Annotated in this window: 195 protein-coding genes and 2 riboswitches; of the genes, 25 read left to right on the forward strand and 170 right to left on the reverse strand. The window is 39.0% G+C overall.

Annotation, left to right across the window (positions count from 1 at the left end; genetic code table 11):
* The 18 genes from trpD to ACRPLY_RS21370 form a co-directional block, all read right to left on the reverse strand.
* Positions 1 to 691 (reverse strand): anthranilate phosphoribosyltransferase (gene trpD, locus ACRPLY_RS21285; protein WP_432232106.1); only part of this gene is annotated, 691 nt, incomplete at its 3' end.
* The gene (gene trpE / locus ACRPLY_RS21290; protein WP_325077399.1) at positions 684 to 2,198 is read right to left on the reverse strand and encodes an anthranilate synthase component I; all 1,515 of its coding nucleotides are present in this window, start codon (positions 2,196 to 2,198) and stop codon (positions 684 to 686) included. The genes trpE and trpD, both read right to left, overlap by 8 nt.
* 283 nt (positions 2,199 to 2,481) lie before the next feature.
* Positions 2,482 to 3,564: a 3-dehydroquinate synthase gene (aroB, locus tag ACRPLY_RS21295; RefSeq protein ID WP_176343446.1), complete on the reverse strand. Its 1,083-nt coding sequence runs from the start codon at positions 3,562 to 3,564 to the stop codon at positions 2,482 to 2,484.
* Positions 3,564 to 4,736, reverse strand: coding sequence for a chorismate synthase (gene aroC, locus ACRPLY_RS21300; protein ID WP_028411505.1), 1,173 nt, complete (start codon positions 4,734 to 4,736; stop codon positions 3,564 to 3,566). The genes aroB and aroC overlap by 1 nt, the downstream gene beginning before the upstream one ends.
* A gap of 134 nt (positions 4,737 to 4,870) precedes the next feature.
* Positions 4,871 to 5,653, reverse strand: a complete 783-nt coding sequence (locus ACRPLY_RS21305) for a CheR family methyltransferase (protein ID WP_028411506.1) — start codon at positions 5,651 to 5,653, stop codon at positions 4,871 to 4,873.
* Positions 5,654 to 5,864: 211 nt separating this feature from the next.
* Positions 5,865 to 6,314, reverse strand: a complete 450-nt coding sequence (gene ndk / locus ACRPLY_RS21310) for a nucleoside-diphosphate kinase (protein WP_013059010.1) — start codon at positions 6,312 to 6,314, stop codon at positions 5,865 to 5,867.
* Between the two features lie 115 nt (positions 6,315 to 6,429).
* A complete protein-coding gene (gene hepT / locus ACRPLY_RS21315) occupies positions 6,430 to 7,395 on the reverse strand; it encodes a heptaprenyl diphosphate synthase component II (RefSeq protein ID WP_028411507.1) in 966 nt (321 codons plus the stop codon).
* Positions 7,396 to 7,476: 81 nt separating this feature from the next.
* Positions 7,477 to 8,181 carry a demethylmenaquinone methyltransferase gene (locus tag ACRPLY_RS21320; protein ID WP_013059012.1) on the reverse strand — a complete coding sequence of 235 codons (705 nt, stop codon included), beginning with the start codon at positions 8,179 to 8,181 and terminating at the stop codon, positions 7,477 to 7,479.
* Between the two features lie 4 nt (positions 8,182 to 8,185).
* Positions 8,186 to 8,980 carry a heptaprenyl diphosphate synthase component 1 gene (locus tag ACRPLY_RS21325; protein ID WP_028411508.1) on the reverse strand — a complete coding sequence of 265 codons (795 nt, stop codon included), beginning with the start codon at positions 8,978 to 8,980 and terminating at the stop codon, positions 8,186 to 8,188.
* Between the two features lie 278 nt (positions 8,981 to 9,258).
* Complete coding sequence (gene mtrB, locus ACRPLY_RS21330; protein ID WP_028411509.1) at positions 9,259 to 9,489, reverse strand: trp RNA-binding attenuation protein MtrB; 231 nt, start codon at positions 9,487 to 9,489, stop codon at positions 9,259 to 9,261.
* A gap of 25 nt (positions 9,490 to 9,514) precedes the next feature.
* Positions 9,515 to 10,081 (reverse strand): GTP cyclohydrolase I FolE, encoded by a 567-nt coding sequence (gene folE, locus ACRPLY_RS21335; RefSeq protein ID WP_013059015.1) that lies wholly within the window; start codon positions 10,079 to 10,081, stop codon positions 9,515 to 9,517.
* A gap of 148 nt (positions 10,082 to 10,229) precedes the next feature.
* Complete coding sequence (locus ACRPLY_RS21340; protein WP_013059016.1) at positions 10,230 to 10,502, reverse strand: HU family DNA-binding protein; 273 nt, start codon at positions 10,500 to 10,502, stop codon at positions 10,230 to 10,232.
* A 373-nt stretch (positions 10,503 to 10,875) separates the two neighbouring features.
* Positions 10,876 to 12,354, reverse strand: coding sequence for a stage IV sporulation protein A (spoIVA, locus tag ACRPLY_RS21345; protein ID WP_013059017.1), 1,479 nt, complete (start codon positions 12,352 to 12,354; stop codon positions 10,876 to 10,878).
* Positions 12,355 to 12,583: 229 nt separating this feature from the next.
* The gene (locus ACRPLY_RS21350) at positions 12,584 to 13,306 is read right to left on the reverse strand and encodes a hypothetical protein (RefSeq protein ID WP_028411510.1); all 723 of its coding nucleotides are present in this window, start codon (positions 13,304 to 13,306) and stop codon (positions 12,584 to 12,586) included.
* A gap of 24 nt (positions 13,307 to 13,330) precedes the next feature.
* Entirely contained in the window at positions 13,331 to 13,534 is a 204-nt protein-coding gene (locus tag ACRPLY_RS21355) for a DUF2768 domain-containing protein (protein WP_028411511.1), read from the reverse strand.
* Positions 13,535 to 13,848: 314 nt separating this feature from the next.
* Positions 13,849 to 14,880 carry an NAD(P)H-dependent glycerol-3-phosphate dehydrogenase gene (locus ACRPLY_RS21360; RefSeq protein ID WP_013059021.1) on the reverse strand — a complete coding sequence of 344 codons (1,032 nt, stop codon included), beginning with the start codon at positions 14,878 to 14,880 and terminating at the stop codon, positions 13,849 to 13,851.
* Between the two features lie 17 nt (positions 14,881 to 14,897).
* Positions 14,898 to 16,208 (reverse strand): ribosome biogenesis GTPase Der, encoded by a 1,311-nt coding sequence (gene der, locus ACRPLY_RS21365; protein WP_028411512.1) that lies wholly within the window; start codon positions 16,206 to 16,208, stop codon positions 14,898 to 14,900.
* 297 nt (positions 16,209 to 16,505) lie between these two features.
* The gene (locus ACRPLY_RS21370; RefSeq protein ID WP_028411513.1) at positions 16,506 to 17,111 is read right to left on the reverse strand and encodes a YphA family membrane protein; all 606 of its coding nucleotides are present in this window, start codon (positions 17,109 to 17,111) and stop codon (positions 16,506 to 16,508) included.
* A gap of 120 nt (positions 17,112 to 17,231) precedes the next feature.
* On the opposite strand from ACRPLY_RS21370, the gene ACRPLY_RS21375 reads away from it, so the two are divergent.
* Positions 17,232 to 17,369, forward strand: a complete 138-nt coding sequence (locus ACRPLY_RS21375) for a YpzI family protein (protein WP_013059024.1) — start codon at positions 17,232 to 17,234, stop codon at positions 17,367 to 17,369.
* 30 nt (positions 17,370 to 17,399) lie between these two features.
* Here the strand turns inward: ACRPLY_RS21375 and ACRPLY_RS21380 are convergent, their stop codons facing one another.
* The 10 genes from ACRPLY_RS21380 to prsW form a co-directional block, all read right to left on the reverse strand.
* Positions 17,400 to 18,614 carry an MFS transporter gene (locus ACRPLY_RS21380; RefSeq protein ID WP_028411514.1) on the reverse strand — a complete coding sequence of 405 codons (1,215 nt, stop codon included), beginning with the start codon at positions 18,612 to 18,614 and terminating at the stop codon, positions 17,400 to 17,402.
* A gap of 179 nt (positions 18,615 to 18,793) precedes the next feature.
* Positions 18,794 to 19,843: a type 2 isopentenyl-diphosphate Delta-isomerase gene (fni, locus tag ACRPLY_RS21385; protein WP_028411515.1), complete on the reverse strand. Its 1,050-nt coding sequence runs from the start codon at positions 19,841 to 19,843 to the stop codon at positions 18,794 to 18,796.
* A 16-nt stretch (positions 19,844 to 19,859) separates the two neighbouring features.
* Positions 19,860 to 20,996 (reverse strand): 30S ribosomal protein S1, encoded by a 1,137-nt coding sequence (gene rpsA, locus ACRPLY_RS21390; RefSeq protein WP_028410732.1) that lies wholly within the window; start codon positions 20,994 to 20,996, stop codon positions 19,860 to 19,862.
* A gap of 162 nt (positions 20,997 to 21,158) precedes the next feature.
* Positions 21,159 to 21,746, reverse strand: a complete 588-nt coding sequence (locus ACRPLY_RS21395) for a lysophospholipid acyltransferase family protein (RefSeq protein ID WP_033579748.1) — start codon at positions 21,744 to 21,746, stop codon at positions 21,159 to 21,161.
* Positions 21,743 to 22,417 carry a (d)CMP kinase gene (cmk, locus tag ACRPLY_RS21400; RefSeq protein ID WP_028411517.1) on the reverse strand — a complete coding sequence of 225 codons (675 nt, stop codon included), beginning with the start codon at positions 22,415 to 22,417 and terminating at the stop codon, positions 21,743 to 21,745. Before cmk ends, ACRPLY_RS21395 begins: the two co-directional genes overlap by 4 nt.
* A 162-nt stretch (positions 22,418 to 22,579) precedes the next feature.
* Entirely contained in the window at positions 22,580 to 22,756 is a 177-nt protein-coding gene (locus ACRPLY_RS21405) for a YpfB family protein (RefSeq protein WP_013059030.1), read from the reverse strand.
* 68 nt (positions 22,757 to 22,824) lie between these two features.
* On the reverse strand, positions 22,825 to 23,490 hold the full coding sequence (locus ACRPLY_RS21410) for a flagellar brake protein (RefSeq protein ID WP_033579746.1): 666 nt from the start codon (positions 23,488 to 23,490) through the stop codon (positions 22,825 to 22,827).
* A 152-nt stretch (positions 23,491 to 23,642) separates the two neighbouring features.
* On the reverse strand, positions 23,643 to 24,992 hold the full coding sequence (gene ypeB, locus ACRPLY_RS21415) for a germination protein YpeB (RefSeq protein ID WP_165635167.1): 1,350 nt from the start codon (positions 24,990 to 24,992) through the stop codon (positions 23,643 to 23,645).
* A gap of 17 nt (positions 24,993 to 25,009) precedes the next feature.
* Positions 25,010 to 25,942 (reverse strand): spore cortex-lytic enzyme, encoded by a 933-nt coding sequence (sleB, locus tag ACRPLY_RS21420; protein WP_367077792.1) that lies wholly within the window; start codon positions 25,940 to 25,942, stop codon positions 25,010 to 25,012.
* A gap of 145 nt (positions 25,943 to 26,087) precedes the next feature.
* On the reverse strand, positions 26,088 to 26,738 hold the full coding sequence (gene prsW / locus ACRPLY_RS21425) for a glutamic-type intramembrane protease PrsW (protein WP_028411520.1): 651 nt from the start codon (positions 26,736 to 26,738) through the stop codon (positions 26,088 to 26,090).
* 198 nt (positions 26,739 to 26,936) lie between these two features.
* Here prsW and ACRPLY_RS21430 point away from each other — a divergent pair, with 198 nt between their 5' ends.
* Positions 26,937 to 27,908 carry an asparaginase gene (locus ACRPLY_RS21430; protein WP_048019803.1) on the forward strand — a complete coding sequence of 324 codons (972 nt, stop codon included), beginning with the start codon at positions 26,937 to 26,939 and terminating at the stop codon, positions 27,906 to 27,908.
* 19 nt (positions 27,909 to 27,927) lie between these two features.
* Here the strand turns inward: ACRPLY_RS21430 and ACRPLY_RS21435 are convergent, their stop codons facing one another.
* The 10 genes from ACRPLY_RS21435 to ACRPLY_RS21480 form a co-directional block, all read right to left on the reverse strand.
* Positions 27,928 to 28,899 (reverse strand): YpdA family putative bacillithiol disulfide reductase, encoded by a 972-nt coding sequence (locus tag ACRPLY_RS21435; protein WP_099331263.1) that lies wholly within the window; start codon positions 28,897 to 28,899, stop codon positions 27,928 to 27,930.
* Positions 28,900 to 29,031: 132 nt separating this feature from the next.
* Positions 29,032 to 30,297 carry a Glu/Leu/Phe/Val family dehydrogenase gene (locus tag ACRPLY_RS21440; protein WP_370506064.1) on the reverse strand — a complete coding sequence of 422 codons (1,266 nt, stop codon included), beginning with the start codon at positions 30,295 to 30,297 and terminating at the stop codon, positions 29,032 to 29,034.
* A gap of 357 nt (positions 30,298 to 30,654) precedes the next feature.
* The gene (locus ACRPLY_RS21445) at positions 30,655 to 31,257 is read right to left on the reverse strand and encodes a genetic competence negative regulator (RefSeq protein WP_025750420.1); all 603 of its coding nucleotides are present in this window, start codon (positions 31,255 to 31,257) and stop codon (positions 30,655 to 30,657) included.
* 127 nt (positions 31,258 to 31,384) lie between these two features.
* The gene (locus tag ACRPLY_RS21450; protein ID WP_028411523.1) at positions 31,385 to 32,296 is read right to left on the reverse strand and encodes a MerR family transcriptional regulator; all 912 of its coding nucleotides are present in this window, start codon (positions 32,294 to 32,296) and stop codon (positions 31,385 to 31,387) included.
* A 107-nt stretch (positions 32,297 to 32,403) separates the two neighbouring features.
* Entirely contained in the window at positions 32,404 to 33,171 is a 768-nt protein-coding gene (locus ACRPLY_RS21455) for a metallophosphoesterase (RefSeq protein ID WP_099331265.1), read from the reverse strand.
* A gap of 20 nt (positions 33,172 to 33,191) precedes the next feature.
* Positions 33,192 to 33,566 carry a hypothetical protein gene (locus ACRPLY_RS21460; RefSeq protein ID WP_028411525.1) on the reverse strand — a complete coding sequence of 125 codons (375 nt, stop codon included), beginning with the start codon at positions 33,564 to 33,566 and terminating at the stop codon, positions 33,192 to 33,194.
* 54 nt (positions 33,567 to 33,620) lie between these two features.
* Positions 33,621 to 34,076, reverse strand: a complete 456-nt coding sequence (locus ACRPLY_RS21465; RefSeq protein WP_033579743.1) for a DUF2663 family protein — start codon at positions 34,074 to 34,076, stop codon at positions 33,621 to 33,623.
* 88 nt (positions 34,077 to 34,164) lie between these two features.
* Positions 34,165 to 34,770 carry a CPBP family intramembrane glutamic endopeptidase gene (locus tag ACRPLY_RS21470; RefSeq protein WP_028411527.1) on the reverse strand — a complete coding sequence of 202 codons (606 nt, stop codon included), beginning with the start codon at positions 34,768 to 34,770 and terminating at the stop codon, positions 34,165 to 34,167.
* Positions 34,770 to 36,287 carry a RecQ family ATP-dependent DNA helicase gene (locus ACRPLY_RS21475; RefSeq protein ID WP_432232107.1) on the reverse strand — a complete coding sequence of 506 codons (1,518 nt, stop codon included), beginning with the start codon at positions 36,285 to 36,287 and terminating at the stop codon, positions 34,770 to 34,772. The genes ACRPLY_RS21470 and ACRPLY_RS21475 overlap by 1 nt, the downstream gene beginning before the upstream one ends.
* A gap of 23 nt (positions 36,288 to 36,310) precedes the next feature.
* Positions 36,311 to 37,360, reverse strand: coding sequence for a helix-turn-helix domain-containing protein (locus ACRPLY_RS21480; protein ID WP_033579742.1), 1,050 nt, complete (start codon positions 37,358 to 37,360; stop codon positions 36,311 to 36,313).
* A 257-nt stretch (positions 37,361 to 37,617) separates the two neighbouring features.
* Here ACRPLY_RS21480 and ACRPLY_RS21485 point away from each other — a divergent pair, with 257 nt between their 5' ends.
* On the forward strand, positions 37,618 to 37,866 hold the full coding sequence (locus ACRPLY_RS21485; protein ID WP_013059046.1) for a ferredoxin: 249 nt from the start codon (positions 37,618 to 37,620) through the stop codon (positions 37,864 to 37,866).
* An 81-nt stretch (positions 37,867 to 37,947) separates the two neighbouring features.
* Here ACRPLY_RS21485 and ACRPLY_RS21490 read toward each other — a convergent pair whose 3' ends face one another.
* Positions 37,948 to 38,523, reverse strand: a complete 576-nt coding sequence (locus ACRPLY_RS21490) for an ECF transporter S component (RefSeq protein WP_028411530.1) — start codon at positions 38,521 to 38,523, stop codon at positions 37,948 to 37,950.
* Positions 38,524 to 38,677: 154 nt separating this feature from the next.
* Positions 38,678 to 38,821, reverse strand: a riboswitch (FMN riboswitch).
* Between the two features lie 299 nt (positions 38,822 to 39,120).
* On the opposite strand from ACRPLY_RS21490, the gene serA reads away from it, so the two are divergent.
* A complete protein-coding gene (serA, locus tag ACRPLY_RS21495; RefSeq protein ID WP_325077397.1) occupies positions 39,121 to 40,695 on the forward strand; it encodes a phosphoglycerate dehydrogenase in 1,575 nt (524 codons plus the stop codon).
* Positions 40,696 to 40,726: 31 nt separating this feature from the next.
* Here the strand turns inward: serA and ACRPLY_RS21500 are convergent, their stop codons facing one another.
* The 12 genes from ACRPLY_RS21500 to ACRPLY_RS21555 all read right to left on the reverse strand — a co-directional run bounded on the left by ACRPLY_RS21500 (position 40,727) and on the right by ACRPLY_RS21555 (position 52,474).
* A complete protein-coding gene (locus ACRPLY_RS21500; RefSeq protein ID WP_048019799.1) occupies positions 40,727 to 41,416 on the reverse strand; it encodes a peptidoglycan DD-metalloendopeptidase family protein in 690 nt (229 codons plus the stop codon).
* A 171-nt stretch (positions 41,417 to 41,587) separates the two neighbouring features.
* Entirely contained in the window at positions 41,588 to 43,360 is a 1,773-nt protein-coding gene (locus tag ACRPLY_RS21505; RefSeq protein WP_325077396.1) for an ATP-binding protein, read from the reverse strand.
* The gene (locus ACRPLY_RS21510; protein WP_013059051.1) at positions 43,360 to 44,076 is read right to left on the reverse strand and encodes a response regulator transcription factor; all 717 of its coding nucleotides are present in this window, start codon (positions 44,074 to 44,076) and stop codon (positions 43,360 to 43,362) included. Before ACRPLY_RS21510 ends, ACRPLY_RS21505 begins: the two co-directional genes overlap by 1 nt.
* A gap of 328 nt (positions 44,077 to 44,404) precedes the next feature.
* The gene (ccsB, locus tag ACRPLY_RS21515; protein ID WP_099331267.1) at positions 44,405 to 45,583 is read right to left on the reverse strand and encodes a c-type cytochrome biogenesis protein CcsB; all 1,179 of its coding nucleotides are present in this window, start codon (positions 45,581 to 45,583) and stop codon (positions 44,405 to 44,407) included.
* An 11-nt stretch (positions 45,584 to 45,594) separates the two neighbouring features.
* Positions 45,595 to 47,217 (reverse strand): cytochrome c biogenesis protein ResB, encoded by a 1,623-nt coding sequence (locus ACRPLY_RS21520; RefSeq protein ID WP_028411535.1) that lies wholly within the window; start codon positions 47,215 to 47,217, stop codon positions 45,595 to 45,597.
* Positions 47,218 to 47,229: 12 nt separating this feature from the next.
* On the reverse strand, positions 47,230 to 47,751 hold the full coding sequence (resA, locus tag ACRPLY_RS21525) for a thiol-disulfide oxidoreductase ResA (RefSeq protein ID WP_028411536.1): 522 nt from the start codon (positions 47,749 to 47,751) through the stop codon (positions 47,230 to 47,232).
* Between the two features lie 198 nt (positions 47,752 to 47,949).
* Positions 47,950 to 48,675, reverse strand: coding sequence for a pseudouridine synthase (locus ACRPLY_RS21530; RefSeq protein ID WP_028411537.1), 726 nt, complete (start codon positions 48,673 to 48,675; stop codon positions 47,950 to 47,952).
* Positions 48,676 to 48,761: 86 nt separating this feature from the next.
* Positions 48,762 to 49,295, reverse strand: a complete 534-nt coding sequence (locus ACRPLY_RS21535) for a spore maturation protein (RefSeq protein ID WP_013084923.1) — start codon at positions 49,293 to 49,295, stop codon at positions 48,762 to 48,764.
* Complete coding sequence (locus ACRPLY_RS21540; RefSeq protein ID WP_013059057.1) at positions 49,292 to 49,891, reverse strand: nucleoside recognition domain-containing protein; 600 nt, start codon at positions 49,889 to 49,891, stop codon at positions 49,292 to 49,294. The genes ACRPLY_RS21535 and ACRPLY_RS21540 overlap by 4 nt, the downstream gene beginning before the upstream one ends.
* A complete protein-coding gene (locus ACRPLY_RS21545) occupies positions 49,884 to 51,032 on the reverse strand; it encodes a D-alanyl-D-alanine carboxypeptidase family protein (protein WP_325077395.1) in 1,149 nt (382 codons plus the stop codon). Before ACRPLY_RS21545 ends, ACRPLY_RS21540 begins: the two co-directional genes overlap by 8 nt.
* A 117-nt stretch (positions 51,033 to 51,149) precedes the next feature.
* Complete coding sequence (gene scpB, locus ACRPLY_RS21550) at positions 51,150 to 51,722, reverse strand: SMC-Scp complex subunit ScpB (protein ID WP_099000478.1); 573 nt, start codon at positions 51,720 to 51,722, stop codon at positions 51,150 to 51,152.
* Positions 51,719 to 52,474: a segregation/condensation protein A gene (locus ACRPLY_RS21555; RefSeq protein WP_013059060.1), complete on the reverse strand. Its 756-nt coding sequence runs from the start codon at positions 52,472 to 52,474 to the stop codon at positions 51,719 to 51,721. The genes scpB and ACRPLY_RS21555 overlap by 4 nt, the downstream gene beginning before the upstream one ends.
* A gap of 198 nt (positions 52,475 to 52,672) precedes the next feature.
* On the opposite strand from ACRPLY_RS21555, the gene ACRPLY_RS21560 reads away from it, so the two are divergent.
* Together ACRPLY_RS21560 and ACRPLY_RS21565 are read left to right on the forward strand one after the other, a co-directional pair.
* Positions 52,673 to 52,771, forward strand: coding sequence for a YjcZ family sporulation protein (locus ACRPLY_RS21560; RefSeq protein WP_170836726.1), 99 nt, complete (start codon positions 52,673 to 52,675; stop codon positions 52,769 to 52,771).
* Positions 52,772 to 52,903: 132 nt separating this feature from the next.
* Entirely contained in the window at positions 52,904 to 53,425 is a 522-nt protein-coding gene (locus ACRPLY_RS21565; protein ID WP_325077394.1) for a DUF309 domain-containing protein, read from the forward strand.
* A gap of 75 nt (positions 53,426 to 53,500) precedes the next feature.
* Here ACRPLY_RS21565 and ACRPLY_RS21570 read toward each other — a convergent pair whose 3' ends face one another.
* Together ACRPLY_RS21570 and ACRPLY_RS21575 are read right to left on the reverse strand one after the other, a co-directional pair.
* Positions 53,501 to 53,854: a GNAT family N-acetyltransferase gene (locus tag ACRPLY_RS21570; RefSeq protein WP_013059063.1), complete on the reverse strand. Its 354-nt coding sequence runs from the start codon at positions 53,852 to 53,854 to the stop codon at positions 53,501 to 53,503.
* A gap of 244 nt (positions 53,855 to 54,098) precedes the next feature.
* The gene (locus ACRPLY_RS21575; protein ID WP_013059064.1) at positions 54,099 to 54,533 is read right to left on the reverse strand and encodes a peptidylprolyl isomerase; all 435 of its coding nucleotides are present in this window, start codon (positions 54,531 to 54,533) and stop codon (positions 54,099 to 54,101) included.
* Between the two features lie 389 nt (positions 54,534 to 54,922).
* Between ACRPLY_RS21575 and ACRPLY_RS21580 the strand changes: the two genes are divergently transcribed.
* Entirely contained in the window at positions 54,923 to 55,798 is an 876-nt protein-coding gene (locus ACRPLY_RS21580) for a DUF1002 domain-containing protein (RefSeq protein ID WP_014458307.1), read from the forward strand.
* Between the two features lie 47 nt (positions 55,799 to 55,845).
* Here ACRPLY_RS21580 and lysA read toward each other — a convergent pair whose 3' ends face one another.
* The 19 genes from lysA to ACRPLY_RS21675 form a co-directional block, all read right to left on the reverse strand.
* On the reverse strand, positions 55,846 to 57,165 hold the full coding sequence (gene lysA, locus ACRPLY_RS21585) for a diaminopimelate decarboxylase (RefSeq protein ID WP_325077393.1): 1,320 nt from the start codon (positions 57,163 to 57,165) through the stop codon (positions 55,846 to 55,848).
* Positions 57,166 to 57,303: 138 nt separating this feature from the next.
* Positions 57,304 to 58,785: a spore germination protein gene (locus ACRPLY_RS21590; RefSeq protein ID WP_033579733.1), complete on the reverse strand. Its 1,482-nt coding sequence runs from the start codon at positions 58,783 to 58,785 to the stop codon at positions 57,304 to 57,306.
* Positions 58,778 to 59,344: a stage V sporulation protein AE gene (locus ACRPLY_RS21595; RefSeq protein ID WP_014458304.1), complete on the reverse strand. Its 567-nt coding sequence runs from the start codon at positions 59,342 to 59,344 to the stop codon at positions 58,778 to 58,780. Before ACRPLY_RS21595 ends, ACRPLY_RS21590 begins: the two co-directional genes overlap by 8 nt.
* A 6-nt stretch (positions 59,345 to 59,350) precedes the next feature.
* Complete coding sequence (spoVAE, locus tag ACRPLY_RS21600) at positions 59,351 to 59,701, reverse strand: stage V sporulation protein AE (RefSeq protein ID WP_013059069.1); 351 nt, start codon at positions 59,699 to 59,701, stop codon at positions 59,351 to 59,353.
* A complete protein-coding gene (spoVAD, locus tag ACRPLY_RS21605) occupies positions 59,689 to 60,720 on the reverse strand; it encodes a stage V sporulation protein AD (protein ID WP_028411544.1) in 1,032 nt (343 codons plus the stop codon). Before spoVAD ends, spoVAE begins: the two co-directional genes overlap by 13 nt.
* Before the next feature lie 13 nt (positions 60,721 to 60,733).
* The gene (spoVAC, locus tag ACRPLY_RS21610; protein ID WP_028411545.1) at positions 60,734 to 61,195 is read right to left on the reverse strand and encodes a stage V sporulation protein AC; all 462 of its coding nucleotides are present in this window, start codon (positions 61,193 to 61,195) and stop codon (positions 60,734 to 60,736) included.
* 18 nt (positions 61,196 to 61,213) lie between these two features.
* Positions 61,214 to 61,636 carry a stage V sporulation protein AB gene (locus ACRPLY_RS21615; protein WP_014458301.1) on the reverse strand — a complete coding sequence of 141 codons (423 nt, stop codon included), beginning with the start codon at positions 61,634 to 61,636 and terminating at the stop codon, positions 61,214 to 61,216.
* Positions 61,626 to 62,246 carry a stage V sporulation protein AA gene (locus ACRPLY_RS21620; RefSeq protein ID WP_028411546.1) on the reverse strand — a complete coding sequence of 207 codons (621 nt, stop codon included), beginning with the start codon at positions 62,244 to 62,246 and terminating at the stop codon, positions 61,626 to 61,628. The genes ACRPLY_RS21615 and ACRPLY_RS21620 overlap by 11 nt, the downstream gene beginning before the upstream one ends.
* 161 nt (positions 62,247 to 62,407) lie before the next feature.
* Entirely contained in the window at positions 62,408 to 63,169 is a 762-nt protein-coding gene (gene sigF, locus ACRPLY_RS21625) for an RNA polymerase sporulation sigma factor SigF (RefSeq protein WP_013059074.1), read from the reverse strand.
* 12 nt (positions 63,170 to 63,181) lie between these two features.
* Positions 63,182 to 63,625, reverse strand: a complete 444-nt coding sequence (gene spoIIAB, locus ACRPLY_RS21630; protein WP_013084935.1) for an anti-sigma F factor — start codon at positions 63,623 to 63,625, stop codon at positions 63,182 to 63,184.
* Positions 63,625 to 63,975, reverse strand: a complete 351-nt coding sequence (spoIIAA, locus tag ACRPLY_RS21635) for an anti-sigma F factor antagonist (protein ID WP_014458299.1) — start codon at positions 63,973 to 63,975, stop codon at positions 63,625 to 63,627. Before spoIIAA ends, spoIIAB begins: the two co-directional genes overlap by 1 nt.
* Before the next feature lie 102 nt (positions 63,976 to 64,077).
* Positions 64,078 to 65,244, reverse strand: coding sequence for a D-alanyl-D-alanine carboxypeptidase family protein (locus ACRPLY_RS21640; protein ID WP_033579732.1), 1,167 nt, complete (start codon positions 65,242 to 65,244; stop codon positions 64,078 to 64,080).
* A 116-nt stretch (positions 65,245 to 65,360) separates the two neighbouring features.
* On the reverse strand, positions 65,361 to 66,191 hold the full coding sequence (locus ACRPLY_RS21645; protein WP_028411548.1) for a purine-nucleoside phosphorylase: 831 nt from the start codon (positions 66,189 to 66,191) through the stop codon (positions 65,361 to 65,363).
* A gap of 16 nt (positions 66,192 to 66,207) precedes the next feature.
* Positions 66,208 to 67,389 (reverse strand): phosphopentomutase, encoded by a 1,182-nt coding sequence (gene deoB / locus ACRPLY_RS21650; RefSeq protein WP_028411549.1) that lies wholly within the window; start codon positions 67,387 to 67,389, stop codon positions 66,208 to 66,210.
* A gap of 197 nt (positions 67,390 to 67,586) precedes the next feature.
* On the reverse strand, positions 67,587 to 68,480 hold the full coding sequence (gene xerD, locus ACRPLY_RS21655) for a site-specific tyrosine recombinase XerD (RefSeq protein WP_165635160.1): 894 nt from the start codon (positions 68,478 to 68,480) through the stop codon (positions 67,587 to 67,589).
* Between the two features lie 6 nt (positions 68,481 to 68,486).
* Positions 68,487 to 68,714: a YqzK family protein gene (locus tag ACRPLY_RS21660; protein WP_013059081.1), complete on the reverse strand. Its 228-nt coding sequence runs from the start codon at positions 68,712 to 68,714 to the stop codon at positions 68,487 to 68,489.
* 195 nt (positions 68,715 to 68,909) lie between these two features.
* Positions 68,910 to 69,362 carry a Fur family transcriptional regulator gene (locus tag ACRPLY_RS21665; protein ID WP_013059082.1) on the reverse strand — a complete coding sequence of 151 codons (453 nt, stop codon included), beginning with the start codon at positions 69,360 to 69,362 and terminating at the stop codon, positions 68,910 to 68,912.
* 112 nt (positions 69,363 to 69,474) lie between these two features.
* On the reverse strand, positions 69,475 to 70,119 hold the full coding sequence (gene spoIIM, locus ACRPLY_RS21670; protein WP_014458293.1) for a stage II sporulation protein M: 645 nt from the start codon (positions 70,117 to 70,119) through the stop codon (positions 69,475 to 69,477).
* 534 nt (positions 70,120 to 70,653) lie between these two features.
* Complete coding sequence (locus ACRPLY_RS21675) at positions 70,654 to 71,205, reverse strand: NUDIX hydrolase (protein WP_028411551.1); 552 nt, start codon at positions 71,203 to 71,205, stop codon at positions 70,654 to 70,656.
* Between the two features lie 71 nt (positions 71,206 to 71,276).
* Between ACRPLY_RS21675 and mciZ the strand changes: the two genes are divergently transcribed.
* Together mciZ and ACRPLY_RS21685 are read left to right on the forward strand one after the other, a co-directional pair.
* Entirely contained in the window at positions 71,277 to 71,444 is a 168-nt protein-coding gene (mciZ, locus tag ACRPLY_RS21680) for a Z-ring formation inhibitor MciZ (protein ID WP_033579730.1), read from the forward strand.
* 93 nt (positions 71,445 to 71,537) lie between these two features.
* Positions 71,538 to 72,455, forward strand: a complete 918-nt coding sequence (locus tag ACRPLY_RS21685) for an aldo/keto reductase (protein WP_325077392.1) — start codon at positions 71,538 to 71,540, stop codon at positions 72,453 to 72,455.
* Positions 72,456 to 72,482: 27 nt separating this feature from the next.
* On the opposite strand, the gene ACRPLY_RS21690 is transcribed toward ACRPLY_RS21685, so the two are convergent.
* From ACRPLY_RS21690 to ACRPLY_RS21705, 4 genes are all read right to left on the reverse strand, one after another.
* Positions 72,483 to 72,731, reverse strand: coding sequence for a YqkE family protein (locus ACRPLY_RS21690; protein ID WP_033579729.1), 249 nt, complete (start codon positions 72,729 to 72,731; stop codon positions 72,483 to 72,485).
* A gap of 64 nt (positions 72,732 to 72,795) precedes the next feature.
* On the reverse strand, positions 72,796 to 73,464 hold the full coding sequence (locus ACRPLY_RS21695; RefSeq protein ID WP_028411554.1) for a CoA transferase subunit B: 669 nt from the start codon (positions 73,462 to 73,464) through the stop codon (positions 72,796 to 72,798).
* 20 nt (positions 73,465 to 73,484) lie between these two features.
* On the reverse strand, positions 73,485 to 74,174 hold the full coding sequence (locus ACRPLY_RS21700) for a CoA transferase subunit A (protein WP_028411555.1): 690 nt from the start codon (positions 74,172 to 74,174) through the stop codon (positions 73,485 to 73,487).
* Between the two features lie 238 nt (positions 74,175 to 74,412).
* Complete coding sequence (locus tag ACRPLY_RS21705; RefSeq protein ID WP_028411556.1) at positions 74,413 to 75,600, reverse strand: acetyl-CoA C-acetyltransferase; 1,188 nt, start codon at positions 75,598 to 75,600, stop codon at positions 74,413 to 74,415.
* A gap of 177 nt (positions 75,601 to 75,777) precedes the next feature.
* Here ACRPLY_RS21705 and ACRPLY_RS21710 point away from each other — a divergent pair, with 177 nt between their 5' ends.
* On the forward strand, positions 75,778 to 76,674 hold the full coding sequence (locus ACRPLY_RS21710; RefSeq protein WP_028411557.1) for a hydroxymethylglutaryl-CoA lyase: 897 nt from the start codon (positions 75,778 to 75,780) through the stop codon (positions 76,672 to 76,674).
* 68 nt (positions 76,675 to 76,742) lie between these two features.
* Complete coding sequence (locus ACRPLY_RS21715; RefSeq protein WP_033579727.1) at positions 76,743 to 77,654, forward strand: alpha/beta hydrolase; 912 nt, start codon at positions 76,743 to 76,745, stop codon at positions 77,652 to 77,654.
* On the opposite strand, the gene ACRPLY_RS21720 is transcribed toward ACRPLY_RS21715, so the two are convergent.
* Positions 77,651 to 77,989, reverse strand: coding sequence for an iron-sulfur cluster biosynthesis family protein (locus tag ACRPLY_RS21720; protein ID WP_028411559.1), 339 nt, complete (start codon positions 77,987 to 77,989; stop codon positions 77,651 to 77,653). The two genes, ACRPLY_RS21715 and ACRPLY_RS21720, sit on opposite strands and share 4 nt — an antisense overlap.
* A gap of 130 nt (positions 77,990 to 78,119) precedes the next feature.
* On the opposite strand from ACRPLY_RS21720, the gene ACRPLY_RS21725 reads away from it, so the two are divergent.
* A complete protein-coding gene (locus ACRPLY_RS21725) occupies positions 78,120 to 78,335 on the forward strand; it encodes a CDGSH iron-sulfur domain-containing protein (RefSeq protein ID WP_028410691.1) in 216 nt (71 codons plus the stop codon).
* 73 nt (positions 78,336 to 78,408) lie between these two features.
* Here the strand turns inward: ACRPLY_RS21725 and ACRPLY_RS21730 are convergent, their stop codons facing one another.
* Together ACRPLY_RS21730 and ACRPLY_RS21735 are read right to left on the reverse strand one after the other, a co-directional pair.
* The gene (locus tag ACRPLY_RS21730) at positions 78,409 to 79,203 is read right to left on the reverse strand and encodes an SDR family NAD(P)-dependent oxidoreductase (protein WP_099331270.1); all 795 of its coding nucleotides are present in this window, start codon (positions 79,201 to 79,203) and stop codon (positions 78,409 to 78,411) included.
* Positions 79,204 to 79,226: 23 nt separating this feature from the next.
* The gene (locus tag ACRPLY_RS21735; RefSeq protein WP_028411561.1) at positions 79,227 to 80,183 is read right to left on the reverse strand and encodes an MBL fold metallo-hydrolase; all 957 of its coding nucleotides are present in this window, start codon (positions 80,181 to 80,183) and stop codon (positions 79,227 to 79,229) included.
* Between the two features lie 268 nt (positions 80,184 to 80,451).
* Between ACRPLY_RS21735 and proI the strand changes: the two genes are divergently transcribed.
* Both proI and namA read left to right on the forward strand, forming a co-directional pair.
* Complete coding sequence (proI, locus tag ACRPLY_RS21740; RefSeq protein WP_033579726.1) at positions 80,452 to 81,300, forward strand: pyrroline-5-carboxylate reductase ProI; 849 nt, start codon at positions 80,452 to 80,454, stop codon at positions 81,298 to 81,300.
* Between the two features lie 137 nt (positions 81,301 to 81,437).
* On the forward strand, positions 81,438 to 82,454 hold the full coding sequence (namA, locus tag ACRPLY_RS21745) for an NADPH dehydrogenase NamA (protein WP_028411563.1): 1,017 nt from the start codon (positions 81,438 to 81,440) through the stop codon (positions 82,452 to 82,454).
* A 28-nt stretch (positions 82,455 to 82,482) separates the two neighbouring features.
* Here namA and rnz read toward each other — a convergent pair whose 3' ends face one another.
* The 12 genes from rnz to mce all read right to left on the reverse strand — a co-directional run bounded on the left by rnz (position 82,483) and on the right by mce (position 96,652).
* Positions 82,483 to 83,412: a ribonuclease Z gene (gene rnz / locus ACRPLY_RS21750; protein ID WP_033579725.1), complete on the reverse strand. Its 930-nt coding sequence runs from the start codon at positions 83,410 to 83,412 to the stop codon at positions 82,483 to 82,485.
* Positions 83,413 to 83,480: 68 nt separating this feature from the next.
* Complete coding sequence (locus tag ACRPLY_RS21755) at positions 83,481 to 84,839, reverse strand: aspartate aminotransferase family protein (protein ID WP_028411565.1); 1,359 nt, start codon at positions 84,837 to 84,839, stop codon at positions 83,481 to 83,483.
* Positions 84,840 to 84,932: 93 nt separating this feature from the next.
* Complete coding sequence (locus ACRPLY_RS21760; RefSeq protein ID WP_432232108.1) at positions 84,933 to 86,402, reverse strand: CoA-acylating methylmalonate-semialdehyde dehydrogenase; 1,470 nt, start codon at positions 86,400 to 86,402, stop codon at positions 84,933 to 84,935.
* 207 nt (positions 86,403 to 86,609) lie between these two features.
* Positions 86,610 to 88,241, reverse strand: a complete 1,632-nt coding sequence (locus ACRPLY_RS21765; protein WP_432232109.1) for a PucR family transcriptional regulator — start codon at positions 88,239 to 88,241, stop codon at positions 86,610 to 86,612.
* Between the two features lie 139 nt (positions 88,242 to 88,380).
* Entirely contained in the window at positions 88,381 to 88,572 is a 192-nt protein-coding gene (locus ACRPLY_RS21770) for a hypothetical protein (protein WP_013059103.1), read from the reverse strand.
* Between the two features lie 395 nt (positions 88,573 to 88,967).
* Complete coding sequence (locus ACRPLY_RS21775; protein ID WP_049166188.1) at positions 88,968 to 89,180, reverse strand: hypothetical protein; 213 nt, start codon at positions 89,178 to 89,180, stop codon at positions 88,968 to 88,970.
* A 33-nt stretch (positions 89,181 to 89,213) separates the two neighbouring features.
* Positions 89,214 to 90,632 (reverse strand): dihydropyrimidinase, encoded by a 1,419-nt coding sequence (hydA, locus tag ACRPLY_RS21780; protein WP_033579723.1) that lies wholly within the window; start codon positions 90,630 to 90,632, stop codon positions 89,214 to 89,216.
* A 19-nt stretch (positions 90,633 to 90,651) separates the two neighbouring features.
* Entirely contained in the window at positions 90,652 to 91,932 is a 1,281-nt protein-coding gene (gene preA, locus ACRPLY_RS21785; protein ID WP_028411570.1) for an NAD-dependent dihydropyrimidine dehydrogenase subunit PreA, read from the reverse strand.
* Positions 91,933 to 91,953: 21 nt separating this feature from the next.
* Positions 91,954 to 93,315, reverse strand: a complete 1,362-nt coding sequence (locus ACRPLY_RS21790; protein ID WP_034270985.1) for an NAD(P)-dependent oxidoreductase — start codon at positions 93,313 to 93,315, stop codon at positions 91,954 to 91,956.
* Between the two features lie 224 nt (positions 93,316 to 93,539).
* Positions 93,540 to 94,658 (reverse strand): tripeptidase T, encoded by a 1,119-nt coding sequence (locus ACRPLY_RS21795; RefSeq protein ID WP_033579720.1) that lies wholly within the window; start codon positions 94,656 to 94,658, stop codon positions 93,540 to 93,542.
* A gap of 25 nt (positions 94,659 to 94,683) precedes the next feature.
* Positions 94,684 to 96,234: an acyl-CoA carboxylase subunit beta gene (locus tag ACRPLY_RS21800; protein ID WP_033579719.1), complete on the reverse strand. Its 1,551-nt coding sequence runs from the start codon at positions 96,232 to 96,234 to the stop codon at positions 94,684 to 94,686.
* Positions 96,227 to 96,652: a methylmalonyl-CoA epimerase gene (gene mce / locus ACRPLY_RS21805; RefSeq protein ID WP_080754463.1), complete on the reverse strand. Its 426-nt coding sequence runs from the start codon at positions 96,650 to 96,652 to the stop codon at positions 96,227 to 96,229. The genes ACRPLY_RS21800 and mce overlap by 8 nt, the downstream gene beginning before the upstream one ends.
* A gap of 149 nt (positions 96,653 to 96,801) precedes the next feature.
* On the opposite strand from mce, the gene prli42 reads away from it, so the two are divergent.
* Complete coding sequence (gene prli42 / locus ACRPLY_RS21810; RefSeq protein WP_149917156.1) at positions 96,802 to 96,897, forward strand: stressosome-associated protein Prli42; 96 nt, start codon at positions 96,802 to 96,804, stop codon at positions 96,895 to 96,897.
* Between the two features lie 75 nt (positions 96,898 to 96,972).
* Here prli42 and ACRPLY_RS21815 read toward each other — a convergent pair whose 3' ends face one another.
* From ACRPLY_RS21815 to ACRPLY_RS21895, 17 genes are all read right to left on the reverse strand, one after another.
* Positions 96,973 to 97,497 (reverse strand): L,D-transpeptidase, encoded by a 525-nt coding sequence (locus tag ACRPLY_RS21815; RefSeq protein WP_014458269.1) that lies wholly within the window; start codon positions 97,495 to 97,497, stop codon positions 96,973 to 96,975.
* A 98-nt stretch (positions 97,498 to 97,595) separates the two neighbouring features.
* On the reverse strand, positions 97,596 to 98,546 hold the full coding sequence (locus ACRPLY_RS21820; RefSeq protein WP_013059112.1) for an aromatic acid exporter family protein: 951 nt from the start codon (positions 98,544 to 98,546) through the stop codon (positions 97,596 to 97,598).
* A 160-nt stretch (positions 98,547 to 98,706) separates the two neighbouring features.
* A complete protein-coding gene (locus ACRPLY_RS21825; protein ID WP_028411574.1) occupies positions 98,707 to 99,429 on the reverse strand; it encodes an amino acid ABC transporter ATP-binding protein in 723 nt (240 codons plus the stop codon).
* Positions 99,422 to 100,081: an amino acid ABC transporter permease gene (locus ACRPLY_RS21830; protein ID WP_013059114.1), complete on the reverse strand. Its 660-nt coding sequence runs from the start codon at positions 100,079 to 100,081 to the stop codon at positions 99,422 to 99,424. The genes ACRPLY_RS21825 and ACRPLY_RS21830 overlap by 8 nt, the downstream gene beginning before the upstream one ends.
* 31 nt (positions 100,082 to 100,112) lie before the next feature.
* Positions 100,113 to 100,916: a transporter substrate-binding domain-containing protein gene (locus tag ACRPLY_RS21835; RefSeq protein ID WP_026106695.1), complete on the reverse strand. Its 804-nt coding sequence runs from the start codon at positions 100,914 to 100,916 to the stop codon at positions 100,113 to 100,115.
* A gap of 281 nt (positions 100,917 to 101,197) precedes the next feature.
* The gene (locus tag ACRPLY_RS21840; protein WP_028411575.1) at positions 101,198 to 101,635 is read right to left on the reverse strand and encodes a BrxA/BrxB family bacilliredoxin; all 438 of its coding nucleotides are present in this window, start codon (positions 101,633 to 101,635) and stop codon (positions 101,198 to 101,200) included.
* A gap of 193 nt (positions 101,636 to 101,828) precedes the next feature.
* Positions 101,829 to 102,824, reverse strand: a complete 996-nt coding sequence (gene meaB / locus ACRPLY_RS21845; protein ID WP_033579718.1) for a methylmalonyl Co-A mutase-associated GTPase MeaB — start codon at positions 102,822 to 102,824, stop codon at positions 101,829 to 101,831.
* A 16-nt stretch (positions 102,825 to 102,840) separates the two neighbouring features.
* Positions 102,841 to 104,991: a methylmalonyl-CoA mutase gene (gene scpA / locus ACRPLY_RS21850; RefSeq protein ID WP_165635153.1), complete on the reverse strand. Its 2,151-nt coding sequence runs from the start codon at positions 104,989 to 104,991 to the stop codon at positions 102,841 to 102,843.
* Positions 104,984 to 107,020 carry a methylmalonyl-CoA mutase family protein gene (locus ACRPLY_RS21855; RefSeq protein WP_367076852.1) on the reverse strand — a complete coding sequence of 679 codons (2,037 nt, stop codon included), beginning with the start codon at positions 107,018 to 107,020 and terminating at the stop codon, positions 104,984 to 104,986. Before ACRPLY_RS21855 ends, scpA begins: the two co-directional genes overlap by 8 nt.
* 157 nt (positions 107,021 to 107,177) lie before the next feature.
* Positions 107,178 to 108,437 carry a dihydrolipoamide acetyltransferase family protein gene (locus tag ACRPLY_RS21860; RefSeq protein WP_033579716.1) on the reverse strand — a complete coding sequence of 420 codons (1,260 nt, stop codon included), beginning with the start codon at positions 108,435 to 108,437 and terminating at the stop codon, positions 107,178 to 107,180.
* A 15-nt stretch (positions 108,438 to 108,452) separates the two neighbouring features.
* Complete coding sequence (locus tag ACRPLY_RS21865; protein WP_013084975.1) at positions 108,453 to 109,436, reverse strand: alpha-ketoacid dehydrogenase subunit beta; 984 nt, start codon at positions 109,434 to 109,436, stop codon at positions 108,453 to 108,455.
* Between the two features lie 12 nt (positions 109,437 to 109,448).
* Positions 109,449 to 110,441 carry a thiamine pyrophosphate-dependent dehydrogenase E1 component subunit alpha gene (locus ACRPLY_RS21870; RefSeq protein ID WP_013084976.1) on the reverse strand — a complete coding sequence of 331 codons (993 nt, stop codon included), beginning with the start codon at positions 110,439 to 110,441 and terminating at the stop codon, positions 109,449 to 109,451.
* Positions 110,442 to 110,461: 20 nt separating this feature from the next.
* A complete protein-coding gene (gene lpdA, locus ACRPLY_RS21875) occupies positions 110,462 to 111,883 on the reverse strand; it encodes a dihydrolipoyl dehydrogenase (protein ID WP_028411580.1) in 1,422 nt (473 codons plus the stop codon).
* 28 nt (positions 111,884 to 111,911) lie between these two features.
* A complete protein-coding gene (buk, locus tag ACRPLY_RS21880) occupies positions 111,912 to 112,991 on the reverse strand; it encodes a butyrate kinase (RefSeq protein WP_372492011.1) in 1,080 nt (359 codons plus the stop codon).
* Positions 112,992 to 113,087: 96 nt separating this feature from the next.
* Positions 113,088 to 114,191 carry a branched-chain amino acid dehydrogenase gene (gene bcd / locus ACRPLY_RS21885; RefSeq protein ID WP_013059125.1) on the reverse strand — a complete coding sequence of 368 codons (1,104 nt, stop codon included), beginning with the start codon at positions 114,189 to 114,191 and terminating at the stop codon, positions 113,088 to 113,090.
* 12 nt (positions 114,192 to 114,203) lie between these two features.
* Positions 114,204 to 115,115, reverse strand: a complete 912-nt coding sequence (gene yqiS, locus ACRPLY_RS21890) for a phosphate butyryltransferase (RefSeq protein ID WP_432232110.1) — start codon at positions 115,113 to 115,115, stop codon at positions 114,204 to 114,206.
* Positions 115,116 to 115,353: 238 nt separating this feature from the next.
* Entirely contained in the window at positions 115,354 to 117,423 is a 2,070-nt protein-coding gene (locus ACRPLY_RS21895; protein ID WP_154973106.1) for a sigma-54 interaction domain-containing protein, read from the reverse strand.
* Positions 117,424 to 117,598: 175 nt separating this feature from the next.
* On the opposite strand from ACRPLY_RS21895, the gene ACRPLY_RS21900 reads away from it, so the two are divergent.
* Entirely contained in the window at positions 117,599 to 117,850 is a 252-nt protein-coding gene (locus ACRPLY_RS21900) for a DUF2627 domain-containing protein (protein WP_028411584.1), read from the forward strand.
* 12 nt (positions 117,851 to 117,862) lie between these two features.
* Here ACRPLY_RS21900 and ACRPLY_RS21905 read toward each other — a convergent pair whose 3' ends face one another.
* Positions 117,863 to 118,591 carry a glycerophosphodiester phosphodiesterase gene (locus tag ACRPLY_RS21905; protein WP_098112934.1) on the reverse strand — a complete coding sequence of 243 codons (729 nt, stop codon included), beginning with the start codon at positions 118,589 to 118,591 and terminating at the stop codon, positions 117,863 to 117,865.
* A gap of 124 nt (positions 118,592 to 118,715) precedes the next feature.
* On the opposite strand from ACRPLY_RS21905, the gene ACRPLY_RS21910 reads away from it, so the two are divergent.
* Entirely contained in the window at positions 118,716 to 118,868 is a 153-nt protein-coding gene (locus tag ACRPLY_RS21910; RefSeq protein WP_013059130.1) for a YycC family protein, read from the forward strand.
* A 313-nt stretch (positions 118,869 to 119,181) separates the two neighbouring features.
* Positions 119,182 to 120,513 (forward strand): peptide MFS transporter, encoded by a 1,332-nt coding sequence (locus tag ACRPLY_RS21915; protein ID WP_340927333.1) that lies wholly within the window; start codon positions 119,182 to 119,184, stop codon positions 120,511 to 120,513.
* Positions 120,514 to 120,883: 370 nt separating this feature from the next.
* Here the strand turns inward: ACRPLY_RS21915 and spo0A are convergent, their stop codons facing one another.
* The 26 genes from spo0A to ACRPLY_RS22045 form a co-directional block, all read right to left on the reverse strand.
* A complete protein-coding gene (spo0A, locus tag ACRPLY_RS21920) occupies positions 120,884 to 121,672 on the reverse strand; it encodes a sporulation transcription factor Spo0A (protein ID WP_013084985.1) in 789 nt (262 codons plus the stop codon).
* A gap of 227 nt (positions 121,673 to 121,899) precedes the next feature.
* Positions 121,900 to 123,180, reverse strand: a complete 1,281-nt coding sequence (gene spoIVB / locus ACRPLY_RS21925; protein WP_028411587.1) for a SpoIVB peptidase — start codon at positions 123,178 to 123,180, stop codon at positions 121,900 to 121,902.
* Positions 123,181 to 123,362: 182 nt separating this feature from the next.
* Complete coding sequence (recN, locus tag ACRPLY_RS21930; RefSeq protein WP_028411588.1) at positions 123,363 to 125,090, reverse strand: DNA repair protein RecN; 1,728 nt, start codon at positions 125,088 to 125,090, stop codon at positions 123,363 to 123,365.
* Positions 125,091 to 125,106: 16 nt separating this feature from the next.
* Positions 125,107 to 125,556: a transcriptional regulator AhrC/ArgR gene (ahrC, locus tag ACRPLY_RS21935; protein ID WP_013059136.1), complete on the reverse strand. Its 450-nt coding sequence runs from the start codon at positions 125,554 to 125,556 to the stop codon at positions 125,107 to 125,109.
* A 161-nt stretch (positions 125,557 to 125,717) separates the two neighbouring features.
* Positions 125,718 to 126,545 (reverse strand): TlyA family RNA methyltransferase, encoded by an 828-nt coding sequence (locus tag ACRPLY_RS21940; RefSeq protein WP_028411589.1) that lies wholly within the window; start codon positions 126,543 to 126,545, stop codon positions 125,718 to 125,720.
* Complete coding sequence (gene dxs / locus ACRPLY_RS21945) at positions 126,542 to 128,443, reverse strand: 1-deoxy-D-xylulose-5-phosphate synthase (RefSeq protein WP_028411590.1); 1,902 nt, start codon at positions 128,441 to 128,443, stop codon at positions 126,542 to 126,544. The genes ACRPLY_RS21940 and dxs overlap by 4 nt, the downstream gene beginning before the upstream one ends.
* Positions 128,444 to 128,763: 320 nt before the next feature.
* On the reverse strand, positions 128,764 to 129,660 hold the full coding sequence (locus tag ACRPLY_RS21950; protein ID WP_033579711.1) for a polyprenyl synthetase family protein: 897 nt from the start codon (positions 129,658 to 129,660) through the stop codon (positions 128,764 to 128,766).
* Positions 129,660 to 129,893, reverse strand: a complete 234-nt coding sequence (locus tag ACRPLY_RS21955; RefSeq protein WP_013059140.1) for an exodeoxyribonuclease VII small subunit — start codon at positions 129,891 to 129,893, stop codon at positions 129,660 to 129,662. The genes ACRPLY_RS21950 and ACRPLY_RS21955 overlap by 1 nt, the downstream gene beginning before the upstream one ends.
* A 3-nt stretch (positions 129,894 to 129,896) precedes the next feature.
* Complete coding sequence (gene xseA / locus ACRPLY_RS21960) at positions 129,897 to 131,237, reverse strand: exodeoxyribonuclease VII large subunit (protein WP_034271010.1); 1,341 nt, start codon at positions 131,235 to 131,237, stop codon at positions 129,897 to 129,899.
* An 84-nt stretch (positions 131,238 to 131,321) separates the two neighbouring features.
* Entirely contained in the window at positions 131,322 to 131,714 is a 393-nt protein-coding gene (nusB, locus tag ACRPLY_RS21965) for a transcription antitermination factor NusB (RefSeq protein ID WP_013059142.1), read from the reverse strand.
* Positions 131,715 to 131,935: 221 nt separating this feature from the next.
* Entirely contained in the window at positions 131,936 to 132,337 is a 402-nt protein-coding gene (locus ACRPLY_RS21970; RefSeq protein ID WP_013059143.1) for an Asp23/Gls24 family envelope stress response protein, read from the reverse strand.
* 29 nt (positions 132,338 to 132,366) lie between these two features.
* Positions 132,367 to 133,719 carry an acetyl-CoA carboxylase biotin carboxylase subunit gene (accC, locus tag ACRPLY_RS21975; RefSeq protein ID WP_028411593.1) on the reverse strand — a complete coding sequence of 451 codons (1,353 nt, stop codon included), beginning with the start codon at positions 133,717 to 133,719 and terminating at the stop codon, positions 132,367 to 132,369.
* Between the two features lie 12 nt (positions 133,720 to 133,731).
* Positions 133,732 to 134,238: an acetyl-CoA carboxylase biotin carboxyl carrier protein gene (gene accB / locus ACRPLY_RS21980; protein WP_013059145.1), complete on the reverse strand. Its 507-nt coding sequence runs from the start codon at positions 134,236 to 134,238 to the stop codon at positions 133,732 to 133,734.
* A 352-nt stretch (positions 134,239 to 134,590) separates the two neighbouring features.
* Positions 134,591 to 135,241, reverse strand: coding sequence for a SpoIIIAH-like family protein (locus tag ACRPLY_RS21985; RefSeq protein WP_230683451.1), 651 nt, complete (start codon positions 135,239 to 135,241; stop codon positions 134,591 to 134,593).
* Positions 135,242 to 135,248: 7 nt separating this feature from the next.
* Positions 135,249 to 135,911: a stage III sporulation protein AG gene (spoIIIAG, locus tag ACRPLY_RS21990; protein WP_028411595.1), complete on the reverse strand. Its 663-nt coding sequence runs from the start codon at positions 135,909 to 135,911 to the stop codon at positions 135,249 to 135,251.
* Positions 135,908 to 136,537, reverse strand: coding sequence for a stage III sporulation protein AF (gene spoIIIAF, locus ACRPLY_RS21995; RefSeq protein WP_275210710.1), 630 nt, complete (start codon positions 136,535 to 136,537; stop codon positions 135,908 to 135,910). Before spoIIIAF ends, spoIIIAG begins: the two co-directional genes overlap by 4 nt.
* Positions 136,534 to 137,718, reverse strand: coding sequence for a stage III sporulation protein AE (spoIIIAE, locus tag ACRPLY_RS22000; RefSeq protein WP_013059149.1), 1,185 nt, complete (start codon positions 137,716 to 137,718; stop codon positions 136,534 to 136,536). The genes spoIIIAF and spoIIIAE overlap by 4 nt, the downstream gene beginning before the upstream one ends.
* A gap of 24 nt (positions 137,719 to 137,742) precedes the next feature.
* On the reverse strand, positions 137,743 to 138,126 hold the full coding sequence (spoIIIAD, locus tag ACRPLY_RS22005; RefSeq protein WP_013059150.1) for a stage III sporulation protein AD: 384 nt from the start codon (positions 138,124 to 138,126) through the stop codon (positions 137,743 to 137,745).
* 20 nt (positions 138,127 to 138,146) lie between these two features.
* Complete coding sequence (gene spoIIIAC, locus ACRPLY_RS22010; RefSeq protein WP_013059151.1) at positions 138,147 to 138,353, reverse strand: stage III sporulation protein AC; 207 nt, start codon at positions 138,351 to 138,353, stop codon at positions 138,147 to 138,149.
* 19 nt (positions 138,354 to 138,372) lie between these two features.
* Positions 138,373 to 138,885: a stage III sporulation protein SpoIIIAB gene (gene spoIIIAB, locus ACRPLY_RS22015; RefSeq protein WP_028411597.1), complete on the reverse strand. Its 513-nt coding sequence runs from the start codon at positions 138,883 to 138,885 to the stop codon at positions 138,373 to 138,375.
* 6 nt (positions 138,886 to 138,891) lie between these two features.
* Positions 138,892 to 139,839, reverse strand: a complete 948-nt coding sequence (spoIIIAA, locus tag ACRPLY_RS22020) for a stage III sporulation protein AA (RefSeq protein ID WP_028411598.1) — start codon at positions 139,837 to 139,839, stop codon at positions 138,892 to 138,894.
* Between the two features lie 65 nt (positions 139,840 to 139,904).
* Positions 139,905 to 140,186, reverse strand: coding sequence for a YqhV family protein (locus ACRPLY_RS22025; RefSeq protein WP_028411599.1), 282 nt, complete (start codon positions 140,184 to 140,186; stop codon positions 139,905 to 139,907).
* Positions 140,187 to 140,324: 138 nt separating this feature from the next.
* Positions 140,325 to 140,882, reverse strand: a complete 558-nt coding sequence (efp, locus tag ACRPLY_RS22030; RefSeq protein WP_013059155.1) for an elongation factor P — start codon at positions 140,880 to 140,882, stop codon at positions 140,325 to 140,327.
* 19 nt (positions 140,883 to 140,901) lie between these two features.
* Complete coding sequence (locus ACRPLY_RS22035) at positions 140,902 to 141,960, reverse strand: M24 family metallopeptidase (protein ID WP_033579709.1); 1,059 nt, start codon at positions 141,958 to 141,960, stop codon at positions 140,902 to 140,904.
* Position 141,961: 1 nt separating this feature from the next.
* A complete protein-coding gene (gene aroQ / locus ACRPLY_RS22040) occupies positions 141,962 to 142,399 on the reverse strand; it encodes a type II 3-dehydroquinate dehydratase (protein ID WP_013059157.1) in 438 nt (145 codons plus the stop codon).
* Positions 142,400 to 142,520: 121 nt separating this feature from the next.
* Complete coding sequence (locus ACRPLY_RS22045) at positions 142,521 to 143,057, reverse strand: YqhR family membrane protein (protein WP_028411601.1); 537 nt, start codon at positions 143,055 to 143,057, stop codon at positions 142,521 to 142,523.
* Between the two features lie 313 nt (positions 143,058 to 143,370).
* On the opposite strand from ACRPLY_RS22045, the gene ACRPLY_RS22050 reads away from it, so the two are divergent.
* Together ACRPLY_RS22050 and ACRPLY_RS22055 are read left to right on the forward strand one after the other, a co-directional pair.
* The gene (locus tag ACRPLY_RS22050; RefSeq protein WP_014458240.1) at positions 143,371 to 144,327 is read left to right on the forward strand and encodes a DUF1385 domain-containing protein; all 957 of its coding nucleotides are present in this window, start codon (positions 143,371 to 143,373) and stop codon (positions 144,325 to 144,327) included.
* A gap of 48 nt (positions 144,328 to 144,375) precedes the next feature.
* On the forward strand, positions 144,376 to 144,774 hold the full coding sequence (locus tag ACRPLY_RS22055) for an SA1362 family protein (RefSeq protein WP_013059160.1): 399 nt from the start codon (positions 144,376 to 144,378) through the stop codon (positions 144,772 to 144,774).
* A 30-nt stretch (positions 144,775 to 144,804) separates the two neighbouring features.
* Here ACRPLY_RS22055 and ACRPLY_RS22060 read toward each other — a convergent pair whose 3' ends face one another.
* The 4 genes from ACRPLY_RS22060 to ACRPLY_RS22075 form a co-directional block, all read right to left on the reverse strand.
* Positions 144,805 to 145,686: a patatin-like phospholipase family protein gene (locus tag ACRPLY_RS22060; protein WP_028411603.1), complete on the reverse strand. Its 882-nt coding sequence runs from the start codon at positions 145,684 to 145,686 to the stop codon at positions 144,805 to 144,807.
* A 102-nt stretch (positions 145,687 to 145,788) separates the two neighbouring features.
* Positions 145,789 to 146,220: a transcriptional regulator MntR gene (mntR, locus tag ACRPLY_RS22065; RefSeq protein WP_013085004.1), complete on the reverse strand. Its 432-nt coding sequence runs from the start codon at positions 146,218 to 146,220 to the stop codon at positions 145,789 to 145,791.
* A 285-nt stretch (positions 146,221 to 146,505) separates the two neighbouring features.
* On the reverse strand, positions 146,506 to 149,064 hold the full coding sequence (locus ACRPLY_RS22070; RefSeq protein WP_034271024.1) for a vitamin B12-dependent ribonucleotide reductase: 2,559 nt from the start codon (positions 149,062 to 149,064) through the stop codon (positions 146,506 to 146,508).
* Between the two features lie 312 nt (positions 149,065 to 149,376).
* Complete coding sequence (locus ACRPLY_RS22075; protein WP_013085005.1) at positions 149,377 to 150,210, reverse strand: lipoate--protein ligase family protein; 834 nt, start codon at positions 150,208 to 150,210, stop codon at positions 149,377 to 149,379.
* 230 nt (positions 150,211 to 150,440) lie between these two features.
* On the opposite strand from ACRPLY_RS22075, the gene ACRPLY_RS22080 reads away from it, so the two are divergent.
* Positions 150,441 to 150,824 (forward strand): rhodanese-like domain-containing protein, encoded by a 384-nt coding sequence (locus ACRPLY_RS22080; protein WP_034271027.1) that lies wholly within the window; start codon positions 150,441 to 150,443, stop codon positions 150,822 to 150,824.
* 44 nt (positions 150,825 to 150,868) lie between these two features.
* Here ACRPLY_RS22080 and gcvPB read toward each other — a convergent pair whose 3' ends face one another.
* From gcvPB to gcvT, 3 genes are read right to left on the reverse strand one after another with little or no spacing between them, the layout of a single operon-like run.
* On the reverse strand, positions 150,869 to 152,347 hold the full coding sequence (gene gcvPB, locus ACRPLY_RS22085) for an aminomethyl-transferring glycine dehydrogenase subunit GcvPB (RefSeq protein WP_328132614.1): 1,479 nt from the start codon (positions 152,345 to 152,347) through the stop codon (positions 150,869 to 150,871).
* The gene (gene gcvPA, locus ACRPLY_RS22090) at positions 152,340 to 153,686 is read right to left on the reverse strand and encodes an aminomethyl-transferring glycine dehydrogenase subunit GcvPA (protein WP_034271036.1); all 1,347 of its coding nucleotides are present in this window, start codon (positions 153,684 to 153,686) and stop codon (positions 152,340 to 152,342) included. Before gcvPA ends, gcvPB begins: the two co-directional genes overlap by 8 nt.
* A 20-nt stretch (positions 153,687 to 153,706) precedes the next feature.
* Positions 153,707 to 154,807: a glycine cleavage system aminomethyltransferase GcvT gene (gene gcvT / locus ACRPLY_RS22095; protein ID WP_098112942.1), complete on the reverse strand. Its 1,101-nt coding sequence runs from the start codon at positions 154,805 to 154,807 to the stop codon at positions 153,707 to 153,709.
* A gap of 212 nt (positions 154,808 to 155,019) precedes the next feature.
* A riboswitch (glycine riboswitch) is annotated at positions 155,020 to 155,112 on the reverse strand.
* A 180-nt stretch (positions 155,113 to 155,292) separates the two neighbouring features.
* On the opposite strand from gcvT, the gene ACRPLY_RS22100 reads away from it, so the two are divergent.
* Together ACRPLY_RS22100 and ACRPLY_RS22105 are read left to right on the forward strand one after the other, a co-directional pair.
* Complete coding sequence (locus ACRPLY_RS22100) at positions 155,293 to 156,966, forward strand: DEAD/DEAH box helicase (RefSeq protein WP_033579702.1); 1,674 nt, start codon at positions 155,293 to 155,295, stop codon at positions 156,964 to 156,966.
* Positions 156,953 to 157,777, forward strand: a complete 825-nt coding sequence (locus ACRPLY_RS22105) for a YqhG family protein (protein WP_033579701.1) — start codon at positions 156,953 to 156,955, stop codon at positions 157,775 to 157,777. Before ACRPLY_RS22100 ends, ACRPLY_RS22105 begins: the two co-directional genes overlap by 14 nt.
* Before the next feature lie 23 nt (positions 157,778 to 157,800).
* Here the strand turns inward: ACRPLY_RS22105 and ACRPLY_RS22110 are convergent, their stop codons facing one another.
* From ACRPLY_RS22110 to ACRPLY_RS22150, 9 genes are all read right to left on the reverse strand, one after another.
* Positions 157,801 to 157,986 (reverse strand): YqzE family protein, encoded by a 186-nt coding sequence (locus ACRPLY_RS22110; RefSeq protein WP_013059170.1) that lies wholly within the window; start codon positions 157,984 to 157,986, stop codon positions 157,801 to 157,803.
* A gap of 43 nt (positions 157,987 to 158,029) precedes the next feature.
* On the reverse strand, positions 158,030 to 158,404 hold the full coding sequence (gene comGG / locus ACRPLY_RS22115) for a competence type IV pilus minor pilin ComGG (protein WP_033579700.1): 375 nt from the start codon (positions 158,402 to 158,404) through the stop codon (positions 158,030 to 158,032).
* Positions 158,394 to 158,831, reverse strand: a complete 438-nt coding sequence (gene comGF / locus ACRPLY_RS22120; RefSeq protein ID WP_033579699.1) for a competence type IV pilus minor pilin ComGF — start codon at positions 158,829 to 158,831, stop codon at positions 158,394 to 158,396. The genes comGG and comGF overlap by 11 nt, the downstream gene beginning before the upstream one ends.
* A complete protein-coding gene (locus tag ACRPLY_RS22125) occupies positions 158,828 to 159,166 on the reverse strand; it encodes a type II secretion system protein (RefSeq protein WP_049166199.1) in 339 nt (112 codons plus the stop codon). Before ACRPLY_RS22125 ends, comGF begins: the two co-directional genes overlap by 4 nt.
* Positions 159,150 to 159,587, reverse strand: a complete 438-nt coding sequence (gene comGD, locus ACRPLY_RS22130) for a competence type IV pilus minor pilin ComGD (RefSeq protein ID WP_367076851.1) — start codon at positions 159,585 to 159,587, stop codon at positions 159,150 to 159,152. The genes ACRPLY_RS22125 and comGD overlap by 17 nt, the downstream gene beginning before the upstream one ends.
* Positions 159,574 to 159,885: a competence type IV pilus major pilin ComGC gene (gene comGC, locus ACRPLY_RS22135; RefSeq protein WP_016765560.1), complete on the reverse strand. Its 312-nt coding sequence runs from the start codon at positions 159,883 to 159,885 to the stop codon at positions 159,574 to 159,576. Before comGC ends, comGD begins: the two co-directional genes overlap by 14 nt.
* A gap of 14 nt (positions 159,886 to 159,899) precedes the next feature.
* Entirely contained in the window at positions 159,900 to 160,946 is a 1,047-nt protein-coding gene (gene comGB, locus ACRPLY_RS22140; protein WP_047749841.1) for a competence type IV pilus assembly protein ComGB, read from the reverse strand.
* Positions 160,937 to 161,989, reverse strand: a complete 1,053-nt coding sequence (gene comGA / locus ACRPLY_RS22145; RefSeq protein ID WP_028411611.1) for a competence type IV pilus ATPase ComGA — start codon at positions 161,987 to 161,989, stop codon at positions 160,937 to 160,939. Before comGA ends, comGB begins: the two co-directional genes overlap by 10 nt.
* Positions 161,990 to 162,257: 268 nt before the next feature.
* Positions 162,258 to 162,641, reverse strand: a complete 384-nt coding sequence (locus ACRPLY_RS22150) for a Spx/MgsR family RNA polymerase-binding regulatory protein (protein WP_028411612.1) — start codon at positions 162,639 to 162,641, stop codon at positions 162,258 to 162,260.
* Positions 162,642 to 162,902: 261 nt separating this feature from the next.
* On the opposite strand from ACRPLY_RS22150, the gene ACRPLY_RS22155 reads away from it, so the two are divergent.
* A complete protein-coding gene (locus ACRPLY_RS22155; RefSeq protein WP_013059179.1) occupies positions 162,903 to 163,139 on the forward strand; it encodes a DUF2626 domain-containing protein in 237 nt (78 codons plus the stop codon).
* Between the two features lie 37 nt (positions 163,140 to 163,176).
* On the opposite strand, the gene ACRPLY_RS22160 is transcribed toward ACRPLY_RS22155, so the two are convergent.
* The gene (locus ACRPLY_RS22160; protein ID WP_028411613.1) at positions 163,177 to 163,809 is read right to left on the reverse strand and encodes an MBL fold metallo-hydrolase; all 633 of its coding nucleotides are present in this window, start codon (positions 163,807 to 163,809) and stop codon (positions 163,177 to 163,179) included.
* Positions 163,810 to 164,018: 209 nt separating this feature from the next.
* Here ACRPLY_RS22160 and ACRPLY_RS22165 point away from each other — a divergent pair, with 209 nt between their 5' ends.
* A complete protein-coding gene (locus ACRPLY_RS22165; RefSeq protein WP_028411614.1) occupies positions 164,019 to 164,195 on the forward strand; it encodes a DUF2759 domain-containing protein in 177 nt (58 codons plus the stop codon).
* Between the two features lie 35 nt (positions 164,196 to 164,230).
* Here the strand turns inward: ACRPLY_RS22165 and ACRPLY_RS22170 are convergent, their stop codons facing one another.
* The 18 genes from ACRPLY_RS22170 to sodA all read right to left on the reverse strand — a co-directional run bounded on the left by ACRPLY_RS22170 (position 164,231) and on the right by sodA (position 182,233).
* Positions 164,231 to 165,133: a M14 family metallopeptidase gene (locus ACRPLY_RS22170; protein ID WP_028411615.1), complete on the reverse strand. Its 903-nt coding sequence runs from the start codon at positions 165,131 to 165,133 to the stop codon at positions 164,231 to 164,233.
* A gap of 111 nt (positions 165,134 to 165,244) precedes the next feature.
* Positions 165,245 to 166,213 carry an ROK family glucokinase gene (locus ACRPLY_RS22175; RefSeq protein WP_013059183.1) on the reverse strand — a complete coding sequence of 323 codons (969 nt, stop codon included), beginning with the start codon at positions 166,211 to 166,213 and terminating at the stop codon, positions 165,245 to 165,247.
* Between the two features lie 2 nt (positions 166,214 to 166,215).
* On the reverse strand, positions 166,216 to 166,422 hold the full coding sequence (locus ACRPLY_RS22180) for a YqgQ family protein (RefSeq protein ID WP_028411617.1): 207 nt from the start codon (positions 166,420 to 166,422) through the stop codon (positions 166,216 to 166,218).
* Between the two features lie 181 nt (positions 166,423 to 166,603).
* Positions 166,604 to 168,124 carry a rhomboid family intramembrane serine protease gene (locus ACRPLY_RS22185; protein WP_432232111.1) on the reverse strand — a complete coding sequence of 507 codons (1,521 nt, stop codon included), beginning with the start codon at positions 168,122 to 168,124 and terminating at the stop codon, positions 166,604 to 166,606.
* Positions 168,125 to 168,258: 134 nt separating this feature from the next.
* The gene (locus ACRPLY_RS22190) at positions 168,259 to 168,435 is read right to left on the reverse strand and encodes a hypothetical protein (protein WP_013059186.1); all 177 of its coding nucleotides are present in this window, start codon (positions 168,433 to 168,435) and stop codon (positions 168,259 to 168,261) included.
* Between the two features lie 51 nt (positions 168,436 to 168,486).
* The gene (locus tag ACRPLY_RS22195; protein WP_047749836.1) at positions 168,487 to 169,284 is read right to left on the reverse strand and encodes a DUF92 domain-containing protein; all 798 of its coding nucleotides are present in this window, start codon (positions 169,282 to 169,284) and stop codon (positions 168,487 to 168,489) included.
* Positions 169,271 to 169,837, reverse strand: coding sequence for a 5-formyltetrahydrofolate cyclo-ligase (locus ACRPLY_RS22200; protein ID WP_049166202.1), 567 nt, complete (start codon positions 169,835 to 169,837; stop codon positions 169,271 to 169,273). The genes ACRPLY_RS22195 and ACRPLY_RS22200 overlap by 14 nt, the downstream gene beginning before the upstream one ends.
* A 48-nt stretch (positions 169,838 to 169,885) precedes the next feature.
* Positions 169,886 to 170,035 (reverse strand): 50S ribosomal protein L33, encoded by a 150-nt coding sequence (gene rpmG / locus ACRPLY_RS22205; protein ID WP_013059189.1) that lies wholly within the window; start codon positions 170,033 to 170,035, stop codon positions 169,886 to 169,888.
* A 242-nt stretch (positions 170,036 to 170,277) separates the two neighbouring features.
* A complete protein-coding gene (locus tag ACRPLY_RS22210) occupies positions 170,278 to 172,557 on the reverse strand; it encodes a sugar phosphate nucleotidyltransferase (protein ID WP_367030885.1) in 2,280 nt (759 codons plus the stop codon).
* Positions 172,554 to 174,872, reverse strand: coding sequence for a glycosyltransferase (locus tag ACRPLY_RS22215; protein ID WP_432232112.1), 2,319 nt, complete (start codon positions 174,870 to 174,872; stop codon positions 172,554 to 172,556). Before ACRPLY_RS22215 ends, ACRPLY_RS22210 begins: the two co-directional genes overlap by 4 nt.
* Positions 174,865 to 175,359, reverse strand: a complete 495-nt coding sequence (locus ACRPLY_RS22220) for a DUF4912 domain-containing protein (protein WP_034271122.1) — start codon at positions 175,357 to 175,359, stop codon at positions 174,865 to 174,867. Before ACRPLY_RS22220 ends, ACRPLY_RS22215 begins: the two co-directional genes overlap by 8 nt.
* A 67-nt stretch (positions 175,360 to 175,426) precedes the next feature.
* Positions 175,427 to 175,633, reverse strand: coding sequence for a hypothetical protein (locus ACRPLY_RS22225; protein WP_165635141.1), 207 nt, complete (start codon positions 175,631 to 175,633; stop codon positions 175,427 to 175,429).
* Between the two features lie 119 nt (positions 175,634 to 175,752).
* Positions 175,753 to 176,412: a phosphate signaling complex protein PhoU gene (phoU, locus tag ACRPLY_RS22230; RefSeq protein ID WP_013059193.1), complete on the reverse strand. Its 660-nt coding sequence runs from the start codon at positions 176,410 to 176,412 to the stop codon at positions 175,753 to 175,755.
* Positions 176,413 to 176,434: 22 nt separating this feature from the next.
* Positions 176,435 to 177,232 carry a phosphate ABC transporter ATP-binding protein PstB gene (pstB, locus tag ACRPLY_RS22235; RefSeq protein ID WP_370506071.1) on the reverse strand — a complete coding sequence of 266 codons (798 nt, stop codon included), beginning with the start codon at positions 177,230 to 177,232 and terminating at the stop codon, positions 176,435 to 176,437.
* A gap of 388 nt (positions 177,233 to 177,620) precedes the next feature.
* Positions 177,621 to 177,752, reverse strand: coding sequence for a hypothetical protein (locus tag ACRPLY_RS22240; protein ID WP_321201870.1), 132 nt, complete (start codon positions 177,750 to 177,752; stop codon positions 177,621 to 177,623).
* A 126-nt stretch (positions 177,753 to 177,878) separates the two neighbouring features.
* A complete protein-coding gene (locus ACRPLY_RS22245) occupies positions 177,879 to 180,056 on the reverse strand; it encodes a peptidoglycan D,D-transpeptidase FtsI family protein (RefSeq protein ID WP_033579690.1) in 2,178 nt (725 codons plus the stop codon).
* A 161-nt stretch (positions 180,057 to 180,217) separates the two neighbouring features.
* The gene (locus tag ACRPLY_RS22250; protein ID WP_047749833.1) at positions 180,218 to 181,495 is read right to left on the reverse strand and encodes an MFS transporter; all 1,278 of its coding nucleotides are present in this window, start codon (positions 181,493 to 181,495) and stop codon (positions 180,218 to 180,220) included.
* A 129-nt stretch (positions 181,496 to 181,624) separates the two neighbouring features.
* A complete protein-coding gene (gene sodA / locus ACRPLY_RS22255; RefSeq protein ID WP_013059198.1) occupies positions 181,625 to 182,233 on the reverse strand; it encodes a superoxide dismutase SodA in 609 nt (202 codons plus the stop codon).
* Between the last annotated feature and the right edge of the window lie 273 nt (positions 182,234 to 182,506).

Consider the following 182,506-nt stretch of genomic DNA (forward strand, 5'->3'; position numbering starts at 1 on the left):
CCGTGGCACTAATTTCATCTAAACCATCTCTGCCGGCAACAAACAGGACGTGATTAGCTCCCAGTACAACAAGCGCTTCTGCTAATTTTCGTGCAAGCTCAATAGAATAAACGCCAATTACTTGCTTTGTGCAGTTAGTAGGGTTTGCTAACGGACCTAATGCATTAAAAACGGTTCTAAACCCTAATTCCTTTCGAGTAGCAGCAACGTGCTTCATAGCAGGGTGATAAAGCGGCGCAAATAAAAAGGACATGTTGAGGTCAGCCACCGCATTTTTCACTTCTTTTTCATTTCCTTGAATCCATATATCCAAATGTTCTAACACGTCTGCACTTCCGCTTTTAGAAGATACCGCGCGATTCCCATGTTTCGCAACCTTTACTCCAGCAGCAGATGCCACAATCGCACTAGCCGTTGAAATATTAAACGTAGAGGCGCCGTCTCCTCCCGTACCGCACGTATCTACTACGTTTAATTCGTCTAGAGAAATAGCATTCATATTGTTTTTCATACCCCGGACAAAACCAACAATTTCATCGACGGTTTCTCCTCGGTACGTTAAAATGGTTAGCACGCTAGCAATTTGAGCTGCCGGGACTTTACCGTTCATAATATCATTCATAATTTTTTCTGCTTCTTCCGCTGAAAGTGACTCCCCGCGCAAACACTTTTTCAACAATTCTTTAAACATATACATCCTCCTTTTTATCGTAGATGTCTTGAGCTAATTGAATTGTTTTAATTAAAGCGCTAGCTTTATTGCGGGTTTCTTTCCACTCAAGCTCCGGTTTTGAGTCAGCAACCACTCCTGCTCCGGCCTGTATATAAGCGGTTTGGTCTTTCAAAAGAATGGTACGAATTGCAATGCACGAATCAATGTTTCCATCAAATCCGAGATATGCTACGGTTCCTGCATATACATTTCGCGCAACTGGTTCAATTTCATTTAAGATTTGCATCGCCCGCACTTTTGGAGCGCCAGATACGGTACCCGCTGGAAATGCAGAAAGCAGCGCATCAATAGGATGTACTTTTTCATCAAGGCGTCCTGTCACTTTAGAAATCAAGTGCATGACGTGCGAAAAGTTAACCTGCTGCATTAATACCGGCGTTTGGACACTTCCATACTGTGCAACTCGGCCGATGTCATTTCTTGCTAAGTCCACGAGCATATAGTGTTCTGCCCGCTCTTTTTCATCGTTAATTAAGTCTTCATACAAGCGCGCATCTTCTTCTGCATCTCTGCCGCGTCTTCTCGTTCCTGCAATTGGATGAATTTCTAAATGGCCGTTTTCAATTTGAATCAACCGCTCAGGGGAACTTCCGATCAATTCCACTCCCTTTACTTTCACGTAAAATAAATAAGGAGATGGATTAACTAATCGCAATACTCTGTAAATATCAAATCCAGCTACGGTCGTATCAATTTGAAATCTCTGCGACAATACGGCTTGAAAAACATCTCCTCTTTTAATGTATTCCTTAATTTTTTCCACATCTTGCACAAATTTATCTTTTTGGTATGACGATGTCACACCTTCAAAGCTAACTTCGCGCTGCTCGCTTTCAAACATCATCGGCTTTTCTTTCACCGTCTGCGCTATTCTTTCAACATATCGATTGATCTCTGCTAGAGCTTCATCATGTTTTTCTTTTTTCTGCTGTTCTTTATCTTGCTCATCAAGCTGAATGTAGTGAATCACCATAAGCTCTTTTGTTTGGTGATTATAAGCGAGCATCGTTTGACAATAGATAAAGTGAAAAGTAGGCATGTTCAAATCGTTTTGGGCATGTACGTTTACTTTTTCAATTTGCGATACTGCGTCGTAGCTGATAAATCCTACTGCTCCTCCTTTAAAAGGAAGTGCAAGGTCTGGTACTTTCACTTTCAGCTCTTGCTGAATTTTACAAAATACCTCTTTAAAGCTGTCTCCTTGCAGCACAGGTTGAAGCTGCTTGTTTTTTGCTAGATAGGTTCCGTTCTCTTCTTCTACATACAAAAACGGATTCAAGCCAATAAAAGAATAATTGGACCATGGTGATGATTCATCATTGCTTTCAAGCAAATATACAGCTTCATCTTTTACTTGCTGAAAAAGATCAACAGGTGTCATGCTATCGATAAATATTTTTTTTATGATTGGAATGGTTAAATACTTTGTAGAGTCTTCTAAAAAAGAAGTATACGTGTTCGTCATATCTTTCAATCCTCCATTTCATGGAGAATGAGAATAGATGAGGTTATATAAAAGAGGATATAATAAATAAACCCAAAGACACATCAAAAATGGGCCTTTGGGTATACGAATGGTAAAATTCACTCAACTAAACTCTGCTCAACTGTCTCATTCTCGTCTACCCTAATCTCAACTAAACTGTCTATTTTTTTCTCATAACTAAAATCTCTAAACTAACTTGTTACCAATTGTAGTACGTTTCAAATTCATTTGTCAACTACTATCTACTTGGCTTTTGAAGAAACTACGCTTGAAGCTCTTCATTCAGCAGCTTAAGAATCACTTCATCTTCTACTTGTTGAACAAAAGGTTTTCCTATGCCTTCAAGCAGTACCATATGAACATTGCTTGACTTGGACTTCTTGTCTGCTTTCATTCTCACGAGCAGCTTTTCAGCTGAAAGGTGGTTTGGAACAGACGTCTCATAGCCAAATTTTTCAAACCATTTCGCAATTTCAGCTACAGGGAACTCGCTTTTCCCAAGCGTATTGCTGACTTTCATAGCAAACAGCATCCCAATGGCTACGCCTTCTCCGTGACTGATTTGTCCATAGCCGCACTCTGCTTCAATCGCATGACCTAACGTATGTCCAAAGTTCAGGTGAGCGCGAACGCCAGCTTCTGTCTCATCTTCTTTTACAACAGATGCTTTGACTAAAATACCGCTTTGAATAGCATAAATTAATTTTTCATCTTGTAAATCAGTCAGCGATTGTATATTTTGCTGAAGCCATTCATAAAATGCTTCATCGTGAATAAAAGCATGTTTAATCACTTCTGCAAAACCGGAACGCCACTCTCTTTCAGGAAGCGTTTTAAGAAGATCAATGTCATAAACAACCGCTTCAGGCTGATAAAAAGCGCCAATCATATTTTTTCCAAGCTCATGATTAATGGCTACTTTACCGCCTACAGCACTATCGTGAGCAAGAAGCGTCGTTGGCACTTGAATAAACGAAACCCCTCTCATGTATGTAGCGGCTACAAATCCAGCTAAATCGCCAACTACCCCTCCGCCGAAAGCAATAACGAGCGCATTGCGGTCAAGCTGCTGCTCGAGTGCAAAAGTCTGACAATCGTAGTAATGTTGAAATGACTTTGCGTGTTCACCGCTTGGTACTACGTATTTAGCCACTTTAAACTGCGTCTCAATCGCTTTTACAACCGCTTCTCCATAATATGAATCTACAGCTGAATCAGTGATGATTAACACCGACGACAGATTAGGTTTTACACTCTCAATAATAGAAGGCAGCTTTTCAATTAATCCATTTCCTAAATAAAGAGGATATGTTTTGGATAAAGTTTGAATATCAATTTGCAACATTAAAACTCCCTCGCATGTACACGCATTTTCTCAATATTTTCAGCAATTAAATCAATTCGGTCTTGTCCAAACTGTTCGATTAGCGCATCAGCCAATTCCCAAGCTACAACGGCTTCTGCTACAACGCTTGCTGCCGGCACAGCACAGCTGTCTGAACGTTCGATGCTTGCCTCGAAGGCTTCTTTTGTTTCAATATCAACACTTTTTAACGGCTTGTAAAGCGTTGGAATAGGTTTCATTACACCGCGTACTACAATTGGCATACCTGTTGTCATGCCACCTTCAAAGCCGCCTAAGTTGTTTGTTTTACGGGTATATCCATTCTCTTCATCCCATAGAATTTCGTCATGAACTTCGCTTCCTGGTCTGCGAGCCGCTTCAAATCCAATCCCAAACTCAACGCCTTTAAATGCATTAATGCTCATAACAGCTGCAGCAATCTTCGCATCTAATTTACGATCGTAATGGACATAGCTGCCCACTCCTGCTGGCACGCCTTCAATAATAACTTCTACTACGCCTCCGATCGAATCGCCGTTTTTCTTAGCATCATCGATTGCTTGCATCATGTCTTTCTCAACAGCTGAGTCAAAACATCTTACTGGAGAAGCTTCAGTGACTTCTTGAAGTTCCTCTAAGCTTTTGTATTGAGGAGGATTTGCCTGTACGCCGCCAATTTCTAATACATGTCCAGCTACAGAAATCCCGAACTGAGCAAGGATTTGACGAGCCACAGCACCTGCTGCTACCCTTACAGTTGTTTCACGAGCTGAAGAACGTTCTAATACATTTCTCATATCGCGATGACCATATTTAATAGCGCCGTTTAAATCGGCATGCCCTGGTCTTGGTCTTGAGATTTTACGCTTTACTTCTTCTGATTCTTCTTCAGAAATTGGCTCGATGCCCATAATTTTTGTCCAGTGTTTCCAGTCGTTATTTTCTACCGCTAACGTAATAGGAGATCCTAGCGTATAGCCGTGGCGAACACCGCTTAAAATTTCCGCTTGATCTTTTTCAATTTGCATACGTCTTCCGCGACCATGACCTTTTTGTCTTCGCGCTAAATCTGTATTGATGTCTTCGGCTGTTAAAGGAAGCCCTGCGGGAACACCCTCTAAAATAGTAGTCAACTGTGGACCATGTGATTCTCCTGCTGTTAAATATCGCATAATCGTACCTCCGCTTAATATGTATTATTCGTCAGAATTTTTCCATTTTTAAATATGACTATACCATACTATAACATAAGAATATATAAAAAGTTTCACCTCAGCTTGTAAGAAATCGCTTCAGGTTATCTCAATTAAATGGTCTTTACTTTTCTGTAAAAAAACGTATCAGCCGTTTCAAACCCATACTTTTGCGGAGTGAAAATCTGCTCTGTGCTCCCTACAAATAAGATGCCTCCAGGTGCTAAAGCTCTGCTAAACTTTTCATATAAAGCATGCTTTGCTTCATCGGTAAAATAAATAAGCACGTTTCGACAAACAATCAAGTCAACGTTTTTAGGAAAAGAGTCTGACAGTAAGTTATGTTTTTGAAAAATAACTGTTTTTTTGATTTTTTCATCTAATAAGTACCCGGTTCCTCTTTGTTGAAAGTACTTATTTTTCATCGAAACAGGCATTTCCTGAAGTGAACGTTCATCATAAAAGCCTATTTTTGCTTTTTCTATCACTTTTTCATCCAGATCGGTCGCCAATATAGAAATACGCGAAAGCGGAAAAAATGTTGATAAAACCATCGCTAGTGTATACGGCTCTTCCCCTGTTGAACAGGCAGCGCTCCACACTTTCAGATCTGTTTTTCCTTTTACAAGAGTCGGTAAAATTTTTTGCTCCAATATATCCCACCGCTGATAGTTGCGATAAAACTCTGACACGTTAATCGTCATCCGATCTAAAAACTCCTCAAGCAGTTCGTTGTTACTGTTCATTGCTCGATAATATTCAAAAAAACTAGAAAAACCTTTTTTTTCATACAGCGAGGTGAGGCGGCGGTGCATTTGAGACTGCTTATATAGTGATAAATCAATGCCTGTTTTTGTTTTTATTTTCTCCACAAACGCGTCGTATTCATCTATCATCTTTGACTCTCCTTTCTCATTCCTATACGTTTATGTTAGACGTATAAAGAAATAAAACCTTTATATACGCTTATCTTCTTATTAATATATCGGAATACATTATGAAAATGTTTATGCGGGGAAATCTTTGCACTTAATAGCCTAGAAGCCTGTTTATACACACAATAAAAAAGACGAATGAAAATTCATTCGTCTTTTTGCGCTATCTAAATTAGTAAATCCAAGCGTCTGCGTCTTTTTTATAGAAAGTCAGCTCTTCACTTTCAAAGAATAAGCTGATTTCACGCTCCGCACTTTCTGGTGAATCTGAGCCGTGAATAATATTCTTATCCACAATCAGTCCATAATCACCTCGAATAGTTCCAGGAAGCGCTTCTTGAGGGTTAGTTTTCCCCACCATTTGACGTGATACTGAAATCACGTTTTCACCTTCCCATACCATAGCAAAAACTGGACCTGATGTGATAAATTTCACTAACTCACCGAAGAAAGGTTTCTCTTTATGTTCACCATAGTGTGTTTCAGCTAATTCCTGCGAAATATGCATAAGCTTAGCTCCAACTAATTGAAAACCTTTTTTCTCAAAGCGAGAAATAACCTCACCAATAATGCTTCTTTGTACCCCGTCTGGTTTGACCATTAAAAACGTTTTTTGTATCATTTTACTCTCCACCCCTGAAGTTCATGATATGTAAACAAGTTTTGAAAGCGCAATCACACCTCATGAAGATATTAACATTGTTTCGAGCAGTTTACAACTTATGAAAGTAAATAAATCAAAATTTCCGTTTTCCAATGTACTTCGCAATTTGATGCAGCGTTTTTTTCGCCTTGTTTGGCGGCAGTTCTTCTAAAATGCTCATCGCTTTTTGCAGATAACGATCGCTCATCTCAAATGAACGTTCAATGGCGTTAGAAGATTTAATATCAGAAATAATTTCATCGATCAGCTCTTGCTCATATTCCCTCTCGAAAAGCTGTTCTACTTTATCTCGAAACTCAGCATTTTCAATGGCATACAAAACTGGCAGCGTAATATTTCCTTGCAGTAAGTCGCTGCCAACTGGTTTCCCAAGCTGTTCTTCTGATGAGATAAAATCTAAAATGTCATCCGTAATTTGAAATGACATTCCCACGTAATATCCAAACCAAAATAAACGTTTATGTATATCTTCAGGAGCTCCCGCTGCAATTGCGCCTAACTGACAGCTTGCAGCAATTAGCAGTGCCGTTTTACGTTTAATTCTACGCAGATACACGCGTAAGTTTTGGTTTAGGTTGTATTTGTCCTTAATCTGTTCAATTTCACCGAGCGTTAATTCCACCATCGTATTAGATAAAATTTTATGTGCTTCCACATCTTTAACCTCACTCATAACTTCAAGTGCACGAGCAAAGATGTAATCCCCTGTATACATAGCAATACGATTGTCCCATTTTGCCTTAATTGTTGGTTTTCCCCGTCGCTTATCAGCGTCATCAATAACATCATCATGAACAAGAGACGCCATATGAATCAGCTCAAGCGCTACTGCCACATGTTTGATTTGGTCGATATTGTAATGCCCAAATTTAGCTGCCAACAAAACAAATACAGGGCGAATTCGTTTCCCCCCTGCTTGTAAAAGGTGAAGAGAAGCATCTGTGATAAGTGTTTCATCGGTATGAACAGTTTGTTCAAGTTCTTTCTCAATAAGGGTAATATCCGTATTCAAAAAAGCGTACATCATTTTTAGTTTCATTGGACTCACCTTGCATTATATATTCATTCTTTACTCCTTATCCTACAGGCTGTTGCACCTGTAGGACAAGCTTTTTCTCTTTTATCGTTTGTACCCTAGATGCATCGCCGCTACTCCACCTGTGTAAGATTTCACTTCAACATCTGTCAAACCGGCTTCACGGAACATATCAGCCAATTGCTTTTGACCTGGAAAGTCCCTAGCTGACTCTTGAAGCCATGAATATTCATCATAGCTTTTAGCGACCATCTTTCCAAGCGCAGGCATAATATACTTAAAATAAAGCAAGTACATTTGTCGGTAACCAATCATCGTTGGCTGAGACGTTTCAAGGCAAACCACTTTTCCGCCAGGTTTCACGACGCGCTGCATTTCCTTTAAAACTTGAAGGTAATCGGGCACGTTGCGCAGTCCGAATCCAATCGTTACATAGTCAAATGAATTATCTTCAAAAGGAAGCTCCATTGCATTGCCATGTAGTAAAGTAATATTTGAAAAAGGTGAGTTTTTTACTTTCTCTTCACCAATCTTTAGCATATTTTGACTAAAATCCAGGCCAACTGCCTCTCCTGTTTCTCCAACTGCTTCAGCCATAGCTAGCGTCCAATCCGCAGTTCCGCAACAAACATCTAAAGCTTTTGTTCCTTTTTGAACATTCATTCGCTTCATCGTATCTTTGCGCCATGCCTTATGACGCTGAAAACTAATAACAGAATTCATTTGATCATAATTTTTGTATATTTTTTCAAATACGCCATGGACACGCTGTTCTTTTGATTGCTGCATATCTCTATCCTTCTCCTACGACATTTTTCAACACTTCTAAGCTAGATGTAAGTTCATCTAAGTGCTCTCTTAAAAACTCATTCATCGCAAATTCACTTCGTAAGTACCCTCTAACAATATCTACAGACTGTTGAGTATACGAATAAAGGTATTCTTTTATTTGTTCTTGATTCATGCCAATTTGTTTGCAATAGTTTAGCAAGAGAGTAGGCTCTTTATGCTGTAATGACTTTAATTGCTTTAATATCCCATTCAAATACGCTGCATGTTTTAAAAGTTCTTTCCACTCTTCACGTTCAAAATAGTCACATAAGCATCTTACAAACGATGATTCTGCTGCTAAAAAACTATTCATAACGTCGTGTGGATTAGTAGAGCGATTGTTATAAATGTGTATCTTAGCGATATTAATTTCTTTAATAGCAGATGCTATAACTTTCATTAAATTCAGCTGGCTGCTTTGAGCTAAATAGTAATAGTACAGGCCGCTGTAATAATCTCCGGCCAAAACTACCAGCTGCCTCTCATGCAGCTTCCCTTCATTTCCGCTAACATTTTGAGTGGAGACTAGATCGTGGGTATCAAGTGCGGTTTGAACGAGCATCACAGATAGCACAGAGCTGTTCTTTTTTTCTTCTTCCATTGAAAGAGTATCTAAGAACGAACACATGTACAGTAATCTATTTTCATCAATACGCGGATGATGAATATATTTTTTTACATATGGATGACTTAATTCAACATGAAGCTGTTCTTTCATGTTGGCCACAATATCATAGATGGTTTTTACGCTCATCATCCTTGTCTCCCTTTCCATCACTATTTGTTTAAAGTTCTTTTAACTCCAAATCGATAGTGTCAATTATAACATAATTACATTATAAAATATCCTTTAAATTCTTTTGAAGCTTTTTCACGGTTTAAATCCTTTAGCTGCTCATCCGCTTGAACACCGTTCATCTACATACCATCTTGATTTCTTAGACAGTAATTTAAGATATTGCTTTTAGTTTCACCATGTTTTTCCTGTTCTTATTCATTTATTTTAAATATAAATAAAAGCAGGAAAATCCCTGCTTATTTTTTCGTATCGGATTCAATTTCTCCGTGAACAGTCTGAACGACGGCTTTGCCACGAATTTTAATTGCGGATGTATGCTCAGTAAACTGCGCAATCATCACTTCGCCTTTATCTAGTTTTTCTGAATGATGAAATCGCGTATCTGCTCCTCGCGTTAAGCCAATTACGTTAACTCCATCTTCGACCGCTTTAATGACAATATACTCTGGCGTTCCTTTTTGTGTCATATTCTCTTCTCCTTCATCATCCACATTATGATTTGATCAATGATAAAACTTCAGCTCTAGAACTTGCATCGTGTTCTAACACTCCACGCACAGCAGAAGTGATTGTCATAGCCCCAGGCTTTTTAATGCCTCGCATGGTCATACACATGTGCTCTGCTTCCACTACTACCATTACCCCGTGCGGCTCTAATGTTTCTACAATAGAATCCGCCACTGTAGATGTAATTCTCTCCTGAAGCTGAGGACGTTTCGCAACAGCTTCTACCGCTCTTGCCAGCTTACTTAAACCGGTCACTCGTCCGCCTTTTGGAATATACGCAACATGAGCTTTTCCGTAAAAAGGCACTAAGTGGTGTTCACACATAGAGTAAAAAGGAATATCTTTTACAAGCACTAGCTCTTCATGATCTTCTCCAAAAACTGTTTTAAAATGCTCTTTTGGATCTTCATTCAACCCGGAAAAGACTTCCTCATACATTTTAGCTACTCGCTTTGGTGTATCTAATAATCCTTCACGGTTTGGATCTTCGCCAATTGCTTCTAAAATTAGTCTCACAGCTTGTTCGATCTGTGGTTTATTTACAGATGACATGTTGTTGCCCTCCAATTCGTTGCATTACGACTTTATGAAAAAAATTCTAGCATATGTATATACCAAAGGCAAAAAAGAAAGGTCGCAAATGTGCGACCTTTCAAAGCTCTTCATCAACGGCTATGAATAAAGCCATTTTATGTAGATATTATTTTACAGCATCTTTAAGAGCTTTACCTGGTTTGAATGCAGGAACTTTGCTAGCAGGAATTTCGATTTCTTCGCCAGTTTGTGGATTGCGTCCTTTACGAGCAGCACGTTCACGTACTTCGAAGTTACCAAAACCGATAAGTTGAACTTTGTCCTCAGCTTTTAAAGCTTCTAAAATTGTATCGAAAACAGCATCAACTGCTTTTGTAGCATCCTTTTTTGAAAGCTCACTTGCTTCTGCAACAGCATTAATTAATTCTGTCTTGTTCATGCCATTCACCTCCTCCCAAAATCGGATCATATAATAACTAAAAACCTTGTTAGAAAAGGAATCTAGTAATTCGTTATATCTCATTCTTTAACAAAACAAATGGATATTATACATAACCTATGTATCGACAAGCCTAATCATAAACGATTGAACTAAATAATTCAATGTTTTTCATTCGTCTGCCGTATGTATGTAGTGAAAACAGTATGATCGATCGATTTCTGTTAAAAGATTAACATATTGAACAAGGCATAGCAAGCAGAAAATAACGCAGGAATAGGATAACCACGCGATCTATCACAATATATGTAAAGTTTTGTATGATCTATCCAAAAAGAAGAGGCTCCTTTATGAGGAGCCTAACGTTATATTCTTATAAAATAATCGCGATTAAACCTCCAGATCCTTCGTTAATAATCCGTTCTAGCGTTTCTTTTAACTTATATCGCGCATTTTCAGGCATCAGCGACAGCTTTCCTTGAATCCCTTCTCTTACAATTGAACTTAGAGAGCGGCCAAATATATCTGAATTCCAAATTGAAAGCGGATCATCTTCAAAGTCTTGCATCAAATAACGAACTAATTCTTCGCTTTGCTTCTCCGTTCCGATAATCGGCGCAAATTCTGATTCTACATCCACTTTAATCATGTGTATAGAAGGTGCCACTGCTTTTAAACGAACTCCAAAACGCGATCCTTGGCGAATAATTTCAGGTTCATCAAGGCTCATATCTGAAAGCGAAGGTGCAGCTACACCATAACCCGTTTGCTTAACCATGCGAAGTGCATCAGAGACTTGATCATACTCGGTTTTTGCATGCACAAAGTCTTGCATTAACTGCAGCAAATGATCTCTTCCGCGAATTTCTACTCCCACGATTTCTTTCAAAATCTGATCATATAAATCATCTGGAGCGTATAAGTCAATTTCGGCAATCCCCTGCCCCATCTCAATTCCGGCTAATCGAGCCTGATCGATAAACTCAAACTGGCTAAATTGCTCTACTACCCGTTCAACGTCTCTCAGTCTCTTAATATCTTTTACCGTTTCTTTAACGGCTTCTTGATAGCTTTCACGCAGCCAATGTTTATCTTTTAAAACCATTACCCAGCTTGGTAGATTAACGTTGACTTCTAATACAGGGAACTCGTATAGTGCTTCTCTTAATACGTTCATCACATCAGTATCGCGCATGCTTTCCACACTCATCGCTAATACTGGGATATCATATTTTTCATTAAGCTTTGCACGAAGCTTTTCTGTATCGGGATGATATGGCTGTACGGTATTAATAACCATGATAAAGGGTTTGCCTACTTCTTTTAGCTCATTAATGACGCGCTCTTCTGCTTCCACATAATCTTGACGAGGTATATCTCCAATTGAGCCATCTGTTGTAATGACGACACCAATCGTTGAGTGTTCTTGAATGACCTTTCTCGTTCCAATTTCAGCCGCTTCGTGAAATGGAATTGGTTCTTCATACCAAGGTGTATTGATCATTCGAGGTCCATTTTCATCTTCGTACCCTTTAGCGCCTGGCACTGTATATCCTACACAATCTACTAACCGTATGTTAACTTCTAGCCCGTCATCTACCAAAACATTGACTGCTTGATTCGGTACGAATTTCGGCTCAGTTGTCATAATCGTTTTTCCAGCTGCACTTTGTGGTAGTTCATCTTGTGTGCGAGCTCTTTCTGCCTCGTTCTCGATGTGAGGCAGGACCACCAGCTCCATAAACTTTTTAATAAATGTAGATTTTCCTGTTCGAACTGCTCCCACCACACCTAAATATATATCGCCTCCTGTACGTTCAGCGATATCTTTAAATACATCCACCTTTTCCAAAAGATCCCCTCCGATCTATGAGTTCATGGAATATGACATCCATTGCGAGAGTAAATTAGGACACTATATAGTTATGACGTTGTCCTATTAAAATATGACTTTTGATAGAAAAATTTATGATTTTTTTCATGCACATGCTGACTTAGTCATTCTGATTTTCATTATTGGTGTACAAGAAAGAGAAAACCCCTTCTCTCTGAATATTATTCAAGGAGAAGGGGTTCATGACTTATTTTTTAAAAAATATTGGTTCATTCTTATCGTTAACTGTATAAGGAAGAGAGTAAGCAGGTACAAAATCACTGTTTTCCACAAGGAGCTTTCGGATATCTTCACCCGGTTTGTAGGAGCTTTTATGCTTTTGAATGGCATCATACAAATCAGGACGATAATCTACAAATACATCTCCCTGCCCATTAACAATTAAAGAAAGACTATTCCCTGTATACGGGCTAGTAACGACAGGGGGTTCTTTCATATTCAATTTCTTATAGTTAATAGAGAATACGCCGGGAGCGATGACGTCTTTAAACGGTACGTATCCTTTATGGTTTTGACGGTATATATTCAAATGTACATTAACATCTTGAATCGTATCCGCCATCCGTAAGTCTAATAATTTAACCGTGGGCTTTGTTTCTGCATCCACAAGCACGTACGCAAATATCCCTCCGCTTTCATACGAATTCCCAGGTGCGTCTTGCATGTATCTAGGAACAATTTTCGTAAAGTCAATCGGATATTTTTGATAAATCGGTGTGTCCATATCTTTCGTTTTTATCGGCAATAAGCCTCCGCTTTCTTCTTTAAATTGATCAACGGCCGTTTGTACGGAAGCAACTTGATCTTTATAAGGAACTTGATTTTGAGACATTCTTTCCGTCGGGTACAAACAACCGGATAATACAAAAATGGTTAACCCAACAATAGACGTTAGCATGAATTTTTTCATTTTCCTCACCCTACCATATGTACATTAAGCATCTGTCGGACCACTGAATACAACAATTACCATAATAAGACCTGCTACAATCATGAGCGAATAGGCAATGAAAGCGAGTACAATTTTACCAACGCGGTTCGTGATTTTATAACGACTAAAGTAAATAGAAAATACCGCAATAAACATAAATACAATGGAACCCAATGAAATCCACATCTTTAACAAACCTGGCGACAAATTGCATCCACTCCTTTTTTCACCGTTATTATAACATAAGGACTTATAGTTAAGATGGATATTAATAGAACATTCTAAATTTAATATTTATTTACCTTCCATTGATTTACGCTCTATAGTAATTACTTTCCTATTAAATTGACAAATTCCTGCTTTTTCACATAAAAAAATCGAAGCGAAGGGGGCTCTTCGCTTCGACCGTAACTAAATATTCCCATACTAACAGTTCTACTCATCTTTATTTACACGTTATTTTATGCAAGTAAATGATTTTGGGTATCACCAATTGCCTATTTTTTCATATTTCTTTGCACTTAATTTAATTTTTCTCCTAAAACATTCGCTAAATCTTCCATTTCATGTGTTTTAGTACGAGACATAAGCGCGTCTACTGCATCTTTTGCCTTCACATCATTAAACAGTACATTATATAAAGCATCAGCAATCGGCATTTTCACGTCGTATTTTTGAGATAGCTGGTAAGCTGCTTTCGTCGTGCGTACACCTTCTACAACCATTCCCATATTTTCTAATACTTCGTCTAAATTTTTGCCTTTTCCAAGAAGATTACCAGCGCGCCAATTTCGAGAATGAACGCTTGTACACGTTACAATCAAGTCTCCAATCCCGGTTAAACCTGAGAACGTCAGAGGATTGGCGCCAAGCACCGTACCTAAACGAGCGATTTCAGCTAAGCCACGAGTCATAAGAGCGGCCTTCGCATTGTCACCATATCCAAGTCCATCCGTAATACCAGCAGCAAGAGCAATAATATTTTTTAACGCTCCCCCAATTTCCACACCAATCACATCAGGATTTGTATAAACACGGAAGTACTGTTGATTATTAAATAAATCCTGTACTTTTTCTGCTGCTTGTATATTTGTTGAAGCTGACGTCACGGTTGTCGGCTGCCTTCTACTTACTTCTTCAGCATGACTCGGGCCTGATAAGACAACGATGTCTTTTGTATCAATTTCTTGTTGAATCATTTGAGATATACGTAAAAGAGAATCCGGTTCAATTCCTTTACTTACGTGAACAATTGTAAACAGTTCATCGGTAAGGGATTTTAGCTGTTGCAACACTTCACGAATGGCCTTCGTTGGAACAGCTAAAATAAGGGTTTCAACACCCTCTATTGCCTTTTCTAATGACGTAAAACCTTTAATCTGATGAGGAAGCTCTACACCAGGCAGATATTTTTCATTCTGATGCGTCTCGTTGATTTGATCAATGACTTGTTGTCTATGTCCCCAAATGCGAACATCGTGTCCATTTTCCGCCAATACGAAAGCTAATGCAGTTCCCCAACTCCCTGCTCCTAGTACAGCTATTCTTTCCACGCCGATCACATCCTCTGTTATTTTCTTGGTCTTGCAATAATTTTAATTGGAGTTCCTTCGAATCCAAAAGCTTCACGAAGCTTATTTTCTAAGAAACGTTTATATGAAAAATGCATTAGCTCAGGATCATTTACAAACACAACAAAAGTTGGCGGCTTGATTGCTACTTGAGTTGTGTAATAGATTTTTAAGCGGTTGCCGTTGTGAGTAGGCGTAGGGTTCATTGCTACTGCATCCATAATTACATCGTTTAAGATGCTTGTTTCTACACGTACCGCATGGCTTTCGCTTGCAAGATCAATCATTGGCAATAGCGTATGCGTACGTTTTTTCGTTTTAGCTGAAAGGAATACAATTGGAGCATATGTTAAGAACTGAAAATGCTCGCGTATATTTTCTTCAAATTTTTTCATTGTTTTTTCATCTTTTTCTACTGTATCCCATTTGTTCACAACAATGACGACAGCTTTTCCAGCTTCTTGTGCATAGCCAGCAATTTTCTTATCTTGTTCAATAATACCCTCTTCAGCATTTAATACAATTAAGACAACGTCTGAGCGTTCAATTGCCTTTAATGCGCGAAGTACGCTGTATTTTTCAGTACTCTCGTACACTTTTCCACGCTTTCTCATTCCAGCTGTATCAATAACAACATATTCTTGATCTTCTTTTGTAAACTTCGTATCAATAGCATCGCGTGTCGTGCCGGCAAGATCACTGACAATAACACGGTCTTCACCTAGAAGAGCATTAACTAATGAAGATTTCCCTACGTTAGGACGACCAATCAATGAAAATTTAATGACGTCTTCTCCGTAATCTTCGTCTTTTTCTTTTGGAAAGTGCTTAGCTGCCTCGTCTAGCAGGTCACCTAAACCTAAACCATGCGTTCCTGAGATTGGGAACGGTTCTCCATATCCTAGTGCGTAGAAATCATAGATTAATTCTCTCATTTCAGGATTATCTACTTTATTAACGGCTAGGACGACGGGCTTTTTGGATTTGTATAAAATTTTCGCCACTTCTTCATCAGCTGCAGTAATTCCATCGCGTCCATTCACTAGAAAAATGATTACGTCCGCTTCATCAATTGCAATTTCTGCCTGCTGTTTGATTTGTTCTAAAAATGGCTCATCTCCAATATCAATACCGCCAGTATCAATAATGTTAAAGTCCAAATTCAGCCACTCACCTGAACTATAGATACGATCACGAGTTACACCCGGAATATCTTCTACAATAGATACTCGCTCTCCTACAATTCGGTTGAAAATTGTTGATTTTCCTACGTTGGGACGACCAACAATCGCAATAATTGGTTTTGGCATACGATTCTTCCCTTTCCTTGATCTTTTTTATGTATCGGCAACCAGTCTTTAATCGACTAAAGGTATTTATCTACATGTACAAATAAATAAGATCATTCGTTTTTCAAAAATTGAGGCCATGCAGCGTGGCATGACCTCTACTAATCGATCATAAGCGATAAAGCAGGATTTTTATCAGCTCTTTCTTATACTGAACTGATTAACTGCCTATCCGCTGAATAAGCATTACTCTTTCAATCAAACAATTTTATCAAAAATCACCGGTAACAACAATATAATTTTACGAAATCTCTTCTTCTATTTGTAAGTACTTTGCTTTTGCCTGTGAGACTTCAGCACGTACAAATCTAAATAAGCAGAGAAATAAACCAGCATCTCCCAAATAAACATCGCTCCTACTGCTGTGGCTAAAACGTCGAGTGTACGAAGAGACCCTATTTCATAAGATGCGATATCCCGAATGACAACTGCGTATAAAAAGTCTCCTCCAACTACACCTAAAATGATTGCTGCGAATCTTTTTTCAGCATCTTTAACCACCATAAAGCAAATATATAAGATAAGTCCAGTCAAAATCCACTTACGATCAATAAAAATCCAGACAGGATCATAGAGCTCAAGTAAACAAAAACTAGCATAGGCAATTATTATAATGCCGCATACAATAACATAATATAACTGCTGAAATCGGCTGTAGCCTGAAGCATACACACACGCTACTCCCACTAAAAACAAAGCGGTGTAGCTACATGAAAACTGAGTCATATGCATGTTCATTCCGCTTAGGAGTATACTGATTAATATAATGGCTGCTACCTTCCAACGCCTAGCTGTTTTGGGCATAAGAAAAGTCGCAACAATCCATCCCATCCACGAAAGCCAATAAAAGAAAATTCCGTCCACTGAATATGGCACCTCCCCTATCTGTCATCAGTATGTATCAATTTTGGAAAACTTAATCGGAGTTTTAGAATAGAACCGCTTATTTTGGACAACCTATCAGAAAAAAGGAGGGAATATAAAATGGGAAAAGATCGTCAAGAGAAAAAATTAAAGGAATCAAAACGAGTTGAATCTGACCGTGATCAAGGACTTCACTATCCGGGAGCAACTAGCTTGCAAAGTCCTGAAGAAGCGCGCGAGTTAAATGAGCATAAATAAAAAAATGCGCTGACTAAGTCAGCGCATTTTTTATTTTAAAACTGGATGTGAAACAGGATAGGAACGTTCTTTCTTTCCTGTAAACAAAAAGAGAACTCCTCCCACTAACAATAGTGCTCCTGACAAATAAAATCCGAATTCCATACTTCCAAGTTTATCTGCAAAATATCCGGTAATGTAAGGTGCAAAGATCGATGACAGCATGCCGCTGAAGTTAAAAAAACCGTACACTTTAGAGTACATGGAAGAGGGAGTAATATCCGCCATATACGAAATTAAAATCGGATCTAATGCTAATTTCCCTATCAGACCGTACACAATTAAGCCGATTAATAGCCAAGAATAACTCTCTGTATAGGGAATAAAAAATTGACATAAAGCGCCCGCTACTGACAAACTCACAATTAATGCTTTTTTATTTGCAATTCGATCCGATATATATCCAAAGAAGATTGCTCCTGGAATAGACGCCCACGGTACTAAAGATGCTATGATGCCTGTTTGAGACCCTTCTAAGCCGCGCGAGTGCTGCAAATAATAAGGAAGCCACGTCAGCATCCCAAAAAATCCGTAAAGAGAGCAGAAGATTAAAATGTATACGAAAATATGATTTTTTGTAAATAATACTTTTAGCGACTGCTTTGTTTCTTTATTTAGCGAATTTTTTTCTTGATCCCTTTGCTTATCTTTTACAAAGAAAGCTATTAAAATAGCTATTACTATAGTCGGAATAGCAAATAAGTAAAAAGTAAACTGCCAGTCTTTTTCTAACGTATATGTAATGTATGTAGAACCGATAAAACCAAGCGATATACCAAAAGCCATTCCACTATTGATGAGCGCAGACACTAGACCTCGGTATCGTTCAGACGTGATGCTTGAAGAAATTCCGTATTGTGAACCATAATACGTTCCTTCTCCAAGTCCTGTCAGCGCCCTCATGAGCAAGAACATACCAAAAGTAGTCGTAAGTCCTGTAAAGAATGTGGCAACTCCAAACAAAATGTATCCAGCCACTAAGATCTTAACGCGACCAAATCGATCTGCCAAAAAACCCGTTGGAATCTGCATAGCTGCATACGCTGCAAAAAATACGGTAGACATTAGCCCAAGTTCAGCTTTATTAAGATCCCACTGCGCACCGATATCTCCCATAACTGGAGATAAAATATTACGATCTGCATACATGAAAACCCAGCCTAAAAAGAAAAGAAAAATTGTAAATATAGGATGTCCCTTTTTCATTACGCCACCTCTTTTTTCTGATTTTTCTGTTTATTTAACTTATTATAAGTGGCTAACGTTTGGGATTTCATGCTTTTTGTCACTTCTTCTGCCAATATTTTTTGCTTTTTTTAATGAAAACGCGATCATTCATCTTCTAAGGAAATAAAAAAGCAAGCAGTTAACTGCTTGCTTTTTTATCATCTGTTATTAAATGTTTCTATAGATACATTTCGCTGAGTCAGCCAGCTATGGGTATCCCCTGTAATAACTAGAGGCATTTGCTGAAGCTTAGCAATAGAAGTTGCTCCTAATGCAGCCATGATAAACGTTAACTCCTCATGCAGCTCGGCTATCTCTTCTACGACTGCTTCTAAACCAGACTTCATTAAAATGGATAGAAAATATCCTGCCATTCCCGTTGCAGAAGCTCCTAACGCAATGGACTTAGCAACATCCATAGAGGTTTGAATACCTCCTGAACCAATAATGGATATACCTTCTACGTGCTGAGATACTTCCGCTAAAGAAGCTGCTGTGGAAATTCCCCAATCATTAAAGAAGTGAAAATGTTTTGCTCGTCTTTCATTTTCGATTTTCGAAAAATTGGTACCACCGTACCCACCAATATCAACGATTTCAACACCAACATCTTTAAGTTTTTGCACTGCTTGAGCGCTCATCCCAAAACCTACTTCTTTGACAATTACAGGAACGGTTACTTCTCGGACAATTCGTTCAATACGACGTAATGCATCGGTAAAATCACGATCTCCCTCTGGCATGACCAGTTCTTGTATAACATTTAAATGAATTTGAAGTCCATTTGCTTCAAGCATATCAACCGCTTTTTTAGCTTGTTCAACTGTAGCTTCACTGCCTAGGTTGGCAAAAATAATTCCGTTAGGGTTTTCTTGACGCACTACTCTGTATGATTGTTCTTCCTTTTCATCTTTAATCGCAGCCATCTGCGATCCAACGGCCATTGCTAATTGACCATGATGAGCAATTTGAGCAAACGAACGGTTAATCCGTTCCGTTTCTTGTCCGCCTCCACCCGTCATAGCATTTATAAAAATTGGCGAACTTAACAAAAGTTCGCCAATTTTTGTATCAATATGAACATCGTGCACGCCTGTATTTGGTAAGCTATTATGAACGAAGCGAATATCATCTAGCCCGTGCAGCCGATGCTGTCCCGTTTGAATCGCATGATGAATGTGATCAATTTTACGTTTTGCTCTGCTCACAAATCATCACCATTACTTATCTTAATTTTTTTAATTGATCCCCAATCATATCACCTAATTGGAAGCCTTTTGACTCTTCTTGTAATTCATAGTCACCGTAATCTTCTTGCTCTTCTTCCTCAAGGTCACGAATGCTTAACGAAACGCGTCGTTCTTGTTCATTCACATCAAGTACTTTTACCGTCACTTTTTCGCCTTCAGAAAGCACTTCATGCGGTGTCCCGATATGCTTATGTGAAATTTGAGAAATGTGTACAAGTCCTTCTACTCCAGGTAGAACTTCCACAAAAGCTCCAAAAGATACAAGTCTTTTAACAGTTCCATCTACTACATCACCTTGGCGAAGCTTCGTAGAAATGTTGGACCATGGACCTTCTAACGTATCTTTAATAGATAATGAAACACGACCCGTTGATTTGTCAACAGATAATACTTTGACTTTCACAGTATCTCCCTCAGCTACTACGTCTGAAGGCTTTTCTACACGCGTATGTGAAAGCTGAGAGATATGCACTAGCCCATCTACTCCGCCTACATCTACAAACGCACCAAAGTCTGTTAAGCGCTGAACGGTTCCTTCTAAAACCTGACCTTCTTTTAATGACTCAAGAACATTTTCTTTTTGTTGTACAAGCTCTTCTTCTACAACTGCACGATGCGAAAGGATCACGCGATTTTTTTCTTTATCTAATTCCACTACTTTGACTGTAAGAGTTTGATCTTGATATTCTGCGAAATCATCAACGAAATGAGTTTCAACAAGAGAAGCTGGAATGAACCCTCTTACACCAATATCTACTACTAATCCGCCTTTGACAATTTCTTTGACTACCGCTTCAAACACTTCACCTGAAGAAAGTTTTGCTTCTAAACCGTCCCATGCTTTTTCAGCATCTACAGCCCGTTTAGATAACACAAGCACATCGTCTTCCACTTTAATTACTTTCGCTTCGACTTCGGCACCTTCTTGGATTACATCCCCTGCTTTTTCAATATGTAAGCTCGCTAATTCACTAATTGGAATAATACCGTCTAGTTTGCTGTTAGGCACATCTACATACACTTGCTTTTCTTCTACTTTTGTAATAGTACCTTTTACTGTTTCTCCTACTTCTAATGACGTTACCTCTACTTGATTCATATCTTCTGTCATCGTCTTTTCCTCCTCCAATATCCATCTACAATATGTATTCCCTTGTAAGAGTTCTTCACTCTTTTAGCTCATCATTATTGTATATAGCTCTGTATAGAAAAAACTCTCTTTGTTACTAACTTCTAATAAATAGAATCTTTTGTCAAGTCATAAGGTTACAAACTATTGATATTTTTCAATTAATTCACCAATGCTTTTCATAATAACTTCGGTTACTTCCTCGGCTGATGCCTTTCGTTCACGAAGTTCATCCATCTGAATTGGCGGTCCGTACACTACTTTTAACCTTGCAAAACGCTTATATGGACCAATAACAGCACAAGGAACAACAGCTGCTTTTGAACGCAAAGCAAAAAAGCCTACTCCAGCCATTCCTTTTCCTAATTTTCCATCTTTACTTCTTGTTCCTTCTGGAAATAATCCAAGCACTTTTCCTTCTTTTAAAATCTTTAACCCTTGGCGCAAAGCTTCACGATCTGCCATCCCCCGCTTTACAGGGAACGTTTCTAACTTTGGCAGAACCGTCTTCAGAAAAGGTGCTTTAAACAGCTCTGCTTTTGCCATAAACGAAATAGGCCTTGGACATGTCACACCTACCGTAGGCGGATCTAAGTTGTCAATATGATTTGAACAAAGCAAAACTCCGCCTTCTGAAGGGATATTTTCTGCACCGATTACTTCATAACGATAAACTGGTGTTAAAATACCTTTTACAATGCCACGTGCAAACATATAAAAGCTCAAAATCATCCAATCCTTTCGTTTGTAATAGAAAGTATTTTTTCTACAACTCCTTCAATCGATAAGGAAGTTGTATCGATTTCAATTGCATCTTCAGCTTTTTTAAGAGGTGCTACTTCACGCTCAGAATCCAGCTTGTCTCTGCGGGCAATTTCTTCTTTTAAACGCTCTAAATTTGATTCAAAACCTTTTTTTATGTTTTCATCATGGCGTCGCTGTGCTCTTTCATCCACAGACGCTAATAAAAAGATTTTAACTTCTGCCTGAGGAAGCACGTGTGTACCGATATCACGTCCATCCATTACAACGCCTCCATCTTTAGCAAGGCCCTGCTGTCTCGCTACCATCTCTTCACGAACTGCACGATGTTTCGCTACAATGGATACAGAGTTAGTTACTTCTGCGGAACGAATTTCACTTGTAACATTCTGTCCATTTAAGATGACTACCTGCCCAGATTCAGACGGTTTTAAATCGATTACTGTTTCATTAAGCAAATGCAATAGCTCTTCTTCATTTTGCAAATCCACCTGGTTTTTCTGCGCTTGATACGTTAGAGCACGATACATCGCTCCTGTATCAACATAAATATATGATAAGGTTTCTGCTATAATCTTTGCCACTGTACTTTTCCCAGCAGCTGCAGGACCGTCAATCGCGATTGAAATTTGTTTTTCCATAAGTGCCTCCCTTAATTTCAAAACAGGAACAAACCACTTTCATCTTTTATACAATGAGCCATTTTATATGAAACGTTTATAAACGAAAAAAAGAGCAGGGGGTCTTCTCCTGCCTGGTGTTCACTGCATGTTTCTTTCCTAGTTATTCTACCATACGTCCGACTACTGGTCGAATGTTTCAATAATTTTATTAAAATTATTTTTGCTAACTCCCTCATACTGAATGACCTTTGAGAAATATGTACTGTGACTGCTAGATAGTAAAATACATTGGGCAATTATTAAAAACACAAATTGAATAACCACTAATTTAATTAAAATTCGTTCTATTCGATTCATCTTTTTCTCCTTTTGTAAGAAGTGATACCTTTGCTTACAGTTTAGGAAAGAGAAGTTTTTTTTATACGCTAAAGAAGACCTTTTCTCCTTAGGTCTAGCTGACGCTTTAAGGTATAACGAATCATCATTTCTTTCGTTTGTTTTTCCATGTCCATAAATTTAATAGATAGCTGACCTACTTTACAGGAAGTCGGGGCGGTAATTCGTACAACTTCCCCTTTTAATTCAAGATGCTGCAAAGTTCCCTCACGATTAGGAAGACTTAATCGTACAACAACGGAATCTTTCTCATTAAAAAGCAGCGAATGATGGAAGGAGCCGGCTACTCCACCTGCACTGATGTTTTTAGTCATAATTTCCATTACGGCCTGCTGTTCTTGTTCACTTTTTATCACCGCCTTCACTGTAAGCGGCACACGGAAAAAATTTCTTCTTTGGATGGACTTTAACTTTTTATCGCCCGGGTAAAAGAGCTTCACAACAGGCATGCCTTTTATTTCACGCCCTGTTACTTCAGTTGGAAAGGTATATACATTTTGATTATATCCGATAAACGTAGCCAGCAATTTTGTACCTTTTAGTAAAAAAGCACTTCGCTGCGTTTCTTCGTTTAGCGGATAGCTAATATAAATCACGTCTTCCGTAAACTCAACTACCTTACATCGATACGTTTGTTGTAAGGTAGACTCTCTGTACCCGCTCTCTAACGTCAACCTCATTCCCGCTTTTATCATCTTCTCTCTCCTTCAGTTCCACTATATACACTTTTTCCCTTTATTTAAACATAGTCAAATATATTTATTTTGTAAATAAAAATTAGTCATTTAGACTCAAAAAACTTATACAACACAAAAAACCGGTGTCTATAGACACCGGTTTCTCAGCTTTATACTTCATTATATAAAGGTTCTGAGTTTTGCAGTTTTTCGACTTTCTCTTCAAAACCCGTATCGGCATTGATAAAAATACGATACGTATCATTTTTAATTGTCCCTAAAAACTCATAGCATAGCACTTCTTCGTTTAAATCGTTTGTAATAATTGCCAAGCGGTCTTCCATCACTTTTACATTCGGGTTTAGCTTGGTTTTTGCCTGTTCTTTCGAAATTTTAGGTTTTGGAATATCTCTTGTACGATGTTTTAATAAGAAGTCTTTAGCTGAGAAGCCAATCACAGATCCATCTTCTAAAGACATTTTCATTTTAACTGAATCCGGATAAATCCGAACTCCACTTTCCGTTTGCTCTACGAATGTAAAGACTCCCATGTTATCGTATTGAGCGCTTTCAGCCATCACTAGGCTTTCAAAACGATGATCTTTTAAAAACTTAGTCGCTTTGTTCATAGCATCGTTTAAACTAATATTTTGTTTTTTAATATCTCGATCTTCGAGCACCCAAAGCGGATATCCACCTTTTTGGGTAATATCCATATACGTCTCTTGTTTAGTCTTTGGATCTGTAATGGTTAAGCTGTACACCTCATAATCGGCATCTTTTCCGCTCTTTACAATATGAATTTGTTCATTTCCTTTTAAATTCAAAAACGAACGCGCCACTTGTTTGGCAACATCTTCACTAACTTCTCTACCTTTTAATTGATGAAAAGCGTTTTTTTCCTGTTCATTCGTTGCATTCATAACGCCTAAATCTGTTTCGGCAAAAGAATCCATACTTTTTTCAACGGTTTTTAATCCGTCAATAATCGTATTGTCCCCTTGCTTTTCTTTTGTGGCTAGAGCTAGCTCAACATCCATCCAACGTAAGTTATTATCAATGACTAGATGCTGTACTTGGCGCATTTCATTTTGAATTTCGCCTGACTGATCATAAAGCGAATTTAACGTTTTATACTCTTTATCTGTTAAGGGGGATTTGCTTAAATCCCTTACCGCCACTTTGTACGTAAAGTCCCCAACATCTGAAAGAAACTCTTCTGTTTTATTGAACGGTAAAAGCGATAAAGGCAGCTGTCCTACATTGTTATGAGCTTCAGAAGTTAAACGCCATACTTCTGCAAGCGCGGGCGAAAGCTGATCTCTCGAACTCATGGCAAGCGTGCCACCGATTTTATCATTTAATAAATCTAGCTGATATGACAAATCATGAAATGCTCGTTGATACGTATTCTCCGCTTGAAGCAGCACAGCATCTTTTTCTTGATGTTCGCTGTACCCCCAATACCCTACACCTACAACACCAATAGCTAATAATACAATTAAAATTGTTCGAATCATGTTTCCTTCACCTCTCTTTATCGACAGAAAATGTGTTTCCCGATTTGCTTAATTTGAGGACGTGACCAAATCCATGCGCTTGTTGCTGTATCCGGATTAAAGTAATAAATAGCATTCCCAGTAGGATCCCATCCGTTAATCGCATCCATAACCGCTTTTTTAGATGTTGGATTGGGTTCAAGCCAAATTTGCCCATCTGCTACGGCAGTAAATGCACGCGGTTCAAAAATAACTCCAGCGACTGTATTTGGAAATGACGGACTGTTAACTCGGTTTAAAATAACGGCCGCTACGGCTACTTGGCCATTATATGGTTCACCCCGTGCTTCACCATGCACAGCATTTGCCATGAGCTGAATATCATTTTGTGAAAACCCGCTCGGTACATTCACCGCTGTTGGCTTTTGTGCTTTTTCTTTCTGTTGTTCAGAATTTCCTTTAGACGTATTACGCTGCGGCTGACTGGCAGGTTTTTTTGCTTGAGAAGATCCGCTTTGTGCTTTTGGCTGACCATTGTTCCCGCTGTTTTTTCCACTGCTACCGCTTCCTTTAGACTGCTGATCAAGAGGCTTACCGCCATAGTGCGTAAACTTATTGCCTTTTCTAATTTGATTTTTCACATAGCTTTCGTGATATTTTGTTGCGTTAGCTAATTTAATCTTTGTTTGCCAGCCTGCTAAACCGTCAATCTTTTTAATGCCAAATTCATATTGAAAATTGCGCAGTGCCCAGTATGTGCTCCATCCAAATACACCGTCAATTTTCCCGTTATAATAACCTAAATACTGAAGTCTCGACTGCAGCTCAATAACGTCATCTCCAACTGCTCCGTGTTGAATGACTTGATTTGAAAACGCGTGAGCGGCCTTTGGACTCACAACGGACGCTGCAATAAATGAACATATGCATATGAGACATGCATACTTTTTAAAACATCGAAATGATAACATGACAAAACCTCCTACATCGTATGTAACTGATAAGATGATAGGAGTATTTTTTGTAAAGGTTGTTTTTTTATACAAGATGCGCAAAATTTACCGAAATGAAAAAACTCAGCTCGTAAATCGCTCAAAAAAGATTTACAAGCTGAGCCTAGACAATCGATGGCTGTTTGGCCTTTTTTACTTTTCTTAATGCCAGCCACCATAAATAAATCATAAATGGAATAATAATAAATACCCAATGATCCATTGTTTTTAAAATATAATCATATGTTCCATGTAAAATGAGCGGCGCAAATACGGAATACAGCGTCCACTTCGTTTTTTCCTTTCCTTCAGAAAACTTTGCTTTCCCTAAATAATACCCCATAATGACGCCGAATAAAGCATGACTAGATACGGGTAAAATGGCTCTTCCTAGCGCTGATTCTAAACCATTTGCAAATAAATATAAAATATTTTCAACGGTAGCAAAACCTAATGAAACAGCTGCCCCGTAAACAATTCCATCGTAATGCTCATCAAATTCCACATGCTGATAAATCGTGAAATATAAAATGAACCATTTGAAAAATTCTTCTAAAAAGCTTGTCGTAAAAAATGCTTCAAGAAAAGGTGATTGAAAAACGTGTTCTTCACCAAATACATATTGAATAAACATAATTGGCAAAACAAGCATTGCTCCAAAAATAAATGTTTTTAATACCATTGAAATAGGCTCAGTTTCATATTCATCTTTCAAATAAAAAAAACTTAACAATGCCAATCCTGGCGCAATGCCTGCAGATACAATCGCCAACATAAATAGCGCCTCATCTCCTCTATTTTTTTTAATAGTAACATGTTATCTTTAGGATGAAAATCTCCGTCTATAATGTCCTTATCTTTATATGTAAATGCTCACATAACTTGCTGTCGATTTACAAAGCCTAACAAAGACCTTAAACAAGTATACCAAAAAATGTATCATACTTATACGAAAAATTGAAAGGAGCTCTCTATGAAAACTGTTTATATTCTTCACACCGGCGGCACAATCTCGATGAAAGAAGACATGGAAACTGGAGCGGTAGCACCAGATATTCAAAACCCGCTTCACCGCTCAACATCATCTGTTTCAGGTATGGCCAATGTAATCGTAGAAGAAGCATTTCATCTGCCTTCTCCTCACATTACTCCTAAGGAAATGCTTATACTTTCAAAAAAAATACGCGATAAAATTAATGAAGGCAAAATTGATGCAGTCGTGTTAACCCACGGCACGGACACGCTGGAAGAAACCGCTTATTTTTTAGATTTAACAGTGCATACAGATATTCCAATTGTCTTAACTGGAGCTATGAGATCAAGCAATGAAATCGGTTCAGACGGTCCTTATAATTTTATATCTGCGGTTCGGGTGGCTATTAGTGACGGGGCAAAAGGAAAAGGTGTCTTAGTTGTGATGAACGATGAAATTCATACCGCTGAAAATGTGACCAAGACCCACACAAGCAACGTGGCGACATTTCAAAGCCCTCAGTACGGGCCAATAGGATTAATCACAAAACGCGGCGTATCTTTTCACCACATGCCTACAGAACATGAATTTTATCCTGTTAATCAAATAGATAAACAAATCACTTTATTAAAAGCTTATGCAGGAATGGACGACCATTTATTTCAAGCAGTGGCTTCAATGAATGTTGACGGACTTGTAATTGAAGCCCTCGGTCAAGGAAATCTGCCTCCTCTCACTATTCCAGGAATTCAATTGCTTTTGAAGCGAAAGATACCCATCGTGCTCGTTTCTCGCTGTTTTAATGGAATTGCTCAAGATGTATATGGGTATGAAGGCGGTGGCAAGCTGTTAAAAGAGATGGGCGTTATTTTTTCAAATGGCTTAAATGGTCCTAAAGCACGCATTAAACTGTTGGTTGCTCTCCAAGTAACAACGAATCATGATGAGCTGCAGCAGCTATTTAATCATTAGTAAAACAACGCATAGAAGCCTATGCGTTGTTTTTGTTGATAATATGAGAAGCGATTGATTTCCCATGAAAACGTCCATTTTCAATAAAAATCTCATTAGCATTGTTTCCTGCAGCAATCACACCAGCGATATAAATTCCTTCCACGTTTGTTTCCATCGTCTCTTCGTTAAAAGAAGGGCGGCCTGTTTCATCATCTAATTCCACACCCATTTTTGTTAAAAACGAGTGATCAGGGTGATAGCCAGTCATGGCAAAAACGAAATCGTTACTAATCGTAAATTCTTTCCCTTCCTGCTCATATGTTACCGCTTCATCCGTTATCTTTGTTACATGAGCGTTAAAATGCATCCCAATCGTTCCATTTCGAACCAGCGCTTCAAATTCAGGCAATATCCAAGGTTTTACGCTAGGGGAGTAATCTGAGCCACGATAAATAACCGTCACCCTTGCATCACACTTCACCAATTCCAGAGCCGCATCGACGCTAGAGTTTTTTCCGCCTATAACGACTACATCTTTATCAAAATACGGATGCGCTTCTTTGAAATAATGAAATACCTTTGATAAATCTTCACCAGGAACATTCATATAATTAGGATGATCGTAATAGCCCGTAGCTATAATGACATTCTCCGCTTCATATGTCTCTTTGGATGTTGTGACAATAATTTGGTTTTCCGCTTGTTTGTCTACTTGCAAGACACGTTCAAACGGCTGAATTCGAACTTGCTTGCGCTTCACCACTTCTCGGTAGTAAGCAAGAGCTTGGTTGCGCACAGGCTTACGATTTTCGGTAATAAAAGGGACATCCCCAATTTCTAGTTTTTCACTTGAACTAAAAAACGTTTGGTGGGTCGGATAGTTATAAATTGCATTCACAATATTGCCTTTTTCAATTACAAGGGCATCAATACCTGTATGTTGAAGCTCAATAGCTGCTGAAAGCCCGCATGGTCCTCCGCCAACAATAATTACTTTTTCTTTCTTCATGCCTGTCACTCCTTCAGTTGTAAACGCACCTTTTTTTTATTTTAACGCAGTGTAAAACAAAAAAATCTCCTCATTAATGATAGGAGATTTTTTCTATTTACGCAATTGTTCTGCTGTTCTGCTGTTCTGTTTTTAAATCCAGCCTCTGAAGCGAGAGCCTTCTGCCATTTTTCTTACGCCTATCATATAAGCAGCTAGACGCATGTCGACTTTTCGAGTTGTAGAAGTTTCGTAGATGTTATTAAATGATTTCACCATTACTTTTTCAAGCTTTTCTTCTACTTCTTCTTCCGTCCAATAATAACCTTGGTTATTTTGCACCCATTCAAAATAAGAGACTGTTACACCGCCCGCACTTGCCAAAACGTCTGGAACTAATAAAATCCCTCTCTCTGACAAGATGCGCGTTGCTTCAAGAGTTGTTGGTCCATTTGCTGCTTCCACCACAATACTCGCTTGAATGTTATGGGCATTTTCTTCTGTAATTTGATTTTCAATCGCAGCTGGAACTAGGATGTCACAGTCAAGTTCAAGCAGCTCTTTGTTGCTGATAGTATTATTGAATAATTTCGTTACTGTACCAAAGCTATCGCGTCGATCTAATAAATAATCAATGTCTAAACCATTAGGATCATGCAGCGCTCCGTATGCATCAGATATCCCTACAATTTTAGCACCAGCGTCGTGCATGAACTTAGCTAAAAAGCTTCCTGCATTTCCAAACCCTTGTACTACTACCCGTGCACCTTGTAATTCAATGCCTCGTTTTTTCGCTGCTTCACGAATACAAATAGTTACTCCTTTTGCAGTCGCTGTTTCACGGCCGTGCGAACCACCTAAGACAAGGGGCTTTCCAGTAATAAAGCCAGGCGAGTTAAATTCATCAATCCGGCTGTATTCATCCATCATCCAAGCCATAATTTGTGAATTTGTAAACACATCCGGCGCTGGAATATCCTTTGTTGGTCCAACAATTTGGCTAATCGCACGAACATATCCGCGGCTTAAACGCTCTAATTCTCCAAAAGACATATTTCGAGGATCACAAACAATTCCACCTTTTCCTCCACCGTAAGGAAGGTCAACGATTCCACATTTTAAACTCATCCATATAGATAGAGCTTTTACTTCTTTTTCAGTTACGTTTGGGTGAAAACGAATTCCACCTTTCGTAGGACCAACTGCATCGTTATGCTGCGCTCGGTGACCTGTAAAAATCTTAACTGATCCGTCATCCATACGAACAGGAATTTTTACTGTCATCATTCGTAATGGCTCTTTTAATAGTTCATACACTTCATCAGGATAGCCTAGTTTTTCTAACGCTTTATGTATCACTGTTTGTGTAGATTTTAAAACATCATGCTTCTCTTCTTGACTATTTTTACTGTCTTGCATCTTGTCGGCTACCATCTGTAAACCTCCTAAAATGTATCGAAAATTATTCGTTTTTAATTGAATGGTGCTTCTTTCATGACATAGTATACACCCTTAGTTTTGCATTGCAAAGGAAAATATCGAACTTTTAGTATTTTTTGTGTTCTTCTAAGAAAACGCTTCCAATAACTTTACAAGGTATGCTACAATGTTTTAAGTCTGCCTCTTTCCTAGTATGCGTTAATCGTCTTAAAAAAATAAAAAACACCCGGTGATAAAGAGCACTTTCAACAACTTTGTACAAGCTGAAAGTGCAGCCACTCTTATTTTAATAAAAGTGCTTTATCCTTCACGGGTGTAATTATTTCAATTAAACAGTTAAGAAAAGACAGAGTTAATATACTCCAGAGCTCTCTTTTCTACTAATATTTTTCCATATTCATTTACGCGGTGCTTTGTAATTGTAGAGGGATTTCCATACTCCGCCAAAACCGCAATCATATTCCCAACTTCAGCCGGTGACAGCATGTGATAATCCAACAGCACGTAAAAACGTTTTTCGAATGAATAGAGCACGCTATCCGTATCGTAAAAGTTTGACATGCGCTTGGTCAGCTGAATGACATCTTCAAATGAATCAAACTCAAAAAACATGTCTTCGCTTTCATCTAGCATGACCTGCATTTCAATGAAGTCCTCGAACTCGTCTTCATCGAACTCACCGTAGCTGGTTTCTTCTTCATACTGCTTTGTCACAAATACAACCATTCCCTGTGCTTGAAGTGAAAAAACTTCTACCGAAAGAGAATTTGTAGGTTCAAAGTTCAGTTCTTGAGAAGCTTGCTCTATCATTTCACGAAAGAGCTGTTTTACTTTGAATGTATCTGTCCATAGATCTTCTTTTGTTAACCCTCTTTCTTTTAAATCATCGTAGGTCAAAAAAACTTTTAGCTTATTATAGTTTAATCGTTCAAGCCTCATTAGCGTCCCTCCCCGCTTGCACTCATAACCACATGGTTCGATAATGCAGTATATGTATTTTTTGGAAAACGGTTCGTGATGTTTACTTACGAGTTTACAGGTTTATGAAAGGAAAGACAAGCTATTCTCAATCAATTTCTGCTAATTTTTTTGTTAGCCAGCTGTTCCACTCTTCTTTTGTATTTCCTAAAATAAACGGCTGAGCCTCGCCTTTTCTTTTGCTATCTAAACCATCAAACACATAACCGCCTAATCCTACTTTAAGATGCGGGAATTTCTTTATCATTTGGTTCGTCAAATTCAGTGTTTTCTCGGCATTTTCCATCATTGTGCATGACATAAATAAAAACGTTGGGTCTACTTCTTTAACAATTAGCTCAACATCTTTATCTTCAATGCTGCTTCCTAAATAAATAACCTCAAACCCTTTACGGCGTAAAAATAGCGTAAAGACTAGAAGTCCAACTTCATGTGTCTCATTAGGCCCACATACAGCAATCGCTTTAGGCAATAAGCCATTTGAAGGCAGCGAATAAAAAATCATGCTGATACGCGTTTTTAATACTTGAGTCGTATAATGCTCATGAGCACTTGTGATTTGCCCTTTTTCCCACATATCTCCAACCGTCACGAGTAGAGAACCCAAAATATCAATAACCACTTTTTCTACCGAATACAGGCTAAACGCATGATTAATTAAATCCTGTGCTTTTCCTTCTTCAAAAGATAGAAGCATCGTTAACAGCTCATCCCTAATTTTCTGAGGGGAATCTACTTCTCCTTCTTCTTCAAACGCTCCTACTGTACTACTTTCCGTTTCTAATAACGAAACCGCTTGACTAATCGTAAAACCTCCGCTCACTTTTTCCGTGAGCCATTTTAATTTCCGCAAATCTTCCTCTGTATATAACCGATGCCCCGATTCATTGCGGACAGGATTTAAAATTTGATAGCGTCGTTCCCATGCACGCAAAGTTCCCGGCTGGATCCCGACCATATTTGAGATGGCTTTAATATTATACTTCCCTTCGTGAGCCATACGTAACCTCCAACTACTCTTCGTGAACTGTTTCTATTAATTGAATTATAGGATAAGTTATCCTGTGTGTAAAATTTGTATATGCTATGTAAAGAGTTTGTTCAAGGCTATTCTTTCCTTTTTAAAGTGATATAATGCGTTTGTGCTCTAGCTTGTAAACGGAGAGGCAGGGAGGTTGTACCATATCCATTACTAACAAAAAGAGGAATCTGTCTTTTCTCTTTCAGCCCTCCTAATTCATACATACCAAAATTAAATAAGCGTATCTGTCCTCCGTGTGTATGTCCGCTCAAAATTAAATCTACTTTTGATTCTTCATCTACATAATAGATAACATCAGGATTGTGGCTTAGAAGAATGGTAAGCTGGTCAGGTTCAATGGAAGAAACAGCTCGCTTTAGATCCATCTCACCTTCGGATAAATCATCTACTCCCGCAAAATTGCATGTAGTACCATGTTTAGAAACTGCAGAGACATGCTCGTTTTTAAGGGTAATAACTCCCTCATCCTTAAGCATCTGCTTCAATTGCACTTGACTTACTTCGTAATCATTATTTCCCCATACAAAATAGACCGGTCCAAGCGTTTTAAGCTTTTGAATATTTTGACGAGCACGCAATAAAGGTACTCCTCCTTCTAGTAAGTCACCGCCTATGATCACAAAGTCTACTTCACCAGGTATTTTTTCCAACAGCTTCGACGAAACTGTTCGCTTATGTACATCCGATATAAAAAACAGGCGTAAAGGCTGCTGATTTCCGGGAAATGCTGATAAATGAATCGTTCTTTCTTCTACATATGTACGATGGGCTTCCGAAAACATAAAAATCAGCAGGCCTATGCCTAACGCTAAAATAATTAAAGAAATAACCATATATTCTCCTTCTTTTCATTTTATACACGGTGTGTTTCTGTTAAAGAAGAAAGGGCATAAATTGTCGCAATTGTTAACAAACCTACTACTTGATAAAGCGCAACTGTGCTTAACGATAAAACTCCTATCACACATAGACATGAAACAAGATATTCATGCCATTTTACCTTATAGCCTTTTAGAAACAACCGACTTTGCAGAAACACTTTACGAACTGCCGCCGACAGACAAAAAAGAGCCGTGAAAAATAAAATTATAATACCAAACACATCTAACGGATGTAAAATCATTTGAATAAGTAAATAGGTTAACGAAGCTTTTGAGCCTACAGCCGTTAAACTGCTGATATAATAACTGCATAACCACGCAGCCAGCAAGTTAAACCAATCTCTCACAAAAAAACCCCCTTCACTAAACTTCTATGTAAAAAGAGGCTTTTTCATGCGATTCTATTTATTTTCATGATATAAATTAATTCCATAAGTGGACTGCATCCAGCGGAACGTTTCTTTTCGGTTCTCCCATGTTTCAGGCGTCGCCCATAGCTCTTTGCTTCTTTTAATAATCTCACAGCGCAAGTCTTGAAAAGTCTTTTCCGCTTTCTCGCTTTTTTTCTGCAGCTGTACAGTATAAAAATAAAGGGAGACGGTAAGCAATAGAAACATCAAATGCCCTATGTTACCTAACAAAAATGAGAAAAATTCGCTAAACGTCGTAAAAAAACCGCTTTGAAATATGAAAAAAAAGTAGCTAATAACAGCCGTTACGCTGGCTAAAAACAAAAGCTTCCATCTTTTCTCTTTAGCTTTCAGCTTATTAACCGTCTCTTTTCTTTTGATAACGCTCGCTAATATATATTGAAGTGTTTCATCGCTTTCAAAGTCTATCAACTTGTTTTCCAACATTCCACCCCCTCGTATGCTAGTACAACATATGAGTGAATATAAAAGATTATGTGGATAACACTGAAAATAATGGCTGTTTCCTTAACCTTTACTGCATGAGTTCTTCTGACTGTACAGATTTCCCTTTTGACTTTCGTATCTGCAGGCCTAATAAAAAATCAATGAGAAAATGAGTAAAAATCGTGACATACAAATTTTCAGTCCACCAAAACAGCAACCCTATTAAAAAGCTTAAAACCACAACCGAAATAAATAGAAACCACTTTTTTAAATATCGAATGTGAACGAGTGCAAATACGATACTCGCCCAAAAAAGGCCAAACTGAACTTGTATAACCCCTCGAAATAATATTTCTTCTGAACATGCAACGATTAGGCAAATAAGGGCTAGATGAGGAATGGAACGATTAGCAAATAAACGTTCATTAATCCCTCCGTCATCATATAAATGCTCGGGTACACACTTCATTAGAAGCATATCTCCTCCTACTACCAAGAGAGCTGTACCTCCCCCGTACAATAAAATAGAAGCCCAATCCAGCTCAAAAAACTGTAAAAAGGAATGCCACGAATCAAATGTGAAAAAACCGATGCCTAAAGCAATAAAGCAGATGAGCAGCTGCGTTACATATAAATTTTTAACCAGCTCTGCATCCGTCATGGATGAAATAAGCTCTTGCTGTGACTTTGCCATTATATCTCTCCTTGACGAAGCAAACGAGCTAATTCTAATTCCCAGCCTTGAAATGTCCATTGCTCTTGCTCACCATTTGTTTTTTTATAGGCTTCTAAATCCAATCCGCAGCAATCGCAACAATTCTGAAGCTCTGATTTTCCCAGCTCATTGAAATAGCCAAGCAGCACCTGACGACGGCATTCTTTTGCCTCAATAAACTCCTTCATCGCACGGTACTTGTCATGTTTGTTTCGAAGACGTTTATTTACAGCTGCAACAATCGTTTCATGCAGCGATTCAGGGATTTTCCTAGGTTCAACATGTTCATTTTCCACTACATTTTCTCTGTACAAATAATAACGAATAAATCGCCAATGTGTTTCTTGAATACCCACTGTATAAAGAAAATGAGACTCTACTTGTTTTAAAGGAATGGCCTGATCATGATTTCGTAAATACGACAGGCAGTATAAGATGATATCTGAAGAAGGAAGCTCAATTTCAAGTAAAGAATGAGCAAAATCATCGTCTCCTTCAGCATAAAGCAAAATCGCAATACTGTTTTGCTGATCGCGTCCACTTCTTCCAATTTCCTGTACGTATGCTTCTAGCTGCGTAGGTGTATGAAAATGAATAACAAAGCGAACATTCGATTTATTAACCCCCATTCCAAATGCACTTGTGCAGCAAATGATATCAAGCTGGTTTTCTAAAAATTGCTGTTGAACAAGCATTCTTTCATTCGGTTCCATTCCCCCATGGTAATACTGCACTCGCTGTATCCCATTTTCCTTTAGAAGCTGTGTTAATGCTTCTGTCCAAGATCGGCTGGAACAATAGATAATTCCTGGACTTTGCAGTTCACTAACGTACATCAGCAACTTCTCTTTTTTCTCTTCAATACTTGCAACAAAATCAACTTTCATCGCAATATTACTTCGATTCATGGAATAGATGTGCTCGTTGACAGCAGGCAGCGATAAGTAACGCTTAATATCTTCCACTACTTCCCTAGTCGCAGTTCCTGTTAGTGCCAGACATAGCGGACTGCCAAGTTCCTTCCATATATCTCCTAACTGAAGATAATCCAAACGGAAATCATGTCCCCACTGAGAAATACAGTGCGCCTCGTCCACAACGAAAAGGCCTACCTTTGCCTGTTTTAATGCTTCTACCACAACAGCGTTTTGCAAAATTTCAGGAGATGCATAAATAAAACGATAAAAAGCTAAATCTTTTAGCGCCCGTCTTTTTTCTTCTTGGTGTAGGAAACTATTTAAGGCAATAACTCTCTTTTCTCCACTTGCCTTTAGTTGTTGAACTTGATCTTCCATCAGTGAAATTAAAGGAGATACAATCAGCACCGGTCGGTTCAACACATAAGCGGGGAGCTGATAGCACAATGATTTCCCTGTTCCTGTAGGAAGAACCGCTAACACATTATGACCTGTTAAAATATCTTGAATAATCTCTTTTTGTCCTAGTCGAAATTGGCTATAGCCAAATTGTTTCTGTAGAAGTTGTTCTATCTTCACATCAAACACCACTTTTTTTAGTATCAGGTAAAATGTTTTGCTAATACGAGACGAATCTGAAAATAGGTAACGCCGTCTTTTACTTCTTCCTTTATCGCCTTTAATTTATTTGTACGCAAACTTTCAAAAGCCGAGATAATTTCTTCCTGCTGCTTAGGCGATACGTATGCATCGATTGAAAAAGATGGAACAAACAGAGCTAATTCTGCAATATGATCTTCAATTGTACTTTCTTTTAAACGCCTTATATAAGCAATTTCTTCAAGCGTCTTTCCTTTTTGAAGCCAGCTATACGTTTTTAACGTCGAGCTTGTCAAAGGCAATTCTAAATATAGATCATGCAAAAAAGAAGAAAGTACATGAAAGCTTTCATTATTTTGACTCACTTTTTCAATGATATGATGAATAACCCCTAAAAGTTGAATATGCACATAATGCTCATCGAGTTCATATTGATATGCTAACTGATTTTTTGTAAAGCCTACTCTTTCGTATCCAGTCAGTTGCAAAACAAAAAGAGACGCATCCCGTTCCGTACAATCTTTCAAGCACGTTCGGAGCTCTTTGAATAGCTCGGCGGCTAACTCTTGACGCGTTTGCTTTTGAGACATAATATACGTTTTGACCCATTGAATGACCTCAGGATTTTTGGAAATGGGTAAAAACCCTTTTTGAAAATACTGTAGGTTTGATAAGGTCTGAATGAACAAAGTGATTCTTGCTAAAAATAATTGAGTACTGCTTGCGAATTTCCATCCGTCTAAAGCTGGATGAAAGGGCCGAGCCGTCAGTTCATCTTCAAGGCGTGTTCGTCCCTTATCTGTCATCACATACTTTTGATTTTCAGTTTCTTCGATATACTGCTGTTCTTTTAAATATGCAACGCAGGTTTCAAAAGACCGTTTATCTAAGTAAAAAAATGACTGAAAAAGAAAAGAGATTCCAAAAATTTTTCCGTCTTGAATTGTTTGCGCTGACTTTTTACCTGTTAATAAATGATAAATACCATAGGCGGTTCGCTCACCTTTTAACTGTTTTATACAAAATAAAATGCTAACTTGAATATAATTCAAAGGTGTCAACTTCCTTTCTCATTCATTGTACCAAAAGTGACCAATAGCATGTGAGATAAAGGCTTTTTAGCTCTTTCCTTTATGTATCAAAACGTTTGGATAAGTGAAGAAACCTTGATTTGATAAGCATTCTCAGTGACTTTTCTATTGAAAAGTTTTATAAATCATTTTACAATGAATAAGGAGAAATTTCACTCTTGATTCGCGAAGAGATTATATAATGAGAAATTTTCGAACACTTTACAGGAGGTCTTGTTATGCCAAAATATACAATTGTTGATAAAGATACTTGCATCGCATGCGGCGCTTGCGGAGCAGCAGCACCAGACATTTATGATTATGATGATGAAGGTATTGCATTCGTAACATTAGATGATAACCAAGGTGTAGTAGAAATTCCAGAAGATCTAGAAGATGATATGATGGATGCAATGGAAGGCTGCCCTACGGATTCAATTCGCGTAGCGGATGAAAAATTCGAAGGCGATGCTAATAAATTCGAATAAGTATTGAACAAACCTGTAGTATAGTACATGCTGCAGGTTTTTTTATATATAAAAATCGCTCTCCCCGGGAGAGCGATTGAATTAAACAGCAACGCGGCGCGTGATCCATTGCTTCATTTTTGAAAACAATAAGACAAAAATAACCCCTGTTGCTGCTCCTTTTATTAAGTTAAACGGCAAAATACCTGCAACGATATATTGACGCGCTTGTTCACTAGACATTTCTGGCGATTGTAAGAAGATTGTATACGCTGGTAAAAAGACATAATAATTTAAGACAGCCATGAGTACCGTCATTACAACCGTACCCGTAACCAAACCTATCGTTACGCCTTTAGCTGTTTTAAATCGACGGAACATATATGATACAGGAAGAACGAACAGTAAACCAGCTACAAAGTTCGCCACTTGACCAACCGGAACCCCTGTAGCACTTCCTTGAATTAAATAATTCAATAAATTTTTTATTCCTTCTACTATAACAGCAGCCATAGGTCCAAATACAAGTGCTGCTACGAGTGCAGGAATTTCGCTAAAATCAATTGTTAAAAACGGAGGTAATCCAGGAATCGGAAAATTAATCATCATTAAAATGTAAGCAATACTGCTTAACATTCCTAGTATAACCAGCTTTTGAGTTTTCTTACTTTGTTGCATCTTGCCTCTCTCCTTCTTTGTGATCCACTCTTCAAAGAAGAAAGGTTCAACTTCATATCCCCACGCAAAAACCTCTCAACAAATGATTCGTTGAGAGGAGACATGGCAGGCATATTTAATAAACGTTCATCACATTAGGTTTTGAACGCTGAACCTCCACCTTCTCCCATCCAGACTGTACTGTCGGCTTTGGAATTTCACCAAATCTGCTCGTATGTATTACATATAAGCTCGCGGGCTCAAAACAATTTGTTTTTTTACCGCCGGTCGGGAATTTCACCCTGCCCCGAAGATAGACCAATATTTAATTATGAATTTATTATATGTTATCTCGAATTAAAAGTAAATAAAGAAGTTTTTTTAATTCCTATTAAATTGATGTCTTTTATAAACTTCATTACTGTTTTATATGTAAAATAAGGAAATAAGTGCATAACCAACAGCATTATGACATATTTATAGTTTCAATTTTACGTTTACAATTGTGTATTTGATAACTAATTGTAAAGTTTAAAAAATATAATTGACAGAATTTTTTTAACATGGTAAATTATCAAATATTTGATGATAGTAAAATCCAAGGGAGATGTTCACGTCATGTATAACGTATTAGTAGCTGATTCAATTAGCAATGAAGGTCTTGCTCCACTACTTGAAGCTCCTCATGTGAATCTTACGCGAAAAAAAGTTGAAGAAGTTGAGAATGATTTGCATACGTACGATGCGCTTTTAGTACGGAGTGCTACGACGGTTACAGAGGATTTGCTGGCAAAAATGCCGAATTTAAAAATTGTTGCTCGCGCTGGAGTAGGTGTCGATAATATTGATATTGAAGCCTCAACCAAACGAGGGGTTGTCGTTATTAACGCGCCGAACGGAAATACCATTTCAACGGCGGAACATACATTTGCTATGATGGCTAGCTTGTTTCGGCATATCCCCCAAGGAAATGCTTCAGTCAAAGCGCGCGAATGGAACCGCTCAGCATTTGTTGGAACAGAGCTTAATCGCAAACACCTGGGCATTATCGGATTTGGACGAATTGGCTCAGAACTTGCTAAACGCGCAAAAGCCTTCAATATGAGCGTTCACGTTTACGATCCTTTTTTAACCTCTTCCCGAGCTGAAAAGCTAGGCGTAGAACTATTATCCCTGGATGAATTACTAGCAGCAGCGGATGTAATTACCGTACACACTCCGCTTACGAAAGAAACCGAGGGATTGCTCAATCATGAAACATTAGCCAAAACAAAGAAGGGTGTATTTTTATTAAACTGCGCACGCGGCGGGATCATTGATGAAAAAGCCTTAGTTCATTATTTAGAAATTGGCCATGTTCAAGGTGCAGCTATTGACGTATTTGAAGTTGAACCGCCGATTGATAACCCTTTGTTACATTTTGATCAAGTTATTACAACTCCCCATTTAGGAGCTTCTACAAAAGAAGCCCAGCTTAACGTTGCTGAAGACGTGGCACATGACGTTCTGCGTTTTCTAGAAGGTAATCCTGTAAGTTCATCCATTAATTTACCAACGCTTTCTAAAGAAGTTTTTGAAAAAATTCAGCCGTTTACGAGCCTTACTAAACAAATGGGAGCTATTTTATCTCAATGCATGCGAGAACCCGTTCAGCATATCTCGATCTCCTACGGAGGTACAGTGACGGATTTAGAAACCACTTATATTACACGGAGCTTGTTATCAGGCTTTTTAACCCATCGTATTGACTCACCTGTTAACGAAGTCAATGCTTCTATGATTGCCAAAGAACGAGGAATTACATTTGGTGAAAAAACATCGGAAGATACGCAAGGATATTCTAATATAATTGACGTTACAGTAACAGGCGAACAGCGTACATTTACGATTACGGGCACTTATATAGCAGGATATGGACCTCGAATTGTTAATATTGATTCGTTTGATATTGATTTTTATCCAGAAGGACATCTTCTTTATATCCGTCACAGTGATCAGCCCGGAGTTATTGGAAATGTAGGGAAAGTACTTGGAGATTTACGTATTAACATTGCTACCATGCAAGTGGGCCGTAAGCAAAAAGGCGGAGAAGCCATTATGATGCTCACGTTTGATAAACTTTTAGATGATTCTGTCATCAATTCATTAAAACAAACAAGCGAAATTGTGACCATACAGCGCATTGAGTTGTAACATTGAAAAAAGAGCCTTAGCGGCTCTTTTTTTATGGACTTATTTTTAACACTTGTCCTGCATTTAAAGCGGTGTTCTCTAAATGATTCCACTTTCTTAGCTGCTCCACATCGACTTCATATTTGGCCGCAAGTTCAGATAATGTATCTCCTTGATGGATAAGAATACAGTTATCAGAAGCCTGATGTAACTGCTGAAAAACCGTGGCAGCTAAATCGTTTTTTACGTATGCCGATAGTTTTTGCTTGTCCAATTTGGCGAGTGGGTTTACCGCATTGGTTTTATCCGGATTCCAACTTCCTTGATGAACTTCAAAATGCAAATGTGCACCTGAAGATCGTCCTGTATTGCCAACCCATCCAATGTTTTGACCTGGGGCTACAGAATTTCCTTCTGCAACAAGTCGTTTCTCTAGATGAGCATAGACCGTTTCGTATCCATTCGTTTGTTTGATAAAAACAACTTGCCCGTATGTATTTGAATAATAAGAGCGGCTCACCACTCCTTTTGCAACAGCATACACCTGTGTACCAACAGGTGCTGCTATATCGATTCCAAAGTGTTTGGCGTGACGAGAACCAAATATATCAGTTAAGACTCCTTCAACCGGCCACTCCCACTGCTTCTCTTCTGCCTTTACCATTTGCCCGCCCAAAAATAAAAGACCTATACACAATCCCATCACTAATACAACCAATATTCTTCTTAACACGTCAATCATGAAGAAAGAACCTCCTATGTAGATCATTGCACACAAAACATACTATATGCCAATTCCTTCTCTTTTAGACTTGTTTATAGAAAAAATAAAGAGATGTGATTCTCCAATGAATCACATCTCTTTGCTATTCTTATTATTTCAGCCGAAGACAAACTGTTATTTAGCATGTGTTTACTTTGGCAGTTTGATAAAGAAAGTTGTTCCTTCATTTAATTCACTTTCAACCGCAACAATCCCTTGGTGTGCCTCCACGATATTTTTAGCGATCGCAAGCCCAAGACCAGTTCCTGACTTTCCTCTCGTTCTGGCTTTATCAGCTTTATAAAATCGCTCAAATACAAACGGAAGATCTTCTTTTGGAATCCCTGCTCCCGTATCTTGAACAGAAAGATGGATTTCGGATTGACTTTTATCAAGATGCAGCTTTACTTCTCCGTAGTCATCCGTATGACGAATGGCATTATCAATTAAGTTTGTCAGCACTTGTTCCATACGGTCTGAATCAATCATCGCTTCAAATTCATCTTCTATTTTTCCATTAAGAGACAGTTTAATATGTTTTTCTTTAGCTAACCCTTGAAACTTGCGCAAAACACGTTCTGTAAATTCAACCATTGCTACAGATTCTAAGTGAAGCTGCACATGTCCCGCTTCCATTCGCGCTAAATCTAAAAGTTCATTTACAAGCCGGCCCATACGGAGTGATTCATCATAAATCACCTGTGCAATTTCTTTCTTTTCTTCATCCGTACTTGCAATATCGTCAATAATAGCTTCACTATAACCTTGAAGCATAGAAATAGGTGTACGCAATTCATGAGACACGTTTGCAATAAAATCTTTTCTTGATTTATCAAGTTTACGCTCTTCAGACATATCTCGCAGTACAGCTACAGCACCGCGGATTTTCGTTTGATTATAGAGCGGTGACATTAAAATGACCCACGTTTTCCCTTGAATTTTCAACTCTGCACTTCGCTCCGTTTCAGTCTCTACTACCGTTTGAAACAAATGCACGACGTTTGCTGGAAGCTCAGGCACCTGCTGGTTGTTCACATCCTGCTCGTAATACCAAGTCTGAAGAAAATGCTCCGCTGGGGGATTGGTAATTAAAATCGATCCGTCTCTACTAAACGTAATAACACCGTCTGCCATACTGCTTAAAATACTTGAAAGCTGTTCTTTTTCCTGATTGAGCGCATTGAGATTAAACTTTAACTGCCTGCCCATTTGATTAAAAGCAATCGCTAACTCCCCAATTTCATCGTGAGTTAAAATAGGTACTTTTGTATCAAAGTTCCCTTTTGTTACTTCAAATGCCGCCTGCCTCATTTTTCTAAGAGGTGCTGTAATTCGAGTGGATAAGAAAAAAGCAAAGATAGTAGTTAAAATAATAGCAATACCTGCAGCCAATAAAATGAACTTAGTCGTATATTGAGCGGGCTCTTCAATTTCAGAAAGAGATTGATACAGATAAACGCCGCCTGTCGGTTTATTATCTTTCATTAAAGGTACACCGACAACAAACATTAAAGGCTCATCACTCGTGTCTTTCTTTGTGGTCATGTACATTTTTTCCCGTATTACTTTACCTTTTTCAACCACTTGATTTAGCTGATCGTTTTGTTTAACAATGGCCGAAATAGCTTTCTTATTTTCTTTATCAGGATGTGTGGAATGCCAATAGAAATCTTTATCCTGAACAATAACTACACTTGCTTGATCTGCAAGTTCACGAGCAATGGATAGTCCTAGCTTTTCATCCTCTGTTTCCTGCACAATGGTAGAGATTTTAGCAGCCGTTTTAGTTAAACGGTTTTCTGCGTCTACAACATGATAATTTTCAAAAAACTGAAGCAGTAAAATGGTCAAAATAAATAAAACAAGCGTAACGAGCAATAGGATAGTAAACCATAGTTTACCAACTACACTTCTCCAAAACATCAGTTATTTTCAACCTCAAATTTATACCCTACTCCCCAAACGGTTACGATCATTTTCGCCGCTTGTGACGATACGCGATTTAACTTTTCACGCAAACGCTTGACGTGCGTATCTACCGTACGAAGATCTCCAAAGAAATCATAATGCCACACTTCACGCAGCAGCTGTTCTCTGTCGTATACTTTATCTGGCGTTTTTGCAAGGTAGCACAATAATTCATATTCTTTTGGAGTTAAGTTAACTTCTTTTCCGTCTGCTGTAACGCGATGTGCATCATTATCAATCGTTAAGTGATCAAAGACAATAAGGTTTTTCACGCTCGTTTCTGGCTGAATAAACGTTGCTTGAGAAGAACGTCGAAGCAGTGCTTTTACGCGAAGAACCACTTCTCTTGGGCTAAACGGCTTAACGATGTAATCATCTGTACCTACTTCAAACCCTTGGACTCTGTTTACTTCTTCACCTTTAGCTGTAAGCATGATAATAGGAGTTGCTTTTTTCTCGCGAATTTGTTTACAGACCTCAATACCGTCTATGCCAGGCATCATTAAATCTAATACAATCAAATCATAATCTATGTGTAACGCTTTTTCGATTGCTTCATGCCCGTCGGCTGCTTCTTCAATGATGTATCCTTCTTTTTCTAAGTACATTTTTAACAATCGTCTAATGCGATCTTCATCGTCTACTAGCAGTAATCTTTGTTCGTTTTGCATGTATTTTCAACCTCCTAGTCTTAGTGTACAAAAAAAAACCGGCGAGTTCTACTTATGTTACCCAAACAATGTGACAATTCGTGAACACCTTTATGAAAAATAGCTTTTTTCCTCAAAAAAGAGGTTGAGACATATCGAATTCCATCCAATCTACAGATGGACAAATAAAATACAGGAGCTAGAAGCAACTACATATATGAAGCCTCCGTTCACCATGCAAATAAAAAAATCCGAACGAATGTGATTCTCCATCAAGAATCTCAACTCATCGTTCGGATCTTCTTCAACTAAAATATCTTTATTTCAGCCTCTATTCTATTTTTAAAGGTTACGCATATGAATGTAAACCTGCAATAACTAGGTTCACGGCCACTAAGTTGAACATGATGATGGCAAACCCGCCAACTGCCAGCCAAGCTGATTTTTCACCGTGCCATCCTTTAGACAGCCGAAGATGAAGAAAAGCGGCATAAAATAAAAAGGTGATCAGCGCCCACACCTCTTTGGGGTCCCATCCCCAAAAGCGCGTCCAGGCCATCTGAGCCCAAATCATAGCGAAAATAAGTGCTCCTAATGTAAAAATAGGAAATCCAATCGCCACTGCTCTGTAGCTTACTTCATCAAGCAAGTCGCTGTTTACCTGCTTCACAAGCGGCTGCAGTGCGGCTCCAATTCGCTTCCGTAAAATAAGACGAATCAGCCAATATAAGACAAACCCACCGGCTAACGACCAAATAACCGTATTTAATTTTTTAGCATTGATAATAGCCGGCATATCAACAAGCGGCTTTATGTCGTTCCCGTCTGTCCACTCACTTTGATGAGGCCCCACTAGCGGAACCATATGATATACGACTTGCTCTTGTTCGCCACTTTTATTAACCCAATTAAATGATGACTCGTAGTGAGCCGCATTAAAAGCCAGCGTCACCGCTACAAACCCAAGCGTACTAATAAGCGTATACAGGATAAATTCCAGCCAAAATGCTTTTTTATTTCGCTTGGATTGGTCAATTGTTTTGATTAAATAAATCAATCCTGCAACAAAGCTAATGGAAAGCACGGCTTCACCCGTAGCTGCGGTTGTAACGTGAATATGCAGCCAATTCGTCTGGAGAGCTGGTATCAGCGGCGTAATTTCAGTTGGAAACATGCTTGCATAAGCAATGATTAAAAGAGCCACCGGCAAGGCAAAAAGTCCAAGCATGCTAAGACGATAAATAAAGTAAATAACAATAAATGCGCCAACAAGCATCATGCCAAAAAACGTCGTAAATTCAAATAAATTACTAACAGGAGCGTGGCCTGATGCAATCCATCTTGTAATGAAATAGCCAATCTGTGCAATAAAACCGATGATGGTAACCGCAATTCCAAACGTTGCCCACTTTGTTTTCTTTTGAGCTGCTCGCTTATCTCGAATAGCTCCTCCGAAAAAAAAGGTTGCAACTAAATAAGCAATAAACGCCACATACAGTAAATTACTACTTATACTCGCGTAATCCATGCTTTTTCCTCCTATTTTGTTTCTTTATCATTTTGGTCCTTCAGCTGTGTGAGGGATGTGGATTCTAATAAACCATTTAATTCTTTTTTAAGACCATACCAGTTTTTATTTGTATGTGCGGCCAACCATATCTCATTATTGACTTTTTGAATCCACATGCGGCGATGATTCCAATACATCCCTTGAATCACACCAATCATAAAGATGGCTCCGCCAATCCCTAAAAACCAAAGCGTATAGTCTCTGCGAACGGTTAATCCCGTTACATTTTTCGTTTCCACACCAGCAAAGGTCATTTTATAATCGTTATTTCCTAGCGGTTCCAAGTTCTCTCTAATTCCAACAAAAGCAACTTCGCCTTTTTTATGCTGAGGCGTAATCATTTTAAATACAAAAGCCGGGTTGTTAGGCACTCTTGTTTTTGTATTTGGGTTTCCTTCATCATCAAAGAAAAAGTCTGGAAAGTAGCTCATGAGCTTGACTTTATATCCGTTTTTTAAATCATATGTTGCTTTTGGATTATGTAAATCTACTGTAAGTGAACCAACGTTTTTATTTGCATTTTTATCTGTTAAATGGAAAGACATAGAGCTAAACTCATTTAACTTGAAGTCCACTTGGTACATGGCATATCCTTCAAACTTAAGCGGCTGATTCACACGAATCTCTGAATCTTTTATTTTCTTTAGCTTTGGATCTGCTCCCGGTATAAGCTTTCCTTCGCGCTTATACAGACTAACATCCGCTTCATATTTTTTGGCTACTTTATTATTCCCTGCACGATCAATTGCTTCTTGAAACACGGCGCTTTCGCTATCTTTATCATACGTTTCCACAGTAAAACGATGGTTTTTCAAAAAATACTCTCCGTTCGTCCCAGGAATAACTTTTGTTTCACCTTCACGGATCCAAAGAACTTCATCTATATACATACCTGGTACAAATCTAAGCATAGCACCTAGTAAAAAGATAATGAGACCGATATGATTAACGTATGGACCCCATCTTGAGAAGCGTCCTTTTTCAGCCAGCAGATTGCCCTTTTCTTCGCGAATAGAGTATCTTCTTTTTTTCAGCATGCTTTTTACATGTTCATAATCTTGATCCGTCCACGATGATGAAGTGCTGTATAAACGCTGTCTCTTTAAGAAGTTTGGATGTTTTGTTACACTCTGCTTTTTTAGAGCTCGGTACAAAGGCACTACTCGATCTAAACTGCAAATGACTAACGACATTCCTAAAGCAGCAATTAAAAGCAAGTACCACCACGATTCATAGAGATGATGAAAACCTAACTTATAATAAAGCTCTCCTGTCCATCCATATTCCTTTTGATAATACTCACCTGCTGTCACATTAGGAGGTATGTAAGCTTCTTGAGGATAAATGGTTCCGACTGCAGACGCAACAAGCGTCACAATAATGATCCAAATGCCTACCTTTACAGAAGAGAAAAAATTCCATATTTTATCGATAACTGTTTTATTGTACGTTTGCGATCGCCTTGCGCTTCCTTCATAACGCATATCTACTAATTTTTCAGTTGTTTCTTCTGCAATTGGTTTACCACAGGCTTCACACAAAATCGTACCATGCGGGTTAACGTGTCCACATTCACATTTTACGTGTTTCATTGTCAACACTCCCTATGGTTTAATTTCTTCCATATATTCTTTTATTTTAGATTCTTCTAATCCGCCAATAAAGCTGTCTACAATCTTTCCGTTTTTATCAATTAAAAACGTAGTCGGAAGAGGATCTATCCCGTACGCACCCAACACTTGTGAATCTTTATCCATCAAAATTGGAAAAGATAGCCCATACTGTTTAGCAAACTGCTCTACCGCTATATTCGTTTCTGCAACGTTAACAGCTAAAATTTCAACGCCTTGCTTTTTATATGCTGCATACTGCTTTTCCATCGCCGGCATCTCTTGTTTACAGGGCTTGCACCATGTTCCCCAAAAATTCAAAAAAACTCCTTTGCCTTTGTAATCTGATAGCTGATGAGTTTCTCCATTAATATCTCTTAATATAAAGTCAGGTGCCTCATCTCCTACCGATACCTTTTGTTTATCAGCAAAAAATTGAGCATAAAGGGTATATCCAACCGCGCACAGTAAAACTGCTAATATAACTGTTCGAATAATCAAGCGCTTTTTTTTCATAGCACGAACTCCTTTTAACCGCTTTCAATACGCTTTTTTTCTACCATTATATCATTTTTTTGGTAGTGGCTTTCCGATAATATTTCGACGTTTCTGTGAAGTCTTCCTCTCATTCTACAAGTTCGACATTTTTTCAAAAAACCTTGCTTGATTTTCTAATTCACGACATTTTTCATAAAAAAAACAGGTAAGTGAAAATTACTTACCTGTTTGAGACATTGAATATAATTGTTTGACTTCATGAGCCGTAAGCTCGCGTGCTTCTCCTGCATTTAATCCGCGTAAGTCTAAAGGTCCGTAGCGCTCACGTTTTAACTTTAATACAGAATGTCCGATTGCATCGAACATGCGACGTACTTGACGATTTTTCCCTTCGTGAATCGTCAGTTCTACGATCGCCGTCTGCTTGCTTTTATCAATGGAAAGAACTTTTGCACGAGCTGGTGCTGTTTTTCCGTCTTCAAGCATCACTCCGCGCTGCAGCTGTCTGATGCTTTCACGACTTGGGATTCCTTTAATTTTAGCCACATACACTTTATCCACTTCAAATTTCGGGTGCATTAGCTGATTAGCAAATTCACCATCATTTGTTAAAAGAAGTAGACCCGACGTATCATAGTCCAGACGTCCAATCGGGTAAATTCTTTCTTCTACATGCGGAAAGAAGTCAACGACTGTTTTTCTTCCTTTGTCGTCGTTAGCAGCTGAAATCACGCCTCTTGGTTTGTATAGCATAAAATAAACAGGCGCTTCGCTTTCTACCGGCACTTCGTCTACTTCAATTTTATCGTTAGGACCTACTTTCGTGCCCAATTCTTTTACAACTTTTCCATTTACTTTCACTCGGCCTTGGCCGATTAATTCTTCAGCTTTACGTCTTGATGCTACACCTGCGTGAGCAATCACTTTTTGTAATCGTTCCATTAACACTTCACCTCTTGTAACATCTTACTTGTTTACGAAGTAATACACAAGTCTATTTGCCACACAGAGGTAGAATTTTCGATTTCTTACCTGCCAAATACAAGGATTACGATCACAACTGATGCAATAATCCCTACCAAATCCGCCAGTAAACCAACCTTCAGCGCATCTCCCATTTTTTTAATACCTACTGCTCCGAAATAAACCGTTAAAATATAAAACGTGGTATCTGTACTTCCCTGCATGGTCGATGCCAAACGACCGATAAAAGAATCAGGTCCATATGTAGAAATTAGATCCGTTGTGATACCAAGGGCAGCCGTTCCAGATATCGGTTTAATAAGAGCTAAAGGTACAATTTCAGCCGGAACGCCGACTGCTTGCAGCATAGGTTTTAAAACAGATAAGAAAAAATCAAGGGCTCCTGAAGCTCGAAAAATAGAGATGCTCACTAACATGCCGACTAAGTAAGGAATGATGGAAAAAGCAATTTGTAATCCGTCTTTCCCTCCCTCTACAAACTTTTCATACGTAGGAATTTTTTTGTAGGTTCCATAAAGTAAAATACAGCCTACGATAAGAGGAATAAACATCAATGATACTTGATTAAGCATCGTCATTTTCGTTTTCCTCCTTTTCGCGTACGTCGATAATAAAAGAAGCGATCAATGATGATAGCTCCTATCGTAGCTACAACAGTTGCTAAAAGCGTAGTACCCACAATTTCAGTAGGATTAGCCGAGTTATACGTAATTCGAATGGCAATAACTGTGGTCGGTATAAGCGTTAAACTGGTTGTGTTAAGTGCTAAAAGTGTGATCATAGAACGGCTTGCTTCGTCTCTGTCGCCGTTCAGTTTTTTAAGCTGCTCCATCGCTTTAATACCAAGAGGAGTTGCCGCATTCCCCAGCCCAAACATATTCGCCATCATATTGGACAATATGTATCCTAAGGCCGGATGATCTTTTGGAACATCAGGGAAAAGTCTAGTAATAATGGGGCGAAACAGTTTCGCTAACTTGTCGAGAAGCCCTGCACTTTGAGCAATATTCATCATACCTAACCAAAAGACCAGCACGCTGATTAATCCAATGCTGATGGTCACCGCTTCGCCTGCTCCTTGAAAAATTGCTTTGTTTACATCACCAATTTTCCCATTTATAATTGCAAAAACAATTCCGATAATGGTCAGCAGCATCCAAATAATATTAACCATCTGTTTTGGCTCCAGACTGAATAAACATTAATCGCTTCACTCGATTAAAGAAACCTTCTTGCTGCTCGGCCTGCTTTTCGAAATAAATAGGAACACTGTCAATCGTTTCTCCACTTCTATAAATATCGAGCTTCCCTACAACATTAGGAACTTTCCCTGTTTCTTCCCACTGCTTTTTAGGCTGAATTAACGTTGTTTTCACTTCTACAGAGCTCTGTTCTTTCTTTGTAAGAGGATAGACGACATTTCGTTTAATATACAACTGATCTTTATAGAAAGAATCTTTTATATCTGCCAATTCGCCTTTTGCAGCTAAACTGGTCATATCATATTTATCAAATGCATTTTCATACATGGAAATGTGATCGTTCCAATCATCTGGCGCATTAATCGTTACGGCGATTAAATCCATTCCATCTTTTGTAGCAGTTGTCACAAGCGTTCGTTTTGCTAATTTTGTATATCCTGTTTTTCCGCCAGTACAGTATGCATATAGTGTTGTCAGCAGTTTATTTTTGTTTTTCCACACTCGATCCCATTTCTCTTCAGGGTGCTTCATTCGATAGACTTTTGTTCCTGAAATCTCTTTGAAAATTTTATTATTCATTGCATAGCGCATAAGCAGAGCCATATCGTGTGCTGTTGAGCGATGATTTTCATGATCGTCTAATCCATGCGGATTTTGAAATGTTGTATTCATCATGCCAATTTCTTCTGCTTTTTTATTCATCAAATAAACAAATCCATCTTCGCTTCCTCCAACGGCTTCTGCGATAGCTACAGCAGCATCATTACCTGAGCGAAGCATCAAGCCATACACTAAATCTTTTAATTTTATTTTTTCACCTTCAACTAAATACACAGAAGAACCTTCAACGCCAACTGCGTTGTGGCTAACGGTAACTTTTTTATTTATTTTGCCAGATTCAATCGCCAGTATTGCTGTCATAATTTTTGTGATGCTAGCAATTCGGCTAACTTGATCTGCATTTTTAGCGTATAACACTCTTCCTGACTTCTGTTCCATCAAAATAGCACTATGAGCACTTACACTCCCTGCTGCAGATGATACGGAAGGCCAACCGCTGAGACATAGCAATACAATAAATAGATAGATGATACTTTTTTTGCTTCTTTTCATGTCATCCCCGTCCCTCTACCTGTTTGTACAAGTTTATGCTCGTCTTTTTTGGTTATGAATGAAAAGATTTGTCCATACAAAAAAGAACATAGAAAAACTCTATGTTCTTTTACGGTTTCACTTCATTTCTTGAAACGATTGAAAAAATAAATCTGCCTCTTGATCGGTTCCTTCTTGTAACAAATCTTCTGGAAGCGGCGGCAGCTCTTCGATACTTTTAAGCCCAAAATAGCCTAAAAATTCTTTTGTCGTTCCGTATAAGATGGCACGCCCTGCGCCTTCCGCTCGTCCCACTTCTTTTAACAGAACCTTTCCAATTAAAGTTTGAAGAGGTCTTTCCGTTTTCACTCCGCGAATCTCTTCGATTTCAGCTCTTGTAATTGGCTGCTTATACGCTACAATAGCTAACGTTTCAAGCGCTGCTTGTGACAATGATTGATTAGCAGGAGCTTCTACGAGCTTCTCAATATATGATGCATGCTCTTTTTTTGTAACAAGCTGATAGGCCCCGCCTATTTCAACAAGTGTAACTCCTCTGGACTTACACTCTTGCTCTAAGCTTTCCAAAGCACCTTGAATGTCTTCATGAGGCTTTTCTATAATCTCAGCTAACCGGCTAATAGACAGACCTTCATCACCAGAAACAAAAAGTAAGCTCTCAATAATAGCCTGTAAATTATTCGTTGTCATTCCTCTTCATTCCTTTCTCGATACGATACATAAAGCTCGTCTAGATTGTGCTGCTGTTCCACAACGATTTCATTTTCTTTCATTAATTCCAGCACAGCTAAAAACGTTACAACAATATGATCACGCTCTTGATAAGGAAACAGCTGATAAAAACTTTTTTTCCCTTTAAAGGCTTTTAATTCATTCACAATTTCACTCATGCGCTTGTCAATTGGAATATCTTGTCTTGCTATTTTCGTCTGCATAGGCTTTTTGTTTTGCTTTCGTTTCATTAACTTTTGAAAAGCACTTAGCATATCATACAGTGATATATCCAACCCTTCGTCCTGAGGCTGCGTACGTTCTTCTGCATTTATTTGCACATTACTTGGAGGTTTTGTATACACATGACTTTGGTCTTCTTCCAGCTTTTGAAGCTCTACTGCCGCTTCTTTAAACTTTCGATATTCAATTAAGCGCTGCATCAATTCTTCACGCGGATCTTCTTCATCGACCATTTCAATTTCATCCATATCTTCTTCATACGTAGGCAGAAGCATTTTACTTTTAATTTGAAGCAAAGTTGCTGCCATGACTAGATACTCACTGGCAACGTCTAGCTGAAGCTCATTCATTGTATGTATAAACATCATATATTGCTCAGTAATTGTCGCTACTGGGATATCGTAAATATCAATTTCAAATCGGTTAATCAAATGCAGAAGAAGATCTAAAGGTCCTTCAAACGCATCTACTTTTACACTGTACTCCACTTTTATCTCACCAACACTTTTCAATTGCTTATCATTTCTGCTGCTTTATATAACGTTACTATCATTAGTATAGAGGATTATAGACACATGTCCAATACAAATTAACGTAAAAATAGGTCATTTGCCCATACAAAAAGTTTAAACATACATATGATGTCAAGGTAATAACATTTTCAAATGGCTGAAGGAGGAACTCGCATGGGTGAAAAATCTTGTGGATACGGTAGCGGTTTCGCTTTAATTGTTGTACTGTTTATTTTATTAATTATTGTTGGTTGTTCTTGCTTACGCTTCTAACCACACATATTGAATAAAAACAAACGTGTTCGCCATACCTTGAGCACGTTTGTCTCTTTAAAGGCACAGCGCTGATGAATAGCTAATTTTTGTGATACACTACATATAGAGTCTTACCAGGAGGGAACAAGATTGTATTCACAAGCCTATATTGATTATTTAGTTCATTTTCATGGCGACCGGGATTACTTTGAATGCCATGAACTGCTAGAAGAACACTGGAAAAAAGACGAAAGAGGACACCGCAATATTATTTGGGTTGGCCTTATTCAAATTGCTGTTTCACTCTATCATCATCGACGTCAAAATTTCGCGGGAGCCAAAAGAACGATGCAAAAGGCGCTGGCAATTTTAACGAAGGAAGAAGAAAATATTGCACAGCTTGGACTTAATTATCCTTTACTGCTTAAACTTCTTCGCAAACAATTAGCTCTAATCGATACCTATCAGCCATATAAAAGCATTAACTTACCTATTGAAGATCCAGCATTATTACGAGCTTGCAAACAAAGAAGCACTGATAAACAGCTTGTCTGGTTATCAGCTTCTAATCTACAAAATGATGCGATTGTTCATCGTCACAGTACGCGAGATCGTTCAGGTGTGATTGCGGAAAGACAAGCGAACTTATTGGCAAAACAAAACAACAGGTAGCTAGAAGCTACCTGTTGTTTTATGATGACTAAGATGTGAAAGACGCTTTCGCACCTCAACTAATCATGCTTTTCTTTATTCATCCGCCTGACACTTTTCATAAAAAGGAGCGATGATTTCACTCGGCTTAATTTGTGCAGTCGTATACATTTCTTTAAGAGCTTTAATCATTTTTTTGCCAATGCCCTGTTGGCGGTGTGAAGGGTTTACACTGACGTGTTGAACCTCAATCAAACTTTTATCGAGCATGGAAATGCCAACAATTCCAATAATATCTTCTTCTTGCTTCCAAAGATACAGCTGCCAATGTTCGTTTTGCTCATATTCTTTCATCGTTTGTTGAAGTTTTTTTAAATCTTTTTCCGTAGGTACAAACGATAGAAGACCCATGGCAATTTTTTCATAGTTTCGTTTATAGCGAATAAGCATACGATTCTCCCTCGTCCTCAAACTTTCCTACAAATTAATGCGCTGCGTTTTTTACTGCTTTTATCATACAAAATTTATAAGTAAATAGCAATATTACACAAAAGCTTGTCATATGTCACGCGTGTATGAGAAACCTAATCTATTACGCTTTTTGAGCTGTTGCGCGAAGAAAAAACGCCGTAACCCCCTGTAAAAGGTTGTTATGACGTTTTATTAGCTGATATCCATTTATAGCAGTATGCTCTTATTCTTCCCAGACTTTTACTTCTTTCATTACGTCACCATTTTTCATTTTCAACACTGTATCAAGTCCTTCTGTTACTTTCCCAAATACAGTGTGAACACCGTTCAAATGAGGCTGTGGCTCATGAACAAGAAAGAACTGACTGCCGCCTGTGTCTTTACCAGCATGCGCCATTGATAGAGAACCCGCTTCGTGTTTGTGAGGGTTTCCTTCTGTTTCACATTTAATTGAATAGCCAGGGCCGCCAGCACCTGTACCAGTTGGGTCTCCTCCTTGAGAAACAAATCCAGGGATAACGCGGTGGAACGTTACGCCGTTGTAGAATCCTTCATTAGCTAATTTTTCAAAGTTTTCTACTGTTCCTGGTGCTTCGTTCGGAAATAAATCGATTAGAATTTTTTCACCATTTTCCATTAAAATACTTGCTTTTTTCATATAAATGACCTCCAATATATGTATTAGTACCGCTACAGGCTCTATCTTCCCCGTCAAAGCGGCAAAACGTAAAAGTTGTAAATGCCACCTAGAGGCAGAACACTTACATTTATAAACTCACTCTATTCTACTACAAACAAGCTCATGAATTCAATGAATGCACTTTTTCACTTTCTTATCGTAGGGCTCTAAATAAAAAATAGTAGTTGTGAGATGAAACTTTTTATAGTATCATCCGTCTAATACAGTGATGGAGATACATAGATTTCATTTTATATAGAAATCTACGCCTCTAGACTGATTTATGGAAAAATGATGAATTGACTCTGTTACTTCAGACCTGTCCGTATTATAATAGGGCAAGTATGGGATTAAAGGAGGAAAAAGGTTTGAAATTAACGATAAAAGCAATGATGGTGACATTAGGTCTTCTTCTATTCCTAACCGCACCCTTAAAAAGTTTTGCAGATGCTGCTCCGGGCGATGTGATTATTACATTAGGTCAGGACTTAACCAGCTCTCAGAAGCAACAGGTATTAAATGACCTTGATGCACCAAGCAATGCTCAAACAGTAACCGTGACAAACCAAGAAGAGCATGAATACTTAGGTGACTTTATTCCAAAGGCTACTATTGGATCTCGTGCTATTTCATCTTCTAGTATTACCCTTGGCTCAAAAGATTCTGGTTTAAGCGTATCAACTCAAAATATTAATGGTATTACAGATGACATGTATATTAATGCTTTAATGACCGCCGGCGTTAAAGATGCAAAAATCCAGATTACTGCTCCATTTGAAGTATCTGGTACAGCCGCTTTAACAGGTATTATGAAAGCATATGAAGTTCAAACAGATCAAAAAATCCCAGAAGAAGTAAAAAAAGCAGCCAACGAAGAGATGGTCCAAACATCTGAACTTGGTGAAAAAATCGGTAAAGAAAAAGCAGCGCAGTTTATGGCAACGATTAAAGAAGAAATTGCTAAAGAAAATCCTCAAACAAAGGACGATTTACGCACGTTAATTCAGCGCGTGGCTGATGATTTAGGTATTAAATTAACAGATTCAGAGCTTAATACACTGGTTGACTTTTTCAATCGGTTAAAAGATATGAACATCGATTGGAACCAAGTAAAAGACCAGCTTTCTGCGACAAAGGAAAAAGTAACAACATTTCTTCAGTCAGAAGAAGGCCAATCATTTCTTGATAAATTAAAGCAATTCTTTGTTGATATTATTGATGCTATTAAATCGTTATTCTCATAAAAAAGAGCCTCTTGAACAAGAGGCTCTTTTTTTACGTTAATCACTCGTTACTTTTTTACCGTCACTTTGTATTTCACGTCATTTTTTACAATGTCTTCATACGTTTCGCGTTTTACGACTAGCTGTGCTTCTCCATCTTCTACGAACACGACAGCTGGCTTTGGCAAACGGTTATAGTGACTTGCCATAGAATAACCGTATGCGCCTGTACAAAACATCGCTAATAAATCATCTGGGTTTGCTTTTGGAAGATGTACATCCCACATCAGCATATCCCCCGATTCACAGCACTTACCTGCGATGGATACGAGCTCATCACTCTCATCATTCATTCGATTGGCAATGACCGCTTCATATTTCGCTTGATACAGTGCGGGACGAATATTGTCGTTCATGCCTCCATCAATCGCTACATATTCACGTACATTCGGTACGTGTTTACGAGAACCGATTGAATACAGGGTCGTTCCAGCATCTCCTACAAGAGAGCGCCCGGGCTCAATCCAAATTTCAGGAATTTCTACTTCTAACTGTTTGGACTGCTTTTTGACCTCTTCTATAATAACTTCCACATACTGAGAAACAGGGATAGGCTGATCTTCTTCCGTATAACGAATGCCAAAACCCCCGCCTAAATTTAATACTTGCGGAACAAATTTTATACGTTGTTTCCACTCTTTCATTTTTGCAAAAAGCTTTTGAGTCGCCATAATAAATCCCGTTGTTTCAAAAATTTGCGATCCTATATGACAGTGAATGCCTAAAAGTTCTAGCCTCTTGCTATTTTGCACAAGACGCACAGCTTCGTCTGCTTGACCGTTTTGAAGATCAAATCCAAACTTCGAGTCTTCTTGCCCTGTCAAGATATAATCATGTGTATGAGCTTCAATTCCAGGTGTTAATCTGAGAAGAACAGGCATCTTTTTTTGATACTGTTCCGTTATTTCCTCAAGCAATGCAATTTCATAAAAATTATCAACTACAATGCATCCTACATCTTCTTTGACGGCCATTTCTAGTTCTGCTCGGCTTTTATTGTTTCCGTGAAAATGAATCCGTTCTTTTGGAAAGTCAGCTGCTAAAGCCGTATACAGTTCTCCCCCCGAAACAACGTCTAACGAAAGACCTTCTTCATGAACGACTTGGACCATTGCAATTGTCGAAAAAGCTTTGCTTGCATAAGCGACCTGTGCTTTTACCCCATGCTTTTCAAATGTTTCTTTAAATCCTCTAGCACGCTGCCGAATTAAAGCCACGTCATATACGTAAAGGGGTGTCCCAAAATTTGATGCTAACTCAACCGTATCAACTCCACCAATTTCAAGATGCCCCTGCTTATTTATGCGACTTGTTCCGTGTAAAAACATGTTTAGACCCCGTTCCTGTGTATAGTGTAAAAAAGACAGTTAACGGCAATTCGCTGCTAACTGTCTAAATATTTATTATTTTCCATATTTAAAACAAATCTATCACATCTTCATACAGGTTTCAACCACATATTTTGTTTAAGGTTTTGCAGGCTGGCGGTCTTTATCCTGCGGATGCACAATACTAGGTCGCGGATTCGCTCCAGGAACCGGTGTGCGGATGAGAATCTGCCACAAAGCCTGCGGATTAAATGGAAGAAACGGCCACAAATAAGGCGTATTTAATGATTTTAGTCGCGCCATGTAGAGAATGATACACGTTGTCGCAATAAGAAACCCTGGAGTATGAAAGGCCGCCACGAAAATTAACAGAAACAATCGCAGCATTTTATTTGCTACCGCTAACTCATAGCTTGGCGTCGCGAATGAACCAATTGCTGCAATAGCCACATACAAAATAACCTCGGGAACAAAAAGACCTACATCAATAGCAATTTGCCCAATAAGCGCAGCGGCAATCAAGCCCATCGCCGTGGCAAGCGGCGTCGGCGTATGAATGGCCGCCATCCTCAGAAATTCAATCCCAAAATCAGCTAAGAAAATTTGAACAACAGTTGGAATATTTGTTTCTTCGTTTGGCCCAATAAATTGCAATTTTGACGGCAGCAAGTCTGGCTCAAGTACAAATAACAGCCATAACGGTAATAAGAAAAGAGAAGCAAGAATTCCTAAAAACCGTATCCAGCGGATAAACGTACCGACAGAAGGAGCCTGCCTGTATTCTTCCGCATGCTGCACGTGATGAAACAGCGTAGTTGGCGTAATAATAACGCTTGGAGACGTATCGGTAATAATGATCACATGCCCTTCCAGTACATGAGCTGCTGCTGTGTCCGGACGTTCTGTATAGCGTACCATTGGAAAAGGATTAATTCCTTGTTTGACTAAAAACTCTTCAATTGATTTGTCAGCCATCGGCAAACCATCTATATCAATTGCTTCCAGTTCATCTTTTATCAGTTTAACCAGCCCTGGATCAGCTACGCCATTTATGTACCCAATCGCTACGTCCAGTTTTGATCGTTCGCCTACCTTCATAATTTCAAAACGAAATCTTCCGTCACGAATTCGTCTTCTTGTTAACGCTGTATTGATAATGATGTTTTCAGTGTATCCATCTCGTGCTCCGCGAATCACTTTCTCTGTATCCGCTTCTTCAGGGGATCTGCCAGGATATGTACGCACATCGACTTCAAAGCCAACTTCTTCACCGTCAATTAAAACGAATAGCAGTCCTGATAAAACCGATACCATTCCATCATCCAGCGTCTTTAAAGGCTTGACTTGCTGATGAATAAGACGGTTTTCAACAATATCCTTTAGCTTTGCTCGTTCAACTTCATTATCATTAATTTGAATGAGTACTTTTGCAATTTCAATAATAAATGAACTATCACACAGCCCCGTTACGTAGTAAATATGAACTTCTCGATCCAAAATAAGCAGTTTACGTACGCCCACATCAAAGCTTGTGTTCATACTAGCGTTTTCCTTGAACCACTGATCGTTTTTTTGCACTTTTGAAAAAATAGCTGTTTTCTTCTCTGCTAGCTTACCCAAACGAACCGCTCCTTTCTAAAATAAGTCTTGCTGCTTTTTCAGTAATAGGACATCCCAGTTTGACATCATCCATCCTAGCCATTTTGCCGATATCTCCTATTCCTACAACTAAGGGAATATCGAGCTGATCCAAGCAGTAAACTGTATCTCCATTAATTCGTCCGACTTCTAACTCTTGAATTCCGCTTTTATCCACGCCGTAATGCGATATTTCCCCAAAACGATCAATGGTCACATCCACTCTTGTCCATTCGCTTTGATGAGTACGTGATGCAACGGCAATCACTCCAAGAACTTCTACTTGAGGATGCTTTGCTACATGCAGCAAAGCAATTTCCCCAGGTCCTTCCTCTAAGAAACCGCTATCGTCGAACATCACAAAGACGGGATCATATGGTGCTTGAAGAATTAAATCTACCGTTTGACTCCCTGTTAACGTAGTAGGGTTTCCATATGACCTCGAAATGCACCTGCCACCAACCGATTTAGCTACATGCTCAATTGCTTTGCGCGCATATTCATCGCCATCGGTTACAATAATGATCCTTCTTTTCTTCATAATCTTTTATCCTTTCGGTTTAAAGATTAACGCGATAATAAAAGCAAATAAAATAGCTGCTGAAATTCCAGCGGAGGTAAGTTCAAAAATCCCAATCCCAATCCCGATAAATCCATGGTCATCCGCTTGCTTCATCGCTCCGTGCAACAAGGAATGACCAAAGCTTGTAATTGGAACCGTCGCTCCGGCGCCAGCAAATTCAATCAACTTATCATAAAGACCAAATCCATCTAAAATCGCTCCCGCAACTACAAACGAACTCATAACATGCGCTGGAGTAAGTTTAGCAAGATCCAGCAGCAGCTGCCCAATAACGCAAATGATTCCTCCTACAGCAAAAGCTATTACATACTCCATTGATCATCCCCCTCCCCGATATGTTCTAAGACGACGCCATGAGCAATTGTTGGAATTGACTCTTTTTGCTGAATCATCGTTGGACTTAAAAGAGCTCCTGTTGCCACCATAAACACTTTCTTTAAGTTTCCCGATTTTAATTCATTTAAAATATGACCATACGTGACAATAGCCGAGCAGCCGCAGCCGCTTCCTCCTGCAAATACATTTTGGTCGGGGCGATATACCATTAATCCGCAATCATTATGATTGGTTGATATATCGTAGCCTTCGTCCTTGAGCAGCTGTTTTAAAATTGGACTGCCTACACCAGATAAATCTCCTGTTAAAATAAGATCATACTCGCTTGGCGCGACGTTTAAGTCTTCCAAATGCCTTTGAATGGTATCCGCAGCAGCTGGTGCCATAGCAGAACCCATATCGTTTGCGTTTTTAATCCCATAATCCATTACACGCCCAATCGTTGCAGACGTGAGACGCACAATACCTTTTTCTTTCGAGACCAGCGCTGCCCCTGCTCCCGTAATAGTTGCCGTTGCCGTATCTGGTTTTTGTCCTCCGTACTCGGTAGGATTTCGAAATTGGCGCTCAGCGGTTGCGTTATGACTGCTCGCTGATGCAATAACACGATTAGCAAATCCCGCATCCACAAGAGCTGCCCCTGTTGCCAGCGTTTCCATTGATGTGGAGCAAGCGCCAAACATGCATAGAAATGGAATTTGGTTATGTCGAGCTACAAAATTAGCCGTTACGTTTTGATTTAATAAATCTCCAGCCAAAAACAAATCAATGTCTTCATAGGATAAATTTATTTTTTGCAAGCAGGAGTCAATGGACTCCGTCATCAGTCTTCTTTCAGCTAACTCCCAGTTGTCTTCTTCACAGTGCAAATCTTTATGTGTAATATCAAATGTTTCTCCCAACGGTCCATCTGCTTCTTTTGGCCCTACGGCTGTTCCTGTAGCATTAATGTAAATAGGATTTTCATAAACCCACGTTTGCTTTCCAGTTTTTCTCATAATCCCCCTCTTTTCATAGCAAATAAGTTTTAAAAAGGTAGCGAATGATTCCTACAACGTAAGCCGAAACCGTTCCAAATACAATGACGTTTCCAGCCAGCTTGAACATGTTGGTCGCAACTCCGAGAACAATTCCTTCACTTCGATGTTCAAGCGCTGCACTCGTCATGGAATTGGCAAAACCCGTAACAGGAACGGCTGAACCTGCACCTGCGAATTGACCAATACGATCATATATCCCAAACCCGGTTAAGAGCGCAGATATTAAAATAAGGGTTGCGACGGTAGGATTACCTGCATTTTTTTCATTAAAGTCAAAAAATGCAATATAGAAATTTTGAATTGCCTGTCCTAATGTACAAATGATTCCCCCTACCAAAAAGGCCTTTAGGCAATTTGCCACATATGAAGGTTTAGGCTGAAATGGTTTAATGCTTTCTTGATAGTTATCTTTTAATTTTTGATTATTTGCCACGTTACATACATCCTTTTCTTATTGATTAACAAAATAAATCCAATGAAATAATGACCCGCATACTTTGCCTAGTACAATGGCCATTAACAATAAAATTAGCTTGCCTTCCATTCCTATTCGTTTCGTTAACGTCGGTAATACATTAAGCACTTCTGTTAACGCTGCTGCCAGCATCCCAATAAAAATACCGCTCGTTAGACCTATGATCATAATAAGCACCGCAGGAAACTGCCACGTGTATTGATGAAGACTGCACCAACCGCCTGTAACGGCACCACCTACGACTCCCCACTCATATGCTTGAATGTATTTCATGGTTTTGGTCAGCTGCATCAAACGCGGAATAATGCCCAGCACCGTTAAAAATGCTACAAACCCAGCACCTGCAGCCAATCCTCCCGCAAGTCCAATTACAATGGTCATCACAATGTTAATGATCATCAATTTTTTTCATACTTTCTTTATTCTCGTGCATAATGACGTATTGATCTAAGTCTTGCTGGTAATTAAACATTTCGACTTCGAGAGGACTAGGCTCTTCATTAATTCGTTTTCTAAAGACGTGGTTAAAAAACAGAATCATTCCCAACCCTAAACCGATAGAGTAAGGCACTTGAATCAGCAAAGGCTGCTTATCTCTCAGACCGGTCAGCATATAGAACAATTTTTGATGTACTTGTCTCATACTCACATCTTCGTGAAAGTTCATAATTGCTAAAGCAGCTCCGATGAAGAGAAGAAACCAAACAGCTAGAAAAAACAAAAAGGAATATTGTCTCTTTTTATACACGACCTCTACAATTGTTTGAGCGGGTCCAATCGTCTGAATGTCTAAGTGCGGATACTGAGAGGCAACTTTTTCAATTACCTTCATTAAATCAACAATGATAATATTTCGATCACTCATACTTACTTGATAGACAATTAGCTTTTCAATTTGCTTTTGAACAGAATCTCCTGCTATAACCATTGCTAATTGTCCAATATTTACAGCTTCATCAGGTTTTACTTGAATACGATGCCTCATTTTAAGATAAAGAACGTTTTCCATTCATATCACACCTTACGATTCATTATCTCCCTGTACGTGTAGTATGGATTTTCTTAAATTTTCTAATTCACGTTTCTGAACAGACCATTAATTACCAAATAAAAAAAGCAATCCGTTTCACTATTCTTCTTTGAATAGCAAAACGGATTGCTTCTTAAGTATTACGTATCATTCATATGCAGCTTCATTTGTTTTAAGATTTTCTTCTCAAGCCTCGATACCTGAACCTGAGAAATTCCCAGCCTTGCGGCCACTTCGGACTGAGTTTGATCTTTGTAATACCTCAAATAGACAATGAGCTTTTCACGCTCATCAAGTTCTTCAATTGCTTCTTTTAAAGCAATTTTATCAAACCACTTCGCTTCCGTATGATCAGCAATTTGGTCAAGAAGGGTAATTGGATCTCCATCATTTTCATAGACGGTCTCGTGAATAGACGAAGGAGCACGATTAGCTTCTTGAGCCAGCACTACTTCTTCAGGAGTGAGATCCAAATGTTCTGCAACCTCAGCGACTGTAGGGACGCGTCCAAGCAATTTGGAAAGCTCATCTTTTGCTTTACGTATTTTATTGCTCATTTCTTTCAGAGAACGGCTAACCTTTACCGTGCCATCATCACGAATAAACCGCTGAATTTCACCAATAATCATCGGAACAGCATATGTTGAAAATTTAACATCATACGATAGGTCAAATTTATCAACGGACTTTAATAGTCCTATACATCCAATTTGAAATAAATCATCGGGCTCATAACCACGGTTAATAAAACGTTGAACAACCGACCAAACGAGCCGCATATTTTTTTGGACGATTGTATCTCGTGCAATTTGATCACCTTGCTGACTGCGCTTGATGAGGTCTTTAACTTCATGATCCTTTAAATACGGTTCGTTTTTATTTTTTTTGACCTCCACATCCATTGGCAAGTCTCCTTAATTACATAGCGCTTTACTATTTGTTAAGTGCTTTTTTAAATATAAGGTCGTACCTTCTAATACAGTAGACTCTACTCGAATTTCGTCCATAAAGTTTTCCATTATGGTGAAACCCATTCCAGAGCGTTCTAGATCTGGTTTCGTTGTGTATAAAGGCTGCTTTGCTTCATCCACGTTATCGATACCAATTCCTTCATCACGAATCATCAGCTCCACTACACCGTCTTCATGAAGCGTCACAGAAATATATACCACACCGTCCGGATTGCTTTCGTAGCCGTGAATAATAGCATTTGTTACTGCTTCAGATACGACTGTTTTAATTTCTGTTAACTCATCCATTGTTGGATCTAACTGTGTAATAAATGATGCTACCGTGACACGGGCAAACGATTCATTTTGACTAAGCGCGGAAAATTGGAGGTTCATTTGATTTTTCATTATGCCACCCCCAATTTTTGAAGCGCGTTTTCTTCATTAGGTTCAAAACGAATAATTTTAAATAAGCCTGACATATTAAACAAACGTTCTACAGCGGGAGAAATAGCGCATACAACCATTTCCCCACCGTTATTATGAACTTGTTTGTATCTCCCTAAAATAACCCCCAACCCAGAGCTGTCCATAAAGGTTAAATGCTGTAGATTTAAAATCAAATGGCTGATAGATTCCTTCTCTATCGCTTGGGTGATTTTGCTTCTTAGCTCTTCTGCCGTATGATGATCTAATTCTCCTGTTAATCGAACCAACAAGACATCTTGTTTGAATTCCAATTCAATTGAAAGACTCACTATACAAACCTCCTCGGAAATCTTATAGTCAATCTTTCGCTGCCAACAGAATAGAATCCTTCTCACCGACAAAACTAGTTCTATTTCGTCACATTTAGCTGTTTAAGATGTTTGAGAGAAAATAGAGAACGTACGTTTAAATAGCTTCCACCAAGAAGCAGCATCGATATCTTCTTTTGCAAGAAGCGGTGAAGAACTCATTACTTTGTTATCCTTCTTAATGGTCAACGTTCCAATTTTGTCGCCTTTTTGAATAGGCGCATTTAACTTCTCGTTCATTTTCACTTCTGTTTTAACATCTTTGGCTGCATTTCCTTTTTTCAATAAAACAGAAATAGGCTCTGACGTAACGGCTGTTACCTGATCTTCACTACCCTTGTTTACATCTATCTTGGCAATAACGTCTCCTTTTTTGTATAAAGGCTTCGTTGTATATTGACTGAATGCGTAGTCTAACATTTTGGTTACTTGATTATTGCGATCTTTTGGCGTGCTTGCACCGAATACAACCGCTAACACACGCATATTTCCCTTTTTAGCGGTAGCTGTCAGGCAATACTTAGCTTGACCTGTAAATCCCGTTTTGAGTCCATCAACCCCGGGATAAAACTTCACTAAACGATTCGTATTTACTAACCAAAACTTCTTATCTGTATCCGTGCGTAAATAAGCTTCGTATTTACTTGTATAGTTAATAATTTTTTCATACTTTAGTAGCTCTCTGCCCATCATGGCCATATCATGAGCTGTACTATAGTGATTTTCTACAGGCAGGCCTGTCGGATTTTGAAATTTTGTATGAGTCAAACCAAGCTCTTTCGCTTTTTGGTTCATCTTTGCTACAAATTTTTCTTCTGATCCAGCTAAATATTCAGCCATTGCCATAGAAGCATCGTTACCAGAACCTATCGCAATCCCTTTTAGCAAATCATTTACCGTCATTTCTTCTCCGGGCTCTAAAAAGATTTGTGAGCCTCCCATTGAAGCGGCATATTCACTTGCTCGCACTTTATCTTTTAAGGTAATTTTCCCTTTATCCAAAGCCTCCATAATTAAAATCATTGTCATAATTTTAGTCATACTGGCAGGGGGAAGTTCTTGATTACTATTTTTTTCGTATAGAATTTTTCCTGTATCCCGTTCAATTAAAATAGCTGACCTAGCACTGTCAGCAAGCTCAGAACTCTTTTTTTCTGCGGCTAAAACAGGTTGCGTCATAAGTGGAAATAAAAATATGACAACGAGTAACTTTACAATAGTTCGCTTCATCTCCACAAACCTCCATTCTTTATACAACCTATTTTTTCCAAGGTATAATCGATTTATACTAAACGAAATAAAAAAAGCATCGAGAAATTCTCGATGCTTGAAGTCATATTTTCTTCTTATTTTTGATCAGCTGGAAGTTGCTTTACTACTTCTTTTACAAGCGATAAAAACTGCTGTTTTACTTTTTCAGTCGTTTCAATCACTTCTTCATGATTTAAGGGCTGATCTAAAATACCAGCTGCCATATTAGAAATACAAGAAATACCCAGTACTTTCATACCTGCATGGCGTGCTACAATAACTTCTGGTACTGTAGACATACCGACCGCGTCTCCCCCGATAATGCGAAGCATTCGTACTTCAGCAGGCGTTTCATATGTTGGACCTGTATTTCCTACATATACACCTTCTTGTAAGGCGATATTTAAATCAGCTCCTACTTTCTTCGCTAATTGACGAAGGTCCTTGCAGTAAGCAGTTGACATATCCGGGAATCTTACGCCAAAATCAGAGTCATTAGGTCCAATCAAAGGGTTCGTTCCAAAGTTATTAATATGATCAGAAATAATCATTAAGTCTCCTGGATTAAAGGATTCGTTTACTCCGCCTGCTGCATTCGTTACAATCAACGTTTCTACACCGATTTCTTTCATTACGCGCACTGGAAATGTTACTTTATCAAGGGCGTACCCTTCATAAAAGTGAAAACGTCCTTGCATAGCTACAACCGGTACGTCATGAATGGTGCCAATGACTAATTGACCAGCGTGACCTTCAACTGTTGAAACCGGGAACTCAGGAATGTCGTTGTACGGAATTTTTACCGCGCCTTCAATTTCGTCAGCTAATACCCCTAGTCCAGAACCTAAAATAAGACCAATGGTTGGTGTAACAGCTGATTGATTTTTAATATATGCTGCTGCTTTTTCGATATATTCTTTTTTCATACTCCATTCCCCCTGCTTAATTCAGCTCTTGTAAAAAACTTTTTCCATGCTTAGGCATTGCTACGCCAAAATTTTCTGCTACCGTTGCGCCAATATCCGCAAACGTTTGACGAATAGAAAGTTCTTTTCCTTCTTTCATGCCTTTATTGTACACAAGAAGCGGCACGTATTCACGCGTATGGTCTGTCCCATGATGAACAGGGTCATTTCCATGATCCGCTGTAATAATCAATAAATCATCTTCTTTTAATAAATCGAATACTTCTTCCAAGCGTGCATCATATTCTTCAAGCGCTTGCCCATATCCTTGTGGATCGCGGCGATGGCCATAGAGAGCATCAAAATCAACTAAATTTAAGAAGCTTAAGCCTGTGAAGTCCATGTTTAATGTATCAACTAGCTTATCCATGCCGTCCATATTCGACTTGGTACGAAGAGATTTTGTGACCCCTTCTCCGTCGTAAATATCAGAAATTTTACCGATAGCAATAACATCGATGTCATTGTCTTTTAATTCATTCATTACTGTACGTCCAAAAGGCTTTAATGCATAGTCATGACGATTGGATGTACGAGTGAAGTTACCTGGTTCACCTAAAAACGGGCGAGCAATAACACGTCCAATCATATATGGATCATCAAGCGTTAATTCACGAGCAATCTCACAAATTTTGTACAATTCATCAATTGGAACAATTTCTTCATGAGCAGCAATTTGCAAAACAGAATCCGCTGATGTATAGACGATTAAGTCACCTGTTTCCATATGCTGCTTTCCTAACTCATCTAAAATTTCTGTACCAGATGCTGGTTTGTTCCCAATAATTTTACGGCCTGTTTTTTCTTCTAATTGTGAAATCAGCTCTTCTGGAAATCCGTCTGGAAACACATTAAAAGGCGTATCAATATTAAGGCCCATAATTTCCCAATGACCTGTCATTGTATCTTTTCCGGCAGAAGCTTCCTGCATCTTTGTATAGTAAGCGAGCGGCTTTTCGGCTTTATCAATTCCTTTAATTTCACGGATATTGCTTAGACCAAGCTTAGCCATATTAGGCATATGAAGACCGTTGCAGTGCTCTGCAATATGACCAAACGTATCGGCACCTTTATCATTGTATTTTTCAGCATCCGGTGATTCACCGATACCTACTGAATCCATTACAACTAAAAATACGCGTTTATATGTATGCGCCATTTTATTCCCTCCAAATATCAATTTATTTATTCTCTATAAAATTCCCGTTTGGAAATAATTTAACCATCTTCTCTTATTGGTCAGAAGTCTGACCTCTCTATTAGTATAGACGCTTTTTATTTTTTTGTACACAGGAATGAAAGTGTTTTCAATCAAAAAAACCAATGTCTATGAACTTACTGGACATTGGGATCTTCCTACGCTCGCGGGTGAAACTGATTGTATACATCTTTTAAACGAGCTTTTGTGACATGTGTATAAATTTGAGTGGTCGAAATATCCGCATGCCCGAGCATTTCTTGAACGGCTCTCAAATCCGCGCCGTTCTCTAACAAATGAGTAGCAAACGAATGCCGTAACGTATGTGGAGTTAATTCTTTTTCAATTTTTGCTTCAGAAGCTAACTTTTTTAATATTTTCCAAAACCCCTGCCTTGTCAAGCGCCTTCCATGATGATTAACAAAAAGTGCTTTGTCCTGTTCCTTTTGCTTTGTTAAAATACTCCGGCCATGCTGTAAGTACTCTTCAATCGCCTCTGTTGCCAACCTTCCGATGGGGACAATTCTTTCTTTATTCCCTTTTCCGATACACCGAATAAATCCCATCGTCAAATGTGCATCATCAATATTTAAGTTAACGAGTTCAGATACACGAATTCCAGTAGCATAAAGCAATTCAAGCATCGCTTTGTCTCGTATGCCAAAAGGCGTCGAAGTATCAAACACATTTAACAGCGCCTCTACTTCCTCTGCATTTAGCACTTTTGGCAGCTTGCGCTCAAGCTGCGGAGTATCAATATGAACGGATGGATCTGTATCCGCTGATTTTTCCCTTAGTAAGAATTGATGAAAAGATCTAGTTGAAGCTACATGTCTCGCAATCGTTTTAGATGATTTTTGCTGATCACTTAAATATTTCAGAAAATTAACGATGTGGAGTCTTGTTACTTCATTAAATGATTTCAGCTGCTCTACATGCTCTAAATATTGAGCATACTTTTTTAAATCTCGTTCATACGAATCAATCGTATTTTTCGCCAGTCCCCGCTCTACTACTAAATAATGAATAAAATCTTGAATTTGATCATTCAATAGCCTCTACTCCCCGTTTTGATAAAACATAAATAAACGCTCCAGCCACGTCTGATCTTTGTTCACACTTGCTTGCATGACCTTAACTGCTGAACCCGACGGCTCATCATAACGTTTATAATTTTGATACTCTTGAGATACCCATATCATTCCAAAATAAAACAAAAGAGTAAACCCGGTAAATAAGATAAATACTTTACATGTATTATATACCATTTCAGCCCATGATTTCATGAAACAATTCCTCCAATTTTTGATTCTATTAGAAGATATGCCAATTGGGACAGGTTTTATACATGTTTCTTGCCTTTATACGCTGAGTTCTCTCCTTGTCATTTCCTTCCTTTCTATAAAACCATATAGCTTGTAACCTCTTTATTTTTTCTATTTATGTACAACAAAAAACCTTCTCCATTATGGAAAAGGCTTTTACTGCTTGTCTTCTTTATCCTGACAGCGATGGCAAATGCCATGAAATGTCAAGCGGTGATCTTTAATTTTAAAATTCCATTGCTTTTCCACAATTTCTTCAACGTCTTCAAGCAAATCTTCTTGAATTTCGTCCACAGATCCACATTCCATACACACAAGGTGATGATGAAAGTGTGCGGCTCCTTCTTGTCTTAAATCGTAGCGAGAAACGCCATCGCCAAAGTTTATTTTATCAACAATTTTAAGTTCAGTTAACAATTCTAACGTACGATAAACAGTTGCCAATCCAATTTCCGGAGACTTTTCCTTGACGAGGAGATATACATCTTCGGCACTTAAATGATCCTCTTCATGTTCAAGAAGTACTCTTACAGTCGCCTCACGTTGAGGTGTCAATTTATAGCTAGCTGAGTGCAACTGCTGCTTAATTCGCTCAATTCGACTTTCCATAATTATTCCCTCCCTCGCCATTCACTAATCCATTATATCAGATGTGTCGAGGGTGTCAAAATAAAGTTATTCTTAATAAGAAAAAAGAATTCTTTTTATTTAATACTTATTCTTACTTATTTAATAGAGCCATTACACTTTTCATTAAAGTAGGTGATACATAAGCTTCAACTGTAGCTGCACAGGCAACCAAGCATACCATTGCAATCATCGTGCCGCTATAGCGTAAAAAGGATGCAGAAATAGGCTCCGCTGCTTTTTTAAAAAACTGCTGCCGCACAAGCTTCAAAGAAAAGGCAACTGAAGCTGCAGACAGAATCAGAAATGCCGGTATGAGAAAGATATTTTGCGGCATAACAGATACAAAAGATAGCGCAAACCCAGAGAGTCCCATTTGATTGACTAAAAAGCCTACGGTAAAACCAATCACCATTCCTTTTAAAAACAGCAGAATTAACACTACAGGCAAACCAATAATAGCAATTCCTAGTATCCAAATGAGCCCTAAGTATTTAACATTGTGAAAAAAACTTTGCTGAAACATTTCAACGCTGCTTGCTACTTCCCCACTCTTTACCTGTCCGAAAAACCGGTTTAAATAGAAGTACAGGTCTTCTTTTTGATCAAGCGTCAAACTATTTACAACAATAGCCCCAAAAATGATTCCCATTAAAAACAGCACGGTTACAAATAAATAAATAGAACTGTTTTCTTGAAAATGTCTTGCATACGATAATGGCAATTGTTTTTTTCTCATCGTCTTCCTCCTATTAATCGCTTAATAGAGTGTATGATAGAGTACAAAAACTATGCCAAGAATCTTTTAAATCTATCACATAAAAAAGAGATTAAGACATAATGAAATTAATCTAATCTAAATAAGAACAAATGAGATAGTATGGATAGCTTGTGACACCGCTGTTGATTTTCATGCAAGGCTTCGCTTTCCGCGGGCGGCCGGCGAGCCTCCTCGTCGCGTACGCTCCTGCGGGGTCTCACCTATTCCGCTTTTCCCGCAGGAGTCTTCGCCTTGACCTCCAATCAACCGCTAGAACCAACTACATAAATGAAAGCTACGTTCACCATCAACTTAAAAAAAATCCGAACGAATTTGATTCTAAATCAATAATCTCTATTTATCGTTCGGATTTTTCTTCAACTAATATATGGTTGTCACAAATTTTTTAAGCTAGAGATACGCGCATGCCTGTTTTTTCTCACATCAAATGACGTTTCAATGTAAACCTCTAAATTGCTAGATTGCCGTACGTATGTAAAAGAAAAAACTCTCTTACTCTCCTAATCCGCTTTTTAACTGTAAGTACTGCACAGCATATGCTGTTTTTGCATCGTAAATTTCTTTGTTTTGAATAAGAGTAAGGGCCTCATCTACAGTAACTTCCATCACTTCAACAAATTCATCTTCGTCCAATTCCGCTTTGGTGGTCATCACTTTTAAATCTTCTGCTAAATAAACGTGAACCAACTCATCTGCAAAACCTGGCGATGTATAAAAAGAAATAATATGGCTAAGGGAATCTGTTGTATAGCCCGTTTCTTCTTCTAACTCACGTTTTGCCGTTACAATCGGCTCTTCTCCTTTTTCTAGCTTTCCGGCTGGAATTTCCACTAAAATACGATCCATCGGTCTGCGATACTGTTTGACCATAACCATTTTATGATCACTTGTTAACGCAATGACAGCGACAGCTCCAGGATGCTTAACTACTTCTCTTGTACTCGTTTTTCCGTTCGGAAGCTCTACTTCTTCTAAGTACAAATCAATCACTCTGCCTCCAAACAGCTTTTCAGATGACCGCATTTTTTCTGTTAAATGATCCATTTTCTCCACCTCGTTCTATTTTTTTGACTCTTACATATATTCTATCATACGAATCTTGGGAGGTAGAAAAAATGAAAGTTTATGTTCACGAGAAGCAAATCATTTTAGTCGGTAAAGCATGGGAAATTAAGCAAAAGTTAAAAGAATACGGCGAACAATTTCAGTATGTTGATGAGTGGACGAACGCTATCTCTCAAAATTTTAATTCTTACAAACAACAAGCAGACTGCAGACACTAATTGTGCTGCAGTTTTTTAATCTTCTTATTTGAGTTTCCCTCTATCATAGCGCTACAATAGATAGAAGCAAGTAAAAAATAAGGAGTGGCATATATGGAAAAAAGACGCTTAGGTACTTCAGATTTGCTGGTCAGTACATTAGGTTTAGGATGCATGTCTCTTGGCACGGAACAGAAACACGCTGTCAATATGATTGATGAAGCTCTGGAATATGGCATTAATTATTTTGATACAGCAGATTTATATGACTTTGGCTTAAACGAGGAGTTTGTGGGACAAGCTTTAAAAAACCGCAGACATGATATTGTTTTAGCCACAAAAGTAGGAAATCGCTGGAATGATGCAAAAGACAGCTGGACATGGGATCCGTCTAAATCTTACATAAAAGATGAAGTAAAAGAAAGCCTGCGCCGGCTTCAAACGGATTACATCGATTTATATCAACTGCACGGAGGGACCGTTGAAGACAATATTGAAGAAACGATTGAAGCATTTGAAGAATTAAAACAAGAAGGCGTCATTCGCTACTATGGTATTTCATCTATCCGCCCGAATGTGATTCGAGAGTATGTGCAAAACTCTTCTATTGTCAGTGTCATGATGCAATACAGCTTGTTAGACAGACGTCCTGAAGAAAGTGCACTTCCTCTTTTGCATGATAACGGCATTAGCGTTGTAGCCAGAGGTCCAGTAGCCAAAGGGCTGCTAACCGAAAACGGAGAGCAAAAGCTTGCTGCATTCGAAGGTAAGGGATACTTAGACTATAGCGGTACGGAATTATCAAAAACGATTGAAGCATTTCGTCACGTACGACCAAATCACTCTCTGAATTCAACTGCACTTCAATACTGTTTAGCTAATCCTGCGGTAGCCTCAGTTGTAGCAGGAGCAAGCTCTTCTTCACAGCTTCGTGAAAACGTAAAGGCTGTCGAGACCTCCCCCCTACAGCCTACTGAAGTGAACAAACTGCACTCGATCTTTAAAGCAAACCAATATGAAGCTCATCGTTAAAAAATAAAAGCGCCTTTATCGGCGCTTTTATTTTTTAAATTCGGACCAGTTCATATCACTTTCATTTAACAGTTCTTCAAACGATTTATTTTTTTCTTTTTCTTTTCGAATTCGAGCAGCTTCTTTACGTTCTGTTTCTTTCTGCTCTTCTTCTTTTAAAGAAAGCGCCTGTTTTTTAGCCTGAAGCTGTTTTAATAAGCTATCATTTAGCTGATCTTTGATACTGAGCTGATCATTTTGTTTTTGTGCTGATTGTTTTTGCTTTTTTTTAGCCATCACAATTCCCCCGCTACTTTAATTGAGAGATATTGTATCATATTCTTGCTTTTGTTACCAAAAATCAAAATGCATCTAGTTTTACATGTTCATCAATGATTAGAGTTGGCTCTGTAGACTGTTGAATATCTTCTACCGTATAGCCTTTCGCTACTTCGACAAGTTTTAGGCCTTCTGCCGTAATGTCAATGACCGCTCGATCTGTAATAATACGATCTACTACCCCTTTTCCTGTCAGAGGGAGGGTGCACTCATTTAAGATTTTAGGTTGGTCTTTTCTCGTCACATGTTCCATAATAACAATGATGCGCTGCGCTCCATGAACTAAATCCATTGCACCGCCCATTCCTTTAATCATTTTTCCAGGAATCATCCAGTTAGCTAAGTCACCAGTTTTTGAGACTTCCATGCCTCCTAAAATCGCAATATTAATATGCCCTCCGCGAATCATGCCAAACGATTCAGCACTGTCGAAGTAAGAAGCCCCTTTTGTCGCCGTTACGGTTTCTTTACCTGCATTAATTAAATCAGGATCTACTTCTCCTTCTTTCGGATATGGTCCAATGCCTAACAGACCGTTTTCGGACTGAAGCACAACCGTTTTATTATCTGAGATATGATTAGCCACAAGCGTTGGAATACCAATTCCAAGGTTTACATAAAATCCGTCCAAAATTTCTTTTTCAGCACGTTTTGCAATTCGCTCTCTCACGTTCACGCCGTTTTCAATCATGAAAAATCTCTCCCCTTTTGTTATTTTTGAACGGTTAAACGCTCAATACGTTTTTCTTGTTCACCAATAATTAACGATTGAACATATACACTAGGTGTGTGGATAATATTTGGATCAAGTGAACCTGTTGGATGAAGTTCCTCTACTTCTGCTATCGTCACTTTTCCTGCTGCTGCAATCATTGGGCTGAAATTGCGCGCTGTCTTGTTATACACTAAATTCCCCATATGATCGGCTTTCCAAGCTCTAACCAAACTAAAATCAGCTTTTAACGCCTCTTCTAGTAAATATTCTTTCCCATCAAACACACGAACTTCTTTTCCTTCAGCAATGGGTGTTCCCACTCCCGCTGGTGTATAAAATGCAGGTATGCCCGCTCCGCCGGCGCGAATCTTTTCAGCTAGCGTGCCTTGAGGTAGCAATTCTACTTCAATTTCTCCTGACAATACTTGTCTTTCAAACTCTTTATTTTCTCCCACGTAAGAGCCAATCATCTTTTTAATTTGTTTGTTTTTCAGAAGCAGTCCAAGTCCCCAGTCGTCTACGCCGCAGTTATTTGAAATTACGGTTAAATCTTTTACCCCTGTTTCAACTAACGCTAAAATCAAATTCTCCGGAATTCCACATAAACCAAAACCACCGACCATCATCGTAGCACCGTCGTGAATATCTTTCACCGCTTCTTTAAACGACGTATGTACTTGTTTCATACATAACCACCCCTTCGTTATTTTTGAAAACGCTTTCTAATCTATTATAAAAGATTTTTATTTCTTTTTAAATATATATATAACTAAAAATTATAATTTAATCATTTTTTTGTCAAAAAAGTTATATTAGTAGACAAAATTCAAAGAAAAACAAAAACGCCACGAGTTCCAAAGCAGTATGTTTGGAATCTGTGGCGTTGTGATATAGCTTTAATGTTTGTTAAAGCTATATCAAAAATTAAGGACGTTCAACGATTGTTGCAACACCTTGGCCTCCGCCAATACATAACGTTGCTAAACCAAGTTTTGCGTCGCGTTTTTGCATTTCATGAATAAGTGAAACCAGGACACGTGTACCACTTGCACCAATAGGATGTCCAAGCGCAATTGCTCCACCGTTTACATTTAAAATATCATGGTTAAATTGAAGTTCACGATCCACAGCGATTGACTGTGCAGCGAATGCTTCGTTTGCTTCTACTAGTTGAACGTCTTCTAATGAAACAGCAGCTCTTTCAAGCGCCTTTTTCACTGCGCTTACAGGACCGATTCCCATAATGCTTGGGTCTACTCCAGCAGTTGCATTAGCTTTAATAGACACTAATGGTGTTAGGCCTAACTCGTCTGCTTTTTTACGGCTCATTACCACTACTGCAGCTGCACCGTCATTGATACCAGATGCATTACCAGCTGTTACTGAACCGTCTTTTTTGAAAGCTGGACGTAGCTTTCCTAGACTTTCAGCCGTTGTGCCTGCGCGTGGGAACTCATCTTGTTCAAAAATTGTTACTTGGCCTTTTCTTCCAGGCACTTCTACTGGCACAATTTCATCTGCGAAACGGCCAGATTGAATAGCTGCTTCTGCTTTTTGCTGACTTGAAGCTGCAAATGCATCTTGTTCGTCGCGAGTAATTTCATATTTATCACACAGGTTTTCAGCTGTAACGCCCATATGGTAGTCGTTAAATGCACACCATAATCCATCTTGGATCATGCTGTCGACTACTTTTTGATCGCCCATTTTAAACCCGTTGCGTGCATTTTTTAATAGGTATGGTGCTTGGCTCATGTTTTCCATTCCACCAGCAACAATCACATCAGCATCCCCAGCAAGAATCGCCTGTGTAGCGAGATGTACTGCTTTTAGTCCTGATCCGCATACTTTATTGATGGTTAATGCTGAAACAGTTTCAGGTAACCCTGCTGCTAAAGTTGCTTGTCGTGCTGGATTTTGTCCTAAACCTGCTTGTAAGACATTTCCCATAATAACTTCATCTACTTCGTTTGCTGATACCCCTGCTTTGTTTAAAGCTTCTTTGATTACAGTACCACCTAAAGTTGTTGCGGATACATTTTGTAAGCTTCCCCCAAAGCTGCCGATTGCTGTACGTACAGCGCTTACAATGACTACTTCTGTTTGACCCATGTCGAAAACCTCTCCTTACTGTTTGATTACTGTGATTAACTGTCACTTGTATTAATTTCGACATCGCTTGCGAAATTCCTCTTTTTTTGTAAAAATTTATAATTTTTATTGAATTTTAATTTTTTAGAATTAAAATAAATATTAGTAAGCGTTTACATTGTGGGAGGAGAGCGGTTTATGGGATTTCCTGAAAAAGTAACAATTATAGAAGTTGGTCCACGAGATGGACTTCAAAATGAAAAAAATTTTGTTCCAACTGATAAAAAAATTAATTTTATCAAAAAATTAAAAGAAGCTGGACTATCTGAAATCGAAATTACATCCTTTGTTTCTCCAAAATGGGTTCCTCAAATGAAAGATGCTTCTACTATTGCACCTATATTCCAGCCTGATACATGCCGAAACATTGTACTGGTGCCGAATCAAAAAGGCTTGGAAAAGGCACTGCAAGCTGATTGCCGCTCGGTTGCGCTTTTTATTGGCGTAAGCGATACTTTTAATCAAAAAAATATTAACAAAAACACCGAAGAAGCTGTCCAAACGCTGCTTCCTCTCATTCAGCAGCTTAAGCAGCAAGAATGTTTTATTCGCACCTGCATTTCCACCGCCTTTTATTGCCCATATGAAGGAAAAATAAATGAACGTGACGTGCTGAGCCTTTGCGAAAGCTTTGTGGAAGCTGGAGTAGATGAGCTAAGCGTTGCCGATACAATTGGCATGGCAAATCCTAAAGATGTATTTTCACTTTTCTCGAAATTAAAACAAAGTTTTTCCCACACGCTACTTGCTGCGCACTTTCACGATACGAGAGGATTAGCTATTGCAAATATCTATGCAGCTCTGCAAGCCGGTATTAACAGGTTCGATTCATCCGCTGGCGGGCTAGGAGGATGTCCATTTGCTAAGGGAGCAACGGGAAACGTAGCTACCGAAGATCTTGTCTTTATGCTTCATGAAATGGGTATTTCCACTTCTATTAATGAAGAAAAGCTGCTCGAAGCGGTCGATTTTATCGCTCCTTACATTTCAAGACCGATTGAAAGCAAGCAATACTCTTTATTTGCACAGCGTTAAAAATTAGGTTTTTATGAGAGCGATGCTATAATAACTAATAGCTATATTAACAAAAGGAGCCGCTAATCATGAAAAAATGGCTATTATTAGTAGGAAGCGTTCTCGGAGCATTTGCCGCTCTTGGCATCTTTTTTACAAATCAAATGATGTACATCCGTAAAAAGACCGACAAAGTTATTATTGACCGCGATACGGAAGATGGCTTTTATGATGAGAAAGTCTATAGCACTCTTCCTAAAGAAGCATTTGTACTTCCTTCTTCTCTAGGCTATAACATAGCTGGGACCGTTATTAAACAACACGATCACAACCGATTTATGATTCTTTCGCATGGAGTCACAGTTCATTCACTGAATTCTATGAAATATGCTCGGCTTTTTCTGAAGCTTGGATGGAACGTCGTTCTTTATGATCATCGCCGTCACGGCAAGTCTGAAGGGAAAACAACGAGCTACGGCTATTATGAAAAGCTGGATCTTCAATCTGTTGTTCACTGGGTAAAAGAACAATTCGGTTCAACTATTTCCCTTGGGATTCACGGGGAGTCTATGGGAGCTGCGACCACTCTTTTGTATGCTGGAATGGAAGACGGAGCTGATTTTTATATTGTCGACTGCCCTTTTTCAGACTTGGAAGAACTTCTTGCCTATCGCTTAAAACAAGATTTCCATCTGCCCAAACAGCTTGTGATGCCAGCAGCCAATATTATTTTAAAATGGCGAGAAGGCTATTCATTTAAAGACGTATCCCCCATTTCAGTCGTAGATCAAATAAAACATCCTGTTCTGTTTATCCATAGTAAAGAAGATGACTATATTCTTCCTAAAATGACGGAGCAGCTGCATGCCAAAAAAATGGGTGCAAAACGGATGTATTTGGCACCTGTAGGCACTCATGCCCGCTCGTATGCTGATAATCCAGGGGAATATGAACAAGTTATTGAATCATTTTTAGAAAAAATACAAAAAGAAGCGCATTAAAGCGCTTCTTTTGTTTTATCGATGAATGACATGCGCGGATTTAAAATTTGAGAAGGACATTTTAGCATAAACGCATATGCACTTTCATTGTAGTCAACCGTCATATTATCATCTAGAAATACTTGCTTTGTTTTTTCGACAAGAACGGGAACAAAATTCGTCTCGATGGTCACATCATCGCTCTCTTTTTCATCAACAATCCATAGCGTCGTTACACCGCTCACCACACAGCCGCATCCATCCGTATCGTATTTCAATTTTAAATATAGTGAAGAATCTTTTCCGTACTTTTCTTGTATTTTTGTTATTGCTTTATCTGTAAAGGTAATATTCATTTTCCTTTAACTCCTTTTAAACTAATTGTATAAACAAACGAAAATTGCTTATATAATGAGTATAATACACATCTTGCTTTCATTAAACTCTGGCGCTTCATATAGGTGTGTACAAAAAGGAGGTTTTTCTATGTCAAAAGTACAAATTAAAGTAATGGATAACGGTTCTTTCCGTGTCACTGGAGACGTTGAATTAATTGATGCAGACGGCAATAAATTTGAAACAAAGCCGACATTTTCACTATGCCGATGTGGCCAGTCGCAAAAGATGCCCTTTTGCGACGGAAATCATAAAGGAAAATTCGACTCTTGTGTGCGCGCTGCAAAAGTTTTAGACGAGCAGTAGATTCATAGAAATACAGCTTTACTGAACGAAAGCATTAACGAAAAACATTGATAACCTGTGATTAAAGCACAGGTTATTTTCTATTAAACGCATCCCCTGCCAATTTTTCTACGAGCCCCGGGGCAAGCTGATACACCTTCGAACCCATGTTCATCCACTTAGGCAAGTTGACTTCTCGTTTTGATTTCCCAATAATATTGACCGTTTTTTCAGCTACGTATTGAGGTTTTAACATAAACTTTTCTACACTTTTTTCATAGTTTCCTGACTGATCCGCTATTGAAAAAAAGTTGGTTTGAATAGGACCTGGATTCACTGCGGTTACATAGATATCCGTTTTTGCTAATTCCATTCGCAGGCTGTTGGTAAACCCTAGCACGGCATGTTTAGAAGCTGAATAGCCACTGGATTTAGGCGTTGCCAGTTTGCCTGCTTGAGAAGCAATGTTAATAATATGTCCTTTGTTTTCTTTTAGCATATAAGCTAAAATTTCTTGTGTACATGCAATTAATCCAATAACATTGACTTGAAACATTGATGCAATTGTCGAAATGGATGCTTCTTTCACTTCTTCAAATACACCAAAGCCTGCATTATTAATCAGCACATCAACACGCTTAATTTCACTTATCATTTTCTGAACAACACTTTTGACTTCCTCTACGTTCGCTACGTCAGCTTTATATATGTAAGAGGTAATCCCATACTTTTGATTAATTTGCTCAGCTACTCGCTGCAGCTTTTCTTCTGTACGTGCAAGTAAAACGGGGACGCCCCCTCTTTTGGCCACTTCATAAGCTAAATGTTCTCCAAGACCTCCTGAAGCGCCTGTAATCACGACATGTTGGTTCTTTAACGAGGATTTCAAATATAACACACCTTTTTTGTAAGTTAAGAGCACACAGAATAAATAAGCGTACTTTCCTTTTCATGTGTACTGATTTTATTTGCATCTTCTAAAAAATCGAGCTGACCAATTGTTTCAGAAAGAGTTAGCCCTAGTTCTTTTTCATAAATAGTAGGAAATAGCTGTTTGCAAATATCAAACGCTGTTTGAGGGCGTTCTTTTATCATGCTAAGCACTTTATCCGCTCGGTCGCTTTGCTTTTGTAACCTCTCTTGTACAAGTTCACGGACATGTAATACTTCATCTCCATGACCTGTATAGATACAGCTTATCTCTAAGTCAAGCAGACGTCTTAACGAATGATTATATTGAAGAAGCGTTTTAGGCCGCTCGCCGCTTGGTTTCATAGGAGGTTCAATAAGCGGATTAGATGAAATATGCTTTAACAGCAAATCTCCTCCAATCATAACCGCTGTTTTTTCATTGTATAATGCAATATGGCTTTGAGCATGACCGGGCACTTCAAGCACTTTCCAACTCTCTAGGCCCGGAATGTAATCTCCTTCCTGCACAGAAGTCGTAAGAGAACGGTGACATGAATACTTCATTGATGCTTTTAAACGTTTTAAATAGGGGCGAAATCTTTCATCTACGCCCGCTTTCATAAAGTGATCTTCAAAAAACGCATCGTACCACTCAAAAAAATCCGGATTCTGAGAGATCCAAGGCTGATTTTTCGCATGACCGACTATGGCGATATCTTTATCAAAAAAATCAAGCATTCCTACGTGATCAGGATGGTGATGAGTTAGGACAACTTGTTTAATATCATCTGGTTTTAATCCTATTTCATTAAGCTTTTCTTTAAATACAGACCACGCTGCCTCCGTTTTAATACCAGCATCGATTAGCGTAACGGTCTGACCTTTTATAACAAAAACATTCACATCTCCTACCGCAAAAGGAGTAGGCAGCACAATTTTATACAATTGCTCATTCATCTGTATTTTTGCTCCTTTACCATCGCATTTTCTTTTAAGTTTACACGATTTTTCCCCTTATTTATACAATTGCTTTCGTTTTCTGAAAATTACATTGACATCCCTCTCTTTTTCATTGCATAATGACAGAAATATAGTGAAGTTTTATTCATATCTTTAGATAACTATGCATTTTATAAAGAAGAGATACACAAACACAAACCTTTAACAGATACTGAAATTTCAGTATCTGTTTTCATTGGATAGCAAATGACTGGAGGAAATTTTAATGAAAACGGATTTAAACATCGCCTTTATTGGAGCTGGATCAATGGCTGAAGCCATGATCTCAGGGCTGCTGTCAGATAAAAAGCTTCGCCCCAACCAAATCACCGTAACAAATCATAGCAATGATAAAAGACTTCACGAACTTCGAAACGCCTATGGAATTAACATTACGCGTAATCATGCCTTGTTAATAGAAAAAAGCGATATCGTCGTGCTTGCTATTAAACCAAAAGACGTAGCCGAAAGCATCAATACGATTAAGTCCTATATTCGTCCCCATCACCTCGTTCTCTCTGTTTTAGCGGGTGTATCGACTGCCACAATTGTAAACTTGTTTGACCAAGAAGTAGCGGTTGTAAGAGCTATGCCAAATACATCTGCTTCTATTGGATTATCGGCTACAGCCATTGCACCCGGGAAGTTTGCTACAGCGGAGCATATGAACGTTACTACTGCTTTATTTGAAACGATTGGTACGGTTACAACTGTAGAGGAAGAGCAGCTTCACGCTGTAACAGGACTATCTGGAAGCGGCCCAGCGTATGTCTATTATCTAGTAGAAGCAATGGAAAAAGCAGCTGAAAAACAAGGCTTGGATACGTCAGTGTCAAATGAACTAATTCTTCAAACGCTTATCGGTGCTGCAGAAATGCTGAAACAGTCACCTAAAACACCGGCCGTACTTCGAAAAGAAGTTATGAGTCCTGGCGGTACAACAGAAGCAGGAATCGAACAGCTTATTTCTCATAACTTCCAAGAAGCGATGATGCAGTGTATTGAACAAGCTACCATTCGCTCTAAATATTTAGGAGATACGATTGACGAAAAAATCTCGAGTAAACGTTCGTAAAGGTTCACCTCTTTCTAAAAAAAGAAAGAGGTTTTTTTATGATTAAAAATGGATAAGCAGATTATGTGAAAGATATTTCAATGCGGTGATATAATAACTTTTGTTTAGAGTATCGAAATAATTGGAGGTTAAACCGAATGACAACAAAACTATTTTCACCTTATACAGTGAAAGACGTAACATTAAAAAACCGAATTGTAATGTCACCAATGTGCATGTATTCATGCGAAAAAGAAGACGGAGTAGTAACCGACTTTCATATGGTTCACTACACAACTCGCGCGGTTGGACAAGTAGGTCTCATTATGGTTGAAGCCTCAGCTGTCGTCCCACAAGGTCGTATTTCAGCTCAAGACTTAGGGATTTGGAATGATGAGCAAAGAGATGGATTAACAAAACTTGTGACACAGCTAAAAGAAAACGGTGCAAAAACGGCCATTCAACTTGCACACGCAGGACGTAAAGCAACTGTTGAAGGCGATATTTATGCTCCTTCTGCGATTGCTTTTGATGATAAAAGTAAAAAACCTGTGGAAATGACCACAGAACAAATTCATGAAACGATTTCTGCCTTTAAAGAAAGCGCTCGACGCTCAAAGGAAGCTGGATTTGATATTATCGAGCTTCACGCGGCACACGGTTATTTAGTACATCAATTCCTATCACCGCTAAGCAATAAACGCAGCGACGAATATGGCGGCAGCGCAGAAAACCGCTATCGTTTCTTAAAGGAAATTATTGACGCTGTGAAAACAGAGTGGGACGGTCCTTTATTTGTCCGTGTTTCTGCTTCTGACTATACAGAAGGCGGATTAACAGTCGATGATCACGTTGTATTTGCAAAATGGATGAAAGAACAAGGCGTCGACTTAATTGACGTTAGTTCCGGTGCTCTTGTACATGCTCCAATTAACGTATACCCTGGCTATCAAGTTCCATTTGCAGATAAAATTAAGCAGCAGGCAAATATTGATACAGGCGCAGTTGGATTAATTACAACTGGACGACAAGCTGAAGAGGTTTTACAAAGCGAACGCGCTGATTTAATTTTTGTTGCGCGCGAACTTCTGCGCGATCCGTACTTCCCGCGCACGGCGGCAAAAGAATTAAATGAAACACTTTCAGCACCCGTTCAGTACGAACGCGGATGGTAAAAAAAGACGAGGATATCCTCGTCTTTTTTTATGAAATCGTAAACCTTTTTAAGTCTTCTGCTATATCGGTATTCGGAAAAATTTCTTTTGCTCCTTCTGCTAACTGGCTGACTGCGTCTCCTTGGTAACGCGAACTGATATGAGATAAAATAAGACGCTCGGCCGATGCTGTTTTAGCAATTTCAGCGGCTTCTTTTGCAGTAGAATGAAAATAGTTGTAAGCAAGCTCCTCGTCTCCCGCTGCAAACGTAGCTTCATGGATTAACACATTCGCATGCATAGCAAGCTGAACACTTTGCGTGCACCTTCTTGTATCTCCTAAAACCGTGATGACCTTCCCTTTTTTAGGTTCTCCTACAAACTCTTGTCCATTGATTAGACGCCCATCTTTTAATACTACTTCTTTCCCTTCTTTTAACTGCTGATAATGAGGCCCTGGGGGAATATTCATTTCTCTTAAACGCTGAACGTCCAGTGACCCTGGCAAATCTTTTTCGACAACGCGATATCCATAAGATAAAATGCCATGTTCAAGTTTGCCAAACTCCACTGAAAAAGTTTCATCTTCAAAAATCGTTCCACTTTCACTTTCCTCTTCTATTTCAACAACCTCTAGAGGATATTGCAGATGAGTTTGACTTACAGCAAGCGTGACTTCAATAAATTCTTTAATTCCTTTTGGCCCGTATACAGTAAGCAGCGATTCTCCGCCTTGAAACGAACGGCTTCCAAGGAGTCCAGGTAAGCCATAAATATGATCACCGTGAAGGTGCGTAATAAAAATTTTCTCAATTCGTCTCGGTTTAACGGTTGTATGTAAAATTTGATGCTGCGTTGCTTCTCCGCAATCAAAAAGCCACACCGCCCCTCTTTCTTGCAAAAGTTCGAGCGCAAGAGATGAAACATTCCGCTGTTTTGCTGGTACTCCTGCACCCGTTCCTAAAAATAACAATTCCATTTTCTACTTCCTCCTTCACACGCACAAAAAGCCTGTAAGTATATTATACAGGCTTTTTGCAAACTTACCTATTTGATGCTGTCAAGCGCATACGTAATAGTAGCTAATAACAGCTCAATATCACTTTCCTCAATGTTGAGCGGCGGCGAGAGCGTGAGAACATTATTATAGCCGGCTACCGTTGCTCCATTTTTCCCAATAATGACTCCTTTGCTTTTACATTTAGCAATCACTTCATTTACAAGATTAACGTCTAGCGGTTCCTTCGTTTGCTTATCAGCTACAAGTTCAATTCCGATTAAAAGCCCTTTACCTCTTACATCTCCAACGTATGGGTGGCTATCAATAAGCGGCGTTAGCTCACTTAATACGTAAGCCCCGAGCTGTTTAGAACGATCAAACAGATTTTCTCTTTCCATAATTTCTAAATTCTTTAATGCCAGTGCACACGCAGCCGGGCTTCCTCCAAATGTATTAACGTGGCGAAAATACTCGTACTGATCGCTATCTTTGAACGCTTCATAGATTTCTTTTTTAACAGCAGTTGCCGAGAGCGGAAGATATGCGCTTGTAATTCCTTTTGCCATGGTAATGATATCTGGTTTTACATCGTAGTTCATAAAACCAAAGGCTTCTCCTGTACGTCCAAAGCCGCAAATAACTTCATCTACAATTAGAAGTGCACCGTGTTTTTCACACGTTTCTTTTACGCCTTTCATATAATTTTGAGGCGGTAAAAGAATTCCTCCACCTGTAATAATTGGCTCCATAATAACAGCGGCAATCGTTTCGCTTAGCTCCCACGTCATGACATTGTCAATATCTTTTACAGATTGAAGCTCTTCTTTTGGCGCATGGTAGTCATCTTGCCCTCGGTATGAATCAGGCGGCGCAACGTGAATAAAGCCAGGAGCAAGCGGTTCATATTTATATTTACGCTGAGCTTGGCCCGTTGCTGCTAGTGCGCCCATTGAATTTCCGTGATACCCTCGGTAACGCGAAATAAATTTGTAGCGAGAATGCTCTCCTTTTTGCTGATGGTATTGACGCACAATTTTAAAAGCCGTTTCATTTGCTTCAGATCCGCTATTTGAAAAGAAGATAACATAGTCATCACCTAGCATTTCATTTAGCTTCTCTGCTAGTTTGATAGCAGGTACGTGAGATTGAGTGAGCGGAAAATAAGCCAGTTCTTTTAGCTGCTCATAGGCTGCGAGCGCTAACTCATCCCGTCCATACCCGGTATTTACACACCAAAGCCCTGCCATTGCATCTAAATAGCGATTTCCTTGTTCATCTGTAATCCAAGCACCTTTTGCTTTTGTAGCTACCATCGTTGCATCCGGACTGTATGGTTTCATTCCATGCCATACATACTGCTCATCTTTTGCACGCAGATCTTTTTCATTTTGACTGACCTGTACCATCTTATCCACTCCCAAATCGCTAGCGCGGTATTTTTTTCTGTATGAAAAGACTTCGACAAAATGCCGAAGCCACTTGCTATATTCATCTATATGTTAAAAGTCAAAGCGTGATGTAACCATCTTTTTACGTGTAAAGAAGTTCAAACCGTCTTTGCCGTTTACATGCAAATCTCCGTAAAAAGAGTCTTTCCAGCCGGAGAATGGGAAGAAGGCCATCGTAGCAGGTACTCCTACGTTAATGCCGAGCATACCCGCATCTGCTTCTTCTCTAAATTGACGCACCGCTTTTGCATCTTTTGTATAAATCGTTGCTCCATTTCCAAAACGAGATTTTTCCATATAGCAAAGTGCTTCATCTAATGTGTCAGCGCGAAGCAAGCTTAGTACAGGTGCAAAAATCTCTTCTTTAGCAATGGTCATATCAGGAGTTACGCGGTCAAAAATGGTTGCTCCTAAGAAATTTCCTTCTGCATGTTCATCCATTTCTTTACGTCCGTCACGAATGAGTTCCGCCCCTTCTTTCATGCCAAGTTCAATATAATCCAGCACCTTATCACGGTGCTCTTTTCGAATCACGGGCGTTAGAAGCACTTCATCATCAAATCCGCTTCCCATAATTAATTCATCTGCTTTTTGCTTTAATTTTGCGACGAATTCATCTCCTTTTTCACCAACTACGACCACGGCGCTGCAAGCCATGCATCGCTGGCCGGCACTTCCATAAGCCGAGCTGATAATATGGGATACCGCTTTATCCATATCGCAGTCTGGCATCACAACATGATGATTTTTAGCTCCGGATAAAGCCTGAACTCGTTTCCCTTGAGCTGCAGCTTGTTCATAAACATACTTTGCTACCGGCTGCGATCCGACGAATGAAATCGCTTTAACTTTTTCGTGCTCTATTAATCCATTCACGACATCATGTGCCCCGTGTACAATATTTAATAATCCATCCGGTGCTCCTGCTTCTGTAAAAAGTTCAGCAAGTCGCGTTGCTAAAAGCGGCGTTCGCTCAGACGGTTTTAATACAAACGTATTTCCACATACAATGGCAAGCGGGAACATCCACAGCGGTACCATCATTGGAAAATTAAAAGGTGTGATGCCTCCGACAACACCAAGTGGGAAACGGAACATTTCAGAATCAATTTCTTCCGCTATGTTATTTAATGATTCTCCCATTAATAAAGTAGGAGCACCCGCAGCAAACTCCACGCATTCAATACCGCGCTGTACTTCACCGTAAGCTTCTTTAAAAGCCTTGCCGTTTTCTTGTACAACTAATTTCGCTAACTCTTCGTGATGCTTAACTAGTAAATGCTGAAACGCAAACATTAATCTTGCTCGTTTTGGAGCAGGAACGTTACGCCATGTTTCAAATGTTTTTTGCGCTGTTTCCACCGCATTGGCTACGTCTTCTTTTGTAGAAAGCGGTACTTTTGCAATTACTTCGCCCGTCGATGGATTAATTACCTCTCCAAATTTTTGCCCTGCCGTATCAACCCATTTTCCGCCCACGTAATTTTTTAAAACTTGCGTATCATTATTCACAACTGACATATCGCTTGGCCTCCTCAAAAAATAAGAAATGACAAATCTACCTTTATTATTGAATAAATAAATGGTGGTTGCATTAGACAAAATGTGAAACAACTCTAGATTCTCGTTTCACATTTTGCGCAGTGAACTCGGAGAAAGCATGAACTAAAATGAACATATAGTAAAATCATCCTCAACATAAAAAAACAGCTGTTTCCAGCTGCTTACTTATCCGTTTATAAATTCCGCACGCGACTTTTTCATCATAAACAAATATTCATATGCCATAATCATAAATTCAATCGCCAATCGTTTTTCCGGCTCCATAAAATCTTCACCCAGCAGCTTTTCTAGTTTTTCAATGCGGTGATACAGCGTTTGCCGCACAATGTATAAACGCTTAGCCGTCTCTTGTTTAGATCCGTTGCATGCTAAATAAATTTTTAATGTTTCCATGAGTTTTGCATTGTACGTTTCATCATATGTAATAACGGGCTGCAGATATTCAAACACCACTTCCTGTAAGTCTTCATGCTGATGTAAAAGCGAAATAATTCGGTACATATGCAAATCATCATAAAAATGAATAATGGTTTGTTTTTGCAGCATTTCTTGAATCGAAATTGTTTCTTTAGCCGTTTCATAGCTTTTATGCATACAGTCAAGCTGTTCACAGTATTGGCCAATTCCGATAAAGCTAATAGCGTTCCGCTTTGAGTTTTCATCCGATTCGTATTGATTCATCCAGCGGTGAAGGCTGCTTTCTAATCTCGCTCTCCACGTGCTAACCATTCGTTTGTTCAAAAGAATAAATAACACTTCGCGATTTCGCTCGGAGACTAATAAGTGAAAGCCTTCTTGTTCAAAGATGCTTCGTAAGATCAGCTTAAAATACGTTCGATCAAACTTTTCCCGTCTTTGCCACTTACAGCAAACAACGATACCCCCGCGAATAGGAGAATCTGAACACACCTCGTGCATAGAATCTTTTATTTGTTCAAGAGTTAGCTCTCCGTTCATCCATTTCGTCATCCATTCAGTTTCATCTACTCTTTTTTTCTCTTCGACATACAAGTCCTTCAAAAAATGCTGAGCAAGTGCAGTTGCCGTCCGGTCAACGGTGAGCACTTCAAGTTCTGTTAACGCTTCATTTATAGAGGCGACATACAGCTGAGCATAATCTTGTCCTAATAAATGAATAGGCTGCTCAGTAAAATGCGGACTCTCATTTTCCCTGCTTATATAATGAAGTAGAAGCTGCTGTTTGAGTAAGTCCATCTCCGGAGCAAAGGTAAATAATTCATTTGAAACTTTAAGGCCGACAAGAAGCCCCGTAGATTCATATAAACACTGTAAGATAACGGCCGGGTCATTAACTGTTAACAGCAGCTGATTTAGCCGATGAGAATACTGTTCTAAATCGGAAATCATTTGATAATGCTGATTAATTAAAAGTGAGTGAACATCTTGCGTAATTTCAACGAACGGAACTTCTTCGTGAAATAAAATAATCGGAAAATCACATTCGTTCGCTTTATCAATGACAATTTGCGGAATCTTAGAAGTATAAGTGCCAAGTTCAATACACAGTCCTGATGCCTTACAAGAAATTAATTGCTGAAGAAATGATAAACAAGATTGAGGATCTTCTCCCCAGCCTACCCCTGTTGATAAAATGAGCTCGTTTCCTTTTAGCAGCTCATTAATGCGCGTCACTTCCATCACGTGCACCCACTTCACAGAATTAGTAAGCCCTTTCTCTCCAGCTATTACTTCACAGTTTACAAAATGTTTCCTTGTTAAAATCTCTGTTACTGTTAAATATGATTTCAAGTCAACACCGCCCCTAGCGAATTTCACATCATGTCTCCTGGATCATTAACGCGTATTTCGCATATGTGTAGAACAAAAGCTATATCTTCTTACATTATATTAAATATTTAGAAGAAATAAAATATTTAATAAAAGAAACGAAAAAAGCTGTAACGATAATGGATCGTTACAGCTTCTGAGCCGTTTGCTGTAATTTATTAAAAAAACCGTGGCGCTTAACCGCTTGTTCTTTAATTCGGTGAATTTCTTTTTTATAAAAACGCAAATCTTGTAGTGACACTGCATTTAACATTTCCATTTTTAATTTATCAATAATTTTTGTTTCTTCTTGTGTCATACACTGCGTAGCTTGATCCATCCGTGTCACACCCTTTTTATATTTAATAGATTTATTGTGAAAACGTTCTACTATAATATTTACTACAATTTACTAGATAACTAAACCTTTTCTCTTTCGATGTAAACGAAATGTAACAACTGTAATACAGTCAATGGATAATATCTAGTTATTTTGTTTCACATCCAAAACGAAAAAAACACAAAAACGGATCACTTTTGTCAGCCAATATAGTAAAAAACTTATAGGTCTTAGTAAACAAAGAAAGGGATTGAGACATAACTAAATTACTTCCATCAACATCTAGGACCTCCTGCATACGTGAAACCTACGTTCACCCTACCAATAAAAAAATCCGAACGATTCATCGTTCGGATCTTCCTTCAGCTAAAATAATTTTGTCTCAGCCTTCGTTTTTATACTTGTTGAATCAGTAAGGATGAAAAATACTTTCTAGCATCCGCCGTCAATATATGAAGCGTTTCTTGTTCGGTTTGATTCTTTTCGATGTGTTCAAACGTCACAAACGCCCCGCTTAGATTCTCTGTTACAGCCGTTATTTTAAATCCTTTTTGCAGCAAAAAATCAATCTTTTCCCGCTCTGCCATATATTCATGGTAACTTGACATTCCCCTGCCTCCAATCTATTTTGGCATCTGTTTTTATAACGTTAATTTTTCAGCTTCGTTAGCCGTGTTTAACTCATTAAACTTTGCTCTTTTTGTATACTGTCCATAGCCTTTTTGACCGACAAACTGCTTATCTTTTACGACAAATTCTCCTCGGCAAAGCACTGAAACCGGCTCACCTGTAACTTTCATTCCCTCAAATGCGCTATAATCAACTGCCATATGATGCGTTTTAGCTGAAATCGCACGTTCAACAGAAGGGTCAAATATAAGCAGATCCGCGTCTGCACCAACTGCTATCGTTCCTTTTTTCGGATACAGTCCGAACAGCTTCGCGATTTTTGTTGATGTTATATCCACAAACTGATTGATATTAATTCGGTTTTTCACTACTCCTTCTGAAAATAAAAGGCTCATGCGATCCTCGATAATAGGTCCTCCGTTTGGAATCTTTGTAAAATCTCCTTTTCCTAGATCTTTTTGACCGTTAAAATCAAACGAGCACTGATCTGATCCAATCGTTTGCAAGTCGCCATTACGCAGGGCATTCCACAAAACATCTTGGTTCCATTTTTCACGTAAAGGCGGCGACCATACGTATTTTGCTCCTTCAAAATCCGGTTTCTCTAAATAGGTTTGGTCAAGCGTCAAATACTGCGGACACGTTTCGCCCCAGATATTTACGCCTTTTTCCCTTGCTTCAGCAATCTTTTTAACCGCTTCAGCGCAAGATACGTGAACAACATAGAGCTGTGAGTCAGCAAGCTCGGTTAGCACTGCGGCTCTTCCCGTAGCTTCTCCTTCTATTTCCGGAGGACGAGTGAGGGCATGATAGATAGGATCAGTTTGTCCTTGCTCCAGCGCTTTTGCCGTTAAATACTCAATAACATCTCCATTTTCAGCATGTACCATCACAAGCGCCCCTAGTTTTTTAGCTTGCACTAGCGTTTGGTAAAGGGTAGCATCGTCTGCTTGAAAAACATTTTTATAGGCCATGAACACTTTAAAAGAAGTAATTCCTTCTTTTTCAATAATCGTAGGAAGCTCATTTAATACATCTTCCGTGATTTCTCCAATCATTAGATGAAAGCTGTAATCGATAGCCGCTTTTCCTTTTGATTTTTCATGCCATGTGCCGATCGCTTTTTGGAGCGGTTCGCCTTTATTGGTTAAGCAAAAATCAATAACAGTTGTCGTACCTCCAAAAGCTGCTGCTCTTGTACCTGTTTCAAAGTCGTCTTTTGTAACGGTCCCTCCAAACGGCATATCTAAATGAGTATGGGGATCGATGCCTCCTGGGAATACATAGTTGCCTTTTGCATCAATCACTTCGCATCCCTGTTCTTCAAAAGCTGAGCCAATTGCCGAAATCACTCCATTTTCAATTAAAATATCGGCTTTATACGTATCTGTTGCTGTGACTATGACACCATTTTTAACGATTTTCTTCATTTCTTCATCCCCTTTGTATTTATACGTCCAATCGCTGTGCAGCCGTCGCTTGTAAAGCAGCTTGGCGTTCATTCCACGTCATTGGCGGTTGTTCATTTGGTAATTCAACCATGGATATAGCTCCGTCCACAGGACATACAATCGAACATAAATTACAGCCTACACAATCTTCTTCTCGTACTTTTAAATAAGGTTTCCCTGAAGGATCTTTCAACATATCAATACATTGGTGAGAAGTATCTTCACAAGAAATATGACACTTATTGCAGTTAATACACGTATCAGGGTCGATGCGAGCCACTACTTTATAATTGAGATCTAAGTTGCCCCAGTCGGAATATTTTGAAACGGCTTTCCCTACAATATCGCTTACTTTTTCGATTCCTCTTTCATCCAAGTAATAGTTGAGACCTTGAATCATATCCTCTACAATGCGGAATCCGTGATGCATAGCAGCTGTACATACTTGCACACCTGTAGCACCCATGAGCATAAATTCCACTGCTTCTTGCCAGTTCGAAACGCCTCCCATACCAGATATTGGAACGTTAATAAACGGACTTCTTGCACATTCAGCAACCATGTTTAATGCAATCGGCTTAACAGCCGGGCCGCAATAGCCTCCGTGAGCGCCTTTTCCCGCTACGTGTGGAATTGTATTCCATGAATGAATGTCTACTCCTGCTAAACTATTAATGGTGTTAATCATACTAACAGCGTCGGCACCACCTCGAACCGCTGCTTCTGCTGTAACGGTAATATCTGTGATATTTGGGGTTAGCTTAACAATGACCGGCGTTTGGGCTACTTCTTTGGCCCAATACGTTTGTTTTTCAACTAAATCAGGGACTTGCCCAGAGGCAGCACCCATCCCTCGTTCTGCCATTCCATGCGGACAGCCAAAGTTCAGCTCTAATCCATCTACTCCTACATCTTCTACTTTTTTGACAATCTCATGCCATTTTTCTTGCTGAGGCTCTACCATAAGAGAGGCAATAATTGCGTGGTTAGGAAACTTCTTTTTCGTTTCATAGATTTCCTTCAAATTAACTTCAAGCGGACGATCAGTGATTAGCTCAATATTGTTAAAGCCGGCTACGCGCTGACCGTTGAAGCCAACGGCAGCAAATCGAGAGGAAACATTTAAAATCGGATCACCAAGCGTTTTCCAAACTGCGCCTCCCCATCCTGCTTCAAATGCACGCTGCACTTGATAACCTGAATTGGTTGGCGGTGCGGATGCCAGCCAAAACGGATTTGGTGATTGAATACCTGCTAAATTTGTTGTTAAATCTGCCATAGATTTCTCCTCCTCCTGATTTTAAGCTGTTTCCATTGTTTCTTTTGTTAACTGCATATGAATATTTAACGCCGTTTGTTTTCCTTGCTGAGCAGCGGTCACAACCATTGCTTCTCCTTGTCCTTTACCAAAAATGACGTCTCCGCAAGCAAATACTTTTGGATTTGATGTTTGGAACGTCTCTTGATTGATTAAGACAACTCCGTCTTCATGGTTCAGCTGGAATTGTTGAATCAAGGACAGGTAACGTTCTTGACCAATTGCTTTAACAACAGCATCCACTGGAATGGTAAACGTTGAACCTTCAACCGGAACAGGCTTCCTGCGGCCGTCTGCATCTGGATCTGTTAGGGTCATTTTTACACATTCAATTCCGCTCACCTTACCATTTTCATCTCCAATAATTCGTATAGGAGCCGTTAACCAGCGGAATTCAACACCATCTTGTTTCGCAAATTCAAATTCAAAATCATATGCCGTCATTTCTTCTCTTGTACGACGGTATAAAATTTGAACATTTTCAGCTCCTAAGCGCACGGAACACGTAGCACCATCAATCGCAGTATTTCCCGCACCAATGACGGCTACACGCTTACCAACAAATTCTGTTGATAGCGCTTTTGACTTCGTTTTTTTCACAAAATCAATCGCATCATACACACCGTCTAGCTCTTCACCTTCAACATGTAGAGAAGGCACCTTACTCATACCAATAGCTAATACAACCGCGTCATATGACTGCAGTAATTCGCTTGGAAGAATATCTTCTCCAATTCTTACGTTTGTTTTAATTTTTACATCTAAGCTTTTTACTTGTTCAACTTCCCAGAATGAAATCGCTTGAGGAAGACGGAACGACACGATTCCATATGTATTTAACCCTCCTGCTTGTTTTTCCGCTTCAAAAATGGTTACGTCGTACCCGAATCGGGCCAGTTCTCTTGCTGCAGAGAGACCAGCCGGACCTCCCCCAACAATCGCTACCTTTTTGCCGTTGGCTTTTCCTTTCTCAAACAGCACCTGTTCATTTTGAATAGCCCAATCCGTTGCGTAGCGCTGCAAATCTCCAATCATAATTGGTTTGGTTGAATGGTTTAGCACACACGCTCCTTCACATAGTTCATCGGTTGGACAGACTCTCGAACAGCTTGCTCCTACTGGATTCGAAGACATAATCGTTTCGGCAGAGCCCTTTAAATTGCCCGATGCAATTTTTTTAATAAACGTCGGGATGTCAATTCCTGTAGGGCATGCCTGAATACAGGGTGCATCATAACAGTACAAACATCGATTAGATTCTTCGACTGCTTCTCTATTGGACAACCCTTTTTCTACTTCATTAAAGTTTTGAATGATGGACTGCAAACTTTCCGGTGATCGCATTGCATCAACCTCCCAAGAATATCTGTTGATAAAACTTAAATTGAAAGCGCTTACATATTTTTTATATACGTTATTTTCAACTTCTACTTTGTAAAATGTATTACTAACTTTATTGTACAAAACGACCGTCTTTTCTTCATTATACATTATGTTAAAAAATTCAGACTATTTACTATTCACTATGTAAAAAGCCTTGCTTTTATATAAAAGCAAGGCTTCAACTATTATTTTGCTACTTCTTTAATAATCGACACTACTAGTTCAGATGTCTTCACCAGTTCTTCTACCGGAATTTTTTCATTGGTTGTATGAATGTCTTCATAACCAACTGCTAAATTTACTGTTGGGATATCAAAGCCTGCGATTACATTTGCATCGCTTCCGCCTCCGCTTTGAAGCAGGCGTGAAGGACGATCGATATTAGCCACGGCTTTTTTAGCAACTTCGACAACATGATCTCCATCGCCAAATTTAAAGCCTGGATACATCACTTTAATATCAACTTCTGCACGTCCGCCCATTTCTTGTGCAGCTGTTTCAAACGCTTCTTTCATTTTCGCTACTTGTGCTTCCATTTTTTCTGGAATTAATGAACGAGCTTCTGCTAAAATATCGACGCGGTCACACACGATATTCGTTTGCGTTCCACCTTCAAAACGTCCAATATTCGCTGTAGTCTCTTCATCAATACGTCCAAGCGGCATTTTAGAAATGGCTCTTGAAGCAATCGTAATAGCAGAAACGCCTCGTTCAGGAGCTACACCCGCATGAGCTGTTTTTCCATAAATTGTTGCATTTACTTTTGCTTGCGTCGGCGCAGCAACAATAATGTCTCCCACTTTGCCATCGCTATCTAAAGCATAGCCGAATTTTGCCGTTACAAGACTAGAATCAAGAGCTTTAGCACCCACTAAGCCAGATTCTTCTCCTACTGTAATAATAAATTCAATTTTGCCGTGCGCGATTTTTTCTTCTTTTAATACGGTGATTGCTTCTAGCATTGCTGCTAAGCCTGCTTTATCATCCGCTCCAAGAATTGTCGTGCCGTCACTTTTAATATAGCCATCTTCAATAGATGGTTTAATACCATTTCCAGGTACGACTGTATCCATATGAGAAGTAAAGTAGATTGTGTCTACGCCTTCTTTTGTAGCTGGCAGTGTGCAGATTAAGTTGTTGGCTCCGTGGCCTGTTTTTTCTTTGGCATCATCTTCTACTACTTCGACGCCTAATGCGGTAAATTTTTCTTTTAGTACAACAGCGATTTTTTCTTCATGCTTTGTTTCTGAGTCTACTTGTACTAATTCAATAAATAAATCAACGATTCGTTGTTCATTAATCATAATATGTAATCCCTCCAAAAATAACCTACAATGGTATGTTACCATGTTTCTTTGCTGGACGCTCTTCCTTTTTATTGTGCAACATTTCAAGCGCTTGTATTAATTTTATTCGTGTTTCCCGAGGATCAATCACATCATCGACCATTCCAGCGCTTGCCGCTACGTAAGGATTAGCAAATTTCTCGCGATACTGCTCAATTTTTTCGTGTCTTGTTTCATCTGGGTTTTCGCTACCTCGAATGTCGTTTGCAAAGATAATATTTGCAGCACCTTGAGGACCCATAACAGCAATTTCTGCATTCGGCCACGAATACACAAGGTCGGCTCCAATCGATTTACTATTTAAAGCTACATACGCACCTCCGTACGCCTTTCGCAAGATCACCGTGATTTTCGGAACGGTAGCTTCGGAGTATGCATATAAAATTTTAGCACCATGTCGTATAATTCCGCCATGTTCCTGCTTGATACCTGGGAAAAAACCTGTAACATCTTCAAATGTAATAAGTGGGATATTAAATGAATCGCAAAACCGAATAAACCTTGCTGCTTTATCTGAGGAGTTAATATCTAAACTGCCTGCCATTACTTTAGGCTGGTTACACACAAGTCCGACAACTTTTCCATCTATGCGGGCAAAACCAATGACAATATTTCTGGCAAAGTCTTTTTGCACTTCAAAAAAGGAGTGCTCGTCCACTACTTGGTGAATGACTTGACGCACATCGTAAGGACGCACGGCATCAAACGGGACAACGTCTAATAAATCCGGACGGTAATGATCACTCTGTGCCTCTGAAGCTAAAGGAGGCTGCTCTTGACTAGACTGCGGAAGATAGCTTAAGAGCGTTCGTACTTGTTCTAGTACCTCTTGTTCTGTTGAACCTCTGAAATGGGCGTTACCGCTAATTTCGTTATGAACAGCTGCTCCTCCAAGATTTTCAGAGGAAATGCTTTCCCCCGTTACGGTTTCAATTACTTTTGGTCCGGTAATGAACATTTGACTTGTTTCTTCTACCATAAAAACAAAGTCCGTAATCGCCGGTGAGTACACGGCTCCGCCTGCACAAGGACCCATAATAACAGATATTTGAGGCATAACACCTGAATAAATGGCGTTTCGATAAAAAATATGACCGTATCCATCAAGAGACATGACGCCCTCTTGAATACGAGCCCCGCCTGAGTCATTTAAACCAATAAACGGCACGCCTGTTTTAGCCGCTAAATCCATTACGTGCGCAATTTTTTTAGCATGCATCTCACCTAACGCGCCTCCAAATACCGTAAAATCTTGCGAAAACAAATAGACTGAGCGACCGTTTATCTTGCCGTAGCCTGTTACTACCCCGTCTCCTGGTCCTACTTGATTATTCATACTGAAGTCAGCACACCGATGCTCAATAAACGGATTTAACTCGACAAATGTATGTTCATCCAAAAGAATTTCGATTCGTTCACGTGCCGTTAGCTTCCCTTTATGGTGCTGTTTTTCAATTTTTTCGTCTCCACCGCCTAACTCGATTTTCCGGCGCTTATCGTACAATTCATTTAATTTATCATAAATGTCAACCATGCTTCTTCTCCTCCTCTAGTGTTTTTTCACAGAGCTCATAAAGAACACCGTTTGCTGACTTAGGATGCAAAAAAGCAATGGATGCTTCCCCTGCGCCTTTTCGCGGAACATCGTCAATCATTTGTACACCTTTTTCTTTTAACTCGTTAATCCGTTCTTCAATCGTACGTACACCTAAAGCAACATGGTGAAGACCTTCACCTCTCTTTTTGATGAACGCACCGACTGCACTGTCTTCAAAGAGCGGCTCTAATAATTCAATTTTTACGTTGCCGCACTGAATAAAAGCCACTTTTACTCCTTGTTCTTCTACTTTTTCTACTTTTAATAGAGACAGTCCTAATACCTTTTCGTAAAAAGGGAGGCTGCCTTCAATTGATTTTACAGCTACTCCTATGTGATCAATTCCTTTTATCACTTTCTCACCTCTTTAAAAAAGCGTTTTCATTTACACATATTCTTGAAAACAAAAGAAATCTCCTGCTCGCGTATGTACAGAAAGTTGCTTGTCTAAGCAGCGGAAGACATGTAAAATAAGAAAAAAACGTGTAGGAGGACTTTGGTTGTATGTCTAATAAGAAAATCCAAAAAACCATTGTGTTTTTAATGCTTCTTGTCATGTTAATATCTACGCTTCTAGCGGGACTTGCGATGTGGTTTTAATCGAGACTGATGACTAAAAACATAGATGCACTGCTGTTTCTTTGTGCAATGCAAACATATAAAAAAGACTGGTGACTAGTCACCAGTCTTTTGCTGTATATTCACAATGCCTTTTTGAGCGGCTAACTCTTCAAAAGATTGATCTGTAGATACAATCCATACTTTTGTACCTAACGGGACTTGATCGTATAAATGGCTTACTTCACGATTTTCTACGCGAATACAGCCATTCGATACATATTTACCGATGGAATCCGGCTGATTTGTACCGTGAATGCCATAAATACGTCCGTCAGTCTCTCTTGCATCAAACCCAATCCACCTTACACCTAGAGGATTTTGAGGAGCGCCTCCTTCAATGTTACTTCTCCGATAATAAGGATTAACAGCTTTTACTGTTACCGTGAACTCCCCTTCGGGCGTCAGATTAACTGTTTTCCCCGTTGCTACTTTAATAATTTGTTTAATTTCTTTATTTTGAATGTAAGCAAGCTCATTGCTTTGTTTATTAATAATAATATAAGGATCATTTGGCAACGGATTTTCTCCTAATGGCCAAACCGGAGATAGTAGTAAAAGGATAAAAGCAAACACATGCACGTAATCCACCACCTTACGTTAGTCCTAAGTAAAAGACAAGAGAGACATCTCTTGTCTTATTTAGTGTTCGTAAGCAAGATACACAACATGCATGCTGTTTAACTTATTTTTAAGGTTTGTTTAATAACCAAATATTGTTCAATTTCTTTGACTACGTGCAGTAAATCGGCACGCGCTTCAAACTCTTCCCGCGTTTTGGGAAGCGGCATCTCTGCAAACGCTTCTCGTAAATGCTGAAGTTTGGCTAAAAATAATTTTGCTGTATTACCGGGGTGGATGGATAGACTTAATTCTTCAATGAAATCGGCAATCATGTAGCGCTGTTCTACCACCAAATCAATAGCGGTAATGAGAGGAAGCGTACGCTCAATAATTTCAAGCTGTTTTTCACGAATTTTAAAATAGCGGTAATAATAATTTTCCCCACGCACAAAATGATTTTCTACATCACGAAACGCAAGGCTTTTTGCTTTTTCTAAAATTTTTACCGTATCTGCAATTTCCTTACCGTCCCAGCTGCTGTCATTGGTTCTGAGATACAGGGCAATTTCTTTTAACATCGATCGGAAATTTTCTTCAATTTCTTGCTGATACGTGCGAAGCTCTTGATCTAAACTTGGCATATATAAATTCACAAGCAGGGCAACCCCTATCCCAATTACAATTAAGCCAAGTTCATTAAAGACGATTCCCCACGTCATATTGCCTTTGGAGTAAATATGAAGCAAAATAACGGAGCTTGTAACAATGCCTGCATTAACTTTGAATATCACCGTAACCGGGATAAACAAAAGCAGCATCAGTCCTATAACAAGTGGATGATAAGCAATCCCTTCAAAGAATATAAACGAAAACAGAATGGATAAAGAACAAGCAATAAAACGATCGCTTGCGCTTCGCAGCGATTTTTTCTTTGAATTTTGAATGCACAAAATGGTGATAATTCCAGCTGATACAAAAAACTCGAGGTGAAAGAACTGAGCTATAATAATAGCCAGTGATGTACCGACGGCCGTTTTAATTGTCCGGTACCCAATTTTAAATTTCATTTTCTAGACTCCTACATGTTGGTTTCTTTTTAGTGTGATAAAATACTCTATTCTTTATTAACACGAATAGAAAAATAACACAACCTTAAATCTTGCTGTACTTTATAAATTTCAATAAAAAAAGTGCAGAAAAGATCGTACTCTTCCTGCACTTTTTTTATTATAAAATCTTTTCTAAGAAATCTTTAGCACGCTTGCTTTTAGGGGCTGAGAAAAATTCGGCCGGAGGCGCATCTTCAACAAGCACACCGCCGTCTAAAAACAGCACACGATCCGCTACTTCTCGTGCAAATCCCATTTCATGCGTTACAATGACCATCGTCATTCCTGTTTCTGTTAGCGACTTCATTACATCTAGCACTTCTTTTACCATCTCTGGATCCAATGCTGATGTTGGTTCGTCAAACAGCATTACTTTCGGCTCCATTGCCAATGCTCTTGCAATAGCTACACGCTGCTTTTGACCGCCCGATAAGCGACTTGGAAACTCGTTGGCTTTTTGAGCAAGTCCAACTTTTTGGAGTAATTCTTTGCCTTTAGCAACAGCCGTTTCTCTTGACACGCCTTTTACCGTCATCGGAGCATACGTCAAATTTTCAAGCACTGTCATATGTGGAAACAAGTGAAAATGCTGAAATACCATTCCTACATTTTCACGCACACGCATAATGTTTGTTTTTTTATCTGTAATCACTTGACCGTTAATGGAAACTAATCCGCTCGTCGGTTCTTCAAGCAGGTTCATACAGCGTAAAAAAGTAGATTTACCAGAACCAGAAGGGCCAATAACAGCTACGACTTCTTTTTCCTTAATCGTAGTTGAAATACCTTTTAAAACGTCATTCTTACCAAATGATTTGTGTAAATTTTCAACGTTAATCACCTTTTCTCATTCTCCTCTCGACTGCTTTACCAAGGAGCGTTAAGCCCATTACCATTACATAATAAATCAACCCTGCAAAAATTAACGGTTCAAGGTAGGCGAATTTTTCTCCACCTACAATGTAAGCACGTCGCATAATGTCGAGTGCTCCAATAACTGTAACGATAGCTGATTCCTTTGTTAATGTAATGAACTCATTCATCAAAGCAGGTAAAATATTTTTAAGTGCCTGTGGCAAAATAATTTGTCCCATCATGCGGCGATAAGGAATTCCTAACGCTAATGCCGCTTCACGCTGTCCTTTATCAACAGCTAAAATACCAGCGCGAATAATTTCAGATATATATGCTGCAGAGTTTAGCCCGAACGCAGCAACGGCCGCTGGAAACGGGGCAATATCAAACCCGAGCAGCTGAGGTAATCCAAAGTATATTAATAATAATTGCAGTACAAGCGGTGTTCCGCGAAACACGGACGTATATGCATCCGCAAACCATTGAAGAGGTTTATTGCGGCTGATTTTACATAAAGATAAAATAACTCCCAGCACAAACCCTAAAATTGCTGAAGCTAGGACTATCTGTATCGTTACCCCTATCCCTTTTAAAATATAAGGCATAGAAGGCACGATTTGCGAAAAATCCAAATTCATGCCTAGTTCCATTCCTCTCTAACTATCATTCTTATTTTTGGTCGTCAAACCACTTAACGATTAATTTATCCAATTCACCGTTTTCTTTCATTTTCTTTAATTCACGGTTAAAGTCATTCGTTAGCTTGCTGTCTTTAGGAAATGCGATTGCTGATCCTTTACTTGAATCGGGACGTCCTGTATCAGACATTTGCAAGCTTTTGTCTTTGTTCACATACCCTTTAGCTACTGTATCTTCAATAATCGCTGCATCGATACGATTTGATTTCATTTCTTGAATTAGTTCTGGAATACGGTCACGCGTTGTTACATTTACTCCGTCAACTTCTTTTGCAATTTCTTTTGCTTCGTCTGCTTGAATAGAAGAAGTTTGTACACCGACTGTTTTTCCTTTTAGTTCTTCTGCGTTTTTAATTGGCGCATCTTTCTTCGATACAATCATGTTTTTTGCTTCATAGTATACGTCTGAGAAGTCCACGTTCTTTTTACGCTTTTCAGTTGGCGTCATACCGGCTAAAACTAAATCGACTTTGTTAGATTGTAAAGCTGGAATTAATCCGCCAAATTCCATATCCTTTACCTGCACGTCATAGCCTAACTTTTTACCGATTGTTTTTGCTAAATCTACGTCAAATCCGATTGCTTCACTATCACCTTTTGCCGTATCAATATATTCAAATGGTGGGTAATCTGCTGATGTTCCCATTACAAGTACTTTTTTATCTTTGTCGTCGCTGCTTGCTCCGCCATTAGACGTTCCTTCTCCTGCTCCGCATGCAGCTAAAACGCCTGCTGTTAAGAGACCAATTGCCGTTACCGATAACCACTTTTTCAATTTCATCTTCGTTCCCCCTAGTTTATTCCTTACATTATTTTTTAAAAATTAATAATATTATGAAATAAGTTTTTTACTATTGCAAGTAAATGTCGAAATTTAAATATATATTCATATAAATGTATTTTAACACAACATTATAAATATGCAATATCTTTTTTAAATATAAGTTTCACTATTTGAAAATACCTTTTCTCAACATTTTCCACTCATTAGAAAGCCTGCATACAGACGGATAAAAAAATGCATAAAAAAAGAAGCCGTTCAAAACGGCTTCTCTCTTACACTTCTTCACAGTTCTGTTCGAACGCTTCTTGCAGCTTCATCACAACTGACATTGGCTCATGGCCTTCAATTTCGTGACGCTCTACCATTGTGATAATTTTTCCGTCTTTTAATAAAGCGAAAGATGGAGATGAAGGCGGATAACCTTCAAAGTATTCGCGTGCACGCGCAGTTGCTTCTTTATCTTGCCCAGCAAATACTGTAACCAAGTTTGTTGGACGTTTATCATAATGTACAGCGTGCGCTGCAGCAGGTCTTGCAATACCTCCTGCACAACCGCAAACTGAATTCACCATTACAAGCGTTGTGCCAGGCTGTTTAAACGTTTCATCTACCGCTTCAGCCGTCGTTAATTCTGTATAACCAGCAGCTGTAATTTCTTTACGGGCCTGACGAACAACGTCGTTCATAAACAAGTTAAAATCGATATTCATTTTCATACCTCCCTTTTGCTATCTATCCTTTATCATAGCAAACGAAAACTAAAAAGGCGATTGCTTTGACTCATTTTTTCTTGGTAATCAAGATTAAACAAGAAAAGAAATGGTGATACTGTTTTTACAGCTAGAAAACCATACTCTTAACTCCCTAGTGTAGAAGGATCCGCATAAAATGCAGGATCCTTTTTTACATTTCTTTCATCGCCTGCTGATAGATTTTAATCAAGTGTTGGAGAGCTTCAGCCATTGTGGCATCTCCGGTCATCATTTGTTTTTCAACATCCCCTAATGTTTGCTTAACTAAAGGATGTTCATAAAATGATTCTTGTAAATATTCATTAACACTTGCTTGTAACCATGCCTTCATTTGCTTTTGTCTTACTGCATAAAACAGATCTTTTTTATTCATCCATTCCTTATAGTCACAAATTATCTGCCATAAATGTTGAAACGACGCTTCTTCATAAGCAGAAGTTGTGATGACCTGTGGTTTCCACCCTCCGGAATGACCGTGAAGAAAACCGATGACACTTTTGTATTCTTTTGCAGTCACTTCTGCTTTTAGCCGGTTATCCCCGTCTGCTTTATTTACACAAATTAAATTAACCCATTCAAGCAGCCCTTTTTTAATTCCTTGCAAATCATCTCCTGCTCCGGTTAAAGCAAGCAAAACAAAGAAGTCTACCATCTCTTTTACAATCATTTCACCTTGGCCAACACCCATCGTTTCGACAAATATGATGTTATACCCAGCCGCTTCACAAAGAAAAATGGCTTCTCTCGTTTTAAGATGAACACCTCCAAGCGTTCCTTGAGAAGGTGAAGGACGGACAAAAGCGTTCTCTTGTTTGGCAAGCAGCTCCATTCTGGTTTTATCTCCTAAAATACTTCCTCCAGACAAGGTACTGCTTGGATCGACTGCTAAAACTGCAACGGAATGGCCATTTTTGCATAGATACGATCCAAATTTGTCAATCAGCGTACTTTTTCCTGCTCCTGGTACGCCAGTAAAACCAATGCGCACTGAATGCCCCGTATGGGGATAGATTTCTTTAATCAGCTGTTGTGCTATTGCTTTATGCTTCGGCGCTTTACTTTCAATTAAAGTAATGGCTTGAGCTAACGCTGTTCTTTTCCCTTCAAGCAGCCCTTGTTTATAATCTTGTACCGTTTTTAATTTCACCAATTGTCTTCACCAACTATTCTTCTAACCGTTTCTTTATTTCATGTAAGACGGAAACGGCCGCTTTTGGGATTACTGTTCCAGGTCCAAAGATTGCAGAAGCGCCGTGCTCTAAAAGAAATGAGTAGTCTTGTTTAGGAATAACGCCTCCGACAATAACAACGATATCGTCGCGCTCTAATTTCTTTAACTCATCAACAAGCTGCGGCAGTAACGTTTTATGCCCGGCTGCCAAAGAGCTTATCCCAATCACATGTACGTCGTTTTCTACAGCTTGTCTTGCTGTCTCTTCAGGCGTTTGAAATAAAGGGCCAATATCCACATCAAATCCAAGGTCAGCAAAGGCTGTTGAAATCACTTTTGATCCTCTGTCATGACCGTCTTGCCCCATTTTCGCCACTAAAATCCTTGGGCGTCTTCCTTCTTCCTCTAAAAATTCAGCCGTGAGCTTTCGAACTTCTTCGATTTGATCTCGATGCGCAAACTCCGCACTGTATACCCCGCTGACTGACTTAGAAGTAGCCTGATGTCTTCCAGCCACTTTCTCAATGGCTTCTGAAATTTCACCTAGTGTAGCTCTAGCTCTTGCAGCTTCAACCGCAAAAGCAAGGAGATTCCCTTCGCCTGTTTTGGCACAAGTGGTCAGTCGATTAAGCGCTTCGAGTACCGCTTGTTCGTTACGTTCACTGCGTATTTTCTTTAGCTTTTCCAGCTGCTTCATTCGAACTGCTGTGTTATCAATATCAAGAATATCAAGCGGTTCTTCTTGCTCCGGCTGAAACTGATTCACACCTACAATAATTTCTACCTGCGAGTCTATTCTTGCTTGTCTGCGCGCAGCAGCTTCTTCTATCTTCATTTTAGGTACGCCTGCTTCTATTGCTTTTGTCATTCCGCCGAGCTGCTCTATTTCTTCAAGGTGCTTCCACGCTTTTATCATTAATTCATTCGTTAATGATTCCACATAATAAGAGCCTCCCCAAGGGTCAATGACGGAACAAATCTCCGTTTCATTTTGCAAATAAAGCTGCGTATTTCGAGCAATTCTAGCTGAAAAATCAGTCGGAAGAGCAATCGCTTCATCCAGTGCGTTTGTATGAAGCGATTGCGTATGTCCTGACACTGCAGCCAGAGCTTCGACGCATGTTCTAATAACATTATTAAATGGATCCTGCTCGGTTAAGCTCCATCCGGACGTTTGAGAATGCGTTCTAAGAGCGAGTGATTTAGGGTTGTCCGGCTCAAACTGTTTCATGAGTTTTGCCCACAGCAGCCTCCCCGCTCTCATTTTCGCTACTTCCATAAAGTAGTTCATTCCAATTGCCCAGAAAAAGGATAGTCTCGGTGCAAACGCGTCAATTGAAATTCCTGCTTTCAAGCCGGTTCGTACATATTCAAGTCCATCTGCAAGCGTATAAGCAAGCTCTAAGTCTGCTGGAGCGCCTGCTTCTTGCATATGATAGCCTGATATACTAATACTGTTAAATTTCGGCATATGCTCCGCTGTATATTTAAAAATATCCGCAATGATTCGCATGGACATTTCAGGAGGATAAATATACGTATTGCGCACCATATATTCTTTTAAAATATCGTTTTGAATCGTTCCAGCCAGCTTTTCTTTTTTTACTCCTTGTTCTTCAGCTGTTACGATGTAGAAAGCTAAAATAGGAAGAACCGCCCCGTTCATCGTCATCGACACGGACATTTGATCAAGCGGAATCCCTTCAAACAGCTGCTTCATATCAATCATTGAATCAATTGCCACTCCTGCTTTCCCTACATCTCCAACAACTCTTGGATGATCAGAGTCATAGCCGCGGTGGGTAGCGAGGTCAAAAGCAACAGACAGCCCTTTCTGTCCAGCAGCTAGGTTTCGGCGGTAAAAGGCATTGCTTTCCTCCGCCGTTGAGTATCCTGCATACTGTCTAATCGTCCAAGGCCGATTCACATACATCGTTGCATACGGTCCTCTCACAAACGGTGGAATACCAGGTGCAAAGTGAATAAAGTCGAGGTCATCTCTGTCTGTTTTTGTATATAATGATTTTAATTCAATTTGTTCATTTGTTTGAAAAGCAGTGAATGAACTTTGAGCCACGTCCTCTTCCCTTTGCTGCTTTGAAAATGATAATGGAATATTAGAAAAAGAAGGCTTTTTATACATGAACTTCTACCTCCAAAGCACATAATAACTTCTTAACGCATTGAATAACATTTGTCTTAGGATGTATGACGCTCATTACACCTTTTTGCTGCCACTGCGTTTTGCGTGATACGTGTTCTTCCCCTACTACGTACACATAAACGGAATCTTCCTCAAAATAAGTCATCGCTTTTGTTAAGAGCTTTTCCACGAGTTCATCACTTCCACAGATTACATATGCTTCGTGCTTTTGTTCATTCATCCAATCTGCTATCTCGACGTAGGAATCTATGTTTTTAATTGTTTCACACGCAAAGCCTGCGCTTTCAAATAAAGACCGGGCAATCTCAGCTTTTTTATGGCTGCTAGGATCGGCGAGCTCCATAATGCCAATGCTCATTCCCTTTGTATAAACCCGTATTTTTTCAAACTTCTCTGCTGCTCTCCACTTAGTGAGCGGCACAACACTGTCTGGCTGTGACTGCTTCGCCATTTGTTTTAGCATCCACCCTGCTGTTACCCCTTTAGATGCTAGCTTTGTATAGTCCTCTAGCGAAAGATTTGATGAAAATTCCGAAGTGTTCTGGTCACTGTATTTATTCATTTTTCTTTCTTCTTTTTTAGACAGAGTGCTTTTTATCTCTTCAGATGCAGCGTGTTGCTTAGGAGCATAGTGTGTGACTCCGATCAAGCGCTCAATTCGGCACTCTATATCTCCTTGTCTTTTTACTCTCATTTGTTCAACTTCATCTTGAATTCGCCCTTGTTTTAAAGCTTCTTCCATTCCGCCGTGGTCTTCAATGTTGCCAAATAACTCCCAAGCTTTTGTCATTAATTCATGTGTGTAAGCTTCAACGTACCAAGAGCCTCCGGCAGGATCCATTACTTTTGATATATGTGTTTCGTGCTGCAAAATTAAGTGAGTATTACGGGAAAGGCGATGAGCGAACTGAGAAGATGAGGATGTAACGGAATCATATGGTTCAATATGCAGACTATCCGCTCCTCCTACAATAGAAGCAAACGCTTGAACCGTGCTCCTTAATGCATTTGTATACATATCTTCTTTAGACTGTGTAAGACGTGACGTTTCCGTATGAATAAACGGCACTGAAACGGCCGTGTCATCAAAAGCACGAACTACATTTGCCCAAAGCATGCGAAAAGCACGAAGTTTTGATATTTCCATAAATAAATGTGAGCTAACTGAAAAAGAAAAGGTCATGTGAGGTAAAACTTGATGTAAGGACAGACCGCGTTTCATGCATTCATCAATATACTGCACTCCTGTAGCAAGCATATAAGCTAGTTCTTGAACAGCGTTTGCACCGCTGTTATGGTAAGGAATGCTTGATACAATGATCGTTTTGAGCTCTGGAACATTACTATGAGCCAAACGCGTTGCGTAAGCTAAATGATCGTATAAATCTCGAGTAGAAAGTGGAACTCTCCCGTATTCAGCAAGAGTGCCGAGCGGATCCATTCCAACCGTACCTGTTAGCTGTCTCATATCAAAGTTATGATCAACACAGTATGCTTTTAGAAACGAAAGAAGTGGAACGGATGTACATCCCGTATTTAAAAATAAAGGCACAGCTTCAAGAGCTACATGCTGAAACAAATGAGCAACATCCTCTAAAGTAGAAATTGTAGCGCCTGAGGCTACTTCAGCTTCAGTTGCTTCATCAACGTCTTTTCCTTGCCTCATTGCTTCACTGCACGTAAAAGCGGCCGTATTTTGTCCATTTCTCAAACTGTGTAAAAGAAGTTTATTGCTTTCTTTAATAGAAGGTAAGTCGATTTTTTGGGTGATTTCCGATTCCCCTAATATGTATGATTCTTTACCGGCTCCTCTTAAACAATCTATTCCCGCCGGACTCTGCTGCAAGTAGTCTAAATGTGCCGTATCACTTTCAAAATAAAGCGGTTTCAAAAAGATGTTTTCTAACGTTTCTTTTGAGCGGAGCGCGGTGTTTTTGCTAACTTCCTGTGCCCAATCTTCTTTAGGTGTACGTGTAAATTCATGAAATGATAATGTATTTGTTTTCATTTCCATGCCCCTTTACAGTTAATAGCTGCCTGCTAGAACTAGATGATTACACTTTGAAGTTTGATGATTCTTCTTTTATTTTAATACATCTTTTACAAATTGTTCAATCATTGCTTCAAAATAAAAAAGCAAATGGAGAAAGCTCCATTTGCTTTTTTTAATAGACGGACGTATTCTCTTTAGACGTAGATTCTAAAATCTCTTTAACTCTTGCCAAGAACCTGCCGCACACCAAGCCGTCCAACACGCGGTGATCAAGTGATAAACATAAGTTAACCATATCTCGAACAGCAATCATGTTATCAATAATAACCGGACGTTTTACAATAGATTCTACTTGTAAAATAGCCGCTTGCGGGTAATTAATAATCCCCATTGATTGCACGGAACCAAATGAGCCTGTGTTGTTAACAGTAAACGTTCCGCCCTGCATGTCTTCAGACTTCAATGAACCCGTACGAACTTTTTGCGCAAGCTCTGTAATTTCACGCGCAATGCCTTTGATTGTCTTTTCATCGGCTTGTTTAATAACCGGCACAAATAAAGCATCGTCTGTTGCAACAGCAATAGATACATTAATATCTTTTTTCTGAACAATACGGTCTCCTGCCCACATTGAATTCATTTGAGGGAATTCTTTTAAAGCCTGAGCCACTGCTTTTACGAAGAACGCAAAATAAGTTAAGTTAAAACCTTCTTTTTGTTTGAACTCCGTCTTTAATGCATCACGATAAGAAACTAAGTTCGTTACATCAACTTCAACCATTGTCCATGCATGCGGAATTTCGTGTTTACTGCGAAGCATATTTGCTGCAATAGCTTTACGCACGCCTGAAACAGGGATTTCTTGATCTCCGGCTGCAGACACAACCGGCGCGGGTTGCTTCGTTTTTGGAGCAGCTGCCGCTACGGGTGCTTCTGGCTGAACTGTTGATGCAGGTGTTTCTTTCACTTCAGCAGCTCCGCCTTTTTCGATAACAGCTAAAATATCTTTTCTCGTAATGCGGCCGCCCGCTCCTGTTCCTGTCACGGTATCTAAATTAATATTATGTTCTTGTGACAGACGCATAACAGCTGGAGAGTATCGGCTTTTATTGGATTGACTGTCCGCTGTTTTTGGCGCTGATTCTTCTACAGTCTTATCAGACGTTTTCTGTTCTTTTTGAGGTACAGTTCCTTCTACTTCAATTAAACAAATCACTTCTCCCACGGGTAAAGTATCATCTTCACCTGCAATTAACTCTTTAATTGTTCCACTAAAAGAAGAAGGCACTTCAGCATTTACTTTATCCGTCATGACTTCAGCTAACGGGTCGTACTTATTTACGTGATCTCCAACAGAAACGAGCCATTTGCTAATTGTACCTTCTGTTACACTTTCACCGAGCTGCGGCATCGTAATTTTTTCAATAGCCAATTGATACAACTCCTTTTAAAATTGAGCTAATTCTCTCATTGCTTTTTCTACTTTATCTGGATTCACCATAAAATATTTTTCCATTGTTGGTGCATACGGCATAGCTGGAACATCGGGGCCAGCAAGACGCTGAATTGGCGCATCTAAATCAAATAAGCAGTGTTCAGCAATAATAGCTGCTACTTCGCTCATAATGCTGCCTTCTTTGTTGTCTTCCGTTAAAAGCAGGACCTTACCTGTTTTAGATGCTGCTTCTATAATAGCTTCTTTATCAAGTGGATAGACCGTTCTTAAATCTAAGATGTGTGCTGAAATACCGTCTGCTTCTAGCTTTTCAGCAGCTTGAAGAGCAAAGTGTACACAAAGACCATATGTAATAACCGTGATGTCGTCTCCTTCTCTCTTTACATCTGCTTTGCCAATCGGAAGTACATAATCATCTTCAGGGACTTCTCCTTTAATCAAACGGTACGCACGCTTATGCTCAAAGAAAAGAACTGGATCATCATCACGAATAGCTGCTTTTAATAATCCTTTTACGTCATAAGGCGTAGAAGGCATCACAATCTTTAACCCTGGCGTATTGGCAAACAGTGCTTCAACAGATTGAGAATGATAAAGAGCACCGTGAACTCCACCGCCGTACGGAGCTCGAATTGTAATTGGACAACTCCAATCATTATTAGAACGATAGCGAATTTTCGCTGCTTCTGACACGATTTGATTGACTGCAGGCATAATAAAATCAGCAAATTGCATTTCCGCAATCGGACGCATGCCGTACATTGCCGCTCCGATTCCTACGCCTGCAATAGCAGACTCTGCAAGAGGTGTGTCAATAACTCTTTCTTCCCCGAACTGTTCGTACAGTCCGTTGGTTGCTTTAAATACGCCGCCTTTTTTTCCTACGTCTTCTCCTAATACAAACACGCGGGAATCTCTTTCCATTTCTTCACGAATGGCCATTGTTACTGCATCAATATATGAAATAACCGGCATATGTTCTCCTCCTTACTCACCGTACACGTATTTTAAAGCCGATTCCGCTTCTGCATAAGGAGCGTTTTCAGCATAATCTGTTGCATCATTAACGATGTTCATAATATCATCAAGCATTTGTTTTTCTCGTTCATCGGTTAACACGTTAACCTCTTTTAAATAAGTCGCAAAGTACGCAAGCGGATCACTCTTTTTAGCTTCAGACAATTCTTCTGCGCCGCGATATGCACGATCATCGTCATCACTTGAATGGGCAGTCAAACGCTCTGAAACAGTTTCAATAAGAGTAGGCCCTTCTCCTCTGGATGCACGATCTCTTGCTTCTTTTACCACTCGATATACTTCAAGGACATCGTTTCCATCAATTGTGTAGCCTGGCATACCATATCCAATCGCACGATCAGATACTTTTGCGCACCCTAGCTGCTTTTCAACCGGAACAGAAATCGCATACTTGTTATTTTCACACATAAAGATAACAGGAAGCTTATGAACACCTGCAAAGTTCGCGCCTTCGTGGAAGTCTCCTTGGTTAGAAGATCCTTCTCCAAACGTAACAAACGTGACTAAGTCTTTTTTCTCCAATCGTCCTGCTAAAGCGATTCCTACTGCATGAGGCACCTGTGTTGTAACGGGAGAAGATCCTGTTACAATTCGCTTTTCCTTATGGCCAAAGTGACCTGGCATTTGACGACCTCCTGAGTTTGGATCTTCTGCTTTAGCAAACCCAGAAAGCATTAAATCGCGCGCAGTCATTCCAAATGCCAGCACAACACCCAGATCGCGGTAATAAGGTAATATGTAATCATTCTCTCTGTTTAAGGCAAAAGCTGCGCCAACTTGAGCGGCTTCTTGACCTTGACATGAAATAACAAAAGGCACCTTCCCTGCACGGTTTAATAGCCACATACGCTCATCAATTTTTCGTGCAAGCAGCATAGTGCGGTACATTTCAAGTACTTGTTCATCAGTTAATCCTAATGATTCATGACGGTTTTTTGTCATGTTTAAACCTCCTTTAATCATCAAAAATGAATCGCTTTTCCATCTACAGCTAATGAAGCTTCTCCCATCGCTTCTGAAAGGCTAGGATGAGGATGAATGGTATGAGCAATTTCCCATGGTGTAGCATCCAATACCTTTGCAAGACCCGCTTCAGAAATCATATCCGTCACGTGAGGTCCAATCATATGCACACCAAGAACATCATTTGTGTCGGCATCGGCAATAATTTTAACAAATCCCTCTGCCTCTCCATATACAAGAGCTTTTCCAACGGCCTTAAACGGAAACTTTCCAACCTTCAGCTGAAATCCTTGCTGTTTTGCTTCTTGTTCTGTTAATCCTACACTTGCTGCCTCCGGGCTGCTGTATACGCATTTAGAAATTGTTGTGTAATCAATCTTCAAAGGCTTGTCACCGTGTAAATGCTCAACAGCTACGATTCCTTCGTGAGAAGCTACATGTGCAAGCTGCAGTCCGCCAATCACATCTCCAATTGCGTAGATATGAGATTCTTTCGTTTGATAAAAATCATTTGTGGCAATCACACCGTTTTCTACTACAATATCGGTATTCTCGAGACCAATTCCTTCGACATTCGCTTGACGCCCTACAGATACAAGCAGCTTTTCTGCTTCATATTCTTGCATATCGTCTCCTACTTGAGCAGAAATTTTCACCTGACCACCAACAGACAGTGTATCAGCCATTACTTTAGCAGAAGTAATAATGGTAACTCCTTTTGCTTTTAAAAGCTTCGTCATTTCACGAGAGATATCTTGATCTTCTGTTGGTAAAATTCGATCGCTGTATTCAACAACCGTTACATCAACATCAAAATCTGTGAGCATTGACGCCCATTCAATTCCAATGACGCCGCCTCCCACAATAATAATAGAAGCAGGAAGTGTTTCCATCTTTAATGCTTCATCTGAAGTGATTACTTTCTCTCCATCGATTGTTAAACCAGGTAATGTTCTAGGACGAGACCCTGTTGCGACAATTACATTCTTTGGAATAAGCATTTCGTTTTCTTCACCGCTTTTTAATTCAACGGAGATGGTTCCTGGCATAGGAGAAAAAATAGAAGGTCCTAAAATACGTCCAATTCCTTCATATACGTCAATTTTACCTTTTTTCATTAGCTGTTTGACACCATTATGTAACTGTGAAACAATTTCTGACTTTCGTTCTTGTACACGAGCATAGTTCAATAGTACATTGGACGTTTCTACGCCAAATTCACTGCTTTTCTTAGCCGTTTGATAGACTTCTGCACTTCTTAGTAAAGCTTTGCTTGGGATACACCCTGCGTGCAGGCATGTGCCGCCTAACTTATTTTTTTCCACAACCGCTACCGATAGACCTAACTGAGAGGCACGAATAGCTGCTACGTACCCTCCGGTTCCACCGCCGAGAATGACCAAATCATATTCTTTTGCCACACTGCTTCACACCTTTCTGCAAACGCTATTAAGCGCCTTTATATTCCTTTACTTCTTCTTCACCTGTAAGCACTCGGAGAGCCCCTTCAGCTAGCGCTTGAAGCTCATTTTCTCCAGGATAAACAATGACATCTGCAATCCACTTTACATGATTAATAATCAGCTCAACAAACGCTTTTGAATAAGCAATGCCTCCCGTTAGAATAATGGCATCTACTTTTCCATGCAATACCGTACTGGCAGCTCCAATTTCCTTCGAAATTTGATAAGCCATTGCTTCGTAGATAAGCTTAGCTTTTTCGTTTCCATTTTTCACTAGCGCTTCGACTTTCTGCACGTCAGATGTGCCCAAATAACCGACAAGTCCGCCTTTTCCTACAAGCATTTTCATAATCTCCTCGCGGTAATACTGACCTGAAAAGCAAAGACGAACTAATTCACCAACCGGTACACCGCCAGCGCGCTCTGGACTAAAAGGACCGTCGCCGTGCAGGCCATTGTTCACATCAATTACTTTTCCGCACTTGTGAACTCCAACTGTAATGCCCCCGCCCATATGGGTAACAATAACGTTCATTTGTTCGTATGTGCTATTCATTTCTTTGGCCACTTTTCGAGCCACCGATTTTTGATTCAGCGCATGAAAGATGCTTTTCCTTTCCATAAAAGGAGTTCCTGAGATACGAGCGATGTCACTTAGCTCATCTACCACCACTGGATCAACAATGTATGCTGGAATATTTAATCCAGACGCAATCTCAAACGCTAAAATCCCGCCTAAATTTGAAGCATGATGGCCGGCATAACCGTCTTTTAAATCTTTGAGCATGGCTTGATTTACTTCGTATGTGCCGCCTTCAATCGGGCGTAAAAGCCCTCCTCTTCCACATACTGCACTTAATTTAGATAAATTAATCCCTTCTTCATCAAGTGCCTCTAAAATCGAGTTTTTACGGAACTCATACTGTGCATATATCGTCTCAAACTGATTCATTTGCTGTGAATCGTAGCGGATTGTTCGATCAAAAATTGGTTTATCGTTGTGAAACACGCCAATTTTTGTGGACGTTGAACCCGGATTTATTATCAGCATTCGATATTCATGCATATCCAACACATGTCCTCCTACCTTATCATTCTCATAAACGAAGGCTAGGTCGAAAGGATTTCATTTATTCCTTTTGCCTAGCCTTCAGCTCAAACATTAGCGCGTATGACGTCTACTTAAAATATGCTGTCCATTTTGTAAAAATTGACTGCGTGAACGACGCAGCTTTTCAATTCTTTCTTCAGCTAAGCGATCTGCTGCTAGGTAGGTTGGAATGCCATCTCGCTTTGAGATTTCAACTACCTTTTCAATATTATCATAAATACCTTCAACTTTTTTCAGCGCACGCTCACGGTTATATCCAACTAGCTCATCAGCTACGTTAATAACGCCTCCTGCATTAATAACATAGTCCGGTGCATATACAATGCCTAATTCATGAATTAAATCACCATGACGCGTTTCTTTCAATTGATTATTAGCTGCCCCTGCAATAACTTTTGCTTTTATTTGAGGGATCGTTTCATCGTTAATCGTTGCTCCGAGTGCACAAGGAGCATAGATATCACATTCTACACCATAAATATCATTTGGGTCTACTGCTTGCGCACCAAATTCTTCTACCGCACGCTGAACAGCTTCTTTATTAATATCCGTTACAATAAGTTTTGCCCCTTCTTCGTGAAGGTGGCGGCATAAATTATATGCTACGTTTCCTACACCTTGGACAGCTACTACTTTTCCTTCAAGCATATCTGTTCCAAATGCTTCTTTTGCTGCTGCTTTAATTCCTCGGTATACGCCGTAGGCTGTGACTGGTGATGGATTGCCTGATGAACCGAAGGCAGGAGATACACCCGTTACATAATCCGTTTCCTCATATACAATATCCATATCCTCTACCGTTGTGCCCACATCTTCTGCTGTAATATATCGACCATTTAACCCTTGAATAAAGCGGCCAAATGCACGGAACATCGCTTCATTTTTGTCTTTGCGAGGATCTCCGATAATAACCGTTTTTCCTCCTCCTAAATTCAAGCCTGCTGCTGCATTTTTATAAGTCATTCCGCGTGATAAACGAAGCGCATCTTCAATTGCAGCCTCTTCTGATTCATATGTCCACATTCTCGTACCGCCTAGAGCTGGTCCAATTGTTGTATCATGAATCGCAATAATGGCTTTTAAGCCTGAATCTTTATCTTGGCAAAATAATAACTGCTCATAATCGTATGTTTCCATATAGTCAAAAATTTTCATTGTTAGTGCCTCCTAAGAATTCTGTTGAGCGACGCTGATAGCAAGCGCCAGTGAGTATAATTTACTTTCTGATGAATCTGCTCTGGATGTTAAGACGACCGGAGCTTTTGCCCCCGCTAGAATAGCTCCAACTTTTGCTTTAGCAAAATAAATAAGGGATTTATATAAGACGTTCCCTGTTTCAATTGCTGGAACGAGTAATATATCTGCTTGACCGGCAACTTCACTTTGAATGCCTTTTTGCTTGGCTGCTTCTATGTTAATGGCATTGTCGAGTGCTAAAGGTCCATCAATAACGCAGCCTTTAATTTGTCCTCTGCGGTTCATCTGTGTAAGAAGTGCAGCCTCTACTGTGGCAGGCATCAAAGGGTTCACAACTTCAACCGCTGCAACAGGAGCTACCTTTGGCACCTCTATCCCAATCGAGTGAGCAACGTTCACCGCGTTTTGAATGATTTGAACTTTCTCTTCCAGAGATGGCGTAATATTCATAGCTGCATCTGTTACAAGAATAGGGCGGTCATAGTGAGGAACATCAAACACAGCTACGTGTGATAAAACATTTCCCGTACGCAAACCATGCTCTTTATTTAACACAGCTTTTAAAATAAGCGATGTGGATAAATTCCCTTTCATTACGATATGAGCTTGACCTTGCTGAACTGAACGCACAGCCAATTGAGCCGCTTCTAAAACGGACTCCGTATGTACGACCGTCACAGCCTTATGAGTGAGTAAGGATGGGTGGTACTGCCTGAATAATTCATTAATTGTTGTTTCGTTGCCAAACAAAATAAATTCAGAAACTTCCCTTGACACAGCTTCATACACTGCCTCAATTGTTTCTAAGTCTTCAGCTGCAGCAACAGCAACAGTCAAAGAAGACTGCTTAGCAACCCGAGATAAGATGGTAGCAAGAGTCATGGAATGTTCGACCTCTCCTTTTTCATTCTTTCTTTTGCCCCTTTTTAAGGAGCATACTGCGCGTTTATGCAGTCACTTAAAATATATGCAAGATTTGTGCCACACTCTGCATATATTACATAATATAGCTGCTTATATCCGTTTCTACGCACAAAAAAATTTTTTTATTGATTCTAACGACAAACAGAAAAAAAGAATACCTCTCTATTTATATGCAATAACTTGCACACCATGCATTTTATTGCATGCTGTTATTTGCAAGATTGTATTTTTCCAACTTATAATACAGAGAACGCAGGGAAATATTGAGCTGTTTTGCTGTTTTCGTTCGGTTATACTTGTTTGCAATCAGCACTTTTTGAATAAGTTCAGCTTCATAATTTTCCATCATGTGCGCTAAAGTCTTCCCTTCGAATACTACCTCTTCATTCGCCTGATTTTTTTCTTTTTTGCCCTTGCCTTCAAGTGAAGGGAGATGAACAGAATCAATCATTGTTTCCGTATAGTGCATATAAATAATAGCTCTTCCTAATATGTTTTCAAGCTCTCTGACGTTTCCTGGCCAGTCGTATGATCTCAATGATTGTAAGGCCCGCTCTGTTACCCCTTCAACATGTCGGCCGTAATCTTGATTAATTTTTGTAATTAAGTGTGTAACAAGCGCTCCAATATCCTCTTTTCTCTTCCGAAGAGGAGGTATGTGAATCGGAATTTTGTTTAGCCGATAATACAAGTCCTGTCTGATGCTTCCATCAGCCATTCCTTTTTCTAAATTCACATTCGTAGCTGCAATCACGCGAACATTCACCGGAATAGGGGTCGTGCCTCCAACGCGAATAAGCTCTTTTTCTTGAAGCACTCGAAGCAGCTTAGCCTGCATATGAGCTGAAAGCTCCCCGATTTCATCCAAAAAGATGCTACCGTTATTGGCTTCTTCAAAAACACCTCGTTTTCCGCCTCGTTTTGCCCCGGAAAAAGCTCCTTCTTCATACCCAAAAAGTTCACTTTCAAGCAAAGACTCAGAAAGTGCAGCACAGTTGATCCGAACAAATTTATTAAACTTTCGGCTGCTCGCATTATGAATCGCATGTGCAAACAGCTCCTTACCCGTCCCAGATTCACCTCTAAGCAAAACAGTAGCTGGTGTTTTAGCAGCAAGTCTAGCCTGCTCAATTGCTAACTGAAATTCTTCAGACTGACCAATGATATCAGCAAATGAATATTTCGCTTCAAGCGTTCGGATAATTTGACGCGCTCTTTTGAGTTCATTTGTAAGCTCTTGAATTTCAGACATATCATGAATAACTCCAACGCTGCCTTTTAATTTTCCATCGACAATAACGGGGGCAACATTCACAACTACGTCTCTTTTACTCGGACCAAGCCTCATTCTTACACCTCGAACAGGACGTCTTGTTTGCAGCACCTTCATGTGCATACTGTCTCCTTCAGAGATATCGGCAGTCGCGGGCTGACCAATAATATCCGTCTTTTTTAAACCCGTAATTCTCGTATAAGCAGGATTAATTAAAATCCCTCTTCCTTCTTCATCGACAACCGAAATAGCTTCTTCAGAAGATTGAATAATAGCTTGAAGCATAGTTTGTACTTCTTTTAAGTTCGTAACTTCTTCTGCCAATCCGACAACGTCCGTAATATCTTTAAAAATCGAAAAGGCACCAAACAGCTCTCTATTCTCGTCGAGTATTGGTATTCTAGTCGTAATGACCTTCCGTCCGCTATCTAACACAAATTCACTATTTTGATCAATCGTTTTTGTATGAAGAACATCAACAAGTTTACTATTTGGAATAACTTCATGAAGATGCTTACCAATTACATCTCTGTGTGAAAAGTTCGTCAAACGCTCGGCGCTTTGATTAAATAGCGTAATATATCCATTCTTATCAATCACGACCATCGCATCATGAGCCGCGTTAAAAATAAGATCATATTTATACGATTCTTGCTTTAACCGCTGAATTAACTCTTCTTTTTCCTCCATCAGATTGGCCATAATTTCAGCAACCAATCCCGGAACTACCAGTGCATCAGCAGGTTTGCTTCTCTGCAATTGTTGAAAAACACCTTGTTTACCTGTTGTTTCAACAATGACATCGAGCTGCTTTGTCATATAAGGCTCCCAATTCATTCCAGTTGAAATATCTTGTTCTTGCGCATGCAAAACAGCCGGCGCGTCAGCTCGTACGTCTACTACACCAATCACTTTCATAAATTCTGTTTCCAACAAGATTTTCAGAATAGCTAATCCGCCTTTTCCTCCTCCAACGATCAACACTTTTTGCATATTTTTTCACCTTTTCTACTTAATATGTACATATTCCGTGCAAAATATTGCATATACCTATCATATAAAAAAAGAAACGCTCTTGACAATTTATTTAGTTCTTTTATGATTCAAGTATAACGGTTTTATAATGTAAACGCATTCATTTTAAAAAAGAGAAGCGAAAGGAGAAGCTATGGTTCGAATTATCGCACTGCTAATCTTACTTATTCCTGGTATACTCGCTGGATATGGCATTAAACTTATGAGAGATATGATTTTTGGCATCCTGCAATCCCCGTTCCCTTCTTTATTTTTGCAATTTTCAGTCGGTCTTCTGTTATTTGTAATCGGTCTTGGATTTGTTGCTGGCTTTATTCTGCACAGAGACCGCAAGCGAAACAAAGTTCAAAACAGATTTCAAAAAGATAAAAAAACATCGCATTAATGCGATGTTTTTTTACGAAAAGCGCCCTCCAAATTGCTTCACCATTTTTTCTGGATAATCGGTAATAACGGATTCACATCCATATTTCCGAAGCTGCTCAGCTACTTTTACATCATTTACTGTGTAAGGTCGCACTGGAATTTGACAATCTTTTGAAGCGGCTACATTTACTTCATTAACGGTACGCTGATTAGGGTGAAGAGCTTTTGCGCCAAGATGCTGAGCATATACCCAAGGCTCATACATCGGATAAGAATATAAAATAGCTGTTTCAATCGTAGAATCCAGGGAACTAATTCGGGCTAAGCTGTTATGATTAAAAGATGAAATCATCGTTCGATCCTTCATCTTGTATAAATAAATTAAATCCAAGACTTTCATTTCCAAGTATGGATAGTCAAATATATTGTTTTTCAACTCGATATTTACGCTAATTCCTTCACTTGAAGCCCACTCCATTACTTCATTTAACATGGGAATTTTACATACTCCATACTTTTTTTTGAACTTATAGCTCGCATCTAATTTTTGTAAATCTTGATACGTAAAATCTTTTACATACCCTTTTCCATTCGTCGTTCGATCTACTTTTTCATCATGAATTACAGCAAGTTCTCCATCTTTTGTCATATGCACATCAAGTTCAATTCCGTGTGCTCCGACTCTCGCTGCTTCTTTGAAGGAAATCATCGTATTTTCAGGAAACGTTCCAGCTGCGCCGCGATGACCTATTACAAACATACTTGCTCAACTCCTCTATTATCACTTATTATTAACTTTAGCATTACTTAATAGTGAAAGCACGAATTTACTGTTTATACTTTTTCACTTTCATTACTTTATATGCAAAAGGAGGTCGTTGTGTATGAGACCACTGCAAATTTCACCGGATACAGCCGTAAAATTAGCAGAACAATTAAATATCCCTCTCGAGCAATTAATGCATATGCCTCAGCATATTTTGCTACAGAAACTTGCTGAATTAAATGCGAGCGAAGATAAAAAAGGATCTGAATAACAGATCCTTTTTTCTTTCGAATTTTCGTTTCCAAAAATAGTATTACTTTCTTACTTCATTTTCCATAACATATATTAGAATATTTAATAATATAAATGTATTTTTAAAAATGCTTTTAAATAAGTAATTTAATACTTTTTTGTGTATATTTAATTATTTTTTGATTTTTCCATATAATTTCATTGACGAAATTATTGTTTTTCTACTAAAATAAAAATACATTATATTTATTCCAGTACTTATATTCTGATTTTTTGATCAATTCAAATAAAAGAATTAAATAGTATGAGAGAAATTTTAGGGGGACTTCATTATGCAAGCAGCTGTACAACATGAAAATCAGCAGCAAAATGAGTCTAGGAAAAAACACCCTCCTGGACTGTACTTATTATTCGCGACTGAGGCATGGGAAAGATTTAGTTATTATGGAATGAGAGCCATTCTGGTTCTTTATTTAACTGCTACCGCTGCTCAAGGTGGACTCGGGGTAGATAAAGCAACTGCACTGAGCTTATATGGAACATTCACTAGTGCTGTTTACATTACGCCGATGATTGGCGGATATTTAACAGACCGCTTCCTCGGAAGAAGGCTAGCCATCACAATCGGTGGTGTGATTATGGCACTCGGGAATTTTTCCATCTTCATTCATCAAAGCGTAGCCGCTTTGTATATCGGACTTGCTTTATTAATTATCGGAAACGGATTTTTCAAACCAAATATCTCCACATTGGTCGGAGATCTTTATGCAGAAAATGATCCTCGCCGTGACGGTGCTTTTACCATTTTTTATATGGGTATTAACTTTGGTGCATTTTTCGCCCCATTAGTTGTTGGATTAATGAGTTATAAATACGGATTTTTAACAGCAGCTATCGGAATGGTTGTTGGACAAATTTTATTTAACCTACTGGCTAATCGCTATTTAGGTGATATTGGGAAAGAGCCTACAGGAAAAGTTCATGCAGCAGCATCTCAAACATCAACTGCTCCGCTGACAGCACGAGAAAAGAAAAGAACGGTTGCTATCGTTATTCTAGCTTTCGTTGTTATTGCTTTCTGGACAGCTTTTGAACAGGCTGGAAGTTCTTTAACGCTATATGCTCAAGATCAAATTGATCGTCAAATCGGTAGTTTTACGGTTCCAACAGAGTGGTTCCAATCATTGAATCCATTGTTTATCATGATTTTAGCACCAATTATGTCACTTGTTTGGTACAAGCTAGGAAATTCAAAACGCGGTGATTTTAAAACACCAACAAAAATGGGTATGGGACTTGTAACAGTCGGATTAGGATTCTTAATTTTAATTCCAGCCGTTATGTATACTGGTAATGACCCAGCTTTAAAAGTAAATATCCTGTTCATGATTTTCACTTACTTCCTGCACACGCTAGCTGAGCTTATGATTTCGCCAGTAGGGTTGTCTATGGTAAGTAGACTGGCTCCATTAAAGCTTGCTTCTCTTTTAATGGGCGTATGGATGGCAAGCTCTGCTGTTGCTAATAAGCTAGCGGGTGTTCTTGCATCTTATACACAGTCGTTAGGTTATTTCGACATCTTCAGCTTAATCGGAGCTGTAACAATTGTACTTGGAATTATTGTTTTGTTCCTTTCAAAACCGATTGCTAAATTAATGGATTAAAAAAAGCAGCCTTTTCTGAAGGCTGCTTTTTTTATCATTTACTTATCCATATATGTAGATGAATTTTTTAACACATCTTCTAAATCTTCTTTCAAACACAAAGCCCTCATAACAATTAAATAAATTATTTCAATAAAATACACTACTATGGATCACAAGATGTGCATTCCCTTAACCTCCCTATTTCCAACTCTTAAAACAAAATGAAAGGACCCATGAATGATTAAAATTCATCGGCCCTGCAGTAAAAAGTTTATTGGTTTTCAGTTTAATATCTAGTGTAAATTCCAAAAGTTTATCGGCATGTACTCTGTATTACAAAAGGTATCAGCTCACTCAAAACCCCGTAATTCCAGCAGTCCTATCCCTTTCAACTCGCTTTATGTTCAAGGCGTAATTTATCCGCAACCATGGCGATAAATTCACTATTTGTCGGCTTCGCTTTTGACATGCTGACAGTATATCCGAATAATGAAGAAATAGAATCAATGTTCCCTCGGCTCCATGCTACTTCAATGGCATGACGAATGGCGCGCTCAACGCGGCTTGCTGTTGTATTGTATTTTTTTGCAATGTCAGGATACAGCACTTTTGTAATCGACCCAAGCAGCTCAATATCCTTATATACCATTGAAATGGCTTCTCTCAAATATAAATAGCCTTTAATATGAGCAGGTACACCAATTTCGTGAATGATGCTCGTAATGCTTGCATCTAAATTTGCTGGTTTGCTGTCGCGATGCGAACGCATGGAAGAAGATGAACGTTGCATAAATGAAGATGTTTGTCCGCTAACTTGACGAATATGATTCACTAAGTTTTCCATATCAAACGGCTTTAGAATAAAATAAGCAGCTCCTAAATCAACCGCTTTTTTCGTTACGTCTTCTTGCCCAAATGCTGTTAGCATGATGACATTTGGATAATTTTCTTTTTTCATTTCTTTTAACTGACCTAAAACTGCTAATCCATCTAGATGCGGCATAATAATGTCTAATACAAGAACATCCGGATCTTTATCTTTTAAAATGGATAAACACTCTTGTCCATTGTAAGCTACTCCGATTACTTCCATGTCTTCTTGCTCTGAAATATAATCTTCAAGCAAACCAATTAGTTCCCGATTATCATCAACCAAGCATACTTTAATTTTTTTCAATGCAGCTTCCTCCTCAGTCCTTTATGTTATACGTCGTTTCCTACGTGTCTCTATTCTTTATTCTAAAGGACAAATTCGACAATGCAACATTATTTCCTTTATTTTTTTAGAAAAAAGTCTTTTAAATGGAATTTATTCGATTTTCTCTTATTTTCTTTGTTTTTCGACGTTTTTCTCGTACATTTACGACAATAATTTTTATCAAAAAAAGCGAACTAATGACAACATTAGCTCGCTTTTTTTCGATTATTTTTATAAATATCGATTCCTGCTTCGTTAAGCATCCATTCAATATGGACACCGTAACCGGAGGTAGGATCATTTACAAAAACATGGGTAACCGCTCCAACGACTTTACCGTTTTGAATAATCGGACTCCCGCTCATTCCTTGAACAATTCCACCTGTTTTCTTTAACAATTTAGGATCTGTAATTTTAATAACCATTCCTTTAGTAGCCGGAAACTTTTGAGGTATAGTACTCATAATTTCAATATCAAATTCTTCCACTTGATCATCATCTACTACCGTTAGAATTTTAGCCGGTCCTTCTTTTACTTGATGAGATAGAGCAATTGGCATTGCTTTATCCATTATTCCGTTTTCCATCGTTGAAGACAATTTTCCAAAAATACCGAAAGGACTATTTCGTGTAATATTTCCAATGATTTGTCTATCTTCAGAAAACCTCGCTAGCTTTTCGCCGGGAACGCCGTTCGAACCTTTCTCAATTGATGTAACGGTCGAACGGACAATTTGTCCATCTTCTACTACGATTGGCTTTTTTGTATCCATATCCGAAATAACATGGCCTAAAGCGCCGTATTTTTTAGATTTTGGATCATAAAAAGTCATTGTGCCAATTCCTGCAGCTGAATCACGGATGTATAAACCGATTCTGTACGCATAATCTTGCTTATCTTTTAACGGATACAGCTTCGTGTCAAACTGCTTTTTTTCTCTTAAAATATGCAGATTTAATGGTTCACCCGTTTTCCCTGCCTGCTGAATAAACGGTGTAATATCACTCATTTTTTCAATGGTTTTACCATTAATCTTCGTAATCATATCTCCAACTTGAATACCCGCAATTTCGCCAGGAGATTTTTTACCTTTTGCTGTATCTACCTGATGATAGCCTACAACAAGAACACCTTTTGAATTTAATTTCACACCGATTGATTGTCCACCAGGAATGACTTTAAAATCAGATAATACCTGCACGTCTACACGCTTTACAGGAATACCGGCCAAATGAAGCATCAACTCTTCTTTGCCTACCTGTTTGCCTGCTACGGTCAGCTTCGCCTTGTTACTTGTTACATCGTAAACAGGTGATGAAGCTTCTACGCTAAGCGGTAATGTCGTATTAATTTTTTCTTTTTGCTGTTCAAATAAGACGATTTGTTTTGGAATGTGTATATATTGTTGCACAACTGGAATAAATCCTACAAAAATGAACGAAACAAGGAGAATCGCACCAATTATATGTCTGTATCGATTTTGCATGTTTTCACTCTCCTCGCTTCCTCGCCTAAATGGCTACACATTTAATTTAGCCTTCTTAGAGCGCATTTATAACAGAAGTTCAGAGAAAAATGAAAAGAAGTGCAAGGAAACATTTTCAGTTCCTCCATTTTGTATAAAAAAACACCTTTAACACATACTGTTACGTGTTAAAAGGTGTTTTGTTAAATGGTCTGCTTCATCTTATCCGCTAAATCTAAAAGCTCTTTGGCATGCTCCTTCGTTAAGCTTGTAATTTCAGCTCCTGCAATCATTCGACCAATTTCTTTTACTTTTTCATCAAGAGTTAATGGAAGAACAGATGTCGTTGTACGATCACCTTTTATCTCTTTAGCAATAAAGAGATGAGTATCTGCCATAGCTGCTACCTGCGGCAAATGAGATATGCAAAGAACCTGCGAATCAACGGAAATGGCATGTATTTTTTCACCGATCGATTGAGCTACTCTTCCACTTACGCCTGTATCAACTTCATCAAAGATAATGGACGTCACGCCTTGATGCTTAGAGAAGATGCTCTTTAACGCCAGCATGATCCTTGACAGTTCTCCGCCTGATGCTACTTTCGCAAGAGGCTTTAACGGTTCACCAGGGTTGGTAGAAATATAAAACTCTACGTTGTCAATGCCGTCTTTGGTGAATTTTATTCTTTCGCCATTTACTTCAACGTCATTTTTACCTGCATTTACGACAGAGAATTTAATTTGAAATACGGTTTTAGCCATATAGAGTTCTTGAAGCTCATGATGGATGCTGTCCGTTAACTCCTGAGCAAGTTTTTTTCGAATAGCTGAAACGTTGTTAGCTTCTACTAATAAATCCTGTGCTACGCTGTTTAACTGTTCTTTGATCTTGCTCACGTGCGTATCTCGATTTTCAATACGATCAATTTCATCTTCAATTTGTGCTGCATATTCTAGAATTTCATCTACACTTTGACCGTATTTACGCTTTAAGTGATTAATTTCATTTAAACGCGCTTCAATAAAGTCTAAGCGTTTCGGATCAAATTCTAATAAATCCAGCTGCTGACGAATTTTATAAGATGCGTCTTCTAACTGATAGAAGCTCGATGAAATAATCTCCGAAATTTCGGCATAGTTTTTTTCCAGTGACGAAATATCCTCCGTATGATTCATTGCTACGCCTACCCAATCCAGACCTTGATGTTCACCGTGCAGCGCATTGTACGCATCGTTTAGCGACGTATAGATCTTTTCAAAGTTGGAAATCTTCAAACGCTCTTCATTTAGTTCCTCGTCTTCATTGAGCTGCAAATTTGCGGCTTTGATTTCATCTAATTGAAATTGAATAAGATCGAGGCGATGTGCCATCTGCTGCTCATTTTCAGTTAATTGATCCAACTGCTTTTTTAGCGACGTATACCTCGAAAATACCTCTCGATACTCCGTCAAAGCCTCTTCTACTTTTTCTCCTCCATATTGATCAAGAAGAGTTAAGTGACGATCTTGATTCATTAAATCTTGGTGCTCGTGCTGTCCATGTATATCAATTAACGTCTGTCCGACTTCACGTAGGATAGCTAACGTGACGAGCTTCCCATTGATACGGCAAATACTTTTCCCATTTGTAGTGATATCTCGGCGAAGCACAATCATTCCATCTTCCACTTCCAAACCGACTTGTTTGGCTTTTTCGTGACTCGGATGCTGTTCTTCATCAAATAAGAAAAGCCCTTCAATTTCGGCTCTGTCTGTTCCATGGCGGACAAACTCCGAAGAGCCTCTTCCACCTACTAACAATGAAATGGCATCAATAATAATCGACTTTCCCGCTCCTGTTTCGCCTGTTAATACCGTTAAGCCTTTTTCAAATGAAACAGAAAGTTCATCAATAATCGCAAAGTTTTTAATGGATAATTCAGCTAACAACCTGCTTCACTCACCTTTATAACATTTCTAAGAATCGGTCTGATATAATTTGCGTATCTTCAGGAGTACGGCAAATAATCAAACATGTATCGTCTCCACAAATTGTTCCTAATATTTCATCCCAGTCCAAATGATCAATTAATGCGCCAATCGCATTTGCGTTTCCCGGCAATGTTTTCATCACCAGCATATGCCCGGCTGAATCAATTTTTACAAATGCGTCCATAAGAGAGCGCTTTAACTTTTGTAAGGGATTAAAACGCTGATCTGCAGGCAAGCTGTATTTGTATCGTCCGTCCATCAAAGGCACTTTGACTAAGTGCAGTTCTTTAATATCACGAGAGATTGTTGCCTGTGTTACATTAAAACCTTGGTTTTTTAAAATATCTACCAATTCATCCTGTGTTTCAATATCATTATTCGTGATAATGTCACGAATTTTAATATGTCTTTGCCCTTTATTCATGTTGGCACCTCACATTAATATGTAATCTTCTTTTTGTTTTGTTGTTTATAAGTCTTTCACTAATTAAGTATCATAATGTGTTCAACTTGATTATGCACCTTTTGTATAAAGAGTCATAATCAAATCGCCAATGCTAAGTTTTTGCTTAACATTGGCCATTATTACTTTTTCTCTTTTAACGTCTTATGTGCTTCTTCGACCACTTCACGCACAGTAAGCGGAGCTTGATTTTCACCAAGTTCACGCTCGCCTTTCCAGCTCAGATGAAGAAGAAATTCGATATTTCCATCTCCTCCTGTTATCGGTGAATACGACATGTTATATACATCGTATCCTTGACGAAGGGAGAAATCCACCATTCCTTGAAGGACTTCTTCATGCACTTTTGAGTCACGCACGATTCCTTTTTTCCCAACTTGCTCTCTTCCAGCCTCAAACTGTGGCTTAACAAGTGCAACAACATCGCTGTATGGAACAAGAAGTGTTTTTAACACAGGGAGAATGAGTCTTAAGGAAATAAACGATACATCAATAGAAGCGAATTCAGGCAAGCCTCTTGATAAATCAGCTGGTGTCACATAACGGAAATTTGTTCGTTCCATTACTTCTACTCGCTCATCTTGACGAAGCTTCCAAGCTAGCTGATTATAGCCTACGTCTAGCGCATAGGACATCTTCGCTCCATTTTGAAGCGCACAATCGGTAAAGCCTCCAGTAGAAGAACCAATATCAATCATGATTTTATCCGCTACATGGACATTAAATTCTTTAATCGCTTTTTCAAGCTTAAAGCCGCCTCTGCTGACGTAAGGCATCACTGCACCTTTAATTGTCAGCGGCGTATCGCGTTCAATTTTCTCTCCCGGCTTATCCAAACGGACTTCATTCGCATAAACAAGTCCTGCCATCACTGTACGCTTTGCTTTTTCTCTTGTTTCAATCAAACCTCGTTCTACTAATAATACATCTACTCGTTCTTTTTTTGTCACTTAACTTCAAGCCTCTTTTGTGTTGGTGTTACGAGTTTTTTAACTCGATTTATAATCTCTTCTTTGGTTAAGCCAATTTCTTCTAAAAGTTTTGTTACGCTGCCGTGCTCGATAAAGCGATCAGGAATACCCATACGTTCAACGCGAGTATTATAATAGCCGTGCTCTGATGCAAACTCTAACACCGCACTTCCAAAACCGCCTTGAAGTACCGCTTCTTCCACCGTAATCACAGGCTTATTCGTTTGGAAAATCTCGTGAAGCATTTTTTCATCCAGCGGTTTAATAAAACGAGCATTGACCACTTTGACGCTGATTCCTTGCTTCTCAAGTTCTGCTGCTGCATCCATCGCCATTGAAATCGTTGTACCAAACGTTAAAATGGTTGTATCCGAACCTTCTTTTAATACGTCCCATGTACCGATCGGAATGTTTTTCAGTTCTGAATCTAGTTCAACACCTAATCCGTTTCCTCTCGCATAGCGCATCGCAATCGGACCTTCTTCATAAGTCAAAGCAGTGTGAACCATGTGCTGACCTTCATTTTCGTCTTTTGGCATCATAATAACAAGGTTAGGCAAATGACGTAAAAACGCAATGTCAAATACACCTTGGTGCGTTTCACCATCAGCACCTACTAGTCCAGCTCGATCAATCCCAATAAATACATTTAGCTTCTGACGGCAAATATCATGAACCACTTGATCGTATGCACGCTGTAAAAACGTCGAATAAATAGCTAAAAAGGGCTTCATATTTTGAGTTGCAAGACCAGCGGCCATTGTTGTTGCATGCTGCTCTGCAATCCCAACATCAAACATGCGATGGGGAAACTCTTTTTGAAACGCTTCAAGTTTTGAACCTACAGGCATTGCTGGCGTTACTGCTACGATACGCTCATCTTCTCTAGCCATTTTCAATACCGTATCACTTACTAATTTACTCCAAGCAATCGGAACATTTTTGTCTTTAATAAAGTCACCGGACTCAATTTTGTAAGGGCCTGTACCATGCCACGCTCCGCTTTTATCGCTTTCCGCTGGCAAGTACCCTTTCCCTTTTTTCGTAATCACATGAATAAGTACCGGTCCTTTTGTTTTCTTTGCATATTGTAACGTTTCCAATAAATCGTCATAGCTATGGCCGTCAACCGGTCCTAAATACGTAAAGCCAAGATCTTCAAAGAACATGCCTGACACAACCATGTACTTTAGGCCATCTTTTACACGTTCTGCCGTTGCCGCGAGCTTACCGCCTACCGCAGGCACTTTTTTCAGTAGAACTTCAAGCTCATCTTTTACCCAGTTGTATTTGCCCGCCGTGCGCAAACGCCCCAGAATGCTGTGTACAGCCCCGACGTTAGGAGCGATAGACATTTCATTGTCATTTAAAATAACGGTCATATCCGTTTGCTCGTGCCCGATGTGGTTAAGCGCTTCAAGAGCCATACCACCTGTTAAAGCTCCGTCACCAATGATAGGAACAATGTGAGCTTTTGTTTTTTGCAAATCTCTTGCAGCAGCCATTCCCATTGCGGCTGAAAGAGATGTAGAACTATGTCCCGTTTCCCATACATCATGCTCACTTTCATCTCGCTTTGGAAAACCGCATAATCCTTTATATTGACGGATTGTATCAAACTCTCCCGCTCGTCCTGTTAAAATTTTATGGACATACGACTGATGCCCGACGTCCCATAAAAATTTATCTTTTGGACTGTCGAACACTTTATGGAGTGCAAGCGTTAACTCAACAACCCCTAAATTTGGCCCTATATGACCACCAGTTGCAGAAAGCTTTGTAATTAAAAAACGACGAATCTCTTCACTTAGTTCTTCTAATTGTGTTACTGACATTTTCTTTAAAAACTCAGGATTTTTTATCGTTGTAAGATCCAAGGTGGATCACTCACTTTCGTACTTGTTATAAAGTTACCTTAATACATTGTCTATTGTTTTATACGTATAGTCAATTTTTAGTATTTCCTTATTACTTACAATACCTTTGATATTCTATCAGTAAACCAGTGATATTCAAAGGAAAATAGTGAAAAAATAGCCGCTAACACAAATGTGATAACGGCCACCAAGATATTGTATATGTCTTTCAAACCTATGCACTACGCTTTTATACAGTAGTAAAATCATTATAGCATAGCCCCTATTGGGACTCAATCTTATTTTACTGTATCACTCAAAAAACCTGACAGAAATCGTCATTAACTATCACGTTTTGCTATATATAAACAAATTTCTTCTAGTAATCCGTGCTTAATTTGAGCTTGACGTAACGAGAGAAGTGCTTGTTCAACATGATACTGTAACTTTTCTTTGGCCGCTTCCATACCTAATAAAGAAGGATATGTCGTTTTTTCATTTTCTGTATCACTGCCAATTGGCTTTCCTAACTTTTCTTCAGACCCTTCCACATCCAAGATATCATCTTGAATTTGAAACGCTAACCCTACATGCTTACTGAATTCTTCTAATAATTCTTGCTGTAGAGGCGTAGCTTTTGCAAGAATTGCTCCTGCTTTTACACAGAATCCTAGCAGCTTCCCCGTTTTATGAAGATGAATATATTCAAGCTCATCTAGCGTGAGCTGCTTTTTTTCACCTTCCATATCTGCAACCTGTCCGCTGATCATACCTTCTGTTCCGCTTGCTTTTACCAGTTCTGTAATGAGCTGAAGTTTCATATGTGATGTAATTTCAGGATGTACCGCTTCAGAAATGAGCTGAAAGCTATTTGTTAAAAGAGCATCTCCAGCTAATATAGCCGTTGCTTCGCCGTACACCTTGTGATTTGTCGGTTTACCTCTTCTTAAGTCGTCATCATCCATACTAGGTAAATCATCATGAATGAGCGAATATGTATGAATCATTTCCACTGCACAGGCTGTTTCTAATCCCATGCTCTCGTCTTTTCCAAATGCATGTAGCGTTGCAAACAACAGCACTGGGCGAAGTCGCTTTCCTCCTGCCGTAAGCGAGTAAAGCATGGATTCCTTTAAGTTAACCGGAGCATGTAATGCCTTTACCACTTCAGGCAAGCGTGTTTCTACTCGATCTTTTGTAAAAGAAATATACTCTTTTAAATTCATTTCATTCACCATCACTCTTCCTCCTGTACCGAGAATGGCTCAAGCGTTCCGTCTTCACGTAAAATAGTTTCCATTTGCTTTTCAATATGCTGAAGACGATCGTGACAGAATTTTGAAAGAGTCATTCCTTCTTGGAATTGTTGAATTGCTTCTTCTAAAGGCACGTCGCCTTCTTCTAGCTTGTTTACGATGGTTTCTAACTGCTCCATCGCCTCTTCAAACGTATACTCTTTATTTGTCGCCATTTTTCATCGCTCCTCTATTTTCGAAACTTCACACTGCAACTGTCCATCGGTCAAACGAACGTTTACCACATCACCTTTGGATACTTGTTTGGTTGATTTAATTAACTCTTTTTCTTTATCGTATACTAAGCTGTAGCCTCTTTCCATTGTTTTTAATGGACTAAGCGTATGTAATTTTGACGTTGCCGTGGCAAATAAAAGCTGTTTTTGCTTTAGCAGCTGCTGCATCTCTTTTGTCAGCATTTTCGTCAGCTGCTGTTGACGGTCTGCCGCTTTCGTTAACTGATGCTCGGGGTGATTGCGCAACAAAGCGGCTGTTAGCTGCTCGTAGTTCGTCCGTTTATGCTCAATGTACCTTCTACCTTCACGATAAAAACGCTCCATCAGCTGATCTAACTGCTGCTCTTTTTGCTCGACCAACTTTTGAGGGTAACGAAAAGCATATGATTTCTGAGATCGTTCAAGCCTGCGGCTACTAGACTGAAGCATCTCTTTCATCGAACGAAGAAGACGGATATTTCGCTGAGTCAATCTTTCTGTAATTTCACTGATATGAGGTACGGCCAGCTCCGCAGCACCCGTTGGAGTAGGGGCTCGCAAATCTGCTACAAAGTCTGCAATTGTAAAATCGGTTTCATGTCCAACCGCTGAAATAACGGGAATAGTAGAAGTGAAAATTGCACGAGCTACGCTTTCTTCGTTAAACGCCCAAAGCTCTTCAATTGACCCGCCGCCGCGGCCGACAATTAATACGTCTGCTTCTTTACGACGGTTTGCTTCTTCAATTGCCTTGATGATAGACGGTGCCGCATTCACTCCTTGAACAAGAGCGGGCATAACAATAATGTTCGCGTTATATCTGCGCTTTAATGTCGTAATAATATCACGTACGGCGGCTCCAGTAGGAGATGTAATCACACCTATTGTTGTTGGATACTTCGGAAGTTTTCGTTTTCTAGCATGATCAAACAAGCCTTCTTTTTCCAGCTTTTTTTTCAGCTGTTCGTAGGCCAAGTATAAGTTTCCAACGCCGTCAGGCTGCATTTCTTTTACGTACATTTGATAATTTCCGCTTGGTTCATAAACCGAAATTTCAGCTCGAATCAGTACATTCATTCCTTCTTCAGGCTGAAAATTAAGCTGACGGTTATGCCCAGCAAACATAACGGCTGCGATACGAGCATTTTGATCTTTTAAGGTGAAATACATATGTCCTCGACTATGACGTTTAAAGTTAGAAATTTCTCCTTTAATCCATACATCTTGCATGTGAGGGTCTACGTCAAACTTGCGCTTGATGTATCGTGTAAGAGCGGTAACGGTTAGATAACGCACTTCACTCATCATTTTGCCTCCTTTGCAGTCACCCTCTCCCCTTTATATAAAGGAGAGAAGCATTTTAGTCACTTGATTTGGCAAGATGAACGTTTATTTAGATAAAGTTGTTAACACTTTAGACAATACGCCGTTGATAAACTTGCTTGATTGATCATCGCCAAATGTTTTTGCTAATTCAATCGCTTCATTTAACGTAACGCTCGTAGGAATTTCTTCTTCATACTTCATTTCGTATACGGCAATACGCAGGATTACGCGGTCTACAGTAGCTACGCGGTCTAACGTCCATTTTTCTAAATGATTGCGTAAAAGTTCATCAATTTCTTGCTGATGCTCAACTACACCTAGCACAAGACTTTCTAAAAATTGATCAGACTTTTCGTTTTGTACAACATTTCCGATTGCCTCCATTGGCTCGGTTTGCCCTAAATCATGCTGAAATAGTGCTTGTAATGCTTTTTGGCGTGCTGTATGTCTTTTCATTATTTTTGCTCCTTTATTTATCTTCTTCAACTAGTATACCTAGATAATAGCATAGTTTATGAAACGATACTTGATTGTTCTTATACGAAGTTTGTAGAACACGAAAAAGACCGTCTTTATGACGAGACAGTCTTTTTCACTTTACCATAGCTTGTGTTGAAAAGGAACAAGTAATCATACGTTATTCCATTTTAGCAACAGCCGTTAGGTAAACGTTTGTTTTATTCAACTTCTTCAATATCAGTTTTTTGCGTATCAAACTGAATCCCTACGATATGAATGTTTACTTCATCGAGATCAATAGCTGTCATATTTTTAAGGGCTTGACGAATGTTATCTTGTACTTGCTGCGCTACGTTTGGAATAGATACACCAAACTTCATCATACAAAACACGTCTACTTTTATCCCGTTTTCTGTTAAGTCCACTTTTACACCTTTACCGTGGTTTTTCTTTCCTAGTTTCTCCACAACGCCAGCTGCAAAATTTCCTCTCATTGCAGAAACGCCTTCTACTTCAGAAGCAGCAATACCCGCAATGACTTCAATAACCTCAGGAGCAATTTCTACTTTGCCAAGAGAATTTGGGTGTTCTTCCATTTCTAATACATGATTTTCATTCATGTACAGCACCTCCTATAGTTTATATTATACTAAGAATTCATTACGTCATATAGCTCAAGAAACTTCGTGTTGAATTCACCGCTAACAAATTTTTCATGATTTAATAGCTTTTGGTGAAAAGGAATAGTGGTCGCAACGCCATCGATAACAAATTCATCTAACGCGCGCTTCATTCGTTCAATAGCTTCCTCACGAGTTGGCGCATGAACAATCAATTTAGCCACCATTGAATCATAGTAAGGTGGGATTGCATAGCCCGGGTATGCAGCAGAGTCTACGCGCACTCCGTAGCCACCTGGCGGCAAGTACATTTGAATCGTACCTGGTGATGGCATAAAGTTTTTCTCTGGGTTTTCTGCGTTGATTCGGCACTCAATTGCCCATCCGTTAAACGTCACTTCTTCTTGCGTAAACGGTAAAGTTTCACCATTTGCCACGTTGATTTGTTCTTTAATTAAGTCAACTCCTGTCACCATTTCTGTAACAGGATGTTCTACTTGGATACGCGTATTCATTTCCATGAAGTAAAATTTGTTTTCACGATAATCATAAATGAATTCCACGGTTCCGGCTCCTGTGTAATTAACGGCTTGAGCGGCTTTAACAGCAGCGTCGCCCATTAATTCACGCGTTTTTTCGTCCAACGCTGGAGAAGGCGTTTCTTCAATTAATTTTTGAAGACGGCGTTGAATCGAGCAATCACGCTCTCCTAAATGTACAGTGTTTCCATGAGAATCAGCCAACACTTGGATCTCAACGTGACGGAAATCCTCAATGAACTTTTCAATGTACACACCAGGGTTACCGAAAGCTGTAGCAGCTTCTTGCTGCGTAATTGTAATACCTTTAATAAGCTCTTGTTCATTTTTCGCAACGCGGATTCCTTTTCCTCCGCCTCCTGCCGTTGCTTTAATAATAACAGGATAGCCAATATCATTAGCAATTGACATACCGTCTTCCACTGACTCTACAATTCCAGTGGAACCAGGAACAATTGGGACACCGGCTTCACGCATCGTTTCCCTCGCTACGTCTTTTGTTCCCATTTTGTTAATGGCCTCCGGACTTGGTCCTACAAATGTAACGTTACACTCTCTGCATAGCTCTGCAAAATCAGCGTTTTCAGCTAAAAAGCCGTATCCAGGGTGAATGGCGTCACAGCCCGTTAGCATCGCAACGCTCATAATATTTGTAAAGTTTAAATAGCTGTCTTTAGATGACGTTGGTCCAATACAATACGCTTCGTCTGCTAATTGTACATGCAAAGAGTCGCGATCAGCTTGAGAATGAACAGCTACTGATTCTACACCTAACTCTTTACACGCTCGAATAATTCGAACCGCAATTTCTCCTCGATTCGCAATTAATAGCTTTTTAATCATATTTACCGCTCCTTATTCAGGCTTTACTAAGAAAAGAGGTTGACCGTATTCTACAAGTTGTCCATTTTCAACTAATACGTCAACGATTTCACCTTTAACTTCTGCTTCGATTTCATTAAATAATTTCATTGCTTCTACGATACATACAACCGAATCTTTTTGTACTTTATCTCCAGGCGTTACGTATACATCTGATTCTGGCGATGATGACGCATAGAATGTCCCTACCATCGGAGATGTAATTTTATGTAAGCTTTCATCAACCGCTGGGGCCGCTTGTTCTTCTTTTGGTTGAGCAGACTGTGCTGCTGGGGCTGGCGCTGGAGCCGCTGCTGCCTGCGGTGCAGGTGCTGCTGCTTGTTCAGGTGCCGAAACCACTACTTGCTGCGCTTGTTTGGAAACAATTGCGTCTTTTTTCTTCATCTTGATTTTGGAGCCTTCGTGCTCATAGGTGAACTCCTCGATTGATGATTGATCAACTAGTTTAATGATCTCACGGATCTCTTGAATTTTTAACATATTGAACACTCCTACCTCATGAAAATAGAATTCTCTACAATGTTAATAATACGATAAATGGCTACAGCCATTCAATTCGTTTGGCAAACATTAAAAAGAAGTTCCACTTACTCTATAATAACTTTTTAGCGTTATTGTTTTATAAATGGAAACATAGCTTTACAGATGACAATACTTATGAAAACATTTGTCACCTAGTACTAATATAAGATTATGAAACCTATTATAACCGAAGTAAAAAAAGAAAGCCATGTTAAAATTTTTCCCGTCTCGCTTAGATTTTAGTCATTTCATAAAAAAAGAAGTGTAAACAACCCCAATTTGCGGCTGTTTTACACTTCTTTTATTCCCTTTATTTAGTTGGCTGAAACTCTACCGCTACTTCTTTTGGACCCATTTCTTTTTTGACTAGCTGAATGATTTGATTGGCTTTTGTTTTTGAGTGTTTTTCTGTCTTAACGGTAATTTGCACTTGTTTTCCATCTGCTCTTACTAGCGCGTCGCTGTATCCTTTTGCTTTAATTAATGTTTCCAGCGTTGCTTCTTTTTCCCCGAGCTTTGATAATTCATCGATTTTATCCATCGCTTTGCTTACTTCTGCAGGCGTTACATTTTTTGATGCCGCTACTTCCTGATACTCTTCTTTCAGCTGACTTCTTTCATCATTTAATTCCAAGCGGAGCGCCGTAAATAGCTCGTCGCTATCTGTGCTTGATACAACCGCTGATTCTTTTGCATTTTTAGCCGTTTCCTTTTTTACATCTTCTGCTGAGCCTTCGGTTTTTGAACCTTCTTTTGTTCCTGATTTCTCATCTGCCTGTTGTTTTGTATCTTCTGCAGGAGCCTTGTCATCAGCCTGTTTTTCGCTTTGTTTTTCATTGTCTACTAGCGCAACATTACTCTGAGGATTTTCTGGCGTTGTCATATAGTACACCGATAACACAACAACTAAACTTAACATTGTTAATAACCAAACCGTTTGCTTTTTTAATAACATATTCATTTCCCCCTCATCCTTTTTTCGCTAATACTGCTACTCTATGACTTGGTATATCGAGCGCTCTTGTCACGGCTTCAATAATAGATTTCTTTACCTCGATATTATCAGCTCCTTTAGCGACAACTAACACACCTCTGACTTTTGGCTTTTCGGTTTTGACTACAACAGGCTTTTCTTGTTCTCCGCTTCTTACAATGACCAGCTGTTCATCTGTTGAGGAATCTTCAACTTTACGAGTCCCTCCTTCACGGTCCGTCTCGTTGGTCGTTTGCGATTTTGTCACGCTGTTTTTTTCATATATTTTGGATTCTGTTGCATCTAGGTTCACAATTACTTTTACCTTACTTACGCCTCTAACTTGATCTAAAATATCTTTCAATTCTTCCTCATACCGCTCTTCATAACCTGTCATCGTTGTTGTCTTTTTGGAGCTAAAAGCGGGAATATCCTGTGATACCGGTGGTGCGCTGGTTTCTTTGCTTGCACTCTTTAATAATCCGCCTGAATTCATAGATGTTGTGAGTGAGTTGCTAAATACCATAAAGATAACGCCTGCAGCTAGTAAAATACCTATATACATTAACTTTGAAGGTTTCTTCGTAGTTGATGACTGTTTAAGTGAAAAGAACCGCTGAAAAAATGATGGGTCACCTTTTTCTGGCTTTTGACTCATTTCGTGTCTCCCTCCTCCATATTCACAACAACTTGGCCTTGTTTTACATCCCATTTTGCTGCTAAATAGTTGGATAATTTCTTGGATTCTGTTGGTTTGTTTGTTTCGATCGGTGTGGAGGTATCAATAGAAATAACTTTCACAGCTGAAACAACCTCGGAATCACCCGATGCTTTTTTACTTACGGCAACTGAAATGGATTTAATATTATCAGCGGTAGGTTCGTCGTTCGGCTTTTTTGTTTCAATGTGAATTCGATCAATTGCTACACCATACTGATCCATCAACTCCTCTTTTACATCTGCCTCCATTTGGACAGCCATTTGTTCTAAAATATATGCACGTTGTGAAGCTTGTATTTCTTTTTTCTGATTTTCCATTGAATTTTCTACCTGTTGATCGGATCGAATAGATGATAAGCTAAGTGATTTCAGCATTTGATTAACATCCACTTTAAAAATTTGAAAAACGGGTGTAATAATAATCAGCATCAAAAGAAGTCCAACCACCAGCTTCGTATACTTTTGAAAACTAGAATTGGGCAACAGTAAATTAATAATGGTAGCTAATAAGATAAAAAGAACGATATTCGTAATCCACGTCGTTAAGGCCTGCAATTTCTTCACCTCACCATCATTGTGACGTTGCTCGCTGTAATGATGACCGTTAAACATAAGAAAAACATAAGCGAGACAACAGCAAGCGCCGCAAAAATATAGATGACGCTTTTGCTGATAATGCTCAAGCAGGAAATAACCGGTCCTCCTCCAATGGGTTGAAGAAGAGCTGCTGCTAGCTTATAGATAAAAGCGAGCGTTAACACTTTAATAGCCGGAAATGCGACGATTAACAGTAAGACTGCTACTCCAGCAATCCCTACTGAATTCTTTAATAGAAGCGAGGCACTGATGACTGTATCAGCCGCATCTGTGAACACACGCCCTACAACAGGTATAAAGTTCCCTGTGACGAACTTTGCCGTTCGAATCGTAATACCGTCAGCAACAGCTGATGTGGCACCTTGGACGGATAGCACACCTAAAAAAACAGTTAGGAATATTCCAAGCACGCCAATGCTTATATTTCTCAACAGCTGAGCAAGCTGTGTAACCTTATGCTCATCTGAAATCGTACTCACAATGCTAAGCAGTGCTGAAAGAAAAAGCAGCGGCATCACTACGTATTGAATAAGCAAACCGCTGGTGTTCATTAAAAACAAAATCATCGGATGAAAAAAGGCTGCCGATACAACTCCTCCTGATGATGCCATTAAGGCAAGCAGCAGCGGCACCAGAGCTAAAATGAATTTGGTCATGGTCTCAATCGCTCCTGTTGCATAAGAAATAGCAATTTGAAAACTATTAAGAGCAATGATGATCAAAACCATATATACAAGCGCATACGCTACTTTACTTACGGTTTGCTGATTAAACGCACTTTGGAGCGTTTGCAAAAACACGCTAAAAACCGTTAGCATAATGAGTGTACCGAGGAGCTTTCCATTCGCTAATACTTCGTGAAATAAAAACTTTACAAGACCTCCTAGCCATTCTTTAAGAGAGAACTCTTTTTCTCCTTTTAAAAAATCGACTAAACTTCCCTTCTGACTCTCGGGTAAAAAGCCGCCGTATTGGGTAATAATATCGTCCCAAAACTGTTTGACTTCATCGATACCGAGCTTATCAATTTGTTCATTGACAAGTTCTTGCTGCTTCGGGGGTTCGGAAGCTTGTACATTTTCTGGAAAGAAAAAAAAGAGGAACAAAAGAAGAGCGAGTATATTCACTTTAAACGTCCACCGCTTCATTTCGTCACCTCATATTAAGTAAAATTAATTGGGCAGCATTGAAATAATCGTTTCAATAATGACCGTCAAAATAGGAATTGCCATGGAGAGAATCAGCACTTTTCCACCTAATTCAATTTTAGAAGCAATGGCACCTTGTCCTGCATCTTTCGTAATTTGAGCACCAAATTCGGCGATATAGGCAATACCAATGATTTTCAAAATGGTTTCCACATAAATCATGTTAACGTGAGCATTGATCGACAGCCGCTCGACCATCTTAATAATCTCGTAGATTTGATCAATTAAAAAAAGAAAGATCACGGATCCCACGAATACGACAAGTAAAAAAGCAATAGGTGATTTATGTTCTTTTAAAATGAGTGCCAAAAATGTCGCTACTAATCCTAAGCCCACAATTTGAAGCATTTCAATGGCAAATCACCCCTCTACCCTTGAAATAAAAAAACCGATTTGATTTTTTGAAATAAGTCCTCCACAATCGAAGCAACCATAAATAAAATATAAATAAAACCGATGAGGGTAACCCAATTCGCGTAATCTTTTTTTCCCATCTGTTCGAGTACGGTGACTAAAAAAGCTACGACGATACCAATCCCAGCAATCTGAAAAATGGTGTTCATATCAATTCCCACATTCAATCCTCCTCCATCGCTACATCAATAGGATGACCAGTAGCAATCCAGATAGAAAGCCTAAACTTTTAACCATTTTTTCATAGCGATTCTGCTTATCAACTGCATCTTGTTCTTCGCGTTCGAGATGGTTCAGCGTCAGCAAAATATGCTTTTGCTGCGAATAACGATCATGCTGACCAAGCGTTTCACCAAATTGTTTTAAGATTTCCAGTTCTCCTGTTTTAAGTGCGGTTTGTTTCCAAAATTGGTCCAACGTCTTTTCCCAAGCTTCCTTGACACTTTCAGTACCTTCTTTTAATTTCATTGAAAACTCACTAAATAAAGAAGCTAAAGGGTTAGGAAGCTGTAGAGATAACAAATGAGCAACTTCTTGAAGAGGCCGGTTGCTATACATAATTTCCGCTTCTAACGACCGAAGAGCCGTTTTTAATTGCCTGAGCTGCCTAGGTCTTTCGCTAAGCTGCTTTGCAAACTCAAATCCTGTGTAAGTGGAAGCAAATAAGATAAAGATGGCACCAAACAGTTTCATACACCATCACCCTTTACTATTTTCAATAAGCGACTTTTCAGCGGTCAATTTCATGGAGTTATAATGCTCATCATAGATAGCCTGAAGTGTTCCAGGACCTCGGCTGTTCGATAGCACAACATACTTTTTAAATACGTGAAGTTTCATTAAAGCTTGCAAAGTGGGACGCTTCATTAAATCGTCAATGTCATACCCATGAACAGTCATAATGACACGAACACCAGCATTAACGGCTTCAAGTACGGCCTTACAATCTTCTTCACTTCCAACTTCATCCACGATCAGTACATCGGGACTCATGGAGCGAATCATCATCATCATGCCTTCAGCTTTCGGACAGCTATCTAATAAATCCATTCTAGATCCGAATGTATGCTGAGGAACCCCTTTAACAGCCCCAGCAATTTCTGATCGTTCATCTACAATCCCTACTTTAAACGGAGGAATCTTAGAGCGCTCTATGCCAGTGCTTATTACTCTGGCTAAATCACGAATCATGGTTGTTTTTCCTGTTTGAGGAGGTCCTATAATGACCGTACTTTGCCAATAGCGATTGTATAAAAAAGGAATAAGCTGATTCGAAATGCCAATCTTTTGTTTAGCAATCCGGATATTAAAGGATGATACATCACGAATCACACGAACCTGTCCATTTTCCGTTACAACTTTTCCCGCTAGTCCAACCCGGTGTCCGCCTTCAATGGTGACATATCCTTTTTTTAATTCTTCTTCAATCATATAAATCGAAAACTGGCTTAGTTTATTTAAGATAAATAAAGCATCTTCTGCACTTGGAAGATACGATTCGAAATAAGGCTGATTGTTGATTGTAAATTCGACAGGTCTTCCTATGCGCACTCGAATTTCTTCTAGCACATGAGAATGGTTTGTGACATAAAATTCAACAGTCTTTTTTAAATTAGGCGGAAAAATTGCAAGTATTTCGTTTAACATATTCATCCCCTCATATTTGAACTCACTTCAATGTATTATGAGCTTGACCATTTTATGCCTACCTTTTATTTAAAAACACCGATTAAAATGAAGAGCACTCCTATTACAATCATGATTAATTTTCCAAAAGATAATTGATCTGCTACGGACACTAAACCAATGGTGAAAGAACTCACCATTACAATCGGACCAACAAGCGCTAGCATTCCATTAATCATTAACGCTTTTTTCACATCATTGTTTGTGACAATTAAAATAGCGGCAATAAACTCAATAAATGAAGAAATAAATCGAAGGCACGCCATCGTTAATACCGTACCGTTTAAATGATCCAACCACTGCTTCATAAGCCCCTCCTATATCTCTGCGTTGTTTAGTACAACCTATGCAAAATAAGGAAGGGTTAGCACAAAAAAACACACAAAAAAGGCAGAGAATCATTCTCTGCCTTTTTCGTGTGTTTGCAGCTTGCTTACACGACCGAATTACGCGCGTGATACGTAGCTGCTGTCTGTTGTGTTAATAATTAATACGTCGCCTTCATTTACGAAGAAAGGAACGTTTACTGTTAAACCAGTTTCAACAGTTGCTGGTTTTGTACCGCCAGAAGCTGTGTCACCTTTAATACCAGGTTCAGTTTCTGTTACTTTAAGCTCAACTGTGTTTGGAAGTTCAACACCTAATGTCTCACCTTGATACATCATAATTGCGACTTCCATATTTTCTTTTAAGAATTTTAGCTCATATTCAATTGCACTCGCCGGAAGCTCTAATTGCTCATAAGACTGGTTGTCCATGAATACGTGCTGATCGCCGCTTGCATATAGATATTGCATTTTACGATTATCAATTTGAGCTTTTCCTACCTTTTCACCTGCACGGAACGTTTTTTCTTGCACAGCTCCTGTACGAAGGTTACGTAGTTTTGAGCGAACGAATGCAGCGCCTTTACCAGGCTTTACGTGTTGGAAATCCATTACACGCCAAATACCCCCGTCTACTTCTACTGTCAAACCTGTACGAAAATCATTTACTGAAATCATGAAGAAATCCTCCTACATTTTATAAAATAATGAACTCTTTTGATGAGTGCGATAATGCCTCATTACCTTCTGCTGTGACGACCGTATCATCTTCAATACGAACGCCCCCTAAGTCTGGTATGTAAATACCTGGTTCAACGGTTACAATCATACCTGGCTGCAGTACATCTGTAGATTTCACAGAAAGCGATGGGCCTTCGTGTACTTCTAACCCTACGCCGTGACCGGTCGAATGTCCAAAATACTGGCCGTATCCGTGTTCTGTAATATAATCACGCGTTAGCGCATCTGCTTCTTTACCCGTCATACCTGCTTTGATACCGTTCATTCCGTTAAGCTCTGCTTGCAGTACGACATTATAAATTTCTTTTAGCTTATCACTTACTTCACCGACGGCAAATGTTCGTGTGATATCTGAACAGTAACCATTATAGTATGCGCCAAAATCAAGCGTTACAAGTTCGCCTTTTTCAATTACTTTGTCAGAAGCAACACCATGCGGTAAAGCCCCGCGATGCCCTGAAGCAACAATTGTATCAAAAGATGAAGATGTTGCGCCTTGTTTTCTCATAAAGAACTCCAGTTCATTCGATACTTGAAGCTCTGTTAAACCAGGACGAACAAAGGTTAAAATATGTTCATATGCTGCATCTGCTATTTTTGCAGCTTCCTTTAATATCTTAATCTCTGAGTCACTCTTTATCAAGCGTAAGTTTTCGATTGCGTGCGAGATTGGAACAAGTTCCGCGCCGATATGCTTATCAAATAATTGATGCTGTCCATATGTAACATAATTCTGTTCAAAACCAAGCTTTTTAATTCCAAATTGTTTCACTACATTCGCTACTTCTTCTACAATAGGACCCTTGTGCTGAACGATATCAAAACCTTCTGTTTGACTAGTTGCTTGTTCAACATAACGAAAATCTGTTACAAATGCCGCTTTGTCTTCAGAAATGATAACGACACCAGCAGATCCTGTAAAATTGGTCATATAGCGTCTGTTATATTCACTTGTAACGACAACACCGTCTACATTCAACTTTGAAAACTGTTCGCGTAGTTTTTCGATTTTCATTTTATTTCCCCCTTAATTGTAAAAGTGCCTGCAGAGCAAGCTCGTATCCGTATAAACCTAACCCGACAATTTGACCATGCGTAACAGGTGCCGTCACCGAATGGTGGCGAAACTCTTCACGCTTATGTACGTTCGAAATATGCACTTCAATAACAGGAACAGATATACTGGCAATCGCATCTCGAATGGCATAACTGTAGTGAGTAAAAGCACCAGGATTGATCATAATCCCATCAAACTTCTCATCCGCTTCGTGAATCCAGTCGATAATTACACCTTCGTGATTAGACTGTACGCACTCAACTTCTACCCCATGGTCTCTGCCTGCTCGCTGAAGCTTCTCTTCAAGATTTTGAAGATTATCTGTCCCATATACCGCTGGTTCGCGTACGCCTAAACGGTTTAAATTAGGACCGTTTATTACTAAAATCTTATTCATCTTATTTCAACACTCTCCCCTACTACGAACCCTTTATGCAGCTCACTTGTGTGAATTTACACTTTATTTTTCTTTTTAAATCATTATATAGAATATATTAGCATACGTTGGAACATTCACACTACTTATTCGCCGTTTGAAAATCTGTAGATTCATCTTTTGTTTGAAGCTCTGCCGCTTCAAAAGAAATGGAATATCCGATGAATACACCATATAAAATATAAATACAGAGGGATGAAATAATTGTGTTAGCTGGAAGCTCTCCAATTGTTTTCAAGTTAGGAAAGAGCGGATTCAAAACAACGAATACGATTGCCCACCATAATAATCCGTAAGCAAAACCTATCCAAATTGTTTTAAACTTCTTTAATAGGACGTAGTATAACAACCCGACAACAATAGATAATACCCCTATGAGAAAAATACTGACGATAACACCTATTCCTTTATCCTTCCAATCACCTAATGCCCATGGATCTAAAAGCATATTTGGATTGATAACACTAAAGCTAAACAGATAATTTAAATAGCCAATAAAGCTCCAGAAAACCCCTCCAAAAAAGGAAATAAAGATGGCTTTAAATAAAAAAGATATTTCCTGTTTATGCGTAGGTTGGTTATCCTGTTTTTTTTCATGCTGTTCTTTAGGTTCTGACATATTAATCACCTCTTGATGTAGTATGAACTTTTTTCTCATTTCCTACCGACTCATTTCTAAGTTTTTACGTTTATTACTCTTCCTATACGCAAGAAGGGCGCCTGATATCGCAGAGACATTTTAAAACTACTTCGCACAGAGTTTCATAAACAAATTTTATAAATGAAAGGAAAAAAATTCATATGAAGGGTGTGGAGATGAAAAATATTGGCTAAACTAGATAACATGCATCCGCCTAGAGGTTTATTTGATTTTGCTGTAGAATATAAAATACTAAGAAGTCTAGTCTAGTTAAGTTAGGTTGGTGCCTGAAATGTCTAAATTACAAAAACCTGCGTATGGTGGTCAAGCCGTTATAGAAGGTGTCATGTTCGGTGGCAAACGTATGATGGTGACGGCTATTCGCCGCAAAGATCAATCTATTGATTATTTTCATTCAAAAAGAAAATCAAATTCCGTACTCACTGCTTTAAAAAAAATTCCTTTTTTACGAGGAATTGCTGCTATTGTTGAAGCCAGTGCAAACGGTACGCAGCACTTGAACTTTTCCTCTGAACGCTATGACGTGAATCCAGAAGATGATGCTCAAGTAGCAGCAGAACAACAAAAAGAGAAAAAAGAATCAAAACTATCTTTAATATTTGGCGTTGCAACTATTGGTGTAATATCCTTTCTTTTCGGGAAAGTACTATTTACATTGATTCCTGTGTTTTTAGCACAATTGACACGTCCTGTTTTCACTTCAAGTGTAGCTCAAGTTTTTATTGAAGGAGTATTTAAACTATTATTGCTCCTTGGCTATATTTATGTGATTTCACAAACGCCACTTATTAAACGGGTGTTTCAATATCATGGAGCAGAACACAAGGTCATTAATGCATATGAAAACAATGCTGAACTTACGGTAGAAGCCGTTCAAGCACAATCTCGACTTCATTATCGCTGCGGAAGTAGCTTTATCCTCTTTACCGTAGTTGTAGGAATGTTTGTCTACCTACTAGTTCCAACGGATCCTCTTTGGTTACGAATTGTGGATCGCCTTGCATTAATTCCAGTTGTCCTTGGTTTATCATTTGAAGTGTTACAGTTAACCAATAAAGTTCGTCATGTCCCTCTTCTTCGCTTTTTAGGTTATCCCGGTTTATGGCTTCAGCTTTTAACAACCAAAGAACCAAAAGATGATCAAGTTGAAGTTGCGATTGCTTCATTTAAAGAACTTTTACGCGTTGAAAATGAACTTTCTTCTACCACTGACGAACAAGTTGTCTAATCCACACCGTTTTGCTTTCTTTTTTTACTATTTTAGGAGGTGAACAAAATGAGACGTCCATTCGTGAAACCACTTGTATATGGTCTAATCGGGTTAGGAGTCATTGGCTTTGCATTTACGTTGATTACAGATCCAGCTGTTTTATTACGTCAAGCAGGTTATATTTTTCTGTTTATCATTTTGTTTTACTTAGTTTATCGGTTTATTCTCCGCCCTTCTCAGACAAAAGGTCAAGATAGAGGCTATGTGCGCGCAGTAAAGCAATCGAAACTGCGTCAAAAAGAAAAAGAGCGAGGAAGCAACAAAGTTGATATGCATACGTACCGAAGCTCAAATAAGCGCCCGGTATCCAAATCAACGAAACCGCTAAAGAAAAAGAAAAACAACTCACACTTGACCGTCATCGAAGGTAAAAAAGGAAAAAAGAAAAATAGAGCATTCTTTTAAAAAAACAAGGAGAAAAGCCTCCTTGTTTTTTTAATAGCACCATTTTTTCAAAAATGCCCTTGTACGCTTTTTGCCAAACGCAATCAGCTCTTCCTTCCGTTCTTCTGTGAGGGTAAATTCTGTCGCAAAAACTTGATTAACAGGTAAAAAGATAATATTTTTTTCGTGACGTTTTGAAATATGTCTTGCATCGTGCGCATCTTTCATCGTCTCAAAAAGCGCACTGAATAAACCAACGGCATTTTTAATTTTATTCCGTTCTCTCTCTTCGTCCTTCGGACTCAGCTTCACACCAATTACCGGTCGTTTCTTCAAACTTTTATCATCATCAAATAAAAAAATTGGAAAGTTGCTTAACACTCCCCCGTCGACTATTAAACTGCTTGGAGTAGATTTTAATTTAACCGGCTCAAAAAAATATGGAATGCTGCAGCTCATCCGAACGGCTCTTGCTACAGAAAAACGATTCGGATCAATGTGATATTTAGGCAAATCATCTGGAAGAACAAGCATCGTACTGTTGGTCAAATCTGACGCAATAATACGCAGCGACTGATCAGGCAAATCAGCAAATGTACGAATTCCTCTGCTCCGCAACTTCTCAGCAATCCACTTTTCAAGCCTTTCTCCTTTATATAATCCCATTTTCCAATATAAAAACAGCCATTTTGTCAAGCTCGATGGTAAAAAGGACATTCTTTGATCTAGGAAAGAAGATAACTCAATTTCATTCATCATTTCAACGATTTCTTCACTTGTATAACCAGCTGCTACAAATGCACAAATAATGGAACCCGCACTCGTTCCCGCTAACCGCCGAAAAATAAAGCCTTTTTCTTCTAAAGCTTGTAACGCACCAATCAGTGCAAGCCCTTTAATACCGCCACCTGAAAATACTCCGTCGACGTACACAGCCTCTCCTCCAAACTACCTACTCTACATTTGTAGTCGACTCAGCAACAAGTTATGATAAAAAGAAAAAAAGCAGTGACGCTATTGGCCGCTGCTTTTCCCTTATAATTTTTGCTCTTCTTCATTTCGTTTCTGTACATTGCGAAGATCTTGAATACGGTTATGATTTTCTTCAAAGTATTGAACCAAGTCCCCAATTCGATCAATGGAATTCCAGCTTAAATGATGTTCAATTCCTTCTACGTCATCATAAATATTCTTCTCATCCACGCCAATGATTCGCAATAGCTGCTCTAAGAGCTCGTGGCGATAAACAAGACGTTTTCCAATCTTCTGTCCCTTAGCTGTTAAAACAAGGCCTCGATATTTTTCATAAATTAAGTACTCATCTTTGTCTAGTTTTTGAACCATCTTTGTTACAGATGAGGGGTGAACCGCCAATGCATCAGCAATATCAGACACTCGAGCGTATCCTTTATCTTCAATTAGCATATATATTTGTTCAATATAATCTTCCATACTCGGTGTAGGCATGAAATCTCCCCCAATTAATATTATGTATTGCTAATAATAAGTCATAAATGTCTGTTTCTTATAGTGATATCGTGTTCATGTTTGATAATCTATGTGAAAAAAACGTGTAAATAAAGCGATGTCATAAGATAAAACTGGATAAAAGACATTCAATTAAAATCATACTACAATGCTTATTCAAATACAAGAACCGTTCTCTCCCGCTTCTTATTTATGCCCCATTTTCATACATAATAAAAGCCGACTCACTTGAGTCAGCTTTTACTAGTCAATCATGATTAAAAATTAAAGGCCGCATTTCAGCTGTGCACCACAGTTTGTACATGTGTTGCATCCGCCCATTTCCTCTACCGTTCCTTGACGGCAAACCGGACACGTATTACCTACTTCAGAACCGATTGTTACATCAGTTGAACGAATTTCATTAATTGTATCAACTAACACAACGTGTGGTTTTGTTTCTTCTTTTGGCGCTTCAATTTCTTCATCAAATGTATTTTCTTCTGCTTTTAGCGTTAAGACTTGTGCATCACGGCTTCCGTCTACGTACACCGTACCGCCTTTTGCTCCGCCTTTATACAGACGCTCGTACACTTTTTGAACTTGCTCTACCGTGTAACCACGAGGAGCGTTTACTGTTTTACTAATTGAGCTATCAATCCAGCGCTGAATCACACATTGCACGTCCGCGTGAGCTTGTGGTGCAAGTTCCATAGCTGAAATGAACCATTCAGGAAGATTGTTTGGATCTGCTTCTGGATGCTGATCTAAATACTCTTGAACGATATCAGCTTTCACTTCAATAAACTTACCTAAACGACCGCTTCGGAAGTATGAGAATGAGAAATAAGGTTCAAGACCCGTTGATACTCCAACCATCGTTCCAGTACTGCCTGTTGGCGCTACTGTTAATAAATGAGAGTTTCGGATACCGTGCTCTTTAATGTTTTCACGAATATCTTCAGGCATTTTTTTCATGAAGCCTGTATTTGTGAATGCTTCACGTAAAGAAGCCGTTTCAGCATCTGTTTCGCCCACTAAGAACGGGAAGCTTCCTTTTTCTTTTCCAAGCTCTACAGACGCGCGGTAAGCCGTCGTGGCAATTGTTTCAAACACTTTATCTACTAACTCATTGCCTTTGTCAGAGCCGTATTCTGTTTCACAATAAATAAGAAGATCGTGAAGACCCATTACACCAAGACCAACGCGGCGTTCGCCAAGCGCTTGCTTTTGGTTTTCTTCTAAGAAATAAGGAGTTGCATCAATAACGTTATCTTGCATTCTAACGCCCGTTTCAACCGTTTGACGTAGCTTTTCAAAGTTAACTGTTTTTGTTTCTTTATCTGCCATTTGCGCTAAGTTAACAGCAGCTAAGTTACAAACAGAGAATGGTGCAAGTGGTTGTTCACCACATGGATTCGTTGCAACAACGTGCTGACCATATGCTTGAGCATTTGTCATGTCATTGGCATTGTCGAAGAAGAAAATGCCTGGTTCAGCTGAGTACGTTGCACAAATATTAATTAAGTTCCATAGCTCTTTTGCACGGATAGTACGGTACGTACGAACTTTGTTTCCTTGTTTTGCCCACTCGCGCACGTCGCCTACTTCGTGCCAGTTTTCATTGTAGTTAGCCATTTCTTCTTTTGAATAGCTTTCTACGTCTGGGAAGCGAAGTTCGTATTCACCGTCGTTTTCAACAGCATCCATAAAATCTTTTGTTAAGCATACAGAAATGTTTGCTCCTGTTAAAAACTCTGAGTTATGAACGCTGTACGTTCCGCCAGTTTGCAGCTTTTCTTCTGCATCTTTAATGATTTTTTCATTAAATCCACCAAGACCAGGAATTTGTTTATAGTTAATGATTCCTTGGTACATTGCTTCTTCAGACTCTGTTAGCGGCGTGAACTTCAATTTATCTTGCGCGTGCTTTTTAATCATTTCGTCATTTGTGTTTTCAATTAAGAAACGTAAAATGCGAGGGTTTTGCATTTTAGAAATAATAAACTCTACAATGTCAGGATGCCAGTCGGCAAGCATGATCATTTGAGCCCCACGACGTGACCCACCTTGCTCAACAAGATGCGTCAGTTTAGCAATATCATCTAACCATGAAACCGAACCAGATGATTTGCCGTTTACACCGCGAGCCAGCGTGTTGCGCGGGCGAAGAGTTGAACCATTCGTTCCAACACCGCCTCCGCGGCTCATGATTTCCATTACTTGTTTGCGGTGTTCTGAAATACCTTCACGTGAATCTTTTACATAAGGCATTACGTAACAGTTAAAGTACGTTACGTCCGTGTCAGCACCTGCACCGTAAAGAACGCGGCCAGCTGGTACAAAGTTTAGCTGAACAAGCTCTTGATAGAACTTTTCAAACCACTCTTTGCGCTTTTCTTCTGTTTTTTCCACAGAAGCTAAGCCTGTTGCATTACGTTTTGCAATTTGCTCATAGAAGACCTCTAGAGGTTTTTCAATAACATCTAAAGAACGAGTAATTAACCCATTTTCTGCTTCTTCAGGTGATAAAGCTCCTCTAAACTCATCTTCTACCTTGACAACAGCGGTTTTTTGCTCAAAATTAATGCTTTCCACATAGCCAAGTCCTCGTGCTGGAAATTTTGGGTCTTCTTTTACAGTTAGAACAACAAAATCTCCTTCTGATAACGTTAATTTTTCCGTATCTTTAAACGCATAGCGGTCTAACATTACCAATCTTGAAACACCTTTATGAGTTAACTTCATATCCGGTGTAATCGGATGTACTTGCGGAAAGCGTTCAATATCTGAATTGAGCTTTTCAACATTCATATTCACTTTTTGATTTAACAAAACAGTCATTCTCACAACTCCTTACCTATCGAACATCTATAAATTTATTAACTCTATTTCCTTTTAAAGGAAATAGAGTTTTTCAATCAACTATCAATAACTTACCACACGGCTTGGACGAATTCAATATATAGTATTTGACACTTCTCCAAACATCTACATATAGAAGGGTGTCAAGTGAAATATTTTTTTTTTCGTAAAAAAAGTGTTTGACTTTTCTTCCCTATATATTCTATTAGCCAAGCATTGTTTCTAAAAATTCCAATAAAAAGTGCAACTTATAAGAAGTTGCACTTTTATCTATTTACCATCCGCATTCGTTTAGCGCTTAAAGTTCCATTCATCCGATCCGTACTTTGTGCGCGCTAGTTCTTCTACATATGCTTCCTCTTCTTCAGACAGTGTATACGGTTCTAAATCGATATCAAGAGCAGAAGCAAATCCTTTATAAAACGCTTCTTTTGCTTCTTCGATAGAAATTTTGCGGCCCGCAATTGCATTGATCGCTACGGCTTTAGAACGAAATGCGCGCTGCATTCTTTCTTTCACGCGGTCATTTGGATAATTAAACACGCTGAATAATTTATCTTCATCAATCTCTAACAGAATAGAGCCGTGCTGTAGAATAACTCCTTTTTGTCTAGTTTGGGCACTTCCAGCAATTTTGCGGCCCTCTACAACAAGTTCATACCAAGAAGGAGCATCAAAGCACACGGACGAACGAGGGTTTTTTAAGCTATTTTTTTCTTCTTCTGAACGAGGAATAGCAAAATAAGCCTCGAGCCCTAACGAACGAAATCCTTCCAGTAAACCTTCAGAGATGACGCGATATGCCTCTGTAACTGTCTTAGGCATATTAGGATACTCTTCAGATACAATGACGCTGTAAGTAAGCTCTTCATCATGAAGCACGCCCCTGCCGCCCGTTGGACGTCTCACAAAGCCTAATCCTAATTCTTTTACTTTATCAAAGTTAATTTCTTTTTCAGCTTTTTGAAAATAACCGATCGACAGCGTTGGAGGGTTCCATCCGTAAAAACGAATCGTAGGTGGAATTTCCCCTTTACTATGCCATTCTAATAACGCTTCATCTAACGCCATATTGTAATAAGGCGAACGGTTGTTGGAATCAATAAATCTCCACTTTGCTTTCATCTACCTCATCCTCAGCTATATGTAATATAAAAAATAAATCCGTTTTTTAGTCTACCAAAAGATTGAGCTAAGGAAAAGCAAAGAGCAACATAAAACTGCGAATTCAAATGTGGTAGTTTTTTCATTTTCGGGAAGAAATCCGCTAGATTCAAGGCAAAATCGCTTTACTTCTAATTTCATTCACTTATATAATAAGAGTATGGATTTTGTCGAAGAAAGGAAGAATCAGCATGTCAGCAATTACAGCAGTACTCATTTTACTTGGAGTAATCATCATATACTCTGTCGTTATGTTCTTTATCCAACGTCGCATTATGAAAACGTTAACTGAAGAAGAATTCCGCAGCGGCTACCGCAAGGCACAGCTAGTTGATATTCGTGAACCGAATGAATTCGAAAACGGACATATTTTAGGCGCACGAAATATTCCGCTGTCACAGTTCCGTATGCGCATTAAAGAATTTCGTTCAGATCAGCCTGTCTACATCTATTGTCAAAGCGGAATGCGCACAGGACGCGCAGCACAAATGCTTCGTCGCCACGGTGTTAAAGAAATCTATGATTTAAAAGGCGGCTTCAAAATGTGGAACGGTAAAGTGAAAAAGAAAAAATAATGGTATGTATATAGAAAAACCTCGCCTTTGGGCGAGGTTTTTTGTTAGACGTTTTGAACAGCCTGTTCTTTCTGATAGCGAAGCACTGGCTTTCTAGCTGCCAGCGTTTCGTCAAGGCGCTTCACAACCGTTGTATGAGGAGCTTCCTGTACGACTTCAGGCGTTTCTTCTGCTTCTTTTGCAATTTGAATCATCGCATCGATAAACGCATCTAGCGTTTCTTTCGACTCTGTTTCCGTTGGTTCGATCATCATGCACTCTTCTACGATAAGAGGGAAGTAGATCGTCGGCGGATGATAGCCAAAATCAAGCAGTCGTTTCGCGATATCCAATGTGCGCACACCAAGCTTTTTCTGACGTTTTCCTGATAAAACAAATTCGTGCTTACAGTGACGGTCAAACGGCAGCTCATAGTGCTCTGCTAAACGACGCATCATATAGTTGGCATTTAACACAGCATTTTCTGTTACGGCTTTTAAGCCGTCTGGACCCATTGAACGAATATACGTATAAGCGCGAACGTTGATGCCGAAGTTTCCGTAAAACGGCTTTACGCGTCCAATTGACTGAGGACGGTTATAGTCAAAGTGATAGCCTTGTTCTGTTTTCACAAGCACTGGTTTAGGCAAATAAGGAATTAAATCTGCTTTTACCCCTACCGGACCAGAACCAGGACCGCCTCCTCCATGAGGGCCTGTAAACGTTTTATGAAGGTTTAAATGAACCACGTCAAACCCCATATCTCCAGGACGGGCTTTACTTAATACTGCGTTTAAATTTGCACCGTCATAATAAAGCTTTCCACCTGCTGCGTGAACAATTTCAGCCATTTCTAAAATATCTTCTTCAAATAACCCTAGCGTATTTGGGTTTGTTAACATTAAAGCGGCTGTATCTTCTCCCACTACGCGGCGTAAATCCTCTAAGTCCACTAAACCATGTTCATTTGATTTTACCGTTACCGTTTCAAATCCCGCAACTGTTGCCGAAGCAGGGTTCGTTCCGTGAGCTGAGTCTGGAACAATGACTTTTGTTCGCTGCGTCTCACCATTTGCTTCATGATAGGCACGAATCATCATAAGCCCGGTCCACTCGCCATGAGCACCCGCTGCTGGCTGAAGTGTTACTTCATCCATTCCCGTAATTTCTGTTAAATGCTCTTGTAAATCATATAAAAGTTCGAGAGCACCTTGAACCGTTTGCTCATCTTGAAGCGGATGAATATGCGCTAGCCCAGCAATCCGTGCTGCTTGTTCATTCACTTTTGGATTATATTTCATCGTGCATGAACCAAGCGGATAAAACCCTGAGTCCACTCCGTGATTTCGTTTTGAAAGCGCGGTGTAATGACGCATAATATCGAGTTCTGATACTTCAGGAAGCTCAGGAGCTTCGGTACGGACATACGCTTTTCCAAGCAGCTCTTCAGCATTTACTTGCGGAACATCTAACTCCGGCAATGAATAGCCGATTCGCCCTTCTTTACTGCTTTCAAAAATAAGTGATTGATTTTGATTAAGCATGAAGATCCCCCAATTCATTTACAAGTTGGTCAATTTCCTCTTTTGTACGGAGTTCTGTAAAAGCAAGCAGCATGTGATTTTCAAGCGCTTGGTTATCACGGCTAAGATCATAACCGCCAATTATTTTTGATGCTAATAAATGATTGTTTGCTTCTGTTACCGAAACAGGAAGCTTCACGACTAATTCGTTAAAAAACGGTCCTTCAAATGCTACATTTACCCCTTTTGCCTTTAACGCTTCATATGCATAATGCGTTTTTGATAAGTTTTGCAGCGCCATTTCTTTTACACCTTGCTTGCCTAAAGCTGTCATGGCAACTGATGCCGCTAAAGCATTTAACGCTTGATTTGAACAAATGTTAGACGTCGCTTTATCACGGCGTATATGCTGCTCACGAGCTTGAAGGGTTAAAACAAACCCTCGCTTACCGTTTTCATCCACCGTTTGCCCTACTAATCGTCCTGGAATTTTCCGCATAAGCTTAGACGTAGTTGCAAAGTATCCGCAGTGCGGGCCTCCAAATTGACTTGGAATACCAAATGGCTGTGCATCTCCAATGACAATATCAGCTCCAAATTCTCCAGGAGGCGTAAGTAAACCTAATGATAAAGGATTGCTTGAAACCACAAACATACATTTTTCTTGATGAGTAATTTCTTCAATTTCTTTTAACGGCTCGATTTGTCCGTAGAAATTTGGATACTGGACAATAACAGCTGCCACGTCACTTCCCATCTCTTTTTCTAATGCAATCATATCTGTTACGCCGTCTGCTGCAGGGATTTCTACCACTTCAATGTATTGACCCTTCGCATACGTTTTTAACACATCTTTTGACTCAGGGTGAACGGCCGCAGAGACAAGTACTTTTTTCTTTTTCGTTTGACCCGCACTGAGCATAGCGGCTTCTGCTAAAGCAGTTCCTCCGTCATACATAGAAGAATTGGCCACGTCCATCCCCGTTAACTCACAAATCATTGTTTGAAATTCAAAGATGGCCTGAAGTTCTCCTTGAGAAATTTCCGGTTGATACGGAGTATAGGCCGTATAAAATTCTGAACGAGAAATAACATGATCAACAATAACCGGCATGTAATGATCGTAAACTCCTGCTCCTAAAAAAGAAGCATAGTCTTTTAAATGAGCATTTTTAGCAGCCATATTATTTAATTCTTTTAACAACTGAGGCTCTGAAGCCGCTTTTTTAATATTGTATTCTCCTTGAAAACGAACGCGCTGCGGAATATCTGAAAATAAATCATCAACAGATGAAACACCAATTGCTGCTAACATTTGCTGCTGATCTTGTTCTGTCATTGGTAAATAGCGATGTAACATGTTAAATTCCTCCCCAAAGCTTACTTTGAACGTTTATAAAAAGGTGTTGAAACCACTTTTGCTTTTAAGCGTTTTTTCCGAACCTGCACTTCCACTTCTTGACCAAGCTCTGTATACTCTGCTGATAATAGCGCTAAACCGATGTTTTTCTTTAATGTCGGTGACTGTGTACCTGTTGTCACAAATCCAATTTGTTCTTCATCTGCAAATACTTCGTAACCGTGTCTTGGTATACCTTTATCAATCATTTCAATTCCTACCAGCTTACGAGGTGCCCCGCTTTCACGCTGTTCTTTTAACACTTCTTTTCCAATAAAGCTGTCTTTGTTCGTCTTTACTGCAAATCCAATTCGAGCTTCAATGGGCGTAATATCTTTTGAAAGCTCTTGGCCATATAAAGCCAAAGTAGCTTCAAAACGAAGCGTATCGCGAGCTCCTAGTCCGCAAGGCAACACACCGTCCTCACTTCCTGCTTCTAAAATAGCCGTCCACAAGTGAGAGGCGTCAGCTGAAGAACAATAAATTTCAAAACCATCTTCTCCGGTATATCCAGTACGTGAAACGAGAGCATTTACATTCGCTACTTCTACATCATCAGCAAATGTAAATGGCTTTAATGAAGCTAAATTTTCATTCGTTAACGTTTGTAAAACTTTTTCTGCTAAAGGACCTTGTAATGCTAGCTGCGCAGTTTCATCAGATTGATTAACGAGCGTTACATCTCCTTGTTTGTGAGACACAAGCCACTCATAGTCTTTTTGAATATTAGCAGCGTTTACGACCAGCAAATACTCTTGATCTGCTTTTTTGTAAATCAGCAAATCATCTACCGTGCCTCCGTCTTCATAACACATAGCCGTATACTGCGCTTTTCCATCTACAAGGGTAGAAACGTCATTTGTCATCGTATGCTGAAGAAAAGCTAAGCTATCAGCTCCTGTCACAAGAATTTCTCCCATATGAGAGACATCAAAAAGACCTGCCTTTGTACGTACAGCTTCATGCTCTTCTTTAATAGAAGAAAATTGAACGGGAAGAGCCCATCCTCCAAAATCAATTGTTTTGGCACCATATTTTTGATAGGTATCATAAAGCGGCGTTTTGTGTAATTCTGTTGTCATATTTATGTCCTCCTCTTTTTCACGTGAAACTTTTCATAACGGGGAGTTTTCAAATAGTGTGGGGATCACTATGTATCCAAACAAAAAAGGACAGAAAACCCCCTACTGTATTTAGTAGGAAGTCTCTGTCCTTTTCACCTGAAAGTTTACCTATAAACGAATAGGTTTGCCTCGTGGGTGGTCTATAAACGCATAGACACTCTCCAGAGCTGCGTCAAACAAGAGTCTTTTTGCCTGAGAGATTCACAATTTTATTGCTTGCTCCTTCGGCGCTACATTCAAGTAGTCTCTCCCCGTGTCGTCATTCGCTTCTATAAAGTTGGTAAAGTTGGGCATACTACTGAAAGATGTATCTTTCTTTATTCACACAATCATTTGTAAAGTGCTAATCTATTTTCTTTTTCAAATTTTCTAAATATATTTTTATCCTACCTGATTCTTATCATTTGTTCAATAAAAATTTTTTACAAAGGAGCATTTTTATCATGAAAGTGAAATTAAACATCGATGAAACATGGGAAGCAGCCTTCTCAACTAAATTGGAGCAAGACGGCCCTTGGTCTGCATGGGATTTGTATAAACTTGCCTATGAAATAGAAGACCAAACGCTTATCTCAGAATTTGAAGGGCTACAAAGCCCAAAACATTTAGCCGATTTAACGCCGCTTCCTCATCAACTCGAAGTAGCCAAACAAGTAGTCGAAACAATGAATGGGAAAGCCATTTTAGCAGATGAAGTAGGACTAGGGAAAACGATTGAAGCAGGGTTAATTTTGAAGGAATATATGATTCGCGGGCTTGTTAAAAAAGTTCTCATTTTAGTTCCAGCTTCGCTTGTTTCACAGTGGGCTATGGAATTGAATCAAAAATTTTATATTCCCGCGGTCCCTCAAAGAAAATCATATGTGTGGGATCAGTGTGACATCGTTGTATCTTCAATTGATACAGCAAAACGTTCCCCTCATCGAGAAATTGTGCTAGAACAAGACTACGACCTCATCATCATTGATGAAGCTCATAAACTTAAAAACAACAAAACAAAAAACTATGAATTTGTTCAAAGCCTGAAAAAGAAATTTTGTCTGTTGCTAACCGCAACACCGATTCAAAATCGAATTGAAGAAATTTTCAACTTAGTCTCTCTTTTAAAGCCTGGCCATCTCGGCAATAAAGACTATTTCGAAGAATTATTTTCTGCTAAAAAACGCTCTTTGCAAAACGATGAGCACTTAAAAGAGCTTGTTAACAAAGTTATGATTCGAAATCGCCGCCATGATACTGGTATCGAATGGACGAAGCGAATTGTTCAAACCATTCCTGTTGAATTTTCACCGAAAGAACGCGAGCTATACGATGCGATTACGTCTTTTAAAGGAAACGGACTGCACCCTTCAAGTGCTTTTTCAATTTTAACCCTGCAGCGAGAGGCCTGCAGCAGCCGTGAAGCGGTGTATATGACATTAAAAAACATGCTGGAACGTCAGGAAGATCAAAACAGCGCATTAACGGAACATATGATTACTCCGTTAATGCAACTACTTCAGCAAGTGCCGCAAAATGCAAAAGCAGAAAAAGTTCTGGAGCTCGTTCAAAAAATTGATGACAAAGTTATTATTTTCACTGAGTACAGAGCAACTCAACTGTACTTACAGTGGTATTTAAAACAGCATGGAATTACCTCTGTACCGTTTAGAGGAGGATTTAAGCGAGGTAAAAAAGACTGGATGAAGCAGCTTTTTGAAAGCCACGCGCAAGTATTTATTGCCACTGAAGCGGGCGGAGAAGGAATCAACCTTCAGTTTTGTCATCATATTATTAACTATGATCTACCGTGGAATCCAATGCGTCTAGAACAGCGAATTGGAAGGGTACATCGTTTAGGTCAAAAGCATGATGTTCACATTTACAATTTAGCGATTCAACATACGGTCGAAGAACATATTTTAAAATTGTTATACGAAAAAATAAACCTTTTTGAACGAGTTGTTGGAGAGTTAGATGATATTTTAACAAAGCTTGATTTAAAAAATATCGAAGAGCATATTCAAGATATTTTATTTCATTCACGGAGTGAAGGAGAAATAAAAATCAAAATGGAGAACTTGACGTCTATTATTCAATACGAAGACAGCGAGGAGGATCAGCATGCAGCAAACTGATATTCATCAATTTTTAAAGCGTTACTTTCTAGCTAATAATTGTTCTATTGTCACAGAAACACCATCTTATCTAAAGGTTCAATTAACAATCGAACTTGACAAAGAGTTGATGAATCGTCCATTTTATTGGCATTATGTTGAAAAGACAGGCGGAGAAGCAAATCCTGCTTCACTCACTTTCATTACAGATCCCGCGTTTGAAGACGATTCTGTTCAAGGAGAACGAATTCATTTTGGCTCACCTAGGCTGCATCAAATTTTCGCTTCTACTCAAAAGCTAGGCGGGTTTATTCATCTGTATGAACAAGTTTCATCAGCTCAGCCAACAAATCAGCCTTTACACCCTTGGCTTGCGTTAAATATTAAAGTCTCATACAAATGCGACCGTAAAAAGGATGAGCTCTTGTCGCTTGGCATTAATTTAATTAACGGACAAATCGTTGAATCATTTCATGAATCAATCATTAATCAAAATTTATCATCTAAAATCTCGGACTATTGCTTTACTCTTTCACCTTTTATTAAGCCGAAAAGTGCGATTGCACGACTCACATCATACGTGACTGACTACGTTAAAACTCAACCGACTGAATGGGCAGAAAAAGCGCAGGAAAGATGGTACGAAGACTTAGCGCTTCTTGATCATTTTTACGAAACAGCAGAAGAGCTGCCAGAAATATATATGACCGAAAAAACAGCGCTTCAAGAGCTATACGAGCCGACGATCTTATTTAAGTTTATAAACGGTGGCTTATTTTACATATCGCCAGAAACGATGTCACGTCAATTTAATAAAACACAAGCCGGTTAAAAAAAGATGAGCATATGATATGCTCATCTTTCTTTTTTCTTTCGGTACCACAGCATAAACGACAGCGGAATCATTCCAAACCATCTGTTCGCAAAAGGTGCTCGCTCTTCTTTTTTTTGAATCTTTTTCGTTTTCCTCTCTTCTTTTGGCTGATCCATATATTGTACAAATTGCTGAGTCATATATTTTACATAATCATTCGTTTTCATATAATCATCTCCTCAGCACTATTATATCCGGAGAGAAAGAGACTTAATCCGTCCACTTCACAATGTGCTGGTCCTTTTTTTGAATATATGCGGTTTCTGTCAATGCTCTTCCTTGCAGTGTTTGACACTTTATTTTTAGGATAATCATCTGTTCATCTTCACTTACTACGTCGTATGAAACCGTACCCGTTTCTAACACTAAGGGTGCAGATGGAGATTTATTATGTTCTTTTATTTCTTTTTTTACATGTACAACCGCGTTTTCTAAAAGATGCTGCAGACGATTTTTCTGCTCTACTTCTTGATAAAATGAACTTTTCGTCACAAAATAAGTAGTTTGCTGAGCTACTAACAGAAGAAAAAGCGCACAAAATGCCAACACAACCGGGAGAATAAACCCTTGCTCATTATGTTTCATAAGCAAGCATCAAAAACGTCGTAATGGTTTCTTCTCTAACTTTGTTAACACCGTCTGTTGAACGAATCAGCAGCCTTTCTTTTTGCTGTTCATACATGATATTCTTAATATGCTGCAGCACAACTTCATGACCACTTTCATCCACTCGTCTTCTTATCTTGTCTTCGTATCGTTCATAAGTGATGATCTGATTATTTTCCATTTTCAACGTAAGCGTAGTCGCATGAATTCTCACTTCTTTTGCTTCTCGATATTCCATAGCAAGTTGATTCACAAAAATTTCCCACTCCATTTCATTCATACTAAAGTCTGGATTATATGTTTGCTTAGCTAGCGGAATGATAATGGGGAAAAATGAAACAATGATCAAAAAAAGAGCAAAACTGACTAACATCTCTACAAGCGTAAAGCCTTTTTCACTTTTCACTTCAACATCACATCACACTTCTTTTTCATTTTATCAGCGGAATCTGTCCATTCTACACAAAGCTTTTGAGCACTTTCTCCGTTCCACTTCAGATAAAACACAACGTTTTCTTTTACGATTTTTTCTCGCCGTTTATATCCTGCTTCATATTTATATTTCAATAGTTCTTCGTGTAAGATAGCATCAGCTTGATACGAAACATATTGCTTCTTTTCTTCTTCCTTCATCTGAACATACAAAGGAATAATTGTACCGGTTAGGAGTAAAAGCATGCTAAATGAAACAAGCATTTCTAACAAGGTATAGCCCTGCTGACCCTTACACCTTGTCCACATAAAAACGCCCTCTACCTATTTGAAAAGTAACTTTGTATTTAAACTTTTGACTGCTGATAAAAATGGTCTTTGCTTGAGAAATATTGCCGTTTTTGTTGTATTGTATCGTGGAATTGCCGCTTCCAAACGTGATATGAATGGTGGAGTCATAGGCGCGCTTATAAAGAACGGCACGAGAATCAGAAACAATATATTCTGTTCCCTTCGGTGCGAAGTTAATTTTAATTGGAGATTCTCGGTTCATGGCTGTCTGCTGCACATAAAACGTGTCGCTTTGCAGCTGTCGCAAGAATAATGTGATTTTGTAATATTCCACAAGCGGCCGAATGGTTACGATAATGGAAAACATCATCACTTGCACAATAAATAAAACCATCAGCATCTCAATGAGGGTAAATCCTCTTTGCTTAAGAAGAACCACTAGCCGTAACCTTTCCGGTACCGTCAATTTGAATAGCTTGACCGTTTGGACACACGGTGCCTTCTTTTAAGTAGCCTCCTGCTTCAAGCTCTTCTAGACTTGGTTTTTCGCCGTTTTCAAGCTCATATACTTGTACCTCAGCCTCTACGGTTTTGACAAGAGCTGAGCAGCCTTTGTTATTAATAACCGTATTATGCTTTAATACATTTGGAATCATAATGAGCAAAAGCACGGTAATAACGAGCATAACGATTAACATTTCAATAAGGGTAAACCCTTTATTACCTTTTAGAATCATATTCTTTCACCCTTCTACAAGCTCGACATCACTTCTAACATCGGAAGCATAACGGACATATACATAAGCAGAATGACAATTCCGATGAACAAAAATGTAAGCGGCTGTACATATTTTAAAATACGAAAAATAAATTGTTCCATTCTTTCCATCATAAATAGACTGTAATCATACAGCTCTTGAGAAAGCTCACCGTTCTGCTGGCCATGCACAATAACATGAGCCAAGTCTTTTTCATAATGAGATTTAGCTGAAACGATATGATCTAATCGCATTCCTGAGGAAAGTTGATCTGTAAAAGCAAAAGCTTCCACTTGAAAGAACGGATGATGCTCCTGCTTTTGAAAAAGAGCAAAACATTCATAAATAGATAAACCACCGTTTAATAAATTGCTCATATGAACAGAAAAAAAGTAGGAGTTAAATAGCCGTGTGAACGTTCGGATAACGGGAACTCTCATAAAAAGCTGCATTTGAACTACGGGAGGCAATTTTTTAATGTAAATCACATAAAACAAATAAAGGATGATTGGCATACTGATGACTGCAGGTAACACAAAAGGAAAGAACGACATCGCCTGCATAAATAAGAGGATAAACGAAGACTGCTTGTTTCCAAAGGATAAGTACAGAGCTTCAAACTGTGGAAGTAAAACCGTACTTAAAACAAATAAAATGGAAAGAATAAACAGAAGCAGCAATACGGGATATTGAACAAGCTTTTGAAATTTTTTACGATGCCTTACTTTTTCTTCAATCATTGAGCTACTTTCTTTTAAAGCAAATTGAAGGTTTCCATGCTGTTCCGCAAAATATAAATAGCTTAAAATATCACGGTGAAACTGAAGTTTAACAAAAGCATCGTGCAAAGATTCTCCTCGTTTTAACTGCTCAAGACATTTTTCAATATCCGTTTTTTCTTTGTTAGATACTTGAAACGTCAAAAATGAAAGAGCTTGAGAAAGAGTGTAGCCTTTTTCTAAGAGCTTGGAGACCTGCTTAAGAATTTTTGCTTGCTGAGCGAGAGACCACCTTTTTTGTCTATTTGTCTTTACCCCCATCCGTCTAGCGAATGCGGATATAAATAGCCTAGCGCGATTCCTTTTAGAATAACATCTCGGAGCGTCTTATAATCATAATCCGCATTTTCTCCTTTCACTTCTCTCATCACTGCGCTAAGCTCCTTGCCATAAAGCAATTCGTATATGCTGGACTGACGATGCTTCCTCATTTTTTTACAAGCAGGGTGGCATTTTCCCGAACACAGCGGACAGCGAATTTCTACAAGACGCTGTGCAGCTACTGCTACGAGAGTCTGCTCCATTTCTTGAAAGCTAACGCCAAACTCAAGCAGCCTGTACAAAGATCCTTTTGTATCTTTAGTATGCATCGTTGTCAAAACCAAGTGTCCGGTAAGCGCTGCTCTCACAGCAATTTTGGCGGTCTCACTATCTCTTATTTCTCCCACCATGATAATGTCTGGATCATGGCGCAATATAGCTTTTAAACCAGTCGTATACGTAATCCCTGCGCGTTCATTTACCTGCACTTGAAGCACGGTTTCACTCGGTTTTTCAATAGGATCTTCTAGTGTAATAACATTTCGATTAAAAAGGTGCTTTACTTCGTGTAAAAGAGTATATAGAGTAGTGGTTTTACCTGATCCTGTAGGACCGGTAAAAATAATTAATCCATGAGAGAATTTCAAGAGAGAAATAAGCTTTTTAGTATGTTCAGGAAAAAGAGATAAATGTTTGAGAGAGGTAGATTGTTGATGAGGCAAAAGCCGAATAACAAGACTTTCATCATGAGAAGTAGGAAGAGTTGATAAACGCAAATTTACTTGATAGTGATCAACGGAAGTGGTCAATGCACCATTTTGAGGTTTTCTGCGCTCCCCAATATCCATTCCCCCTAAAAATTTAAAATGCGAAATGAGCCGTTCAGACATTTCCTTTGAAATAACCCTCTTTAAAATAAGCTCCTGGTCAATTCGCAGCTGAATCACAGCATCTTTCTTTCGGGGCACAATATGCACATCAGAACTTCGACACTCACATGCATCTCGTATAACGTAAGTAGCAAACTGTTCAATTTCGGTCAAACGATCATCACTCCTTTATTTGTAATGAAGATGATTCTTAAAACACCTAGAAACAGTAATTTCGACCTTTTTCGAGATTTTCCTCCTTCTTTTTTTATTTTTATAATTTTTTTCGTATACGCTTCTTTTCTTCGCTTCAGTCCTTGTACACGATGTACAACTTCTGTACACCTCTAAACGATTACATAAAAAAAGACAACGTGATGTAAAACTCTACGCTGTCGTTTTATTCGTTATTTACTGAATTGAGCTTCTTCATCATGTATGCTTACACAACTAGAGACGCAAGACTTGTTTTTTTCTTGACCAAATTTTTAAGTGCAGATTCGTTATAACCTACTACAAGCTTTTTGCCATCCGTTAAAATGGGGCGGCGAAGCAAACGAGGATGTTCAATTAATAGATTGACTACTTGTGATAACGTCATGCTGTCCACATCAACATTTAACTTTTTATATTCCTGACTTCTTTTAGCAAGAAGTTCATCCATCCCTTCTGTTGTCATAGAAAGAAGTTCAAGCATTTCTTTATGAGTAGGTGTTTCTCTAAATAAATGACGCTCTTTAAAATTTACATCTTCCTTCACTAGCCACTTTTTCGTTTTACGACATGATGTACAGCTCGGGTACGTATAAAATTTAATTTCTTCCATATGAAACCCTCCCGTTTTTTAGTTATAGATTGTTTATATACATTGTACACGTTTTGTATAACCTTTGTATAGTATTTTGCATACATTTTGTATAACTTTTTTTCTTCTGTCGTATTTCAAGGAAAAGATAGCGTTTTCAGGAAAGAAAGGATGTATTATAATGGAAAAGTATCGATATAGTTTCATAAGTGCTTTCTAGTGCTTACACAGCGATGACATTCATCATGACACTAACTAAGTTTGATAAAGGAGGAAATGGACGTGGAACGAATGTACCGTGTAATGGGGTTCTGGACAGCAATTTTCACTGTAATGTTTTACCTCGGTCACATGCATAAGACTTCTTTACTCTTTTTAGCTCAAACAGGCTTTTTTGTAATTCTTAGTTATTTAAAGCTGTCTGAAAGAATGTACATTTACGTTTTTGGAGCATATTTGACCGTCTTTTTTGTGGGGTTCACGTACTGGTCAACTTTTATGATGACACCAGGACAGTAAAGAGAAAAGCGATGGGCTTCCATCGCTTTTTGTATTCTTAAAACCCATTTAGAAAAGGATTTTGATCCATTTCGTGTCCCACAGTTGTTTCAGGTCCGTGACCGCTTAGTACAAGCGTATCTTCTGGAAGGGACAGCAATTTCGATTCGATGCTTTCTAACAGCTGAGCTTGATTACCTCCAGGTAAATCTGTGCGCCCGATGCCGCCTGCAAAAAGCGCGTCACCAGATACTACAAAGTTACCCGGTTTGAAATAATATGAAACGCTGCCAGGAGAATGACCAGGCGTTTCATACACCTCAAATTGGAATGAACCGATTGTTAAATTGCCTTCTGATGAAATAATATCGGTTGCATCTGGAGCTGTAATTTCTCCTAGGTCAAAAAATTTCGACCCGTTTAAGTCACTATTATGAAGCCATTCTTTTTCGTTTTTATGTACATAAAGCGGGATAGAGTAGTGATTCATCACCTCATCTACTCCTCCAATGTGATCGAAATGAGCGTGTGTCAGCAAAATAGCTAATGGTTTATACGTTTGTTTTTCGAGAAATTCAACGAGCTGTTTTCCCTGAGCTCCCGGATCAAAAATTAAACATTCTTTTTTTTCGTTAGCAACGACATAACAATTCGTTTGAATAGGTCCTAGCGGTATACGATGATAGTTCATAATGTGTCCTCCTTGTGTAAATTTATTTCCGTTATATGCATTATCATACACACATCATCTTATAAATGAAAGTAAGGACCTTTCTAAGCCAAAGAAGCAAAAGAAAGATTGGTTTTCATCTCGACAAACGGTTAGAAAAGTTTTACAATTGAAGGGATAAGCTAATGATAGCGCTTTAATTTTAAGTTACCTAAAGGAGGTTTCTTCGAGTGGGTCTTATGATTATTTTTGCACTAACAACATTGCTAGGCGTATTTGCAGCTATTTCATCTTTGAGAAATAAAAACATATTAGGCATTGGTTTTTCGGTACTAACATTCGGTGTATTCGGATGGTTTACCGTGATGACCATCATACATCACGGCTATCCGGCGGTACATCATTAAAAAAGCCATGCAAAGCATATGCTTTGCGTGGCTTTTTAAATAGACAGATAATCCATTGCCGCAACTAAAATAGCTTTAGTCGGATTATATACGCGCGATATTTGAGATAAAGGCAGCGGATTAATCCCTTTTCCCAATTCTAGGGTGAACCCCAGCTTTTTCTTTTCTAAAATAAACCAATCCTTAAATCCCGCGTGACTATCAATCGTTTTGACAGCTTTATAACCGCTTACCCTTTCAAAATAGCTTGCTATTTCCTCTGCTTCCTCAGGCTCTTCATTCATATACCCCCAATAAAATTCTTCTCCTTGGGTATGTAAAGCAATCACACAATCAAAATCATGACGCTCAACGAGTTTTACCATTGCCTGAGCTTCAGGTTCAGAGAGAGATTCATAGCCTGGAAAATCTCGATAATGCGGCGCTTTAGGTTCTTTACGCTTTTTTTCGATTTCCCAATAAGCCGGAAACTGATTGTTTAAGTCCACCCCTCGGATATTTGCTTTCCAGCTTTGAAAATCTGGAAAATCTCTCCCTATTTTAGAAAGAAAAGACGCATAAGGTTCGCCTACACCAGGACCTTTTAAGACCAGATCTACTCCGTCTGGATTAACAATTGGAACTGCAGAAAGCGTAATTTGATTAAAAAGAGCTCTTGAATCTTGCCCGTTCAACGCCTGATCATAATGAAGAGCAGCTAAATAATCTTCCATAAACTGTAGAAGAACATTTGTCGTAATCCATTCATTAGCATGAAACGACGCATTGATATGAACCTTTCTCTTTCCGTTTCCAATTAAAATATGAGGAATCGGCTTTCCAAGCACGCTGCACCCTATCCATTCAAGAGAACCATAGGGATAATAAGTCAAAAGTGTTTGTATGTCTTTTATGGTTCGCTTGTAATCGTAAGGCTTTTGGATATCTATAATTCGCATAATCTTCACTCCTTTACACTATGTATATGTAAAGATTGAAAAGATGCATGATAAAAAAGCGCTTTGACATTTAGTCAAAGCGCTTTTTTATCTCAGTTAGATTCATGCTTATTATTCAAAATAAGATTTAACTAACCAAGCTCCTCCAATAATTCCCGCATCGTTTCCTAAAGTAGCGATTGCTAGCTCAGCACCTTGCGCTACGCGAGGAAATGCAAAACGTTTGAAATAATCTCTTACCGGTGCAAGTAATACCTCGCCTGCACGAGACACACCGCCACCTAGAACGATTTTCTCAGGGTTTAATGCATTAGCAGAGTTTGCTAGTGCTAGGCCTAAATGAAAGGCAACTTTATCTACAACATGCATAGCTAACTCGTCTTTTGAACGAGCTGCATCAAATACATCTTTAGATGTAACTTGTCCGTTTTGTTCTAACACTGTGCGAAGCTCACTTGGTTTGTCCGTTTCCGTTAACTCTTCCATCGTTAAACGTACAATCCCAGTTGCTGAAGCAATTGTTTCTAAACAGCCGGTTTTGCCGCAGTTACACGGTGCCCCGCCTTCAGGAATAGATGTGATGTGGCCAATCTCACCAGCTGCTCCATTTACGCCTTGTACAATTTCACCGTTGGCAATGACACCGCCGCCAACACCTGTGCCAAGCGTAACGCACAGCAAATCTTTTGCTCCGTCTCCAGCACCTTTCCACATTTCTCCAATCGCTGCAATGTTTGCATCATTGTCTACTACAACAGGAAGGGAAGTTTCTACTTCCAAGATATCTTTGATAGGGAATTTTTCCCAACCTAAATTGACAGCTACTTCAATCGAACCGTTTGCAAAGTTGACAGGCCCCGGTGCACCAATACCAATTCCCACCAACCTTGACTTTACTTCTCCAAGATCGTTTAACTTTTTATCAATTGCTTTTGCAATATCTGTTGGAATTTTACGGCCTTGCTCGCTCACATCCGTATTAATTTCCCACTTGTGAATGATTTCTCCATAATGATTAATAAAGGCCATTTTTATTGTTGTACCGCCTAAATCAACTCCAACTAACCATTTGTCATCCATGTTCATTCATCCTTTTTCTCTTTTTGTTGTTTTAACTCTCGACGAAGCAAAAGAATTGCCATTTGGTAATCACGTACATCAATCAAATTAGACTGATATAATTCTTTTACTTCCGCTTCCATCAGCTCTAAATCAGCAGTACGATCGCCTACGTATATAAAAATGCCGAAGGACTTTAATAATTGTTGTACATCATATAACGTATTCATTCTGTCACCTTTATCCTATTTTCTAGGTGATATGATTCATTTATTTTGAGATAACTCAACAGTCATTCAGTCATAAACAGCGGCCGTATTTAACGCCCACTGCTAGGTCTACATATTAATATTCTAGTAAACGTTCTCACAATAGTAAAGTATAAAATATTAAATTCGTCATTCAACAGTTTTAATTTTCTAGCTGTCGCTTCAGCTTTTCATATTTTTTACTTTGTGGTTCAAGCGCAATTGCTTTGTCGATATTTTGTGTGGCCGCTGTAATATCATTCAGTTTTATATTCACCAAAGCTAAATTGTAATACGCCTCATGAAAAGTTGAATCATACTTTACAGCCTGATTCATTTGCTGTTTAGCTTCTTTATAATTTTCAAGATAAAATTCTGCGCTAGCACTGATAAAATATATGTCACTATTGCTTGTCCCTTTTTCAATAAAAAGCTTGATGGCGTCTTTTGCTTCTTCATACTGCTTCTGCTGAAGATACGTAGCCGCTACGCTGAGTGCATATGGCTCATCTTGATAAACAGAACGCTCATGATATCCATAAAAAAGCAGACTTCCTACTAATAAAAGCGTGCAAATGAAAGCCGGAATCTGAATATACAGCTTTTTTTGTTTCGGTAAACTGACGATGCTTGTAGCTAAAAATCCGCCAACCAAACCGCCAATATGCCCTGCATTATCGACGTTCGGCGCAACAAATCCAAAAATCAAGTTAATCACAATGATGACAATGAAACTCGATCCCATTGTTCGAAAAAAGAAGCGTGGATTTGTTCTTGCTAAAAACAGTAAAGCTCCAAAGCAACCGAAAATGGCCCCTGAGGCTCCTGCGGAAATAGACGTATTCCATATAAAACTTCCTAGAGATCCTGCAAACCCGGCAAATATATAAATAAAGACAAAACGCCCGCTGCCATATATCCTCTCTACAAGCGTTCCTAAATAATACAGGGCTACACTATTCATAAGCAAATGCAGAAGTCCTATATGCAAAATTATAGGTGTAAAAAAACGCCACCATTCGCCTTCTATAATTAAGGGGTTATATTTAGCTCCGTATTGAATCAGAGTGAGCGTATTTTGCGTACTGCTTTTCCACTCCAGAAATAGAAACATTAAGATTTGCATCGCTAAAAATATATATGTAAAAATAGGCTTTCCGTATCCAGCTATTTGCTGTTCTTCGCTTTGTTTTTTCTGCACAAAAAGCACAATTTTATGTTTCCACTGTTCTATCCGCTGAGCTTCTTCTTCGGAAGAGAAATTGTCTGCGCTTTCTAATGTAAGACCCAGCCGTTCGAATAGAGGTTCATAAGCGCTTGCTTTCTCTGCCGTTAGTTGTTCAACATAACTATTCACTTTAGAAGGACTCGGCGCACTTTCTAAGGACTGCTCTGTATAAAAAGGATCAAAATCAGCAAAGTAAATTGTGTTAAGAGTAAGCGTTGATTTACCGCTCTGCTTTCGCACATTCTCAGCTCTTTGTAATGCATACAATACATCTTTTTGCTGCTCAACGACTGATTTGAAATTACGGCGGACTATGCGGATTATTGACTTATCTTTGCGATAGTGAGATTGAAACCATAGCTCTGAAGCATCAGCTTTCATCGAAATCAGCTCATATGAAGAATGGCCAAGCAATTGCTGTGCCACCTGCAAATAATAAAAATCTTGCCTAGACAAATAGTCACCTCCTCACACTCTCTATATGTAAAGATGGCAGAAAGCCAGGAAAAAAGCAACGATTTTCCCTTTTTCTTTTTCTACGAAAAAACACCTTACATGTCTGTAAGGTGTTTTTTATGTATCTTTCGCTCTTAGCGGAAGACCTGCTTCATTAAACGATCCCGAACAAACGGCAAATTAAAAAATGAACGAACAGCTAGACTGCGGATAAATGAATTTCCAAACAGCGAATTTAAAACACGGTATCTCATTTGGTAGCCCAGCGTTCCAACAACTAAAAGCGTAAGTACTAATACAATATGTCTCATTTTCAAGCCTCCTTACGTTTACTTTGCTCCTATGACGAACATTTTATGCTCTTATATAGGTAAAAGCAGGATAAGGATTCCGCCTGTAAAAGCAGCAAGCAAAATAGCGGCAAGATTCACAACATCATTGTTAAAGAACGTTATTCCTTTTTCTTTTACGGTTGGCTTGCCGCAATGATCTTTCCGTTCCGTTTCAATACCGCAGCTTTGACAGCGAAAGCGAACTTGCACACTTGCTCCAAGAAGAGTGTCTATAGCGTTTCCAATAAAACCAAAGCACCCAACTAGCAATATACTACTCAGCGATACGGATGGAAAAGCAAAATAACAAGCGGCAGCAATAAGAAAAGCTCCGGCTGCTCCGGCTGCTGTACCTAAAAGTGAAACGGCTCCTGAAGTACCCGCTTCTACTCTCTTTAACGTCCAAATGTAAAACGGCGGCTTCTTACTAAGAGACCCTATTTCAGATGCCCATGTGTCAGCATTAGCAGCTGAGATACTAATCATAAACATCCACATGTAAACAGGCAAAGCTGTTGCAGCATATAACAAACCGCAAGCAGCAGCTACACCTCCATTAGCAAGGACTTGAATGTAATCTCGCCTGTCGTGCTTCTCTAGCTTTTCTTCTAATGCGCGTTTTTTTTCTTTTTTATACTTACTACACAACGTAGAAGTGCTAAAAAATAAGAGTAAGAGTAAAAAACCTTGAAGCGAAAAACCGATATAAACGCTCGCTCCTACGATGAAAGACATGCAGGCTCCCGATACTGTCAGTGCTTTTGCTATGTAGCCCGCTCCTGCCATGAGTAATATCACGATTATCATGACAGCATCAAACGGATTCACAGCAAATAAGCTCCTTCTCTGTCAAAATATATTCAACGGGAATATCATGAGATTCATATGGAACCTCTGAAACGACTTGACAATCAAACGCAAGGCTTAGCTTCTGTCCGGTATAATCTGTTAAATAACGATCGTAATAGCCGCCTCCATAGCCGATACGATATCCATTCTTGCTATATACCACGCCAGGCACAAGGAGTAAATCAATTGAAGATTTTGAAATGGGAACCGTTTCTTCAACAATTGGTTCGGCTAACCCGTAGTACACTGTTTCAAGCTGTGAAAAATTCGTAATCTCGTAGAAAACCATTTGAGATGTTGTGGGGTTGCATTTTGGAACAGCTACTTTCTTTCCATCTTTCCAAGCCCGTTCAATGATGGCTTTCGTATTAACTTCTTTATTTCTTGAAACCGTAGCTGCAATGACTCTAGCCTCTTTCCATAAACAAGTTTCATACAGTGCATTTGCTATGCTCGTTGAATGTGCCTCGTGCTGCTCTTCAGAAATTAAATTAAGAACGCGCTTCATCTCTTTGCGCAGATGAGATTTCATTTTAATTCCCCCCTATAAAAAAAAACAGCAGGATTGTACTCCTACTGCTTACTTTGTTTCACGATGAAGTGTAACTTTTTTAAGTCTTGGGCTGTATTTTTTTAACTCAAGACGATCTGGGTTATTACGCTTGTTTTTAGTTGTAATGTAATTACGGTCACCAGTTTCAGTGCAAGCTAATGTAACGTTTACGCGCATCTATTTTCCCTCCAAACATTATAAACATAAATCAGACTTTAATATAATATCATTTTTCGAAAGGAAATGCCAGTCTGTTTTTTTGAAGAAAGTCATTTAATTTCATTTCTTCACTTTTTCTTTCCTCTTAGAGTCCTGAGCTCCTTCTCTGCTACGCCTTATATATAGATGAAGTTTCTTAAAATAGGCGGAACTCTTTTTATGAGAGGCGTACTTCCTTTCTTTTAAATAAAATCCATTATTTACACTCTTTGATATTCTTGTATTTTTTCTACAAAATATGCCGACAGCTTCTTGGCAGTCTGAGTATTTAACGCCTCTGAATAAATATTTAATACAGGCAAGTGACCATCGGGCAAAATAAGCGTCCATTCATGAGGATCATGGTAAATTTTTAAACCATCAATGACATACACTTGTTTACCGATTGCTTCTTCTAATAACTTCTTCATCACTTGTTCTTGAATTTCTAGCGGACATGAAATATAGCGCCAGTTCATATAAGCGTGGGGGACATATTGAATCATTTCAGAAATTTTCCGCTGCTGCACCATAATTAATTCGATCAGCTGACATAAAGCGTACATGGCATCTAACTGAAATTGAACAGGCCCCAAAAGACTAAGCAAATCACGTTTTTTTGCTTTTGTCCTCATAAATGATTGATTGAGAGATTGAGCAAATGTTTCTAATGTGGATGAATAGTGTATAGGAATAGGAACGAATGCTACTTTTTTTGTCATGTATACGCTATAAATATAAAGCGACATAATTTCTGAGTCATTTACGCTGCAGCCTTTTTCATCATATAGAGCAAATGTTTCTCCATCTTCTTTAATCTGAATACAAAAAGACAGCTTATTTCGTTTAATTATTCGTTTGGTTTCTTCTGTTTTCTCCCACTTGTTTAAAAATAACACATGGATACGAAGACGCTTACATAATAATTCGACAACTTCCTGTATAAACGGTGAACAAATCACACCAATCCGCGTACTGTCTTCTAATAAAACATGCTGATTAATTGATTTTACTAAAGCATCACAATATTCTTCCCTGATATTTCCTATGCTTGTTTCTTTAATTGAAACAGAAGTCGTTATGTTTGCTTTTTTAGCTTGAAGATACATCCGCTCAATCTTTTTTTCAATAAGCTGATTAACTAATTGTCCTTTATTATCATATATTTCTAAAAACAGACCGCTGTTTTTGCTATCCACACCAATATAAATACCAATGCTCGCTTGTGAAGTCATCATGTAATATCGAAATACCGGAAGAGCTTCTTTTTTAATATCATACACAGCTGAATGATTACTCCGTAAAAAAGAAAAGCATTCTTTGCGAAGTTGAGTGGCTTCTCCTTCATCATCGCTTGCTAGACAGAACGATCCTTGATGTTTGCATACAAGTAATAACGCATTGTATAGTCTTTCTCGATCAACAGATGAATGTACATACAGGCGACCGTTTTTGAAGATAGAAACATCTGGTTTTACAGAAAGTTGAGGTAGCACTTGATTTTCAGCTACTGTATCTTGGACATACGTAGTCATTGCTTGAACATTTACATACGGACCTATCGTAGCGTTGTATAAAAACGATTCTGCCCCCACCGTTACGTTTTGAAGCAAAATCGTTTTATCGATTGCAGCATGTGCTTCTATGATACTATTGGTTCCGATAATCGTGTAAGGACCAATTGAAGCACCTTTTCTAATCACCACATTTTCTCCTACGTAAACCGGATCGTAAACAGTCACCCCTTCTTCTATAAGCGCGTCATCTGAGACAATACTTTCCTGTCTATCGCCAAACCACTTGCTCCACAGATCATAGTGTGCTTGACGATAATGGTGGATTTGCCCAATATCAATCCAATAATCCTCTGTTACAAAACTGCACACAGTATGATTATATTCCAAAAGAAGCGGGATAATGTCAAAGCTAAAATCTGTAGGACCATAAGAATTCACGTAATCAAGAACGGATTTTTTGATCACATACACTCCCGTATTAATCAATCGGCTATTGGCCTGTTCGTAGGTGGGTTTCTCTACAAATCCCGTGACTCGATTCCCTTCATCTATCGTCACCACTCCATAACCCCGCACGTCGTTTACTTCTTTTGTAACAATGGTCATTTCGCTTTTTTGTTCATAATGAAAATGAATAACGTCTTGAAGATTAATTTCTGTTAAGGCATCTCCACTAATAATAATACAGTCTTCCTCAATAAAGGCCTCTGCTCGCTTAATTCCGCCCGCTGTTCCAAGAGGCTCTTTTTCGATAAAATAAGTAAGCGTCACTCCCCACTGAGAGCCATCCCCAAAGTATTCAATAATTTGTTCATGCCTATACTGCAGCGTAATCCCAATCTCTGTAATTCCATGTTTCTTAAGCAGTTCAATGCTATATTCCATCACAGGTTTATCGTAAAGCGGCAGCATAGGCTTTGGAATCGTGTAGGTCAAGGGCTGCAGTCTTGTTCCTTTACCGCCAGCAAGTATAATGGCTTTCAATTTTTTGCCTCCCTCCTTTTTTTATCCTGGCAAATGTGATGTTGAAACAGCTTACTTGTATCGATAGCGATTTTCTCCCAGCTAAACATCGTTGTTGCTTTTCTATACCCATTTTCGCTGATTTTCGCAGCTATTTTTTCATTTTTTAACAAAAATTCAATACAGTTGATTAATTCGAGCGTATCTCCTCTGGCAAACGTCAGGCCCGTGTCGAAATGTGAAACAATATCGCTTAGACCTCCTGTATCGGCAACGATGGTTGGCTTCTTGGCTACCATCCCCTCTAAAGCCACAATTCCAAAAGGTTCATATAGACTTGGAAAAACAACCATTTTGCAAGCTTGAAGAAGTTGATTTCGTTCGTTATCGGTAATGTATCCAATAAAATACACGTATTTGTCTAATTGCTTTTCACTTACCTGTGTTCGAAATTCATGAAGTAAAGGCCCTTTTCCCGCCACAACAAATTGAACATCTATTTGTTTTTTCTTAAATAGTTCCGCTGCTTCAATAAATAGCTGAAATCCTTTTTCATATACAATTCGTCCAATTGAAAAAATAATAGGGGCCTTTCTAAAATTATATTTCTTTTGTAAACTTTCTTTTAACCGTTCATTTACTGCGTCGACTACCAGCTGCTTGTCAATTCCATTTGGAAATATAGCAATTTTATCCTGTTCTACGTGAAATAAAGTGATTAATTCTTTCTTCATATAGTCGCTGCAGACAATGATTGAGCTTGATTGTCGAATCAGCTCCTCTTCTTGCAAGTGAATTTTCTGCTGCATGTCATTATGAATACCATTATTGCGCCCATGTTCTGTCGCATGAATGGTCGTAATTAGCGGCCTATCCGTTTTATCTGCTAAACATTTTGCTGCGGATGCAACAAGCCAGTCATGAGCATGAATAACGTCAAAAGACAGCTTGTAGCCTAACTCCAGTCCTCTAAGAGCCATAGCCACGTTCAAACTGTTTACCCATGTCAAAAAATCCGGATGATGAGGCTGCAGGCTTTTAACTCTGTAAACGTGAACACCGTATAAACGTTCATATTCCGGCAGCCCCTCTACATACGTCGTTAATACACTAACGTGATGACCCGCTCTAGCTAACGCTCTGGATAAATCAAATACATGTCGTGCAAGTCCTCCGATAACTAGAGGAGGGAATTCCCATGCAAGCATTAAAATGGAGAGACCGCCTTTATATTGATTTACTGATAAAGCCGACGGCTCTATCTCTTTTACAGGGTATAAAAAAGAACTTCCTGAAAGAAAACTGTTTTCACTATCCATCCTTGGATTCTCTTCGTGACAGAGAAAATCAAACAGCTTTATTTGCCTTTCGTATTCACCCCTGACTTTTTCAAAAGTATAAAGCCAATCGCTGCTACTTAAAAGGAGCCACTGTCGGTAGATGGCATTCACCACGCTAGGATGTTTAAAATCGATCACACCTAGCATCGCCTCTGACTTCTGTACGGTTGAAATAAACAATTGATTGTTCTCACTGACAAATTCGGCGCTTTTTGTTGCACCGTAGAGTGCAAGAGTTTCGTTTTGATGAAGCTGTATATCCCTCGCGTAATCTAAAGGATATTGAAATGTACCGCTTGCTGCTTGCATTCGCTGAAAGCCAAGCGTGTCCTTCGCTTTCAAATCCAAAACAGCGCTCGCTTTATTCATTGTTCCTTCCTCAACTTGTTTTCCTTGCTTAGGATATGGAAACAAGATAATACCAGCAGGGGACTTTTTTAGTTCATCTGTTGATGACTTCACAAAGGTGTAGCGCATTTCATGAGATTTCAGGAGCATATCTACTTGATGAGTATACTCTCCTTGCTGTATAAAAAAACCGACGGGCTTTTTTTCAAAAAACTGTTGAAAAACACGTATTGCTTCTGTAATTTGGAGATTTAATGTTTGTTCTGTTTTAAGGATGGAAACGAACGCGTTCGTTACGGTAGTAGGAATACATTCCAGCATGTCATGCTGAAAGAAATATTTGCAGGCTGAGAACAAGCTCCCGTCCCACTTTTTTAAAAAAGTGAGTGCTCTCTGATGCTGCCGGCTTGAAAACTGGTGTAAATACTGAGCGTAACGAGTATTAAACTCCTCGTCGTTTAATACGTTCAAAAATACACAAGACATCACAGCTGTTGCACCTATCAATTTTTCAGACTCAATTTGATCTAAAAAAGGGATGAATTCGTTCGTTACTTGTTCAAACAGCGGATACTCACTCTCTGCTTGAAGTACATGTAGCAACGGATAATGCATATAAGTTAAAAGAATACAGTCATCACTATTCATATTGCTTCTTCACCTGCTCCAAGTCATTTGAATATAAGGAATATGTGCTAAATTCATTTTGAACACCCTGGTGAACTTTTACAGGTTCGTACATCCAGCTCAACGACGTTACATTCACTTGTTCATGCTGTTCTTTCATCAAATAAACCGGATTCGAACGAAGAAGGGAAAAAAAACTTCCTTCTTTATCTTGAATACCAATATCTATTACATACGTGCGCTCACTTTCCAAGCTATTCATAAATATGAAGTCTTGCTTAGGAGTAAGACCCTTCATATAATAGCGGTTTGATTCATGGCCGTTAAAATGAAGGCCTGTTATATCATACGTACACATAGCTAGATTCAATTCTTCCCATCGTGTCGAAAACATACTTTCTACCATTTCTCGAATATGCTCTGAAAACGACCAGTGAACATAAATACGAGATGAGTCAAGCTGAGTAGCTATACACACATTTAAGTTTTGAATAAGATTAGGAGCCACTGTTTTATCACTTCGTTTCTTAGATTGTTTTTTCTACATATAAATGCCGTATAAACTTATTAACATCTTACCATTCAGAAAAAGTTGCCACAATAAACGCAATTTGTCGATTTGTGTTAAAAAATCCAGGCCAGCAAATTGGATGCATGAGCCTGTATGAATCGTTTGTTACACCGCTGTTGATTTCCGTGCAAAATGTCGCTTTCCGAGGGCGGCGATGAGCCTCCTCGTCGCTTCCGCTTTTCCTGCAGGAGTCTTTGCCCTTCCCTCTCATTAACAGCTAGAAGCAGCTACATTAAACCTACGTTTCTCGATACAATGAAAAAAATCCGAACGATTCATCGTTCGGATCTTCCTTCAACTAAAACACTTTTGTCCCAGCCTCTTTTTCCACTATTCATTTAAATCGTAGCGTTTGCCTTTTACAAGGTAAAATACGCTTTCTGCTACGTTAGTGGTATGATCAGCCATACGCTCTAAATAACGGGCTACAAATAAAAGCTGTGTAATTTGATTCATAGCCTCCTGCTTTTCTTTAGCAAGACTTAAAAGTTCTTTAATTGTTATTCCGTAAAGCTCATCCACTTGATCGTCCATTTCCGCTACTTTTTTAGCCAACACAAGATCTTCTTCGTGATAAGCTTTTAACGAAAGGCTCAGCATTTCAATCGAAATATCGTGCATTTTCTTTACATGTTCTAACGGCTTAATTAATTCTTCGTTTCCAATTCGTATAGCTGATTTTGCTACATTAACGGCAAAATCTGCCATACGCTCAACATCCGAAGCAATTTTAATTGCCACAATAATACGTCTTAAATCAATAGCCACGGGCTGCTGCTTTGCAATCAGTAGGATAGCTAGGTCATTAATTTCTTCTTCTAAGTCATCCACGTATGAATCACCGTCGATAATTTCTAGCGCCAGCTCAACGTTACTTGTTTGCAACGCTTCAATTGATTTTGATAACGCCTCATGCGTTAAGCGCCCTATTTCTAATAATTTTTCACGTAATATCTTTAAATCACCATGAAACTTTTCGCGTACAACCACTCATCCCATCTCCTTGTATGTCTTAACCGAAACGACCTGTAATATAATCTTCTGTGCGTTTATCAGATGGCATTGAGAAGATTTTATCTGTTTCTGCGTACTCTACCACTTCTCCATTTAAGAAAAATGCTGTTTTATCTGAAATACGTGCCGCTTGCTGCATATTATGTGTAACAATAATAATGCTGAAGTCTTTCTTTAATTCTTGTACTAACTCTTCTACTTTTAATGTCGAAATTGGATCGAGTGCAGAAGTAGGCTCATCCATTAAAATAACGTCGGGTTCAATAGCCAAGCAGCGCGCAATACAGATACGCTGCTGTTGTCCACCTGACAACCCATTCGCATTTTGATTCAAACGATCTTTAACTTCGTCCCAAATAGCTGCTCCTCGTAAACTTTTTTCAACAATTTCATCTAGTTTTTTCTTGTTGCGAACGCCATGAATTCTTGGACCGTACGCGATATTATCATAAATAGATTTTGGGAACGGATTTGGTTTTTGGAAAACCATTCCTACTTGCGTGCGCAGCTCTTCCACATGGTACGATTTATCAAAAATATTTTTTCCTCTATACTCAATTTCACCTGATGTACGGACAATTGGCGTCATTTCTACCATACGATTTAACGTTTTAATATATGTTGATTTTCCGCAGCCCGATGGACCGATGATCGCGGTAACTTCGTTAGCATGAATGTCTAAATCAATATTTTTTAAGGCATGTGTGTTGCCATACCATAAATTCAAACCTTTTGTTTTATATACAATTTCTTTTGTTTGCGGAGTATTCACTTTTTCTTTGTTAGTCAATTCCATTGTTATTGCCATTGGATAATCCTCCTTCATCGTCTTTAACCGTTTTGAGCACAATAAAAGTCTCTCTATGTCTATTTAATATCTATTGTTTACTATTAGTGTAAATACATACGAGAAGCCGAACGCTTCCCCTTATTTTGATCATTTCTATTAATCCTTACACTTACAGAATAATAGCCGACTATTAATTGTGTTTTAACTCAATGTAAAGCTTTTGTAAATGAAGGCCTATCTGCGTGTTTTTTAGGTAAAAAACTAGTTCTTACGACCCTTAAATTCAATAAAAAACCATATATGTAAAGATTTCTAACAAAAAAGAAGAGGTTGAGACATAACTAAATTAATTTGATATAAAGATAAGTAAATTAGATAAATAAGCCAGTACGAATCACTTCTTCTGACACCACTGTTGATTTCCGTGCAAGCAGTCGGCCGGTGAGCCTCGTTGTCGCTTCCGCTCCTGCGGGGTCTCACTTCTTCCGCTTTTCCGGCAGAAGTCTTCGCCCTGCCCTCCAATCAACCGCTTAAAGCACCTACTTACATGAAATCTACGTTCACCCTCTCAATAAAAAAATCCGAACAGCGTTGATTCTTAATCAACGTCGTTCGGATCTTACTTCAACTAATATGCTTTTTCCCAGCCTCTTTAATTGGCGTCGTTTGCAATGACAGCCTGTTGATTCTCTTCTTGATCTTTTACTTCTTGTTCACCTTTTTTCTTTAAATCAAAATACGTATCGAGCGCAGAACGAGCAAGCTCTTTTGTAATGGTATTTGGTGCACTTGGCACAAATGCCGATGGTACCACGACAGCTACTGCAATTTCAGGATCATTTGCCGGAGCAAAGGCCACAAAGTTTGAATTATTAACTTTAATTGGATCCCCTCCGCTTGGGTTTTTCTCATAGGCTTGTGCCGTTCCAGATTTACCAGCAGGATTATAGTTCGCTGTATGGAAAGCTGCGTACCCTGTACCGCCTTGTTCCTGCGTAACCCGCTTAAAGCCATTTTGAACATCTTTAATGTATTCTTCTTTCATCGTGATACGATTTAACACATCAGGTTCAAATGAATGCTGCGTACCGCCAATTTCATCGGTTTTTATCGTTGGCTTTCGGATTTCTTTTACTAGCTGCGGCTTGATGCGATACCCTCCATTAGCTATTGCAGAAGTATATTGAACAAGCTGCAGCGGCGTGTACGTATCATACTGGCCAATTCCTAAATCAAGCGCTGTACCTGGAACATTGCTTCCGCCTTGTACACCTGTTGATTCGTTATCGAGGTTTATGCCTGTTGATACGCCTAAGCCGAACTGACTGTAGTACGAACGCAGTTCGCTGAATGTGTCAGGTTTAATCGGTAAAGTCATGTTCTTGTGGTACTGTAATCCAGCCATCGCCATTACCGTTTTAAACATAAATACGTTGGATGAATATTTTAACGCGGATGAATACGTTAAGGGTCCTAACCCCTCAGCCTCAGCTGATTTCTTAATTGGTGTTCCTTTAATTTTTAACGGTTCATCAACGAACACTGTGTTTGGCTTAATAGCTCCTGAATCTAAGCCAGCTAGAACCGTTGCCCCTTTTACAACAGAGCCCATTGTATAAGATGTTGAAATATTCCCTAATGCAAAATCTTCTATTTTAGGTACCCCAGTCTTCTTATCAATGGTGTATTTTTTACCTGCCATTGTTAAGATTTCTCCTGTGTGAGGATCCATCATAATCACAAAAGCACGGTCTAAAAACTGCGTTCCTTTCATTTTCTTTTTGGCTAAAAGCTGGTCCGTAATTTGTTTTTCTACCGCTTTTTGAAGCTCCATATCAATAGTTAAAACTAAATCACTGCCGCGTTCGCCTTTCGACACTTGAATTGTATCAAGGAGATTTCCTTTATCATCTGTTACATACTGGACTTTTTCTTTTTGACCGCTGAGCTGAGCTTCGTATTGCTTCTCTAAATAGCTCGTCCCAACTTGGTCATTTCGACTATAGCCTCTTGATAAGTAATACTGTACTTTATCTTTGGGCAGACCCTCGTTGGCAGAGGATACATTTCCAAGCAAAGTACGGAGAGTGCTGTTTTCTGGGTATGAGCGATCCCAATACGTTGTTGTATCAACACCCGGAAGTTCATCTAAATGCTCACTTACAACGGCATACTCTTCATTTGTCACACCGCTTTTAACAATTTGCGGGGTGTTAGAATACCCTGCCTCCATTTGGCGCTTAATAGCTAGAACTTCTAAATCACTCTTTAAACTTTCTAAATCTTTTTTAGAAATGCGGTCTAACTGACGTTGATACAGTTCGTCATCAGTCATTTCACCATCTTGAACTTTTTTACGATCAGCTTTCGTAATTTTCTGCTCCGCTTCTTTAGGGTGAAGCATAATCCAATAATCCTTCATGTCGCGTTCTGTAATTTTTACCACGTTTTTAGCATCTTTGTTCTTTCTATTTTCTGGAATATCAATCACATTTGTGGTGTAAGGAACATCGATCATAGTGGCTAACTTTTTAGCGATGCGCAGCCTTTCTTCAGCTGTATTTCCTTGAAAACGAGTATATGTAATCGTATTTAAAGAGGTATTATCTACAATTACGCGGTTATACCGATCGTACATTTTCCCTCGAGGAACAGGCGTACTGACTGTAACGTCCTGTGTTTTTTCGACTTCTCGTTCGTAATTCTCACCGTACACAATTTGAACAAGTCCCAACCGCAAAATTAATACGGAAAATAGGGCAAATACGGTCAAGAAAAGTAAGTTCACACGAAAAGGCACGTGACTTTTTCTTCTTTTTTTCTTTTTCATACCAACACCTACACTTTATAAAACATATATACCATAACACCATAAAATCAGACATTTAGCAAATAAATAGACACCTGGCAGGTGCCTATTTACACAACGTATTTATTCTAAAAGAAAAGCGAGGCATTTTCCATAGTACAAATGAAGGAGCTGATAATACTCTAAGCTGGAGACTCTCCGTCTCCTTCATTTAATACTGGAGGAGTAACAGTCGTTTCTTTTTTGTGCAGAGGCTGTGAGATATGTCTTACACAAAAATAAATGATCGTATGCCCTGCTCCAACAATAGCTAATAAAATGGGAATACTTTTTGCTTCATCAAAAAATAGTACGGCTATTAAAAATAAAGATATGGAAACAACGCGCCCAATATTCAGAAATACTTCTCTGACAACAATGTATTCGATTCTTTTTGAAACAACGTCCTTTGCTCGTCCAATCACATCGTACGTTAGAGAAATGAATGGAACCAACAAAATAGGATAGGCAATGGCAATACAAACAGCATATATAATTAACTTTGGATACGATAAGTTAAAGATAAGCAAAAAGACTGCTCCATAGAGAAGGAGGCCCCCGGTGAAAATAAATCGAAGGCGGTTTTTTTGCTTAATAAATCTTGAGGCTACATAGTATCCTACAAACGCCACCGCTGAATTCACCAGTCCATAAGTTCCTAAAGCTAATTCACTTCCCGTCGTAATAAATACCATAACGGATACGACAAAAATGAACGTACCTTCACGCAATCCTTGAAAGAAATGAGCCTGTAATATTCGATTCCAGTCTTTGTTGACTTTTCGTTCAGCCCACACTTCTTTAAATTTGTATACTCCTTCAGCTGCGCGTCTTGTAATAAAAAAACTAAGCACAACGGCACCGACAAACAATAGCAGAGATACACCAAACACAATTTTATACCCAAGTGATTCATACAAAGCGGAAATAACAAAGCCCGCTCCTAAAGGACCAATCATCCCTGCAAAAGAGTTTAAGATCCCTAAAAATCCGTTAAAAAAGTCTCTTGTATCAGGTTCTGTAATTTCAAAAGTTAGCACATTAAAAGCTAGCCAATAAAAGCCATATCCTATACCCAGCAGTCCACCAAGCAATACTAAATACTCGGCTGCGTTAGCTCCACTGACCAATACAGCGATATAAAAAACAGCTAAAAAAGATACGCCTAACCTTAAAACCACAACCCGGTCAATTCGTTTGGCCCATTTACCTGCTAAAATAAACGTAAGCGGCTGAAGCACCACTACCGCTAAATTATAAATAGCGAGATCCGAAAATTCGCCTGATTGTTTCCACAGATAAATGTTAACAAACGAATTGGAAATTGAAATAGCCAAGGCATAAAGACCGCCTATAATTAAAAGCAAAAGTAAATCTTTACTAACTTCTACATCTCCAACTACTTTTTTTAATAAAGGCATATCAAAAAACTCCTTTTCTCTTCTACACCTAGTGTGTGAAAAAGAAAAGGAGATATGTAAAAGAATTGGAAAACAAAAAAGCCAGTAAAGGTAATAATTACTTTACTGGCTCTTAAATACGTCTTCAGCTTATTTTGCAGCGTCGTAACGCTTAGCAACTTCGTCCCATTTTACAACATTAAAGAATGCTGAAATGTAATCTGGACGGCGGTTTTGATAATTTAAGTAGTAAGCGTGCTCCCAAACGTCTAGACCAAGAATTGGCGTTTTGCCTTCCATTAATGGGCTATCTTGGTTTGGTGTGCTTGTTACTTCTAATTCGCCGTTGTTTACAACTAACCAAGCCCAGCCAGAACCGAAGCGAGTTTTAGCTGCATTTGCAAATTCTTCTTTGAATTGATCAAAGCTGCCGAATTTGCTAGCGATAGCGTCTGCTAATTCACCAGTTGGAGCACCGCCGCCGTTAGGGCAAAGGATTGTCCAAAATAATGAGTGGTTCGCATGACCGCCACCGTTATTGCGTACTGCTGTACGGATATCTTCAGGAACAGCATCTAAGTTTGAAATTAACTCTTCAATACTTTTGCTTTCTAAATCCGCTTTGCCTTCAACAGCAGCGTTTAGGTTTGTAACATATGTGTTGTGATGTTTTGTGTGGTGAATATTCATTGTTTCTTTGTCGATATGTGGTTCCAGTGCATCGTATGCATAAGGTAGTTCTGGTAATTTGTAAGCCATGAATAATTCCTCCTTCAAAATATGTAAGCATTTTGGCGCAAAAGCACCATATACGTTTAGATTAGCAAATTTACCCTACTCTTTCAAATAAAAAGTACCTAATCCATGATTTATATTTACCTAATTCCCATTCGCTATTCTTTTAAACATAAAAAAAAGCTTCTTTTTCTCAAAAGAAGCTTTGAATAGACAATAGTATGGCGGAGGAAGAGGGATTCGAACCCCCGCGGGCTTTAACACCCCTGTCGGTTTTCAAGACCGATCCCTTCAGCC

Origin of the sequence: Priestia sp. TGN 0903, from assembly GCF_050846855.1 — a bacterium.
Classification (GTDB): domain Bacteria; phylum Bacillota; class Bacilli; order Bacillales; family Bacillaceae_H; genus Priestia; species Priestia zanthoxyli.

Bases quoted from the DNA above. Each gene is read 5' to 3' on its own strand.
- trpE (WP_325077399.1), bottom strand. From the start codon at position 2,198: ATGACGAACACGTATACTTCTTTTTTAGAAGACTCTACAAAGTATTTA.
- aroB (WP_176343446.1), bottom strand. From the start codon at position 3,564: ATGTTGCAAATTGATATTCAAACTTTATCCAAAACATATCCTCTTTAT.
- aroC (WP_028411505.1), bottom strand. From the start codon at position 4,736: ATGCGATATTTAACAGCAGGAGAATCACATGGTCCACAGTTGACTACT.
- ACRPLY_RS21305 (WP_028411506.1), bottom strand. From the start codon at position 5,653: ATGATAGATGAATACGACGCGTTTGTGGAGAAAATAAAAACAAAAACA.
- ndk (WP_013059010.1), bottom strand. From the start codon at position 6,314: ATGATACAAAAAACGTTTTTAATGGTCAAACCAGACGGGGTACAAAGA.
- hepT (WP_028411507.1), bottom strand. From the start codon at position 7,395: ATGAAACTAAAAATGATGTACGCTTTTTTGAATACGGATATTACCCTT.
- ACRPLY_RS21320 (WP_013059012.1), bottom strand. From the start codon at position 8,181: ATGCAGCAATCAAAAGAACAGCGTGTCCATGGCGTATTTGAAAAAATA.
- ACRPLY_RS21325 (WP_028411508.1), bottom strand. From the start codon at position 8,980: ATGATGAGCGTAAAAACCATCTATGATATTGTGGCCAACATGAAAGAA.
- mtrB (WP_028411509.1), bottom strand. From the start codon at position 9,489: ATGACACAAAAAGGAACGCCAGAGTATATTGTCATTAAAGCGGTCGAA.
- folE (WP_013059015.1), bottom strand. From the start codon at position 10,081: ATGTCATCTGTAAATAAACCACAGATCGAACAAGCTGTGAGACTAATT.
- ACRPLY_RS21340 (WP_013059016.1), bottom strand. From the start codon at position 10,502: ATGAACAAGACAGAATTAATTAATGCTGTTGCAGAAGCAAGTGAGCTT.
- ACRPLY_RS21350 (WP_028411510.1), bottom strand. From the start codon at position 13,306: ATGAAAAAATTCATGCTAACGTCTATTGTTGGGTTAACCATTTTTGTA.
- der (WP_028411512.1), bottom strand. From the start codon at position 16,208: ATGCCAAAACCAATTATTGCGATTGTTGGTCGTCCCAACGTAGGAAAA.
- ACRPLY_RS21375 (WP_013059024.1), top strand. From the start codon at position 17,232: ATGGGAAAAGATCGTCAAGAGAAAAAATTAAAGGAATCAAAACGAGTT.
- ACRPLY_RS21380 (WP_028411514.1), bottom strand. From the start codon at position 18,614: ATGAAAAAGGGACATCCTATATTTACAATTTTTCTTTTCTTTTTAGGC.
- rpsA (WP_028410732.1), bottom strand. From the start codon at position 20,996: ATGACAGAAGATATGAATCAAGTAGAGGTAACGTCATTAGAAGTAGGA.
- ACRPLY_RS21395 (WP_033579748.1), bottom strand. From the start codon at position 21,746: ATGATTTTGAGCTTTTATATGTTTGCACGTGGCATTGTAAAAGGTATT.
- cmk (WP_028411517.1), bottom strand. From the start codon at position 22,417: ATGGAAAAACAAATTTCAATCGCGATTGACGGTCCTGCAGCTGCTGGG.
- ACRPLY_RS21405 (WP_013059030.1), bottom strand. From the start codon at position 22,756: ATGAATCGAATAGAACGAATTTTAATTAAATTAGTGGTTATTCAATTT.
- ACRPLY_RS21410 (WP_033579746.1), bottom strand. From the start codon at position 23,490: ATGATAAAAGCGGGAATGAGGTTGACGTTAGAGAGCGGGTACAGAGAG.
- ypeB (WP_165635167.1), bottom strand. From the start codon at position 24,992: ATGATTCGAACAATTTTAATTGTATTATTAGCTATTGGTGTTGTAGGT.
- sleB (WP_367077792.1), bottom strand. From the start codon at position 25,942: ATGTTATCATTTCGATGTTTTAAAAAGTATGCATGTCTCATATGCATA.
- prsW (WP_028411520.1), bottom strand. From the start codon at position 26,738: ATGTTGGCGATTGTATCTGCAGGCATTGCGCCAGGATTGGCATTGTTA.
- ACRPLY_RS21430 (WP_048019803.1), top strand. From the start codon at position 26,937: ATGAAAACTGTTTATATTCTTCACACCGGCGGCACAATCTCGATGAAA.
- ACRPLY_RS21435 (WP_099331263.1), bottom strand. From the start codon at position 28,899: ATGAAGAAAGAAAAAGTAATTATTGTTGGCGGAGGACCATGCGGGCTT.
- ACRPLY_RS21440 (WP_370506064.1), bottom strand. From the start codon at position 30,297: ATGCAAGACAGTAAAAATAGTCAAGAAGAGAAGCATGATGTTTTAAAA.
- ACRPLY_RS21445 (WP_025750420.1), bottom strand. From the start codon at position 31,257: ATGAGGCTTGAACGATTAAACTATAATAAGCTAAAAGTTTTTTTGACC.
- ACRPLY_RS21450 (WP_028411523.1), bottom strand. From the start codon at position 32,296: ATGGCTCACGAAGGGAAGTATAATATTAAAGCCATCTCAAATATGGTC.
- ACRPLY_RS21455 (WP_099331265.1), bottom strand. From the start codon at position 33,171: ATGGTTATTTCTTTAATTATTTTAGCGTTAGGCATAGGCCTGCTGATT.
- ACRPLY_RS21465 (WP_033579743.1), bottom strand. From the start codon at position 34,076: ATGTTGGAAAACAAGTTGATAGACTTTGAAAGCGATGAAACACTTCAA.
- ACRPLY_RS21470 (WP_028411527.1), bottom strand. From the start codon at position 34,770: ATGGCAAAGTCACAGCAAGAGCTTATTTCATCCATGACGGATGCAGAG.
- ACRPLY_RS21485 (WP_013059046.1), top strand. From the start codon at position 37,618: ATGCCAAAATATACAATTGTTGATAAAGATACTTGCATCGCATGCGGC.
- ACRPLY_RS21490 (WP_028411530.1), bottom strand. From the start codon at position 38,523: ATGCAACAAAGTAAGAAAACTCAAAAGCTGGTTATACTAGGAATGTTA.
- serA (WP_325077397.1), top strand. From the start codon at position 39,121: ATGTATAACGTATTAGTAGCTGATTCAATTAGCAATGAAGGTCTTGCT.
- ACRPLY_RS21500 (WP_048019799.1), bottom strand. From the start codon at position 41,416: ATGATTGACGTGTTAAGAAGAATATTGGTTGTATTAGTGATGGGATTG.
- ACRPLY_RS21505 (WP_325077396.1), bottom strand. From the start codon at position 43,360: ATGTTTTGGAGAAGTGTAGTTGGTAAACTATGGTTTACTATCCTATTG.
- ACRPLY_RS21510 (WP_013059051.1), bottom strand. From the start codon at position 44,076: ATGCAAAACGAACAAAGATTACTGCTAGTAGACGATGAAGATCGCATT.
- ccsB (WP_099331267.1), bottom strand. From the start codon at position 45,583: ATGGATTACGCGAGTATAAGTAGTAATTTACTGTATGTGGCGTTTATT.
- ACRPLY_RS21520 (WP_028411535.1), bottom strand. From the start codon at position 47,217: ATGAAACACGTAAAATGTGAATGTGGACACGTTAACCCGCATGGTACG.
- resA (WP_028411536.1), bottom strand. From the start codon at position 47,751: ATGAAAAAAAAGCGCTTGATTATTCGAACAGTTATATTAGCAGTTTTA.
- ACRPLY_RS21530 (WP_028411537.1), bottom strand. From the start codon at position 48,675: ATGGAACGATTACAAAAAGTGATTGCTCACGCAGGTGTAGCATCAAGA.
- ACRPLY_RS21535 (WP_013084923.1), bottom strand. From the start codon at position 49,295: ATGACGATGCTTAATCAAGTATCATTGATGTTTATTCCTCTTATCGTA.
- ACRPLY_RS21540 (WP_013059057.1), bottom strand. From the start codon at position 49,891: ATGGTTAATATTATTTGGATGCTGCTGACCATTATCGGAATTGTTTTT.
- ACRPLY_RS21545 (WP_325077395.1), bottom strand. From the start codon at position 51,032: ATGAAAAGAAGCAAAAAAAGTATCATCTATCTATTTATTGTATTGCTA.
- scpB (WP_099000478.1), bottom strand. From the start codon at position 51,722: ATGACAACGAATAATTTACAGGCTATTATTGAGAGCTTACTTTTTGTT.
- ACRPLY_RS21560 (WP_170836726.1), top strand. From the start codon at position 52,673: ATGGGTGAAAAATCTTGTGGATACGGTAGCGGTTTCGCTTTAATTGTT.
- ACRPLY_RS21570 (WP_013059063.1), bottom strand. From the start codon at position 53,854: ATGCTTATTCGCTATAAACGAAACTATGAAAAAATTGCCATGGGTCTT.
- ACRPLY_RS21575 (WP_013059064.1), bottom strand. From the start codon at position 54,533: ATGAAAAAAGCAAGTATTTTAATGGAAAATGGTGAAAAAATTCTAATC.
- lysA (WP_325077393.1), bottom strand. From the start codon at position 57,165: ATGTTTTTACACGGAACAAGTCGCATAAATAAGCAGGGGCATCTTGAA.
- ACRPLY_RS21595 (WP_014458304.1), bottom strand. From the start codon at position 59,344: ATGAAGAAAAGAAGGATCATTATTGTAACCGATGGCGATGAATATGCG.
- spoVAE (WP_013059069.1), bottom strand. From the start codon at position 59,701: ATGGAGTATGTAATAGCTTTTGCTGTAGGAGGAATCATTTGCGTTATT.
- spoVAD (WP_028411544.1), bottom strand. From the start codon at position 60,720: ATGAGAAAAACTGGAAAGCAAACGTGGGTTTATGAAAATCCTATTTAC.
- ACRPLY_RS21615 (WP_014458301.1), bottom strand. From the start codon at position 61,636: ATGATCATTAACATTGTGATGACCATTGTAATTGGACTTGCGGGAGGA.
- ACRPLY_RS21620 (WP_028411546.1), bottom strand. From the start codon at position 62,246: ATGGAAAACGTTCTTTATCTTAAAATGAGGCATCGTATTCAAGTAAAA.
- sigF (WP_013059074.1), bottom strand. From the start codon at position 63,169: ATGGATGTGGAGGTCAAAAAAAATAAAAACGAACCGTATTTAAAGGAT.
- spoIIAB (WP_013084935.1), bottom strand. From the start codon at position 63,625: ATGAAAAATCAAATGAACCTCCAATTTTCCGCGCTTAGTCAAAATGAA.
- ACRPLY_RS21640 (WP_033579732.1), bottom strand. From the start codon at position 65,244: ATGAAGCGAACTATTGTAAAGTTACTCGTTGTCATATTTTTATTTCCA.
- ACRPLY_RS21645 (WP_028411548.1), bottom strand. From the start codon at position 66,191: ATGAAAAAAGAATATATCGAAAAAGCAGCAGCATATATTAAAAATCAA.
- deoB (WP_028411549.1), bottom strand. From the start codon at position 67,389: ATGGCGCATACATATAAACGCGTATTTTTAGTTGTAATGGATTCAGTA.
- ACRPLY_RS21660 (WP_013059081.1), bottom strand. From the start codon at position 68,714: ATGAAATCATGGGCTGAAATGGTATATAATACATGTAAAGTATTTATC.
- ACRPLY_RS21665 (WP_013059082.1), bottom strand. From the start codon at position 69,362: ATGGAAAGTCGAATTGAGCGAATTAAGCAGCAGTTGCACTCAGCTAGC.
- spoIIM (WP_014458293.1), bottom strand. From the start codon at position 70,119: ATGAGAAAAAAACAATTGCCATTATCGTATGCAAGACATTTTCAAGAA.
- ACRPLY_RS21675 (WP_028411551.1), bottom strand. From the start codon at position 71,205: ATGGATCATTTAACAGAAAAAATGCGGTCATCTGAAAAGCTGTTTGGA.
- mciZ (WP_033579730.1), top strand. From the start codon at position 71,277: ATGAAAGTTTATGTTCACGAGAAGCAAATCATTTTAGTCGGTAAAGCA.
- ACRPLY_RS21685 (WP_325077392.1), top strand. From the start codon at position 71,538: ATGGAAAAAAGACGCTTAGGTACTTCAGATTTGCTGGTCAGTACATTA.
- ACRPLY_RS21690 (WP_033579729.1), bottom strand. From the start codon at position 72,731: ATGGCTAAAAAAAAGCAAAAACAATCAGCACAAAAACAAAATGATCAG.
- ACRPLY_RS21695 (WP_028411554.1), bottom strand. From the start codon at position 73,464: ATGATTGAAAACGGCGTGAACGTGAGAGAGCGAATTGCAAAACGTGCT.
- ACRPLY_RS21700 (WP_028411555.1), bottom strand. From the start codon at position 74,174: ATGAAACAAGTACATACGTCGTTTAAAGAAGCGGTGAAAGATATTCAC.
- ACRPLY_RS21705 (WP_028411556.1), bottom strand. From the start codon at position 75,600: ATGGGTCAAACAGAAGTAGTCATTGTAAGCGCTGTACGTACAGCAATC.
- ACRPLY_RS21710 (WP_028411557.1), top strand. From the start codon at position 75,778: ATGGGATTTCCTGAAAAAGTAACAATTATAGAAGTTGGTCCACGAGAT.
- ACRPLY_RS21715 (WP_033579727.1), top strand. From the start codon at position 76,743: ATGAAAAAATGGCTATTATTAGTAGGAAGCGTTCTCGGAGCATTTGCC.
- ACRPLY_RS21720 (WP_028411559.1), bottom strand. From the start codon at position 77,989: ATGAATATTACCTTTACAGATAAAGCAATAACAAAAATACAAGAAAAG.
- ACRPLY_RS21725 (WP_028410691.1), top strand. From the start codon at position 78,120: ATGTCAAAAGTACAAATTAAAGTAATGGATAACGGTTCTTTCCGTGTC.
- ACRPLY_RS21735 (WP_028411561.1), bottom strand. From the start codon at position 80,183: ATGAATGAGCAATTGTATAAAATTGTGCTGCCTACTCCTTTTGCGGTA.
- proI (WP_033579726.1), top strand. From the start codon at position 80,452: ATGAAAACGGATTTAAACATCGCCTTTATTGGAGCTGGATCAATGGCT.
- namA (WP_028411563.1), top strand. From the start codon at position 81,438: ATGACAACAAAACTATTTTCACCTTATACAGTGAAAGACGTAACATTA.
- rnz (WP_033579725.1), bottom strand. From the start codon at position 83,412: ATGGAATTGTTATTTTTAGGAACGGGTGCAGGAGTACCAGCAAAACAG.
- ACRPLY_RS21755 (WP_028411565.1), bottom strand. From the start codon at position 84,839: ATGGTACAGGTCAGTCAAAATGAAAAAGATCTGCGTGCAAAAGATGAG.
- ACRPLY_RS21760 (WP_432232108.1), bottom strand. From the start codon at position 86,402: ATGTCAGTTGTGAATAATGATACGCAAGTTTTAAAAAATTACGTGGGC.
- ACRPLY_RS21770 (WP_013059103.1), bottom strand. From the start codon at position 88,572: ATGGATCAAGCTACGCAGTGTATGACACAAGAAGAAACAAAAATTATT.
- ACRPLY_RS21775 (WP_049166188.1), bottom strand. From the start codon at position 89,180: ATGTCAAGTTACCATGAATATATGGCAGAGCGGGAAAAGATTGATTTT.
- hydA (WP_033579723.1), bottom strand. From the start codon at position 90,632: ATGAAGAAAATCGTTAAAAATGGTGTCATAGTCACAGCAACAGATACG.
- preA (WP_028411570.1), bottom strand. From the start codon at position 91,932: ATGGCAGATTTAACAACAAATTTAGCAGGTATTCAATCACCAAATCCG.
- ACRPLY_RS21790 (WP_034270985.1), bottom strand. From the start codon at position 93,315: ATGCGATCACCGGAAAGTTTGCAGTCCATCATTCAAAACTTTAATGAA.
- ACRPLY_RS21795 (WP_033579720.1), bottom strand. From the start codon at position 94,658: ATGATTAATGAACAACGAATCGTTGATTTATTTATTGAATTAGTACAA.
- ACRPLY_RS21800 (WP_033579719.1), bottom strand. From the start codon at position 96,234: ATGGTTGACATTTATGATAAATTAAATGAATTGTACGATAAGCGCCGG.
- prli42 (WP_149917156.1), top strand. From the start codon at position 96,802: ATGTCTAATAAGAAAATCCAAAAAACCATTGTGTTTTTAATGCTTCTT.
- ACRPLY_RS21820 (WP_013059112.1), bottom strand. From the start codon at position 98,546: ATGAAATTTAAAATTGGGTACCGGACAATTAAAACGGCCGTCGGTACA.
- ACRPLY_RS21830 (WP_013059114.1), bottom strand. From the start codon at position 100,081: ATGAATTTGGATTTTTCGCAAATCGTGCCTTCTATGCCTTATATTTTA.
- ACRPLY_RS21840 (WP_028411575.1), bottom strand. From the start codon at position 101,635: ATGAATATCGATTTTAACTTGTTTATGAACGACGTTGTTCGTCAGGCC.
- scpA (WP_165635153.1), bottom strand. From the start codon at position 104,991: ATGTATAAAAAGCCTTCTTTTTCTAATATTCCATTATCATTTTCAAAG.
- ACRPLY_RS21855 (WP_367076852.1), bottom strand. From the start codon at position 107,020: ATGAAAACAAATACATTATCATTTCATGAATTTACACGTACACCTAAA.
- ACRPLY_RS21865 (WP_013084975.1), bottom strand. From the start codon at position 109,436: ATGCCGGTTATTTCATATATTGATGCAGTAACAATGGCCATTCGTGAA.
- ACRPLY_RS21870 (WP_013084976.1), bottom strand. From the start codon at position 110,441: ATGACAAAAAACCGTCATGAATCATTAGGATTAACTGATGAACAAGTA.
- buk (WP_372492011.1), bottom strand. From the start codon at position 112,991: ATGCATGAATATCGAATGCTGATAATAAATCCGGGTTCAACGTCCACA.
- bcd (WP_013059125.1), bottom strand. From the start codon at position 114,191: ATGAAAATTTTTGACTATATGGAAACATACGATTATGAGCAGTTATTA.
- yqiS (WP_432232110.1), bottom strand. From the start codon at position 115,115: ATGACTCTTGCTACCATCTTATCTCGGGTTGCTAAGCAGTCTTCTTTG.
- ACRPLY_RS21895 (WP_154973106.1), bottom strand. From the start codon at position 117,423: ATGCAAAAAGTGTTGATCGTTGGAGGAGGAAAAGGCGGATTAGCTATT.
- ACRPLY_RS21900 (WP_028411584.1), top strand. From the start codon at position 117,599: ATGGTTCGAATTATCGCACTGCTAATCTTACTTATTCCTGGTATACTC.
- ACRPLY_RS21905 (WP_098112934.1), bottom strand. From the start codon at position 118,591: ATGTTTGTAATAGGTCATCGCGGCGCAGCTGGAACGTTTCCTGAAAAT.
- ACRPLY_RS21910 (WP_013059130.1), top strand. From the start codon at position 118,716: ATGAGACCACTGCAAATTTCACCGGATACAGCCGTAAAATTAGCAGAA.
- ACRPLY_RS21915 (WP_340927333.1), top strand. From the start codon at position 119,182: ATGCAAGCAGCTGTACAACATGAAAATCAGCAGCAAAATGAGTCTAGG.
- spoIVB (WP_028411587.1), bottom strand. From the start codon at position 123,180: ATGCAAAATCGATACAGACATATAATTGGTGCGATTCTCCTTGTTTCG.
- ahrC (WP_013059136.1), bottom strand. From the start codon at position 125,556: ATGAATAAAGGGCAAAGACATATTAAAATTCGTGACATTATCACGAAT.
- ACRPLY_RS21950 (WP_033579711.1), bottom strand. From the start codon at position 129,660: ATGGTGAATGAAATGAATTTAAAAGAGTATATTTCTTTTACAAAAGAT.
- ACRPLY_RS21955 (WP_013059140.1), bottom strand. From the start codon at position 129,893: ATGGCGACAAATAAAGAGTATACGTTTGAAGAGGCGATGGAGCAGTTA.
- xseA (WP_034271010.1), bottom strand. From the start codon at position 131,237: ATGAGTGAAGTGCGTTATCTAACCGTTACCGCTCTTACACGATACATC.
- nusB (WP_013059142.1), bottom strand. From the start codon at position 131,714: ATGAAAAGACATACAGCACGCCAAAAAGCATTACAAGCACTATTTCAG.
- ACRPLY_RS21970 (WP_013059143.1), bottom strand. From the start codon at position 132,337: ATGAATGAAAATCATGTATTAGAAATGGAAGAACACCCAAATTCTCTT.
- accC (WP_028411593.1), bottom strand. From the start codon at position 133,719: ATGATTAAAAAGCTATTAATTGCGAATCGAGGAGAAATTGCGGTTCGA.
- accB (WP_013059145.1), bottom strand. From the start codon at position 134,238: ATGTTAAAAATTCAAGAGATCCGTGAGATCATTAAACTAGTTGATCAA.
- ACRPLY_RS21985 (WP_230683451.1), bottom strand. From the start codon at position 135,241: ATGAATATGTTATTAAAAAAGCAAACGGTTTGGTTATTAACAATGTTA.
- spoIIIAG (WP_028411595.1), bottom strand. From the start codon at position 135,911: ATGAGTCAAAAGCCAGAAAAAGGTGACCCATCATTTTTTCAGCGGTTC.
- spoIIIAE (WP_013059149.1), bottom strand. From the start codon at position 137,718: ATGAAGCGGTGGACGTTTAAAGTGAATATACTCGCTCTTCTTTTGTTC.
- spoIIIAD (WP_013059150.1), bottom strand. From the start codon at position 138,126: ATGCTTCAAATTGTGGGCTTAGGATTAGTAGCGACATTTTTGGCACTC.
- spoIIIAB (WP_028411597.1), bottom strand. From the start codon at position 138,885: ATGAAACTGTTTGGTGCCATCTTTATCTTATTTGCTTCCACTTACACA.
- spoIIIAA (WP_028411598.1), bottom strand. From the start codon at position 139,839: ATGTTAAACGAAATACTTGCAATTTTTCCGCCTAATTTAAAAAAGACT.
- ACRPLY_RS22025 (WP_028411599.1), bottom strand. From the start codon at position 140,186: ATGAAGCAGTGGTTGGATCATTTAAACGGTACGGTATTAACGATGGCG.
- efp (WP_013059155.1), bottom strand. From the start codon at position 140,882: ATGATTTCAGTAAATGATTTTCGTACAGGTTTGACAGTAGAAGTAGAC.
- ACRPLY_RS22035 (WP_033579709.1), bottom strand. From the start codon at position 141,960: ATGAAAATCGAAAAACTACGCGAACAGTTTTCAAAGTTGAATGTAGAC.
- aroQ (WP_013059157.1), bottom strand. From the start codon at position 142,399: ATGAATAAGATTTTAGTAATAAACGGTCCTAATTTAAACCGTTTAGGC.
- ACRPLY_RS22045 (WP_028411601.1), bottom strand. From the start codon at position 143,057: ATGTCAGAACCTAAAGAACAGCATGAAAAAAAACAGGATAACCAACCT.
- ACRPLY_RS22050 (WP_014458240.1), top strand. From the start codon at position 143,371: ATGTCTAAATTACAAAAACCTGCGTATGGTGGTCAAGCCGTTATAGAA.
- ACRPLY_RS22055 (WP_013059160.1), top strand. From the start codon at position 144,376: ATGAGACGTCCATTCGTGAAACCACTTGTATATGGTCTAATCGGGTTA.
- mntR (WP_013085004.1), bottom strand. From the start codon at position 146,220: ATGCCTACACCGAGTATGGAAGATTATATTGAACAAATATATATGCTA.
- ACRPLY_RS22070 (WP_034271024.1), bottom strand. From the start codon at position 149,064: ATGACTGTTTTGTTAAATCAAAAAGTGAATATGAATGTTGAAAAGCTC.
- ACRPLY_RS22075 (WP_013085005.1), bottom strand. From the start codon at position 150,210: ATGAAAGCAAAGTGGAGATTTATTGATTCCAACAACCGTTCGCCTTAT.
- ACRPLY_RS22080 (WP_034271027.1), top strand. From the start codon at position 150,441: ATGTCAGCAATTACAGCAGTACTCATTTTACTTGGAGTAATCATCATA.
- gcvPB (WP_328132614.1), bottom strand. From the start codon at position 152,347: ATGCTTAATCAAAATCAATCACTTATTTTTGAAAGCAGTAAAGAAGGG.
- gcvPA (WP_034271036.1), bottom strand. From the start codon at position 153,686: ATGTTACATCGCTATTTACCAATGACAGAACAAGATCAGCAGCAAATG.
- gcvT (WP_098112942.1), bottom strand. From the start codon at position 154,807: ATGACAACAGAATTACACAAAACGCCGCTTTATGATACCTATCAAAAA.
- ACRPLY_RS22100 (WP_033579702.1), top strand. From the start codon at position 155,293: ATGAAAGTGAAATTAAACATCGATGAAACATGGGAAGCAGCCTTCTCA.
- ACRPLY_RS22105 (WP_033579701.1), top strand. From the start codon at position 156,953: ATGCAGCAAACTGATATTCATCAATTTTTAAAGCGTTACTTTCTAGCT.
- ACRPLY_RS22110 (WP_013059170.1), bottom strand. From the start codon at position 157,986: ATGAAAACGAATGATTATGTAAAATATATGACTCAGCAATTTGTACAA.
- comGG (WP_033579700.1), bottom strand. From the start codon at position 158,404: ATGAAACATAATGAGCAAGGGTTTATTCTCCCGGTTGTGTTGGCATTT.
- ACRPLY_RS22125 (WP_049166199.1), bottom strand. From the start codon at position 159,166: ATGTGGACAAGGTGTAAGGGTCAGCAGGGCTATACCTTGTTAGAAATG.
- comGC (WP_016765560.1), bottom strand. From the start codon at position 159,885: ATGATTCTAAAAGGTAATAAAGGGTTTACCCTTATTGAAATGTTAATC.
- comGB (WP_047749841.1), bottom strand. From the start codon at position 160,946: ATGGGGGTAAAGACAAATAGACAAAAAAGGTGGTCTCTCGCTCAGCAA.
- ACRPLY_RS22150 (WP_028411612.1), bottom strand. From the start codon at position 162,641: ATGGAAGAAATTAAATTTTATACGTACCCGAGCTGTACATCATGTCGT.
- ACRPLY_RS22160 (WP_028411613.1), bottom strand. From the start codon at position 163,809: ATGAACTATCATCGTATACCGCTAGGACCTATTCAAACGAATTGTTAT.
- ACRPLY_RS22170 (WP_028411615.1), bottom strand. From the start codon at position 165,133: ATGCGAATTATAGATATCCAAAAGCCTTACGATTACAAGCGAACCATA.
- ACRPLY_RS22175 (WP_013059183.1), bottom strand. From the start codon at position 166,213: ATGGATGACAAATGGTTAGTTGGAGTTGATTTAGGCGGTACAACAATA.
- ACRPLY_RS22180 (WP_028411617.1), bottom strand. From the start codon at position 166,422: ATGAATACGTTATATGATGTACAACAATTATTAAAGTCCTTCGGCATT.
- ACRPLY_RS22190 (WP_013059186.1), bottom strand. From the start codon at position 168,435: ATGAGACATATTGTATTAGTACTTACGCTTTTAGTTGTTGGAACGCTG.
- ACRPLY_RS22200 (WP_049166202.1), bottom strand. From the start codon at position 169,837: ATGAAATCTCATCTGCGCAAAGAGATGAAGCGCGTTCTTAATTTAATT.
- rpmG (WP_013059189.1), bottom strand. From the start codon at position 170,035: ATGCGCGTAAACGTTACATTAGCTTGCACTGAAACTGGTGACCGTAAT.
- ACRPLY_RS22215 (WP_432232112.1), bottom strand. From the start codon at position 174,872: ATGAATAGTGATGACTGTATTCTTTTAACTTATATGCATTATCCGTTG.
- ACRPLY_RS22225 (WP_165635141.1), bottom strand. From the start codon at position 175,633: ATGAGAGGGAAGGGCAAAGACTCCTGCAGGAAAAGCGGAAGCGACGAG.
- pstB (WP_370506071.1), bottom strand. From the start codon at position 177,232: ATGGAATTGACTAACAAAGAAAAAGTGAATACTCCGCAAACAAAAGAA.
- ACRPLY_RS22245 (WP_033579690.1), bottom strand. From the start codon at position 180,056: ATGAAAAAGAAAAAAAGAAGAAAAAGTCACGTGCCTTTTCGTGTGAAC.
- ACRPLY_RS22250 (WP_047749833.1), bottom strand. From the start codon at position 181,495: ATGCCTTTATTAAAAAAAGTAGTTGGAGATGTAGAAGTTAGTAAAGAT.
- sodA (WP_013059198.1), bottom strand. From the start codon at position 182,233: ATGGCTTACAAATTACCAGAACTACCTTATGCATACGATGCACTGGAA.